A 230,686-nucleotide genomic window follows, 5' to 3' on the forward strand; every position below is an offset into this window, starting at 1 on the left:
GTGTCACTTTCGCTTTGGCAGCAGTGTCTTGCCCGATTGCAGGATGAGTTACCAGCCACAGAATTCAGCATGTGGATCCGCCCGTTGCAGGCGGAACTGAGCGATAACACGCTGGCTTTGTACGCGCCAAATCGTTTCGTGCTTGACTGGGTAAGGGACAAATACCTGAATAATATCAATGGACTGCTGAACGATTTCTGCGGTACCGATGCCCCTCAGTTACGCTTTGAAGTTGGCACAAAACCCGTCGCGCAAACGGTAAAAGAGCCGGTTCATGCGGCGGCGCCTGCCCAGGTGGCGCAGATCCAAATGCCGCGCACCGCGCCTGCTCCACGTCCGGGTTGGGATAACGTCCCGGCGCCGGCAGAACCGACCTACCGTTCTAACGTCAATGTTAAACACACTTTTGATAACTTCGTCGAAGGTAAATCAAACCAGCTGGCGCGCGCGGCGGCCCGTCAGGTGGCCGATAACCCTGGCGGCGCCTATAACCCGCTGTTCCTGTATGGCGGCACTGGCCTCGGTAAAACGCACTTGTTGCATGCGGTGGGTAATGGCATCGTGGCCCGTAAGCCGAACGCCAAAGTGGTGTACATGCACTCTGAGCGCTTTGTTCAGGACATGGTCAAAGCGCTGCAAAACAACGCCATCGAAGAGTTCAAGCGCTACTACCGTTCCGTTGACGCGCTGCTTATTGATGACATCCAGTTTTTTGCCAATAAAGAACGATCCCAGGAAGAGTTTTTCCACACCTTTAACGCCCTGCTCGAAGGCAATCAACAGATCATCCTGACGTCGGATCGCTATCCGAAAGAGATCAACGGCGTTGAGGATCGTCTGAAATCCCGCTTCGGCTGGGGGCTGACGGTGGCGATCGAGCCGCCGGAGCTGGAAACCCGCGTCGCGATCCTGATGAAAAAAGCCGACGAAAACGACATTCGTCTGCCGGGTGAAGTTGCGTTCTTTATTGCCAAACGTCTGCGTTCCAACGTTCGTGAGCTGGAAGGGGCGCTGAACCGCGTCATCGCCAACGCCAATTTTACCGGCCGGGCGATCACTATCGATTTCGTGCGTGAAGCGCTACGTGATTTGCTGGCGCTGCAGGAAAAACTGGTCACCATCGACAATATCCAGAAGACGGTGGCAGAGTATTACAAGATCAAGGTGGCGGATCTGCTTTCCAAGCGCCGCTCCCGCTCGGTCGCACGTCCTCGCCAGATGGCGATGGCGCTGGCAAAGGAGTTAACCAACCACAGTCTGCCGGAAATTGGCGATGCGTTTGGTGGCCGCGACCATACCACCGTGCTGCACGCTTGTCGTAAAATCGAACAGTTGCGTGAAGAAAGCCACGACATCAAAGAAGATTTCTCAAACTTAATCAGAACATTATCTTCGTGACGCTATGAAATTTACCGTAGAACGTGAACATTTATTAAAACCGTTGCAACAGGTGAGTGGTCCGTTAGGTGGCCGCCCAACGCTGCCGATTCTCGGTAACCTGCTGCTTCAGGTCGCAGACGGCGCGCTGTCGCTGACCGGTACTGACCTCGAAATGGAGATGGTGGCTCGCGTCGCGCTGATTCAGCCGCACGAACCCGGGGCAACGACCGTTCCGGCACGTAAATTCTTTGATATCTGCCGTGGCTTGCCGGAAGGGGCGGAAATCGCGGTGCAGCTCGAAGGCGATCGAATGCTGGTGCGCTCTGGCCGCAGCCGCTTCTCGCTCTCCACGCTGCCTGCCACCGATTTCCCGAATCTCGACGACTGGCAAAGCGAGGTGGAATTCACCCTGCCGCAGGCGACGATGAAACGTCTGATTGAAGCGACCCAGTTCTCAATGGCGCATCAGGACGTTCGTTATTACCTGAACGGGATGCTGTTCGAGACCGAAGGCGAAGAGTTGCGTACCGTGGCGACCGACGGTCACCGCCTTGCGGTGTGCTCGATGCCCATTGGCGAGCCGCTGCCGAACCATTCGGTGATCGTGCCGCGTAAAGGGGTGATTGAACTGATGCGTATGCTCGACGGCGGCGACAACCCGCTGCGCGTGCAGATCGGCAGCAACAACATCCGCGCCCACGTTGGTGATTTTATCTTCACTTCCAAGCTGGTTGATGGCCGTTTCCCGGATTATCGCCGCGTATTGCCGAAAAACCCGGACAAACACCTGGAAGCTGGTTGTGATATCCTCAAACAGGCCTTTGCCCGTGCGGCAATCCTCTCGAATGAGAAATTCCGCGGCGTGCGGCTGTATGTCAGTGAAAACCAGCTGAAAATCACCGCTAACAACCCGGAACAGGAAGAAGCGGAAGAGATGCTGGACGTCACCTACGGCGGCACCGAAATGGAAATCGGCTTTAACGTCAGCTATGTGCTGGACGTCCTCAACGCGCTGAAATGCGAAAACGTGCGCATTTTGCTGACCGACTCCGTCTCGAGCGTACAGATTGAAGATGCCGCATCACAGTCGGCTGCTTATGTTGTCATGCCAATGAGACTGTAATGTCGCTCTCCCGCTTGTTGATCCGCGACTTTCGCAACATCGAAAGCGCGGATCTCGCCTTATCCCCCGGCTTTAATTTTCTGGTTGGCGCCAACGGCAGCGGAAAAACCAGCGTTCTGGAAGCCATTTATACGCTCGGCCACGGTCGGGCGTTTCGCAGTTTGCAAATTGGCCGCGTGATCCGTCATGAGCAGGAATCCTTTGTGCTGCATGGTCGTTTGCAGGGGCAGGAGCGCGAAATCGCCATCGGCCTGATGAAAGACAAGCTCGGCGACAGCAAAGTGCGCATCGACGGCACTGATGGTCACAAGGTGGCGGAGCTGGCGCTGCTGATGCCGATGCAACTGATTACGCCGGAGGGGTTTACTTTACTCAATGGCGGCCCCAAATACAGAAGAGCGTTCCTTGACTGGGGATGCTTTCATAACGAAGCAGGATTCTTCACGGCATGGAGCAATCTGAAGCGCCTGCTCAGACAGCGTAATGCTGCGCTGCGTCAGGTGACCCGTTATGCGCAGCTGCGTCCGTGGGATACCGAGCTTATCCCGCTGGCAGAGCAGATAAGCCGCTGGCGCGCCGAATACAGCGCGGCCATTGCGGAAGATATGACGGACACCTGTAAGCAGTTTTTACCCGAGTTTTCTCTGACCTTCTCTTTCCAGCGTGGCTGGGAGAAAGAGACGGACTATGCCGAAACGCTGGAGAAAAACTTCGAACGCGACCGCCTGTTAACGTACACCGCGCACGGCCCGCATAAAGCGGATTTTCGTATTCGCGCCGACGGTGCGCCAGTGGAAGACACGTTGTCGCGCGGGCAGCTCAAACTCCTGATGTGCGCACTGCGTCTGGCGCAAGGGGAGTTTCTCACCCGCGAAAGCGGGCGACATTGCCTGTACCTTATAGATGATTTTGCCTCTGAACTGGATGATGCGCGCCGCGGGCTGCTGGCCAGCCGTTTAAAAGCGACGCAATCACAGGTTTTTGTCAGCGCGATCAGCGCTGAACACGTTATGGACATGTCGGACAAAAATTCGAAGATGTTCACCGTGGAAAAGGGTAAAATAACGGATTAACCCAAGATAAAATGAGCGAGAAACGTTGATGTCGAATTCTTATGACTCCTCCAGTATCAAAGTCCTGAAAGGGCTGGATGCGGTGCGTAAGCGCCCGGGTATGTATATCGGCGACACGGATGACGGCACCGGTCTGCACCACATGGTATTCGAGGTGGTAGATAACGCTATCGACGAAGCGCTCGCGGGTCACTGTAAAGACATCGTGGTAACGATCCACGCGGATAACTCCGTCTCCGTTACTGATGATGGCCGTGGCATCCCGACCGGTATTCACCCGGAAGAGGGCGTATCCGCCGCGGAAGTGATCATGACCGTCCTGCACGCGGGCGGTAAATTCGATGACAACTCCTATAAAGTGTCTGGCGGTCTGCATGGCGTCGGCGTCTCCGTGGTTAACGCCCTGTCGCAGAAGCTGGAACTGATTATCCACCGCGAAGGCAAAATTCACCGTCAGATTTACGAACACGGCGTGCCGCAGGCACCGCTGGCGGTCACCGGTGATACTGAAAAAACCGGGACTATGGTGCGTTTCTGGCCGAGTCTGGAAACGTTCTCCAACCATACCGAATTTGAATATGAAATCCTGGCGAAACGCCTGCGCGAACTGTCGTTCCTGAACTCCGGCGTCTCTATCCGCCTGAAAGACAAGCGTGACGGCAAAGAAGACCATTTCCATTACGAAGGCGGCATCCGGGCGTTTGTTGAATATCTCAACAAAAACAAAACCCCGATCCACCCGACGATCTTCTATTTCTCAACTGAAAAAGACGGTATCGGCGTGGAAGTGGCGTTGCAGTGGAACGATGGTTTCCAGGAAAACATCTACTGCTTTACCAACAACATTCCGCAGCGCGACGGCGGTACTCACCTTGCGGGCTTCCGCGCGGCGATGACCCGTACCCTGAACGCCTACATGGACAAAGAAGGTTACAGCAAGAAAGCGAAAGTCAGCGCCACCGGTGACGACGCCCGTGAAGGTCTGATTGCGGTTGTTTCTGTAAAAGTGCCGGATCCGAAGTTCTCCTCACAGACCAAAGATAAACTGGTCTCTTCTGAGGTGAAATCGGCGGTAGAACAGCAGATGAACGAACTGCTGAGCGAATACCTGCTGGAAAACCCGTCTGACGCGAAAATCGTGGTCGGTAAAATCATCGACGCGGCGCGTGCCCGTGAAGCGGCGCGTAAAGCGCGTGAAATGACCCGTCGTAAAGGCGCGCTGGACCTCGCCGGTCTGCCGGGCAAACTGGCGGACTGTCAGGAGCGCGACCCGGCATTGTCCGAACTGTACCTCGTGGAAGGGGACTCCGCGGGCGGTTCTGCGAAGCAGGGCCGTAACCGTAAGAACCAGGCGATTCTGCCGCTGAAGGGTAAAATCCTCAACGTCGAGAAAGCGCGCTTCGACAAAATGCTCTCTTCTCAGGAAGTGGCGACGCTTATCACCGCGCTCGGTTGTGGTATCGGTCGTGACGAGTACAACCCGGACAAGCTGCGCTATCACAGCATCATCATCATGACCGATGCGGACGTCGATGGTTCGCACATCCGTACGCTGCTGTTGACCTTCTTCTATCGTCAGATGCCGGAAATTGTCGAACGTGGTCACGTTTATATTGCGCAACCGCCGCTGTACAAAGTGAAAAAAGGCAAACAGGAACAGTACATCAAAGACGACGAAGCGATGGATCAGTATCAGATCGCCATCGCCCTTGATGGCGCGACCCTGCACGCTAACTCAAGCGCCCCGGCGCTGGCTGGCGAGCCGCTGGAGCGTCTGGTGTCTGAGTTCAACGCCACGCAGAAAATGATTGGCCGTATGGAGCGTCGCTACCCGCGTTCGCTGCTGAAAGCGCTGATCTATCAGCCGACATTGACCGAAGCCGATCTCTCTGACGAGCAGACAGTCACGCGCTGGGTCAATGCGCTGGTGACTGAGCTGAACGAAAAAGAGCAGCACGGTAGCCAGTGGAAATACGACATCCGTGAGAACAAAGAACAGCAGCTGTTTGAGCCGATCATCCGTGTGCGTACGCACGGCGTGGATACCGACTATCCGCTCGATCACGAATTTGTGACCGGCCCGGAATACCGTCGTATCTGCACGCTCGGTGAGAAACTGCGCGGGTTTATCGAAGAAGACGCGTTCATCGAACGTGGTGAGCGCCGCCAGCCGGTGTCCAGCTTCGAAGCCGCCCTCGACTGGCTGGTGAAAGAGTCCCGCCGTGGCCTCTCCATCCAGCGTTATAAAGGTCTGGGCGAGATGAACCCGGAACAGTTGTGGGAAACCACCATGGATCCGGAAAGCCGTCGTATGCTGCGCGTGACCGTTAAGGACGCCATTGCTGCCGACCAGCTGTTCACCACGCTGATGGGTGACGCGGTTGAACCACGTCGCGCCTTTATCGAAGAAAACGCCCTGAAAGCGGCGAATATCGATATCTAAGCCGTTTGTTTCCCCGGTGGTGCTATGCTGCCGGGGTTGCAAAAAGAGGATTCATTCCTCGCCATCTTATCCCCCTTTTCCCGCCTCTCTTTTGCTGTTTTTTGAGCTAAATCGCGTTAGCATGAGCGCAGACTCATTTAATCCGGGGAAAACATGGCAATTAAACTCATCGCGATCGATATGGACGGCACCTTATTGTTACCGGACCATACCATCTCTCCTGCTGTTAAAAATGCCATCGCTGCGGCGCGTATGCGTGGCGTCAACGTTGTACTGACGACAGGGCGTCCGTATGCCGGGGTGCATCACTACCTCAAAGAGTTGCATATGGAACAGCCGGGGGATTATTGCATCACCTACAACGGGGCGCTGGTGCAGAAAGCCAGTGACGGCAGTACCGTTGCGCAAACCGCGCTGAGCTATAACGATTATCTGTACCTGGAAAAACTGTCCCGCGAAGTCGGCTCGCACTTCCACGCGCTGGATCGCAACACGCTTTACACCGCTAACCGCGATATCAGCTATTACACTGTGCATGAATCTTACGTCGCTACCATTCCGCTGGTGTTCTGCGAAGCGGAGAAAATGGATCCGGCCACCGAGTTCCTGAAAGTGATGATGATTGACGAACCGGTGGTGCTCGACAAGGCCATCGCCCGTCTTCCGGCTGAAGTGAAAGAAAAGTACACCGTACTGAAGAGTGCGCCGTACTTCCTCGAAATCCTCGACAAGCGCGTCAACAAAGGCACTGGTGTGAAATCGCTGGCGGAAGCGCTGGGTATTCAGCCTGATGAGATCATGGCGATTGGCGATCAGGAAAACGACATCGCGATGATTGAATATGCGGGCGTCGGCGTGGCAATGGATAACGCAATCCCAACCGTCAAGGAAGTGGCGAATTTCATCACCAAATCAAACCTGGAAGACGGCGTCGCGTACGCTATCGAGAAGTACGTTCTCGCGTCATAACACCCCTTCTGAACACTACAGCGCAGCGAGCTTCGGTTAGCTGCGCTTTTTTTTATCCCTGAATTGTTCTTTTTGTGATCTAAATTGTAGTACAACACATTTGTATTGTACTACATTGAAGGCGCGCAAACGGATGAACCCCACAAATTTGTACTGCAAAAGTGAGGTGAAATTCAGCGGTCGGGGTAAAGTACACATGGACGCACAGAGCATAAGGACTCTCCATGAATCTCAACAAAACCGACCGCATTGTTATCACGCTGGGCCGTCAGATCGTTGACGGGAAATATGTGCCCGGTTCGGCGCTGCCTGCAGAAGCCGATTTGTGTGAAGAATTTGAAACCTCGCGCAACATCATTCGCGAGGTGTTTCGTTCGCTGATGGCCAAACGGCTGATCGAAATGAAACGTTATCGCGGCGCGTTTGTCGCGCCACGCAACCAATGGAATTACCTCGACACGGACGTGCTGCAGTGGGTACTGGAAAACGATTATGACCCGCGGCTCATCACTGCGATGAGCGAAGTGCGAAATCTGGTGGAGCCGGCTATCGCCCGTTGGGCAGCGGAACGCGCCACCTCCAGCGATCTGGCGCAAATTGAATCGGCGCTCAACGACATGATCGCCAACAACCAGAATCGCGATGCATTTAACGAAGCGGATATTCGCTACCACGAGGCGGTGCTGGCATCGGTGCATAACCCGGTGTTGCAACAGCTGAGCGTGGCGATCAGTTCGCTCCAGCGGGCGGTATTTGAACGTACCTGGATGGGCGATGAGGCCAACATGCCGAAAACGCTCCAGGAACATAAGGCGCTGTTCGATGCGATACGGCATCAGGACGGCGAAGCAGCAGAGCAGGCAGCGCTCACCATGATTGCCAGCTCGACACGACGGTTGAAGGAATTCACATGACATCACGCTACATCGCCATTGACTGGGGTTCGACCAATCTGCGCGCCTGGCTATATCAGGGCGATGAATGCCTGGAGCACCGGCATTCAGAAGCAGGCGTCACCCGTCTTAACGGAAAATCCCCTCAGGCGGTGTTAGCGGAAGTGACGCAGGGCTGGCGCGACAGTGCTACGCCAGTGGTGATGGCGGGCATGGTCGGCAGCAATGTTGGCTGGAAAATTGCCCCGTATTTACCTGTTCCTGCCCATTTCTCTGCCATTGGCGAGCAGTTAACGTCAGTTGGCGACAATATCTGGATCATTCCCGGTCTGAGCGTCGCGCGTGACGATAACCACAACGTGATGCGTGGCGAGGAAACACAGCTGCTTGGCGCGCGTGAAATCGCATCCTCATCGCTGTACGTCATGCCCGGCACCCACTGCAAATGGGTGCAGACCGACCACCAGCAAATTCTTGATTTCCATACTGTGATGACCGGTGAGTTGCATCACCTGTTGCTGCGCCATTCGCTGATTGGTGCGGGTCTGCCGGAGCAGATGGTTTCCGCAACGGCCTTCACCACCGGTCTCGAGCGTGGCCTCGCCTCTCCTTCCCTTTTACCGCAGCTGTTTGAAGTGCGCGCCGCCCACGTTCTGGGGGCGCTGCCGCGCGAACAAGTGAGCGAGTTTTTATCCGGTCTGTTGATCGGCGCGGAAGTGGCCTGCATGGGCAACCGCTTTGCCGACGGACAGATCGCTATTGTCGCCGGACATTCACTATCGGTGCGTTATCAGCAGGCGCTACAGGCTGCCGGACGCAACACCGTGCTGGTGGACGGCGATACCGCATTTCAGGCTGGTATAAGGAGCATCGCCCATGCAGTGGCAAACTAACCTCCCGCTGATCGCGATTTTGCGGGGCATCACGCCGGACGAAGCGCTGGCGCATGTTGGTGCGGTTATCGACGCGGGTTTCGACGCCGTCGAGATCCCGCTGAACTCACCGCAATGGGAGAAAAGCATTCCGGCCGTCGTCGCTGCGTTTGGTGATAAGGCACTGATTGGCGCCGGTACGGTGCTGAAACCGGAGCAGGTGGACGCGCTGGCGGAAATGGGGTGCAAACTGATTGTGACGCCAAATATCCAGCCGGCGGTGATCCGCCGCGCTGTGGCGCACGGTATGACGGTCTGCCCCGGCTGCGCAACCGCGACGGAAGCCTTTGAGGCGCTGGATGCTGGCGCACAATCGCTGAAAATTTTCCCCTCTTCGGCGTTTGGCCCGGCCTATATCAAAGCATTGAAAGCCGTATTACCGCAGGACGTGCCCGTGTTTGCGGTGGGCGGCGTCACACCGGAAAACCTCGGGGAATGGATTCAGGCAGGGTGCGCAGGTGCCGGACTCGGGAGCGATCTCTATCGTGCCGGGCAGTCCGTTGAGCGAACCGCGCAGCAGGCCGCCGCATTTGTTCAAGCGTATCGAGAGGCAGTGCAATGAAAATAACCAAACTCACGACATACCGTTTACCGCCACGCTGGCTGTTTCTGAAAATCGAAACCGACGAAGGCGTGGTTGGCTGGGGCGAGCCGGTGATTGAAGGCCGTGCGCGCACCGTGGAAGCCGCTGTGCATGAAATGGGCGATTACCTGATTGGTCAGGACCCGGCGCGGATTAACGATCTCTGGCAGGTGATGTACCGCGCCGGATTCTATCGCGGCGGCCCGATCCTGATGAGTGCAATCGCCGGTATCGATCAGGCGCTGTGGGATATCAAAGGCAAAGTGCTGAACGCTCCGGTGTGGCAACTGATGGGCGGCCTGGTGCGCGATAAAATCAAAGCCTACAGTTGGGTCGGCGGTGACCGTCCGGCAGAGGTGATTGATGGCATCAAAACCCTGCGCAACATCGGTTTTGACACGTTCAAACTGAACGGTTGTGAAGAACTGGGCGTGATTGATGATTCGCGCAAAGTGGATGCGGTGGTGAACACCGTGGCGCAAATCCGCGAAGCGTTCGGCAATGGCATTGAATTTGGTCTGGATTTCCATGGTCGCGTCAGCGCGCCAATGGCGAAGGTGCTGATTAAAGAGCTGGAACCGTATCGCCCGCTGTTCATTGAAGAGCCGGTGCTGGCGGAGCAGGCTGAATATTATCCGAAGCTGGCGGCGCAAACGCATATTCCGATTGCCGCAGGCGAGCGCATGTTCTCGCGCTTCGAATTTAAACGGGTGCTGGAAGCGGGCGGTATTGCCATTCTGCAACCTGATTTGTCGCATGCCGGCGGGATCACGGAATGCTACAAAATCGCCGGGATGGCGGAAGCGTATGATGTGGCGCTGGCGCCGCACTGTCCGCTTGGACCAATTGCGCTGGCCGCGTGTCTGCATATCGACTTCGTGTCGCGCAATGCCGTATTCCAGGAACAGAGTATGGGGATTCATTACAATAAGGGCGCGGAATTGCTCGACTTTGTAAAAAATAAAGATGATTTCAGCATGGACGGTGGATTCTTTAAACCGTTAACGAAACCAGGGCTCGGCGTGGAGGTTGATGAAGAAAAAGTCATCGAAATGAGCCGGAATGTGGCCGACTGGCGCAACCCGCTGTGGCGTCACGAGGATGGTTCCGTCGCCGAGTGGTAATCGGCAGAAGCAAATAATTAAAAATATTTTTTCTTACACCCTCTGTAAATTACAGGGCATGGTGAGCGGCTTCGCTATGCCCAGAATCTGGAGACAGATTGCGATGGAAATATCAGTGACTGCTGCAAAAGTCGGGCGTCGGCGTTATCTGACCCTGATTATGATCTTTATTACGGTTGTGATTTGTTATGTCGATCGGGCAAACCTCGCCGTGGCATCGGCGCATATTCAGGAAGAGTTCGGTATTACCAAAGCTGAAATGGGATATGTCTTTTCGGCGTTTGCCTGGCTGTATACCCTGTGCCAGATCCCGGGCGGCTGGTTCCTTGACCGCGTGGGCTCGCGCTTAACGTACTTCATTGCGATTCTGGGCTGGTCGGTGGCAACGCTGTTCCAGGGGTTCGCGACGGGACTGATGTCGTTGATTGGCCTGCGTGCGATCACCGGTATCTTTGAAGCGCCGGCGTTTCCCACCAATAACCGCATGGTGACCAGCTGGTTCCCGGAACACGAACGTGCTTCTGCGGTTGGGTTCTACACCTCCGGGCAGTTCGTCGGCCTGGCGTTCCTGACGCCGCTACTGATCTGGATCCAGGAGCTGCTGAGCTGGCACTGGGTGTTCATCGTCACCGGCGGGATTGGCATTATCTGGTCGTTTATCTGGATCAAGGTCTATCAGCCGCCGCGTCTGACCAAAAGCATTTCCACGGCTGAACTGGACTACATCCGTGAAGGCGGTGGTCTGGTGGATGGCGATGCGCCAGTCAAGAAAGAGGCGCGTCAACCGCTTACGATGGCAGACTGGAAGCTGATTTTTCATCGTAAATTGCTCGGCGTGTATCTGGGGCAGTTTGCGGTGACCTCAACGCTATGGTTCTTCCTGACCTGGTTCCCGAACTATCTCACTCAGGAAAAAGGCATTACCGCGCTGAAAGCCGGGTTTATGACTACCGTACCGTTCCTGGCGGCCTTCTTCGGCGTCCTGCTCTCCGGCTGGCTGGCAGATAAAATGGTGCGCAAAGGCTTCTCGCTGGGTGCGGCGCGTAAAACGCCGATCATCTGCGGACTGTTGATTTCCACCTGCATCATGGGTGCCAACTACACCAACGATCCGGTGTGGATTATGACGCTGATGGCCATCGCTTTCTTTGGCAATGGTTTCGCGTCAATCACCTGGTCACTGGTCTCTTCGCTGGCGCCGATGCGTCTGATCGGCCTGACCGGCGGCGTGTTCAACTTCGTTGGCGGCCTCGGTGGTATTACCGTGCCGTTGGTGGTGGGTTATCTGGCGCAGGATTACGGTTTTGCTCCGGCGCTGACCTATATCGCCGTGGTGGCGCTGCTTGGTGCGCTCTCCTACATCCTGCTGGTCGGTGATGTGAAACGGGTAGGCTAAACGCAGCACCTGAGATACCCTGATGCGATGGTCATGCATCAGGGTATCCTAATGAAACAAGTCACGTTCTCCCCCCGCCATCATCAGCTCACCAATACGCAAACCTGGACGCCGGACAGTCAGTGGCTGGTGTTTGATGTGCGTCCGTCTGGTGCCTCGTTTACCGGTGAAACTATTGAGCGCGTTAATATCCATAGCGGTGAGCTCGAAGTGATTTACCGGGCGACCGATGGCGCGCATGTCGGTGTAGTGACGGTTCACCCGCAGGAAGAACGGTATGTTTTTATCCACGGGCCGGAACATCCTGATGCGCACTGGCAGTACGATTTCCATCACCGTCGCGGTGTGGTAACGCACAACGGCGAAACCCATAACCTCGATGCCATGGATATTACGCCGCCCTACACCCCCGGCGCGTTGCGTGGTGGCAGCCATGTTCATGTTTATCGCCCGGACGGCAAGGCCGTCAGCTTTACCTATAACGATCACGTCCTGCATGAGCGCGATGCGGCGCTGGATTTGCGTAACGTTGGCGTCGCGGTGCCGTACGGGCCCGTAATGCCGCGTGGTCAGCATCCACGGGAATACGCCGGGAGCCACTGGTGCGTGCTGGTCAGCCATACCACGCCAACGCCAGCACCGGGCAGTGATGAGATCAACCGTGCCTATGAAGAGGGCTGGGTGGGCAATCACGCGCTGGCGTTTATCGGCGATACGCGTTCGTTACAGGGCGAGAAAGTGCCGGAGCTGTTTATTCTGACGCTGCCGGAAAACGAAGCCGGCTGGAAACAGGCGGGGCGAGAACCGCTGGAAGGGACGAGCAGCACCCTGCCAGCACCGCCCGCCAGCGTTCGGCAAAAACGTCTCACCTTCACGCATCAGCGCGCGTATCCCGGTCTGGTTAACGTTCCGCGCCATTGGGTGCGGGCAAATCCGCAGGGGAGCGATATCGCCTTTCTGATGCGTGACGACAACGGCGTGGTGCAGTTGTGGCTGATATCTCCGCAGGGCGGAGAGCCGCGTCAGCTCACACAGACAGTGAATGGTATTCAGTCGGCGTTTAACTGGCATCCGTCAGGAAACGTGCTGGGATGCGTGGTAGATAACCGGATTGCCCTGTGCGATGCAACAACCGGCACCGTGATGTTTTTAACCGACGGGCATGGCAACTTGCCCTCAGCCGATGCGGTGGTGTTTTCGCCTGATGGTCAGTACATCGCCTGGATGGAAGAGGTGAACGGTTTTCGTCAGCTGTGGGTGACGGAAACCGGCTGTTAAGCTATTTCACTGGCATGGGCGCGGGCGGGATCACGGCGTTGGTGGCCTGCGTTTTTTGCTCGCTTTTCTCCACGCGCGATTTCACCGAATTGTCGGTACGGAACAGATCCCACGGCAGCAGGAGGGTGTCCATGACGGCGGTAAAAGGCATATCCAGCGCGACCAGCGATTTGGTTCCCCAGTTAGTGTCGTCATCGCCAAGCATGGCGGCGCTGGCGCGCGTGCCGGGATAAGTGCCTTCCTTACCACCGGTATGTGACATCACGCTCGAACAGCCGCCGAGAATCATCATTCCACTGAACAGAGTCAGCTTTAGCAGAGTCAGTTTTATCATAATAATAGTTTTGTTGTGATGCCTGTGTCGTTGGGTTATATCGACCCGCAGATCAAATAGAAAGCCCGGGAGCGCTGCACTGTGGCGGCTGTCTCACTTTAACCTTTAGTGCTGTAGTTCAGTCTAAACACTCAGCCTGAAAGTGCAAAAAAACTCAGACAACGCCCCTTGAAATGCGTTCCGTTGCACCCATTTTATGAGTACGGCCCGATGTGGAATACGCCTGAGGGGTATTCCGGGTAAAACGACCTGTCCATGATGGAAGGTGATTAAACTCTCGCTGATTTCAGGAGCTTTTTATTATGCGTAACTTTGATCTTTCTCCGCTGTACCGTTCTGCTATTGGTTTTGACCGCCTGTTCAATCTGTTAGAAAACAACCAGAGCCAGAGTAACGGCGGCTACCCTCCGTACAACGTTGAACTCGTTGACGAAAACAACTATCGCATCGCCATCGCTGTGGCTGGTTTCGCTGAGAGCGAGCTGGAAATCACCGCGCAGGACAATCTGCTGATTGTCAAAGGGTCGCATGCTGCAGAGCAAAAAGAGCGGACCTACCTCTATCAGGGCATCGCTGAGCGCAATTTTGAGCGCAAATTCCAGCTGGCGGAAAACATCCACGTGCGTGGTGCCAACCTGGTGAACGGCCTGCTGTATATCGATCTCGAGCGCGTGATCCCGGAAGCGAACAAACCGCGCCGCATCGAAATCAACTAATTCCGTTGGGCCGCATGGCGGCCCTCTCTCTACCTGCTCGCCGTCAGGGGGCAGACTGCGAATCGCATGATTGGCAGGAATTTACTCGCTTCTCAGAAGGAGAAAATACTATGCGTAACTACGACTTATCCCCACTGCTGCGTCAATGGATCGGTTTTGACAAACTGGCCAACGCCCTACAAACCGCCGGTGAAAGCCAGAGCTTCCCGCCGTATAACATCGAAAAAAGCGACGATAACCACTACCGCATTACCCTTGCGCTGGCCGGTTTCCGTCAGGAAGATCTGGACATTCAACTGGAAGGTACGCGGCTGACCATCAAAGGCGCGCCGCAGCAGCCGGAAACCGAAACAAAATGGCTGCATCAGGGGCTGGTGACACAGGCCTTTAGCCTGAGCTTCACCCTGGCGGAAAATATGGAAGTGTCTGGCGCGACCTTTACCAACGGTCTGCTGAACATTGATTTAACCCGCAATGTCCCGGAAGCCCTCGCTCCACAGCGCATCGCCATCAGTGATCGCCCGGCGCTGAACAGCTAATAAATTGATCGTGTCTGAGCCCCGCCCCGGCGGGGCTTTTTTGTGCATAAACGGAGAAGAGCACGTCTTATCGCTTTTTTCCAGGTAAAAGCATTCAGCAATTGCCAAATTCCGCGCGGGAAAAAGCGAAAAAATCTGCAAACCAGAGGTATTGCGTACTGGAAGGGTAAATGTGCGCTATCGCGCATACATCCTGTGATCTCTCTGCCAGAATCCATCTTATCTATAATGTTATTCACATAATCTATCATGCTGTCACGAGGCAGCCTGAAAGATGGCGTGTATCTTCACAGGGAATCTGTCATGAGTGACATAGCATTGACCGTCAGTATTCTGGCACTGGTCGCCGTGGTTGGCCTATGGATAGGCAATGTAAAAATACGCGGCGTGGGATTTGGCATTGGCGGTGTGTTATTTGGCGGCATTATTGTTGGCCATTTTGTCGATCAGGCCGGGCTTACCCTCAGCAGCCCGATGCTGCACTTCGTGCAGGAGTTTGGCCTGATCCTGTTCGTCTACACCATCGGTATTCAGGTGGGGCCGGGCTTTTTCGCCTCGCTTCGCGTGTCGGGGTTGCGGCTCAATCTCTTCGCTATCCTGATCGTCATTCTGGGCGGTCTGGTGACGGCGCTACTGCATAAAATTTTCGATATTCCACTGCCGGTGGTGCTGGGGATTTTCTCCGGCGCGGTCACCAATACCCCCGCGCTGGGGGCGGGGCAGCAAATCCTCCACGATTTAGGCGTGCCAACAGCTATCATCGACCAGATGGGGATGAGCTACGCAATGGCCTATCCGTTCGGGATTTGCGGCATTCTGATGACCATGTGGTTGGTGCGTCTGTTCTTTCGCGTTAACGTCGAGAAAGAAGCGCAGCAGTTTGATGACAGCGTCGGCAACGGCAATACGCATCTGAATACCATCAACATCCGCGTTGAAAACCCCAACCTCAACAGTCTGGCGATTCAGGACGTACCGGTCCTGAACAGCGACAAAATCATCTGTTCGCGCCTCAAACGTGGCGACATGCTGATGGTGCCCTCGCCAACCACAATTATCCAGGCTGGCGATTTACTCCATCTGGTCGGGCGAAATGAAGATTTGCACAGCGCACAGTTGGTGATCGGTAAAGAGGTGGAAACCTCGCTCTCGACCCGAGGAACCGAACTGCGCGTTGAGCGTGTGGTCGTTACTAACGAAAAAGTGCTTGGGAAAAAAATCCGCGATCTGCACTTCAAACAGCGCTACGACGTCGTCATTTCGCGCCTCAACCGTGCCGGTGTCGAACTGGTGGCCAGCAGCAGCGCCAGCCTGCAGTTTGGCGATATCCTCAATCTGGTGGGTCGCCCGTCAGCGATTGATGCGGTGGCGGCTGAGCTTGGCAACGCGCAGCAAAAACTGCAACAGGTACAGATGCTGCCGGTGTTTATTGGTATCGGGCTTGGCGTACTGCTTGGCTCAGTGCCGCTGTTTGTACCGGGCTTCCCGGTGGCGCTGAAACTGGGGCTGGCTGGCGGTCCGCTGATTATGGCGCTGATCCTCGGACGTATCGGTAGTATCGGTAAGCTTTACTGGTTTATGCCGCCGAGCGCCAACCTGGCGTTGCGTGAACTGGGGATCGTACTGTTCCTGGCGGTGGTTGGGCTGAAATCAGGTGGTGATTTCATCGAAACGCTGACCAAAGGCGACGGTCTGAGCTGGGTCGGTTACGGCATCTTTATCACCGCTATCCCGCTGCTGACAGTGGGGATCCTGGCGAGAATATTCGCGAAGATGAACTACCTGACGATTTGCGGCATGCTGGCAGGCTCGATGACCGATCCCCCGGCGCTGGCTTTCGCCAACAACCTGCACGCCACCAGCGGTGCAGCAGCGCTCTCTTACGCGACGGTTTACCCGCTGGTGATGTTCCTGCGCATCATCACACCGCAGTTGCTGGCAGTGCTGTTCTGGGGGCTCAGCTAGCCCCCTCTTTCGGGCTTTTATGCGCTTTCAGGACGGCTGAAGGCGCATAGCCAAACTTGTGTTTAAATGCCTTGCTGAAATGGAACGAGTCGAAAAAATTCAGCATGTTCGCCACGTCACTGACCGAATTCCCTTCCTGTTTAAGTAACGACTGTGCCAGCTCCAGTTGCGCGTCGAGATAATACTCTTTTGGCGTTTTTCCGGTATATCGCAGAAACAGACGGCGCAGCCAGGGTTCGCTGCATTGCATCCATTGCGCCATATCTGTCACGCTCCAGCGTTTTTGTGGATCACTGTGTAACGCGGTGATCAGTTTCTCCAGTTTTATTAGCTGGCGGTCTTTTTGCTCGTTTTCCGCAATAAGACAAATCCACTGATAGATAATTTTGGTAAGGAAGGCTACCGCAAGGTTATTTTTAAGCGACTCCCCGCTATTGATCAGCTCTGCAACCTCATTGAGCTCTTTATTAAAGTTCTCTCCGTTATATATTATCCCCGTTTGTAATATCGGTATTTCCATTATACTGGTAGGGATAAACTCCATCCAGTATTGTTCCCAGACCAGCCCGTCGCAATGATAAGATTTAATCTCCATAGGCTTCAGAAATATAACGCAATTTCCATTAAGCGTAATTTCGGAATTATCTTTAAAGTATATACGTCCGCAGCCTTGCAGGGTATAAACCGCCACCCATGAATTAGCTATCAGCGGCTTTTTCTTATCACGAGGCCAGGTCACGCGGTACGTCTCGTCGGCCAGGGTGTGCCACAACGAGATGAGGGAAATTCCGCTTGAGATCACATTTTCATCAAGAACTAATGGAATATTGTACGTGGTTTCGTTTTTTACATGCGAAATTTGAGTTTTTCCATTCATTTTAATTTCCCGTCGGCGAATTATGCCTGCAACCTGAAATTAAAACCTAGCATACTTTTTTCTTTTCAGGGATGTGTTGCTTGTCGTTTAAGAAAACAAACCGCCTGGTTCCGGCTCGTCCTTTATTCCTCTGTCCTTTGACGGCCGGACATAATCATAAATAAGGGCATATGATGAGTATTCAGCAAATTGTGAGCTTTATCGCTTTTACGCTGCTGGTGGCTTTGATCACCTGGTGGAAGCTGCGTAAAGCGGATACCGGTTCGCAGCAGGGCTATTTTCTTGCCGGTCGGTCGCTGAAAGCGCCGGTGATCGCGGCTTCCCTGATGCTAACCAACCTGTCGACAGAACAACTGGTCGGTCTGACCGGTCAGGCCTACCGCAGCGGAATGTCGGTGATGGCCTGGGAAGTGATTTCCGCTATTCCGCTGATCTTCCTGGCACTGATTTTTCTGCCGCGCTATCTGCAACGTGGCATTGCTACCATTCCCGATTTCATTGAAGAGCGCTATGACAAAACCACGCGCATCATCATCGACTGCTGTTTTCTCATCGCGACCGGGATCTGCTTTCTGCCGATCATTCTCTACTCCGGTGCGCTGGCCTTCAACAGCATGTTTCATGTCACTGAAGCGTTTGGGATTTCGCAAAACGCGGCCATCTGGGCGATGGTCACCGTGCTTGGGATTTGCGGCATTTTGTATGCCGTGGTCGGCGGGATGCGTGCGATTGCGATTGCCGATGTGATCAACGGGATTGGCCTGGTGATTGGTGGGCTGATGGTCCCGTTTTTTGGCCTGCTGGCGATGGGTAACGGCAGCCTGTCGCAGGGTATTGATCGGCTGACGCAGGATCACAGCCAGATGCTCAACTCCATCGGCGGCAGTCATGATCCGGTGCCGATTGGCGCGGCGCTGACCGGGCTGATTCTGGTGAATACGTTTTACTGGTGTACCAACCAGGGCATTGTCCAGCGCACGCTGGCGTCTAAAAGCCTGTCTGAAGGGCAAAAAGGCGCGCTGCTGACGGCGGTGCTGAAAATGCTCGACCCGCTGATTCTGGTGCTGCCGGGTGTTATTGCTTTTCATCTGTTTCAGGACTTGCCGAAAGCGGACATGGCCTATCCGGCGCTGGTCAACAAAGTCATGCCGTTGCCGCTGGTGGGCTTTTTCAGCGCAGTGCTTTTCGGCGCCATTATCAGCGCATTCTGCGGCTTTTTAAACAGCGCCTCGACGCTGTTCAGCATGGGGATTTACCGCCGCATTATTAATGAGCAGGCGACGCCGGATCAGCTGGTGTCCGTCGGTCGTCGTTTCGGTTTTATTGTGGCGATTGTCTCGGTGCTGGTCGCGCCGTGGATAGCGAACGCGCCACAAGGGCTTTACACCTGGATGAAACAGCTCAACGGCATTTACAACGTGCCGCTGGTGACCATTGTCATCATGGGCTTTTTCTTCCCCAGAATCCCGGCGATCGCCGCCAAAGCCGCCATGTTCTTCGGTATTTGCAGCTACATCGTCGTGAATTACCTGGTGAAGTTCGACTTCCATTTTCTCTATGTACTGGCCTGCACGTTCTGCATCAACGTGGTGCTGATGCTGGTTATCGGCGCGATCAAGCCGCGTGCCACGCCGTTTAAATTCCACGACGCGTTTGCGGTCGATATGGCGCCGTGGCGACATGCGAAAATCGCCTCCGTTGGCGTCCTGTTCGCGATGATTGGCGTCTATTCCGGCCTGGCGCAATTCGGCGGCTACGCGTCTCAGTGGCTGACCGTTATCTGCTATCTCATTGTTGCCGCCGTCGTGGTTTATCTGATTTACAGCCACTGGCATGAGCGCCGCACCGTCTCTGCTGAACTGGTTTCTGACGTTAAGGACAAATCATGACTCGCCCTAATTTTCTGTTCATCATGACCGACACTCAGGCGACCAATATGGTGGGTTGTTACAGCGGCAAGCCGCTGAATACCCAGCATATTGATAAGCTTGCTGACGAAGGGATCCGTTTTAATTCCGCCTACACCTGTTCCCCGGTATGCACGCCAGCGCGTGCCGGGTTGTTTACCGGTATTTACGCCAACCAGTCCGGGCCGTGGACCAATAACGTCGCGCCGGGGAAAAACATTTCAACGATGGGGCGCTATTTCCAGGATGCGGGTTATCACACCTGCTACATCGGCAAATGGCACCTCGACGGCCATGACTATTTCGGTACCGGAATTTGCCCGCCGGAATGGGATGCGGACTACTGGTATGACGGTGCTAACTACCTCTCTGAACTGACCGACGAGCAAATCGGCCTCTGGCGCAACGGCCTCAACAGCGTCGAAGATTTACAGGCGCACCACATCGATGAAACCTTTACCTGGGCGCACCGCATCAGTAATCGGGCGATCGATTTTCTGGCGCAACCCGCGCGCACCGATGAACCGTTTTTGATGGTGGTCTCCTACGACGAACCGCACCACCCGTTTACCTGCCCGGTGGAGTATCTCGAGAAGTATCAGGATTTCTATTACGACCTCGGCGAAAAAGGGCGTGACGATCTCGCCGGCAAGCCCGTACATCACCGCTTGTGGGCGCAGGCAATGCCGTCTCCCGTGGGAGACGACGCGTTGTATCATCACCCAATGTATTTTGCCTGCAATGATTTTGTCGATGACCAGATTGGCCGGGTGATCAATGCGTTAACACCGGAACAGCAGCAAAACACCTGGGTGATTTATACCTCCGATCACGGCGAAATGATGGGCGCTCATCGCCTGATTAGCAAAGGCGCGGCGATGTATGATGACATTACCCGTATTCCGCTGATCATGCGATCGCCGTCCGGCATCAAAAAACAGGTCGATACCCCGGTCAGCCACATCGATTTGCTGCCGACTTTAATGGCGCTGGCAGGTATACATCAGCCGGATATTTTGCCGGGAGAGAATATCTTCGAAGCGCAGCCTGAACGCGGAGTGATGGTGGAATTTAACCGTTATGAGATTGAGCATGACAGCTTCGGCGGTTTTATTCCGGTGCGTTGTTGGGTGACCGATCGCTATAAACTGGTGCTTAATCTGTTTACCAGCGATGAATTGTACGACAGGCAAAACGACCCCAACGAGATGCGAAATCTCATCGATGAGGCTGATTTTTCACAGATTCGCGATCGCCTGCACGATGAGCTGCTGGACTATATGGATAAAATCCGCGATCCGTTTCGCACCTATCAGTGGAGCATGCGACCGTGGCGGGTTCAGGCACAGCCGCGCTGGATGGGGGCATTTCGCCCGCGCCCGGAAGATGGCTACTCGCCGGTGGTGCGTGATTACGATACCGGCATGCCAACGCAGGGTGTTAAGGTGGAAGAGAAGAAACAGAAATTTTGAACAGGAGATCCAATGAAAATTTCGCGCCTTGGCGAAGCGCCGGATTACCGTTTTTCGCTAGCTAACGAACGAACTTATCTCGCCTGGATCCGCACCGCGCTGGGGTTTCTGGCGGCGGGTGTCGGGTTAGATCAGCTGGCGCCCGATTTCGCCACGCCGCTCATTCGTGAAGTGCTGGCGCTGTTGCTGTGCTTGTTTGCCGGCATGCTGGCGATCTACGGCTATCTGCGCTGGCTGAAAAATGAAAAAGCGATGCGGATGAAAGAAGATTTACCCTATACGCACAGCCTGCTGATTATCAGCATCATTTTGATGGTGGTGGCGGTAACCGTGATGGGGTTGGTGCTGTATGCCGGATAGCCGCAAAACGCGTCGCCAGCAGGATCCTGGTCTGCAGCCTGAGCGTACGTCGCTGGCCTGGTTTCGTACGTTGCTGGGTTATGGCGCGCTGATGGCGCTGGCGGTAAAACATAACTGGCATCAATCAGGCTTGCCGTTCTGGATCTCCCTCTGCCTGCTGGCAGTGGTCAGCATTATTTTATGGCGATACACCCGAAATCGTAACGTGATGGACGTCAATAAGAGCGATTTCGCCCAACCGCGAGCAGTGCGTGACAAATTTTTGATCTCCCTCGCGGTCCTTTCCCTCGCATTATTGTTTGCTGTAACGCACTTAAGACAAATCGCCATATTTTTAAAGGATGCTGTATGACAGGATGTCACGTGATGGCTAAGCCAGCCAGCTCGCGGTGTAACCTCAAATGCCGTTATTGCTACTACCTTGATAAGCCCAAAAATGAAGTCATGGATGATGCCACTCTTGAGTCATTTATCCGCCAACAGATTGACGCTCAGCCGGGAAAGGACGTGCAGTTTGCCTGGCAGGGGGGTGAGCCGACGTTGTGCGGCCTCGATTTCTTCCGTCGCGTCGTTGCCCTGCAAATGCAGTACGCGGACGGGAAACGCATCCATAACGCCTTTCAAACCAATGGGATACTGATCACCGACGCGTGGTGTCGTTTTTTCCATGACAACGACTGGCTGGTGGGAATTTCGCTTGATGGCCCGGCCGATCTCCATGACACCTGGCGGGTCAACCGCAGCGGTAAACCGACGCATTTTAAAGTCATGGAGGCGATTGCCCGGCTGGTCGCCCATCGCGTTGATTTCAATCTGCTGACGGTGGTGAACCGGCAAAACAGCCAGCATGCCGAACGGGTGTACCGTTATTTGCGTCGTCAGGGCACACCGTTTATCCAGTTCATTCCTCTGATGGAGCTGGATAAAAATGGCGAACCGAGCGCGGAATCGGTTACGGCGGAAGCCTGGGGCGACTTCCTCACCACGGTGTTTGACGTCTGGGTACGGGAAGATGTGGGCCGCACTTACGTGCAGCTTTTTGATTCAACGCTCGGTGCCTGGAGCGGTTACCCCTCGCAGATGTGCGCGCAGAGTGAAACCTGCGGTCACGCGTTTGCGCTGGAGGCCAATGGCGATGTCTACCAGTGCGATCACTTTGTCTATCCGCAGCACCGACTGGGCAACATTCATCACACCACACTTGCAGAGATGAACCGCAGCCCGGCGGCGATCGCCTTTGGCGAGAACAAAAAATCCTTGCTGCCGCAGGCATGCCAGGAGTGTCACATGCGCCAGTTGTGCAATGGCGATTGTCCGAAACATCGCACCGCTGACGGCGTGAGCGCCTTATGCGAAGGCTATCAGCGCTTTTTCACTTATACCGCACCCTATATGAAAGTGATGCGGGATCTGATTAAGCAGCACCGTTCACCCGTCGAACTGATGGTAATGCTGCAACCGTAACTAGATGGTCTGTTGATGCTGGTTGAAGCGTGACGCCAGCGGCAGCCAGCACAACAGGATCAGCAGACCCATCAGCATCATCAACAGGCCGAGGCTGCCCTGACCTGTCTGCGGCATCATTGCCGACAGCCATGCCAGCACGCCGGAGCCGATGTTCTGCAGGCCGCCCACCAGTGCGCCTGCGGTCCCGGCGAGAAACGGGAACGGCTCCATCGCGCCGCTGGTCGCCAGTGGGAACAACATGCCGGCGCCGAAGAAAAACAGCGCTGCGGGGATCAGCAACGTCCAGACGGTCATGACACCGAGCAGACCGGGGATCCACATCATCAGACCCGCCAGCAGGCAGCTAATCACCGATTGCCACATCAACGACGAAAAACGTTTGTTCTGACGACCAGCAAACCAGGCACCAAAGAAGGCGGCGGGGATCGGCAAAATAAACAGAATACTGACCACCATACTGTTGAGGCCGAGGACGCCACCGAGCAGCACACCGGAGCAGGCTTCAAAGACCGCAATACCCGCCAGCCCGCCGATTAACATCAGCAGATAACAGTTGAATGCGGTGCTGCCGAACAGGGTTTTATAGCTGGTGATGAGGCGGGTGCGCGGCGCTTCTTTCGGGCGCGTTTCTGGCATCCAGCGCGCCATGCTGAAGGTCACGATGACGCACAGCGCCAACAGGAAACCATAGCAGGCGCGCCAGCCCCAGGCGGTATCCAGCAGACCGCCAATCAGCGGCGCCAGCAGCGGGCTGACCAGAATCCCCATATTTAACAAACTGTTGGCATGACGAAGCTGCGTACCTTCGTACAGATCGCGCGGCAGTGTCCGCGCCATCACGCCACCCACGCCAGTGCCCATCCCTTGCAGCGCGCTGGCTGCAATCAAGACCAGCAGGCTGTGTGTGGTAATGGCGACCAGCGTCGCCAGCATAAAAATCGTCATTCCGATCAGGATCACCGGGCGTCGGCCAACGCGATCCGAGAGCGGGCCATAAAACAGCTGCGAGATGCCATAGGTCAGCAGATAGGCCGCCATCACGCTTTGTACCGCACCTTCCCGGACCTGTAATTCCAGCGCCATATCCGCAATAGCCGGGATGTAGATGGTTTGCGCCATCTGTCCGACGGCCACCAGCAGAACCAACATCAACAACAAATTGAAGTTCTTATGCCTTTTCATGTCGAATGTTACGTCTTAAAAAAAGAGAAAGTGAAGAATAAATCGCCAGGAATACCCATAAATGCGGGAGGAATCTACCACAGCATGATGACAACTTAACCATTGTGAAGGCGAATGGTGAGACGGCAGCAGGCAGGTTTTGTAAACGATTTCGGCAAGTTATGTTGCCAGTTCTGCCCTGCCTGTGGCGCGCAGGTCAGATCGAGCAGAACAGGCGATGAGTAACGCGGGATTCGCCAGTGACCGGCACAAAGCCCATTTTCTGATAAAAGCCGTGCGCCGCTTGTGGGGCGTGGGTATTGAGGAAATCAAACCAGATGCTGGCATCGGCCATGACGGTGGTCAGCAGCTGTTTGCCAATGCCCGCTCTGCGCCAGGCTTTGCTGATGTAGAGATGACGAATACGTCCGGCGCGTGGTAACTGGCTGAAGGGATCGCGGTTAAGGCCGCAGATGCCTACCAGTCTGCCGTTCAGGAACGCGCCTAACAGCTTTTCACCTGGTGCATTGAACTGATTTTCGCCGCGCAGCCAGCTCTCTTCGAGCCTGCGCAGCATGTTGAAATGGTGCGTCAGGCTTTCCGTCTTAAGCGCGATATAACCGGGCTCTGCGGGGGTAATCGGCTCAATAAGTAAACGCATCATAACACTCCCTCGTGATGAAAGAGGGGCGGTTGCCCGCCCCTCTTAGGTGCGACCTGAACCTGAATTACCGAAAGTATTTCAGGACAGCATCAAGCAGTTGCAGTACAGCAACAATGAGTTTGAGGATAAGAATGATCATATCCATCACGCCCATACGCGTCTCCTCAGGTAAAGGAGCACTGCGGGTTGGCGTACCTTTCCACCGCCTGTAACCAACCGCGTTGTTGACGTAACACAGTGTGCTCTCTCAGGGGTAAGGCACTGACGGCACCACCCGTTTCAGCCAGGACTTCGTTGCGCCCGTGTAACATGCGGCCCCCGAATCTCACAAAGTGAACAGGTTCATTATAGATAAACACTGTATGCATGAACAGTATTTTTTGGACAAATTCGCCTGGCTGTACCATACTCAACACGTCAAAATCCGTGCCGAAAATTGCGCGCTCGCCTGCGATCGCGTATACTTTGACCGTTGACGTAACACAGTGTGTTCTGCGGCTACCACCCGCAAACCCTGTCGATAAAAACCTCGCTCCGGCGGGGTTTTTTGTTTTCGGTTGCTGCAAAACGAAACGTGACCGGAGGCGCAGATTTTCTGCTGATGAAAATAATTCCGTTGTCTGCCAGCCAAACCTGTGTTTGTATAAATCCAATTGATGAATCACAGGCTGGTCCCAAATGAACGCTTCCATGCATACGACGAACCTACTAAACACCGCGCAACTCGCCGCGGTGGTCGTCGTGCGTGTGGTGGTGGTCGTCGGCAATGCGCCGTAGGGTCCGGAACACACGATTCCAAAACCCCGCCGGCGCAAACCGGGCGGGGTTTTTCGTTTAAGGAACTCGCCAGGTAAGTCGGCCCAGAAGAAAAGGACTGGAGCATGGCAAGTTCGGGCAAAACCTCACAAAGCACGCGTTACACCGGTGCGCAGTTAATCGTTCATTTACTGGAGCGACAGGGCATCACTACCGTGGCAGGTATCCCGGGAGGGACAGTGCTGCCGTTGTATGATGCGTTAAGTCAAAGCACGCAGATCCGCCATGTACTGGCGCGCCACGAGCAGGGCGCAGGGTTCATTGCACAGGGTATGGCGCGTACGCAGGGCAAACCGGCAGTTTGTATGGCCTGTAGTGGGCCGGGCGCGACCAACCTGGTCACGGCGATTGCCGATGCGCGGCTGGATTCCATTCCGCTGGTCTGCATTACCGGGCAGGTCTCTTCCTCGCTTATCGGTACGGATGCCTTTCAGGAAGTGGACACCTACGGCATTTCAATTCCCATCACCAAGCACAACTACTTAGTCCGCCACATCAGCGAGTTACCGCAGGTGATTAGCGATGCCTTCCGCATTGCGCAGTCAGGCCGTCCGGGACCGGTGTGGATCGACATTCCCAAAGACGTACAGACGGCGGAAATCGACATTGCTGATCTGCCGGTACCTGGCGGGCGGGCGCCTGCGCCAGTGTTCCGTCTGGAGGATATTCGTGAAGCGGCGGCGATGATCAACGCGGCCCGTCGTCCGGTGCTCTATCTGGGCGGTGGTGTGGTTGCCTCGGCGGAGCAGGTGCGCAAGCTGGCGGAGAAGGCCAGTCTGCCGACCACCATGACCTTAATGGCGCTGGGCATTCTGCCGAAAGCGCATCCGCTGTCGCTGGGCATGTTGGGCATGCACGGTGCGCGGAGTACCAATTTTATCCTGCAGGAGTCGGATTTGCTGGTGGTACTGGGCGCGCGTTTTGATGACCGGGCGATTGGCAAAACCGAGCAGTTCTGCCCCAACGCGAAGATTATTCACGTCGACATCGACCGCGCGGAGCTGGGTAAAATCAAACAGCCGCACGTGGCGATTCAGGCCGACGTGGGTGAAGTGCTGGAACAGCTGATGCCGCTGATCGACGCCACGCCGCGTGACGAATGGCGCCAGCTGGTTGCGGCGCTGCAGCAGGAATTCCCGTCCGCCATCCCGACCGGCGGCGATCCGCTGACCCATTACGGGCTGATTAACGCGGTCGCGGCTTGTGTCGATGACGACGCTATCATTACCACCGATGTCGGCCAGCATCAGATGTGGGTGGCGCAGGCTTATCCGCTGAACCGTCCGCGCCAGTGGCTGACCTCCGGCGGTCTGGGCACCATGGGCTTTGGTCTGCCTGCCGCCGTCGGCGCGGCGCTGGCGAATCCGCACCGCAAAGTGCTGTGCTTCTCCGGCGACGGTAGTTTGATGATGAATATTCAGGAGATGGCGACGGCTGCCGAAAATAATCTCGACGTCAAAATTATTCTGATGAATAACGAAGCGCTGGGGCTGGTGCACCAGCAGCAGAGCCTGTTCTACAAGCAGGGCGTTTTTGCAGCGACCTATCCGGGCATGATCAACTTCATGCAGATTGCGACCGGGTTTGGACTGCAAACCTGCGACTTAACCACAGCGGACGATCCGCAGGCGGCGTTGCAGGAGATTATCGCGCGTCCCGGTCCGGCGTTGATCCACGTACGCATTGATGCTGAAGAGAAAGTCTATCCGATGGTTCCGCCGGGTGCGGCAAATACTGAAATGGTGGGGGAATAAGCCATGCAACAACCGACACATGACAACGTGATTCTGGAACTCACCGTGCGCAACCACCCGGGCGTAATGACTCACGTCTGCGGGCTGTTCGCCCGCCGCGCGTTTAACGTCGAGGGCATTCTCTGTCTGCCGATCCAGAACAGCGACAAAAGCCGCATCTGGCTACTGGTCAACAATGATCAGCGGCTGGAGCAGATGATAAGCCAGATAGATAAACTTGAGGACGTAGTCCACATCGTCCGCCACCAGAGTGATCCGGGCGTCTTTAACAAACTCGGGCTGTTCTTTGAATAAGTTATTCGCCGTCTGAATCTGGCGTAATGACTTTCACAAATCCGTTCCGGCAGTGGGTGGCATACTCTGCCGGCAGCGGGCGATCGCTTATCAGTACATCAAAGGCCGAAAGCGGGCCAATGCTGGCGGGCGCCACGTCGTCAAACAGGGCGTAGCGCGCCAGCAGGATTTTCCGCAGGCCATGCTGCAGGGCTTTTCGCTTGGTAGCGAGGTCATCAAGATTAAACCAGGTCACGCCGTAATGCTCATGAACGCCGCTGGCCGAGATAAACACTTTACGCGGATTCAGCGAATCAAGAATTGAGGGGTTGCTGCTGTCATAAAAGGCATCGCTCTTTGCGCGATAGGTGCCGCCACAGAGAATGGCCGTGGCGTTGGGTTTGTCATTCAGCGCCATAAATACACGGTGCGAGTAGCAGATCCCCGTGAAGGTGATGTCGTCCGGGATCATACTGATGACCAGCGGCATTTCCGGGCCGTTGTCAAAAAAGACCAGATCGTTTTCCGCCACCATCCCGGCGGCGAGAATCGCAACCGGTAAGTCGTCCGGGTGATGGGTTTTTTCCTTGACGTTCGGCGCGGTGACCGACGTCGGTTTGTTCACCATTACAATGTAGCCGCCGAGCAGCGTCAGCGGCAGCGCATCGTCACCGTTGTTGTCCGGGCTTAAGTCGCGACGAATGGTCATCACGGAGACTTCAAGCATGCGTGCGGCATCTTTAAGGTGAATACGATCTGTTTTCTTTAACAGCTCCACCAAACGACGAATGCGTTCTTTTTGCTTGGTTTCCATTCACTCTCTCCGCTGTAAGAACCTGTCCCTGTTGGCTCTTAATGTTTTCAAAGTAACATTACCTGATGCGTACGCAACACCCTGTCTGCGCTTTACTATACTGCGCCGCCCGCTGAAAAGAAAGCCCGTAACGCTGCGCTTAACCAATATTAATGTGATATATATCAGTATGTTATCATGTTTTTATTTCGCTGATTTTGCACGATGTTATCCTCATCACAAAAACAGGTGATCAAGAAATAAACAGTTAAATGATCTTTTAATCGCGATCAGAATCACAAATGATACAAAAGTAACATGATAATGTTTCGATAATATCATTGCAGTGTGATTGTTTCAGAGAGGAAGTAAACATGGATATCGCGGTTATCGGCTCCAACATGGTTGATCTCATTACCTACACCAACCAGATGCCAAAAGAGGGGGAAACCCTCGAAGCGCCCGCATTCAAGATTGGCTGTGGCGGAAAGGGCGCGAACCAGGCGGTGGCAGCCGCTAAGCTCAATTCCAAAGTCATGATGCTGACCAAAGTCGGCGATGACATTTTTGCTGACAACACCATCCGTAATTTAGAGTCCTGGGGTATCAACACCACCTATGTTGAAAAAGTGCCCTGCACCAGCAGCGGCGTGGCGCCGATCTTCGTTAACGCCAATTCCAGCAACAGCATTCTGATTATTAAAGGTGCAAATAAATTTTTGTCGCCGGAAGATATTGACCGCGCGGCAGAAGATCTGAAGAAGTGTCAATTAATTGTTTTACAACTCGAAGTCCAGCTCGAAACGGTTTATCACGCCATTGAGTTTGGTAAAAAACATGGTATTAAGGTGTTATTGAATCCAGCCCCGGCATTACGTGAACTGGATATGTCTTATGCCTGTAAATGTGATTTCTTTATTCCTAATGAAACTGAACTGGAAATACTCACCGGTATGCCAGTCAACACCTACGATAATATTCGAATTGCTGCCCGCTCGCTGTTAGAAATGGGGCTCAATAATATTATCGTTACCATGGGTGAAAAAGGCGCGCTGTGGATGACCCGCGATCAGGAAGTCCACGTGCCTGCTTTTAAAGTCAATGCCATCGACACCAGCGGCGCAGGCGATGCCTTCATTGGCTGCTTTGCGCATTACTATGTTCAGAGTGGTGACGTGGAATTCGCGATGAAAAAAGCCGCTCTCTTTGCCGCGTTTAGCGTCACCGGGAAAGGCACTCAGTCGTCTTATCCCAGCATTGAACAATTCAATGAGTATCTGGCGTTAAACGAAAAATAAAACTCTGTACAGTTAAAGGTAGCACTATGAACGATAAAAACATCGTTCAGATGCCTGACGGGTATCTGAATAAAACCCCTCTGTTCCAGTTTATTTTGTTATCCTGTTTATTTCCATTATGGGGATGCGCCGCTGCGTTAAATGATATTCTCATTACCCAGTTTAAGAGCGTATTTTCACTGAGTAACTTTGCCTCCGCACTGGTGCAAAGTGCGTTTTATGGCGGTTATTTTTTAATTGCTATCCCGGCGTCGTTAGTGATTAAAAATAGCACCTATAAAGTCGCGATATTAATTGGCTTAACGCTTTATATTGTCGGCTGTACGTTGTTTTTCCCGGCCTCGCACATGGCAACCTACACCATGTTCCTGGCGGCGATTTTCGCTATCGCCATCGGTCTGAGCTTCCTTGAGACCGCGGCGAACACCTACAGTTCGATGATTGGTCCGAAACAGTGGGCAACATTGCGCCTGAATATCAGCCAGACCTTCTACCCGATTGGCGCAGCCTCCGGCATCCTGCTGGGTAAATATCTGGTGTTCTCCGAAGGCGAAAGCCTGGAAAAACAGATGGCGGGTATGACGGCGGAGCAGGTACATAACTTCAAAGTGCTGATGCTCGAAAACACCCTCGAACCCTATAAGTACATGATTATGGTGCTGGTGGTTGTGCTGGTGCTGTTCCTGTTTACCCGCTTCCCGAAATGTAAAGTCGAGCAGACCGCCACGCACAAGCGCCCGTCAGCGATGGACACGCTGCGTTATCTGGCGACTAACGCCCGCTTCCGCCGCGGTATTCTCGCGCAGTTCCTGTATGTCGGCATGCAGGTGGCTGTCTGGTCATTCACCATTCGACTGGCGCTGGAACTGGGAGATATCAACGAACGCGACGCCTCAAACTTCATGGTCTACAGCTTCGCCTGCTTCTTCATCGGGAAGTTTATCGCCAACATTCTGATGACGCGCTTCAACCCGGAAAAAGTGCTGATCATGTACTCCGTCGTCGGTGCGCTGTTCCTCGCCTATGTCGCGCTGGTACCGAGCTTCAGCGCGGTGTATGTCGCAGTGCTGGTGAGTGTGCTGTTTGGACCCTGCTGGGCGACGATTTACGCCGGGACACTGGACACCGTTGATAACGAACACACCGAAATGGCGGGTGCCGTTATCGTGATGGCGATTGTCGGCGCGGCGGTAGTTCCGGCCATTCAGGGTTATGTCGCTGACATGTTCCATTCGTTACAGGTTTCCTTCCTGGTGTCGATGCTGTGCTTCGTCTACGTCGGGATCTACTTCTGGCGTGAGCTGAAAGTTCGTCGCACGCTGGGTGAAGAAGCCACGGCATCTTAAGGAGAACGACCATGACAACCCGAATTCCGTTATGGCGCCAGTTGTTTACCGAACAGCCCCGCGTCCTGCTGGAAAACAGCGATTTCTCGGTCACAGCGTTTCGCTATGACAGCGGCATAGAAGGGTTACGCCTGCAAAACAGCCGCGGTCATCTGGTTATTTTGCCGTGGATGGGGCAGATGATCTGGGATGCGCAATTCGACGGTCACGACCTGACGATGCGCAACATGTTCCGCCAGCCTAAACCGGCGAACGAGGTCGTTGAAACCTACGGCTGTTTCGCGTTTCACTCCGGTCTGCTGGCTAACGGCTGCCCGTCGCCGGAAGACACGCACCCGCTGCATGGCGAAATGGCCTGTGCGACCATGGATGATGCCTGGCTGGAGCTTGATGGCGACACGCTGCGCATCGGTGGTGGTTACGAATACGTGATGGGCTTCGGTCATCACTATCACGCAAGCCCGACGGTGGCGCTGCATAAAGCGAGCGCGCTGTTTGATATCACAATGTCGGTGACCAACCTCGCGTCAGTGGCGATGCCGTTGCAGTACATGTGCCACATGAATTACGCCTATGTGCCGCAGGCGACCTTTGCGCAGAATTTCCCTGACGAGGTACTGACGCTACGGGAGTCCGTTCCGGCGCATGTGAAACCGACGCCGCAGTGGCTGGCTTTCAACCAGCGTATTTTGCAGGGCGAGGTATCGCTGAAGACGCTCAATGCGCCAGAGTTCTGCGATCCGGAAATCGTCTTTTTCGGTGATAAGCTCGACCGCTACACCCGAACGCCGGAATTTAAGATGATCGCGCCAGATGGCACCACGTTCGTTACCCGGTTCTCCAGTAACGAGCTGAATTATGTGACGCGCTGGATCCTCTACAACGGCGATCAGCAGGTGGCGGCGTTTGCGCTACCGGCCACCTGTCGCCCGGAAGGGTTCCTGGCAGCGCAACGCAACGGCAGCCTGATCGAACTGGCGCCGCAACAAACCCGCACGTTCCACGTCACCACCGGGGTGATGTGATCCCGTCTTCCTTGAGATTGTCCGTTTTCGCGCGCTTATCATTACGGTAAGCGCGTTTTTTTATCTCCCTGTCGACTTGAAAGGAATTCCCTTTATGATGTGAACGCAGAGACAACGTGAGAGGTTGCATGATCTGGTTGATGTTGGCCACGCTGGTGGTCGTCTTTATTGTGGGATTCCGGGTGCTGACCTCTGATTCCCGCCGTGCTATCCGCCGCCTGAGCGAGCGCCTGGCGATCACGCCGGAGCCGGTGGAATCGATGATCGATCAGATGGGCAAGTCCGCAGGCAACGAATTTCTCCGCTATCTGGAAAGACCGAACGAGGCGCATCTGCAAAACGCGGCGCAGGTGCTGCTGATCTGGCAGGTGTTTATCGTCGATGGCAGCGAACAGAACATGCGCTACTGGCATCGCCTGATGCAAAAAGCGCGGCTGGACGCGCCGATCACCGATGCCCAGCTTCGTCTGGCGCAGGGTTTCCTGCGCGAACTGGAGCCGGACCATTGGGAACTCAACGCCTTCCAGACCCGCTACAATGCGCTGTATCTGCCGGAAGAGGGTGTTCACTGGCTGCACTGAGCCGCCGGAAAAGTTGGCAAAACGTTAAATTCGTCACAGTGAAAATGATACACTGCGCGACCCGCCACCCTTTTCTGGACACCCGATAACCGATGAGTGAATGCGCAGAAAGTAAAAAAACCGCTGATGTGATCTCCCGCGCCAACTGGTCAGCCGTCTTTGCGGTCGCGTTTTGTGTGGCATGCCTGATTACCGTGGAATTTCTGCCAGTCAGCCTGCTGACGCCAATGGCGCAGGATCTCGGCATCACCGAAGGCGTGGCCGGGCAGTCAGTCACTACCACCGCGTTTGTGGCGATGTTCGCCAGCCTGTTTATCACCCATATCATCGGTAAAACCGATCGCCGCTACGTGGTTATCCTCTTCGCCGTGTTACTGACGCTCTCCTGCCTGCTGGTCTCGTTTTCCAACAGTTTTGCCCTGTTGTTACTGGGGCGTGCCTGTCTGGGTCTCGCGCTTGGCGGCTTCTGGGCGATGTCGGCGTCGCTGACGATGCGCCTCGTGCCGTCGCGCGTGGTGCCGAAAGCGTTGTCGGTGATTTTTGGCGCCGTGTCGATTGCGCTGGTGATCGCCGCCCCGCTGGGCAGTTTCCTCGGCGGCATTATCGGCTGGCGCAATGTGTTTAACGGCGCGGCGTTGATGGGGCTGCTGTGCATTGTCTGGGTGGTGAAGGCGCTACCGTCGCTGCCCGGCGAAACGGCGCAGCAGCAGAACATGTTTGGCCTGTTGAAGCGCCCCGGCGTGTTAGCCGGGATGATCGCGATTTTCATGGCCTTTGCCGGTCAGTTCTCGTTTTTCACCTACATTCGCCCGGTGTATATGACCCTGGCGGGCTTTGACGTCGATGGACTGACGCTGGTGCTACTGAGCTTTGGTATCGCCAGTTTCATCGGCACCTCGTTGTCGTCGGTCATTCTTAAGCGTTCAGTGAAAGCTGCACTGGCCTGTGCGCCGCTGGTACTGGCGCTAAGCGCGGTGACGTTGATGTTCTGGGGCCATGACAAAATTGTCGCGTCGGCGGTGGCGATTATCTGGGGCTTTGCGTTTGCGCTGGTGCCGGTCGGCTGGTCAACGTGGATCACTCGCTCGCTCTCCGACCAGGCGGAAAAAGCCGGTTCCATTCAGGTGGCGGTGATCCAATTAGCGAACACCTGCGGAGCCGCGGTCGGCGGTTTTGCGCTCGACCATTTCGGGCTGCTGTCGCCGCTGGCGCTGTCCGGCACGCTGATGCTGCTGACGGCGCTGCTGGTGGCGACGAAGGTGAAGATTAAGTAAGCGCTTACAGCCCCGGTTTCACTCTTCTGCGCGAATCCAGCGAAATCAGGATCACCGAGGAGAGGATCAGCAGCGTACCGAGCCAGTCGAGCAGCGTAAACGTCACGCCTAACAGCAGCAGGGACAGCAGCGCGCTGCTCAGTGGCTCCGTACAGCTCAGAATGCTGGCTTTTGGCCCGCCAATCAACTGCGCGCCTTTCAGATACAGGCTGAAGGTCAGCGCGGTGCCGATCACCACAAAGTAGAAAAAGGCCAGTATCAGATTGCCGGTGATGGCGACCTGCGAACCCTGCGCGGCGTAAAACGGCAACAGTACAATACCACCGAGCAGCATGCTCCAGCCAACAACCGGCAACGTGCCGTAACGAGCGATAAGTGTTGACGGAAATGTGGTGTAAAACGCCGCCGCAAATGCGGAAGCAATGCCCCAGAACAGCGCCGCCGCGGAGACAGAGAGCGATGTCGGGTTACCGTGGGTGACCAGCAAAAACGTGCCAATAAGCGATGTCAGAATCGCAATGATCACCAGCATGCCCGGACGAACGCGTTTCGCCAGCGCAAACCACGCGACAATGATCGTCGGCGAGAGAAACTGCAGCACGGTGGCGGTCGCGGCGTTAGATTTTTCGATGGTCAGCAGGAAGGTCAGTTGTACCGTCAACGCCCCCACCAGCGTGAAAATCAGCAGGCTCAGCGCGTCTTGCCGGTGACGGAAGACGGCGAAAATCTTATCGCCGTGGACAAAAGAGAGCGTTAACAGGATGGTGCCGGCAAACAGCAGACGCGTCATGGTCAGAAACCCTGATGACATCTGGCTCTGCTCCATAATGTACTGCGCACAAACGCCCGAACTGCCCCACAAAATGGCGGCGATCAGCACGTTCATCATCCCTTTTCTGGTGGAGCCCATGATGTCCTCTTCGCTGTTTTCTCTCACTTTTTGTTTCGGAGGACATCATAGCACAGGGATTTCGGCGTCAGCTTAAATCCACATCCTTGCTGCCAAACAGCCAGGTCAGGACAAACCCGCAGAGATAGGCCACGCATAGCCCCGCCGCGTACACCGCCATTCCGGCGAAAATGCCGTGACCGGAGGTCATTAGCGGCAGCGCCACCAGACCCGACGGGCCAAAGACCGTATTCAGCCCTACCGGCAGGCCCATCCACGCCACCATCCCGATGAAGAACCCGCCGCAGGCGCCGCCCAGACAGGCGGTGACAAACGGTTTCATGCGCGGCAGCGTCACACCGTAAATCAGCGGCTCGCCAATGCCGAGGAAGCCGGGGATGATCGCCCCTTTAATCTGTGTACGCAGCAGCGCGCCTGCCTTCGCACGGAAAAAGAGCGCCAGCGCCGCGCCGACCTGCCCCGCGCCCGCCATCGCCAGAATGGTGAACAGCGAGTTGAAGCCCTGGGCGTCCATGAGCGCAAAATAGACAGGTACAAACCCCTGATGCACGCCGAACATCACGGCCAGCAGGAACAGTCCCGCCAGGACCGCCGACCCGAACGGGTTGCCATTAAGATGCAGGAACAGCCACGACATGCCGGTAAACAGATAACCGCCGAGCGGCATGATGACGATAAAAGTGATGGCGCCCATAATCAGTAGCGTGATGGCAGAGGTGAGGATCATATCGAGGTTGGCAGGTATTACGCTGCGCACCCGTTTTTCCACCCATGCGCCCAGCATGGAGGCGATCAGCACGCCGATGATATTGCCGCGTGGATCGATGCCGTGACCGAAGAACGTTGAAATGCCTGAATAAAATCCGCTGGTGGCATCCGGGTTGTAGCCGAGGACAAACAGCGACGCGATAATCGCCCCGTTGACGCCGGAGCCGCCGAAGGCTTTCTGCGCGTTATAGCCAATCAGAATGCTCAGGAAGGTAAACATACCCTTGCTGAATACTTTCATATAACCGATGAGCGCCACCAGCGTGGCGTTGGGATGCGCATTTTCCAGCACGAACATCTGTTCGGCCAGCGTCGCAAAACCGAGCAGCAGCCCGACGGCGATAAACCCGGGAATTAACGGCGTGAAGATAGTGGCGAACTTCGCCAGAAATTTCTGTACGCTGCTGGTTTGCTTGCCCTTCAGCTCCTGCTTTTTGGCGGCCGCCATCTCCTGCAATGACGGGTTGTCGGCGGCGGGCGCGGCGTCGAGCAACTGATTCATCATCTCCGCCGCGGTGTGGGCCTTGCCGGGGCCAAGCACCACCTGGAATTGCTCATCGCTGACAATCACCCCCAACACGCCGTCTATCTGGCGGATGGCGGCTACATCGGCCTGACTGTCATTGCGCAGTGTCAGACGCAGGCGCGTCATGCAGTTCCCGGCCTGCGCCACGTTTCCGGCGCCGCCCACATGGGACAGGATCCGGGCTATCATCTCTTGTGTTATTTTCGCCATTCATGATGTCCTGTGTGGGGTTCAGGCGTGATTCAGCGCCTGACGGATATAGCCGTGATTGTCGGTCAGCAGCGTACGGGCCTCGTCGGCGCTGAGATTCGCCAGCACCATCACGATGGCGGTTTTACAGTGGCGACCGCAGGCGGCCAGTGCCTGTTGCGCCGTGTCGCGCGAGCACTCGGTGGCTTCCATCACAATGGAGACCTGGCGCTCAATCAGCTTCGCATTGGTCGCTTCCACATCCACCATCAGGTTGCTGTAGACCTTGCCGACGCGGATCATGGCGCCTGTAGAGATCATATTCAGCACCAGTTTCTGCGCGGTGCCTGCTTTCAGGCGTGTGGAGCCGGTAACCACTTCCGGGCCGACCACCGGGGTGATGGCGACGTCCGCCAGTTTCGCCATTTCGCCGTGCGGGTTGCAACTGACGATAGCCACAAAGGCGTTGCAGGTTTTCGCGTATTCCATCGCACCAATGACGTACGGCGTGCGCCCACTTGCGGCCAGCCCCACCAGCACGTCGCGTTCGCTGAACTGGATGGCCTGCAGGTCGGCAGCGCCCTGCGCTTTATTGTCTTCAACATTTTCTACTGCGCTGAGAATGGCTTTATGCCCTCCGGCAATCAGCCCCACCACCTGTTCCGGGCGCGTGCCAAACGTCGGCGGGCATTCGCTGGCATCGAGGATCCCCAGCCGCCCGGACGTGCCAGCGCCGATGTAAATCAGACGCCCGCCTGCCTGAATCGCTGCGGCAACGCGATCAACCACCTGCGCGATCTGCGGCAGATAAGGGGTAATGGCGTGCGGCACCTGCTGGTCTTCCTGGTTGATCACCGCCAGCATCGCTTCGGTGGAGAGGGTGTCGATGTCAGCGCTGTTGCTGTTGCGGCGTTCGGTCAGTAACTTACTCAGGTCAATACTCATTTTTACCTCGTTTTTATGCACCTGTGTCATGCTAAGGAATATTATATTCCAAATTGTGGTAGAGCAAATGGAATTAATTATTACAAAGAGGATGACTGAGTATGGATGACCTGTCGAGAGCGCTGAAGTCGATCCATCATTAGGCCGTGCGGGCAATCTGCTGGAGGGCGAGGCGCAGCGCGGGTGCCGCGAAATCGATGAACTTACGCAGCTTCAGCGGCGTGAGATCGCGCGAGGCGTAGAGCAGATGCACCGGCACCGGTGGCGGCTCGAAAGCGTCGAGGATCAGCGACAACTCGCCGCGCCGCAGCCCTTCGATGGCCTGGTAATGCAGCAGTCTTGCCACCCCTGCGCCCAGCCTGGCGGCATCGGCGGCGGTTTCCGGGTTGGTGACTGAGAGCGCCGGACGTTGCTCCTGCGATCGCCAGTAGCTGAACGGCATCGGCGATTCAATACGAATGTACGGCAGCGCCGCGAGAGCCTCTGGTCTGGCGGGGGGGCCGTACTTTTCCAGCAACGCCGGGCTGGCGCAGGTGACGATACGCATCTCTCCGGCGCGGGTCGCCACCATGGAGCTGTCCGGCAACTGACCGATGCGCACGGCCAGATCGATATGTTCGCCAATCAGGTCGACGTTGCGGTCGCTCAGCAGCAGGCGAAGGGTGATTTGCGGATAGCGGGCGAGAAATTCCGTCACCACCGGCAGCACATACAGGCGGCCAAACATTGTCGGGGCGCTGATCGCCAGTTCCCCTTTTGGCTCCTGATATTCCCCGGTAGCGCGCCGTTCGGCGTTTTCCACCTCTTCCAGAATGCGTTGTGCTGCCGCGACGTAATCCACACCGGCATCCGTCAGCGTAAGTTTGCGGGTGGTGCGCGTCAGCAGGCGCACGCCGAGACGGTTTTCCAGCTCGGCAATATTGCGGCTGACAGTGGTTAGCGGTGTATTCAGCGCCCGCGCCACTGCCGACATGCTGCCCAGTTCGCTGACTTTCACCAGCAGCGCCATGGCTTCAAGACGATCCATGATTCTCCCGTTTTTCGGAAAGATGTTTGCTGAACTCTCAGTATTATCATTTGTGCTGGCAGAGTCCATCATCGCGACAGAAGACAACAACGTAATGCAGAGGTGAATGATGGCCCTGGGATTTCTCGACATCGCCATGACACCGGACGTGATGGACGTTCAGCATGAAATGGGCAGCGATGCGCTGTGGCAGCACCCGCGTCCCGGGCGGACCTCTGACCGGTTTACTGCCAGCGAAGAAGCGATGATTGCCAGTCGCGACAGTTTTTACATGGCAACGGTGTCACAAAGTGGCTGGCCGTACCTTCAGCACCGCGGCGGGCCGGCAGGGTTTCTGCGAATGATTGACGACCAGACCCTGGCGATGGCCGATTTCAGTGGCAACCGGCAGTACATCACTAGCGGAAACCTGCGTGGCAGTGATCGCGCCTGTTTGTTTTTGATGGATTACCCGCGCCGTGCCAGGCTGAAAATCTATGCCACTGTGGAAGTGTTCGCGCCGGAAGCGGCACCGGAACTGCTGGCGCAGGTAACGCTGCCTGACTATCGCGCACGCATTGAGCGGGTGTATCTGTTTCACCTGATGGCGTTTGACTGGAACTGTCCGCAGCACATTACGCCGCGCTACACCACGCAGCAGGTGGCTGAATACAGCCAGACGCTGCAAACACGCATCGCGGAGCTGGAACACGAAAACCAGCAGCTAAAAGAGAAATTAATGTCGAAGGGAGAAGATCATGTCTGAACAACGACCCCCGCTGCCGCCGTTTACGCGGGAGAGCGCTATCCAGAAAGTGCGTGCTGCCGAAGATGGCTGGAACAGCCGCGATCCACAGAAAGTATCGCTGGCCTACTCGCCGGACAGCGTCTGGCGCAACCGCAGCGATTTCGTCACCGGGCGCGAGGAGATTGTCGAATTCCTCGCCCGCAAGTGGCGCCGCGAACAGGAATATCGCCTGATTAAAGAGATCTGGGCGTACAGCGATAACCGTATCGCCGTCCGTTTTGCCTATGAATGGCACGACGACAGCGGTAACTGGTTCCGCTCCTACGGCAACGAGAACTGGGAATTTGACGAGAACGGCCTGATGCGCAAGCGCTTCGCCAGCATCAACGATTTGCCGATTGCCGAAAGCGAGCGCCTGTTCCACTGGCCGCAGGGGCGTCGCCCAGACGACCATCCAGGGTTAAGCGACCTGGGGTTGTAAATCATCACGCCGCCCTGTCCCCGCAGGAAAAGGGCGGGCGGTCAGTGCCAGCAAAAGTGATGCACCACCTGGGTGATCAGCTCACGCGTGGGTTTGATAAATCGCGTGTCGAGGTATTCATCCGGCTGATGCGCCTGATTAATGGAGCCCGGGCCGAGCACCAGCGTCGGACAGCGGGTCTGAATAAACGGCGCTTCGGTACAGTAATTCACCACGTCGGTGTGCGTACCAAGCAGCTTTTCCACCACCTGCACCAGCTGATGATCCGGCGGACATTCGTAGCCGGGGATCGGCGGGTGCAGCTCCGACACCGTCAGTCTGCCCGGCCAGCGCTCGCTGACCGGTGCCAGCGCCTCGTTCAGCAGGCCGTTTAAATCTGCCAGCGTCATGCCCGGTAACGGACGAATATCCATATGCAGCTCACAGCAGGCGCAAATGCGGTTTGACGCATCACCACCGTGAATCGCACCGAGGTTGAGCGTCGGGTACGGCACCGTGAAGGCATCGTAGTGATAACGCGATTTCAGATCATCGCGCAGATGCAGAATATGGCCGATGGCGTCGTGCATCAGCTCAATGGCATTCACCCCGCGCGCCGGATCGCTGGAATGGCCTGACTGGCCGAGCACTCGCACGGCGGTGGAGATGTGGCCTTTATGGGCGCGCACTGGCTGCAGCGAGGTCGGTTCACCGATGATGGCGCAGTCCGGGCGCAAAGCGGTGGTTTCCGCAAAATAACGCGCCCCCGCCATGCTGGTTTCTTCGTCGGCAGTCGCCAGGATGTAGAGCGGTTTTTTTAACTGCGTCACGTCAACGTCACGCAGGGCATCAAGAATAAAGGCAAAGAACCCTTTCATGTCTGCGGTACCGAGACCGTAGAGCTTGTTGTCATGTTCGGTCAGCGTAAAGGGATCGCGCGTCCAGCGTCCGTCGTCAAAGGGGACGGTATCCGTGTGTCCTGCGAGCAACAGTCCGCCAGCACCACTGCCGGTACTGGCCAGTAGGTTGAATTTATTGCGCGTTCCCGGTACCGGCTGTACCTCGACGGTGAACCCGAGAGAGGTGAACCAGTCGGCCAGCAGATTGATTAAAGTCGCATTACTCTGATCGAGCGCTTCTTCCGTTGCGCTGATCGAGGGAGTGGCGATTAATGCGCGATAAATCTCGAGAAATGGCGGTAAATCGTTTTTCATTGTTGACACACCTCAGGTCATGATAGTATCAATATTCATGCAAAATTAGTGAATAAAAATACATTATCGTTGAGCTTAAAGGAACCCGATGTTGAATACGCTGATTGTAGGCGCCAGCGGTTATGCAGGTGCTGAGCTGGTGAGTTACATAAATCGTCATCCGCATATGAACATAACCGCTTTGACGGTCTCAGCGCAAAGCAATGATGCAGGAAAGTTAATATCTGATTTGCATCCGCAGCTGAAAGGCGTGGTGGATCTGCCATTGCAGCCGATGTCAGACATCAGCGAATTTAGCGGCGGCGTGGACGTGGTGTTTCTCGCCACCGCCCACGAAGTCAGCCACGATCTGGCGCCGCAGTTCCTCGCCGTCGGTTGTGTGGTGTTCGATCTCTCAGGGGCGTTTCGCGTCAACGATGCCACCTTCTATGAAAAATTCTACGGTTTCACTCATCAGCACCCGGAATGGCTGGCGCAGGCTGCCTACGGACTGGCGGAGTGGAACGGCGATGCAGTGAAAGAGGCGAATCTGATCGCGGTGCCGGGCTGTTACCCGACGGCGGCACAGCTGGCGTTGAAACCGCTGATTGATGCCGGGGTGCTCAATCTGAACCAGTGGCCGGTGATCAACGCCACCAGCGGCGTCAGCGGCGCGGGGCGTAAAGCCGCGATGTCCAACAGTTTCTGCGAAGTGAGCCTGCAGCCGTACGGCATTTTTAACCATCGCCATCACCCGGAAATCACCACCCATTTGAGGGCGGAAGTGATTTTCACGCCGCATCTGGGTAACTTTAAGCGCGGGATCCTCGAAACCATCACCTGCCGTCTGAACGCAGGCGTGACCCGTCCGCGTATTGCTGAGATCTATCAGCAGGCGTATGCCAGCAAACCGCTGGTGCGCCTGTATGACACCGGCGTCCCGACGCTGAAAGGCGTCGAGGGGCTGCCGTTCTGCGACATTGGCTTTGCAGTGGATGGCGAACATCTGATTATCGTGGCAGCAGAAGATAACCTGCTGAAAGGCGCCGCGGCTCAGGCGGTACAATGCGCAAACATTCGTTTCGGCTACCCCGAAACACAGTCTCTTCTTTAAGGTGTGATGATGAATCCTTTAATTATCAAACTCGGTGGTGTACTGCTGGATAGTGAAGAGGCGCTGGAGCGCCTGTTTACCGCGCTGGTTAATTATCGTGAATCTCATCAGCGTCCGCTGGTTATTGTTCACGGTGGTGGTTGCGTAGTGGATGAGCTGATGAAACAGCTTAACCTGCCGGTGAAAAAGAAAAACGGCCTGCGCGTCACGCCTGCCGATCAGATAGACATCATCACCGGCGCGCTGGCGGGAACGGCAAATAAAACGCTGCTGGCATGGGCGAAAAAGCACCATATTCCGTCCGTCGGCCTCTATCTTGGCGATGGCGACAGCGTAAAAGTGACCCAGCTCGATGAAGCGCTCGGCCATGTTGGACTGGCGCAGCCGGGTTCGCCTGCGCTGATTACCTCGCTGCTGGATGGCGGTTTTCTGCCGGTGGTCAGCTCCATTGGCGTCACTGACGAAGGGCAACTGATGAACGTCAACGCTGATCAGGCGGCGACGGCGCTGGCGGCGACACTGGGTGCGGATCTTATCCTGCTGTCGGACGTCAGCGGTATTCTGGACGGTAAAGGCCAGCGCATCGCCGAAATGACCGCCGCCAAAGCGGAACAACTGATTGACCAGGGTATCATCACCGACGGTATGATTGTGAAAGTGAACGCGGCGCTGGATGCGGCCCGTGCGCTTGGTCGCCCGGTGGATATCGCCTCGTGGCGGCATGCGGACCAGCTTCCGGCGCTGTTCAACGGCACGCCGATTGGCACACGTATTCTGGCGTAAGATTTATTGCATATCTGTAGGCCCGGTAAGCACAGCGCCACCGGGCAAAACTCACGATTAAAGGAAGCAAGTTATGGCACTTTGGGGCGGGCGTTTTACTCAGGCAGCGGATCAACGGTTCAAACAGTTCAACGACTCTTTGCGCTTTGACTATCGCCTGGCGGAGCAGGATATCGTTGGCTCTGTGGCCTGGTCGAAAGCGCTGGTGACAGTGGGTGTGTTGACCGCAGACGAGCAGCAGCAACTGGAAGCGGCGCTGAACGTGCTGCTGGAAGAGGTTCAGGCGAACCCGCAGCAAATTCTCGACAGTGACGCGGAAGATATTCACAGCTGGGTGGAAGGGAAACTCATCGACAAAGTCGGTCAGTTGGGTAAAAAACTGCACACCGGCCGCAGCCGTAACGACCAGGTCGCCACCGATCTCAAACTGTGGTGCAAAGATACCGTTGGCGAACTGCTGACGGCGAACCGCCAGTTACAAAGCGCGCTGGTGGACACGGCGCAGAGCAATCAGGACGCGGTGATGCCGGGTTACACGCACCTGCAACGCGCCCAGCCGGTGACCTTTGCGCACTGGTGTCTGGCTTATGTCGAAATGCTGGCGCGTGATGAAAGCCGTCTGCAGGACGCGCTGAAGCGTCTGGATGTCAGCCCGCTGGGCTGCGGTGCGCTGGCGGGAACGGCGTATGAAATTGACCGTGAGCAACTGGCTGGCTGGCTCGGTTTCGCCTCGGCGACCCGCAACAGCCTCGACAGCGTTTCCGACCGCGACCACGTGCTGGAACTGCTGTCTGACGCGTCCATCGGCATGGTGCATCTGTCGCGCTTTGCTGAAGATCTGATTTTCTTTAACTCTGGCGAAGCCGGGTTTGTTGAGCTGTCTGACCGGGTGACCTCCGGCTCGTCGCTGATGCCGCAGAAGAAAAACCCGGACGCGCTGGAGCTCATCCGCGGCAAATGCGGTCGCGTGCAGGGCGCGCTGACCGGCATGATGATGACCCTGAAAGGGCTGCCGCTGGCCTACAACAAAGACATGCAGGAAGACAAAGAGGGGCTGTTCGACGCGCTCGACACCTGGCTTGATTGCCTGCATATGGCGGCGCTGGTGCTGGACGGCATTCAGGTGAAACGCCCGCGTTGCCAGGAAGCGGCGCAGCAGGGTTACGCGAATGCCACTGAGCTGGCGGATTACCTGGTGGCGAAAGGCGTACCGTTCCGCGAAGCGCACCACATTGTGGGTGAAGCGGTGGTCGAAGCGATTCGTCAGGGTAAACCGCTGGAAGCGCTGGCGCTGGCGGATCTGCAAAAATTCAGCAGCGTGATTGGCGACGATGTCTACCCAATCCTGTCGTTGCAGTCCTGTCTTGACAAGCGTGCAGCAAAAGGCGGCGTCTCACCGGCGCAAGTAGCGCAGGCCATTGCCGCAGCAAAAGCGCGTCTGGTATAGCGTTCAGGCAAAAAAAGCGGACCACGGGGTCCGCAAAAGTTCACGTTGGCTTTAGTTATTAGAGAGAAACTCTCTGAACGGGCGGTGGCTTCAAGGGTTAACGAGATACCGCTTCGTTTCTGGGTGTATTATTGAACAGAAAGCTTGATAGGGATAATCGTTCGTTGCTATGCTACCTATCGCCATGAACTATCATGGCGATGGAGGATGAATAATGAATATTCGTGATCTTGAATACCTGGTAGCGTTAGCCGAACACCGCCATTTCCGTCGTGCCGCAGATTCCTGCCACGTCAGCCAGCCCACCCTGAGCGGGCAGATTCGTAAGCTGGAAGATGAGCTGGGTGTGATGCTGCTGGAACGCACCAGCCGTAAAGTGCTGTTCACCCAGGCAGGTTTGCTGCTGGTGGATCAGGCGCGGACTGTGCTGCGTGAGGTCAAAGTGCTCAAGGAGATGGCGAGTCAGCAGGGAGAAACCATGTCCGGGCCGTTGCATATTGGCCTGATACCTACCGTCGGTCCTTATCTGTTGCCGCAGATTATCCCGATGCTGCACCAGACCTTCCCGAAACTCGAAATGTACCTCCACGAAGCGCAAACGCATCAACTGCTGGCGCAACTGGACAGCGGTAAACTCGACTGTGCCATTCTGGCGCTGGTGAAAGAGAGTGAAGCGTTTATTGAAGTCCCGCTGTTCGATGAGCCGATGCTGCTGGCGATCTACGAAGATCACCCGTGGGCGAATCGCGAGCGTGTCGCCATGTCCGATCTGGCCGGTGAAAAGCTGTTGATGCTGGAAGACGGGCACTGCCTGCGTGATCAGGCGATGGGTTTCTGCTTTGAAGCGGGCGCTGACGAAGACACGCATTTCCGCGCGACCAGTCTGGAAACGCTGCGCAACATGGTGGCTGCCGGTAGCGGCATCACGCTGTTGCCCGCACTGGCCGTGCCGCAGGAACGTAAACGCGACGGCGTGATTTATCTGCCGTGCATTAAGCCGGAACCGAAACGTACGGTGGGTCTGGTTTATCGTCCTGGATCACCGCTGCGCAGCCGCTATGAGCAGTTGGCAGAGGCCATCCGTGGTGCGATGGATGGCCATTTCGATAAGCCGTTAAAAGAGGCGGTTTAAGCCGTTCAGCGCCGCTACCCGATAGGCTTCCGCCATGGTCGGGTAGTTGAAGGTGGTGTTAACGAAGTATTCAATGGTGTTGCCACCACCTTTCTGCTCCATAATCGCCTGACCGATGTGAATAATCTCGGCTGCGCGCTCGCCAAAGCAGTGAATGCCCAGAATCTCTTTCGTCTCACGGTGGAAGAGAATTTTGAGCGTCCCGACGTTCATTCCAACAATTTGCGCCCGCGCCAGATGCTTAAACTGCGCGCGTCCCACTTCGTATGGCACTTTCATCGCCGTCAGTTGCTGCTCGGTTTTGCCGACCGAGCTGATTTCCGGAATGGTATAGATGCCGGTGGGAATGTCTTCCACCAGATGCGCGGTGGCTTCGCCTTTGATCATCGCCTGTGCGGCAATGCGACCCTGATCGTATGCTGCTGAGGCGAGGCTCGGGTAGCCGATCACGTCGCCCACCGCATAGATGTGCGGCAGCGCAGTCTGGTACATGCTGTTGACCTTCAGTTGGCCGCGGTTGTCCGCTTCCAGACCGATGTTTTCCAGCGCCAGCGAGTCGGTATTACCGGTTCGTCCGTTAGCATACAGCAGGCAGTCGGCTTTGAGTTTTTTCCCGGATTTCAGGTGCATGATGACACCGTCATCCGTCCCTTCAATTTTCTCGTACTCTTCATTGTGGCGAATGACCACGCCGCTGTTCCAGAAGTGGTAAGAGAGGGAATCCGACATCTCCTGATCGAGAAACGCCAGCAGACGGTCGCGGGTGTTGATCAGATCTACTTTCACGCTCATTCCGCGGAAGATAGACGCATATTCGCAGCCGATCACCCCGGCGCCGTAGATAATCACGTGGCGCGGTTCGTGGTGCATCGACAGGATAGAGTCGCTGTCATAAATGCGCGGATGCGAAAAATCAACATCGTTCGGGTGGTACGGGCGCGAGCCGCAGGCGATAACAAACTTGTCTGCAGTGACCGTTTCGACGGAGCCGTCGTGGCACTCCAGCGCCAGGGTGTGTTCGTCAACGAAATGGGCGTTGCCCTGCAAAATCTCGCAGTGGTTGCGCTCATAAAAACCTTGCCGCATCTGCGTTTGCTGATTAATGACGCTGTCGGCGTGATTGAGGATATCGGCAAAAGAGGAGCGGAGGAGTCGGGTGTGATCGCTGTAGAGGGGGTTCTGGTTGAATTCGATGATGCGGCTGACCGCGTGTCGCAGCGCCTTCGACGGGATAGTCCCCCAGTGAGTACAACCGCCGCCGACGTTATGATAACGCTCAATAACGGCGACACGGGCTCCCTGCTTCACCAGACCCATTGCAGCACCTTCGCCGCCGGGGCCGGAACCTATCACAATTGCATCATAATCGTAGGAATGTGGCATGGTAAGGCTTACCTGTTCTTATACATAAAAGCAACAGAATAATAACATCATCAGCGCGATAACCCAATTATCGTTGTGCTTTTTTGCCGCGCGAAAGCACATACAGCGCGTAAACAATCATTCACAAAGCTGTGCAAATCACGTAGCGTTATTCTCTGGTATAGTGCCAGCAGGGCCTTTGGAAGGATTCAGACATCGTGATGGGCGTAAGAGCGCAACAAAAAGAGAAAACCCGGCGTTCGCTGGTCGAAGCCGCATTTAGTCAGTTAAGCGCTGAGCGCAGTTTCGCAAGCCTGAGCCTGCGCGAAGTGGCGCGCGAGGCCGGGATTGCGCCAACTTCTTTCTACCGGCATTTCCGTGACGTGGATGAGCTTGGGCTAACGATGGTCGACGAAAGCGGTCTGATGCTGCGCCAGCTGATGCGGCAGGCGCGTCAACGCATTGCCAAAGGCGGCAGCGTGATCCGCACCTCCGTCTCCACATTTATGGAATTTATTAGTAATAACCCTAACGCCTTCCGCTTATTGTTGCGCGAACGTTCCGGAACATCTCCCGCGTTTCGTGCCGCTGTCGCGCGTGAAATTCAGCACTTTATTGCGGAACTCGCGGACTATCTGGAAATCGAAAACCATATGCCGCGCGCCTTTACCGAAGCACAGGCTGAAGCGATGGTCACCATCGTGTTCAGCGCAGGCGCGGAGGCGCTGGATGTTGGCGCGGAACAGCGTCGGCAATTAGAAGAGCGACTGGTTTTACAGCTGCGGATGATCTCCAAAGGCGCGTATTACTGGTATCGCCGGGAGCAGGAAAAGAGTTCACATCATTCCGACCAGGTGAAGGAAAAGTAATGAAACAGTCAGTGCAGGATAAAGGTACGCTCTTGCTGGCCCTGGTTGCCGGCTTATCGATCAACGGTACATTTTCAGCGGTTTTTAGCTCCATTGTACCTTTCTCCATTTTCCCGATTATCTCGCTGTTGCTGGCGGCTTATTGCCTGCATCAGCGCTATCAGAACCGCACCATGCCGGTCGGCCTGCCGGGTCTGGCCGCGGCTTTTTTTATCCTTGGTGTGCTGCTTTACAGCACCGTCGTGCGCGCAGAATACCCGGATATCGGCTCTAACTTCCTGCCAGCCGTGTTGTCGGTGGTGATGGTATTCTGGATTGGTTTCCGTCTGCGCAGCCGCAAAGACGACATTTCAGAATAACCCTGAAAACCCCCGCGATGCAGCCGGGGGTTTTTATTTCTCTGATTTATGCTCTCAGGTTATAGCAAATCTTTTTTTATTCTTTAATCATTGGATCGCTTTCTGGCAGGCTGTTTTCATCACAACACAGCATAAGAGAGCGGGCGATGAAAAAGTGGCATTTGGGGTTAACGCTTTTGCTGGTCTCTACCAGCATTCTGGCAAAGGATATTCAGTTACTAAACGTATCGTATGATCCGACACGCGAACTGTACGAGCAATACAACAAAGCGTTCAGCGCACACTGGAAACAGGAAACCGGCGATAACGTCGTCATTCGCCAGTCACATGGCGGGTCTGGTAAACAGGCCACGTCGGTGATCAACGGTCTTGAAGCGGACGTGGTCACCCTCGCGCTGGCCTATGACGTTGACGCCATTGCCGAGCGCGGGCGCATCGATAAAAACTGGATCAAACGCCTGCCGGATAACTCCGCGCCGTACACCTCCACCATCGTTTTCCTGGTGCGTAAAGGCAACCCGAAACAGATCCACGACTGGAACGATTTGATTAAGCCGGGCGTGTCGATTATCACCCCGAACCCGAAAAGCTCCGGTGGCGCACGCTGGAACTATCTGGCGGCCTGGGGCTATGCGCTGCACCATAACAACGGTGATCAGGCAAAAGCGCAGGAATTCGTGAAAGCGCTGTTTAAAAATGTGGAAGTGCTGGATTCCGGCGCTCGCGGCGCCACCAACACCTTCGTAGAACGCGGTATCGGCGATGTGCTGATTGCCTGGGAAAACGAAGCGCTGCTGGCAACTAACGAGCTGGGTAAAGACAAATTTGAAATCGTTACCCCGAGCGAGTCGATTCTGGCTGAGCCGACCGTTTCTGTCGTCGACAAAGTCGCCGAGAAAAAAGGGACTCAGGCAGTGGCGGAAGCTTACCTGAAATATCTCTATTCACCGGAAGGTCAGGAGATTGCCGCGAAGAACTTCTATCGCCCGCGCGATCCGGCGATAGCGAAAAAATATGACAGCGCATTCCCGAAACTGAAACTGTTCACTATTGATGAAGAGTTCGGCGGCTGGACGAAAGCGCAGAAAGAGCACTTCTCCAGTGGCGGTACCTTCGACCAGATCAGCAAGCGATAAATACGGAAAAAGTATGCGGCCCTGCGGGGCCGTTTTTATTTGGTCATCATTATGCTGTACTCTTCCGGTTCGCCTTCAACCAGAGAAAGCACAATGAGAAGAATACGACGTATATTGCTGGTGTTGCTGATTATCGTGGTGGCTGCCATCGCTGGCGGCTGGTTCTGGCTGCATTCCGGCAACCCCGACGCGCTGCGTGACAAAGTATTAGGTGAATGCGTGCCCAGGGCGCAACAGCAGCAGCCGACCGCGCCCTGTGACGAGGTGAATTTGCAGGGCGGCTATGTCCTGTTCAAAGATCGCAACGGTCCGTTGCAGTATCTGTTGATGCCAACGTACCGTATCAACGGCACCGAAAGCCCGTTGCTGCTCGACCCACGAACCCCGAACTTTTTCTGGCAGGCATGGCAGGGGCGTAACATGCTGAGCAAACGTCGCGGCGCGCCGGTACCGGATGAGGCCGTCTCACTGGCGATCAACTCGCGCATTGGCCGGACGCAGAACCATTTCCATATTCATATTTCCTGCCTGCGAAAAGATATCCGCGAACAGCTTAACGGCGACATGGCGTCCATTAGCACGCGCTGGCTGCCGCTGCCGGGCGGGCTAATGGGCCATGAATATCTGGCACGACGGGTCACGGAAACCGAACTGGCGCAGCGCAGCCCGTTCCTGATGCTGGCGGAAGAGGTGCCGGAAGCGCGCGAACATATGGGACGTTTTGCGCTGGCGATGGTGCAACAGAGCGATGGCACCTTTGTGCTGCTTGCCACCGAGCGCAATCTGCTGACATTCAACCTGGCGTCTTCGGAAGAAATTCAGGATCATCAATGCGATATTCTGCAATAACTCACTAACTCTGGCATTTACCTGTCTCTCCTGTCGTCGTATTCTTGCTGAAAAAAACGACAGGAGACAGGCATGTCCTGGTTTTCACACCCTCTGTTCCTCCCTTCTCTGATTGTTGGCGTCACCATCCTGTTATGGGCGACGTCGCTATTGCCGGAATTCATCACCGCGCTGCTGTTCTTTACGGTAGCGATGATGGCAAAAGTTGCCCCGGCAGAGATGATTTTCGGCGGCTTCGCCTCTTCCGCCTTCTGGCTGGTGTTCAGCGGGTTTGTCCTCGGGATCGCCATTCGTAAAACCGGGCTGGCCGACCGGGCGGCGCGCGCGTTGTCGGCGCGGCTGACTGACTCGTGGCTGCAAATGGTCGCCAGCGTGGTGTTGCTCAGCTATGCGCTGGCGTTTGTCATGCCGTCGAACATGGGGCGCATTGCCTTGTTAATGCCGGTAGTGGCGGCGATGGCGGCCCGCGCCGGTATCCATGAAAACACCCGCGCCTGGTACGGGCTGGCGCTGGCGGTTGGTTTCGGTACCTTCCAGCTCTCTGCCACCATCCTGCCGGCAAACGTGCCGAATCTGGTGATGAGCGGGGCGGCGGAAGGCTCTTACGGTGTTCATCTCAACTACGTTCCCTATCTGTTGCTGCATACGCCGGTGCTGGGGTGGCTGAAAGGCATGATTTTGATTGGCCTGATTTGCTGGCTGTTTCCAGGTAAACCGCACGCGCCGCGCGAGCTGACGCCCCCGCCGCCGATGAGCGCGGACGAAAAACGGCTGGCCTGGATGCTCGCGGTGGTGCTGACCCTGTGGGTCACCGAGAGCTGGCACGGCATTGGCCCCGCATGGACCGGGCTTGCCGCTGCTTGTGTGACGCTGCTGCCGCGCATCGGGTTTATCAGCGGAGAAGAGTTCTCGACCGGCGTGAATATTCGCACCTGCATTTACGTCGCCGGGATCCTCGGGCTTGCCATTATTGTCACGCAAACCGGTATTGGTGATGCGGTGGGCGATGCGCTACTGAAGGTAATGCCGCTTGACCCGCAACGTCCATTCGTCAGCTTCCTGGCATTGACCGGGATCACCACGGCACTGAACTTCATCATGACCGCTAACGGCGTACCGGCGCTGTATACGACGTTTGCGCAGAGCTTTTCCGATGCCACCGGATTCCCGCTGTTAAGCGTGATCATGATTCAGGTGCTGGGGTATTCCACACCGCTGTTGCCATATCAGGCGTCGCCGATTGTGGTGGCGATGGGGTTAGGAAAGGTGCCTGCGCGGGCGGGGATGATGCTGTGTGTGGCGCTGGCGTTAGCGAGCTATCTGATTCTGCTGCCGCTGGATTATCTGTGGTTCAGGATGTTGGGTCAGTTGTAGTGGTTTTGTAGGGCGGGTAAGCGCAAGCGCCACCCGCCACAATGGCATTACGCTTGTTTTGCCGCTTCTGCTGCTTTAACGATCACCGCGAAAGCATCTGCTTTCAGGGATGCGCCGCCAACCAGCGCGCCGTCGATGTCCGGCTGAGTGAACAGTTCTGCTGCGTTAGACGCGTTAACAGAACCGCCGTACTGGATAATGACCTGCTGAGCAATTTTCGCGTCAGCTTTCGCAATATGGTCACGGATAAATTTATGCACCGCCTGCGCCTGAGCCGGGGTCGCAGATTTGCCGGTACCGATCGCCCAGACGGGTTCGTAAGCGATAACCACGCCTTCGAACGCGGAAGCGCCCTGCGTTTTCAGTACGGCGTCAATCTGACGTGCGCACACTTCTTCGGTTTTGCCCGCTTCGTTTTCCGCTTCGGTTTCACCGATGCACAGGACCGGAATCAGACCCTGCTCTTTCAGCACGGCAAATTTTTTGGCGATGAATTCGTCAGATTCTTTGTGGTAGGTGCGACGCTCAGAGTGGCCGATGATGATGTATTTCGCGCCGATATCTTTCAGCATCTCAGCGGAGGTTTCACCGGTGAATGCGCCGGACAGGTTAACGTCAACATTCTGCGCGCCCAGGATGATGTGGCTGCCCGCAGCGGCCTGTTTCGCCAGATCAAGGTACATTTCCGGCGGAGCGATAGCTACGTCACAACCCGTTACGCCTGCCAGCTCTTTACGCAGGTTCGCAACCAGTTCGTTAACCATGTGGCGGCTGCCGTTCAGTTTCCAGTTACCCATCACTAAAGGATGTCGCATTTCAATTCTCCACGCTACAAAAGCGAATTAAGGAATATGGCCGCCCCTCAGGGCAGCATGGTCTGTGAAACAGTATAGAGATTGATAACCCGGATGGCTTTGCTTTTTATCATTTATTGTTGCTCTCGAGGGTCTCAGATAGCGCCAGCTTAATCGGTTCAACAGCGAAGGTCAGCCCTTTTTCGCCGTTATCTGCCACCACATAGCGAATCGCACCTTCTGCGGCCGCGTAGTAGTGTTTGCCTTTGCCGAGGGTCAGCAGCTTTTGCAGCTTTTGCAGACTTTGTGGCTTGGTTAGCGCCGGGGTAAAGGTGCGGATGAGGGCGGCCATATATTCCAGCGCTTTATCTCTGGCCGCCTTTTTTTCCGGCCCCTGAATCGGTAGCCAGGTGACCTGCATGGATTTTATTTTCAGCGTACCGCGCTCAAGGGCGGTAGACGCGTACAGGTTTTCGTTAATTTTGGTGGCGGCGCGGGTGAGATTGAGCGGGTCGCGGCTGCCGCCAATGGAACGAAATTCGTTAAGCGTGAGGGCGGGATTATCGGCGTTGAATTTTTCCCGGAACTGGCTGATGGAGAGATCGAACGTGGGCGCACCCGGCAGCAGGTACGGCGCCGTCGTGGTTGCGGGCACATCGGCCGACAACGCGCGATAACTTGCCAGCGTGACGGCAAGCGTTAACAAACACAGCGATAGCCACTTTTTCATCTTACCATCCTCGGATCCTTTGCTGACGATTAAAACGGGAAGCGTCCGGCTTGTCAAAAAGAGACGTTACCAGGGTAAACTACGCGCCACGACGAGAATAAGGAATGGGAAATGACCCTACAGCAGTGGCTTTTTTCGATTAAGGGGCGTATCGGGCGCCGCGATTTCTGGATCTGGATAGGTGTCTGGATCCTGGCAATGATAGTGTTGTTTACCCTTGCTGGTAGCCACTGGATGAGTCTGCAAACCGCTGCCTTCGCTCTCGTCTGCCTGTTATGGCCAACGGCGGCTGTTACCGTAAAACGGCTGCACGATCGCGGGAAATCCGGGCTGTGGGCGCTGCTGATGATCCTCGCGTGGATGCTGCTCGCCGGGAACTGGGTCATGCTGCCAGGCGTCTGGCAGTGGGGCGTGGGCCGTTTTATTCCAACGCTGATTATCGTGATGATGCTGATTGACCTGGGCGCGTTTGTCGGCACCCAGGGCGAGAATAAATACGGTAAAGAGACGCAGGAGGTAAAATACCGCTGATCACCAGTAGTGTTCGGCGGTCATATGGCCCGGTCGGCGGCGCAGATGTTTGGTCATCTGCCGGGTATCTTTCAGTAATTGCTGGGTATCGCGCACCATTTGTGGGTTGCCGCACAGCATCACGTGGCTGGTCTCCGCCGTCATCGACAGGCCGGTTGCCGCTTCCAGTTCGCCACTTTCAATCAGCGCCGGAATGCGTCCGGTCAGCGAACCAGACAGCGTTTCGCGACTCACCACCGTCTGGATCCGCAACTTCCCTTCATAGCGCTTCTGCAGTTCGAGCATCAGCGGCAGGTAGCTTAAATCTGCGGCGTAACGCACCGCATGAACCAGCACCAGATTTTTAAAGCGGTCAAGATCGTTGCCGTCCTGCAAAATCGAGAGATACGGGCCAAGGGCAGTGCCAGTTGCCAGCATCCACAGCGTTTCGCAGTCGGGTATTTCGTTGAGTACAAAGAATCCGGCGGCTTCGCTGACCAGCTGGATATCGTCGCCGGGTTTCAACGCGGCCAGACGCGGGCTTAGCTTGCCATCGGGAACAGTGACGAGGTAAAACTCAAGATCCGGGTTAGCGGGAGCATTAACGTAGGAGTAAGCGCGCTGCACGCGCTCGCCGTCAATTTCCAGCCCCAGTTTGGTGAACTGCCCGGCGGTGAATGGCTGAACAGGCGCATGGACGGTAAGACTAAACAGTGCGTCGGTCCAGTATTCCACCTTCGCCACTTTGCCAGTAACCCAGTCCGCCATAATCTTCTCCTGTTCTGATGCAATACCTTATCTTCGCCACTCAGGGCGCAGATTTCCAGCCCCGCAGGGCCGGAAAGCTCAATCAGACAAATGGCTTACAGGATATGGCGCTGCACATCCGGATCTTTGCGATCAAGATAATGAATAGACTGAATGCGACGAATGGTGCGTGATTTCCCGCGGATCAGCAGGGTTTCGGTGGTGGCGATATTGCCCTTACGGCTGATACCGTCCAGCAGGTCGCCTTTGGTGATGCCGGTAGCAGAGAAAATCACGTTATCGTTATGCGCCATGTCGCTCAGTTGCAGCACCTGATTCGCGGCGATCCCCATCACTTTGCAACGTGCCAGCTCGTTTTCACCGATCCGGCGGTTTTCGTCGTTATCGCCTTTCACCTCATGACGAGGCAGCAGACGACCGTGCATATCACCGTCGAGCGCGCGGATCACCGCCGCAGAGACCACACCTTCCGGCGCGCCGCCGATGCCATACAGAACATCCACTTCGCTGTCTGGCATACAGGTGAGAATGGAGGCGGCAACATCGCCATCAGGAATCGCAAAAACGCGAACGCCAAGCTGCTGCATATGGGCGATAACCGCGTCGTGGCGCGGTTTTGCCAGAATGGTCACGGTAAGCTCGCTGAGCGGTTTATTGAGCGCGGCGGCGACGTTACGCAGGTTATCCGCCAGCGGTAGATTGAGGTCGATAGCGCCTTTCGCGCCAGGGCCAACGATCAGTTTTTCCATGTACATATCGGGCGCGTTAAGGAAGGTGCCTTTATCGCCAACCGCCAGCACCGCCAGCGCGTTAGCCTGACCCATCGCGGTCATGCGGGTACCTTCAATCGGATCAACGGCGATATCAACCGCGTCGCCGTTGCCTGTGCCGACTTTCTCGCCGATGTAGAGCATCGGCGCTTCGTCGATCTCACCTTCGCCAATCACGATGGTGCCGTCGATGTTGACCTGGTTCAGCATGATGCGCATGGCGTTGACTGCCGCGCCGTCTGCCGTGTTTTTATCACCACGGCCCAGCCACTTATAGCCCGCCAGCGCGGCGGCTTCAGTGACGCGTGAAAATTCGATGGCAAGTTCTCGTTTCATAACAAACTCTTCAGGAAGAAAAATGGGCGAAGTCCGTCCCGGCGGGAAGACTACGCGTTGGAATAGCGTTCTGTTTCCGGCATCCAGCGTTCGATCAGCGCCTGCGCCTGCGCCGGGTAACGTTCGTGAATATGGCGGGCGATGCGCTGAACGTCGGGGATCATGCCCTGATCGCGCAGCAGGTCAGCGACTTTAAACTCCGCGTTGCCGGTCTGGCGTGTGCCGAGTAATTCGCCAGGGCCGCGGATCTCCAGGTCTTTCTGAGCAATCACAAAGCCGTCGTTGCTGTCGCGCAATACCTGTAAACGCTTTTGCGCGGTTTTCGACAGTGGCGATTTGTAGAGCAGTACGCAGTGGGAGGCCACGGCGCCGCGTCCGACGCGCCCGCGCAACTGGTGGAGTTGTGCGAGGCCAAGCCGCTCCGGGTTTTCAATGATCATCAGGCTGGCGTTGGGGACATCCACACCTACTTCAATGACGGTTGTCGCTACCAGCAGTTGCAGCTCGCCCTGCTTAAATGCCTGCATGACGTCCTGTTTCTCGGCGGGTTTCATGCGACCGTGTACCAGACCGATTTTCAGCTCCGGCAGCGCCTGTTTAAGCTCTTCCCATGTGGCTTCCGCCGCCTGCGCTTCCAGCAGTTCCGACTCTTCAATGAGCGTACAGACCCAGTACGCCTGGCGCCCTTCGGCGGTACCGGCGTGACGCACGCGGTCGATGATCTCGTTGCGGCGGGTATCCGGAATGGCGACGGTCGACACCGGCGTACGCCCCGGCGGGAGCTCGTCGATGACGGAGGTGTCGAGATCGGCATAGGCGGTCATCGCCAGAGTGCGCGGAATTGGCGTGGCGGTCATGATCAACTGATGCGGATGGAAACCCTGCTGTTGGCCCTTTTCCCACAGCGCCAGTCTCTGATGCACACCGAAACGGTGTTGTTCGTCGATAATCACCAGCGCCAGTCCATTGAACTGCACCTGTTCCTGAAAAATCGCGTGAGTGCCGACAATCATCTGCACCTGGCCGAGGGCGATGGCTTCCTGCTGCGCCTGTCGCGCTTTACCTTTTTGTTTACCCGCCAGCCAGCCCACTTCAATGCCCAGCGGGGCAAACCAGTTGCGGAAGTTGTTGGCATGCTGCTCCGCGAGCAGCTCTGTCGGTGCCATCAGCGCCACCTGATTGCCGTGGGCAATCGCCCGCAGCGCGGCCAGCGCGGCAACCAGCGTTTTACCGGAACCGACATCACCCTGCACCAGACGCATCATCGGTACATCCAGCGCCATATCGCGTTCGATTTCCGCGACCACACGCTCCTGGGCACCGGTTGGCTTAAACGGCAGCGCGGCCAACAACTGGTTTTTCAAATCGTTTTTCGGGCTGAGTGGCTGGGCGTGATAGCGCTGAGCGCCTGCGCGTAGCGCCAGCATGCTCAGGTTATGCGCCAGCAACTCTTCGAGAATCAACCGCCGCTGTGCCGGATGTTGCCCGGTTTCGAGGTCGCTCAGTTGCATGTCCGGCGGCGGGCGATGCAGGGTGCGCAGCGCTTCCGGCAGGCTCATCATCCCTTTCGCCAGATCCGGCGGCAGCAGCTCGGCAATGGCGCAAGTGTCGAGCAAATCAAGCGCCTGGTCGGTGAGCTTGCGCAGCGTCGCCTGCCTGACGCCTTCGGTCGTCGGGTAAACCGGCGTCAGCGTTTCCTGCAGCTCCGGCGTGCTGAGATCGCCCTGAACGCGGTATTCCGGGTGGATCATTTCTGCGCCATATTTGCCGCGTTTGGCTTCACCGTAAGCCAGCACACGACGCCCGGTCGCGAGGCTGTTTTTCATCGCCGCGTTGAAGTTGAAAAAACGCATGGTGAGAATACCGGTGCCGTCGCTGATCTGGCAGGTCATCATCCGACGGCCGCCAAACGAGATGTTGCAGTTCAGCACTTCGCCTTCCACGGTCGCGTAGACGCCGGGGAGCAGGTCGTTAATGGGGTAAAGTTGGGTGCGGTCTTCGTAACGCAGCGGCAGATGCAGGAGCAAATCCTGCACAGTATGCAGGCCGATTTTCGCGAGCTTGCTGGTCTGCGCCGCGCCAACGCCGGTGAGTGAACTCAGCGGAACGGCATCCAGCAGACGGCCGCTCATGGCTTATCTCGCAGCCTGCATAGTGGCCCACCACGCCGCATCGGCTTCGATATCACCGGACGCATTCACGTGAGGGTAAGGCAATTTTTTGCGCTTCGCGACGCGCGCCAGCACCGGATAACCGCCTTCAAACAGCAAGCGCTGCTGTTCCTCTTCCGGCAGCATACTGTTGTCACGCTCGTACATACCGGCGTTCTGACGCTGGCGCTGCGCTTCATAAAGGATTAAGGCGGAAGCGACAGAGACGTTCAGCGACTGCACCATGCCGATCATCGGAATAATGATCTCCTGGTCTGCCAGCGTCAGTGCTTGTTGGCTGATCCCGGTTTTCTCCTGGCCCATCAGAATGCAGGTCGGGCGGGTGTAATCGATATCGCGAAAATCAACGGCTTTTCCGGAAAGGTGTGTTGCCAGTACCTGCATGCCGCGCGCTTTCAGGTGCGTAACGGCGTCGTCGATTGTCGGGTGTGTTTTGACGTTGACCCAGCTGTTGCTGCCCGCTGCCGTGGATGCCATGGTACGCATGCGGTTGCCTGGCCAGATAGCATGCACTTCATGCACGCCAACCGCATCAGCGGTGCGAATGATAGCGGAGACATTATGAGGTTTATGCACCTGCTCCATACAGACCGTCAGGTCAGGCTGGCGCCGGGCGAGCATTTCACAAATGCGCTCATAACGTTTTTGATTCATGTTTCTAGTTTCGGTTACGGGTGACTTTAATCACGTCTGGCATCACGCGAATTTTACGCATGATATTCGCCAGATGGACGCGATCGCGTGCGGTCAGACGGATAAACGCGCTGTACACGCGACCATCTTTCTCTTCCGTATTCAGGCTCTGAATATTGGACGTCGCGGTGTTGATCGCCGCCGTCAGGTTTGCCAGCGCACCCTGGTGGTTGAACATATCCACTTTAATTTCGGTGATGAATTCCTGCTCGGTCTCTTTATCCCACTCTACCGCCATGAATTTCTCGGGCTCTTTCTGATAGCCACGGATGTTGCGACAGGATTCATGGTGGATCACCAGCCCTTTACCCGGGCTGACGTGGGCGATGATCGGATCGCCTGGAATCGGGCGACAGCATTTGGCAAAGGTGATCAGCACGCCATCGGCGCCTTTAATCGGCAGATGACCGTGGCCCTGCGCCGTTGACGGTGCCGCAGTCGCTGCTTCGCCTTGCAACAGGTTTTTCGCGACCACAACGCTCATCGCGTTCCCGAGGCCGATTTCCGCCAGCAGATCGTCAAGACTTGCCAGCTTCATGCGCTCGAGTTCGCGTTGAATGCTCTCTTGTGGAATTTCGGCCAGCTTGCGGCTGCCGCCTAACGCGTGGTTAAGCAGGCGACGGCCCAGACTCACGGAATCATCACGTTTGAGGTTTTTCAGCAACTGGCGGATTTTAGCGCGCGCTTTCGAGCTCACCACAAAGTTCAGCCAGGCAGCGTTCGGGCGCGCGCCGGGAGCCGTGATGATTTCAACGGTTTGACCGCTGGAAAGCGACTGCGACAGCGGGTAAGGCTGGCGATCGACGCGGGCACCAACGCAGGCGTGACCGATATCGGTATGCACTGCGTAGGCGAAGTCGACCGGTGTCGCGCCTGCCGGTAATTCGACAATGCGGCCTTCCGGCGTGAAAACATAAATCTCATCCGGGAAGAGATCAGATTTTACGCTCTCGATAAATTCGAACGAGCTACCGGCGCTTTGCTGGAGTTCCAGCAGGCTCTGCATCCAGCGCTGGGCGCGGATTTGCGCCGTAGTACTGCTTTCGCCGCCATGCTCTTTGTAAGCCCAGTGCGCCGCGACCCCCATCTCTGCCATCTGATCCATATCTTCGGTACGGATCTGAACCTCAACCGGCACCCCGTGTGGACCAATCATGGAGGTATGCAACGACTGATAGCCGTTGGCCTTCGGAATGGCGATATAGTCTTTTACGCGCCCCGGACGCGGTTTGTACAGGCTGTGCATCTGACCGAGTACGCGGTAGCAGGTATCCGGGTCATGAACGATCACGCGAAACGCGTAGATATCCATGATGGAGTGAAAACGCTGCTCTTTCAGCACCATTTTGCAGTAGATAGAGTACAGATGCTTCTCGCGACCGCTTACGCGACAGGGAATACCCGCCTCCTGCAATCGCCCTTCGATTTCAGAGAGGATTTTCTGGATCATCTCTTTACGGTTGCCGCGCGCGGCTTTCACCACCTCTTTAATTACGCGATAGCGGTTCGGGTACAACGCTTCAAAACCCAGCTCTTCGAGCTCAGTTTTAATGTGATGAATACCTAAACGGTGCGCCAGCGGGCTATAAATTTCGAGGGTTTCACGGGCAATGCGTCGACGCTTATCCGGACGGAGGGAGCCCAGTGTGCGCATATTATGGGTGCGGTCAGCGAGTTTGATGAGAATGACGCGGATATCCTGCACCATCGCCATAATCATCTTGCGAAAGTTTTCGGCCTGCGCCTCTTTCTTGTCGCGAAACTTGAGCTTATCAAGTTTCGACACCCCTTCCACCAGTTCGGCAACGCTTTTGCCAAACAGTTGTTCCATATCCTGGTAGGTGGCGGGGGTATCTTCAATCACGTCATGCAGCAGGGCGGCCATCAGCGTTTCGTAGTCGAGTTTCATCTCGGCCAGGATACAGGCTACCGCCACCGGGTGCGTGATATAGGGTTCACCGCTTGAACGTGTCTGGCCCTCGTGAGCGTCACGTGCAACGAGATACGCCTGCTGAAGACGCTTAATCTGATCTTCAGGCAGGTAAGTTTGAATCAGCTGATTCAGGCTTTCAAACAGATACAAGGGCGACCCGCAGGTTTAATTAACGACGACCTTCAGCAATGGCGGTAACGGCCTGCAGTTCTGCGGCTTCCTGCTCTTGCTGCTCCTGGCGCTCACGTACGTCGAGGATCTGGTTGTTAATCAGGCCTTCTTCGATTTCGCGCAGCGCGATAACGGTGGTTTTATCGTTTTCTTCCGGTACCAGCGGATCTTTACCGCCTACCTGCATCTGACGAGCGCGACGCGCGGCGACCAGTACCAGGTCAAAACGGTTACCAATTTTCTCTACAGCGTCCTGAACAGTTACGCGTGCCATACTTAAAATGCTCCACAGGTGAAGAAATGACTGGGCATGATACTGAAAGTGGGTTCAGTCTGCCAATAGTTTGCTGATTAAAGCGTCATGTCGCTGCTTTTGGCGGCTCATGCGCAGACGTTCAGCGCGAATGATGGTTTTCAGATCGCCCAGCGCGGTGTCGAAATCATCGTTCACAATCAGGTAATCATATTCTGCGTAATGGCTCATTTCTGCAACTGCCTGCGCCATACGTTTTGCAATCACCTCTTCGCTATCCTGGCCGCGTCCACGCAACCGGCGATCCAGTTCCTCTTTCGAGGGCGGCAGAATAAAAATGCTGCGCGCGTTCGGCATTTTCTGGCGAATTTGCAATGCGCCTTGCCAGTCGATATCCAGGAATACATCTACGCCAGAGGCTAATACCTGCTCGATGGTTTCACGAGAGGTGCCGTAATAGTTACCAAAAACTTCTGCATGCTCAAGAAACGCGTCTTTGCCAATCATATGACGGAATTCATCATGATTGACGAAGTAATAGTGTTCGCCGTGCACTTCACCCGGACGCGGCGCGCGCGTGGTATGCGAAACAGATACCTGGGTGTCGTACAACGGTTGGGTTTTTAACAGCGCCTGAATCAGGCTGGATTTACCCGCGCCACTGGGGGCAGAAACAATATAAAGCGTGCCTTGAGCCATGAGAGTCTTTTGTATGTGGTTATCGAGAGAAGTCTACATACGAGCCTATTATACACGCCGCGCTCGGGTGACGTAGCTTTTGTCACACTTTTTACCGCAGTTAATTGCATTTTGCGCGCCGTTTTCCTGATTTCCCTGTCAGTTACTGCAACAACGCCAAAACCCTGGAATCCGCTACGCAATGTCAGACATCACGCATCGCCATAAAAGAAATCAACGCGTTAAATCCGCGAAGACGCTTTGAAGGGAGACGCAACAATGGCGAAATGGGGATGGTTACTGATTTTTGTGGTCTGTGGTTCAGCGAGCGCGGCATGCCCTGTCTGGTCACCCGCAAGGGCTGAAGAGGAGATCGCGCGGCTGAGCGGGCAGATAACGCAGTGGAATGACGCTTACTGGTCACAAGGCGCCAGCGGGGTTAACGATGCGGTTTATGACCAGCTCTCCGCGCGTCTGGCGCAGTGGCGGCGTTGCTTCGGCAAAGAAACGACCCAGGAGCTCGCGCCGCCGATGCTGGGAAAAGGTGTTGTTCATCCTGTCGCCCATACCGGTGTGAAAAAGCTGCCGGATGCCGCTGCCCTGTCCGGGTGGATGAAAGGCAAATCTGCGTTGTGGCTCCAGCCAAAGGTCGACGGTGTTGCCGTGACGCTGGTCTATCGCGAGGGCAAGCTGGTTCAGGCCATCAGCCGGGGCGACGGCTTAAAAGGGGAAGACTGGACGGCGCGCGTCAGGCTCATTCCCGCCGTTCCGCAGACGGTCACCGGCGAGCTGGCGAATAGTGTATTGCAGGGTGAGCTGTTTTTGCGGCGTGACGGGCACATTCAAAAGCAAATGGGCGGCATGAACGCCCGGGCGAAAGTGGCAGGCGCCATGATGCGTAAAAGCACGCCGGCCTCGTTACAGGCGCTCTCGCTGTTCGTCTGGGCCTGGCCGGATGGCCCGAAAAACATGACCCAACGCCAGGCATTGCTGCGTGATGCCGGTTTTGACTGGGTTTCACAGTACACCGTGCCCGTCACCACGGTGGCGCAGGTTGCCGCGCAGCGCGAGCGCTGGTTTAGCTCGCCACTGCCGTTTGTAACCGATGGCGTGGTGGTCAGAGCGGCGTCGGAACCTTCGGGCAAGCACTGGCTACCGGGGCAGGAAAACTGGATTGTTGCCTGGAAGTACGCTCCCGTGGCGCAAGTCGCCGAGGTGAAAGCCGTCAATTTCACTGTCGGACGCACCGGGAAAATCGCCGTCGTTGCTCAACTCGAACCGATACAACTGGACGATAAGCGTGTGCAGCGGGTGAATATTGGCTCGGTAAATCACTGGCAGCGTCTGGATCTCGCGCCGGGCGATCAGGTACAGGTAAGCCTCGCCGGGCAGGGTATTCCGCGGATTGACAGTGTGGTCTGGCGAAGCGCCGAACGTCACAAGCCAGAGCCGCCTGCCGCACATTTCACGCCGTTAACCTGCTATTTCTCAACGCCTGAGTGCGAAGCGCAGTTTCTGTCGCGGCTGGTCTGGAGCAGTTCGCCGCAGGCGCTGGATATCGACGGCATTGGCGCGGCAACCTGGCAGGTACTGCACCGCGCTCACCATTTCAACCATCTCTTTTCCTGGCTGGCGCTGACGCAGGAGCAACTCCAGGCCACACCAGGGTTAACTGCCGCCCGGGGTTTACAGTTGTGGCACCGCTTTAACCTCGCCCGCACTCAGCCTTTCCGGCGCTGGATAGCGGCGATGGGGATCCCACTCAGTCAGGAGACGCTGAACAGTATGGCGGATATTAACTGGGTGCAACTCGTGGCGAAGAACGATGCAGACTGGCAAGCGCTGCCCGGCACCGGGGTAAAACGGGCGACGCAGATCCGCCAGTGGCTTCACAGCGAAGTGACGGGTCAGCTTGCAACCTGGTTGAGTGAGCAGAAGATAGCGGGTTTTTCTGCTCAGTGAACACTGTGCTTATAGTCAAAGACAGGCAAGCCCAGTTTCAGGCGCAGCGCCAGCAGGCGAGCGGTGAAACCGAACAACAGCGTCGAAATCACCACCACATCATGGTTGCTGACGTAATGCTGCAGCGCGATGTACAGCACCGCAGAAGCAAACGAAACCCCTGCATACAGCTCTTTCTGAAAGACCAGTGGAATGCGTTTGCAGAACATATCGCGCAGTACGCCGCCAAACACGCCAGTGACAACGGCGGCAATGGTCGCGATAATCGGACCTTCGCCCATATCCAGCGCGATTTGTGCGCCGATGATGGAAAACACCACCAGGCCCAGCGCATCCAGCACCAGAAAAAGTCGGCGAAGGTGCGGCATTACGGGGGCGAAAATGGTTGTTAACACGGCGGCGGTGGCAACGATGATGACGTATTCAGGATGCTTAACCCAACCCAGCGGGTAATGCCCTAACAGGATGTCGCGCACGGAGCCACCGCCAAGTGCGGTCGCAGTAGCAATAATAATGACGCCAAAGGTATCCATGCGGCGGCGACCTGCGGCCAGCGCCCCGGTCATGGCTTCTGCGGTGATACCAATTAAATAAAGAATGTGTAGCAGCATGCTTGCCCCCGTCAACGATGGCGGCAGCTTAGCGTTTTGTGCGCGCGATCACGATTGAGATTTTCTAACGCGATGCGTTTCGGATAAGTATTTCTAATGTTTTATGTTGGGGGAACTTAATGCAGAAGTTACTAAAAAGTCCGCAATGATGCGGACTTAACCAGGGTGGTTGACGTTCTGAACGTACCTGAATCCTACTCGATGTTCTGAATCTGCTCGCGCATTTGCTCGATCAGTACTTTCAGCTCGATGGCGGAATTGGTCACTTCCGCATTGATGGATTTTGACGCCAGCGTGTTCGACTCGCGGTTGAATTCCTGCATCATGAAGTCGAGACGGCGACCGACCGCTTCTTTCTTCTTCAGGATGTTATAGGTTTCCTTCACGTGCGCTTCCAGGCGATCCAGCTCTTCGGCAACGTCGATACGCTGCGCCATCAGCACCAGTTCCTGCTCCAGACGGTTGTTTTCCAGCTGTACTTCCGCCTCTTCCAGCTTCGCCACCAGACGGTCGCGCTGCCATTGCAGGATTTCCGGCATGTGCGCGCGGACTTTACCCACTTCCGTGCTCACGCCTTCCAGACGTTGTTCGATCAACGCTTTCAGTGCCTGGCCTTCGGTTTCGCGAGCGATGATGAAATCATCCAGCGCGCCGTCAAGTGCCGTGAGGATCTCCGCCGCGATAGCGTCCAGATCCTGTTCCTGCGCCGCCATTACGCCAGGCCAGCGCAGAATATCGACCGGATCGATTTCACCTTCATCGCTCTGCATTTTGACCCAGTTGGCGGCGCTGACCAGTTGTTTCGCCAGTTTTTCATTGAGGATTAACTCCCCTTGCGCACTGGCATCGGGCTCAAACCGCAGGTTACATTCGATTTTTCCGCGCGTCAGACGGGCGCGTATGCGTTCACGCACCACCGGCTCAAGGCTGCGGAACTGTTCCGGCAGACGAAAATAGGTTTCCAGATAACGTTGGTTTACCGAGCGCAGTTCCCACGCGGCAGTGCCCCACTCACCCTTGATTTCACGCCGGGCATAGGCGGTCATACTGCGGATCATAGACGTTCCCGTTTTTTGTCGGAGAGATGGGGGGATTATAGCTTTCCGGGACCGTACGGGATAGGAATAAGCGCGTTTAATCCGTATAATGCGCAGCCACATTGGTTTCACGCCGGAGAAAAACATCATGCGTCCAGCAGGCCGTAGCGCTCATCAGGTGCGCCCCGTAACCCTGACCCGTAACTATACAAAACACGCTGAAGGCTCCGTGCTGGTCGAATTTGGCGACACCAAAGTGTTGTGCACCGCCTCGATCGAAGAAGGCGTGCCTCGTTTTCTGAAAGGCCAGGGGCAAGGCTGGATCACCGCCGAATATGGCATGCTGCCGCGCGCAACCCACACCCGTAACGCCCGCGAAGCCGCCAAAGGCAAACAGGGTGGTCGTACTATGGAAATCCAGCGACTGATCGCCCGCGCGCTGCGTGCGGCGGTGGATCTGAAAACGCTGGGCGAATTCACCATTACCCTCGATTGCGACGTGATTCAGGCCGATGGTGGCACCCGCACCGCATCTATTACCGGTGCCTGCGTGGCGCTGGCGGATGCGCTGAATAAACTGGTGGCGGCAGGCAAACTCAAAACCAACCCCATGAAAGGGATGGTGGCCGCGGTTTCGGTCGGAATTGTGGATGGCGCTGCCGTCTGCGATCTGGAGTATGTTGAAGATTCCGCCGCAGAAACCGACATGAACGTGGTGATGACCGAAGACGGGCGCATCATTGAGGTGCAGGGCACGGCCGAAGGCGAGCCGTTTACCCACGAAGAACTTCTCACCTTACTGGCGCTGGCCAGGGGGGGGATCGAATCTATTGTAGCGACGCAGAAAGCGGCGTTAGAAAATTAATTTCAGGGCGACGCAGTCGCCCTTTTTTTTGTCTGTTATTCAGTGAGATGAGGAGCGAATCCATGAAACCATATCAGCGCCAGTTTATTGAATTTGCGCTTGGCAAGCAGGTACTGAAGTTTGGCGAATTTACGCTGAAATCCGGGCGCAAAAGCCCCTATTTCTTCAACGCCGGGCTGTTTAATACCGGGCGCGATCTGGCACTGTTAGGCCGTTTCTATGCGGAAGCATTAGTGGATTCCGGTATCGATTTTGACCTGCTGTTTGGGCCGGCTTACAAAGGGATCCCCATTGCCACTACCACGGCTGTTGCGCTGGCAGAACACCATGACCGCGACTATCCGTACTGCTTTAACCGCAAAGAAGCCAAAGACCACGGCGAAGGCGGAACCCTGGTCGGCAGTCCGTTGCAGGGCCGCGTGATGCTGGTGGATGATGTGATCACCGCAGGAACGGCGATTCGCGAGTCTATGGAGATTATTCAGGCTCACGGTGCGACGCTGGCTGGCGTGCTGATTTCGCTGGACCGTCAGGAGCGTGGCCGCGCGGATATTTCCGCCATTCAGGAAGTCGAGCGCGATTACGGCTGCGGCGTGATTTCTATCATTACCCTGAAAGATCTGATTGCTTATCTGGAAGAGAAGCCTGAGATGGCAGAACATCTGGCTAAAGTGCGGGCGTATCGCGAAGCGTTTGGCGTATAAGCGGAACGGAAACTGCCCGGTGGCAATTGCTTACCGGGCCAGTGGTTATTGCAGTTGTGCGGCGAGGAGCGGCCAGCGAGCGTCAAAGTCGTCCGTCGGGCGATATTTGAATTCGCTGCGCACAAAACGTGAGAGCATCCCTTCGCAATATGCCAGCAACAGGCTTGCCAGCAACGTTTCGTCAGTCTGATACCCTTCGCCTTCACGCATTTTCTTTTCTCTCAGCACCTGGCGCAGCTGCGATTCAATGCGTTCGAAAAGCTGATTGATTCTGCCCTGCAACCTGTCCTGTTCAAACATCAGCGCATGGCCGGTGAGAATGCGGGTTAACCCCGGGTTGCGTTCACCAAAGCCGAGCACCAGCAGCACGATAAGACGCACGCGCGCGGCAGTGTCTTTTTCATCCTTCATGATCAGGTTGATACGGGTTGTCAGGCTGTCTTCGATAAACTCAATGAGGCTATCGAACATGCGGGTTTTACTGGGAAAATGACGATACAGCGCCGCTTCGGAAACCCCCACGGATGCGGCCAGTTTTGCCGTAGTAATACGTTGACTGCCATCGCTGGATTCCAGCATGAGCGCCAGAGATTGAAGTATTTCTTCGCGACGGTTCCTTTTCGCAGTTTGTTTTTCTGCCATGTTCTAAAATACCCCTGAAAAATAAACAGTTACCGGGCAGCCATCCACACAGCGACCGCAAACATTTGTTTGCGGCTTGTTTTAGCATTATTACGCTGTGGGGCGTGGTTGTTTAGTGGCGCCCGGAATGGCCGAAACCACCTTCGCCGCGATCAGTCTCGTCGAACGCTTCCACCAGATTAAACTCTGCCTGGACAACAGGCACAAAGACCATTTGTGCGACACGCTCGCCTGGCTGGATAGTGAAGCTGTCCTGGCCGCGGTTCCACACGGAAACCATCAGTTGCCCCTGATAATCGGAATCGATCAGGCCGACAAGGTTGCCCAGTACGATACCGTGCTTATGACCGAGACCTGAGCGCGGCAGAATCACCGCCGCCAGCGACGGATCGGCGATATGAATAGCCAGGCCGGTCGGCAGCAGTGTAGTGGCACCCGGCGACAGCTCTACGGCGTCATCAAGACAGGCTCGCAGATCAAGTCCGGCGGAGCCGGAGGTGGCATAGGTCGGCAGTGGGAACTGTTCGCCAATGCGCGGGTCCAGAATCTTAACGTCGATTTTTTTCATCATAACGGGTAACGATCTCGTCCAGTAATAGTTGGCCCAGGAGTTCCTTGCGCTCAAGCGGCAGGCGTTTATCTCCGTCTTGCCAGAAAAGATGCAGTGCGTTGCTGTCGCTGTTAAAGCCTTGATTTGATTGCGATACGTCATTAGCGCAAATCAGATCGAGGTTTTTACGGACGCGTTTTTGCCGCGCGTATTCTTCCACATTATTCGTTTCTGCGGCAAATCCTACAACAAAGGGGCGGTGGCTGGTTAGCGCGGCCACGCCCGCCACGATATCAGGGTTTTTGACCATTTTTATTGTTAATTCGTCGCCCTGCTTTTTAATTTTCGCATCGGCAATGGCGGCGGCGCGATAGTCGGCAACGGCAGCGCAGCCGATAAAAATCTGTTGGTTCTGCACGGAAGCCTGCACGGCGGCTTCCATTTCCAGCGCCGTCGTGACCTCTACCCGCTGCACAAACGGCGGCGTAGGCAGTGTTACGGGACCGCTGACCAGCGTCACGTTAGCGCCGCGTTTTGCCGCGGCGGCAGCAATTGCAAACCCCATCTTACCGGAGCTGTGATTGGTAATGTAACGCACCGGATCCAGCGGCTCGCGGGTTGGGCCCGCGGTAATCATGATGTTGAGATGTTGCAGATCTTTGACAGGCGAGAAATGCGTGGCGGCCATGTCGACAATCGTCAACGGGTCAAGCATCCGGCCCGGACCAACGTCGCCACACGCCTGGCTGCCGCTGTCAGGGCCCCACAGCAGAACGCCGCGCGAAGCCAGCACGCTGAGATTATGCTGCGTGGCGGCAGCACGGTACATCTGCTGGTTCATCGCCGGAACGATAGCCACCGGCGACGGCGTCGCCAGACAAATCGTCGAGACCAGATCGTTAGCCATGCCAGCAGCGATGCGGGCAATTAAATCGGCCGTGGCCGGGGCGAGGATGACCAGATCGGCCCACTTACCGAGTTCAATATGGCCCATGGCGGCTTCGGCAGCCGGATCCAACAGGCTGTCGGATACCGGATAACCCGACACCGCCTGCAGACTCATCGGCGTGATAAATGCTTTTGCCGCGTCAGTCATAGCAACGCGCACTTCAGCACCTCGCTCGCGAAGACGACGCACCACTTCGGGCGCTTTATAAGCCGCGATACCGCCGCTCACGCCAAGAACGATTTTCTTACCGGCCAGGCTCATCATGATTCTTTCCTGTTGGGGTAAACCAGAGTGGGACATTTTATCACAATCCTTTCGAGGTCGTGCGCTTGTGGCAGCTCCACTTTGCGAGGCGTTACGCAAGACGGAAAGAAGCCTGTCGGCGAGCGTGGCGGAGTGTGCCACTCTGTGGCGCAAGGAGACATAGGAGCAATAATGGAATCAATGGAATACACCCTGCCGCGGGAAAAGATGCTGCGTAGCGGCATTGAGACGCTCTCGGATGTTGAGCTGCTGGCGCTTTTTTTGCGTACGGGAACGCGTGGGAAAGATGTCCTGAGCTGGTCGCTGGAATTGCTGCAACATTTTGGTTCGCTTTACGGTTTGCTGTCGGCAGAAAGAAAAGAGATCACCGAGGTGTACGGCATGGGTGTTGCCACTTACGCTCAACTGAAAGGGATTGCCGAGCTGGCGAAGCGCTACTACAACACCCGGGTGCAGGCGGAGAATTCACTTTCCAGCCCTGACATGACGCGAGAGTTTCTGCAAAGTCAGCTGGCGGATGAGGAACGCGAGATCTTTCTGGTGATCTTCCTCGATAACCAGAACCGGGTGATTAAGCACAGTCGGCTTTTTGCCGGGACGTTCAGCCATGTTGAGGTTTATCCGCGGGAAATTGTACGAGAAGCCATCAAAGTGAACGCGTCGTCGTTGATCCTTGCCCATAATCATCCTTCCGGTTTGGCAGAGCCGAGCAAAGCAGATAGAATAATCACCAAAGAAATCATGAAATGCTGTTATTTCATGGATATACGCGTTCTCGACCACCTGGTTATTGGTCATGGGGAGTCGGTTTCTTTTGCGGAGCGCGGCTGGATTTAACGCCGATCGCACGATCCATCGGGATCTTTGTCTGTTCGGGACTTGAGCACACCGCCGACTCAGCGTATACTACGCCACCTTTGAGAATCTCGGGTTTGGCATTTGGGCCTGGCAATCGGGGGTTCACTAAGAACCGCCATGACTGGGCTTTACAGCCTGACGAGGCGCCAATACCCCATACGAAGCTCGAGCTAATTTGATTTTTGGAGAATAGACATGTCCCGAGTCTGCCAAGTTACTGGCAAGCGTCCGGTGACCGGTAACAACCGTTCCCACGCACTGAACGCGACTAAACGCCGTTTCCTGCCGAACCTGCACTCTCACCGTTTCTGGGTTGAGAGCGAGAAGCGTTTTGTCACCCTGCGCGTATCTGCTAAAGGTATGCGTGTAATCGATAAGAAAGGCATCGATACAGTTCTGTCTGAACTGCGTGCCCGTGGCGAAAAGTACTAAGTACTTAAAGAGGAAATAAATCATGGCTAAAGGTATTCGCGAGAAAATCAAGCTGGTTTCTTCTGCTGGTACGGGTCACTTCTATACCACCACGAAGAACAAACGTACTAAGCCGGAAAAACTGGAACTGAAAAAATTCGATCCGGTTGTCCGTCAGCACGTTCTTTACAAAGAAGCTAAAATCAAATAATTTTAGTGGATTGTACGAAAACCTCGCTCCGGCGGGGTTTTCTGTTTTCAGGGCCAGGAGAATAAAACCATGCCGGAATTACCCGAGGTAGAAACCAGCCGTCGCGGTATCGAACCGCATCTGGTAGGAGCAACCATATTGCATGCCGTGGTGCGCAATGGTCGTCTACGCTGGCCCGTTTCAGAAGAAATTCATCGCCTGAGCGATAAACCGGTGCTGAGTGTTCAGCGTCGCGCCAAATATCTCCTGCTCGAACTGCCGGATGGCTGGATCATCATTCATCTCGGCATGTCTGGTAGCCTGCGCATTCTCGCTGAAGAAATCCCTGCCGAAAAACATGACCATGTCGATCTGGTGCTCAGCAATGGCAAAGTGCTGCGCTATACCGATCCTCGCCGTTTCGGCGCCTGGCTGTGGACCAAAGAACTCGAAGGGCACAACGTGCTGGCGCACCTCGGGCCGGAACCGCTGAGCGAGGTATTTAACGGCGATTATCTGCAGCAAAAATGCGCGAAGAAAAAAACCGCCATTAAACCGTGGCTGATGGATAACAAGCTGGTAGTGGGCGTAGGGAATATTTATGCCAGCGAATCGTTATTTGCCGCCGGGATTCATCCTGATCGCATAGCCTCATCGCTGTCGCGGGAAGAGTGTGAATTGCTGGTTCAGGCGATAAAAGCCGTGCTGCTACGGTCGATTGAACAGGGCGGAACCACGCTAAAGGATTTCCTGCAAAGTGACGGTAAGCCGGGGTATTTTGCGCAAGAATTACAGGTCTATGGTCGTAAGGGCGAGCCCTGCCGTGTGTGCGGTACGCCGATTATCGCCAGCAAACACGCCCAGCGTGCGACTTTTTATTGCCGCCACTGTCAGAAGTGATTATTTGAGTTTTTCCAGCAACGCCTGATGCACGTGCGGTGGCAGGAAGTGGGTGACATCACCCTGATGACGCGCGACTTCTTTCACCAGCGACGACGAGATAAACGACCACTCTTTTGATGGCATCAGGAAAACGCTTTCCAGTTCCGGCATCAGGTGGCGATTCATATGCGCCAGTTGCATTTCGTATTCAAAGTCAGCGACCGCCCGCAGCCCGCGGATCAGGATATTCGCCTGCTGCGCGCGGGCGAAATTGGCCATCAGGTCGCTAAATCCCATCACCACGACGTTACTCAGATGCGCGGTCGCCTGTTGCGCCAGTGCCACTCGCTCGTCGAGGTCAAACATCGGCTTTTTGCCCGGACTGGCAGCAATCGCCAGGATCACCGTATCGAACATACAGGCCGCGCGAGTGACAATGTCGATATGTCCGTTGGTGATCGGATCGAAAGTGCCTGGATAGATCGCTTTTGTCGCCATGTTTACGCTTTCTCTGACTCTGAGTAGCCGCGGTTCAGCGCCCACAGCCCGGTATATTTGTTGAAAGTATACTGCGCGTTGACCACCGCCAGTAGCCATCCCTGCGCGCCATCCAGCACGCCCCCGCGAATCAACAGCGTTTTCACAAACGCCCCCAGCGTATGCCCGAAGATACCCGCCAGCGTCACGCGTTTACCCTTCTGATGACGTTCCTGCGCCCATGCCGTGGCATAAGCGAGCTGCTTTTGCTGGAAGCTGGCGAAATCGCGGCAGGTCAGGTGGCGTAAATCACCGCTCAGTTCAATGACCGGAGCATCCCGGCAGTCGAGCGATTCATGTACCAGATTATCGTTATACTGAAAACGCTCGCGTTCGTACAAGCGTATAACACGATCCGGATACCAGCCGCTGTGGCGCATAAAACGACCCAGAAAATAGTTTTGCCGCGCGATGCTGTAAACCGCACCGGGTTGCGGCGAGGCCAGCACCTGACGCAGAGACTGCTCCAGCTCAGGCGTTACGCGCTCGTCGGTGTCGATCATCAGAACATAATCACCGGTTGCATACGACTGCGCGCGTTGACGCTGAGGTCCGTAGCCTTGCCAGTCGGTGTGGCTGTATACCTTTACGCCGAGGCTTTGCGCCAGTTCCACGGTATTGTCGGTGCTGCCGGAGTCCAGCAGGATGATTTCATCGGCCCAGTGAACCGAGGCGACGCACTCCGCCAGCAGGTCGGCTGCATTTTTGGCGATCATCACCACCGACAGGCGCATGGTCATTAGTGGCTCCGCTGTGGCAGATAGGGTTGCAGTAACTCCAGCAGACGCGACAGCGCGCCCTGATTCTGGTGTAGCACTTCGACCGCGTGCCGGCCATACCACAGGCGATAATCTTCGTCGGTAAGCAGATTAGCGACCTCTTTGACCAGTGACGCTTCATCGGTCACGGTGATCAGTCCATCGGCTTGCTGAAGACGGGCGCAGATATCTTTAAAGTTAAAGGTGTGCGGCCCCATCAGTACCGGAATGGCGTGTGCGGCGGGTTCAAGCGGGTTATGACCGCCACGCTCCACCAGACTGCCGCCCACAAAGGCGAGATCGGCAATGCCGTACAGCAGCATCAGTTCGCCCATGGTGTCGCCAATCACCACCTGTGTGCTGCCGGATGGGATTTCGCCGGTACTGCGCAGGGTGAAACTCATGCCCGCTTTTTGCACCATCTGACGTGCATCGTTGAAGCGTTCAGGGTGGCGGGGAACCAGAATCAGCAGGAGTTCCGGGAAGCTTTTCAGCAGTTCTTTGTGCGCCTGCAGAATAATTTGTTCTTCGCCGTCATGGGTGCTGGTGGCTATCCAGACCTGACGGCGTGGCGCCCACTGGCGGCGCAGCGTGATAGCGCGCGCGGCAAGCTCTGGCGTAACGGAAATATCAAATTTCAGGCTGCCGGTAATCGCCAGTTGATTGCGTTTCAGGCCCAGGGTGAGAAAACGGTTTCCGTCTTCTTCGTTCTGCGCGGCGATCAGCGTGATTTTACTCAGCAACCGACGCATGAAGTTGCCCAGCTTGCCATAGCCTTTTGCTGAGCGCTCAGAAAGGCGGGCGTTGGCGATGACCAGCGGGATTTTGCGTTTATTGAGCGCAGAGACCATGTTGGGCCACAGCTCCGTTTCCATCACGATCACCAGCTTTGGACGTACAGTGTCGAGAAAACGGTTCATGGCGCAGGGAAGATCGTAAGGCAGATAAACGTGATTAACATCTTTGCCGAACGCCGACATGGCGCGTTCAGAACCCGTTGGGGTCATGGTTGTCACGGTGATCGGCAAGGTCGGATAACGGTGGCGCAGCGCGCGAACTAACGGAATGGCCGCCAGCGTTTCGCCGACGGAAACGGAGTGCAGAAGAATACCCTCCGGCGCCACCTTGTTTTTACAAAAGCCGTACCTTTCGGCCCAGCGTTTTCTGTAAGCGGGCGCTTTCCGGCTGCGTAACAGCAATCGCAACCAGACCAGCGGCTGAATAAGGTAGAGCAGGGCGGTATAAAGCAATTCCAAGAGTGTTATCCGTTTTCTGTTTTAGCGGGCAAATTCTAAGCATTTAGCCGGAGTAAAGCTACTCCCTAAATATAACGCTTCAAACGAAAGTACCGACGACCAAGCCGCCAGCGCAGTCGCGGGCTTTTCGCACTCTTCCAGATCAGTTTCCAGATGCCGCGTTCAAAGAACTCCCGGATGATCATCGCCTTTTTCTGCTCATCCTTCATATTGTCGAAGGTATGAATGATCCCCAGACCCTCTTTGGCAATCTGCCAGTGGCAGGCCGGAATGCGGCTGACTTTATCCGGATAACGCTGGTTGATGGCATCCAGCATTTGCAGAATTTTCATGTAATGCCGCGCGGAGCGGATCAGCGTGTCGTCGGTGTCCGGTTTATGGGAAACGGAGGCGGAATGGATGTAGTAGTCGTAAAACTGCTCGCTGGTGTATTGCACGCGTTCGGCGGCCAGCAGCACTTCGGTGGTCCATGGAATATCCTGATGGCGTAAACCGGGCTCGAAGTGGAAATTGTGCTGACGAATGAAATCGTGACGATACAGATTCAGCCAGGTGACATGCAGGAATTTGCGGGAATCCAGCGCCTGTTTCAGCCAGACCGGGCCAGTCAACACGCCGGTGGATTGCAGTTTATCGAGCGGGAAAATGGGGCGCGACGGTTTTTTGTCGTTTTCCCAGACGTAGTTACCGTTGCAGGTGACGACGTCCAACGTGTTCTCCAGCGCCATGTCCAGCAGTCGCTGATACATGCCTGGCTTGAAATAATCATCAATATCAGGAAAGGAGAGGTACTGACCTGTGGCGACCGCGAGGCCCGTATTGCGCGCGGCAGAGACGCCCTGATTCTCCTGCGCCAGCACCTGCATGTGCGGGAGCTGCTCACGCCATTTTTCGACAATGCCCATAGAGCCATCAGTGGAACCATCATTAACGATGATGACTTCCATGCTGTCGATGTTCTGCGCAACCAGGCAGGAGAAAAACTGATCTAAAAAAGCCTCGCCGTTATAAACGGCCACAACCACACTCAGCAGTGGCGATGTCGGGAGTTGCATAAAATACCTGATTAATGTTTTTCTGCCAGCGAGAGATAACGCTGGCAAATCGCCTCAATGCTATAGGCTGAAATCGTGGAGTCATCAATGACGGGCGGATGATTGTAGATATCCGAAATCGTCCTCGCCAGACCCTCATCGCTCATTTCCGAGAGCCCGCGCGCCAGTTCGCCGGTGAGTATTTCGGCAGGTCCGCCTGGGCAACGCGTGCTTACCGGCGGAGTATGACAGATTATGGCTTCAACCAGAACGTTGCCGAACCCTTCGCAATCCGAACTGAGCACCAGTTGGCGGGCGTTTTTAATCCACGGGTACGGATTCGGCACAAAGGCGCTGAAAGTAACTTTATCCTCAACGCCCAACTCGGCGGCGAGGGCTTGCAACCGTTCGCGCTGTCGGTCATTGCCGTTTCCCATCATCACCAGTGATGCATCAATGCCGCTCTTCGCCCAGGCGCGCAGCAGACGGTCATGACGCTTGTGTTCATGGTAACGCCCCACGTGAATGATGTAATTCTGGCCCTGCATTTCGCACGGTTCCTGCATGAGCTGCTGGATCCGGGCGATATCGAATGGATTATGGATAACGGTCTGCCGCTGTAAATGGATGCCGAGCACCTGGGTTAAATCCTCCAGTACGGCATTTGAAACAGCCACTACCTGGCTGTTTTCATACACATGGCGAATTTTCGCCTGCTTAAACCAGCGCGATAACCCCCGGCGATGGCCGAGGTAGGAAAACGAGAACATCCCATGGACGCAGTACCAGATTTTCTTGCGGTCGATAACCCGCGTATGCGACACAATGCGATCGGTTTTATGCAGATGCGAAAAGACGATGTCAAATTCGCCTTTTTCCTGCGCTTTGCTGATGGCGTCATCAAGCAGACGAGCACGACGATATAACTCCGTCAGCTTCCGCCACGGTTTTTTACAGCGATCCAGCACAACCTGATAGTCAAGCCCCTCAGGAAGTGGGTAATCACATACCTTGCGCAAGGAAAACAGTGAGACCTGGTGACCCATTTCCATTAACCCACGGGAAAGCGTCAATACGGTTTTCTCAGCCCCACCGCCGGGTAAACCATCGATAATCATGAGGATGCGCATCATTAATCCAATAAAGTATGATAAAGCGAAATGAGCTGGCTCGAGAGTCGCTCAGGTGTTGCTTCCTTGACTTTATGTCGGGCATTCATGCCCATATTGTTATCTTTTTCGAGCGCCGGAATGGCCATTACCGCTTCAGCCAGTCGCTGAATATCCAGCGCATCGCAAACAAAACCGTTGCTATTCTGTTCAACAAATTCTGCGCCACCGCACGTTGTCGAGGTGATGATCGGTAAACCGCACGCCATCGCTTCCAGGATCACATTCGGAAAAGGATCATAGAGCGTCGGCAATAACAAACCATCGGCCATCTGATAAAACGGTAGCGTCTCTTTTTGCACACCGCAAAAAAGAACGCGATCGCTGCACCCGAGTGTTCGCGCCAGCGTCTGATACTGCGTTTCGGCTTTATCCTGACCGACGACAACCAGATAGCGATCAGTGGGCGCGATAGCCCTGATGGCGGCAGCCAGCCCTTTCCTCTCAAACCCGGAGCCGACAAAGCAAAGCACCACCGCTTCTGCCGGGATGCTGTACTGCTGTCGCAGGGCGAATCTTTGCGCACTTTGCGCCGGAACGAAGCGGCCTGAATCAATACTATTATAAATAACGTGAATTTTATCGGCAGCGACACCGAAATCCTCAATAATCTCTTGCTTGATCATCGCGGCGTTGCAGATCACCGCCTTGAGTTCTGGCGCCTGATACATCTCGCGTTCCGCGCCCATCACATAGCGATGATAGCGATCCTGCATCAGGAGCTGGCTGCGCCAGCCGGGCAAAATACGCGTGCGTTGCAGCAGCCAGCGATGATGCACGCCATCACCCGCGCGATAGATATCACAGCCGGGAATGCGTTCATGGCTTTGTACAATATCGAACTGCTCCGCCTGCCACAGCGCGCGCGCCGCGTGGGCAAAGCCGCGTTCACGGCTAATGCGCCCCCATTTGCGCGGGTTACAGATGTGAATATGCCAGTCATCCTGCTTTTCACCCTGCCATTCACGGGTGATCACATTGAGTTCGAGATCCTGGTGACTAAGCGCGCTAAGGGCGCGGGAGACGAAGCGTTCTGCGCCGCCGTCCGGGCGATACTTTTGTCTGACAATCGCCAGGCGATGTTTTTTCATGACAGAAGTCTCCTGGCGGCGTTGATAATCGGCTCGATCGGGATGGCGTCCAGATAGCGTTCTTTCGTGTTGGTATCGACGTTATCCGGGTCGGGTAGCGGGCCAAAATCACCGGCCCAGATCACCTCGCCTTTGACCTGCCACGGGCGCCAGAACGTCAGTTTTGACGGACCGAACAGCGCAATGCAAGGCGTTTGCAGGGCGGCTGCCATGTGCATGGGCACCGAATCCACGCCGATAAACAACGCAGCATGATCGATAATCGCGCCAAGCTGACGCAGACTGAGCTGGCCCGCCAGCGAGACTACGCGCTCTGTGGGGCTGGCGGCGAGGATGGTGTCGATCATCGCCAGCTCTTTTTTGTCCGGGCCGGAAGTGAGGACGATGGTGTGACCGTCCTGCTGAAGCGTGGTGATGGTTTGCGCCATCTTATTTTCATCCCAGCACTTGAAGAACCAGCGGGACGTGGGCTGGACGACAACGTACGAGCCCGTGACACCCTTCTCCGCCAGTTTCTCTTCAACGCCCTGCCAGTCCTCAGCGGAATAACACATCGAGACGTTGGTCTGAGGTTGAATATGTAGCGGTTCGAGGATCGTTAAATTCTGCTCAACGGTGTGCAGCGTTGCATGGTTCGTCACTGGCGCCAGTCGTGTATGGCAATAACGCCAGAAGGCGCTGCGACGTTTATTAAAGGCAAAACCGATGCGCACCGGCGCGCCAGTAAATCGCGTGATAATGGCGCTGCGCCACTGATCGGCCAGGTTAACCACCAGGTCGTAATGCTGGTGACGTAAAGTTTTCAGCAACTGCCATTCTTTCGCTAAATGGCCACGTCTGCCGAGCTGCTTCCATTTCCGGTCAATGCCATAGATATGATGAATATCCGGATGGGCCGCCAGCATATCCCGCGTTTCTTCGTACAGCAGGACATCAATGCGTGCATTGGGGCAGTGCTGGCGCAGAGAATTGATGACAGGCGTCGTCAGAAGCATGTCGCCATGATGACGTAATTTAATCAACAGGATCCGTAATGCGGGCGCGTTAAGTAGGTTATTCATCATTATCTTATCGGAAGCAATATGCCTGCAATTCTAATAGACCTGCTGCGCAGTTGCATCCTTTCTCCTTAATGTCGGTCTTTTCCTGGCGAGTATTTACTCCCCCCAGCCCGAGTGCGTAACATAGCATTTATCGGCATGACTAATGAGATCAACATGACCAGACCCGCATTTATCATCACTATTGATACAGAAGGCGACAACCTGTGGCAAAACCATCGGCAAATTAAAACGGAGAATGCCCGCTTTTTGCCGCGCTTTCAGTCACTTTGTGAAAAATTTGGATTCAAACCTGTCTGGTTAACGAACTACGAAATGGCGGTTGATCCGGTTTACGTTGCGTTTGCTAAGGATGTCATCGCCCGCGGGCAGGGTGAGGTCGGGATGCATCTTCACGCCTGGAACAGCCCACCGGAGTTCGATCTCACGGGCGATGACTGGCGCTGGCAACCTTATCTCATCGAGTTCCCGGACGCGGTGCTGCGGGACAAAGTGCTGTTTATGACACATTTACTGGAAGACACCTTCCAGACCAAAATGCGCAGTCACCGGGCTGGCCGCTGGGCATTTGACAGTCGCTACGCGAAACTGCTGATTGAGCTCGGCTATCAGGTGGACTGCTCCGTCACCCCGCGGGTGAACTGGCGCAACGCTAAAGGCGCGCCGCAGGGCAATGGCGGGACGGATTTCCAGCACTTTCCCGATCGCGCTTATTTTATGGATGAAAATGCGATTCACCAGCCGGGCAACAGTCCGCTGCTGGAAGTGCCGATGAGCATTCAGTACAAGTATCCTGCCTGGCTGAACAGCGTGAAACAGGGTTACGACCGACTGCGAGGGAAATACCGCTCCCCGTCCGTAAACTGGCTGCGCCCTGCCGGTGGCAATGTGTCGCAAATGATCGCTGTGGCGGAAAAATGCCTGGCGCAGGGTAACGATTACGTCGAATTTATGCTTCACTCCTCGGAGTTTATGCCCGGCGGAAGCCCGACATTTAAGGACGAAGCGGCAATCGAGGGGTTATATCAGGACCTGGAGCAACTCTTTGCCTGGCTCGCGCAGCGAACGCAGGGGATGACGCTGGCAGAGTATTATGAGATGAAAAAAAACGCCGGATAACCGGCGTTTTTTCATGCGATGCTCTCGGGTTTCTTTTGCCTCAGCATGGCGATCTGAATAAACAGCAATGGGAAAAAGATACTTTGCTCACGGCTGATGAAGATAACATCCGTGAAACCCACAGTGATGATGATCAGCGTGACGCCAAGGAAAAGCGGATCCTTTTCTCTGAATGCGTAATAAAGTAACGACAGATAGGCAAAAATAAGCACTAGAATACCGGGAATACCCTGAAGTGTGGCAGTATCAATAAATTCGTTATGTAAGTGTATATTCATAAATTGCAACGCAGATTTGTTTGAATTCGTACGTTGCGTAAATTCTTGTGCAAACTGGGCACGTTTTTCAAAGCTCATTCCCCACGGGTGAGCGATAAACGCGTGATATCCCACCTTCCACATGGCAAAGCGAGCCGTTAACGATCCTGAACGATTACCGTCATGTTGTGCATAAGTGGCTATTTCTCTCTCTGTCGCATGGATCCTGGACTCAATAAAAGGTTTATAACCAACGGCAATAGCAACAATAATGGCTGCCAGGGTAATAGCGGCTTTTTTGAGAACGTTTTTTCTCCATGCCACGAGGCAGATGAGTAATACGAAAGGGAAGAAAATTAATACGTTGCGAGTGCCGGTTTTGAACAGAATATAGAATGCAATGACAAAGCAGAACACAATGCCAATCCTTGCAATGATATTTTTGTGCTGTTCCAGCAAGAGTATTGTGGATAATGCAATCGCAGAGTACATGTAGGCGCTATCGGTGGCGAAGCCTAAGAAAAAATCAACGCGCTGTACCGGGAAATACGCATTCTGGTAAAGTCCGATAGCTGATGAAATAATAAAAGCAGCAAAGATAGTTTGTGTTATGATTTTCTTATGTATATCAGTAAGATATTGGTGGAGAGAGAAGGCACTCCAGGCAATAATGCTTGCCAGTAGTAAACGCTTCCCTGTGTTATAATATGGATTATATTTATTATAATCAGGGTTGCCGATGTACTCGAGACAGAACCAGAGATACTTACTGAACCCAACAAGCGCGAATACAGCGATAATGAGAATAACTTCACGCTCTGGCTTCTTGTTCCAGTTAATCAACAGCGAGAGGATGGAAATGTAAGAAGCGATATAAAAGAAGATCCTCGCGTAGGGTGAGTTGATGAAGTTCAGAATGATCGAAGCTGCTACTGTGACAATAATAGCAAGAAAAATGGCATGATTGTAGTTACGTAGTTTAGTTATTATTGGCATTCTGTTACAGAACTCCTGGAGACAGTTTTTGAATCGCTGAAATGATAATATCCACTTCTATGGTTGAGACCGGATGATACTTATCTTGTGTGCGAATTTGAATTGCATTCGCGTATCCAGGCCCCCAGACATCACTATTGATATATTTTCCATGAATATCATTGCCATATAAAGAAACCAGCGGTTTATCATAAGCAGCTGCGATATGCACAATTGATGTATCAGGGGATACTATCAGATCAACGTTAGCAATCAATGCAATCGCAGCAAGGATATTCTGAAAGGGATTAAGGAATACACCTGCGGGCAATGCAAAATTTATTTTGTTCAGATGATCGAGAAGAACAATTGCCGTCTGCGGGTAAAGTGTACGTAATGAGGTTAGTAACGGGATCAACTGCTCAAACGACATTTCCCGGCGAAAATCGGCTGCAAAAGGATTGATCAGTATAAACCGCTGAAAACCTAAGCCATTCAGAAATCCGGTGACTTCTGCTTTAAACTCTTCAGGATAAAAAAGCTCATAATGAGTTGAGAACGACTGAAGTTCCAGTGTTTTCATCAATAATGAGTATCTTTCCGTGATATGGGCGTTGTACCCTTTATAACTGATAGATTTATTATAAATATTATAGGATTCTTTATTGAATCCAATCACATTTCTGCCATTGATTTCCCGCAGGTAACGAAGACTTGTGGGTGAAATTTTGTCACCCATATCAATGATCAAATCATAGCGTTCAACACTGAGTTTCTGGAGAGTATCCGCCGCTGATTTCAGATAAATATTATTAATATGCGGATTGTTCTCAATAATGGCAACGTTATTTGGTGTGGCTAGAACATCAACCGTGTATCCTTTTTTGGATAGTTCACGCAACAATGATGTCGAAACGACCATGTCGCCGATTTTATCATCATCACGAAGAAGTAAAATTTTCTTTATGGACGCGAGCGTGAATTCATTTTTTTCTTTTAAATCCCATACCGTTTTTGCGAGGCGCATCCGCAAGGCTTTCATCAGATAGTTTTTTTTTCGGTTCCATTTTCGCAATGTGGCGAATTTCTTTTCTGAATGTGGTGTCATTTTTATTACCAAATGAGGAAAAAGGAAATTATTTCTGGTTATAGGAATTTAGGATAAAGCGACGAATTTCATCTAGCCTGGATTCTGTTACGGCAAATAACGCCTCACGATCTTGCTGAAAGAAATACCGCGTCTCAAACACATAAGAACAAATATTCTCGTCGTCGCCGATTAGCAATGTTTTGCCTAACGGACGCTGCTCATAATGGCAACAGGGACCGAAAAGCAGCACGACAGGGACGCCGACGGCATCGGCGATATACACGTTGCCGGAATCGGAGGCGATGTAGCAATCCATTTTTGAAATGGTGAACGGTGCATCTTCCAGCGGAAGCAACCCAAGCAGGCTGATAATGTTGTCAGGCTCATCGTCGAGATGTCGATAAAGATCGTCCAGCCAGGGCTGCTCGTCATCGGTCCCAAAAACGTAAAACACGCAGGGCAGATCAGCGAGTGCGTCAAAAATGCTTTTCCAGGTCGCAGGCGGGACGGTCTTGGCGCGATTACCGGCTGAGATACTGATTCCGATACGGATGACGTCCTTCTTTTCCAGGCTTTCCGGCCAGGCTTTAGGCATATACAGCGGGTGAGTCGCGTGTTTGGGAACATCCTGCCAGCTCAGCGTTCGGTCTGCCAGTTGCAGGTAATTGGTGACTGAGAGCGTGCGCTTACCATGTTCAATCACGCCGTCTGCGGCGGCGTAAAAAATACCGTGATACCAGCGACGGGTATAAATACTCAGAAACTGTTTATTTTTGGCATTGCAAATCGCGGCAAAAAACAGGTTTGTGCTGTTGGGTTGCAGCAGGTAAACGTTGTCATAGCGGTTCATGATAAGCCAGGCGAAGCGGAATTTGGCGAACAGATTGCGCTTGTGCAGGCCAATGAGGTAGATGGCATCAATGGTGTCGTCGCGCTCTGCCAGCGGCGCAACGCTCCGGCTGATAAGAACATCGCTTTTCTTGAGGTAGCTGAGCAGCGGCGTGGCATTTACAAAATCGCCAATTTTCGCCGTCTGAATGACGAGGTTTTTGCCCGTGTCTTTGCGAAACAGTTTACCCAGTAACTTTACCGGGAGAAAAAGGATAAACAGAAAGACATAGCTCATTTAGCTGTCTTCCCTGTCAACGCATCGCAGGTTGCCCTGTAAAGCGGTAAAAATTGCATCGGCCGTGATATCTCCCATATTGCGGGTCGGACTTACCATTTGTTGTTGATTCTTACCATATCCGCCAATGAGCCCAGGGTCCGTTGGGCCAAACAGCGTGATATTGGGGCGATCGAGCGCCGCGGTGAGATGGCTCAGCCCCGTATCGACAGAAACCACCGCCTGCGCGCCCGCCAGGGTGGCAGCCACCTCGGCTAATGACAGCTTCGGTAATACTTCAACGTAGTCAAGACCGGTTGCGATTCGCTCCGCCCGTTGACGTTCATGTTCTGCACCCCAAGGGAGTTTAATATGTAACCCGGTTGCTTGCATCCGTTCTAAAAGCGTTCGCCAGTGCGATTCCGGCCAGTGTTTGTCGTCACGCGTGGTGGCATGCAGGAAAACAACATACGGCGGCTGCTTTTCATCACTATTTTTCAGGAAATGCTGAGCTATCGCGTAATCACCCTGCGTCTGCGGTTTGCTGTAGCCCAGACTTTTGGCAAACAGCTCGCGGGTGCGTTCCACCGCGTGCTGCTGTTTTGCAATATGATGGCGACGATTGTAGAACAGGCTCGCCAGCGGTTCGCGCGCTGTTTGCCAGTCCATCCCGTGTTTGACGCCGCGCGCCAGCCGGGTCACCAGCGCGGCGCTTTTTACCAGCCCCTGCGCATCAATGACTGCATCGTAATGAACCTGCTGTAGCTGCTCGCGAAAGGCCTGTCTTTCCTGTTTGATTGCGGCGGAAAACCAGGCTTTTCGCCAGCGGCGAATCGCCACGGGTATCACGCGATCCACTGCCGCATGCCAGGTGGGAATCTGCGCGAAGCCCTCTTCAACCACCCAGTCAAAGCGGATCCCCGGAATCGCGCTGGCGGCATCGGTGAGCGCCGGCAGCGTGTGCAGCACATCGCCCATCGAGGACGTTTTTACGATCAATACCCGCATCCGTCAGGCGTCCTCGTCCAGCAATAGCGTGTTGAGCGCTTCCAGCACGCTCTCTGGCGTAATATCGATCAGGCTCTGATGATAACCTTCTGCGGCATCGCCTTTACGGACTTTGTGATAGCCTGTAATCAGGCGAATCACTTTCGCTTTATGAGACAGTGGCGGCGTGAAGTCCGGGCTGCTCGGGCCATACAGCGCGATCAGTGGACGGTTCAGCGCGGCGGCGACGTGCATCAATCCGGAATCGTTACTGACGACGGCATTACAGGCGGCAATCAGGATCACCGCCTGCTCCAGCTGGGTTTCCCCCGCCAGATTACGGCACCAGGCTTGCTGCTCAATGCTGAGCGTCGCCAGAATTTCGTTGCCGGCATCATGATCTTTCGCCGACCCGAACAGGACGATTTGATAGCCTTCGTCAATCAGCTGTTTTGCCAGTTCGGCGTAGTGGTAATGCGGCCAGCGTTTAGCCGGGCCAAATTCGGCACCCGGGCAAAAGCCGATCATCGGGCGTTCTGGCGAGAGATCAAACGCGCGGCAGGTCTGCGACTTTTCACCGTCGGAGACCTGCAACTGCGGCCACAGCAGTGGCTGCGGTAAATCTTTGGCGGAGCGCATCACGCCTTTGTCATAAGCCAGCGCGACGTAACGTTCCACCATCAGCGGCCAGGCGGATTTATCCAGCATGCGCGCATCGTTGAGCAGGCCATAGCGCATTTCACCACGCCAGCCGGTACGCAGCGGAATGCCAGCGAAGAACGGCACCAGCGCGGATTTAAACGAGTTTGGCAGGACATAAGCGCGGTCATAACGGCGCTCGCGCAGGCTGTGCCCGAGTTTACGGCGTGCACCGATTTCCAGCGCGCCGTGACCCAGCGGCATGGGGATCGCCTCGTTCACTTCCGGCATGCGCGATAAAAGCGGACGGCACCACGCGGGTGCCATCACATCAATGATCGCCTGAGGATAACGCGCCTTGAGCGTGCGATAGAGACTTTGCGACATCATCATGTCGCCCACCCAGGACGGGCCTACCACCAGTATTTTCATCGTTATTCTTTTATGCGTCGCGGTTCAGCCAGGCCATGTATTCCGTTACGCCTTCGGCAACGGTTTTGAACGGTTTGTCGTAACCGGCTGCGCGCAGGTTAGTGAGATCCGCCTGAGTGAATGCCTGATAGCGGCCTTTCAGTTTATCCGGGAACGGAATGTATTCGATACTGCCTTTTTTGTGGAAGGCGAGCGCCGCATCAGCCACAGCCTGGAAAGATTCCGCGCGGCCCGTGCCGAGGTTGAAGATGCCAGAAACATCGTTTTCCCAGAACCACAGATTGACCGCTGCGACATCGCCGACGTACACAAAGTCGCGCTTAAAGTTGTCGCTGCCTTCAAACAGTTTCGGGCTTTCGCCGTTGTTGAGCTGCGTGTTGAGGTGAAATGCCACGCTCGCCATGCTGCCTTTGTGGCCTTCACGCGGTCCGTACACGTTAAAGTAGCGGAAACCGACCACCTGAGAATTGGCTTCCGGCAGGATCTGACGAACGTATTCATCGAACAGGAATTTCGAGTAGCCGTATACGTTCAGCGGTTTTTCGTATTCGCGGGATTCGATAAAGTCAGAGGTGCGACCGCCGTAAGTTGCCGCAGAAGAGGCATAGAGGAATGGAATGTCGCGCTCAAGGCAGTAATGCAGCAGCTCTTTGGAGTACTGATAGTTGTTATCCATCATGTACTTGCCGTCCCACTCGGTAGTGGAGGAGCAGGCACCTTCATGGAAAATCGCCTCGATGTCGCCGAACTCTTCGCCCGCAATAATCTGGATCAGAAAGTCTTCTTTATCCATGTAATCGGCGATATTCAGGTCTACCAGGTTGGCGAATTTGGTGCCATCTTTCAGGTTGTCTACCACCAGAATGTCGGTAATACCTTTGTCATTCAGTGCTTTGACAATATTGCTGCCGATGAAGCCAGCGCCGCCGGTAACGATGATCATAACGATAACCTTTGAAATGTAGATGACCGGGACTATCCCGGACGCTAATGCTTCTTATCATATCATCAGAAGAGAAACCCTTCAGCCATTCCCCGACACCTCACAGGGTTACACGTGATTTATGCTACAAAAAATGCACTTCATACTCTGTCATCTCGTAAGGAAGTATAGCTTTGGGTAATATGTGCCAAATTTAGCCGAATCTGGAGAGTTGCAATGCGTGGGGATTTTTACAAACAGTTAGCCAATGACCTCGATACCGCTCGTGCTGAAGGGTTGTTTAAAGAAGAACGCATTATCACGTCTGCCCAGCAGGCGGATATCACTGTTGGCGACGGCAGCCATGTCATCAACTTCTGCGCCAATAACTATCTTGGTCTGGCGAACCATCCGGCGCTGGTCGCGGCAGCAAAAGCGGGTATGGACAGCCATGGCTTCGGGATGGCATCCGTCCGTTTCATCTGCGGAACGCAGGATACGCACAAAGTGCTGGAGAAAAAACTGGCGGAGTTCCTCGGTATGGAAGACGCCATTCTGTACTCCTCCTGCTTTGACGCCAACGGTGGTCTGTTCGAAACGCTGCTCGGCGCGGAAGACGCGATTATTTCTGACGCGCTGAATCATGCGTCAATCATCGATGGCGTGCGTCTGTGTAAAGCGAAGCGCTTCCGCTACGCCAACAACGATATGCAGGAGCTGGAAGCGCGCCTCAAAGAAGCGCGCGACGCGGGTGCCCGCCACGTGCTGATCGCCACTGATGGCGTATTCTCGATGGATGGCGTCATCGCCAACCTGAAAGGTGTGTGCGATCTGGCGGATAAATACGACGCGCTGGTAATGGTCGATGATTCCCACGCGGTCGGTTTTGTTGGCGAAAACGGTCGCGGTACGCATGAATATTGCGACGTGATGGGCCGTGTGGACATCATCACCGGCACGCTCGGCAAAGCGCTCGGCGGTGCGTCTGGCGGTTATACCGCGGCGCGTAAAGAGGTGGTGGAATGGCTGCGCCAGCGTTCCCGTCCGTATCTGTTCTCCAATTCTCTCGCGCCAGCGATTGTCTCTGCGTCCATCAAAGTGCTGGAAATGCTGGCGTCTGGCGCTGAGCTGCGCGACCGCCTGTGGGCCAACGCGCGCTTGTTCCGCGAAAAAATGACCGCCGCTGGTTTTACTCTGGCCGGTGCCGATCACGCGATTATCCCCGTAATGCTGGGTGAAGCGACGATAGCGCAGGAATTTGCTCGCGAACTGCAAAAAGAAGGCATTTATGTCACCGGTTTCTTTTACCCGGTGGTACCAAAAGGTCAGGCGCGTATCCGTACCCAAATGTCGGCGGCACACACGCCTGAACAGATTGTACGTGCGGTAGAAGCCTTTACCCGCATCGGTAAACAACTGGGCGTGATTGCCTGAGGATGTGAGATGAAAGCGTTATCCAAACTGAAAGCGGAAGAAGGGATCTGGATGACCGACGTGCCGGAACCGGCCATGGGTCATAACGATCTGCTGATCAAAATCCGTAAAACAGCCATCTGCGGAACGGATGTACACATCTACAACTGGGATGAGTGGTCGCAAAAAACCATTCCGGTACCGATGGTCGTGGGCCATGAATATGTCGGCGAAGTGGTCGGCATTGGTCAGGAAGTGAAGGGCTTTAAGATAGGTGATCGCGTCTCCGGTGAAGGCCACATCACCTGTGGGCACTGCCGTAACTGCCGCGGCGGCCGTACGCACCTGTGCCGCAACACCATCGGCGTGGGCGTCAATCGCCCGGGCTGTTTCGCGGAATATCTGGTGATCCCGGCATTTAACGCGTTCAAAATCCCGGACAATATCTCTGATGATCTGGCCTCCATTTTTGACCCGTTTGGCAATGCGGTGCATACGGCGCTCTCTTTTGACCTGGTCGGCGAAGATGTGCTGGTCTCTGGCGCAGGGCCGATCGGCGTCATGGCGGCGGCGGTGGCGAAACACGTGGGCGCGCGCCATGTCGTTATCACTGATGTGAATGAATATCGTCTTGAGCTGGCGCGCAAAATGGGTGTCACCCGTGCGGTTAACGTTGCGAAAGAGAACCTGAATGACGTGATGAACGAGCTGGGCATGACCGAAGGGTTTGACGTCGGGCTGGAAATGTCCGGTGCGCCACCCGCGTTCCGCACTATGCTCGACACCATGAACCACGGTGGCCGTATCGCGATGCTCGGTATTCCGCCATCAGACATGTCCATCGACTGGACCAAAGTGATCTTTAAAGGGCTGTTTATTAAAGGGATCTACGGTCGTGAAATGTTTGAAACCTGGTATAAAATGGCGGCGTTGATCCAGTCGGGTCTGGATTTATCGCCGATCATCACTCACCGTTTCGGAATTGATGATTTCCAGAAAGGCTTTGACGCCATGCGTTCTGGTCAGTCCGGAAAAGTGATTTTAAGCTGGGATAAATAAGCCCGTGATGGCCGGGGGTGCCTTTGCGCTCCCGGTTAAACACCTGACCTCCTCGACTGAATCATCCCCAGAACGTCTTCCACGCCGGAAACATAATGTTCAATCGCGTACTGGCTGCGCACTTGCTGTTGTCCGTTCTGCGCGAGCCGCTGGCGCAGCGACGCATCCTGCCAGATACGGGAGAGATGATTTTCCAGCATTTTCACATCGCTCCAGGGAAACAGCAGCCCGGTTTGCTCATGATGAACCAGCTCCTGCGTCCCGGTGACATCTGAACCCACCACCGGAATGCCGAGCAGCATCGCTTCAAGCACCACGCGCGGCAACCCTTCGCTGCTGGAGGCGAGAACAAACGCGTCAAAGGCTGCCAGATAATCAAAAGGATTATTTTTGAAGCCGGTAAAGATCAGATGCTCCGTAATCCCCAGCGTTGTGGCCTGTGCTTCCAGCGCGTCGCGTTCCGGCCCTTGCCCCACCAGCATCATTTTCCAGTTCGCTTCAGGATGTTGCTGGTGGAAGTGCGCCAGCGCTTCCAGCGTATGATGATTGGATTTACGTGCGAGCAGCGACCCGATGCTGCCGAAAACGAAAGTGTCGGGCGTCAGGCCCAGTGTTTCGCGCATCTGCTGGCGATCCGGCAGCGGCTGGTTGACGTCGATGGCGTTATTTACCGTCACACAATACGGCGCTGCCACGCCATTTTTTAGCAACACGTGTTCCACGCCGTGCGAAACGGCGATGATCTTATCAATGCGTTGATTCACTAATGACACCAGTGACGGCGTGAGCGCAGGCTCGATGCGGCAGTGCTGCACCAGCGCAACAGGAAGACCGTCAACAGCGTGATAGCCTTCCTCGTTTGAGCCTGGCTGGTTATTCATATAGAGAATGTCGTAACCACCGTCTTTCAGCAACTGCCGTAGCTGTTTCGCATTTGGCTGGATGCGCCACAGGTTGTCCATCTTGCGGGTAAAGGCTTTGCGGGCGTTGCGGGAGAAAAACAACAGGCTGCGGCCAAGCTCTTTGAGCACTTTCGCCCAGCCCGGCTGGCGGCGCGCAGGCAACAGGATCATCGGAATATCAAACCCGGCCAGCACCGCTTCAATCGTCTGACCCTGATCCCGGCGATAGTTATAGTAAAAACAGCAGGTGATGTCGAACCGCTCACGGTCGATACGCTTAAGCAGCTCCAGCATGCTGTTGGTGCCGCCGCCCCACTCCTTGCCACTGTCAAAAAGCAAAATTTTCCGTCGCTGTGGCACCATGACTCTGTTCTCTGTCCGCTAAACCTGCTGGCATTATAAAGATTTCGGATGGATATTCAGCGTTTTTGTTACAGAAACAGCTATTATAAAATCAGAAACAATCTCACTAAAAGTGTGAGATCTCATATTTTTCTGTCATACACATGTGCGTAAAATTCACCAGCACCTCTTTTGGGTGTCAGATTATTATCGTGGGATAGACATGTTTAAATTGACCGTTTGCTTGCTGACGTATAATTCTGAACGCTTGCTGCATAAAGTCATTCCGCCATTAATCACAATTGCGGATGAATTTGTGGTGATTGATTCTGGCAGTACCGATAAAACAATAAATATTTGTGAAGGATATGGATTAACACCAATTTATAATCCATATAGTATGCACGGCGAACAAATGAATGTAGCCATAAAACATTCTTCTAATGATTGGGTGTTATGCGTCGATAGCGATGAAATTTTCGATGAGCCAACCCTTAGTTTCATTCAGACATTAAAAGCTGGCGAAACACCGCCGCCAGAGTATGGCTGGCGTATCTCCCGCTACTGGTACGTGCTGGGCGAGCAAACGCGAACGATTTACCCCATCTCTTCTCCGGATTTCCCGGTGCGCCTGTTTAACCGGAATCATGCCCTGTTTAATCTGCGGCCTGTCGACGATAAAGTGGAAGGCACCGGACAAACGTATACTATTCCCGGCCATGTCAGACACGACACCTTTTATTCGCTGCATGAAGTCTTTAGTAAACTAAACAGTTATACCACGCGGCTGGTGAAATATCAGAAAGTCCGCCCCTCTATTGCGCGCGGAATCATAAGTGCCATTGGTGCTTTTTTTAAATGGTATCTGTTCAGCGGCGCCTGGCGGCAAGGAAAAGTCGGCGCAGTCACCGGGCTTTATGCCACGCTCTATAGCTTCCTTAAATACTTCAAAGCCTGGTATCAGCATCAGGACAATAAAAAATCCGTGGCCGATAAGCACACGGATTCTCATACCGTTTAGTCTTTATTGTCCCAGCCTCGCCACTGGTGCTGATAGTACTGCACCAGTGTGCTCTGGCTGATGCTTTCGCCAATCACCGTAAAGAAGCGTGTTGCATAAACGGGTTCAGGCGGCTTTTTCGCTTTGCACAGCTTCACGCCCCGGAACGGGTTGCGCGGCGGCTGTGTGTTTTTCGGTGGTGTGGAGGTATCGACCTGCGGCTCGTTGAGCAGGCTGCTCGGACGCACCAGCGTGATGTCCGGCGGCAGGCTGTAAATCATCTGCTGTAAAACCCGCACCGTTGACGGATGCGGATGGCCGATGGCGATAGCGGAACCGTTACGCCGCGCCAGCTGGATCGCCCTGTTGAACTGATAACGAATGTCCGCCTCATTTTGGGTGTCATCCAGAAACACTTTGCGCTTAATGACTTTTACGCCGGTACCGGTAGAGGCTCGCAGCGCCTGGCTGTTGCCGATGGTCATGCTGTCGAGGAAATAGAGATTGTAGCGACTCAGCGACTGCATCACCTTTTCCATGCCGAACAGGTTTGACGTCATCGCGCTGCCCATGTGGTTATTCAGCCCCACGGCGAAAGGCACTTTATTGACCGCTTCGCGGATGATGCGATCGATCTCATCGCTGTTCATGTCAGGGCGCAGCGTGTCTTTTTCCAGCGGCTGTTTGCTGAGCGGCGCCATGGGCAGATGGATCAGCACTTCATGGCCGCTGTTATGGGCTTTGGTCGCCATTTCACGGGCGTGCGGCGCGTTGGGCAGAACAGCCACAGAAAGCGTGGCGGGGAGCGCCAGCACCTGATTTTCGGTTTGCGGACGGTAGCCAAAATCGTCAATGACGATGGCGAGTTTTCCGGCGAATGCCGGTGCAGCCATCGCCAGTAACCCGGCGATGGAGAGAACAGTACGACGAAATTGAAGCAAAACTTATCTTCCCAACCACGGCTGTGGATTGACCGCCTGACCCTGGCGGCGAATTTCGAAATAGAGCGACGGTCGACCCTGACCCCCACTGCTGCCTACGAGGGCAATCGGCTGACCTGCACGCACCTGCGTGCCGACGCTGACCAGTGCGCTCTGGTTGTAGCCGTACAGGCTCATGTCGCCTTTACCGTGCTCAACCACTACCACCAGGCCATACCCCTGCAGCCAGTCGGCAAGAATAACGCGCCCATCGGCGATGGCTTTGACTTCCGTTCCTTCCGATGCGCCGATGACCATCCCTTTCCAACGTAGCTCACCCTGCAGCGGTTCGCCATAACGATGGAGGGTGGGACCGCGAACCGGCCAGAACGCCTGGCCGCGCGGCGAGCCGAGACCGCCGGTGCGCGACATCAGCGAGCGCTCGCTTTCGGTAGGTTTATAGGTCGTGCCTTTGCGGGAAGCTTCCTGTTGACGATCGCGTACGGCCTGCGCCTCGCGGGCTTCACGTTCCGCCCGAGCTTTGGCGGCAGCTTCCGCCTGCGCGATGCGGTTGCGCATGCGGGATTCGTTCGCCCGCAGTTCGCTTAACTGCTGCTGACCTTCCTGAATGGAGGATTCCAGCCCGGAAAGCGTTTTCTTACGTTCGTTGCGCGCCTGCTCCAGCTTTGCCTGCTGCGCTTTTTGCTCGTACAGCAGGGTCTGCTGCTGGCTCTGTTTCTCTTCCAGCTCCGCTTTCTGCGTGGCGACCTCTTCGCGCGTCTGCTTTAACTGGCCGATAGTTTCCTGGCGCGCCTGGTTGAGATAACCAAAATAGGCCTGTAAACGCTGGCCACGCTGGCTCTCTTCGCCGCTCAGAATGAGCTGAATGCCAGTGTGCTGACCCTGACGAAACGCCGCGTCGAGCTGGGCCGCCAGATTGCGTTCCTGCTGCGCTTTTTGCTTCTCCAGTTTCGCGATGGAGGCATTCATCGTATCAATTTGTTTATTGAGCTGGGCGAGGGTGTTTTGCGTTTCACGCAGGGCGCGGGCGGCGGCGGAAATCGCCTCTTCCTGTGTTTTAAGCTGAGCGAGCAGTGAGGAGCGCTGCTGTTGTTGCTGGCGTACCGCGCGCTCTTTGGCGGCGATATCAGCCTGAATGGATTTCAGCTGATCGCGATCATCAGCCTGGGCGGATGCGGCGCACAGCAATACGCCAGCGCTGAGTGCGCTGGCGTAAAGTACAGACCGGACGGCGGCCGCGGTCCATGTCATTGAATAAGTCGCCTTTCCCCTCATGGGGAAGGATTATTCCACGATGAACAGCGCCTTACCAGTCATCTCTTGCGGGATTTCCATTCCCATCAGCGTCAACATGGTCGGCGCGATGTCAGAAAGTTTACCGCCTTCAACGGCTTTCACGGTTTTCGGTCCGACGTAGATCAGCGGAACCGGCAGGTTGGTATGCGCGGTGTGCGCCTGACCGGTTGACGGATCGCGCATCTGTTCGGCGTTACCGTGGTCGGCGGTGATCAGCAACTGACCACCAACGGATTCCACTGCGCTGGTCACTTCGCTGATGCAGTGATCCAGCGCTTCAACTGCGTGAACCGCGGCGTCAAACACGCCGGTATGGCCAACCATGTCGCCGTTCGGGTAGTTACAAATGATGGTGTCGTATTTGCCGCTCTTGATCGCGCCGACCAGTTTTTCCGTCAGCTCGGCGGAGCTCATTTCCGGCTGCAGATCATAGGTCGCTACTTTCGGGGAGTTGATCAGAATGCGGTCTTCACCGGCAAACGGCTCTTCAACGCCGCCGTTAAAGAAGAACGTCACGTGAGCGTATTTCTCGGTTTCAGAGATACGCAGTTGGGTCTTGTCGTTTTTCGCCATCCATTCGCCGTAAGTATTGGTCAGCGAGGCTGGCGGATATGCGCAGGCGGCTTTAATGTCGGCGGCATATTCGGTCAGCATGACGAAATCAGCCAGTTTCACCACTTTCTTACGGGCGAAGCCGTCGAAATCGGCATTCACGAACGCGCGGGTGATTTCGCGGGCACGGTCAGCGCGGAAGTTCATGAAAATCAGCGCATCGCCGTCCTGCATCGCGGCATCAGCCTGACCGGCGGCGCGAACCACAGTCGCTTTGACGAATTCGTCGTTTTCATCACGGGCATAGGCGGCTTCAAGGCCTGCCACGGCGGTGTCGGTCTGGTATTCGCCTTTCGCCTGGGTCAGCAGGTCATACGCCTGTTCCACGCGATCCCAACGGTTGTCACGGTCCATCGCGTAGTAGCGGCCAATGATCGACGCCACGCGGCCTTTACCGAGGGCGGCGAATTTCTCTTCAAATGCCTGCAGGGAGGATTTCGCGCTGCGCGGCGGGGTGTCGCGGCCGTCGAGGAAGGCGTGCAGGTAGATTTTTTCTGCGCCGCGTTCAGCAGCCAGTTCCACCATCGCCATAATGTGATCTTCATGGCTGTGTACGCCACCTGCGGAGAGCAGACCCATGATATGCACGGCTTTGCCGGCGGCAGCGGCTTTATCGACTGCCGCGTTCAGCACCGGGTTAGTAAAGAATTTACGGTCTTTGATTTCCACATCCAGGCGAGTCAGATCCTGATACACGATGCGGCCGGCACCGAGGTTAACGTGACCCACTTCGGAGTTGCCCATCTGACGATCCGGCAGACCGACTTCCAGGCCAGACGCGTCGATCAGCGTATGTGGACGTTTTGCCCACAGCGCATCCATGACAGGGGTTTTAGCGGCGTAAATAGCGTTATCCTGCTGGTCTTCACGGTAGCCATAACCATCCAGAATAACCAGAACCATAGGTTTTTTTGAAACCGACATTGCGACAACCTCATGCTCAAAAGACAGAAATTTTGCGTAATTTTACTACAGCTGAATCGATCAAATAGCCACAGAAGATCAAAAAAAGCGGTGGAGTGTGATGCCGGTCAGTGTGCATTTCAGCAATTTTTCTCGTTCTATGCCGCAGAAAAGCGAATAGCTAATGCTCACCGGCTAACGCGCAGGTATACTCCTTTCCTGGTTTTTTTAATCACTGAGTCGGGAGTCGTTACCCCCCATGCAAGAAATTATGCAATTTGTAAGTCGCAACCCCATACTGTGTATCGCGTGGGTTGCGTTACTGGCGGCAGTGCTGTTCACCACCTTTAAAGGGTTAATGTCTAAAGTTAAGGTGATTACCCGTGGCGAAGCAACGCGTCTGATTAACAAAGAAGACGCCGTCGTGGTGGATTTACGTCAGCGCGATGATTTCCGCAAAGGTCACATTGCAGGCTCCATTAACCTGCTGCCCAGCGAAATCAAAGCAAATAACGTAGGCGAACTGGAAAAACACAAATCTCAACCCATTATTGTGGTTGACGGATCTGGCCTGCAGGCGCAGTCACCCGCGGGCGATCTCGCCAAAGCCGGTTTCGCACAGGTTTATGTGCTGAAAGAAGGTATCGCAGGCTGGAGCGGTGAAAACCTGCCTCTGGTTAAAGGTAAGTAAGGAGCGACGTTATGGCCAATATCGAGATCTATACTAAAGCTACCTGCCCGTTCTGCCATCGCGCCAAAGCGCTGCTGAACAGCAAAGGGGTGACGTTTCAGGAACTGCCGATCGACGGCGATGCGGTGAAGCGTGAAGAGATGATTAAGCGTAGTGGCCGTACCACGGTTCCGCAGATTTTTATTGATGCACAGCACATAGGCGGCTGTGATGACTTGTATGCGCTGGACGCGCGTGGTGGACTTGATCCTCTGCTCCGCTGACGCAATTTAAGGACACAACACTAAGGGTTTTCACATGTCAGAACAAAATACCGCAGAAATGAATTTCCAGATCCAGCGTATTTATACGAAGGATGTGTCATACGAAGCGCCGAACGCGCCGCACGTATTCCAGAAAGACTGGCAGCCAGAAGTCAAACTGGATCTGGATACCGCGTCCAGCCAACTGGCGGAGGGCGTGTTCGAAGTGGTTCTGCGCGTTACCGTAACGGCGTCTCTGAATGACGAAACGGCGTTCCTGTGCGAAGTACAGCAGGCAGGTATCTTCTCCATCGAAGGTATCGAAGGCAACCAGATGGCGCACTGCCTGGGGGCTTACTGCCCGAACATCCTGTTCCCGTACGCGCGCGAATGCATTACCAGCCTGGTTTCCCGCGGTACTTTCCCGCAGCTGAACCTGGCGCCGGTCAACTTTGATGCGCTGTTCATGAGTTATCTGCAGCAACAGGCTGGCGAAGGCGAACAACCGCATCAGGATGCCTGATGAACGCCGCTAACGCTTCAATGACTGTCATCGGTGCCGGCTCCTACGGCACCGCTCTTGCGATCACGCTGGCGCGCAATGGCCACAACGTTGTGCTGTGGGGCCATGACCCGAAACACATCGCCACGTTACAGCACGATCGCTGCAACGCTGCCTTTCTCCCGGATGTTCCTTTCCCTGATACGCTCCGCCTGGAAAGCTCGCTGACCGCGGCGCTGGCCGCCAGTCGCGATATTCTGATCGTGGTGCCAAGCCATGTGTTTGGCGACGTTCTGCAACAGATCAAACCCCTGATGCACCCTGATGCGCGGCTGGTCTGGGCGACGAAAGGTCTGGAAGCCGAAACCGGGCGTTTGTTGCAGGATGTGGCGCGCGATGTGCTGGGCGATGCGATCCCGCTGGCGGTGATCTCCGGCCCGACGTTTGCCAAAGAGCTGGCCGCAGGTCTGCCGACGGCAATTTCGCTGGCTTCCACTGACCCTGTCTTCGCTGACGATTTGCAGCAGTTGCTGCATTGCGGCAAAAGTTTCCGTGTCTATATCAACCCGGATTTCATCGGCGTTCAGTTGGGCGGCGCGGTGAAAAACGTCATTGCTATCGGTGCCGGGATGTCTGACGGCATTGGTTTCGGCGCCAACGCGCGTACAGCGCTCATCACCCGCGGGTTGACTGAAATGTCCCGTCTTGGCGCGGCGCTGGGCGCTGATCCGGCGACGTTCATGGGCATGGCCGGGCTTGGCGATCTGGTGCTGACTTGTACTGACAACCAGTCCCGTAACCGCCGTTTTGGCATGATGCTCGGTAAGGGCATGGATGTGCAAAGCGCGCAGGACAGCATCGGCCAGGTGGTTGAAGGTTATCGCAATACCAAGGAAGTCCGCGCGCTGGCACACCGTTTTGGTGTTGAAATGCCAATAACCGAGGAAATTTATCAGGTATTGTATTGCGGAAAAAACGCGCGCGAGGCAGCATTGACCTTATTAGGTCGCGCACGCAAGGATGAGCGCAGCAGCCACTAGTCGCAAGGAACTTTGTCCCCTAACGACCCGGCCAGCGCAGAACTGGCCGGTCGTCATGATATCGTCTGGAGTATGCAATGTCGTGTGAAGAACTGGAAATTGTCTGGAACAACATCAAAGCCGAAGCCCGGGCGCTGGCTGACTGTGAGCCTATGCTTGCCAGTTTTTATCACGCGACGCTTCTCAAGCACGAAAATCTCGGCAGCGCGTTAAGCTACATGCTGGCGAATAAACTGGCATCACCCATCATGCCTGCCATCGCGATCCGTGAAGTGGTGGAAGAGGCGTATGCCGCCGACCCGGAAATGATCGCCTCCGCCGCCTGCGATATTCAGGCGGTGCGCACCCGCGACCCGGCGGTAGATAAATACTCCACGCCGCTGCTGTATCTGAAAGGTTTCCACGCGCTACAGGCGTATCGCATCGGTCACTGGTTGTGGAATCAGGGGCGTCGCGCACTGGCGATTTTCCTGCAAAACCAGGTTTCTGTGACCTTCCAGGTCGATATTCATCCGGCGGCGAAAATTGGTCGCGGTATCATGCTCGACCACGCCACAGGCATTGTCGTCGGTGAGACGGCGGTTATCGAAAACGACGTTTCTATCCTGCAGTCGGTCACCCTCGGCGGTACCGGGAAAACCAGTGGCGACCGCCATCCGAAGATCCGTGAAGGGGTGATGATTGGCGCTGGCGCGAAAATTCTCGGCAACATCGAAGTCGGGCGCGGCGCGAAAATCGGCGCAGGCTCCGTGGTGTTACAGCCGGTTCCGCCGCACACCACTGCCGCAGGCGTACCGGCGCGTATTGTCGGTAAACCTGACAGCGATAAACCATCGATGGATATGGATCAGCACTTCAACGGTATTCACCATACCTTTGAGTATGGTGACGGCATCTAATTTCTGAGCACGGCGCCAGGATATCCCAACTGGCGCCAGGCTTCATACACCACCACCGACACCGCATTCGACAGATTCATGCTGCGGCTGTCCGGCATCATTGGTATGCGTATTTTTTGATCCGGCGGCAGCGCGTCCAGAATGATCGCGGGCAGTCCGCGCGTTTCCGGGCCAAACATCAGAAAATCCCCGTCCTGGTAGCTGACAGCGCTGTGCGCGGGGGTGCCTTTGGTGGTCAGGGCAAACAGGCGCTGAGGCTTAACAGCGTCCTGAAACGCGGCGTAATTCGCATGGCGGGTAACGGCAGTAAATTCGTGATAATCCAGCCCGGCGCGGCGCAGGCGCTTGTCGTCCCAGGCAAAGCCCATCGGTTCGATGATATGCAGACGAAAGCCGGTGTTGGCGCACAGGCGGATGATGTTCCCGGTATTGGGCGGGATTTCAGGTTCGAATAAAACGATATTTAACATACTGCCCCCTTAATAGCGGGGGCAGAATAGCAGATCTGCGTTGATTACGCCGCGCTTCCGTGCGTCAGCGGGGCCAGCGCGGCATTCAGCTGCGCTTCTTCCTGCACCAGCGATTCGCGACTGATCTCATGAATCGTTTTCGCACCGGTCAGGGTCATCGCCACCTTCATCTCTTTCTCAATCAAATCGAGCAGGTTCGCCACGCCTTTACGGCCGTGCGTCGCCAGCGCGTAGAGATACGCGCGACCCAGCAGCACACTGTCAGCGCCCAGCGCAATCATGCGCACCACGTCGAGCCCGTTGCGAATACCGCTGTCGGCCAGAATCGTGATATCGCCTTTCACCGCATCGGCGATGGCGGGCAGGGCGCGCGCAGACGAGAGCACGCCATCGAGCTGGCGACCGCCGTGGTTGGAAACCACAATGCCGTCAGCGCCAAAACGTACCGCATCGCGCGCATCTTCCGGATCGAGGATCCCTTTGATCACCATCGGGCCGTCCCAGAATTCGCGGATCCACTCCAGGTCTTTCCATGAAATCGAGGGATCGAAATTGTTCGCCAGCCAGCCGATGTAATCTTCCAGCCCGGTGGGTTTGCCGAGATAGGTGGAGATGTTTCCCAGATCGTGCGGGCGACCATTGAGGCCCACATCCCACGCCCACTGCGGGTGGGTGACCGCCTGCCAGTAGCGGCGCATCGCCGCGTTCGCGCCGCTCATCCCGGAATGGGCGTCGCGGTAACGGGCACCGGGCGTTGGCATATCGACGGTAAACACCAGCGTGGAGCAGCCCGCCGCTTTGGCGCGTTCCAGCGCATTACGCATAAACCCGCGGTCGCGCAATACGTATAACTGGAACCACATCGGGCGTTTGAGGGTGGGGGCCACTTCTTCGATAGGACAGACGGACACCGTGGAGAGGGTAAACGGAATGCCTTTATCATCGGCGGCGCCAGCGGCCTGCACTTCGCCACGGCGGGCATACATACCGCACAGCCCGACCGGACCGAGTGCGACCGGCATCGACAGATTTTCGTTAAACAGCGTGGTCCCGAGGCTCAGGTCGGACATATTTTTGAGCACCCGCTGGCGAAGCGCCACCTGCGACAGATCTTCCACGTTGCGGCGCAGGGTGTATTCCGCGTAGGCGCCGCCGTCGATGTAGTGGAACAGGAATGGTGGCAGGATGCGCTGCGCCGCTGCCCGATAGTCGCTTGCTGCTGAAATAATCATGCTTACTTCTCCCTGGAAAACGCGGTCGGGTCACCGGGCAGGCGGGTGATTCGCGCCTGACGGGCCTGATCTTCATCAAAACGTTTAATGGTGGTATGAACGAATCCTAAGTGGGCCATCATTGCCTGACGCGCGCCTTCGGCGTCTCCGGCGACAATAGCCTCCAGCACGGCCTGATGCTGCTCCGTCAGCTTTGCAAAGACCGGAGGTACGAGATACATCCGCTGGCGGCTCTGTTTCACGGAGGACTGCAGCACGTCAAAAAAACCGCGCATGGTCTGCAGCAGCACCACGTTGTGCGAGGCTTCAGCGATGGCGAGGTGAAAACGCACATCCGCCTGAGAGGCGATATCCGGATCATCGCTTAGCGTGGCGTCAAAACAGAGACGGATTTTCTCTTTGTCAGCTTCAGTGGCGCGGAGCGCGGCGTGCCAGGCGGTGCTGGTTTCGATGGCGTGGCGGGCTTCGAGAATATCAAAGCTGTAATCGGGATCATCCGCCATCAGTGTTTTCAGCGGTTGCACGATGTTGTGCTCGGACCAGGACTCATGCTGCCAGCGGACGAACGTTCCGCCGCCGCGACGGCTGAGCAGCACGCCTTCCGTTACCAGTTTTGCCAGCGCCTCACGCAGTGAATTGCGCGATACGCCGAGCTGTAAGGCCAGCTGGCGCTCGGCGGGCAAACGCATGCCCGCCTCCAGCTGTTGTTCTTCAATCAGCGCCCGCACACGATCGGCAACCTCGTCTGCAAGACGCCGGGGCATCACTATCATGGAATCATCCAGGTTAAGACATACGCCTGAAGCGTGGTGATCACGCCCACCATGCAGGTGAAAATCAGGCTGTGTTTTACGGTAAAGCGGAACAGGTCAGACTCTTTCCCTACCAGACCAACCGCCGCACAGGCGATGGCGATGGATTGCGGGGAGATCATCTTGCCGGTGACGCCGCCGGTGGTATTTGCAGCCACCATCAGCACGTCGGAGACGCCAATCTGCTGCGCGGCCGTGGCCTGTAGGGCGGCAAACAGCGCGTTCGACGAGGTGTCCGAGCCGGTCAGGAACACACCCAGCCAGCCGAGGAACGGTGAGAAAAAGGTAAAAGCATTGCCGGTATGCGCCAGCGCCAGAGCCAGCGTTGACGAGAGGCCGGAATAGTTCGAAATAAAGGCGAACGCCAGTACCATGCCGATCGAATAAATGGGCAGCGCCAGCTCTTTCAGCGTGGTGCCGAACGTCGCCACGGCGTCTTTCGGTTTCATGCGCAGCCAGATGATGGACAGGATCGCCGCAAACAGAATGGCGGTGCCAGTGGCGGAGAACCAGTCGAATTTATACACCGCCGCGTACGGCGTGGCGTCATGAACCACGGGCGGCATGCGGGCAACCAGCTTATCGAGGAACGGGACGGAAATGTTCACCACCCAGTGATACAGCGCGCCGCCAGGGGCAAACAGCGCTTTGAAGGGCGGGACGCTCCACAGCGTAACCGTGGCCGTCAGGAACAGAAACGGCGACCAGGCGCGAACCACCTGTCCGGCGGTGTAATTGGTGCGCGCCAGGGTCTGATCCACCAGCGATGCGCCCATATCGGCAAAGCGGAAAATGCGCACCGGCTGCCAGCGTTTCAGGAACAACGTCAGGCACACCAGCGACACCAGTGAGGAGATGATGTCCGGCAGCTCAGGGCCGATAAAGTTTGAGCTGAGGTATTGCGCAATGGCGAACGAACCGCCTGCCACCATCACCGCCGGCCAGGTCTCTTTGATGCCGCGCCAGCCATCCATGATCGCCATAATCCAGAACAGCACGATGATGGTCAGGAACGGCAACTGACGACCGACCATCTGGCCGATCTCGAAGCTGTCGAGCCCGGTTACCTGCCCGGCGACCAGAATCGGGATCCCCATCGCGCCAAAAGCAACCGGCGCGGTGTTGACGATCAGGCACAGTCCCGCGGCATAAAGCGGGTTAAAACCGAGACCGACCAACAGTGCGGCGGTGATCGCCACCGGCGCGCCAAATCCCGCCGCCCCTTCCAGAAATGCGCCGAATGAGAAGCCGACGATCAGCATCTGCAAACGCTGGTCCGGCGTAATCGACAGTATTGATGACCGGATGATGTCGAACTGCCCGGTTTTCACCGAGATTTTGTAGACAAACACTGCGGCGATGATGATCCACGCGATCGGCCACAGGCCGTAAAAGAAACCATAAACGACGGACGCCAGCGCGTGATCGACGGGCATTTTGTAGAACAACAACGCCACCAGCAGCGCGATGCCAACCGTCCAGCTTGCCGCGACGTAACCCTTCAGCTTGAGCTTAATCAGGGCGAAAAAGAAGAACAGGATCGGCAGCGAAGCCACCAGGCTCGACAGCCAGAGATTCCCGGCCGGGTCATAATTTTGTTGCCAGAGGTTCATGCAGGTCTCCAGGGGGCCGGAACAAAACCGCTGTGAGTCTGCGCCCATTATCAGCGTTGCGATGTTTGTAAAAGTGGCCCTGCCAGTTGTCTGTTGTAGGGGTAATGACAACGAATGGTTAACTAAATGTTATTCACTGGCAATGTGAATGTAATAGGAAATGGTGAAATTGTGAACCGCTGGTGGGGTTTGACGAGGATTGGTTGGGCCAATTGGGTGAGGCAGCGTTTCCCCTCTCCCTGGCGGAGAGGGATGGCAGGCAATCAGAACTCAGTTTTAGCGAAACCGGTCATCTCCGTGAGGCCCATTTCGCGGCCCAGGGCGGTCATCGGGTGAACAACTACCAGACCACGAACGCTCTTTTTCAATTTGCCCATGTCGGCCTGCTCTTTTTTGGTAATGGCGCGGCGGAACGGCATTTTCGTCAGCTTTTGTGCTTCATTGCTCAGCTTTTCGCTGTGAACGCCACGCAGACGGGTGATTTCCGTTTCCAGCGTGGCCTTCTCTTTTTCCAGCTCGGCATACTTTTCCGCGCCATCGACCAGCGAAATATCGGCTTGCTGGTGGCGAATAGCATCAAGGCGATCGCTCAGACGCTTGATTTCGTTCTTTTCGACTTCTTTCATAACAAATAGCTCTAAATACGGGGGAATAGCGGAAAGGATACACGATTGTTCGCAGGGTTACTTCTGAAACGCCTTTTTTAAGCTGATTCGGGAAATCAGCTCGGTCAGAGATAACACCATGGTTGAACGCACAACCTGTTGATAACGCTGCTTTTGCATCGCCAGCAGGTCGGCATCGCTGTTATCAAACTGCGGAACAGGCGGCAGGGCGGCGACGCAGTGGAGTTCACCAAACGGACCGAGAATTTCATCATCAGTAAAGATGTAGTCGTTGCCGTCGTGATTCAGCTCTTCGCGCAACGCCATTAACAGTTCGGCGTCTTCGTATTCGGCGCGGCTTATCACTCCGAGGCCATAGATGAGCTTAAGGCGTACGGACAGATCGCCCAGCGGCCCTTCGCCGTCCAGCAACGGTTCCACTGCATATTTCACCGCATAGTCGTCTTTGCGGAACACCTGAAGCACCAGGATATTTACCGCTTCTGTCAGAAGTTCGACGGCGGTGATCAGGAAGCTTCTCACGGTTTTGCCAGCATTCAGACGCTCAAGCACACGGTTTTCAAAGGCCTGCGTTTCTTCCATTATTGCCTGCATATCTGACAACTTTATCAATGGGCGCGGAAGCCTCCGCGCCAGTTCCACTCTCATTTGGTCGCGTTATAAGCGTTAACCGCCTCCGCCACCACGTCGCTGTTTATATCAAGCCCGGAGACCTGAGCCAGCGCGGCCTGTGGACCTTTATCATCGATGAGCTGAGCCAGTTCCTGCGCCTGCGGATCCTGAGCGCTGCGGTAGTGCATTGCCGCGGCGATCCCTTTGACCAGGTTGGCGTGCGGCAGACCGTATTCCAGCGTCCCCAGCAGCGGTTTGATCAGGCGATCGCCCGCGCTCAGTTTACGCAGCGGCTGGCGACCAACGCGTTCAACGTCGTCTTTCAGGTAAGGGTTCTCAAAACGGCCGAGGATTTTCTGAATGTAAGCAGCATGTTTAGCGGGATCGAAACCATAACGTTTGATCAGAACCGCACCGCTTTCTTCCATTGCCCCTTTTACCACTGCGCGGATTTTCTCGTCGAGAATCGCATCACGGATCGTCTGATGACCCGTCTGCTGTCCGAGGTAGGCGGTTATAGCATGACCGGTGTTCAGCGTGAAGAGCTTACGTTCGACAAATGCCATCAGGTTATCAGTTAATTCCATTCCGGGGATATCCGGCAGCGCGCCTTTGAACTGCGTCTGGTCGACAATCCACTCGCTGAATGTTTCTACCGTCACTTCCAGCGGGTCGTTGGTCGCGGAAGCGGAAGGCGGAACGATGCGGTCGACGGCGGAATCCACAAAGCCGACATGCGCCTCGACCCAGGATTTATCAGCGTCAGCCAGCGCGTTCATCACGTGGCCTTTCAGTTGGGTGGTGCCGCGCACCATGTTTTCACAGGCGATGATATTCAGCGGTGTGTTCACGCCTTGCGCTTTACGTTTGGTGAGTCCTTTAGCGATGGCTGGCGCAATGCGCTCAAGCACAACAGGGCCGACGGCGGTGGTCACCAGATCAACGCTGGCGATCAAATCGACAACGTCGTCGCCAATGCTGCTGACGGCATTAACGCCGGACACCGTATCCACTTGCTCGTTTTCACCCACTACGTGGACCTGATAGCTATGACGGGCATTCAGGGCGTCGAGAACCACCTGGTTCACATCGGCGAACGTCAGCGTCACGCCGGCATCCGCCAGCAGTTTGCCGATAAAGCCGCGTCCGATATTACCTGCGCCAAAGTGTAATGCTTTCATAGAGTTAACCTTCATCAATGTTTTTACCCGAGAGGGCTGGGGTGAGGAACCACACGAAATTTTCCCTCACCCTAGCCCTCTCCCCGATGGGGAGAGGGAGGGAACGGAACTTACTTGTTCAGCAGCGCCAGCACTTCTTCAACGCTGGTGGTGTGAGCCAGACGCTCAATGATGGATTCATCATCCAGCGCGTTGGTCAGGCTGGTAATAACCTGAATATGCTCGTTGTTGCGTGCCGCGATGCCGATAACCAGGCGGGCGATGTCGCTTTCCTCTTCACCAAAGCGAACACCTTCCGGGTACTGACAGAATACCACGCCGGTTTTCAGAACGCGGTCTTTCGCTTCAACAGTGCCGTGCGGTACCGCGATAGACTCACCCAGATAAGTCGGGGTCAGTTTTTCACGATCCAGCATCGCTTCCACGTATTCCGGTTCAACGTAGCCGCCTTTCACCAGTTGTTCACCAGCGAAACGGATGGCTTCTTCTTTGTTTGACGCTTTGCGGCCGAGGAAAATGTTTTCCGCGCCCAGTTTAAACAGGTTGCTGTCGGCAGCCTCAAAACTGTCTTTGAGGCTGCTGCGGACCTTTACGTCGTTGTCCGAGTGGCGTTGCGCAGCAACCAGACGCTCGGTCAGGCTGGTGTACAGGCCGCTGTCCAGGAAGTTGGTCAGCGAAATATGCTGTGCCTGAGGCACCTGACGCATGGCGCGCTCGGTCAGATCGCGGTGCGTGATGACCAGGTCAACATCTGGCGGCAGGCTGTTAATCGCGCTGTTGGTTACAGAGATGTTGGTCAGACCCGCATCCTGTACTTTCTTACGCAGTACGCCTGCACCCATGGCACTGGAACCCATGCCGGCGTCACAGGCAACGATGATTTTGCGCACGTGGCTCAGGTCGTTGGTCACGTCACCGGCAGACAGCGCCGTCGCGCCTTTAGACTCGGTTTTCATTTCATGGATACGACGGGTGGCTTCTTGCAGGTCTTCGTCGTCTTTCACTTTGCTGGTTTTCAGCAGAATAGAAGAGATCACGAAGGAGACCGCCATCGCCGCGATAATCGCCGTAATGTTCGCGAAATAGGCACCTTTCGGGGTCATGGCCAGTACAGCCAGGATGGAGCCCGGGGAAGCCGGAGACACCAGACCACCGTTCAGTACACTCAGAGTGAACACGCCAGTCATACCACCGAGGATAACAGCGATGATCAGACGCGGGTTCATCAGCACATACGGGAAGTAGATTTCGTGGATACCACCCAGGAAGTGGATGATAGCCGCGCCGCCAGCGGACTGCTTGGCGCTACCACGACCGAAGAACATGTACGCCATCAGGACGCCCATACCCGGACCCGGGTTCGCTTCAATCAGGAAGAAGATGGATTTGCCGAGGTCGTGAGACTGCTGGATCCCCAACGGTGAGAAGATACCGTGGTTGATGGCGTTGTTGAGGAACAGGATTTTCGCCGGTTCAACAAAGATAGACGCCAGTGGCAGCATTTCGTGCGCAACCATGAAGTTAACGCCCGCCGCCAGAATTTTGGACAGAACTTCAACGGCCGGACCAATGCCGAGGAACGCCAGAATCGCGAGGATCATACCGATGATGCCAGCGGAGAAGTTATTCACCAGCATTTCGAAACCGGATTTGATCTTACCGTCGACCCAGCCATCAAAGTGTTTAATCGCCCAGCCGCCCAGCGGACCTGCGATCATCGCACCGAGGAACATCGGCATATCAGCACCGACGATAACGCCCATGGTAGTGATGGCACCGACCACACCGCCACGATCGCCACCCACCAGACGACCGCCGGTGTAGCCAATCAGCAGCGGCAGAAGATAGGTGATCATCGGACCAACCAGCTTCGCCAGTGTTTCGTTAGGCAACCACCCTGTTGGAATAAATAATGCGGTGATAATACCCCACGCGATAAACGCGCCGATATTTGGCATCACCATATTGCTGAGGAATCGACCAAAGCTTTGCACTTTGATCTTGATATCGGATGACATAAAAACACCCCTTCTTATGTTTGCTGTCGCGCAGGCTTGAAGCCCGAGGTTTGTTGTTAATGTGGCGGCAAGAGGCACCGGACCCTGTTGATAGTGCGAAATCTGGCACTGAATCGTTCAACTGTCCAGCTAACCCCTGATGATGTGATCCGGGTCACGTTAATATAGGGTTATAAGGATGTTTTAGCGTGACACTGGTCACATATTCGATGTGTAAAAAAAATACAACGGTAAAGAATCAGGCTCAAAACGGCTTTAAATGTGATATTTATCACGTTTTTATCATCGCTCTTTGTTATCGATATGTGATTAACATCACAAAATATTTTGACCAGGATTTGTTCACCTGTGATCATCCGCAAATTCTCTTTTGCACTTCGGCTAAAGATGTAACTCAGCAACAATTCTCTTCATCTCAGTTAACGGAAAGCATTATCTGTATCTCGATCATTAACCTGTTTTTTTAATTTGTCTGGGCCATACTTGTTTTTTTGTTGGCGACAAGGACCAGACGATGAAACTGATCGGCAGCTATACCAGCCCATTCGTGCGCAAAATATCGGTGATCCTGCTGGAAAAAGGGATTGCCTTCGAATTCATCAATGAAATGCCCTACAACGACGTCAACGGCGTGGCAAAGTACAACCCGCTGGGCAAAGTCCCGGCACTGGTAACGGATAACGGCGAATGCTGGTACGATTCGCCGATCATCGCGCAGTACATTGAGCTACTGGATATCGCCCCGGCAATGGTACCGCGCGAACCGAAAGCGGCGCTGCAGATGCGTCAACTGGAGGCGCTGGCCGATGGGGTCATGGACGCCGGACTGGTGGCGGTGCGCGAACTCGCCCGTCCGGTCGCGCAGCAATCGGAAAATGAGCTGGTTCGTCAGCGTGAAAAAATCAACCGCAGCCTTAATATGCTGGAAAGCTACGCCGCCAACGGCACGCTGAAGGGCGACGAGGTGAATCTGGCGACGATCGCGACAGCCTGCGCGATCGGTTATCTTAATTTCCGACATGTGGCGCCAGGCTGGTGTGCGCAACGTCCCCATCTGGTGAAACTGGTGGAAACGCTGTTCCAGCGCGAGAGTTTTGCGCGCACCGAACCGCCAAAGGCTTGATAACGATTATGTCCGTCTGAGCCAACACGCAGTACAATTCCCCGCATGTCGACACCCCTCTCCCGTCGGGAGGGGGCAACTCATAGCCAGGCCATTTCATGACAACCGAAAACCGTACTCTCTACAGCCAGCTTCCTGCTACTGATCGCCTGTTGCGCGATCCGATGTTTTCACCGCTCCTTGCCCGTTTCGGCCATAGCCGGGTGGTGGACATTTTGCGCCAGCTCCTTGATGAGGCGCGCGCGGCGATTGGTGAACATCATAGGCTGCCCGACTGGTGTGATGACTGGCTACAGACGGCTTCTGAACGGCTGGCGCAGGATGAGCGAAGCGCGCTGCGCCCGGTATTCAACCTGAGTGGCACTGTGCTGCACAGCAATCTTGGCCGCGCCCTGCAATCTGAGGCCGCCATTGACGCGGTCGCGCAGGTAATGCGCTCTCCGGTGACGCTGGAGTACGATCTTGACGGTGCCGGGCGCGGGCACCGCGATCGGGCACTGGCGGCGCTGCTGTGCCGCATTACTGGTGCGGAAGATGCCTGCATTGTGAACAACAATGCCGCCGCCGTACTGTTGATGCTGGCGGCAACGGCGCAGGGAAAAGAGGTGGTGGTTTCCCGCGGCGAACTGGTGGAAATTGGCGGTGCGTTTCGTATTCCTGATGTGATGCGCCAGGCGAGTTGTATTCTGCATGAAATCGGCACTACCAACCGCACTCATCCGAAGGACTACCGCAACGCGGTGAATGAAAATACGGCGCTGTTGATGAAGGTGCACACCAGCAATTACAGCATTGAAGGCTTTACCAAATCGGTTGATGAGGCCGCGCTGGCCGAACTGGGGCGCGAACTTAATATCCCGGTAGTGGCCGATCTGGGTAGCGGCACGCTTGTTGATCTCAGCCAGTACGGGCTGCCAAAGGAGCCAACGCCGCAGGAGATGATCGCCGCGGGCGTCAGCCTGGTCAGTTTTTCCGGCGACAAACTGCTCGGTGGGCCGCAGGCGGGGATCATCGTCGGCAAGCGTGATCTAATCGCGCGCATTCAACAACATCCGCTCAAGCGCGCGTTGCGGGTCGATAAGATGACGCTCGCGGCGCTGGAAGCCACGCTCCGTCTCTATCTGCACCCGGAAAAGCTGCGGGAAAACCTCCCCACGCTACGTTTACTGACCCGCCCGGCGGAAGAGATTTACGCGCAGGCGGAACGTCTGTTGCCGCTGCTGATCCAAAAATATCCTGAATTTGACGTCCGGCTCGCGCCCTGCGAGTCGCAGATTGGTAGCGGTTCGCTGCCGGTAAACCGCTTACCCGGCGCCGCGCTGACTTTTACGCCGCGTGACGGGCGCGGCAGCCGTTTGGACGCGCTGGCGGCACAGTGGCGCGCGCTGCCCGTGCCGATCATCGGTCGCATCGGCGAAGGGAGTTTGTGGCTCGATCTGCGCTGCCTTGAGGATGAATCGCGTTTTCTGGAGATGGTACTGAAATGATTATTGCTACTGCCGGGCATGTCGACCACGGTAAAACGACGCTGCTTCAGGCGATTACCGGCGTGAATGCCGATCGCCTGCCGGAAGAAAAATCACGCGGGATGACTATCGATCTCGGCTACGCCTACTGGCCGCAGCCGGACGGGCGCGTGCTGGGGTTTATCGATGTTCCCGGTCATGAAAAGTTTCTCTCAAATATGCTGGCAGGTGTCGGCGGCATCGATCACGCGCTGCTGGTGGTGGCCTGTGACGACGGCGTGATGGCGCAAACCCGCGAGCATCTGGCGATTTTACAACTGACGGGGCAGCCGACGCTGACTGTCGCCCTGACCAAAGCTGATCGTGTGGATGAAACCAGAATCGCTGAGGTTCGCCACGACATCACCGCTGTTTTGCGCGAGTTCGGTTTCGATAACGTCACGATTTTTGCAACGGCGGCGACAGAGGGCCGCGGCATTGACATGCTGCGCGACCACCTGATTCGTTTACCGGCACGGGCGCATCCTGAGCATCAGCGTTTTCGTCTGGCGACGGACCGTGCTTTCACCGTAAAAGGTGCGGGTCTGGTGGTCACCGGCACGGCGTTTTCCGGCGATGTAAAGGTCGGCGATACGCTGTGGCTCACCGGCGTGAACAAGCCAGTGCGCGTACGTGGGCTGCATGCCCAGAACCAGCCCGTTGAGCAGGCGCACGGCGGTCAGCGCATCGCGCTGAATATTGTTGGCGATGTGCAGAAAGAAGATTTGACGCGCGGCGACTGGCTGCTTTCAGAAACACCGCCGGATCCGACCGAACGGGTGATTGTTGAGCTGAACAGCCATCAGCCGTTAACGCAGTGGCAACCGCTGCATATTCACCATGCGGCGAGTCATATCACCGGGCGCGTTTCCCTGCTGGAGAACAATCTGGCAGAGCTGGTGCTGGATAAACCACTGTGGCTGGCGGACAACGATCGGCTGGTACTGCGCGATATTTCCGCCCGCACAACGCTGGCGGGGGCTCGCGTCGTTACGCTCAACTCGCCAAAGCGCGGCAAACGTAAACCGGACTACCTGCAATGGCTCGGTGCCCTTGCCGCCGCGACGGACGATGCGCAAGCGCTGGAGGTACACCTGCAGCGCGAAGCTGTACGGCTGGCGGAGTTTGGCTGGGCCCGACAACGCAATCGCGAGGGCCTTGAGGCGCTGGTTCAGCAACCAGGATTTATTCAGGCCAACGGCAGTCTGCTGAACGCGCCACTGGCCGCCAGCTGGCAGCGCAAACTGCTGGAGGCGCTGGCGCGCTACCACGAACAGCACCGTGATGAACCAGGGCCAGGACGTGAACGCCTGCGCCGCATCGCGCTACCGATGGAAGACGAAGCGCTGGTGTTGACGCTGATTGAACAGATGCGCGACAGCGGGATTATCGGCAGCCACCACGGCTGGCTGCATTTACCGGATCACAAAGCCGGATTCACCGACGAGCAACAGGCTATCTGGCAGAAAACGCAGCCGCTCTTTGGCGATGAGCCCTGGTGGGTGCGCGATCTGGCGCATGAAACCGGCACTGACGAGCAACTGATGCGCGCCGTGCTGCGCCAGGCGGCGCAACAGGGAATGATTACCGCGATCGTTAAAGATCGTTATTACCGTAACGATCGCATCGTCACCTTCGCGCGTATGATCCGCGAACTGGATCAACAACGCGGGTCAACCTGTGCGGCAGACTTTCGCGACACACTCAATGTCGGGCGAAAACTGGCCATTCAGATCCTCGAGTATTTCGACCGCATTGGCTTCACCCGCCGCCGTGGCAACGACCATCTGCTGCGCGATGCGCTGTTATTTCCTGATACTCGCCCTGAGTAAACCGCAATAGCAAACGTCAGCCCCTGTACGCAGGGGCTGATGGTTTTTGCGCAAATTTCTCGCCCTGGCAGCACGGCGTGTGCTGCCAGGTTAAGTCACGAATGATCACAAATAGAGTGCGGCTGTCGCTCTTAAAATGTCGGCAAATGAGTAGATATCATCAACAGTTTCAATAGGGTGCCGGGTTTCGTTCTTCTCAATATCAAAAAGGCCGAGATATTTTTGTGTCCTGTTGAAATGCAGCCTGCAGATCGGTTTTCGGTTGTTATCGTCGATCAGGATGCCAAAATAGCTTTTGGTATCCCGGTGATTGATTCTGGAAACGTCCACTACCGCCCTGATAATGGCCTTGACGATATAGTAGCCCTCCAGCTCATCAGGAGTGGTTATGATTTCAGGCTCATCTTTGACCGTTACATCCGCGTTTTCTGCAGTTCCTGCAGGCTCTGCCGCTTTGGCTATACTGCCGCCGGATATTGCTGACTTCAGCCTTTCATTGACCTGATCATTAATATACTGGCTTGCTGCTTTTTTCGTTAAGTTGAAGAATGACTCTCTGACTTTTTGCGTCAATATGCCGTCATAAACCCGAGACGCGAAGAATTTTACGAAATCGTCTTCCGGGTTGTTCAATTGGCTATGTAAAATGCGCTTTATCTGGCTGACGTATTTTAATTCGCCGGCTGCATTGATTATGGACTCAAGGTCAAAGGAGGACTTTGTCAGTTTAATTAGTTCAGGGATGATATTCTCGTCGATATCCAGCAGATCAATCTCAAGAAATGGCTTTTCATCCATCTTATTCGGCGCATCAAGATCGGTGAAAAATTTATAGATTTGGCCGTTAGTGAGTATGGAAATGCGTGCATTGGTGACATGGAAATACCTGAAAAGCTGGGAAGCATGGTTGATGTTTAGCGGCTCGCCAATTTTCTTGCATTCGATAAGTATTTGAACTTCATTGTCTTTCAGGATTGCATAATCGATTTTCTCTCCCTTTTTGGTCCCAACATCACAAACAAATTCTGGCGTGACCTCGGTTGGATCGAAAACATCATATCCTAAAACATTATGAATGAATGGCATCACGAAGGCGTTTTTTGTTGCTTCTTCTGTCGTAATTGCCTCAAGCTGTTGTTTTATTTTAGCAGATAAAACATAAATTTTTTCAGTGAATTCCATGGCTGTGACCTTATTATCGCTGGGCGTAAACGTGTCTGGAAAGCATTTGTGGCGGGAGACTTCGATAATGATAATTAGAACCAATAATGAAATATCAATTCCGAGACAACTGTCACATTTATAGTGAAATTCTTGATTTTTATATATCAGGTTTAGCCTGTTAATTTCCGGTTATTCGTAAATTAACAGGCTAAATGCGTTAAAAATATTTGTATCTTTTTGAATTACGCCTCATTCACCCACACCCGCATTTCGCCTTCGCCGCGGTTGGCCCAGCTAAACCAGGGAATAAACGTCAGCGTTTGTGCCTGGCGTACGGTGGGGGGGTGATCATATTGCCATAGCGGTTGCGCCTGCGGCTGAGATGCCGTTTGGCGGATCCCTTCAGCCTGAATCACGGTCTGATGCGCCAGCACGCCTTTACCTTCGACAGTGCTAAATTCGGCGTTTCGCGGGAGCCAGAGATTGTGCAGCGCCTCGCCGTTGTCCGCCTGCTCCAGGCAGTACACCAGCGGCCCTCGCTGTACCGCAATTTTCCCGGCGACATGGCGCAAAAGCGGATTGCCGTAAATTCGGCGTACCGGCATGGGAAGCGTCAGCACGAGAGTGTCGCCTTGCTGCCAGCAACGGGTGACAGGGAGATATCCCTTACGTATCTCCTTCGGTAACTCAGCACCATTGAGCGTAACGTGCGGATCAGCGCACCAGTCCGGCAGACGAAGCGCCAGTGTGTGGGTTATCGGCTCCGGGGAGTCGATGGTGATGCGAATCTCTTCCTGCCATGGGTAGTGACCGCTGATGCGTACGCGCAGTGTTTTGCCGTTCACCGGGATCTCCATGCTGTTACCCACGTACAAATTGATATACAGCGCCTCTTCGCGTGGCGTGTAGATATAGTGACCCAGCGACGTCAGGATACGAGCGATATTGGGCGGGCAACAGGCGCAGCCAAACCAGCGCTGACGAACGGGTTTCACGTGATCGTAGATATGGTTAAATTTGAGCGACCGCGGGTGCACTTCCAGCGGATTGACGTAAAAAAAATGCTTTCCATCCAGCGCCATGCCGCCAAGCACCGTGTTGTATAATGCACGTTCCATCACATCGGCATACTGGCTGTCCGCTTCCATTTCCAGCATTCGGCGGGCAAACATCATCAACCCGATAGAAGCGCAGCTTTCCGCATATACCGTGTCATTGGGCAGATCGTAATCGCTGGTAAAAGCTTCGCCACTACTTTGCGCACCAATACCGCCAGTAATATACAGTTGACGCTGCACCATGTTTTGCCAGAGCCGCAGACAATGCTGGCGCTTTTGCTCGTCATTGTTGAGCCTTGCCAGATGCGCCACACCCGCCATCAGATAGGCAAAGCGCACTGCATGACCGGTGGCTGTCTGCTGTTGTGCCAGTGGCTGATGCGCCTGGCTGTACGCTTTATCCCTGACCATCCATGCCGGGCCATAGGTATGCCAGTAAGCGGTTTTTCCGCGTTTTTCATATTCGATATCGTAGAAATGTGGTTGCGTTCCCCGCTGTTCGATGAAGTAGTCCGCCAGCGCCAGATAGCGGGGTTCCTGAGTCACTTCGAAGAGCCGGGTCAGCGCCAGCTCGATTTCCGGGTGACCGGGATAGCCATGCAACTGGTTTTCTCCGGGGCCAAACACCTGGTCGATATGATCGGCAAAACGGCACACCACCTCCAGCAGGTGCCGTTTCCCTGTGGCCTGAAAGAAAGCGACTCCGGCTTCAATCATGTGTCCGGCGCAGTACAACTCATGGCATTCGGCAAGATTGGTCCAGCGCTCAGCCGGGGCTTTAACAGTGAAGTAGGTATTGAGATAACCATCCTCGCACTGAGCGGCGGCCACCAGTGCAATCACCTCGTCGGCAGTTTCTTCGAGTACCGGATCGGGCTTCTGGCACAGTGACCAGGCGACGGCTTCCAGCCATTTCGCCACATCGCTGTCCTGAAACACCATGCCGTAGTACTCGCCCTCCTGTCGTCCTGCCGCGATACGAAAATTTTCAATGGCGTGGCTCGGTTCCGCGTCCGCAATGCGATCGTTCAGTGCATCCCACTGATAAGGGATCACCACATCGCGGACGAGTTGTTGATACTGACCCAGGAAAGGATCGTTGATTTTCAGGGTATGCAGAGAGACTTCCATCGCAGACATAATGCGCTCCTTAAGGCTGGGTATGACGCTGACGCAGATCACCGGCAATGCGCGTCATCATTGGGTTATTGAGTTTGCAGGCGCGGATGGCAAAGGCCAGTAACAGGTGAAACAGCGCCGGAAGCAGCGTTTCCATGGCGGTCATCCCTTGCAGTGACGCCGCTGTTTGATGATTTGCGCCAGGCTGATAGGCGACGAAAATAAACACGAGGCTGATAATTACGGCGCTGGAAGCCCAGGCGAGCTTGATGCAAAACAGGTTGAAGGCGAAATTCATTCCCGAGGAGCGAACGCCGGTTTTCCATTCGCCGTAATCGTCGGCAAATGCCATCAGCGAGAAGTGCAGCGGCAGCGTGAAGCCCAGAATAATGCCATTGCCGAGAATAACGGCCAGCCACAACGTCTGATGCGCCGGGCCCGCAGGCAGCCACCACATTCCCAGCGCCAGCGCGGCCAGCACGAGATTGGTAAGGTAATAGAGTCGGACGGTATCCACGCGGCGCGATAACAGATTCACCACCACGGAACCGAGAATCGAGGCGAGCGTCACCATGGTGAAAAAGAGCGACGTGTAGGCGGTACTGCCGTTCAGTACGTAGGTGATGAAATACATGTAGCCGCCGCCGCGGATGTTAAACACATTGATGAGCAGGAATGACATCAACAGCATCAGCAGGAGCTGATCGTTTTTGCGCAGGCCAGCAAGGTGCTCGCGCAGGGTGAATTTCCCCATCAACGCCAGCGGTACGCGTTCGCGCACCCAGAAAAAGCAGCATAAGAACATCACCACGGCGATAGCGCAGAGGACGCCGACACCAGCCTGATAACCTCGCGCGGCGTTTCCCTGTCCGAGTTCAGCAACCAGCCAGGGCAGCCCGACCGAGACCAGGAATCCGGCGACGCCGCACAGCACAAAGCGCCAGGACTGGCAGGAAATTACCTCACGATGGCGCGTCGTCATGGTATTGATTAGCGCGCAGTAAGGAACGTTGATTGCGGTGTAACTCACTGAAAGCAGAAGATACGTTACAAATGCCCAGGCGATTTTGACCGACATTCCGGCATCAGGCACGGTAAAGGTCAGTACACCAATCACGCCGATGGGCAGCGCAATCCATAATTGCCAGGGGCGAAAGCGACCCCAGCGGCTTTGCGTCCGGTCAGCAATCACCCCCATGATGGGATCGGAAATGGCGTCAAAGATGCGCAGCGCCATGAATAACGTGCCTACCAGCGCGGGCGTCAGACCAAAGACATCGGTATAGAAAAACGTCAGGAAATTCATGATAAGACAGGTAATGACCGTACCGCCGGCATCGCCCAGGCCATAACCCACTTTTTCCCGGACAGACAGCGTTTCGTTAATATCGGCACGAAGATCGGTGGTCGTAATCGGAGCAGACGTCATAAGGTGTTCCTCATTATTTAAAGAGGTAAAACACGGAATCATTTTTATTTGAAACGTACCCGAATAATTCTGCCTGGAATGATGCAGCCAACAAGAGAAGGGAAAAGTATAAAAAGATGACAATTCCGACCTGTGAGATAAAGTGTGATAACGATCGTTATGAACTATACATATACTTGATATTCAATAATAAAAACGCGGTTTTCACTGATAGATGGAGGGATTATTCATATCTATGCTCAGATTATCCATAACGCTTCCGATCAAAGTACAAAACGGCGGTCTCTTTATTTCCCGTGGCGTAGGGAGCCATCCCGCCAGGACGCTAAATTCCTGGGAACTGATTTTTGTTGAGAAAGGGACATTAACGTTGCGTGAAGGAAGTGAATTATTTGCGATTAATGCCGGTGAGAGTCTTCTGCTCTGGCCGCAGCGTCGACATGTTGGGGTAGGGGCTTTTCCCGCTAATCTTAAATTTTACTGGTTGCATTTTGAGTTATTACCGAATGTTCACAACGGAATGGATACCCCGGCGCCATGGGAAATACCCCAGCATCTGGTAGTGAACGATCCACAATATGTGATTTCTTTGTTTCGCCAGTTTCTTCGTGAACAGGAGAATATTCATCGTAGTGTCGCACTGGAATTGATTTTACTGCTTATATTGCAACAACTCTCTTGCTCAGCAACAGAAGATAAAAACAGAGACAGTCGCGGGATAGCGCTGGCTTACAAAGCACAACAAATGGTTCGTACGCAATTTCATTTACCGCTGGCGACGTCAGCAATAGCCGCGGAATTACATTGTAATGCGGATTATCTTGGACGTGTATATCGCCGAATCTTTCATCTGACATTAACCGAAGCGATTCAACGTCAGCGTGTAATGGCGGCAGAAAAAATGCTCATCAGTGATTCATTATCACTGACGGAAGTGGCTGAACGTTGCGGTTTTAATGCGGTGGGTTACTTTCGCCAAATATTCCGTAAACACACCGGAATGACGCCTGCGGCCTGGAAACGACGTTATTGTAAAGAGCACATTAATTCCACCTAAAAAACAGAACAAAATCAACTCGATAGCAGGATAAACAACTGTAATTTGTGGTTAATATGGAGTATTGTCTTGATGAGTTGGCCTGATTAAGACTAATGGGGTAAGTGATTACTTTTTATTATTTTTATAGTATTTATGACCTGATATTTAGGTTATGTCGGCTTTATTTTCCTTAATTATGACAGTGAAGCGACAACCGTAGTCGTACCGCACGGAGGTTGTATCTGTTTTTCTTCAATTTATAATACTTCTTAAAAATTGTATGGATTGAGAAGGTCAGGCTTTTCAACATATTCTCAGTCAGTTCAATTTAAAAGAGTACTTTTACAATGGACTATCAGCTGCACGGATTCATGATCGGTAAGGCGATTCTCGTCGATATCGGCAACAAGAGGGCTTGTCGTATTCCCGTCAGCAACTCGGATAAAACGGTCGTCTTCGCTGCCGTTTTTTTCAATAAAACGATGCTACGACTTTTTTTGTATTTGCTGATCCATGCCCGACACGGTAACGTTTCCCGAGAGGAGCTCTTTGAGCATGTCTGGGAAGAGAATAACCTGAGCCCGTCAACACAACGATTATGGCAGGTAATTAACAATTTGAATAAAAAATTATCCACGTTGGGATTGCCTGAAGACTTTATTCTAAGCGCTAAAGGATGTGGTTATTTCATAAATTACGATGACATCACCCCACTTTATTATGAAGTGAAAGAATAACCACCCCCCCCTATTTGTGTGTTAATGGTTGAGATCCGAGGGTGTGATGTCGCCTCTGGATTTGTTTCCCCTGAACATGTCTGTGCTCAGGGGATTTTTTCTGCGCGTCAATAACGCAAACACCAGGTCAACCATCCAGGTTCCGCTGGGCAAATGACAAATCCTGATGATTTCCCCGACGGGATCAAAGCGCGGGACGTCGCATCTCTGGCACTCTGAGGTTTTCAAACACGGATGAGCCTTAAGATGAATCCATTTATCGTCGCCGACGCCATGAAATGCATTGGTTGCCGCACCTGTGAAGTGGCCTGCGTTGTCGCTCATCAGGAGTGCTGGCCTGTCGATGCTGATGGCTTTATTCCGCGCATTCAGGTCGTGAAAGGCGATACCATCACCTCTGCCGTTGCCTGCCATCATTGTGAAGATGCCCCGTGCGCTAATGTCTGCCCGACGCAGGCGATCCGTCGCGAAAGCGGGCGCATCGCGGTGGATCAACAGTATTGCATTGGCTGCAAAAGTTGCATGCTGGCCTGCCCGTTTGGCGCGATGCAAGTGGTTGTGCAACAAGGGCGGGCGCAGGCCATCAAATGCGATCTTTGCCAGCACCGCGATAACGGCCCGGCCTGCGTAGAAGCCTGTCCGACGCAGGCGCTGATGTGTGTTGATGTGGAAAAACGGCGCCAGCAGACGTTTTATATTGCCTGACGCTGATCAGGCATGATCCCGCCACGCGTTTTCGATCTCTTCCGCGAGAATTTTCACGCCCATCTCAATTTTTTCCGGATCCGGCACGTAGTTCATGCGCATGCACTGATGGGTATGCGGCCAGGGTTTATCCAGACCGGGGAAGAAATAGTGCCCGGGCACCATCAGTACGCCGCGTTTTTTCAGGCGCTGATAGAGTAGCTCGGTGGTGATGGGCAGATCTTTGAACCACAGCCACAGGAAAATAGCGCCTTCCGGCTTATGGATAAGGCAGCGATCTTCCGGCAAATAGCGACGAATGATAGCGATAGTTTCCTGAACGCGCTGGAAGTAGAACGGTTTTACCACCGTTTCTGACAGGCGCAGCAGATCATTGCGCTTGATCATCTCGCTCATGATGGCCGGCCCAATGCCACCGGGCGCCAGGCTGACAATACCGTTCATGTTGCTGATGGCAGAAATGATTTTTTCGTTGGCGATGATAATGCCGCAGCGGCTGCCCGGCAGACCCAGCTTCGACAGGCTCATGCACAGAACGATGTTGGGGTTCCACAGTGGGCGCGCTTCGCTGAAAATAATCCCCGGGAAAGGCACGCCATACGCGTTGTCGATCACCAGCGGAATGCCATGCTGATTTGCCAGCATATCAAGCTTCATCAGCTCTTCGTCAGTGATGACGTTTCCGGTCGGGTTGGTCGGGCGGGAGACGCAAATCATCCCCGTCTCTTCGGTAATGCTCAGATGTTCAAAATCAACGTGATATTTGAACTGGCCGTCGGACAACAGTTCAATGTTGGGGCGCGCAGAGACAAACAGATCTTCTTCCAGACCGGAATCGGCATAGCCGATGTATTCCGGCGTCAGCGGGAAGAGCACTTTGCGCGTGGTGCCATCAGCACGGCGACCGGCGAATAAATTGAACAAGTAGAAAAACGCGCTCTGGCTGCCATTGGTCAGTGCAATATTCTGCGGATCAATATCCCAACCTAATTCCTGACGTAACATTTTCGCGAGGACATCCAACAGTTCCGTTTTCCCCTGCGGACCGTCGTAATTACACAGCGCATCAGTGACTTTGCCTGTTTTGAGCATGTCAGCCAGCAGGTTGTGGAAGTAATCGGTCATTTCCGGGATCTGCGCCGGGTTACCGCCACCGAGCATGATGGCACCAGGGGTGCGCAGGCCGTCGTTGAGGTCCTCCATCAGGCGTGTAATGCCGGAATGGCGGGTGAATTTGTCGCCGAAAAGTGAAAATGTCATAACGGGTGATCTGTTGGTCTTTCGCTAAAGTGGCTCACCATAACGCTTGCCGGAGCAGGGTGCAAATCGCGACCGCAGACCACAGACGGAGAATCATTCTGCTTTAAATTTGAGGTTTAGTGGTTTGTTCTGGCGGTAGCGCGCGGTAAATTCCGCGCGCTGTGTTCCATTATTCCGCTTTCCCGGCCCACACCACCATGACGCTGTCCTCGCCCTGCCGGCGTATAAAACCGTAGCCTTGCGGCAGCGTCAGCGTGGTTTGTTTACCGGCACCGATGGCGGGGTGGCGCGCGCGAAACTGCCCGAGAATTTGCCAGTGCTTAACCAGCGCGGCGGATTGACCGCTGACGTCCTGCCAGTTCATGTCCGAACGGGTGCCCTGCAGCGGGTCGGAGCCCGATGGTCCGAACGGACGGCCTGACTCGTCACCATAGAAAATTTGCACTGCACCTGGTGCCAGCAACAGCAGTTCTGCGGCCCGGCTGCCGCCTTCACGGAACAGCCGCGTGTCGTGAGAGGAGAGATAGCTCAGCACATTGAAATCCTGCAACTTGTCCGCCATCTGCTGCCAGTTTTGATCCATATTCGCCAGACAGTCAGCGGCGCTGGCGGCCTGATCCTGATAATCAAAATTGATCATTGCATCGAAGCCGTGCCGGTAATACTCGCTTTGCATGACGCCATGGCCCCAGGATTCACCGGTCATCCAGAACGGGGCGGCATCCAGCGCTTTTTGCGGGTTGGCCTGTTTCCAGGCGGCGAGGGCTTCTGTCGCTTCGGTTTTGAGCTGCTGCCAGCCAGCCATTTCAACGTGTTTGGCGGTATCAACACGGAAGCCATCAATGCCGTAATCCCGCACCCATTGACTGAGCCAGTGGGTGAGATAATCGCGTGGTGTGTAACCGGCAACGGCGCTGGCACCGGTATCCGGTTTGTGCTGATAAAAGATCGGCAGGCCGGAAGGCTCGGTCGATTCGGTTTTGAGATCCGGCAAAAAAGCCAGTGACATGGTCAGATCGTCAAAACCGGGGTTGTCGTAATCGCCAATGTCGGAGCGGATCCACGCTTTACCCCACCACTTCTCCCAGGCGGTTTTGTCGCTGAAGTTAATGTAGTCGTTAAAGCTGTGCCAGCTCTGTCCGGGACCGGGGCGCCAGTCCGTCCAGCGTTCGCCAGGTGTTTTCTTCAGCTCATCGCCTTTCAGATAGAGCGCGCCAAACTGGTACTCCTGCATATCGGCGAGTGTGGCGTAGCCGGTGTGGTTCATAACCACATCAAACAACACGCGAATGCCGCGCTGGTGGGCTTCATCCACCAGGCGACGTAAATCGTCCTCTTTGCCCATATTGGCATCGAGACGGGTCCAGTCCTGCGGGTAGTAACCGTGATAGGCATAATGGGGAAAATCCCCTTTGGTACCGCCGCCGACCCAGCCGTGGATTTGCTCCAGCGGTGAGCTTATCCACAGCGCATTGACGCCCAGCGCCTGCAGGTAATCCAGTTTGCTGGCGAGCCCTTTCAAATCACCGCCGTGGAAGGTGCCGATCTCCTGTTGACCGTCTTTATGGCGGCCATAACTGGCATCGTTCGCGGGATCGCCATTGACGTAGCGATCCGTCAGCACGAAATAGACCGTCGCGTTGTGCCAGTTGAAGGGCGCGGGCGCGTCGGTTTCTGCGTGTTCCAGCAACAATAAGCCGTTGCTGTCTGCGGCGGGCAGGAGAGTGATTTTCCCCTGCTGCACGGTGGCGGTCTGTTTGCTGTAGAAATCGCGGACCACTGCGCCTTCCGCAAAGGTGTGGCTGACATCAACGGTTAACGGCTTTCCATCCCATTTCGGACACTGGCGAACCGCTGTCTTCACTGCGTCATCAGCTGGCGCTTCTACGGAAAGCCGCAGCGTTGGCGTGCCAGAACGGGTGTCAATTTCCAGTGAATACAGGCCGTTACGGAATAACCGCCATTGCGGGGCATCGCCGTGACAGGGCTCCAGTGACAGCATCTCATTGAGTTTTATAGAAGAAGCAGGCTGCCAGCACTGATGGTCAAGATTTAACGTTAAAGGATGTGTACCCTTCGCCATCGCTTTCTGGCTGATGAATTTTCCGTCACTTTTCTCTGTGAAGGCAGGAAAGCCGGCAGCGGTCCAGGTTGTCGCGTTGACGATACCTGGCATCAGGAGTGCTACAAGGGCAGCAAGTTTCATTCGGGTATCCTGTGCAAGTTTTTGCCCAGTGTGCCAGTCCCGTTGCGGCCTGTGCTCCTCCCTGGCAGGGGATGAGCACAAAGGGTGAGAAAATAGTGTTTCAGACCAGGACTATTTCTTTGGGTGCCTTCGAAGGCTATTTTTGATATGATTTGTGGTTCAACTCTCAAATTTGGGAAAAATACAAGGTGTTGGAATGATTAAATCCGACCAGGAGACCTAATGATATCGACTCCCATTCGACGATATGGGGCAACGATACTCATGTTACTCACCTTTGCGATTTCAGGTGAGGTGCTGGCAAAGACACACACAGCAACAGCGAGTCAAAAAGCCCCGGCAGTAAAGGCAAGTATTAATAAGGTTAGCAGTAAAAAAGAGTATTCTCGCAATAGTGAAATAAGCGGTTCACTTCCTGACTTGCGAAAATACCCTTCCGGAACACCAAGGAAAAAAGCGTTTCTCCGGACAGTGATGCCTTATATTACCAGCCAGAATGCTGCTATTACCGCCGACCGTAACTGGTTGGTGTCCAAACAGTATGCGGGCCGTTGGTCACCGAGCGAACGCGCGCGTCTGCAGGACATTACTAAACGCTACAAAATCAACTGGTCCGGGAATACCCGTAAAATTCCCTGGAATACGTTGCTTGAACGCGTGGACATCATCCCGGTCAGCATGGTCGCCACGATGGCGGCGGCAGAAAGCGGCTGGGGAACATCGAAACTTGCGCGCGCCAACAACAATCTGTTTGGCATGAAGTGTGGAAGCGGTAAATGTAACAATGGCCCAGGCAAGGTGAAGGGGTATTCCCGCTTTGGTTCCGTGAAAGAGTCTGTACAGGCTTACGTCGCGAATCTGAATACACACCCGGCCTACTCGTCCTTCCGTAAATCGCGTGCGCAACTGCGTAAAAACGATCAGGAAGTGACGGCCACGGCGATGATCCACAAGCTGAAAGGGTATTCGACCCGAGGGTCGAGCTACAACAACTACCTTTTCGCGATGTACCAGGATAATCAGCGCCTGATTGCCGCGCATATGTAATGCGAAACGCCTTCCAGCCGGAAGGCGTTTTTTGTTAAACCATCACTTCACTGTATCGGTCCCGATACTCTTTCGGCGTTGTGTCGTACTCTTTTTTGAATACCGAATAGAAATACTGCAACGACGGATAGCCACACATTTGCGAAATTTCGTTAATCGGCAGCGAGGTTGAGATCAGCAGGCTGCGGGCTTTTTCCAGCTTTTCGCTGTGGATCACCGCATGGATGGTCTCTCCCACTTCCTCTTTAAAGCGCTTCTCAAGGTTGGAGCGGGAAATGCCGACCGAATCCAGCACCTGCTCGACTTTAATGCCTTTACAGGCGTTGTTGCGGATGTAATGCATCGCCTGAATGACCGCCGGATCGTTAAGCGAGCGGTAATCCGTTGAACGGCGCTCCACTACCCGCATCGGGGGGATCAGTAAACGCTGTAACGGCAGTGATTCGTTTTCCAGCAGGCGGTGCAGCAGTTTCGCCGCCTGATAGCCCATTTGCCTCGTCCCCTGCGCCACCGACGAGAGCGCCACGCGTGACAGATAACGCGTCAGCTCTTCGTTATCAATACCGATGACGCACAGCTTTTCCGGCACCGGAATATGCAGATGCTCGCAAGCCTGCAGAATATGCCTGGCGCGTGCATCCGTCACGGCGATAATCCCCGTCTGTGGCGGTAGTGTTTGCAGCCAGTCGGCGAGCCGGTTTTGCGCGTGCTGCCAGTTTTCCGGCGCGGTTTCCAGCCCCTGGTAAATTACGCCGCGGTATTTCTCTTTCGCGACCAACTGGCTGAACGCATATTCACGCTCCCGCGCCCAGCCTTTGCGACTTGAGGCGGGCAGGCCATAAAAGGCGAAACGATGAACGCCTTTCTCTTTCAGATGCAAAAAGGCGCTCTCCACCAGCGCGTAGTTATCGGTAGCGATGTAATGTACCGCAGGATAGTGTTCAGGAAGGTGATAGGAGCCGCCCACGCCAACGATCGGCACGTTGACATCCGCCAGCAGGCGTTCGATTTCGACATCGTCATAATCGGCAATCACGCCGTCGCCCAGCCACTCTTTGATATTTTCAATGCGGGTGCGAAAGTCCTCTTCGATAAAAATATCCCACTCAGATTGCGACGCCTGCAAATATTCTCCCACACCCTCAACGACCTGCCGGTCATAGGCTTTGTTGGCATTGAATAACAGCGTGATGCGGTGGCGCTTTTCAAACATGGTTCGGGTTCCCGGCTGAATCATCGCAAAGCCAGCACCGACGGGCGGGTGCTGGCGTTATTTCAGGCGCGACGTTTAGTGGCAGAATCCATCCAGACTGCCAGTAACAGGATGGCGCCCTTAACGATATACTGCCAGAACGTCGGGACGTCCATCATACTCATTCCGTTATCCAGCGCAGACATAATAAATGCGCCCATTACCGCCCCTGCGACGCTGCCGACGCCCCCGGCGAGACTGGTGCCACCGATGACACAGGCGGCGATGGCATCGAGTTCGGCAATGTTCCCCGCGGAAGGGGAGCCCGCGCCTAAACGGGAGCTAAGGATAAGCCCGGCAATCGCCACCATTAAGCCGTTAATGGCGAACACCGCAAGTTTGGTGCGTTCAACGTTAATGCCCGATAAGCGCGCGGCTTCCAGGTTGCCGCCGATGGCATAAATTCGCCGTCCGAATGCCGTGCGCGTCGCCATAAACATGCCTGCCAGCAGCAATGCGGCAAGAATTAACACGGGAGTCGGCACGCCGCGATAATCGTTCAGTAACCAGATAGCGCCCAGCACAATGACCGCTGTCAGCGCCTGGCGCCCTACGGTACTGGCAGATGCCGGCGTGCTTAACCCCAGCGTCTGACGGCGCATGCGGCCACGCCATTGCCAGGCGATAAACACCGCCATTCCCAGTACGCCGATGATAAAGCCCACGCTATCCGGCAGATAACTCTGGCCGATTTGCGACATGGCGGCGCTGGTGGGCGACACAGTCGTCCCGTTGGTGATACCGATGAGTATGCCGCGAAACGCCAGCATCCCGGCGAGGGTAACAATAAACGACGGTACTTTACGGTAGGCCACCCACCAGCCATTCCAGACGCCGAACACCAGCCCCAGCACCAGCGTCACCAGCACGGTGAGTGGCAGCGGCCAGCCCAGCCAGACGTCAAAAATCGCGGCGACGCCCCCCAAAAGCCCCATCATTGAACCCACGGAAAGGTCGATTTCAGCGGAAATGATCACGAATACCATCCCGACCGCCAGAATGCCGGTGATAGCGGTCTGACGCAGCAGGTTGGAGACGTTACGCGCGCTGAGATAGGCCCCGTCCGTCGTCCAGGTAAAAAACAGCATGATGACGATAATCGCCGCGATCATGACAAAGACCTGCAGATTGAGCGATTTCAGCCCGGGAAATGCCGCCGGGGTGGGCGGGGTGAGTTTCATCTCAGAGGGGTTGTTCTTCGACATGACGTTCGCTCCTCAGTGCGGCTTCCATGACCTGTTCCTGCGTCAGGTCATGGTTGATTAAGTTGGCTTTTAGCTTCCCTTCATGCATCACCAGTACGCGATCGCTGAGCCCAAGAACTTCCGGCAGTTCAGAGGAGATGACGATCACGGCGATGCCCTGTTTCACCAGTTGATTGATAAGCTTGTAAATTTCGTATTTGGCGCCGATGTCGATCCCGCGAGTGGGCTCGTCGAGGATTAAAATCCGCGGGTTGAGCAACAGACAGCGCGCGAGGATCGCTTTTTGCTGATTCCCGCCGCTCAGACGACCAATCGCCAGTTCAGGCGTGGCGGTTTTGACTTTCAGGCGCTGAATGGATTGCAAAATGCAGTGCTGTTCTGCGGCGTCGTCCAGGCTGCTTAACGGCCCGGTGAAATCGTCCAGCGCGGCGAGGGTGATATTTTTCCCCACTGCCATTACCGGCACGATGCCGTCTTTTTTTCTGTCTTCCGGTACCATCGCGATGCCACAGGCAATGGCCTGCTGGCAGTTATTGATGTGCACGGGCTGACCGTCAATGTAGATTTTCCCTTCCCAGCGCCCGGGCCAGACGCCAAAAAGACACTGTACCGCTTCGGTACGCCCGGCACCGACCAGCCCGGCAACACCGAGGATTTCACCGCGACGCAGCGAGAAGGAGACGTCGTTAACGCGCTTGATATGGCGGTTAACCGGATGCCAGGCCGTCAGGTGCTCGACGCGTAAAATTTCGTCACCGCACTCGTGGGGCTCGTTGGGGTAGAGCGCCGTCAGTTCACGTCCGACCATCATGGTAATGATGTCGCCCTCGCTCATACCGCTGGCGTCGCGCGTGCCGATATGCTGGCCGTCGCGGATCACACAGATGGTGTCGGAGATGGCTTTCACCTCGTTCAGCTTGTGCGAGATGTAAATGCAGGCGATATCGTGATTTTGCAGATCGCGGATGATATTGAGCAGCACCGCGGTTTCTTGTTCCGTCAGCGAGGCTGTAGGTTCATCGAGAATTAACAGGCGAACCTGCTTGTTGAGCGCTTTGGCGATCTCCACCAGTTGCTGCTGGCCGAGGCCCAAATCGCCGACGCGGGTATCCGGGGAAATCGATAAACTCACCTGCGCGAGCAGTTTTTCACAGCGCAGGGTCATGGTGTCGTAATCCAGCACGCCATAACGGCTCATTTCGGTGCCGAGAAAAATGTTTTCCAGCACTGTCAGATGCTTAACCAGCGCCAGCTCCTGGTGAATAATGGCGATGCCTTTGCGCTCAGTGTCGCGAATATGGCTGGCTTGCAAGGGCTCGCCCGCGAAGATAATTTCGCCTTCAAAGCTCCCGTGGGGATAAATACCGCACAACACCTTCATCAGCGTGGATTTGCCAGAACCGTTTTCACCACACAACGAAACGATTTCCCCGGCGTTAAGCCGCAGGCTGACATTATCTATCGCCTTCACCGCGCCAAAGGCCTTGGTGATATTTTTCATCTCGAGTAAATAAGGCATATACAACTCCTTCAGGCGGTCTGTTTTCGATGCCCCGAGAGAGAAATGCCCCGGAACCGGGGCATCAGAGACTTATAGATCGCTCTTTTTATGGAAACCGTCTTTCACAACGGTTTGATCGATGTTGTCCTTATTCACTTCGATAGGTGTCAACAGGCGGGAAGGGACATCTTTCAGCCCGTTATTAAGCGTGGAGTCTGATTTCGGCGTCTGCCCGTTACCCAGCTCAACGGCGATTTCTGCCGCGTTGGTCGCCAGGGTGGTGATCGGTTTATACACCGTCATGGTTTGCGAGCCGTTCATGATGCGTTTGATGCCTGCCAGGTCAGCATCCTGCCCGGAAATGGCGACTTTGCCCGCCAGTCCCTGGGCGCCGAGCGCCTGGATCGCACCGCCTGCGGTGGCGTCATTCGAGGCCACAACCGCATCAATTTTGTTGTTGTTCGCCGTCAGCGCGTTTTCCATTATTTTCAGCGCATTTTCCGGAAGCCAGCCATCAACCCACTGGTCGCCAACAATTTTGATTTTGCCGTCATCAATAAACGGTTTGAGCACTTTCATTTGCCCGGCACGGAACAATTTTGCGTTGTTATCGACTGGCGAGCCGCCCATCAGGAAATAATTTCCCTGAGGCACTTTCTCGACAAGACTATGTGCCTGCATTTCACCGACTTTTTCGTTATCGAATGAAATATAAAAATCGATGTCAGCGTTATTAATCATGCGATCATAAGCCAGCACTTTAATCCCTTCCTGCTTGGCTTCTTTAATAACGTTACTCAGCACCTGACCGTTGTAAGGAATAATAACTAACACATCGACGCCGCGGTTGATCATATTTTCAATTTGCGACATCTGTGTTTCTTCGTTGCCATTTGCTGACTGTACAAATACCGTTGCACCGAGAGCTTGTGCTTTATTAACAAAAATATCGCGATCTTTCTGCCAGCGCTCAAGTCGCAGATCGTCAATCGCCATGCCGATTTTGACCTCTTTGGCGATACCAGCCATGCTGGTCAGCATAAGAGAGGCGCAGAGGGTGAGGCAAAGGTGTTTTAATTTCATGATCGTGATGCCTTTTTTATCTGGTTGCAGGAGGTTGCAGGGTAGTTATAGAGACGAAAAAGAAACATACACTTCTGATACGCTGCAAATTTTTAACAGAGAATACGCATCTGGCAATTACCGCTTTTTCTTTTCGCATTATGATATTTGGTTTATTTTCCAAATTATGATGGCGATCGGATTTTGAACCGTTTCGCCTTTCTGTTGCATCACGCTATGGAAGCACTATTCCAGAAAAGAAGAATGAAAACGAGTGTTTTTTTGCGAGCCAGCGCACGTTTGTGGATTCTCTTAATGGCAGTGTGAAATAACGTAATTGAGCAACTCAAAATCCGATCTCACTATTAGCCAATGAATTAATCCCCGCCGCCTGTCTGAATATGGAGTTCATTATGCAAGCTTATTTCGACCAACTCGAACGCGTTCGTTATGAAGGCCCGTCATCGGTTAATCCGCTGGCATTTCGGCACTACAACCCGGATGAGCAGGTTCTGGGTAAGCGAATGGAAGACCATCTGCGTTTCGCCGCCTGTTACTGGCACACGTTCTGCTGGAACGGTGCCGATATGTTTGGCGTTGGCGCTTTTGAGCGCCCGTGGCAGCAGGCGGGCGACGCGATGGCACTGGCAAAGCGTAAAGCCGACGTTGCATTTGAGTTTTTCCACAAGTTAAACGTCCCTTACTATTGCTTCCATGACGTTGATGTCTCACCGGAAGGCGCTTCACTGAAAGAATACCTCAACAATTTTGCCCGCATGGTCGATGTTCTGGCCGAAAAACAGCAACAGAGCGGGGTAAAACTGCTGTGGGGCACGGCAAACTGCTTCACCAACCCGCGTTACGGCGCCGGTGCGGCCACCAACCCCGATCCTGAAGTCTTTAGCTGGGCAGCCACGCAAGTGGTGACGGCGATGAACGCCACGCACAAACTGGGCGGTGAAAACTATGTTCTGTGGGGCGGCCGTGAAGGCTATGAAACCCTGCTGAATACCGATCTGCGCCAGGAGCGCGAGCAGATTGGCCGCTTCATGCAAATGGTGGTGGAGCATAAACACAAAATCGGTTTCCGCGGCACGCTGTTGATTGAACCTAAACCGCAGGAGCCCACCAAACATCAGTATGATTACGATGCCGCGACGGTGTACGGCTTCCTCAAACAGTTTGGCCTGGAAAAAGAGATCAAACTGAATATCGAAGCTAACCACGCGACGCTGGCCGGGCATTCGTTCCATCACGAAATCGCGACCGCCATCGCGCTGGGCGTGTTTGGTTCCGTCGATGCCAACCGTGGCGACGCGCAACTGGGCTGGGACACCGACCAGTTCCCGAACAGCGTCGAGGAAAACGCGCTGGTGATGTATGAAATCATCAAAGCGGGCGGTTTCACCACCGGCGGGCTGAATTTTGACGCCAAAGTACGCCGTCAAAGTACCGACAAATACGATCTGTTCTACGGTCACATCGGCGCGATGGACACCATGGCGCTGGCACTGAAAGTCGCCGCCCGTATGATTGAAGACGGTCAGCTTGATAAGCGCGTGGCGAAACGTTATGCCGGGTGGAACGGCGAGTTGGGTCAGCAGATCCTGAAAGGGCAACTGTCACTGTCTCAACTGGCTGCCTATGCTGAACAGCATAATCTGGCACCGCAGCACCAGAGCGGTCATCAGGAATTGCTGGAAAACCTGGTGAATCATTACCTGTTTGACAAATAATCCGCGTCATACGGTATTGCAGGCCCGGTCGTGTCACGCTACCGGGCATTTTTAGTTAAGGAGCCCTCACCATGTATATCGGGATCGATCTGGGTACGTCAGGCGTTAAGGTGATTCTGCTTAATGAGCAGGGAGAAGTTATCGCTTCGCAAACCGAAGCTCTCACGGTGTCGCGTCCGCATCCATTGTGGTCAGAGCAGGATCCCGAATCCTGGTGGCGGGCAACGGATCGAGCGATGAAAGCACTGGCGGCGCAGCACTCACTGCGTGAAGTGAAAGCGCTGGGGATTGCCGGGCAGATGCATGGCGCCACGCTTCTCGACAAACAGCAGCGCATCCTGCGTCCGGCTATTCTGTGGAATGACGGGCGCTGCGGTGAGGAGTGCGCGTTGCTGGAAGCGCAGGTGCCGAATTCCCGTGAGATAACCGGCAACCTGATGATGCCGGGTTTTACCGCGCCAAAGCTGCTCTGGGTACAGCGTCATGAGCCGGATGTTTTCCGCCAGGTCGATAAAGTGCTGTTGCCGAAGGATTATCTGCGTCTGCGCATGACCGGCGAGTTCGCCAGCGACATGTCGGATGCCGCAGGCACAATGTGGATGGATGTGGCGAAGCGTGACTGGAGCGACGCGATGCTGAGCGCCTGCAATCTGACGCGCGACAACATGCCCGCGCTGTTTGAAGGGTGCGAGGTGACCGGTACTCTGCTGCCTGCCGTCGCGCAGGCGTGGAACGTGGCGGAAATTCCCGTAGTGGCGGGCGGTGGCGATAACGCCGCAGGTGCGGTGGGTGTCGGGATGGTCGATGCCGGGCAGGCGATGCTGTCGCTTGGCACTTCAGGCGTCTATTTTGCTGTCAGCGAAGGGTTTCTGAGTAAGCCGGAAAGCGCGGTGCACAGTTTCTGCCACGCGTTGCCTGGTCGCTGGCACCTGATGTCTGTCATGCTAAGCGCTGCCTCCTGTCTCGACTGGGCTGCGCGTTTAACCGGGCTGGGCAGCGTGCCGGCGCTGATTGCTGTCGCAGAGAAAGCAGATGAAAACGCGGATCCGGTCTGGTTTCTGCCGTACCTGTCTGGCGAACGCACACCGCACAATAACCCGCAGGCGAAGGGCGTTTTCTTTGGCCTGACGCATCAGCATGGTCCGGCTGAGCTGGCGCGTGCGGTGCTGGAAGGCGTCGGATTTGCGCTGGCGGACGGGATGGACGTGGTGCACGCCTGCGGTATCACACCGAAAAGCGTGACGCTGATTGGCGGCGGCGCGAGGAGCCCCTGGTGGCGGCAAATGCTGGCGGATATCAGCGGTACGACGCTGGATTACCGCACCGGCGGCGATGTCGGTCCGGCGCTGGGCGCGGCGCGACTGGCGCAGATGGCGATGCATCCGGGCACGGCGTTTGCCGATCTTCTCCCGCAACTGCCGCTTGAACAGTCACACCAGCCTGATGCGGCGCGGCATGCGCGTTATGCCCCGCGACGCGAAACCTTCCGCCAGCTTTATCAGCAGCTTCTGCCGCTGATGTCATAAAAAATCGTTGCCGGATGGCGCTACGCTTATCCGGCCTACGGTTTTGTTTTCGCTTAACTGACAAACCGGCGTGTATCCAGCCGTTGTACCAGCATCGACAGCAGCAGGCTGACCGCCAGCGTCACGCCGAAAATCCAGAGAATATCCACCAGCGGCCAGCTTTTCAGTTCGATGCCGTTGGTGCGTAGCGCGTGGATAATCAGCGCGTGAAAACCGTAAATCCCCAGTGAATGGCGCGAAATCAGCGCCAGTCCCGGTAACGCCCGATCATTGAGCGTATTTTTCACTATCGTTAGTACTGCCGCCGCGCTGAGAAACACCATCGGCCCGCAATACAGATACCAGGTATCGGCGAAATTGCCGCGCCATTGCAGTTCGTGCAGCGTTCCGCGCGAAATGACTGCCACGGCGATGATAAACACCGCCACGCTCAGCAGCGTCAGTGGTTTTCTGTCGGTATCCATCATGCCGATGGCTCTGCCGAGCAGGCCATACAGCACGTAGTAAAAAGTGTCGCCGCTGATGTAGAGATTGACCGGCAGCCATTCGAAACCGTCCACTTTTTGTGAAACCGTATTGGGGTTCGCAACAATACCGAGTACGACGATCAACGCCAGCAACATTTTGCCGCTCACGGTTTTAACCTGAATCAGCGGCGAAACCAGATAAATAACGAAAATCGCGAAGAAGAACCACAGGTGATAGAAGACGGGTTTTTGCAGCACATATTTCAGTGACTGGACGACGTTGATCTGAGTGAACGCTGCGATATAAATCAGCGCAATCACACTGTAGAACAGCAGGCACAGCCCGATACGCAGGAAGTGCCGCGGTTGGGCGCTACGCTCGCCAAAAAACAGATAACCGGAAATCATGAAAAAAAGCGGCACGCTGACGCGGGACGCGGAATTCAGCACATTGGCGATTTCCCAGTTCAGATAACTGACGCCGTGTGCATTAGTCACATACCAGGTGGTGGTATGGATCATCACCACCATCAAACACGCAATCCCTCGCAGATTATCTATCCAGTTAATTTTTGACTGCATCAGTGCCTCAGTGCCCTCGCGAAAAGGGGTCAGACTTGCGATTTTTCACCATCATTGACTGGAAAATTCCGAGTTTTTCGCCACAGTCTTGTAGAGCCTGTGTCAGATTCGCAGAATGCTCCGACCTGAACGATAGTCTATTAAAAAATAACAGCCAGATAACAATGTGGTAATCAGAAAATGATGATGAAATATGTAGTTCCCTGTCTGGCCTTGCTGATGCTTGCCGGGTGCAGCGCCGAACACGCCCCGCCGCAAAAGGCGCAGAAAGCCAAAGTCACCCCGTTGCATTCGCTCGAAATGGAGCAATTGTGCAAGAACAGAGCGGCGGAGCGCTATAATACCGCGGCGCAGAAAATTGATGTGACTGGCTTTGAAAAGTATCAGGCCAGCTATGAATTACGTGGTTATACTTCGCGCAATGAGGGGTTTGTCTGCTCGTTTGATCCTGACGGCCAGTTTTTGCATCTTTCGATGCGCTGATCCGCTGTGTGCGCCGTCTGGCGCGCGCAAATCGTCCCTTTTTCCCCAATTTTACTTAAACAGCGCCGTTTCGTACTGTATATCTCGCAGCCAGCGGTTATACTGGTCCCTTCCTTTAAATCCACACGTATCCAGCACGAAAGAATATGCAAAAGTTTGATACCAGGACCTTCCAGGGCCTGATCCTGACCTTACAGGATTACTGGGCTCGTCAGGGCTGCACCATCGTTCAACCACTGGACATGGAAGTCGGCGCCGGGACTTCTCACCCTATGACCTGCCTGCGGGCGCTGGGGCCGGAACCCATTGCTGCTGCGTATGTGCAGCCTTCCCGCCGCCCGACTGACGGCCGCTATGGCGAAAACCCGAACCGTTTACAGCACTACTATCAGTTCCAGGTGATCATTAAACCGTCACCGGACAACATTCAGGAGCTGTACCTCGGATCCCTGAAAGAGCTTGGGCTGGATCCTTCCATCCACGATATCCGTTTCGTGGAAGACAACTGGGAAAACCCGACGCTGGGCGCCTGGGGCCTCGGCTGGGAAGTGTGGCTGAACGGCATGGAAGTGACGCAGTTCACCTACTTCCAGCAGGTCGGCGGCCTGGAGTGTAAGCCGGTGACCGGTGAAATCACTTACGGCCTGGAACGTCTGGCGATGTACATTCAGGGCGTGGACAGCGTTTACGACCTGGTCTGGAGCAACGGCCCGCTGGGTAAAACCACTTACGGCGACGTGTTCCATCAGAACGAAGTGGAGCAATCCACCTACAACTTCGAATACGCGGATGTGGACTTCCTGTTCACCTGCTTCGAGCAGTACGAGAAAGAAGCGCAGCATCTGCTGGCGCTGGAAACCCCGCTGCCGCTACCTGCCTACGAGCGTATTCTGAAGGCCGCCCACAGCTTCAACCTGCTGGATGCGCGTAAAGCCATCTCCGTCACCGAGCGTCAGCGCTACATTCTGCGCATTCGCACCCTGACCAAAGCAGTGGCAGAAGCTTACTACGCTTCCCGTGAAGCCCTCGGCTTCCCGATGTGCAACAGAGACAACTAAGAGGCGGCCATGTCTGAGAATACTTTTCTGGTGGAAATTGGCACTGAAGAGCTGCCACCGAAAGCCCTGCGCAGCCTGGCAGAGTCCTTTGCTGCGAACTTTACTGCGGAGCTGGATAACGCCGGCATCGCGCACGGCAACGTTGAATGGTTTGCCGCTCCCCGTCGTCTGGCGCTGAAAGTCGCCCGTCTGGCGGCCTCTCAGCCGGATCGCGAAGTTGAAAAACGCGGCCCGGCGATTTCCCAGGCGTTTGACGCGGAAGGGAAACCGAGCAAAGCGGCAGAGGGCTGGGCGCGGGGTTGCGGTATCACCGTTGACCAGGCCGAGCGTCTGACCACCGACAAAGGTGAATGGCTGCTGTACCGCGCCCACATGAAAGGCGAAAGCGCAGAAGCACTACTGCCGAACATGGTCGCCACATCGCTGGCGAAGCTGCCGATCCCGAAACTGATGCGCTGGGGCGCATCTGACGTTCACTTTGTGCGTCCGGTGCATACTGTGACGCTGCTGCTGGGTGACAAGCTCATCCCGGCAACCATTCTGGGCATCAATTCCGATCGCGTGATCCGCGGTCACCGCTTTATGGGCGAGCCGGAATTCACCATCGACAATGCTGATCAATACCCGCAGATCCTGCTGGAGCGCGGCAAAGTGGTGGCGGATTACGAAGCGCGTAAAGCTAAAATCAAAGCCGATGCAGAAGACGCAGCGCGCAAGATTGGTGGTAAAGCCGATCTGAGCGAAAGCCTGCTGGAAGAAGTCACCTCGCTGGTAGAATGGCCGGTCGTGCTGACTGCGAAATTCGAAGAGAAATTCCTCGCGGTTCCGGCGGAAGCGCTGGTCTACACCATGAAAGGCGACCAGAAATACTTCCCGGTTTACGCCGCTGACGGCAAATTGCTGCCGAACTTTATCTTTGTCGCTAACATTGAGTCGAAAGATCCGCAGCAGATTATCTCCGGTAACGAAAAAGTCGTGCGTCCGCGCCTGGCCGATGCCGAATTCTTCTTCAAAACCGACCGCAAAAAACGTCTGGAAGACAACCTGCCGCGTCTGCAGACCGTGCTGTTCCAGCAGCAGCTCGGCACTCTGCGCGACAAAACGGATCGCATTCAGGCACTGGCGGGCTGGATTGCCGCGCAGACGGGCGCTGATGTCAACCACGCCACCCGCGCCGGTTTACTCTCCAAGTGCGACCTGATGACCAACATGGTGTTCGAATTCACCGACACCCAGGGCGTGATGGGCATGCACTACGCGCGTCATGATGGCGAAGCGGAAGATGTTGCAGTCGCGCTGAACGAACAGTATCAACCGCGTTTTGCCGGTGACAACCTGCCGTCTAACCCGGTGGCCTGCGCGTTGGCGATTGCCGACAAGATGGACACTCTCGCGGGTATTTTCGGCATCGGTCAGCATCCGAAAGGTGACAAAGACCCGTTTGCGCTGCGTCGTGCCGCGCTCGGCGTGCTGCGCATCATCGTTGAGAAAAACCTGTCGCTGGATCTGCAGACCCTCACCGAAGAAGCGGTGCGTCTGTACGGCGATAAGCTGACCAATACCAACGTGGTGGATGATGTCATCGACTTTATGCTCGGCCGTTTCCGCGCCTGGTATCAGGACGAAGGTTATACGGTCGACACCATTCAGGCGGTGCTGGCGCGTCGTCCGACCCGTCCGGCTGATTTTGATGCCCGCATGAAAGCAGTCTCCCACTTCCGTACGCTCGATGAAGCGGCGGCGCTGGCGGCTGCCAACAAACGTGTTTCGAACATCCTCGCGAAATCAGACGAAGTGCTGAACGATGTTGTTCACGCCTCCGTGCTGAAAGAAGCCGAAGAGATCAAGCTCGCCACTCACGTGGTGGTGCTGCGTGACAAATTGCAGCCGTTCTTCGCTGAAGGTCGCTATCAGGAAGCGCTGATCGAACTGGCGGCCCTGCGCGAGCCGGTCGATGCGTTCTTCGATAAAGTGATGGTAAACGCCGAAGATAAAGACGTGCGTATTAACCGCCTGACGCTGCTGTCTAAGCTGCGCGAGCTGTTCCTGCAGGTCGCAGATATTTCGCTGTTGCAGTAAACCTCTGAGCCCGGCGGCGTTCTGCCAGCCGGGCTTTCCGTTTTTAATGCAGATCCTCAAGAGACAGCATTCCTGCCTCTGTGTTTAGCCAGCGCGGCGCTTTCAGCGTATCGGCAAAATAACACACCAGTTCGTGCAATAACTCTCCCAGTACCCGTACTTGTGTGGTGGCGAGCGAGCCACTCATCAGCAATTGCGTCAGCGATTGACACCAGACACTCAACTGATCGATTTCCGGCATAAAGGCCGGTGTATGCGTCGGCAGATCATCCACCGTCAGGCTGGCTTTTAAATAGTCCGGGATGGGTTCACGCAGTGTCGGGTGCAACAGCGCCAGACAAGCGGAGAGACGGCCACAAAGCGCCATTTTTTCGGCTTCGTCGTCGCTCTCTATCAGGACGTCGGCAAAACGTTCGCAGTTGTCTGCCAGCTCGGTGAAATCGGTAGTGTGGTTAAACGGAACGGTGAAAAGCGAGTAGGTTTGGGTTGTAGCCATGAAGTAGCCTCTGCAATAGATGATATTTGCCAGTATGAAATCCAGGAGGCTAATCCCGGCACCTGATTTTGCAGGTGCGCGGTGAAGATACTGCTCGCCAGGCCAGGCGACAAGCGGGATTTGAGGTACGAAAAGAGACATCGTATTACTGGAATCCGCCTCGCAAAACGTCATTCAGGCAACCGACTGGCCGGTTACCAGTCCCCGTAGGGGTACGTTTTCCCTTTGATAAAGTCTTTAGTGTCCTTGTCAAAATCACGAGAAAAATCGCTTTGTGTTATTCCCTTACAGGCCCGCAGTTTGTCCCCGGACAGGGTGGTGATTTTTTTCGGCTCCAGCGGTACATCATCCCCCCCGGCACTGTTCTGCAGCCATATCCTGACCTTGCCTCCAGGTGCAAGGCCAAACAGCAACGATTTATACCATTCCGTATTACCCCACTCATCTTTACCCGTCGGCGTCAGCATGGTTTCCCGCAGGGACGGCGGGAAAATAATCCGGGTCTCGTAGGTCTTATTATCGATATGAGAATCCCAGCAGAACAGCATCATGACGGGTGGATGTCGTGCTTTGTTAAACTGGATTTGTATTCGTACCCGCTTATTCCAGGTCTGGATGGTTTCAGGATCATCTGACGTGTAGTCCAGCATACGGAATGTCGACACTACCTTTTCACTGTCGATAATCATGGCGCGGGTGACGACGGCGGGTAAGGCGTAGGGTGTAAAAAAGGCGAACCCCCATCTACCGTAGGGCATTTCTCCGGTCTCTTCCGGCGTCTGCGGTTCGCCGGTATGGCAGCCCGTTAATGCCACCAGCAGGAACAGTGGTGACAGCGTTTTCAGTATCATATTTGTTCCCCGTCCATGTTGTAAATTGTGCGTCGCCAGTTCTCATCGGGCCGGTTAACAAAACTGATGATCTCTACAGGCGCAGCCCCGCCTCTGATAACGCCATCGGCATCTGTCGCGATGGCATTCCAGTTTGCCGAGCAGTGCAGATATTGTCCGGCAATGATATTCAGCTCTTCTGACGTGAATGCGTCTGGGGTCTTACCGGACCGGGCTGCTCTGCCCATTGCCCGTGCTTTTTCACTCAGCGAAACCAGTTCACCAGGAAGGGATAACTCACTACTTTTTTCATGAACAGATTTAAACAATACCCCGGCATCCCGTGCAGCATCGAGCATCACCTGCAACACCACCTTCGACCAGTCATTTCTCACGGTCCGGTTGCGTAAGGTGACAGCCGCATAGCTACGCTTCTGTGGCACGCTATACCGATCTGGTTGCATCCTGTCGTCATACCAGGTTTCCACCGCAACCTCGCTGCCTGACAGAAGGGGAGCAATGCTGGGGTATGTGTGCAGCGCGGTCATCGCTTTCACCGCCCGGTGATAACAGTGGGTTTGCTGGTCGGGCTGGCGGAGCGGCACAGTTTCCGTTTCCGGCCGGGTCAGAAACAGGTTTTCCTCCACCACCGGCAGATAACCGCCGCCAAGGTCTGAATGCACGCCGGGTAGTACCAGCTCAGGCCATGCAGGTTTGACACTGTTGAGGGCGAAATTAAACCGACACTCATGCGCCGCGGTGATATGAAAGACCTTATCCGCCACCCCCTTATGCAGTTTTATGTTTACCTCGCCGGTGTCTGCGGTATGGGGATTCAGGCCGTTTGTCGGGGTGCCAATTGCCGCCACGGTATCAAAGATACCGATAAAGCGGGTTTTACCGGCAGGCGCCCCCGTAAATGTGATGTCGCCAATGCCCTCCCGGATGGCGCTGATAATGGCGGGGTCTTCTGCCAGAATACGGTTGGCAAAATGTCTCGATGCCGCAGCACCCCGGCTAAAGCCAAAAATATCAAATTGAAGGCTTTTTATGACAAGCTCACACCCGGATGATTTATCTTTTATTTGTTTAATCGTGTTAGTAATGGTCCGGGAAATTTGAGCAACAGACTTATCCGTTTTAGCGATAACTCCCGTGTCGGATGTCCCGAATACCAGTCCCGCCATGCTGTCAGGCTTACCACTGTCTGTCCCTATGCCGTCAATATAAATAGCCTGTTGGATCTCAGAGTTATCTGCAGAGACGGTTTTATCATACAGCGTATTCAGCCAGTGAATGTTGGTGTAATAACCGTTGTAACTGGTCGCTCCTGTTCCCGATACGCTAAATTCTTCTTCTGCACATTTTTCCAGAATACCGGCAGCCTCGGCGTCATTAAGGTTATAATGTCTGGCTGTGCAGACTTTCAGCATATTAGCCGTATTAACAGCGTTATTCCCGGTACCGTCAAAAAACACGCCAAGCGTCAGCGTAATTTCCCGCCTGGGTTTTTGTGTCTTTTCCTCTTGTTGAGGTTCCGGTGCAGCTTTCCTCCGGGCCGCCTGCGCGTGCTGCTCTGGCTCTTGCTCCTCACTACATAACAGCGAATTGCTGGCAGACGAACCGACCATGCCGTTTTCATAACCGATAAATTCAAAGGTATTCGGAGAAGCAATAACACGATTGGTGCCTGGAGGGCAGGCACATTCAACAATATCGCCTTCAAGGCAGACCAGTTTATTTTCTGCGAAGACCTGAAATTGTTTGGTTTTGCGAATAATACCTGTGGTCTTGCATTGTGGGCAAAATGACTCAGAACCGATAAGTGCAACAGGTCTGTTATGGCAAATAACAGTAAGCGCTCCGCTTTCAATTATTCCACCCGTTGTGGTTTTATCACCAATAGTGATAACTTTAAGTTTAACAGGCATTATTCACTCCATGAATATAAATAATGTGAAACTGCAAACATGGAAATAGACGAAGAGAGCACGTTCGACCTTATTTATGGCGTCCCGTTGCTTCTCTTGTTGTATTTAGTGATGTGCTAAAAACAGAATATTATGATTAAGAACGTGGCAACCGCTATATTGTGCTGAACCCAAAACAGGCGACAAATAACAGGCAAAAAAAATCCCCGTCATTGACGAGGATCTTTACGTGCTACAGAGCCTGAATCAGGCTCTTAGTCAGGCTTACAGGCTGGTGACGTTACCAGCAGCCGGGCCTTTAGCGCCGTTTTCGATGGTGAAGGATACTTTCTGGCCTTCATCAAGAGATTTGTAGCCATCGTTCTGGATAGCAGAGAAGTGAACGAACAGGTCTTTAGAGCCGTCGTCCGGAGTGATGAAGCCGAAGCCTTTATCAGCGTTGAACCATTTTACGATACCAGTCATTTTGTTAGACATAGTGATTTCCTTTAATGTAAGTGTGCTGCCAGATGGCAATAATGGTATGGATTACAGATTTGAAGCATAAAGGGAAGGTCACTACGAGGGTATCAACGGACAACCTATGAGAGGACTGCTCAGCTCAACTGCTTTATGGTCTGTAAATCAAACCGGCGTCATTAACGCACGTTGAGCCCACGATAGCAATGTTTTTCTTTCTGAAAAAGAAAACGGTCCTGTTTTCAGGACCGTCGGTACTATCTCATTTGAGATAAACTCAATCTGTTAACAGCCTCGAGACCTGCGGGTTTGCCTGCATCAGACGCATCAGATTTAGCTCAGTGGCGGAAGGTCTCACGCGTTTCGACTCCCACTCTTTCACCATCGTCACACTGACGCCCATTGCTCTGGCGAATTCGTCCAGCTTCAACCCGGTACCTTTTCGTAACTGTTCAAAATCAATGAGGGTTGAAGCCGCCGGCTTCAGGGTGACAAACTGCGATGCATCTTTAAAAACAATCTGTTCCAGACTGCCTAACAGATCAAACTCAGGATCTTTATATTCCATTGAGAACTCCTCTGAATCACACTGCGGGATCGTGAATAACAAGAGCTCATTAATCATAGCCAGTTATTTCTCCTGGGATCGATTTCGTTTCGGTACTCTCCAGGCCTGATGCGTTTCAGCTTTTTGCAATAAAAGGGTAATACATTGAAAAATCACGCCAGGTCCGGCAATGAATTTTTTTGTAAATACTCTTCACAAAAGTGGCAATGCAGGCGAAGCGCAGCAGGATCTTCTGCTGCTTTTTGCACCTGGAAGGTAAGGAAAAGGTATCTTGCCGCGCTGACCTGGACTATCCTTGTCAGCGTCAGGCACACGTGTGCCAGTTTGCGCGTTTTTTGCTGAAAGGAGTAATAAAAATGGCGACAGGAAAGTCCTGCTCTCGCTGGTTTGCGCCTGTTGCGGCGTTATTAATGGTGGTTAGCCTGAGCGGGTGTTTCGATAAAGAAGGCGATCAGCGCAAAGCGTTTGTCGACTTTTTACAGAATACGGTGATGCGTAGCGGCGAGCGGTTGCCTACCCTGACCGCAGATCAGAAAAAACAGTTCGGGCCTTTCGTTTCCGATTACGCTGTGTTGTATGGCTATTCTCAGCAGGTCAGCCAGGCGATGGACGCGGGTCTGCGCCCGGTCGTGGACAGCGTAAACGCCATTCGTGTGCCGCAGGATTACATGACGCAACGCGAACCGCTGCGCCAGGCGAACGGCGCGCTGGGCGTGCTCAGTCAGCAACTGGAAAACGCGAAAATGCAGGCTGATGCCGCGCATGCTGCGCTGAAACAACCGGATGATTTAAAACCGGTGTTTGATCAGGTGTACACGAAAGTGGTGACGGCGCCGGCAAACGCGCTGCAACCGTTGATCCCGGCGGCGCAGGTATTCACTCAGCAACTGGTGCAGGTGGGTGACTTTGTCGCGCAGCAGGGCGCGCAGGTGAGTTTTGTGGCGAACGGCATTCAGTTCCCGACGTCACAGCAGGCCAGCCAGTATAACGCGCTGATTGGTCCTCTGGCGGCACAGCATCAGGCTTTCAGTCAGGCCTGGAGCAGCGCAGTCGACGCGACACGCTAAAATGATAAAAAGCCGGGTGGCATCGCGCTCACCCGGCCGCAAAACGTCACGCCACCTGCGGGTTCACGCAGTTTTTGTCCACCTTACCATTCAGCGCATCAATCAGATTGTCCACCGCCGTTGCCGCCATGTTGTAGCGTGTCTCATGCGTGGCTGAACCGATGTGCGGCAGCGCTACCACGTTCGGTAATGACAGCAGCGGTGAATCCACCGGTAATGGCTCTTTCTCGAACACGTCCAGCCCGGCGGCGTGAATTTCACCCTGCTGAAGTGCGGCGATCAGCGCAGGCTCATCCACCACCGGTCCGCGACCAGCATTGATGAAAATGGCGGAGCGTTTCATCTTTTTGAACTGCTCAGCGCCAAACAAATGACGCGTTTCGTCGGTCAGCGGCAGGATCAGGCAGACAAAATCCGCTTCCTGCAACAGGGTATCCAGGTCACAGTAGCGGGCATTGAAGCGGGTTTCCGCCGCGTCATGCTGGCGGCGAGCGTTATAGAGAATCGGCATGTTAAAACCGAAATGCGCGCGCTGAGCCAGCGCCATGCCGATGCGTCCCATCCCGACGATACCGAGCGTTTTATGGTGAACATCCACGCCGTACCAGTCCGGGCCGATGCTTTTAGTCCATTCACCGGCTTTTACGCGCTCTGCCACTTCCACCACCCGGCGCGCGGTGCTCAGCACCAGCGTCATCAGGGTATCGGCCACTGTTTCGGTAAGCGCGGTCGGGGTGTGCATCAGCAGAATTTTCCGTGCGTTCAGCGCATCGACATCAAAGTTGTCGTAACCCACTGACACCGTGGAGGTCGCACGAAGCGCGGGCATCTTCTCCAGCAGCGCCGCGTCCACTTTCTCGCTGGAGCCCAGTAAACCGACCGCGTGCGCGAAGGCTTCGGCATGCTGTTCAACCGTTTCCGGGCGCAGGTTTTTCACCTGCGTAACGGTAAAGTGGTCTTCCAGACGTTGCAGCAGATCGTCCGGGAGCGTTTTGTAGAGAATGACTGACGGCTTCATGCGTATCTCCGTAGTTGGCATAATCAGGCGTGACGAGCGCCTGCCGGGAGTTGTTGATTATTAGCAGGCTTAACAATCAGAGTTAGCCATACTGAGGCGAAAAGTGCCACCCCCATGAAAATGTATGATGCGGACGGGCTGCCGGTGGAGCCGTTCAGATAGCCCACAAACCAGGAGCCGAAGAACGAGCCAAGCGCGCCCATACTGTTGATCAGCGCCATCGCGCCACCCGCCACGTTACGCGGCAGCATTTCCGGGATGATGGCGAAGAATGGGCCATACGGGGCATACATCGCCGCACCGGCAATCACCAGCAGAGTGTACGACGCCCAGAAGTTATTGGCCCCGACCGCCCACGAACCGATGAACGCGAACGCGCCAATCAGCAGCAGTGGCCAGACGAACAGTTTGCGGTTTTGCAATTTGTCAGAGGCCCAGGAGGCGGCGATCATCGCAATGGTGGCGGCGAGATAAGGCACGGACGAGAGCCAGCCCACTTCGACCATACCGAGATTTTCACCGCCGGAACGGATAATGGACGGCAGCCACAGTACGAAGCCATACACGCCGATACTCCAGGCAAAATATTGCAGGCACAGCAGGATCACATTGCGGGAGCGGAACGCTTCGCTGTAGTTACGGACGGCTTTGATACCTTGCTGTTCCTGCTCAAGCTGCGCCTGCAATGCCGATTTTTCGCTGTCAGACAGCCAGCCCACCTGCGCCGGTTTGTCTTTCACCAGCACCCACCAGCAGAAGGCCCACAGAATGGCAGGCACCCCTTCGATGATGAACATTTCGCGCCAGCCAAATGCCTGAATCAGATACCCGGAAACCACCGACATCCACAGCACGGTCACCGGGTTCCCGAGGATCAGGAACGTGTTGGCGCGTGAACGTTCGGATTTGGTAAACCAGTTACTGATGTAAATCAGCATGGCGGGCATGACCGCCGCCTCCACCACGCCGAGCATAAAGCGGATCGCCGCCAGCGCCGGGATATTATTAACGACACCGGTCAGCGACGCGCATGCACCCCACAGGATCAGGCACACGAAAATCAGTTTGCGCACACTGCGGCGTTCAGCGTAGATAGCGCCGGGGATCTGGAAGAAGAAATAGCCGAGGAAGAAGAGCGCCCCGAGCAGGGACGACACCCCTTTGGTGATGTTCAGATCGTCGTTAATGCCCGCCGCGGAGGCGAAGCTGAAGTTTGCACGGTCGAGATACGCCAGGCTGTACGTGATAAACACGATCGGCATGATGTACCACCAGCGCTTGGCTGCATTTGTAGAACTGTTCATAGGCTTGCCTCTGGGTATGAGGTGAGTGCCGCCGTTGATAGTAGGGTACACGGTGGCTGTTATTTATGCACAATGCCTGTCACGCGTCGCCAAGGGCGTCGCGGGTCGGCAGACCTTCACTGTCGCCTTGCACCTGAATCGCCAGCGAGCCGATTTTGTTGCCTCGCGCGACGGCCTGGTGCAGCGTTTTTCCTTCCAGAAGGGCACTGATGACGCCAACCGCAAAACCATCACCCGCGCCCACGGTATCCACAACGTTTTCCACTCTGACGGCGGCGACGGCACCTTTTTCACCCGTCGCTGATTTGTACCAGGCGCCATCGGAGCCGGTTTTAATCACTACCGCCTGCACACCGCGATCAAGATAGAAATCGGCGATCGCTTCCGGTGTCTGACGCCCTGTGAGGATCATTCCTTCTTTCAGACCCGGCAGCACCCAGTCCGCCTGCACGGCGAGCTGATTCAGCTTTTCCACCATCTCCGCTTCGCTTTCCCACAGCACCGGCCGCAGGTTCGGATCAAACGACAGCGTTTTGCCCTGCGCTTTCATCGTTCGCGCCGCGTGATCAAGCAGTTCGTACGAGGAGCGGGACAGCGCTGCCGCCACGCCGCTCAGGTGCAAATGACGGGCGCGGGAGAAGTAGCCGGCATAGTAGTCATCCACCGAGAGATGGCTGGCCGCCGAATCTTTGCGGAAATATTCCACGATGGGATCGGTTCCATTTTCGACTTTAGATTTCAGCTGAAAGCCGGTTCTGTAACAACCATCGAGGATCACGCCTTCGGCGTTAATGCCCTCTTTTTTCAGGCCGTTAAGCACGAAGCGGCCAAAGCTGTCATCGCCGACGCGGCTCACCCAGCCCACTTTCAGACCCAGGCGTGCCAGGCCAGTCGCCACATTCAGCTCGGCACCCGCGACGCGTTTCATAAATTGTTCTACGTCCGCCAGGTCACCGGTCTCTCTGGCGACAAACATCGCCATGGCCTCGCCGATAGTGATGACATCCAGTGCATTGTCCATGGTTTATTCCTCACGTAATAAATTGACGTAGTGGCGGGTGACGGCGGTCAGATCGCGGCCTTCCAGCGGAAACTCAATACCGCGCGGCGCATCGCCTGGCAGGTCGTTGAGCAGCGCCAGCCAGCGCGCCGGGGCGTTATCCGGCGGCACGGCGCGGTAGTGATGATGATGCGGTTCGGCGGCTTTAACGTGGATATAACTGACCGCCGGCGCCAGCAGATGCGCGGCTTCTTCAGGCGATTCCCCCACCCACAGCCAGTTGCCCATATCGAAGGTTAGCGTGACGGGCAGTTTCAGTACCTGGCAGGCGGCTTTAAAGCGCTGCATCGGTGCCAGTTGGCCGCAGTCGGTCTGATCGTTTTCCACCACCAGCGCCATTCCGGAACTCGCCAGAATCGCGCGCAGAGGCTCCAGCGCGGCGCTGTGAGAAAAATGACCCAGCGACAGTTTCAGCCACAGCGCGTTGAGGGTCTGCGCTTCCTGTAGCAGAGCCCCGATGCGCGGGTTCAGCTTGCCGTCGCGTTCAAACAGCGGTTCCGGCGCGGAATAACAGGCCAGCAGTTTTTGCTGTTCGATTTCCGCCGCCAGCCGGGGCAGGTGGTGAAGTTCTTCTTCGCTGAACAGTTCGCGGCGAATTTCGACGCCATCCGCACCCGCGGCGGCAATGAATGGCAGCACGGCGGACTGCCCGCCCAGCGCGTTGATGCGATCGTTACCGTAAGCAGCGGTCACAACGATAATTTTTCTTCCCATCGGCTATTTCCCCGGCGGCTACTGCATTAATCTTGTAGTAACGCTAAATGGAACCGATTCCAAAGAAAAGTCGCCTTTGCTCAAATTATGATCGCAGTCACGAAGAGAATTTAACGGGCGGTAGAACCGCGGACGATCAGCTCGCCGGAAAAAACCTGTTCGCGGATGGGTTCGTGGTTGCCCTCAATGCGGCGTACCACCTGTTCTACCGCGGCGAAACCGATCTGCCAGGTGGGCTGTTTGAGAGTGGTGATCCCGACGCCTGCCAGCTCCGCCCACTCCAGCTCGTCGAACCCCAGCAACCCGATATCGCTGCCCCAGTGCAGCCCCAGCCGTTTCAGTGAGCGGGCAACCTGCAGCGTTAACGCGCCGTTGGCGGAAATCACCGCTTTGCGCATGCCACGATGGCGAGTATGGAACTGGCGCAGGGCGTTATCGATAACGGCGCTGTCCGCCAGCGGCACTTCTGCGTTTTCAGCCATGATACCCGGGTAGCGGGCGAGGGTGGCGCGAAAAGCACTCAGACGCTCGCGCCGCGTATTGACGGTGCCCAGCGGCTCGCTGAGAAACAGCAACGCCTCAAAGCCCTGATCGACCAGATGCTCAGTGGCGGTAGTGGCGGCCTGGGTGTTGTCGAGACCGACGACGTCGCAGGCGAACTCAGGAATTTTGCGGTCGATAAGCACCATTGGTAGCGCTGACTGTTGCAGACGGTTCAGACCCTCTTCACGCATGCCGACGGCGTTCACCACAATCCCTTCTACCTGATAACTGCGCAACAGATCGAGATAATGCAGCTCCTGATTAACCTCGTTGTTGGTATTACAGACCAGCGGCGTAAAGCCCTTTTCGCGACAGGCGGCTTCGATGCCGCTCAGCACATGGACGGAATAGGGGTTGGTGATGTCAGCGATGATAAGACCAATCAGACGCGTACGGCCATGCTTCAGGCCACGCGCCATCAGGCTCGGACGATAGTCGAGATCGGCGATGGCTTTTTCGATACGAGCCAGCATGGCTTCAGAAAGCAGATGCTTTTCGCCATTGAGATAGCGTGAAATGCTGGTTTTGCCTGCTTTCGCTGCTTTTGCAACGTCACTGATGGTGGCACGCGCCTTATTCGCCATGACTGCTCCCTCGCCTGAATGTGCCAACACCTTAGCGCGAAAACGGAGGATGCTTAATCTTTTTTATTCTATACGTCGCTATGGTCAGCGGTTGATTATAACGCGTGAATATGTACAAAATTACAGGTAACCCTCACCCCGGCATCCGTGTTCAGGAGCACGCTTTGGCAAACTCATCCACCACGAAAACAATCTTAACCGCCGCCCACTGGGGACCAATGCTGGTTGAAACCGATGGCGAGACCGTGCTGTCGTCACGTGGGGCGATCACTACCGGCTTCAGCAATTCACTGCAATCCGTCGTGCGCGAGCAGGTGCACAGCAAAACACGTATCCGTTATCCGATGGTGCGAAAAGGTTTTCTCGCCTCGCCGGAACAGCCGCAGGGCGTCCGCGGGCAGGATGAATTTGTCCGGGTGAGCTGGGATGAGGCGCTGGATCTCATCCACGCGCAGCACCGGCGTATTCGAGGAAGCTATGGCCCGTCGTCCATTTTTGCCGGATCTTACGGCTGGCGCTCAAACGGCGTGCTGCACAAGGCGGCCACATTGTTGCAACGCTATATGAGTCTCGCGGGCGGTTATACCGGGCATCTGGGGGATTATTCCACCGGCGCGGCGCAGGCGATCATGCCGCACGTGGTCGGTGGTAACGAAGTCTATCAGCAGCAGACCAGCTGGCCGCTGGTGCTGAAGCACAGCGACGTCGTGGTGCTGTGGAGCGCCAACCCGCTGAATACGCTGAAGATTGCGTGGAACGCGTCGGATGAGCAGGGCATTCCCTGGTTCGACAAACTGCGCAACAGCGGGAAACGGTTGATCTGCATCGATCCGATGCGTTCGGAAACCGTCGATTTCTTTGGCGACGCGGGCGAATGGATTGCGCCGCATATGGGCACCGATGTGGCGATGATGCTTGGCATTGCGCACACGCTACAGGAAAACGGCTGGCATGACCGCGCGTTTTTACAGCGCTGCACCACCGGTTATGAGGTGTTTGCCGGTTACCTGACCGGCGAAACCGACGGGCAGCCGAAAACGGCCGAATGGGCGGCGGCGATTTGCGGCGTCAGCGCGGCAAAAATCCGCGAACTGGCGCAATTGTTCCATGAAAACACCACCATGTTGATGGCCGGCTGGGGGATGCAGCGCCAGCAGTTTGGTGAGCAAAAACACTGGATGCTGGTGACGCTTGCCGCCATGCTCGGGCAAATAGGCACGCCGGGCGGCGGGTTTGGTCTGTCTTACCATTTCGCCAACGGCGGCAATCCGACGCGTCGCGCTGCCGTGCTCGGGTCGATGCAGGGCAGCGTCGTGGGCGGCACCGATGCGGTAGATAAAATCCCGGTCGCGCGCATCGTGGAAGCGCTGGAAAACCCCGGCGGCGCTTATCAGCACAACGGGTTGGATCGCCACTTCCCGGACATTCGTTTTCTGTGGTGGGCGGGCGGCGCTAATTTTACTCATCATCAGGATACCAACCGGTTGATCCGCGCATGGCAAAAACCGGAACTGGTGGTGATCTCCGAATGTTTCTGGACCGCTGCCGCACGCCATGCGGATATTGTGCTGCCCGCGACGACGTCGTTTGAACGTAATGATCTGACCATGACCGGCGACTACAGCAATCAGCATCTGGTGCCAATGAAACAAGTGGTCGCCCCGCGTGACGAGGCGCGGGATGATTTCGACGTATTCGCCGATCTCAGCGAACGCTGGGAAACGGGCGGCAGAGCGCGCTTTACGGAAGGTAAAAATGACCTGCAATGGCTGGAGACGTTTTACGACATCGCTCGTCAGCGCGGCGCCAGCCAGCAGGTAACGCTGCCGCCATTCAGCGAATTCTGGCAGGCGAACCAGCTGATTGAAATGCCGGAAAGCGAGCAGAATGCGCAGTTTGTCCGTTTCGCCGCGTTTCGCGCCGATCCCGACGCGAACCCGCTGAAAACACCCGGCGGTAAGATTGAGATCTATTCCGAACGTATCGCCGGGTTTGGTTACGCCGACTGCCCGGGGCATCCGATGTGGCTGGAGCCTGACGAGTGGCACGGCAACGCTGAGGAAGGGCAACTGGAATTGTTGTCAGCACACCCGGCGCACCGGTTGCACAGTCAGCTGAACTACACGGCGTTGTGCGAACAGTATGCCGTCGCCGGGCGCGAACCGCTGACGATTCACCCGCAGGATGCGCAGACGCGCGGCATTGCCGATGGTGATCTGGTGCGGGTCTGGAACGCGCGTGGGCAGGTACTGGCGGGCGCGGTGGTGACGGAGGGCATTCGCCCCGGTGTGATATGTCTGCATGAAGGTGCCTGGCCCGATCTGGACCCGGCAGCGGGCGGCATTTGCAAAAACGGCGCGGTCAACGTCCTGACGAAAGACCTGCCCAGCTCGCGTCTGGGCAACGGCTGCGCCGGCAATACCGCGCTGGCGTGGCTGGAAAAATATGACGGCCCGGCGCTTACACTAACGGCGTTTGATCCGCCTGCCAGCGCATAATCCAGGTCGGATGCCCGGTCTCTTCCTGCCATGCGCTGTCTTCAATACGAAAACCCAGCGCATGGTAGAAGTTTACCGCCCGGCTGTTCTTCTGATACACCTCCAGACTAAGCTCGGGAAAGTGCTGCTTAACGTGATTTAACAGCGCGCTGCCGATGCCGCGCCGTTCGGCGTCGGGCGCGACAAACAGCGCCCCGACGTACCGGGATTCCATGACACTCACAAATCCCTTCACCACACCGTGCTCTTCCCATACCCAGGTCACGGCGGCGGGCAGATAAACGTCGCGTACCAGCGCTTCGCTTTCGTGCCAGTAGCTTTCCTCAATAAAGGGGTGGGCGTGGATGGTGCTTTCCATCCACAGCGTCAGTAAGGGCGCGGTATCATCATTGTGCCATTCACGAATCATCCCGACCTCCCCTGGTGACAGAAACAGTCAACGATATGGTCGTTAACCAGCCCGCAAGCCTGCATAAAAGAGTAGCAAATCGTGGTGCCGACAAACTTAAAGCCGCGCTTTTTGAGCGCTTTCGACAGGGCGTCGGACGCCGTAGTGGATACCGGGATCTCCGCCAGTGTCGCCGCGGTGGTCACCACCGGCGTGTGGTTGACAAACGACCAGACGAAATCCACAAACGGTTCGCCGTTCTGCTCCATCGCAAGGAAGGCGCGCGCGTTGCCGATAATGGCCTGAATCTTACCGCGATGGCGGATGATACCCGCATCAAGCACCAGCCGTTCCACATCCTCGTCGGTCATGGCCGCGACTTTCTGCGGATCAAACTGATGGAAAGCCTGACGGTAGTTTTCTCTTTTTTTCAGTACCGTGATCCATGAAAGCCCGGCCTGCTGGCCTTCGAGACAGATCATCTCGAACAGCTTCTGCGCGTTTTTTTCGGCAACGCCCCATTCCTGATCGTGATAGGCGATGTAGAGCGGATCCTGACTGACCCAACCGCAACGTTGCATAGCATCTCTCCCTATTTGAATGTCTGTCATAACGAAATTGTCTTCGCTTCGGCTTGACGTGTCTGTTAAAGAGACAATAGTTAATAAGGGTTATTAAAGCCTCTTCAAATAACAATACCGCCGGGTTCGGCTCTTTTCTGGAGTCGTTTCATGATTATAAAGAAATTCTGTGGCCGCTGGAGCGTACTGGTTCCGGTGTGTACCTCCGTCTGGATCGGTATGGCGACGGATGTTTTTGCCTGGCAACAGGAATATATCGCTATCGGCCCGCAAAGTAATACGTCGGAACGCTATACATGGGATAGCGATCACCAACCGCGCTACGAGGATATTCTCGCTGAGCGGATCAACGCTTCACAGAGCGCGGTGGGATTTACGACGAATACCTCGAAAGGCGTGTCGCCGGAGGGGATGCATACCCTGAGCGTGGGCTGGCGGGTGAATTCCGGCCTGCTGTGGGGGGTACGTCCGTGGGCGCAGTTTAACTTTAATCAGCAGGATGGTAATGATCCGTGGCAGTCGCCGTCCGACCTGTATCGGGTGCCGGGCGCAGAGCCGAACAGTAACTGGGTGGATGTGACCGTCGGCGCGGATATGTCGCTGAATTCGCACCTGGCGGCTTATGCGTCGTTATCGCAAACCGACAACACCCTTTATGGCGAAAATACCCTGTATGTGCTAGGCGTCAGCGCTGCATTTTAGCTTTGCTTTAGCAACTGGTTTACATTTCAATTACAGTAATGGCGCATCCTTCGCTGAAAGTAGGCACTAACTTACGTTTTCAACGCGCATCTGGCGATTAACGCCATGTCATTCATTCCGCAAGGCATGCATTTCATTCCGCTCTCACAGCATTTCATGCCCTTTTCCCCCTGGCATGAAATGCGTTTCGTTATGGTAGCGCCAGTGAATAGATAAAGGCGCATCTGCTATGAAACCTGTTACGCAACACACCCGCTGGCTGACGCTGTTCGGTACCATCGTGACGCAATTCGCGCTCGGATCGGTCTATACCTGGAGCCTCTTCAACAGCTCACTCTCTGACAAACTCAACGAACCGGTAAGCCAGGTGGCGTTTTCCTTTGGTCTGTTAAGCCTCGGGCTGGCTATCTCGTCCTCCGTTGCCGGTAAGCTGCAGGAGCGTTTTGGCGTGAAACGTGTGACCATGGCCTCCGGCGTTCTGCTGGGGCTGGGCTTTTTCCTGACGGCGCACTCCAGTAGCCTGATGATGCTCTGGCTGAGCGCGGGGATCCTGGTGGGTCTGGCGGATGGCGCGGGTTACCTGCTGACGCTCTCTAACTGCGTGAAATGGTTCCCGGAACGTAAGGGGCTGATCTCCGCTTTCTCGATTGGCTCTTACGGTCTCGGTAGCCTGGGCTTTAAGTTTATCGACAGCCAGTTGCTTGCCAGCGTCGGCCTGGAAAAAACCTTCATTATCTGGGGCGCGATTGTGCTGGTGATGATTGTCTTCGGCGCGACGCTAATGACCGATGCGCCGGATCAGGCAGTGAAAACCACCGACGGCGTGGCGGTGAATGACTTTACTCTCGCCGAATCCATGCGCAAACCGCAGTACTGGATGCTGGCAGTGATGTTCCTGACCGCCTGCATGAGCGGCCTCTATGTGATTGGCGTGGCGAAAGATATTGCTCAGGGCATGGTGCATCTTGATGTGCTGACAGCCGCCAATGCGGTGACGGTTATTTCCATCGCCAACCTCAGCGGTCGCCTGGTGCTCGGCATCCTGTCTGACAAAATTGCCCGTATCCGCGTGATTACGATTGGTCAGGTGATTTCGCTCATCGGGATGGCTGCCCTCCTGTTCGCCCCGCTCAATGCCATGACCTTCTTTGCTGCCATCGCCTGTGTGGCCTTTAACTTTGGCGGCACCATCACCGTGTTCCCGTCACTGGTCAGCGAATTCTTTGGCCTCAATAACCTGGCGAAAAACTACGGCGTGATTTATTTAGGCTTCGGCATCGGCAGTATTTGCGGGTCGTTGATTGCCTCTCTGTTTGGCGGTTTCTACGTGACCTTTTGCGTCATCTTTGCCCTGCTTATTCTTTCACTGGCTCTGTCGACAACGATTCGCCAGCCAAAAGCAGAAATGTATCAGCACGCCCATGCCTGATCGCTTCAAAAAGGAAAAGCCGGGAAACCGGCTTTTTTTGTCTGTAATTTGTCTGAAAACTGAGCAGAAAAGTTGTTTTTTGTGCTGAACAAGACTTGAACTTTTGTAAAGCTTTGCCTGAATCACACTTCCCGCTGTAATTATTTCTTAATGTCGTGGTCTACTTACCGCGCTTGTAGACGTTTCTTATAACGATTTGTTAAGCGATTACTTACTCTGCTGACTGTCACGCGACAGGTATGTCAGTTTTTTTACCCCTTATTCTAGGGTTGCTTGCATGAATTATATTAAGTCCCTCACCCAGCAGAGGCTGTGTCTGATGCTGGCGGTGTACATTGGTCTGTTTCTGAACGGCGCGGTTTTGTTCAGACGACTCGAAGGTTATCTGGAGCACTTCACTGCAAGAAATGGAATTTTTGCCGTCATCGAATTGTGTGGTTCGGTGCTTGCCACCTTCTGCGTGCTGCGGCTGCTGTCGCTGTTCGGGCGCCGTCCCTGGCAAATACTGGCGACGCTTATCGTCATTGTCTCTGCCGCTGCCAGCTATTACATGACCTTTATGAATGTAGTGATTGGCTACGGCATTATTGCCTCGGTCATGACCACGGATATCGATTTGTCGAAAGAAGTGGTGGGCCGGGGTTTTATTCTCTGGACAGTCGCGACCAGCCTGCCGCCGCTGTTCTTTATCTGGAGTAACCGTTGCCGCTATACGCTGCTGCGCCAGGTGCGGACCCGCGGGCAGCGCGTCCGCAATGTGGTAGTGGTGGTAATGGCCGGTCTGCTGGTCTGGGCGCCGATCAGAGTGATGGAGCAGCAGCAAAAGAAAATCGAAAAAGCGACTGGCGTTGATATGCCGAGCTACGGCGGCGTGGTCGCGAACTCCTATCTGCCGTCGAACTGGCTCTCGGCGTTGGGCCTGTATGCCTGGGCGCAGGTCGATGAATCGTCCGACTATAAATCACTGATTAACCCAGCGAAAAAGTTTACCTATAACGCCCCCGGCAACGCGCTGGATGACACGTATGTGGTGTTTATCATCGGGGAAACCACGCGCTGGGATCATATGGGGATTCTGGGCTACGAACGGGATACCACGCCGAAACTGGCGCAGGAGAAAAACCTGGTGGCGTTCCGCGGCTACTCCTGCGATACGGCAACGAAACTCTCACTGCGCTGCATGTTTGTGCGCGAAGGCGGTGCGGATGAGAATCCGCAGCGTACGCTGAAAGAGCAGAACGTCTTTGCAGTACTGAAGCAACTGGGCTTTAGCTCAGACCTGTTCGCGATGCAGAGCGAAATGTGGTTCTACAGCAACACCATGGCTGACAACATCGCCTACCGCGAGCAGATTGGCGCCGAACCGCGCAACCGCGGAAAAAATGTCGACGACATGCTGTTGCTCAATGAGATGTCGGTGTCACTGAAAGAGCACGAAAAGGGTAAGCATCTTCTCATCCTGCATACCAAAGGGTCTCACTGGAGCTATTACCAGCGTTACACCCGTGACTTTGCGAAGTGGCAGCCGGAATGTGTGGGGATCAATAAGTACTGCAGCAAGCAGGAGCTGATCAACGCTTACGACAACTCGGTGCTTTACGTGGATACTTTTATCAGCCAGGTGCTGGATCAGCTGCGCGACAAGAAAGCAATTGTGTTCTATGCCGCGGATCACGGCGAGTCGATCAACGAACAGGAGCACCTGCACGGCACGCCGCGTAAGCTGGCGCCGCCAGAGCAGTTCCGCGTGCCGATGATGGTATGGATGTCGGATAAGTATCTGGAAAACCCGACCAACGCTGACGCCTTTGCCCACCTGAAGCAGCAGGCGGAAATGAAAGTGCCACGCCGTCACGTTGAACTGTATGACACCATCATGGGGTGCCTGGGCTACACCTCGCCGGACGGCGGAATCAATGAGAATAACGACTGGTGCCATAACCCAAACAGCGCGAAAGGCGTAATAAAATCGCAGTGATGGCGACTTTCTCGGCGATCGGATGGCTTTTTCTCAATAAGGGATTGACGGGGTAGCATCACGGCAGTAATATGCGCCCCGCATTCGGTGATTGGCGCAGCCTGGTAGCGCACTTCGTTCGGGACGAAGGGGTCGGAGGTTCGAATCCTCTATCACCGACCAAATTTAAAAGCCTGCTCAACGAGCAGGCTTTTGTGCATTTAAACCCGAGAGGATGAGAACCTCCGGGGGAAGAGATTCGACTCGAGCGAAGCGAGAGAACGTTGCGCAGCAACGGCCCGAAGGGCGAGCCACGCAGTGGCGAGTTATCCTCTATCACCGACCAAATTTAAAAGCCTGCTCAACGAGCAGGCTTTTGTGCTTTTAAGCCCGAGAGGATGAGAACCTCCGGGGGAAAGAGGTTCGACTCGAGCGAAGCGCCACCCGACAAAAGCAAGCAGCAAACCCACCAAAATCCCGCTGATCCCCACTTCTCACCATCAGTTAACTATTTTGTGACATATTCCATTGTATTTTTTTATATTTGCATAGTTCTTTTTGCGCGTTACTTATGGATAAGCGCAGCATTTTCCGCTGAGCGTTTTACGCTTACTGGTATTAATCGCTCAGATATTCACCATACTGCACGAATTTTTTGCCATTTTGCATAAATGTTAATCACTGTTTGTTGCAGAATATGGAGAGATTTGTGCTGCTTTGTGGTGCGTAGCATAAATTTCCCTGCTGAAAATAACACGTCGAACTTTTTTTAATCTTTGTTTGCCGTTTCTCACCCTCGTTGTAAATCCTGGTTACCTGTATTGACGTTTGCACATTCTGTTGACAGATTGTAGGGCATGAGGGGCACTTTAAGGACAATCTGCACTGCAACTCAGTCGACCTTGTGAAAGGATTCCCCATCTCTCATAACGCTTTCGGGCACTGCCGACCAGACCGGGCAAAAAACAAATAAAGGCTGGCGGACAAAACACAACAGACAACATCACATTCGGAGCACAACAATGAGTATTTCCTTGAAAAAGTCAGGGATGCTGAAGCTTGGACTGAGCCTGGTGGCAATGACAGTCGCAGCAAGCGTGCAAGCAAAAACCCTGGTCTATTGTTCAGAAGGCTCGCCGGAAGGCTTTAACCCACAGCTTTTCACCTCTGGTACGACTTACGATGCCAGTTCGGTGCCAATTTATAATCGCCTGGTTGAATTTAAAATCGGGACGACAGAAGTGATCCCTGGCCTCGCTGAAAAGTGGGAAGTCAGCGAAGACGGTAAAACCTACACGTTCCATCTGCGCAAAGGCGTGAAGTGGCAGGATAACAAAGACTTCAAACCGACCCGCGATTTCAACGCTGATGACGTGGTTTTCTCTTTCGATCGTCAGAAGAATGATCAAAACCCGTATCACAAAGTTTCTGGCGGCAGCTACGAATACTTCGAAGGCATGGGCCTGCCGGAACTGATCAGCGAAGTGAAGAAAGTGGACGATAACACCGTTCAGTTCGTGCTGACCCGTCCGGAAGCGCCGTTCCTCGCCGATCTGGCGATGGACTTCGCATCCATTATGTCCAAAGAATATGCTGACAACATGCTGAAAGCCGGTACGCCGGAAAAAATCGACCTGAACCCAATCGGTACCGGTCCGTTCCAGCTGCTGCAGTACCAGAAAGACTCCCGTATCCTGTACAAAGCGTTCGCGGATTACTGGGGTACCAAACCGCAGATCGACCGTCTGGTGTTCTCTATCACCCCGGATGCGTCCGTGCGTTACGCCAAACTGCAGAAAAACGAGTGTCAGGTGATGCCGTACCCGAACCCGGCTGACATCGCTCGCATGAAGCAGGACAAGAACCTGAACCTGATGGAGATGCCGGGCCTGAACGTGGGCTACCTCTCCTATAACACCGAGAAGAAACCGTTTGACGACGTGAAAGTGCGTCAGGCGCTGACCTATGCGGTGAACAAAGAAGCGATCATCAAAGCGGTTTACCAGGGCGCAGGCCAGGCCGCGAAGAACCTGATCCCGCCGACCATGTGGAGCTACAACGACGACGTTAAGGATTACACCTACGATCCAGAAAAAGCCAAAGCACTGCTGAAAGAAGCGGGTATGGAAAAAGGCTTTAGCGTCGACCTGTGGGCAATGCCGGTACAGCGTCCGTACAACCCGAACGCGCGCCGTATGGCTGAGATGATTCAGGCTGACTGGGCGAAAGTGGGCGTTACCGCTAAGATCGTGACCTACGAGTGGGGCGAGTACCTGAAACGTGCGAAAGCCGGTGAACACCAGACTGTGATGATGGGCTGGACCGGTGATAACGGGGATCCGGATAACTTCTTCGCCACTCTGTTCAGCTGCGCGGCGGCCAAAGACGGTTCCAACTACTCTCGCTGGTGCTACAAGCCGTTTGAAGATCTGATTCAGCCGGCGCGTGCGACCGACGATCACAACAAGCGTATTGAACTGTACAAACAGGCTCAGGTAGTGATGCATGACCAGGCTCCGGCACTGATCATCGCCCACTCCACCGTGTATGAGCCGGTGCGTAAAGAAGTCAAAGGCTATGTGGTTGATCCGTTAGGTAAACACCACTTCGAAAACGTCTCTGTTGAATAATTAAAAGCAACGCCAGGCGGCGCTGCGCTTGCACTGGCCTACACATCGTAGGCCGGGTAAGCGTAGCGCCACCCGGCAGCAGTGCTTTATCCCTTGTCAGTTGGCGAGTGGAGAAAGATTTGTGAGCAATACAGACGCACCGTCACCAGGCGGGGCGTCATTATAGAGAATCCGGGTTATGTTGCAGTTTATCCTCCGACGTCTGGGATTAGTTATCCCGACGTTTATCGGTATTACCCTTCTCACTTTTGCCTTCGTCCATATGATCCCCGGCGACCCGGTAATGATTATGGCGGGTGAGCGTGGTATCTCCCCTGAGCGTCATGCACAGCTGCTGGCCCAACTTGGCCTCGATAAACCAATGTGGCAGCAATATCTTCACTATATCTGGGGTGTTCTGCACGGCGATTTAGGGATCTCATTGAAGAGCCGTCTGCCGGTGTGGGACGAGTTCGTGCCGCGTTTCAAAGCGACGCTGGAGCTCGGTGTCTGCGCCATGATTTTTGCGGTTGCCGTGGGTATCCCGGTTGGGGTGCTGGCGGCTGTTAAGCGTGGTTCTATTTTCGATCATACCGCGGTTGGCCTCGCGCTGACCGGCTACTCCATGCCCATCTTCTGGTGGGGCATGATGCTGATTATGCTGGTGTCCGTACAATGGAACCTGACGCCGGTCTCCGGGCGTATCAGCGACTCCGTCTTCCTCGACGATACCCTGCCGCTAACCGGCTTTATGCTGATCGACACGGCCATCTGGGGCGAGTCGGGTGACTTCATCGACGCTTTAGCGCACATGGTCCTGCCCGCTGTTGTCCTCGGCACCATCCCGCTGGCGGTGATTGTGCGTATGACCCGTTCGGCAATGCTGGAAGTGCTGGGTGAAGATTACATTCGTACCGCGCGCGCCAAAGGGCTGACCCGCATGCGCGTGATCATCGTTCATGCGTTGCGTAATGCCATGCTGCCGGTGGTGACCGTTATCGGTCTGCAGGTGGGCACGCTGCTGGCCGGGGCGATCCTGACCGAAACCATTTTCTCCTGGCCCGGCCTGGGGCGCTGGTTGATTGACGCGTTGCAGCGTCGTGATTACCCGGTCGTTCAGGGCGGCGTTCTGCTGGTCGCGACGATGATTATTCTCGTCAACCTGCTGGTCGATCTGCTGTACGGCGTGGTGAACCCGCGTATTCGACATAAGAAGTAAGGGGCCATCATGTCACAAGTTACTGAAAATAAAGTCGTAGCAGCACCCGTGCCAATGACCCCGATGCAGGAGTTCTGGCACTACTTTAAACGCAACAAAGGCGCCGTCGTGGGGCTGGTGTACGTCGCCATCATGATCTTCATCGCCGTGTTCGCGAACTTTATCGCGCCCTATAACCCGGCGGATCAGTTCCGCGATACGCTGCTGGCGCCGCCGGCATGGATGGAAGGCGGAACCTTCGCGCACTTGCTTGGCACTGACGACGTGGGCCGCGACATCATGACGCGACTGATGTATGGCGCGCGCCTGTCGCTGCTGGTGGGCTGTCTGGTGGTCGTGTTGTCGCTGGTGATGGGGATTATCCTCGGCCTGGTGGCAGGTTACTTCGGTGGCATCGTCGACACCATCATCATGCGTATCGTCGATATCATGCTGGCGCTGCCAAGTCTGCTGCTGGCGCTGGTGCTGGTGGCGATATTCGGCCCGTCCATCGTTAACGCCTCGCTGGCGCTGACTTTCGTTGCCCTGCCGCATTATGTGCGTTTGACACGTGCGGCGGTGCTGGTGGAAGTGAACCGCGATTACGTTACCGCCTCGCGCGTGGCAGGCGCCGGGGCGATGCGCCAGATGTTCGTCAACATTTTCCCGAACTGCCTTGCGCCGCTGATTGTTCAGGCGTCGCTCGGTTTCTCTAACGCCATTCTCGATATGGCCGCTCTTGGCTTCCTTGGCATGGGTGCGCAACCGCCAACACCGGAGTGGGGCACCATGCTCTCCGACGTGTTGCAGTTCGCGCAAAGCGCCTGGTGGGTCGTCACCTTCCCGGGTGTCGCGATCCTGCTGACGGTGCTGGCATTTAACCTGATGGGCGACGGGCTGCGTGATGCGCTCGATCCCAAACTGAAGCAGTAAGAGGCACGAGATGGCGTTATTGAATGTAGATAAATTATCGGTGCACTTCGGCGACGAAGGCAGCGAGTTTCGCGCCGTAGATCGTGTGAGCTACAGCGTGGATCAGGGTGAAGTCGTCGGCATCGTCGGGGAGTCCGGCTCCGGTAAATCAGTCAGCTCGCTGGCGATCATGGGGCTGATTGACTATCCCGGCCGCGTGATGGCAGAAAGCCTTGAGTTTAACGGTCAGGATCTAAAGCGCATTTCCGAAAAAGAGCGCCGCCAGCTGGTGGGCGCGGAAGTGGCGATGATTTTCCAGGATCCGATGACCAGCCTGAACCCATGCTACACCGTCGGCTACCAGATTATGGAAGCCATTCAGGTGCATCAGGGCGGCAACAAGAAAACGCGCCGTCAGCGGGCGATTGACCTGCTGAACCAGGTCGGCATTCCCGATCCGGCGTCGCGTCTTGATGTCTATCCGCACCAGCTTTCCGGCGGGATGAGCCAGCGCGTGATGATCGCGATGGCGATTGCCTGTCGTCCGAAGCTGCTGATTGCCGACGAACCGACCACGGCGCTCGATGTCACCATCCAGGCGCAGATCATCGAACTGCTGCTGGAACTGCAACAGAAAGAGAACATGGCGCTGATCCTGATCACCCATGATCTGGCGCTGGTGGCAGAAGCGGCACATAAAATCATCGTGATGTACGCAGGGCAGGTTGTCGAAACCGGCGAAGCGCAGGACATCTTCCGCGCGCCGCGTCATCCATACACTCAGGCGCTGCTGCGCGCGTTGCCGGAATTTGCGCAGGACAAAGCGCGTCTGGCTTCGCTGCCGGGCGTGGTGCCGGGTAAGTACGATCGCCCGACAGGCTGTCTGCTCAACCCGCGCTGTCCGTATGCCACCGAAAAATGCCGTGCTGAAGAACCGGCGCTGAACGTTGTTGACGGTAGCCGTCAGTCAAAATGTCACTATCCGCTCGATGATGCCGGGAGGCCCACATTATGAGTTCGCAAGAGGCCACCCTGCAGCAGCCGTTGCTGCAGGCTATCGACCTGAAAAAACACTATCCGGTGAAGAAGGGGCTCTTCTCGCCGGAGCGACTGGTGAAAGCGCTGGACGGCGTATCGTTCAGCCTCGAACGCGGTAAAACGCTGGCAGTGGTGGGCGAGTCCGGGTGTGGGAAATCCACGCTGGGTCGCCTGCTGACGATGATCGAAACGCCAACGGGCGGGCAGCTCTATTATCAGGGGCAGGATCTGCTCAAGCATGATCCGCACGCGCAAAAGCTGCGCCGACAGAAGATCCAGATCGTCTTTCAGAATCCGTACGGATCGCTGAACCCGCGTAAGAAAGTCGGGCAGATCCTCGAAGAGCCGCTGAAAATCAACTCCGCACTCAGCAAAGAGGAACGTCGTGAGAAAGCGCTGGCGATGATGGCGAAAGTGGGGCTCAAAACCGAGCACTATGACCGTTATCCGCACATGTTCTCCGGCGGTCAGCGCCAGCGTATCGCGATTGCCCGCGGTCTGATGTTGGATCCGGACGTGGTGATCGCCGATGAGCCGGTGTCGGCGCTCGACGTCTCCGTCCGTGCGCAGGTATTAAACCTGATGATGGATCTGCAGCAGGATTTAGGGCTTTCCTACGTCTTTATCTCTCACGACCTGTCAGTGGTGGAACACATCGCCGATGAAGTGATGGTGATGTATCTCGGTCGCTGTGTGGAGAAAGGCACGAAGGATCAGATCTTCAGCAATCCGCGCCATCCGTACACGCAGGCGCTGCTGTCTGCCACCCCGCGTCTGAACCCGGACGATCGCCGCGAGCGCATCAAGCTCACCGGCGAGCTGCCGAGCCCGTTGAATCCACCGCCGGGTTGCGCCTTTAATGCCCGCTGCACGCGCCGTTTCGGCCCCTGCACGCAGCTACAGCCGCAGTTGAAAGACTACAACGGTCAACTGGTTGCCTGCTTCACGGTCGACCAGGACGAAAACGGCGAAAAGCCGCTGGCGTAATGTAAAAACAGCCGTTCGTGGCACCAGACGGGCAGGTGGCAACCCCCTGCCCGTCACATCACAGAATTACTGCGGGTACGGCACCCAGTCGCCGCCGTTCAGCCGGACGTAAGGTTTGCCCTGATACTGAATGACCACCGCGTTCGAGTTCTCAGACACCGGTGCCGTTTGCGGCAGGTTGCTGGTGTACTGCTGCCAGTTTACGTTGTCCTGAGTGAACATCTTGCCATCCACCGCGCGAACCACCAGTTCGGAAATCGCCAGATAGCTGCTTGGCTGGGTGATTTCCACCGCCGCGCCCTGATGCGGCGTTTTCATGCCGAAGAATTTTATCGCCGCAGGGACGTTAGTGATCGACGGGCTTGGGATATCGCGCAGACCAGAGACCTGCATTTTATCGCCCCTCAGCGCGCCGCCATGTTCCGGCACCACCAGCACCATCACTTTACGCCCGGATTTCTCCAGCCCGGTGAAGAACTGATCCAGCTCGTCAAACAGCTTCTGCGCACGCGCTTTGTAATCTGCCGTTTTACTCTGACCCGGATAGTGGTTACCGTCGTGTAGCGGCAGGGTGTTGAAGAAGGTCGCGGTACGCGGCGCGTTGGCTTGTTGTTGCTTATCAAGCCAGCGGTTGAGGTTGGCCAGATCGTCATACACCGGCGAACCGTCGAAGCCGAGCAACTGCACCGGCAAACCTTTCTGATCCATCAACGGCGCCTGCATGCCGCCCTGGTTACGCACCTCTTTCAGGAAGTCGCCAAACACGCCGTCATGCCCCAGCATCAGCTGTTCGGTAAAGCCGAGACGGGCGAGGTCGTCAAAGATATAGCACTCATTGCCCGCCGGCTGATACAGGTTGGTGTGTGATGGCTGACCGCAGCTCGCGCGCAGCAGACGAATCGCCGCCGGGCCGCTGTAGGAGGTGCCGGAGTTAAAGTTCTTAAACACGATATCGAAATGCGCCCACAGCGGGTGTTGCATCAGCCCGGCGGCATCAATGTCCGACCACGACAGCGAACAGATATTGATGATCAGCACATCGAACGGCTGCGCATCGGCCGGAAGGGAGGCCGGGAAAGTCGTTTTCCGCTTCTCTTCCGCCGCATAGAAGCTGGTCAGCCAGGCGTTCAGGTTCGCGGAGGTGGGCGGTGCGGTTTGCGCAGGGATATCGCCAATCACGGGTTTATCCCCCGCCGCGGCGAGGGTCGCCGCTGCCTGACCGCCAGTGGTGGTGACCGTCGTCGTTGGCTGGCCACCAGGCCACAAGGTAAAGGTCGGGCCGATCAGGGTAATGGCCGTCAACCAGACCATAATGGCGACCACAAAAATCGTCACCCGCACCCACTGGGTTAAAAACAGCCAGGCCACCAGCAGGACAAAAAAGGCGCCGACCATCTGCCAGTTAATAAAGCGGGTCACGAGATCGAGAATGTAGTCGGCGCTGAAACCGGCCACCTGCGATCCCTGGCTCATAATACTTTCCGGGCCGGGCAGCCAGGTGTCATGCCAGAACAGGCCAAAGCCAATGGGGATGGCTATCCAGTTACGCCATTTGTGCAGCCGTGAGCTGGGAATGGGTAACAACAAAAACGCCATGAACACCAGGTTTTTCATGGGGTGGAAATTTAAGTATCCCGCCCACAGCAAACCAAACTTCGCCAGGAAGTAAAAGTTCCACCCGGAAAGTCCGCGCCAGTATTGCCAGAGGGGGGACGGCCTCGTAGCGGTGTGAATTGAATTAGTCATTTTTTCGCTTTGCCCTGAACGGTCGATGTTCGGCGCAGTACGCCTGCCGGTTTCACATAACGAGGTTTAAAAAACATCATCCGTAACGTAGTTTCAATTCGACGCCGGAAATGGCGCGCCATATAGCCCAGTGGGAGGAAGATCAGTGCGCAGAGCACGATCAGTTGCAGAATATCGCTTATCGACATCATGATGCATGCTCTCCGTGAGACTCTGCCAGTCGAATCGGTTCCGGGTTACGGCGCCAGCTACGTCCGTCGTGCTCAACGTTCATCACGGTCTCCGGTCCTGTGGTGATCGGCAGCGGCGTTGTCCAGCGCTCAGGTTTAACCGCCTGCATCTGCCGGATTTCTGAAGTAATTTGCTTATCCTCAAACCAGACCATCCTGTTAGAAAAAACATCGCCCGTCGGCAGCGGGAAGATGTGATTGAGGGCGGTATCGAGATCGTTAATGCGACAGAAGGATAAAAACAGCACCAGGCGGTTCTCGCCGATAGTCACGATATCGCCCGTTCGGTTGGGGCGGCAGAGCGTTAACGCCTGCTCGACACGCAGCCCTGGCGCCGGACGCAGCGCGACCATCACCCCGCGACCGTCCGCGGGCAGGAGCGGATTGGTCATCATGTTATGTACTGCTTCGCAGAACACGTCCCATTTCTGGAACCCGCGCAGCTTTAGCGGCTGCGTCATTGACAGCAGGGTGGCGATATCTTCCGGCACATGGCGGTTAAACAATTGCCGTTGAACGCTTTCGATCAGTGTCAGACAGCGCGACAGCGGCGCATTCCAGGGCACCACGATATTCGCGCCGCAGCCGAGCAGCAGACGTTCGTCGGTAGCACGCAGGCTGGCGGTGCTCTCCCGTACGATGATTTTCAGCGCGCTGCCACGCTGACGGCGTAGCGTATGAATATACGTGGCGAGCTGTTCAATCTGCGCGTTTTGCGCCACGGTGAAGATGATGGTGGCGGCTTGCGCGGTGCGCGCGGCGTTAAAGACCGCATCGTTGGTATCAAACAGCGTCCAGTATTCCGAGAGCGGCGGCGCGCCTTCCAGCACGGCAATATTACATAGCACGTCTTTTTCGTCGCTGCGGGGTTGTACGATGGCTTCGACCTCTTGCGATACCCGCCATCCATTATTATCCTGAATGACTGGAAGCTGTTGTCGCGCACTTACGCCTTTGTCGTTACACCAGAATGCAATATCGAAAAGATAATTATCGCCCTGAAAACGGACACTTGCGAGACCGGATAATGAACGATATTCACTCAGTAACAAAGATAACTGTGTGTCAGTGTTATTACCGGGATTAATGATTAATAGCGTGCAATGATGATATTTTACCCATTTCTGCATTTGTGCCAGCCAACCGCGAAGTTTCTTCGGCGTAATATTTTGCAGGGCATTATCGCTGCATAAAAGGATAAATAAAGAATGTGCCGGTTCGATAGTACAAAGTAGATCACGGCCCAGCGAGTATAGACCATTTTCATCATTTGGCATGGAAAACAGACGTATTTTTTCTGGTCCGCGATCAGGGTTTAATTTTACAACGTTTTTCGGGTTTTCACCCATCACCACGGCAGCAACACTGGCCTCTTTGTTTTGCGCGGCTAAGGTATAGTTGAGCAGACTTACCGCGTCCTGATAACGGTCAGAATTAAGCCACCACACGCCACCCGCGGGCATCTGGCTGACTTCGTCCCACAGTGATTGAATACCAATAGAAAATATGGGCTCCACGGTGTCCCTCATCAATTCAAATTTACCTGTTAATCAGTTTACTAGCGAAAGCGTGAGAATAAACCTAACATTGAAATTAAAGAACATCAGATTTAGCATGTAAACCGTATTTCATAGTTGAATGCATTGTCTTCACTATTGAACACACATTTTAGTCCAGGTGGATACAAAAATGTCTGGTAATGATGAGCCAATAACTCCGACGGATCCTTCGCTCGGATATACTTTTCAAAATGACTTTATGGCACTGAGCCGGGCATTCTCATTGCCGGAAATTGATTACACTGATATTTCCCAGCGCGACCAGTTAGCCTCTGCGCTAAAACGTTGGCCGCTGTTGGCCGAGTTGGCTGAGCATCAATAAGAAGGAAGCCGTGGATGGCTATTCTGGGATTACAAGGCGTTCGTGGCGGCGTGGGTACGACGTCGATCACTGCAGCGTTGGCCTGGGCATTACAGTCTCTGGGGGAGACAGTCCTGGTGGTCGATGCTTCCCCGGACAATATGCTGCGCCTGTCATTCAATGTCGATTTCATTCATCGCGACGGATGGATGCGTGCACTGCTGGACGAAAAAGCGTGGCGCGACGCCGGAATGCGCTACACCGCTCAGATTGACCTTCTGCCTTTTGGTCAGTTGACGCCCGCCGAACAGGAGAACCTGTATACCCTGCAGACGACATGGTCTCAGCTGGGAGATATTCTTCGCGAGCTTCATGCGCTCGGTAACTATCAGTGGATTTTAGTCGATCTGCCGCACGGCTATTTGCCCCATACGCAGCCTCTGCTGGAGGCGTGTCATCACACGCTGGCGATCGTCAACCCCGATACCAACTGCCACGTGCGGTTGCATCAACAGGCACTGCCCGCCAATGCGCATGTGCTGATTAACGACCTGCGGGTCGGTAGTCAGATACAGGACGATATCTACCAGATCTGGCTGCAAAGTCAGCGTCGCCTGCTACCGGTGGCAATCCACCGTGATGAAGCGGTAGCCGAAAGCATGGGCGCGAAACAACCGCTGGGGGAATACCGCAGCGACGCGCTGGCCGCTGAAGAGATCATCACCCTGGCGAACTGGTGCCTGCTGCATTACGCCGGGGTGCGTACTCCCGTCGGGAGCGAAACATGATTCGCCTCACCGGGTTATTCCTCGCCCCGCCGGTGGCGGCATCGCTTAATGCGCGCTTCCGGGATTATCGTCATCACGGTGCCTCCTGGCTCGGCGCGACGCTGGCCTGTTTCTGGGTGGGGCTGGCCTGGACGTTTATTCCGCTGGAACATCCCCGCTGGCAGCGGATCCGCGAACGGCAGCGCGAGTATTTCCCGCATATCGATCCGCATCGCCCACGGCCGTTAGATCCGGCGCGCTATTTGTTACAGCTGGCCTGGCTGCTGACCACCCGAACGCCGCAACCGCGCAAAGAGGGCCGTTGGCGTGCGTTCAGGTCACTGAAAGATTTGCAGGAGCGTTATCACCAGTGGCTGGAAACGCTGCCGTCGCGGATCAGTGAAAAAACGGAACACCTTGACGACCAAAAAGAGCTGGGGCACCTGCACCCGCGATTACGCAAAACGATCCTCGGCGTGATTATGTTCCTGTCGTTTATGCTGGCGCTGATCTGCGTTACGCAGCCGTTTAACCCGTTGTCACAGTTTATTTTCCTGATGCTGCTGTGGGGCGTGGCGCTGTTTATTCGCCGCATTCCGGGGCGCTTCTCGGCGCTGATGCTCATCGTGCTGTCGCTCACTGTCTCCTGCCGTTACATCTGGTGGCGTTATACCTCGACGCTCAACTGGAATGACCCGGTGAGCCTGGTCTGCGGCATGATCCTGCTGTTTGCAGAAACCTACGCCTGGATTGTGCTGGTGCTGGGCTTTTTCCAGGTTGTCTGGCCGCTCAACCGCCACCCGGTTTCGCTGCCGAAAGATACCTCGCTGTGGCCTGCCGTGGATATTTTCGTCCCGACCTATAACGAAGAGCTGAGCGTAGTCAGAAACACGGTTTACGCCTCGCTGGGTATCGACTGGCCGAAAGACAAACTGAATATCTGGATCCTCGACGATGGCGGGCGCGAAGAGTTTCGCCAGTTCGCCAAAAACCTTGGCGTGCATTATGTCGCGCGTACCACCCATGAGCACGCGAAGGCCGGTAACATCAACAATGCGCTGAAGATGGCGAAGGGCGATCTGGTATCGATTTTCGACTGTGACCACGTCCCGACGCGCTCCTTCCTGCAGATGACGGTTGGCTGGTTCCTGAAAGATCCGAAACTGGCAGTTATGCAGACGCCGCACCACTTCTTCTCGCCTGACCCGTTCGAGCGCAACCTCGGGCGTTTTCGTAAAACGCCGAACGAAGGCACGCTGTTTTACGGCCTGGTTCAGGACGGCAACGACATGTGGGATGCCACCTTCTTCTGTGGATCGTGCGCGGTTATCAGTCGTAAAGCGCTGGATGAGATTGGCGGCATCGCCGTCGAAACGGTGACCGAAGATGCGCACACTTCGCTGCGCCTGCACCGTCGCGGTTACACCTCGGCGTATATGCGTATCCCGCAGGCGGCGGGTCTGGCGACGGAAAGCCTGTCGGCGCACATCGGCCAGCGTATCCGCTGGGCGCGCGGCATGGTGCAGATCTTCCGTCTTGATAACCCGCTGTTTGGCAAAGGGCTGAAATTCGCTCAGCGGATCTGCTACCTCAACGCCATGTTCCACTTCCTGTCCGGTATTCCGCGGCTGATCTTCCTCACCGCGCCGCTGGCCTTCCTGTTGCTGCATGCGTACATCATCTACGCCCCGGCGATCATGATTGCGCTGTTCGTCCTGCCGCATATGATCCACGCCAGCCTGACGAACTCGAAAATCCAGGGGAAATTCCGCCATTCGTTCTGGAGTGAAATCTACGAAACGGTACTGGCCTGGTACATCGCGCCGCCGACGCTGGTGGCGCTGATTAACCCGCATAAAGGCACATTCAACGTCACCGCGAAAGGCGGTCTGGTGGAAGAGGAATATGTCGACTGGGTGATTTCCCGCCCTTACATCTACCTCGTGTTGCTGAACCTGGTCGGGGTGGCGTTTGGGATCTGGCGTTATTTCTACGGCCCCGAAAATGAAATCCTTACCGTGTGGGTCAGTCTGCTGTGGGTGTTCTATAACATGATCATCCTTGGCGGCGCGGTGGCGGTCTCGGTAGAGAGCAAACAAGTGCGTCGCTCGCACCGTGTGGAGATGACCATGCCAGCGGCGCTGGCGCGCGAAGACGGCCATCTGTTCTCCTGTACCGTCCATGACTTCTCCGACGGTGGTCTGGGGATCAGTATCAACGGCGAAGCGCAGGTGCTGGAAGGGCAGAAAGTGCAACTGTTGCTCAAGCGCGGACAGCAGGAATACGGCTTCCCGGCACAGGTGGCGCGGGTTCACGGCAGCGAAGTGGGTCTGAAACTGCTGCCGATGACCAACCAACAGCATATCGATTTTGTGCAGTGTACATTCGCCCGTGCAGATACGTGGGCGCTCTGGCAGGACAGCTTCCCGGAAGATAAGCCGCTGGAAAGCCTGCTGGATATCCTGAAACTGGGGTTCCGTGGCTACCGCCATCTCGCGGAGTTTTCGCCCCCGTCCGTGAAATATATTTTCCGGTCACTCACTTCACTGGTTGGCTGGGTTGTCTCGTTTATTCCGCGACGCCCGAAGCAGGACGCAACGGCACGTCAACCGGAACCGGCTATGGCTCAACAATGATGATTACGCGATGAAAAGAAAACTATTCTGGATGTGTGCAGTAGCGGTGGGCATGAGCAGCATGCTGCCGATCACAACTTACGCGGAACCTGAAACCGGCGCGGCTACTGCGGCTCCGGCGCAGCCTGTTGCGACGCCACCGGAGAATGCCGCTGCCGCAAATCCTGCTGCTGTCGCAAATCCTCCCGCGGCCACAAATCCTGCTGTGGTGCTGGATAACAACACGCCATCGCGTGAAGTGAAACTGTCCTTCGCTCAGATAGCCCCGGCGCCAGGCAGCATATTGCTTCGCGGCGCCAACCCTGACGGCTATGTCGAATTCGGTACCCGCAGCGACGAAGTGGTGACCAAAGCGATTCTGAATCTCGACTACACCCCTTCACCTTCGCTGCTACCGGTGCAGTCGCAACTGAAGGTCTATCTGAACGATGAACTAATGGGCGTGCTGCCGGTGACGCCGGATCAGCTCGGGAAAAAGGTCAGCGCGCAACTGCCCATCGACCCGCTCTACATCACCGATCTCAACCGCGTGCGGCTGGTGTTTGTCGGCCACTATCGCGACGTGTGTGAAAATCCGTCCAGCACCACGCTGTGGATGGACGTCGGGCGCAGCAGCGCGCTGGATTTAACCTTCCAGACCTTAGAAGTGCAGAACGATCTGTCGCACTTCCCGGTGCCGTTCTTTGACCCGCGCGATTACCGTCCGCTGACGCTGCCGATGGTCTTTGCCGGTGCGCCGGACGTCATGCAGCAGCAGGCCGCCGGGCTTATCGCCTCCTGGTTCGGTTCCCGTGCTGGCTGGCGCGGCCAGGCGTTCCCGGTGCTCTACAACACGCTGCCTGACCGCAATGCGATCGTGCTGGCAACTAACGATAAACGCCCGGATTTCCTGCGCGATCACCCGCCAGTGAAAGCGCCGACCGTAGAAATGGTCAGCCACCCGGATAAGCCGTACATCAAGCTGCTGGTGGTGCTTGGCCGTGATGATAAAGATCTGATGCAGGCGGCGAAGGGCATAGCCCAGGGCAACATTCTGTTCCGTGGTAACAGTGTGGTGGTGGACGATGTGAAACCGCTGCTGGCGCGTAAGCCGTACGATGCGCCGAACTGGATCCGCACCGACAGCCCGGTCACCTTCGGTGAACTGAAATCTTATGATCAACAACTGCAGTCCACGGGCCTGAATCCGACCGCGATTTCGCTGTCATTGAATCTGCCGCCGGATCTCTACCTGCTGCGTAGCAGCGGTATCGATATGGATCTCAAATACCGTTACACCATGCCGCCAGTGAAAGACAGCTCGCGGATGGACATCAGCCTGAACAACCAGTTCCTGCAGTCGTTCAACCTCAACAGTACCCAGGAAGCGAACAAGCTGATCATGCGTCTGCCGGTGCTGCAGGGGCTGCTGGACGGCAAAAACGACGTGCAAATTCCGGCGTTGCAACTGGGTGCAACCAACCAGCTGCGTTTTGACTTCCAGTACATGAACCCGATGCCGGGCGGAACGATTGAAAACTGTATTACTTTCCAGCCGGTGATGAACCACGTGGTGGTGAGTGACGATTCCACCATCGACTTCTCCAACTACTATCACTTCCTGGCGATGCCGGATTTGCGCGCGTTCGCCAACGCGGGCTTCCCGTTCAGCCGGATGGCGGATCTCTCGGAATCTATCGTCGTCATGCCGAAAACGCCGGATCAGAGCCAGCTTGGCACGATGCTCAATACGCTGGGTGAAATCGGCGCACAGACAGGTTTCCCGGCAGTTAACCTGACGGTGACCGACGATGGCAGCCAAATTCAGGACAAAAACGCCGATGTCCTGCTGATCGGCACCATTCCGGAAAAACTGAAAGATGACAAACAGATTGATCTGCTGGTTGATGCCACAAAGAGCTGGGTGAAAACGCCGGTTCGCCACAACGATCTGCCGTCGGTGATGATGGATGCTGAGGCGCGGAAAGCGAACGCGCAGACCAGTATCAGCTCTTCTGGCCCGATGGCGGCGATTGTCGGCTTCCAGTCGCCGTATGACGATCAGCGCAGCGTAGTGGCGCTGCTGGCGGACAGCCCACGCGGTTATGAGCTGCTGAATGAAGCGATGAACGACAGCGGCAAGCGGGCGGTAATGTTCGGTTCGGTCTCGGTGATCCGCGAAGCGGGCGTCAGCAGCCTCCGGGTGGGCGATATTTATTACGTCGGTCATCTGCCGTGGTTTGAACGCGTCTGGTACGCGCTCTCTAACCATCCAATCCTGCTGGCGGTGCTGGCGGCGATAAGCGTTGTGCTGCTGGCCTGGGTGCTGTGGCGTCTGCTGCGCATCATCAGCCGTCGTCGTCTGACGCCAGGTGATGACGAGTAAACGATGATGAACGTAGCCCGCTGGATGGCGCTGGTATTGACCCTGCTGGTCACTGTACAGGCGAATGCCGCCTGTCACTGGCCGGCATGGGACCAGTTTAAAAAGGACTATATCAGCGACGACGGGCGGGTCATTGACCCCAGCGACGCGCGCAAAATTACCACCTCAGAAGGGCAAAGCTATGCCATGTTCTTCGCGCTGGTGGCGAATGACCGCAACGCCTTTGCCACGCTATATGGCTGGACAAGAGACAACCTCGCCGGGGGGGATCTGAGCGCCAGCTTACCCGCCTGGCTGTGGGGCAAAAACGAGGATAAGTGGACGGTACTCGACAGCAACTCCGCGTCGGATGCCGATCTGTGGATCGCCTGGTCGCTGATGGAAGCCGGGCGCCTGTGGAAAGAGCCGCGCTACAGTGACGCCGGGAAAGGCCTGTTGTCGCGGATCGCCAAAGATGAAGTGGTGACGGTGCCGGGGCTGGGCTCCATGCTGTTGCCGGGGAAAGTCGGCTTTGACGACGATAAAGGCTGGCGCTTCAACCCCAGCTATTTCCCGCCGCAACTGACCAGCTACTTTGCCCGCCTTGGCGCGCCGTGGAGCACGCTGCGGGAAACCAACCTGCGCCTGCTGCTGGAGACCGCACCGAAAGGCTTTTCGCCGGACTGGGTGCGGTATGAAAAAGGCAAAGGCTGGCAGTTAAAACAGGATAAAACGCTGGTCGGCAGCTATGACGCCATTCGCGTCTATCTGTGGACGGGCATGCTGCACGACAGCGATCCGCAAAAAGCGCGGTTGCTCAAACGCTTTAACCCGATGGCGATGCAAACCACCCGTGAAGGATTACCGCCGGAGAAAGTGGATATCGCGACCGGTAAAGTGACCAACAGCGGCCCGGTCGGGTTCTCCGCCTCGTTGCTGCCCTTCTTACAAAATCGCGATGCCCAGGCCGTTCAGCGCCAGCGCGTCGCGGATAACTTCCCCGGCGCGGACGCCTATTTTAACTATGTGCTAACCCTGTTTGGACAAGGCTGGGATCAACACCGTTTTCGTTTCACCGCCCGCGGTGAATTACTACCTGACTGGGGCCAGGAATGCGCAAGTTCACAGTAAGTCTACTCAGTTTGTCGCTCGGCCTTGCCATGGTGCCGACTGCCTGGGCTGCGAATACCGCCGCCCAGCAGCAGCTCCTGGATCAGGTTCGTGTCGGGGAGGCCAGCAATCGGGAAGATCTGGTCACCCAGTCGCTGTATCGACTGGAACTGATTGACCCCAATAATCCTGACGTCATCGCCGCGCGGTTGCGTTATCTGCTGCGTCAGGGCGATGCGGCAGCCGCGCAGACCCAACTTGACCGGCTGGCGAAACTGGCGCCGGACTCCAGCGCCTACAAAAACTCGCGCAGTGAAATTCAGTTAACGACGCCGGAAGGGCGACAGGCACTGCAACAGGCGCGGCTGTTAACCACCACCGGCCATGTTGAAGAGGGGCTCGCCACCTACGATAAGTTGTTCAATGGCGCGCCGCCTGACGGTGCGATGGCGGTGGAATACTGGACCGCAGTGGCGCGGTTGCCCGCGCGGCATGACGAGGCGGTGAACCAGCTTAAAAACCTCAACAAAACGATGCCGGGTAACGTTCAGCTGCAATCGACGCTGGCAAGAATGCTGTTTGACGATGACAAGCGCGACGAGGCTTTCACCGTCCTCGAGCAGATGGCGAAATCCAACGCCGGACGCAATACGGCGGCGGACATCTGGTACGATCAAATTAAAACCATGCCGACCAACGACGCCAGCATCCAGGCACTGCAGCGTTTCCTGTTATTATTTACAACGGGCGATCTGGCGACGACGGCGAAAGCGCAACTCGACGAACAGAAAAAACAGATGGCTGATCCGGCGTTCCGGGCGAAAGCGGAACAGCTGGCGAGAGAAGAGAATAAACCGCAGAGCTGGGAAATTTACTGGCCGATGATCCGCAAAGCTGATGCGGCGCTGAAAGCCGGTAACCTTGATCTGGCCGAACGCACTTATCAGCAGGCGCAGCGCGTGGACAGCACCGACAGCTATGCCGTGCTGGGTCTTGGTGATGTGGCGATGGCGCGCAAAGACAGCGCCGCCGCAGAGCGTTATTATCGGCAGGCGCTGCGCCTCGATAGCGGCAACAGCAATGCCGTGCGTGGGCTGGCGAACATCTACCGCGAACAGTCGCCGGAAAAAGCCACCGCCTTCATTGAAAGTCTCAGCGCGGCACAGCGCAAAAGCGTGGATGATATCGAACGCAGCCTGACCAATGATCGCCTGTCGCAACAGGCGGAAGCGCTGGAAAACGAAGGCAAATGGGCGCAGGCCGCGGCGTTGCAGCGTCAGCGTTTAGCGCTCGATCCGGGCAGTGTGTGGGTAACCTACCGCCTGTCGCGCGATCTCTACAGCGCCGGGCAACGCAGCGAAGCCGATGCGCTGATGCGCGGTCTGGCGCAGCAAAAACCCAACGATCCCGAACAGATTTACGCCAATGGCCTCTACCTTTCCGGCAACGATCAGGATCAGGCGGCATTAACGCACCTGAACCGGCTGCCGCGTAGCCAGTGGAATGACAATATTCGCGAGCTGGCCGACCGTTTGCAGTTCAACCAGATGCTGGAAAATGCGAACCGTCTGCGCGACGGCGGTCAGGAAGAACAGGCCATTGCGCTACTGAAACAGCAACCACCCTCAACGCGCATCGATTTGATCCTCGCCGACTGGGCGCAACAGCGCGGCGATACGCAAACCGCAGTGGCGCAGTACAACGCGGTACTGGCGAAAGAGCCGGAAAACCAGGATGCGCGTCTCGGGCTGGTGGAGGTGTATCTCGCCGCGGGGGACAAAGCCAGCGCCCGCGAACAACTGGCAAAACTGCCGCCGCTGGAGGCGAATCCTTCGCTCAACATGCAGCGCCGTGTGGCGCTGGCGCAATCGGGGCTGGGCAATACGGCCAGCGCGCAACAAATCTTCAGCCGCATCGTGCCGCAGGCGAAATCGCAGCCGCCATCCATGGACAGCGCGCTGGTGCTGCGTGACGCCGCGCGTGTGGAAGTGGCCGCAGGCAACCCGCAGCAGGGGCTGGAAGATTACAAAGACGCGATGGTGGCGACGGGGATTACGCCAGCGCGTCCGCAGGATAACGACACCTTTACCCGCTTAACGCGTAATGATGAGAAAGACGACTGGCTGAAGCGCGGCCTGCGCAGCGATGCCGCCGATCTCTATCGCCAGCAGGACGTGAACGTCACGCTTGAGCATGATTACTGGGGCTCGAGCGGTACCGGCGGCTATTCTGATCTGAAAGCGCACACCACCATGCTGCAGGCGGATGCGCCGCTGGCGGACGGGCGCATGTTTTTCCGCTCTGATTTTGTGAATATGAATGCCGGGACGTTCTCAACCAGCGGCGGCACCTACACCGACAGCTGGGGTACCTGTTCGTTGGGCGACGATGGCTGTCGCGGCGGCACGAAGCAGTCGGACAGCGGCGCGAGCATCGCCGTCGGCTGGAAAAACGATACCTGGAATATGGATCTCGGCACCACTCCGATCGGCTTTAACGTTGTCGATGTGGTGGGCGGGCTGAGTTACAGCGACGATCTCGGACCAATTGGCTATACGGTCAATCTGCATCGCCGGCCAATTTCCAGTTCGTTGCTGGCCTTCGGCGGGCAAAAAGATAACGACAACAACGGTCATACCGGCACCACCTGGGGTGGTGTTCGCGCCACTGGCGCGGGCGTCAGCATGAGTTATGACAAGGGTGAAGCCAACGGCGTGTGGGCCAGTCTCGGCGCTGACAGCCTGAATGGCAAAAACGTGGAGGACAACTGGCGCGTCCGCTGGATGACCGGTTACTACTACAAAGTCATCAACGAGAATAACCGCCGCGTTACCATCGGTCTGAACAACATGATCTGGCATTATGACAAAGATCTGAGTGGCTACACGCTGGGTCAGGGCGGTTATTACAGTCCGCAATCGTACCTCTCCTTCGCCGTGCCGGTGCTGTGGCGCCAACGTACGGAAAACTGGTCGTGGGAACTGGGCGCCTCCGGCTCATGGTCACACTCGCGCACCAAAACCATGCCGCGCTACCCGCTGAACAATTTGATTCCGTCCCAGTGGCAGGATGAGGCGGCGAGCCAGATCTCCGAAGGCAGTAGTAGCAACGGCTTTGGTTATACCGCCCGGGCGCTGCTGGAGCGCCGTGTGACCTCCAACTGGTTTGTCGGCGCGGCGGTCGATATTCAGCAGGCGAAAGACTATGCGCCGAGCCACTTTTTGATGTATGTGCGCTACTCGGCAGCAGGCTGGCAGGGCGATATGGATCTGCCGCCACAACCGCTGGTGCCGTATGCAGACTGGTAACCCACCGGAATAGTCTCTAAATCTGAGGGATTCTCTGAACGATCGGGTATAATCAGCCGGCGTTCTGGTAACATTTCGTTACCGGGCCGCCGGCTGAGTTCGCTGATGAACGCGGCATGCTGGTTGTTTTTTGTCTCAGTGGAGAGTCCTTTTGCGCGTTAGCCGTTCGTTGACAATTAAACATATGGCAATGGTGTCAGCCGTTGTCATGGTGTTTACGTTCATTTTTTGCTTCATCTTGCTCTTCCACTTTGTGCAACAGAACCGCTATACCACTGCGACGCACCTCGAAAGCGTCGCCCGCTCCGTGCGCGAGCCGCTCTCGGCCGCCATCCTGAAAGCGGATATCCCGGAAGCCGAAGCCATTCTGGCGCGCATCCAGCCCGCGGGGATTGTCAGCCGCGCCGACGTTGTGCTGCCGAACCAGTTTCAGGCGCTGCGCATGAGCTTCATTCCTGAGCGCCCCGTCCCGGTGATGATCACCCGCGTGTTTGAGTTGCCGGTACAAATCTCACTGCCGATTTACTCGCTGGAACGCCCCGCCAACCCGCAGCCGCTGGCTTATCTGGTATTACAGGCGGATTCCTGGCAGATGTACCGCTTTGTGATGAGTGCGCTGGCTACGTTGGTGACTGCTTACTTACTTTTATCGCTGATGCTGAGCGTCGCGATCACCTGGTGTATCAACCGGCTAATTGTGCGCCCGCTACGCAGTATTGCCCGGGACGTGAACGACGTCTCGCCGCAGGAGCGCGTGGGACATCAACTGGCGTTGCCGCGTCTGCATCATGATGATGAAATCGGTATGCTGGTGCGCAGCTATAACCGCAACCAACAACTTCTGCTCCGCCAGCATGAAGAGCTGAACAGCCACGCCACCCGTTTCCCTGTCTCTGATCTGCCCAATAAGGCGTTTTTACTGGCACTGCTGGAGCAGACCGTCGCCCGTGAACAGGCGACCGCGCTGATGGTGGTGGCCTGTGAAACCCTGCAGGATACCGCAGGCGTGCTGAAAGAGGCGCAGCGCGAAATTCTGCTGTTGACGCTGGTGGAAAAACTGCGCTCGGTGATTTCGCCCCGCATGGTGCTGGCCCAGGTCAGCGGCTACGACTTCGCGATTCTGGCACACGGCGTAAAAGAACCATGGCACGCTATTACGCTTGGTCAGCAAGTGCTCACTGTCATTAACGAGCGTCTGCCATTGCAGGGCATTCAGCTTCGCCCGAGCGCCAGTATTGGTATCGCCATGTTCAATGGCCAGTTGACCGCCGAACAGCTCTATCGTCGCGCGGTATCGGCGGCGTTCGCCGCCCGTCGCAAAGGCAAAAACCAGATCGAGTTCTTCGATCCGGCGCAGATGGCAGCGGCGCAGCAACGGCTGAGCGAAGAGAGCGATCTGCTGTCCGCGCTGGAAAACCAGCAGTTCGCCATCTGGTTACAACCACAGGTGGATACCGCGACCGATAACGTCTGCAGCGCGGAAGTGCTGTTGCGACAAAAACAGCCCAACGGCCAGTGGGAGTTACCTGCCGATCTCATTGAGCGCATTGAAGCCTGCGGGCTTATTGTCGCCGTGGGTTATTGGGTGCTGGAGGAATCCTGCCGGTTGCTGGCGGCGTGGCAGCATAAAGGGATTATGATGCCGCTGTCAGTGAATTTATCTGCTTTGCAGTTGCTGCATCAGAATATGGTGCCGGACCTGTTGATGTTGATGAAACGTTACAGAATTGCTACTGGCACTCTGATTCTGGAAGTCACAGAAAGTCATCGTATCGACGATCCCAAAAAGGCGGTCGACATTCTGCGTCCGTTACGCGAAGCCGGCGTTCGCATTGCCCTCGACGATTTCGGCATGGGCTATGCCGGGCTGTTGCAACTCCAGCACATGAAGTCTTTGCCGGTGGATATCCTCAAAATCGACAAAGCGTTTGTCGACCTGCTGCCGGATGATGCCAGCATGGTGTCGGCGATTATTCAGCTGGCGCGAAGCCTCAACCTGGAAATCGTCGCCGAAGGGGTGGAAAACCAGGCGCAGTACGAGTGGCTGAAAGCCGCAGGCGTTGAATCGGTGCAGGGTTACCTTTTCGCCCGCGCGGTGCAACCCGAAATCTTCGAGCAGGACTACCTCTCCGGTTCCAGACCGCATGAAAGCAAATGACTTACGCGCCAGGCTTATGCGGTTCAGCTCAAAAATTTTAACATTCCCGTTGCAGATGACTGGCTAAATATTTCTGTTATGTTTCCCGGGTGTTATTTTAAGAACCGCAGGCAATTTAAAAACCCTACATAGCCTGTGGTTTTATTCTAAGGACACCCTATGAAAGTTTCTTTGTTTAAAAGCCTCTACTTCCAGGTCCTGACAGCCATTGCAATTGGTATCTTGCTTGGTCATTACTACCCTGAGTTGGGCACCCAAATGAAACCGCTTGGCGATGCTTTCGTTAAGCTCATCAAGATGGTTATTGCGCCGGTGATTTTCTGTACCGTTGTAACCGGCATCGCAGGCATGGAAAGTATGAAAGCCGTGGGGCGCACCGGGGCGGTGGCACTGCTTTACTTCGAAGTGGTCAGTACCATTGCGCTGATCATTGGTCTCATCATTGTTAACGTGGTGCAACCCGGCGCCGGAATGAACGTCGACCCGGCGACACTGGATGCCAAAGCCGTGGCAGTCTACGCCGAACAGGCAAAAGATCAGGGTGTCGTTGCCTTCCTGATGGACGTTATCCCGAACAGCGTGATCGGGGCGTTCGCCAGCGGCAACATTCTGCAGGTGCTGCTGTTTGCCGTGATGTTTGGCTTTGCGCTGCACCGTCTGGGCAACAAGGGCCAGCTGATTTTCAACGTCATTGAAAGCTTCTCGCAGGTCATTTTCGGCATCATCAATATGATCATGCGGCTGGCGCCCATCGGTGCGTTCGGGGCCATGGCCTTTACCATCGGTAAATATGGTGTCGGTACGCTGGTGCAACTCGGTCAGTTGATTATCTGCTTCTATATCACCTGTATCGTATTTGTGGTGGTAGTGCTGGGCTCTATTGCGCGTGCTACCGGTTTTAACATCTTCAAGTTCATTCGTTATATCCGCGAAGAACTGCTGATTGTGCTGGGGACGTCGTCGTCTGAATCGGCGCTGCCGCGGATGCTCGACAAGATGGAGAAACTGGGTTGCCGTAAGTCGGTGGTGGGTCTGGTTATCCCGACGGGCTATTCGTTTAACCTCGACGGCACCTCGATATACCTGACGATGGCGGCGGTGTTTATCGCCCAGGCGACGAACAGCGAGATGGATATTTTCCATCAGATCACGTTGCTGGTGGTTCTGCTGCTCTCCTCGAAAGGGGCTGCAGGCGTGACCGGCAGCGGCTTTATCGTCCTGGCGGCGACCATCTCTGCGGTTGGCCATCTGCCGGTAGCCGGTCTGGCGCTGATCCTCGGCATCGACCGCTTCATGTCTGAAGCGCGTGCGCTGACCAACCTGGTGGGCAACGGCGTGGCGACGGTTGTGGTCGCTAAATGGGTGAAAGAACTCGATCAGAAAAAACTGTCCGACACGCTCAATAACCGTGTTGCAGACAACAAAACGCAAGAAATATCTTCATAATCCCGCCACTTAAGCCCGTAGTCCTTGATGGACTGCGGGCTCCTGCGCATAATTGATGAATTATTTACGTTCGCGTGTGACGATCCCTCGTTTTCGCGGTCTAACCGACGTATTTCACTCTATTTTTAGGCTGCCCACGCAGAACGGGCGGCCTTTGTAACCAGGATTGTTCATCAGGGGTTCACATGCAGGGCACTAAAATTCGACTCTTCGCTGGTGGTTTACTGATGATGGCGGCGGCCGGTTATGTGCAGGCAGAAGCACTCCAGCCGGATCCCGCCTGGCAGCAGGGAACGTTAGCAAATGGATTTCAGTGGCAGGTGCTTGCCACCCCGCAGCGCCCGAGCGACCGCATCGAAGTTCGTCTGTCGGTCAATATCGGTTCGCTGTCTGAAAGCACGCAACAGAGCGGCTACAGCCATTTTCTCCCGCGTCTGGCGTTAACCCAGAGCGGCAGTTTGGAAACCATGCAGGCGCGCTCGCTCTGGCAGCAGGGCATTGATCCCGTTCGCCCGATGCCGCCCGCGATTGTCTCTTACGATTACACCCTCTTTAATCTCAGCCTGCCCAATAACCGCAACGATCTGTTGAAAGAGTCGTTGACCTGGCTTGCGGACGCCAGCGGCAAGCTGACTATCACGCCGGAATCGGTCAACAAAGCGCTCGCGACGGAAGACATGGTGGCGACATGGCCGCAAAACCCGAAAGAGGGCTGGTGGCGCTATCGTCTCAAAGGTTCAACCATGCTCGGTCACGATCCTTCCGAGCCGATGAAGCAGCCGGTTGATGTCGAACAACTGAAAGCGTTCTACCAGAAATGGTATACGCCGGATGCGATGACCCTGATTGTGGTCGGCAACGTTGACAGCCGTGCCGTGGCGGAGCAAATCAACAAGACGTTCGGCGAGCTGAAAGGGAAACGGGAAACCCCGGCCGCGGTGCCGACGCTCTCCCCGCTGCGTGCAGAGCCGGTGAGCATCATGACCGAGGCGCAACATCAGGATCGCCTGTCGATTATGTGGGATGCGCCCTGGCAGCCGATTCGTGAATCAGCGGCACTACTGCGCTACTGGCGCGCCGACCTCGCGCGTGAAGCGCTGTTCTGGCACGTTCAGCAGAACCTGAGCAAAAGCAACGCCAAAGACATCGGTCTGGGCTTTGACTGCCGTGTGCTGTACCAGCGCGCGCAGTGTGCGGTGAATGTTGAATCGCCAAACGAGAAGCTCAACGCCAATCTCACCACCATCGCCCGTGAGTTAGCGAACATCCGTGAAAACGGCCTGACGGAAGAAGAATTCAACGCCCTGGTGGCGCAGAAGAAACTGGAGCTGCAAAAGCTGTTCGCCACCTACGCGCGAACAGATACGGGCGTGCTGACCGGCCAACGCATGCGCTCGCTGCAAAACCAGGTGGTGGATATCGCACCGGAGCAGTATCAGAAACTGCGTCAGGACTTCCTGAATTCGCTGACGCTGGAGATGCTGAATCAGGATCTCCGTCAGCAACTGTCGCAAGAAATGGCGCTGGTGCTGCTGCAACCGCAGGGTGAGCCGGAGTACAGCATGAAGGAGTTGCAGGCGACCTGGGATCAGTTCATGACCCCGACAACGCCAGCGGCGCCAGTCGCGAGCGATGATGCCCGCGACGTCTCGGATATCCCGCCGGGTCAGTAAAATCAGTAAGAAAAAGAAAGCCCGGCAGGCGTCATGCTTACCGGGCTTATTTTTTGGCTCTGACTGAATTACGCCGGCATCGCGTCGCGCGGAATAATCGCCCCGCGATACTGAATCACCGTGCTGGCCGTCAGGTGCCCGCGTTTTGCGGCGGCGGCGGGGTTGCCACCGGTCAGGCGTACCGCCAGATAGCCTGCGCTGAACGAATCCCCCGCCGCGGTGGTATCCACCACTTTCTCTTTCGGCAGTTTCACCGCAGGGACGTCAATCAGCACTTCACCCACCACGGACACCAGACATGACTCTGCGCCACGCTTGATCACCACTTCACTCACGCCCGCGGCGTGCGTCCGCGCAATGACTTCGTCCGCCGGTTTCGCGCCCCACAAGGCGTCTTCGTCATCCAGCGTCAGAAAGGCGATGTCGGTACATTCGAGCATCTGCTGATAAACCTGCTGCGTCTCTTCACGGCTTGCCCACAGGCGCGGGCGGTAGTTGTTATCAAAAATTACTTTACCGCCGTTAGCGCGGCATTCGCGCAGCAGCGAGAGCAGTTTTTCACGGCTTGTCGGGCTCAGGATCGCCAGGCTGATGCCGCTCAAATAGAGATAATCATAGGTCGCCAGCGTTTCACAAATAGCGGCGGCCTGTTCGCTCTCCAGCCAGAATTTGGCGGCGGCTTCATTGCGCCAGTAGTAGAACGTCCGTTCGCCGGTGTCGTCCGTTTCGATGTAATAGAGCCCCGGCAGGCGGTTATCCATTCGCTGGATAAGGCCAGTGCCGACGTTTTCACCCTGCCACGCGTCCAGCATCTGCTGGCTGAAGCTGTCAGTACCGAGGGCGGTGACGTAATCAACGGTCAGCGCGGCGGCATTCACCTGACGTGCAATGTACACGGACGTATTGAGCGTATCGCCGCCAAAACCGCGGCTGACGTCTGCACCTTTTTCAGACAGCTCAATCATGCATTCGCCGATCACGGCAATTTTTTTAGACATAATCATGAACCTGGATCCGGGAAATTAGCGCTAGTGTGCGCTGTGGCATTTTTGTGGTCAACCATATTAAAACAACGTTCCATTATTTTTTTGAGCTGGCGCGTATTCCTGTCTGATTCTTGCTAGCAGAAAAAGAAAATGGCCGCCATTGAACATAAAGTTCTCATTTTCGCCGCCGATAATCCTGAAGCAACATGAGACCATTTCTCCTTTTTCGACAGGACAGCTGAGATGAAGTCAAAGCAGGTTATCCAGCAGATAAGCATTCCGGATGTGGGCCTGAAAAGCCTGCAGGAGCGCCGCTATTGGCTAGGATGTGAACGTGCTTATACTTATCAGCCGATCTATAAAACCGATGGTCGCCTGATGGCGGTCGAATTGCTGACGGTTGTCACGCATCCTTCACACCCCGGCCAGCGCATCGCCCCGGACCGCTATTTCGCCGAAGTGGCTGTAAAACAGCGCAGCGATGTGGTGAAAGAACAACTGACGCTACTGGCAGAAAAAAAAGCGTTCTTCGAGAAAAACCAGATCCTGGCGTCGGTGAACGTCGATGGCCCGACGCTGCTAATGTTGCGCAAAGATCCTGAACTGGCGACGCTTATCGAATCGCTGCCGTGGGTCCGCTTTGAGCTGGTGGAGCACATCCGCTTGCCGCAGGATTACACTTTCGCTTCCCTGTGTGAACTCGGCCCGTTGTGGCTGGACGATTTTGGTACCGGCATGGCGAACTTTTCCGCACTGAGCGAAGTGCACTACGACTACATCAAAGTCGCCCGCGAGCTGTTCATTATGCTGCGCAAAACCCAGGAAGGGCGCAACCTTTTCACCCAGCTGTTGCAACTGATGAACCGCTATTGTCAGGGGGTGATTGTCGAGGGCGTCGAAACGCTGGAAGAGTGGCGCGACGTGCAGCAATCCCCGGCTTATGCGGCGCAAGGTTATTTCCTTTCCCGCCCGGTTCCCTTTTCTACGCTTGAGAACGTTCTGCTCATATTAGCCTGATTTGCCGCAGGTTCTGCTCACCTCAACTATATTCAAAAAGGTGAGGCAAGACAGGAGTGGACCCGGCATGACAAAAACGCGAAAAGCCATTGCCCTGATTTCAGGCACGATTTTGCTGATCATCGTCGTATTGTTCATCATTATCGCGACCTTTGACTGGAACCGGCTGAAGCCAACCATTAATCAAAAAGTCTCTACTGAGTTAAACCGTCCGTTCGCCATTCGCGGCGATCTGGGTGTGGTCTGGGAGCGTCAGCCGGGGGAAACCGGGTGGCGAAGCTGGATCCCGTGGCCGCATGTGCATGCGGACGATGTGCTGCTCGGTAACCCACCTGATATCCCGGAAATCACCATGGTGCACCTGCCGCGCGTGGAAGCGACACTCGCGCCGCTGGCGTTATTGACCAAAACGGTTTACCTGCCGTGGATCAAGCTCGTTCAGCCCGATGCGCGGCTGATTCGGCTGTCGGAAAAGAACAACAACTGGACTTTCCATCTGGCGGGAGATGACAACAATGATCCGAACGCGCAGCCGTCCGGCTGGTCTTTCCGGCTCGATAACATCCTGTTCGATCGCGGACGCATCAAAATCGACGACAGCGTGACGCGCGCCGATGTGGAGATCCTGGTCGATCCGCTGGGCAAGCCGCTGCCGTTCAGTGAAGTGACGGGCAATAAAGCGCAGGGTGACAACGCGAAAGCGAGCGATTACGTCTTTGGCCTGAAAGCGCAGGGGCGCTACAACGGCCAGCCGCTGACCGGCACGGGCAAAATCGGCGGCATGCTGGCGTTACGCAGCGAAAGCACGCCGTTCCCGGTGCAGGCTGATTTCCGTTCCGGCAATACGCGGGTGGCCTTTACCGGCACAGTCAATGATCCCATGAAGATGGGCGGCGTCGATTTACAACTGAAGTTCTCCGGCGATTCTCTCGGCGAACTGTATGACCTGACCGGCGTCCTGCTCCCGGACACACCGCCGTTTTCCACCGACGGCCACCTGGTGGCAAAAATCAACAGCGAGAAGGGTTCCGTTTTTGACTACCGTGACTTCAATGGCCGCATCGGCGACAGCGATATTCATGGTTCGCTGACCTACACCACCGGCAAACCGCGGCCGAAACTGGAGGGTGATCTCGAATCGCGCCAGTTGCGTCTCGCCGACTTAGGCCCGCTGGTCGGCGTCGATTCCGGCAAAGGCACCAAATCCTCAGAAGTGAAGAAAGATCCGCAGCCTGCCGGGAAAGTGCTGCCGTACGACCGCTTTGAAACCGACAAGTGGGACGTAATGGACGCTGACGTGCGTTTCAAAGGGCATCGCATCGAACATGGCAGCACGTTGCCGATAAGCGATCTCTCGACGCACATCATTCTCAGCAACGCCGATCTGCGCCTTAGTCCGCTGAAGTTTGGTCTCGCGGGCGGCACGATTGCGTCCCACATCCGTCTCGAAGGCGATAAAAAGCCGATGCAGGGACGGGCGGAGATCCAGGCGCGACGGCTGAAGCTGAAAGAATTGATGCCGAACGTCGAACTGATGCAGAAAACGCTGGGTGAAATGAATGGTGATGCGGATCTGCGCGGCACCGGGAATTCGGTGGCGGCGCTGCTCGGCAGCAGTAACGGCAACCTGAAGCTGCTGATGAACGACGGGCTGGTGAGCCGTAATCTGATGGAAATCCTCGGGTTGAACGTCGGCAACTATATCGTCGGGCAAATCTTTGGTGATGACGAAGTGCGGGTGAATTGCGCAGCGGCGAATCTCGACATCGCCAACGGTGTTGCGCGACCGCAGATATTCGCTTTCGACACCGAAAACGCGCTGATTAACGTCACCGGTACCGCCAGCTTTGCTTCGGAACAGCTGGATTTGACGATTGATCCGGAAAGTAAGGGGGTGCGCATTATTACGCTGCGTTCACCGCTGTATGTGCGCGGAACGTTCAAAAATCCGGATGCGGGGGTGAAAGTCGGGCCGCTGATTGCCCGTGGCGCGGTTGCGGCGGCGCTGGCGACACTGGTTACTCCGGCTGCCGCGCTGCTGGCGCTGATTTCGCCGTCAGAAGGCGATGCCAATCAGTGCCGGGTAATTTTGTCGCAAATGAAGAAATGATTCGATCGCAACGCCGGATGGCGCTGGCGCTTATCCGGCCTACGGTTCGGGCAGTTTTGCAGGCCGGATAAGGTGTTTACAGCGACTGGTGCTTCGTTTCGTGAGTTAGCAGCAGCGCAATCAGCGTCAGCGCCGCCATGGTCGCCAGATAAACGCCAACGTAAAACAGCCCGTAAGTGCCCTGCAACCACGCGGCGATATACGGTGCGACAGACGCACCAAGAATCGACGCCACGTTATAAGAGAACGACGCGCCGGTGTAACGCACTTCGGTCGGGAACAGCTCCGGCAGCAGTGCGCCCATCGGGCCAAAGGTCAGCCCCATCAGGCTCAGCCCCAACAGCAGGAAAGCGAAAATCAGCGCCGGGTTGCCGGAGCCGAGCAGCGGCTGGAACAGGAACAACGCAAAGACGATAATCAGCGACGTAATGATGATCATGCTGACGCGGCGGCCAAAACGGTCGGCCAGCAGGCCCGCGACCGGCACCATCACGCCAAAACCAATCACTGCCATCATCAGCATCCACAGCACTTCATTGCGCGGCAGCCCCAGACCGTGCGGTACGGCGGCGGTGCTGTAGGTCATTGAATAGACGGTCATGATATAGAACAGCGTATAAGTCGCCAGCATGATGAAGGTGCCGAGAATGGTCACCCGCAGATGTTTACTGAGCAGCGTACCCAACGGGACTTTCACCTGTTTTTTGGCGGCGGCGACTTTGGCGAACACTGGCGTTTCGTGCAGGGAGACGCGAACGTAAAGGCCGATAATTACCAGCACGGCGGAGAAGATAAACGGCACGCGCCAGCCCCAGCTCATGAACTGTTCATCGGACAGCAGCCACGAGAGCAGCAGGAACGTGCCATTGGCAAAGAAGAAGCCAATCGGCGCGCCGAGTTGCGGGAACGAGCCGTACAGTGCGCGCTTGCGCGGTGGCGCGTTCTCCGTCGCCAGAAGCGCTGCACCGCCCCACTCACCGCCAAGGCCGAGACCCTGACCAAAACGCGCCAGCGCCAGCAACAACGGCGCCAGCAGGCCAATGGTTTCATAGCCGGGCAGCAGACCGATCACCACGGTCGAAATTCCCATGGTCAGCAGCGATGCCACCAGCGTCACCTTGCGGCCGACACGGTCACCGAAGTGACCAAACAGCGCGGAGCCAATCGGACGCGCGACAAACGCGATAGCGAAGGTCGCCAGCGACTGTAGCGTAGCGGCGGCGGGATCACCCTGCGGGAAGAAGATATGCGGGAAAACAATCACTGCCGCCGTGGCGTAAATATAGAAGTCGAAGAACTCAATGGCGGTACCAATGAGCGATGCCACGACGACTTTGTTGCGTGAGTTGACGGGGGCGATGGTTTGTTCGTTGTCGAGTGTTGTGGCGGTTGCTTGCATATAATATTTTCTTATTTTTTGGCGAACGAACGACCATATTACGCACAGCAAAAGTGACATTTCAATCTGCTATGGGGTGCCAGATGGTTCATAAAACAGCCAAAAAGCGGATAATTTTCATGCCTGCAATTTCACGTCTATGAAATGCTTCACACAAATACAAACTTAGTGAATAAAACCAGAAATTGGTTAAATAAAAGTTAACGTCTGGATTTAAATGCTGAAATGGTGTGCAGGGCCGAAGTTTTACGTTTCGCTTCAGCCCTGAGCGCGGGTTAACGGTGCGTTTTACCTGGCATGCGCGGATCGTCTTTATACTCGGCGGTGGCAATCCAGGCGGCGCAGAACAGCGTCAGGCGGGCGAAGAAATAGAAGAATGCCATCAGCCCGAGTACCGAGCCAAACGCCGCGCCGGACGGGGATTTCACCAGCGACGGCAGCGTCCAGGTCATGATGATTTTAATCACCTCAAAGCCGATAGCTGCAATCAACGTACCGCGAATCAGCGCTTTTCGGCGCGGGCGATGGCGTGGAAGGCGCCAGAAAATCCAGAAAAACAGCAGATAGTTGGCGAAAATCGAAATCACCAGACCAACCAGCCGCCAGGCCGGTTTCAGCCATTCAATGCTGTCGAGATAGAGCGCGGAAATAATCATTTGCTGCGCGGAACCCGACACCGAGGTGATCGACAGCGTGACGATCAGCGCCACCAGCAGGCCAATCAGCGACACGAAATCACGGAAGTATTTGACCCAGATTTTCTCCTGGTCCTGCGGCGTGCGTTCCCAGACGTCGCGCGACTGTGCGCGAATGGCTTCTCGCAGGTTGCCCATCCAGTTGATGCCGGAATAGAGCGCAATCAGCAGACCGACGATCCCGACAGTAGTGCGCTGCTGAACGGCGGTATTGATTGTGCTTTTCAGCGTGGCGGCAAGTGTTGGGTCGCTGACGTTTTGCAGGATTTTGTCGAAGATATCCTGCAGCAGCGTCGGGTGCGAAGCGAGAATAAACCCCCCGGCGGCGAACGAGACCATCAGAATGGGGATCATCGACAAAAAAGAGAAGTAGGTTATAGCGGCGCCGAACTGGTTTCCCATGCGATCATTAAAGCGCTCGGCGGCACGCAGCAGATGGGCAATCACCGGCTGGCGCTGAATAACGGCAGCCGTCCCGGTGGCTTTTTTCAACGCCTTGTTGGCGGTATTGATTACCCCGGAGGCGGGTTTATCTTGTGGGTCCATTTTCCTGACGGGATCATATTCCAGATCCTGAATGGGGCGCTTATCGTCGTTTTCCGGCGTCATCAGGTTGTTATTCCTTTCTTTGTTGCTCAAATAAAAAAGTATAGCGCGTACCGCTCAATGTTAATCGACATAGGCTTTCATCACATCCGTCAGCCATTCCATAAACAGATGCACGCGGCGGGAAAGGTTGCGGCGATGGGGGTAAATCAGTGATACCGGCATTGGCTCCGCGCGGTACTGCGGCAGGATTTCCACCAGCTTACCGCTACGCAGCGCTTCACGAACGCCGACGCGCGGCACCTGAATAATCCCCAGCCCCGCCAGACACGCGGCGTGGTAAGTTTCGGTGCTGTTGACGGTCAGAACGCCGCCGGTTTTAATCCATCGCGTGGCGTTATCGAGCATCACCTCGAACCCCGGCGGACGTACGCCGAGATTCACCGCATAGTGAACCAGCGCGTGACCAGCCAGATCTTCAAGGGTTTCCGGGTAACCAAAACGCGACAGATATTGCGGGCTGGCGCAGTTAATAATCGAAAGTTTCCCTAACGGACGCGCGATTAATCCGGAATCTTTCAGCGTCCCCACGCGCACGACGCAGTCGAATCCTTCCCGAATAACATCCACCAGTCGATCGCTGCTGCTGAGTTCCAGTTCAATGCCGGGGTATTGCTGCAGAAAGGTGGGCAGACGGGGGATCACCAGATTACGCGCCACGCCAACGGGCATATCGACCCGCAGCTTGCCGCTGATACTGGTGGGATCGTGCTGGAACATGCCGTCCAGCTCATCCAGGTTGCTAAGCACGTCTTTGGCCCGCTCGTAATAGACCATGCCATCCTGCGTCAGCTGTACGCGGCGTGTGGTGCGATGGAGCAGCCGGGTACCGAGCTGGTTTTCCAGCGCCTGAATCTGGCGCGATACGCTACCTTTAGGAAGACCGAGGGTATCGGCGGCGCGAGAAAAACTTTCCAGTTCCGCGACACGGATAAACAACTGCATTGCGTGAATTTTATCCATACCTTAAACCGATTGTTGATGTATATGAAACAGTAAAGCGTAATTTACTATATTTATTGTTTTTGGCGCACCTAATAAGCTCTTTTCTCAGGTTTATCACAGCGGAGATGAGGTTCTTATGACACAACGTATTGCTTTAGTCACAGGTGGCAGCCGCGGCCTGGGGAAAAACGCGGTGCTGAAGCTGGCAGCGAAAGGGATCCACATTATTTTCACTTACAATAGCAATGTTCAGGCGGCACAAGAGGTTGTGCAGGAAATTGAACAAAGTGGAGTGAAAGCGGTGGCATTGCAGCTCAACGTCGGCGAAACGACACGCTTCCCGACATTTGTCCAGGATGTGCAGCAGCACCTTAAGCAAATCTGGAATCGCGACTCCTTTGATTATTTAGTCAACAACGCCGGGATCGGCCTGAACACGCCGTTTGCCGAGACCAGTGAAGAACAGTTTGATGAGTTGATGAACATTCATTTCAAAGGGCCTTTCTTCCTGACGCAGCGCCTGCTGCCGTTGCTGAAAAATGGCGGACGTATTCTTAATGTTTCCACCGGGCTGGCGCGCTTTACACTGCCGGGATACGGGGCGTACGCGTCAATGAAAGGGGCGATGGAAGTGCTGACGCGCTATCTGGCGAAAGAACTGGCCGTGCGCGGAATTGCTGTTAACGCCATCGCGCCGGGGGCTATCGCAACGGATTTTAGTGGTGGTCGCGTGCGCGACAACGAGCAAATGAATCAGTTTGTGGCATCGCAGACTGCGCTGGGTCGCGTCGGTCTGCCGGATGACATCGGTAATGCGATTGCAGCGCTGCTCAGCGATGAACTGGGCTGGATGACGGCGCAGCGCGTTGAAGTTTCAGGTGGTATGTTTTTATAAGCAACATCCCCGGTTTTCATCCGAAAACCGGGCTTTTTCTCTCCCTTCCTCAAACGCAAAACTGAAAGAAAGTGGTCGCGAAAAGTGCTGCTTTCGCTCCTGGTTAATATGGCGATCACGGTTGCTGAATATAATCTGGTATATCTTGGAAATGCCTAAAATAAAAAAGAAAACTTTAAGTTAAATCAGGCAGATTCCTCACTTAATCGTGCGTTAAGGAAGAGAGAGATGCAAACAGCTTCGAATCAGATGTTTGAACAATTTGAACACAGTCTGTCGATGATTCGTCATGCATCCGTAGACGTGCTTCAGTTGTTAAAAATTTATGTGGCAGAAGGAAAAGATCCGCGCTGGTTTCTGGAACAACTGGAACAGGCGCGTCTGAATCTGGGGGGATGGACGAACGTCGCGAAGCGGTTACATCTGAATGACGCCGAAATGAGCGAATTCACTCTCCAGCTTCGCCATCTTCAACAGGCGGTACCCCAATACGAGCGTGGGCAAAACGTGCATGAAAATCAGCGGATTGCGGCGCTACGTTTTCTCAGTACCCTGGAAGCGGTAAAGGCGAAACAACCGCGGCTGCGCTATGACACCAAAGTGGGCGAGGCGGGCGATGATCTGCAAATTCAGGCGCAGCGGCAATTACGGGCGCTGGAGCTGACCATTAAGGCACTGGTGTCACAGGCGTGGCCCGATACGTTGCAACTCACCAACCACCTGAAGCTTCAGTTTGGCGCCGATAACGTGCGTCGCTGGCTGACCCTGGGCAACTCCGGCGATATCCTCAGCGGGATGATGTTCAGCGAACTGGCGCTGCTGCTGGTGGATAAAAAAGAGTTTGCGCGACACTACTCAACGATTTTCCATACCGCCACCTCGTTGACCTATCTGGTCGATCCGCGCATTACGCTGCAGGCGTTTCTCGAACATTGCCGACAGCTTCGCAACGCGGTCATCAGTGGGCGGCCTCTCTCTTCTGCCGAACTGGCGCTGCTCGACAGCTACAGTCAGCAGATTGCCGGGCCCGTTCAGCGCGCGTTTGAGCAGAAGAAAACGGGCGTTAACCCATCCACTTACATGATAGTGGATGACGCCGCGTTAAAAGCGTTCTGGGAGCAGGCCATCGAGCGGGATAAAGAAGCCGGTGGCGATACAACGTCCGTGAGCGACAACATTGAAGGCCAGGGCAGGCATGCGAAACGCACCCCGGAAGAGCGTGAACAGCTGATTTCCGGCGTGCTGTGGGGCGCGGTCGGGGTGATGATACTGGCGATCCTCGGCGGCGCGATCTGGATTTTTAGTTCTGAAGTGGCGCAGCGACCGATTCCCCGCGTTCCCACTGCTGAGGCGCTGGAGTCCACGGAACTGGAAGTGCCGTCGCCGCGCGAAAGGCTCTCCAGCCTGGGGGTCACCTGGGATGCGTTCAGCCTGCATTCGGCTATTGATCGCAACGACGTGAAGGTGGCGCAACTTTTCCTGCAAGGGGGAATGAACTGGGAGCTCTCCTGGACCGAGCAGGCGATGGCCATCAAGAATGACGAGGTGCTGGAGCTGTTGCTACGCTACCGGATGCAGATGGACGAGCCAAAACCCTGCCGCCGCTTTATCAACAATATCAGCCATTCAATGGCTAACGGCCAGAAGCTGACGATGATGCGCAAAAGCTATCTGCAAACCTTCTGCTCACGTCCGCCGGTGATAGCGCGCCAGCACCATGAGCTGGAGCTGGCGGAGCAGCGCATGCTGTCACAGCCGAATGAGCTGAACCAAAAATGGCTGGATATTCAGCAGGCCATTTACGATCAAATTCGCTAGCGAATTCCGGCGGCAGCCTCTCCGCCGGAGTGCCTTAAATCGGCTCGCCATACAGGCCAATCAGACGACGAACGACACCGTTCGTCCAGCCGAAACCATCCTGTAACGGATACTCACCACCGCCCCCTTCGCGCGGCGTGCCGGTCGCGATATGGTACTTCTCGATAAGCTTGTGGTGCGTTTTATAAAACGTGTTGACTGTTTGCAACCAGCTCTGGGCTATCTCATCGCCAAGCGAGTCCTGGCCGTACATTTTGAAGCCCTGCACCGCCATCCATTGCAGCGGTGCCCAGCCGTTGGGAGCGTCCCACTGCTCGCCGCTTTCGTATTCCGTCGCCATGATACCGCCGGGTGTCAGCAGGCGCGCACGGATCGCATCGCCCAACCGGTCAGCCTGCTCGTGGGTCGCCAGGCCAACGTAGAGCGTCACAATGCTGGCGGCGGAAAACAGCGCCAGCTGCTCGCGTCGCCAGTCATAATCACGAAAACAACCACTCTCATCATCCCACAGATAGCGGGTCACGGCGTCGCGGCGCTGGGTCGCTTTCTGACGAAACAGCGCTTCGGTTTCCGGATCCCCCTTTAAACCAGAAATATTGGCAATTGTATTTTCCAGTTTGAACAGAAAAGCGTTTAAATCGATCGGCACGAACTGGGTCGTGCGAATACTCGCCAGCCGGGTGGTGTCCCGCAGCCAGCGCGAGGAGTAGTCCCAGCCGGATGCCGCCCCGGCGCGCAAATCCCGATAGACTTCGTTCGGCGGACGGCCAGAATGTCTGGCGGTTTCGACGTCCTCAAGCCAGGATTCATCACGTGGCGTGTCGCGATCGTCCCAGTAGCGGTTAAGCAGCGAGCCATCCGGCATGCGCACCACATGGCGATAGGCCTGATTGGGCAGCAGCGACTCGGCGCCGTCCATCCAGAACTGATACTCCAGTTTCAGATGGTCGAGGTAACGACGTGCGCCACGCACACCATCTTCTTCGAACAATTCCACCATCAGAGCAAATACCGGCGGCTGCGAACGGCTGAGGTAGTAAGTGCGGTTGCCGTTAGGAATATGGCCGTAACGCTCAATCATCCAGGCAAAATTATCCGCCATACATTTCAGCAGATCTTCACGACCGCTCTCCGCCAGCCCCAACATGGAGAAATAGGAGTCCCAGTAGTAGGTTTCGCCAAAACGCCCGCCGGGAACAATATACGATTGTGGCAGCGCCAGCAGCGATGACCAGGGGATATGGTCCTGCGGCTCGCGGGTCAGCACCGGCCACAGGCTGTCGATGTGCTCTTTCAGCGAGTTCTCGGGATTGGAAACGTATTCGTTATCATGGGTTTCCGGTAACCAGAAATGGTTCTCAATGAACTGACGCAAATCGAAATTCGGATGGCGTCTGACTTTCCGGTAACGGATCAGAATATCCAGCGGATCCATTTTCGGCGCGCAGTCGGGAAAAGTTTTGCTGTCGGCAAACAGCCGCGATGACTGCACGCGTTCAAACAGTTCAAGGTAACGATCGGCAGGGGTTAACGCATCGGAGGCGGGAAGCCCCTCGATCATCTCCGGCTCGGGTTCTGCTTCGATCATTTCATCCAGTTTTAACTCGCAAGGATCGATTTCGTAGCAGACTTCGGCCTCCACTGGCGGCATTTCTGGCTCATCGTTGCGTAGATTCTGGTTGAACATAACGATTCAGACCTCCGGGTGTTGTAGGTTCAAAAATGGGTTTTTGCAGGTCACTTATTAAGCGTAGACACTCGCTTCGGTGCCGGGGATAAGAGGAATCAGAATTCGGCGCTTTTTAGGCCGGAAAGAGGCGATATGCAAAGAAATGATACAAAAATCCCCTCATCTGAGGGGATTTTGCTCAGCGGTTTAGCGCATGGTCACGAACTCTTCCGCCGCCGTCGGGTGGATGGCGACGGTGTTGTCGAAGTCTTTCTTGGTGGCACCCATTTTCAGTGCAACCGCGAAGCCCTGCAGCATTTCGTCCATACCGAAACCGATGCCGTGGATACCGACAATCTTCTCTTCCGGGCCGACACAGACCAGCTTCATACGGCACGGCTGGCGATGAGTGGTAACGGCGGTGTACATGGCGGTGAAGGAGGATTTATACACCTTCACGGCATCGTCGCCATACTGCATGCGCGCCTGGGGTTCGGTTAACCCCACCGTGCCGATCGGTGGGTGGCTGAAGACCACGGTCGGGATGTTGCTGTAGTCCAGATGCTCGTCCGGCTTGTTGTTAAACAGACGTTCGGAGAGACGACGACCTGCCGCCACCGCGACCGGCGTCAGTTCGACGGCACCGGTGTTATCACCCACCGCGTAGATGCCCGGCACACTGGTGTTCTGGAATTTATCGACAGCAATGTAGCCTTTGTCGTCAGTTTTCACGCCGGTTGCGGCGAGATTGAAATTGTCAGTGGCCGGTTCACGACCAATCGCCCAGATCAGGCTGTCGACGGTCTGGCTACGGCCATCTTCCAGCTCCAGCGTCAGGCTGCCATCGGCATTTTTCACTACCGCTTTCGGGATCGCGTGGGTGTGCAGCGTCGGGCCTTCGGCAGCCATGATTTCGACCAGTGTTTCGGTAATCATCGGGTCAAAGGTACGCAGCGGCGCGTGTTTACGTACGAACAGGTGCGTTTCAGCGCCCAGACCGTTAATCACACCCGCCAGTTCAACGGCGATATAGCCTGCGCCCACCACGGCAACGCGTTTCGGTAACGCAGGCAGAGCGAAGAAACCATCGGAATCAATACCATACTCGACGCCCGGAATATTCGGGTGGCTCGGGCGGCCGCCGGTGGCGATCAGAATGTGATCTGCGGTCAGCGTTTCACCGTTCACTTCGATGGTTTTCGCATCGACGAAACGGGCAAAGCCTTTGATGACATCCACCTTGTTCTTGCCCAGCACGTTGTCATACGAGGTATGAATGCGATCGATATAAGCGCTACGGCTGCCGACCAGTTTCTGCCAGTTAAACTGATTGATGGTGGTGTCGAAACCGTAATCCGGGCCGTACATATGAATGGCTTCGCGGATCTGCGCCGCATGCCACATCACTTTTTTCGGTACACAGCCGACGTTCACGCAGGTGCCGCCCAGCTCTTTCGCTTCGATCAGCGCACACTTCTGGCCGTACATGGCCGCACGGTTGATGGAGGCGATACCGCCGCTGCCGCCGCCGATAGCGATGTAGTCATAATGCTTGCTCATGGGTCTTATCCTTAATGTCTGATTGCCGCGATTGTATACCTGAAATCAATAGCTTCCACCTATGACTGCGATTACTCAGGTACGATCCAACTTACGGAGGTATGCCCGGTGCCAGTCGGCACCAGTTTACGATGCAGCCACGGCAGAACGTTGTTCATCTGCTGCTCCAGCTTCCACGGCGGGTTGATCACAATCATGCCGGACGCGGTCATGCCGCGCATGTCGCTGTCCGGGCGCACCGCCAGCTCAATCTGCAGAATACGGCGAATACCGGTGGCTTCCAGCTCTTTGATCATGCGTTTGATTTGCGCGCGCAGCACCACCGGATACCACAGCGCGTAAGTGCCGGTGGCAAAACGCTTGTAGCCTTCACTGATGCCGGTAACCACCGCCTGATAATCGGTTTTGATTTCATAGGGTGGGTCGATGAGTACCAGACCGCGGCGGGAAACCGGCGGCAGTTTGGCTTTGAGTTGCTGGTAGCCATCCGCTTTTTCTACCCGTGCCCGTTCGTCTTTCTGGAACTCAGCGCGCAGCAACGGGAAATCGCTCGGATGCAGCTCGGTAAGTTGCAGGCTGTCCTGCTCGCGCAGCAACTGACGGGCAATCAGCGGCGAGCCCGGATAGTAGCGCAACTGACCGCTGCGGTTGAAATGCTGCACCACGCCAATGTACGACTCCAGTTCGGCCGGGAGATCGTCCTGCTGCCAGATGCGGGCGATACCTTCCAGATATTCGCCGGTGCGTTCCGCATGCTCGCTGCTCAGCTGATAACGCCCGGCGCCAGCGTGAGTATCAAGATAGAGAAACGGTTTCTCTTTCTCTTTCAGCGCGTCGATGATCAGGCTCTGAACGGTGTGTTTGAGAACGTCGGCGTGGTTGCCGGCGTGGAAGCTGTGGCGATAACTGAGCATGAAGATAAAGTTCCGGAAATGAAAAACGATTTGCGACAGTTTACCGCAGATCGGGTCAGATTACCCGCTGGCCGGTAAGCGGTTATCCAGGCCGACGGCATTGAAATCCTCTACACTTGACCCCATGCTAGATCGCAACGTAAAAGCGCCGGACTGCGCGCTTCACTCAAACAATTCAACAGGACAGCGCTTATGACCAATCCATTACTCACGCCTTTCACCTTGCCGCCGTTTTCCCGCATTTTGCCCGAGCACGTGGTGCCTGCGGTGTCGAAAGCGCTGGATGCGTGCCGCGAGGCGGTAGAAAGCGTGGTCGCGCAGGGCGCGCCGTATACCTGGGATAATCTGTGCCAGCCACTGGCGGAAGTGGACGATCGCCTGGGGCGCATCTTCTCGCCAGTGAGCCATCTGAACTCAGTCAAAAATAGCCCTGAGCTGCGTGAAGCCTACGAACAAACCCTGCCACTGCTCTCTGAATACAGCACCTGGGTCGGCCAGCACGAAGGACTCTACAACGCTTACCGCGACCTGCGTGATGGTGATCATTACGCCGGGCTGAACACCGCGCAGAAAAAAGCGGTCGATAACGCGCTGCGTGATTTTGAACTGTCCGGTATCGGTTTACCGAAAGAGAAACAAAAACGCTACGGCGAAATCGCTGCGCGGCTGTCTGAGCTCGGCAACCAGTACAGCAATAACGTGCTCGACGCCACCATGGGCTGGACGAAGCTAATCACTGATGAAAGCGAACTTGCCGGTATGCCGGAAAGCGCGCTGGCGGCGGCTAAAGCGCAGGCCGAAGCCAAAGAACAGCAGGGCTATCTGCTGACGCTGGATATTCCGAGCTACCTGCCGGTGATGACCTATTGCGACAACCCGACGTTGCGCGAAGAGATGTATCGCGCCTACACCACTCGTGCCTCCGATCAGGGACCGAACGCCGGTAAATGGGATAACAGCCCGGTGATGGAAGAGATCCTCTCTCTGCGTCACGAACTGGCGCAACTGCTGGGATTTGAAAGCTACGCCTTCAAATCGCTGGCGACCAAAATGGCGGAAAACCCGCAACAGGTGCTCGACTTCCTGACCGATCTGGCGAAACGCGCCCGTCCACAGGGGGAGAAAGAGCTGGCGCAGCTGCGTGCCTATGCCAAAGCCGAATTTGGTGTGGACGATCTGCAGCCGTGGGATATCGCGTACTACAGCGAAAAACAGAAACAGCATCTCTACAGCATTAGCGATGAGCAACTGCGTCCGTACTTCCCGGAAAACAAAGCCGTCAACGGCCTGTTTGAAGTGGTGAAACGCATTTACGGCATTACCGCCAAAGAGCGTACCGACATCGATGTATGGCACCCGGAAGTGCGTTTCTTCGAACTGTATGACGACCACAACGAACTGCGCGGCAGTTTCTATCTCGACCTCTACGCCCGCGAGCACAAGCGCGGCGGCGCGTGGATGGACGACTGCGTCGGCCAGATGCGTAAAGCGGACGGCTCGCTGCAAAAACCGGTCGCTTACCTGACCTGTAACTTTAACCGTCCGGTGAACGGCAAACCGGCGCTGTTTACTCACGACGAAGTGATCACCCTGTTCCATGAATTCGGTCACGGTCTGCATCACATGCTCACCCGCATTGAAACCGCCGGGGTATCGGGCATCAGCGGCGTACCGTGGGATGCGGTCGAACTGCCGAGCCAGTTTATGGAAAACTGGTGCTGGGAGCCGGACGCGCTGGCGTTTATCTCTGGTCACTATGAAACCGGCGAACCGCTGCCGAAGGAACTGCTGGATAAAATGCTGGCGGCGAAAAACTACCAGGCGGCGATGTTTATCCTGCGCCAGCTGGAGTTCGGCCTGTTCGATTTCCGTCTGCATGCTGAATACAGCCCGGCGCAGGGCGCGAAAATCCTCGAGACACTGGCGGAGATCAAAAAACAGGTCGCCGTGGTGCCCGGCCCGGCCTGGGGCCGCTTCCCGCACGCCTTCAGCCACATTTTCGCCGGCGGTTATGCCGCGGGTTACTACAGCTATCTTTGGGCCGACGTGCTGGCGGCGGATGCCTATTCCCGTTTCGAAGAAGAGGGTATTTTCAACCGCGAAACCGGGCAGTCGTTCCTCGATAACATTCTGACCCGTGGTGGTTCAGAAGAGCCGATGGATCTGTTCAAACGCTTCCGTGGCCGCGAACCGCAGTTGGACGCGATGCTTGAGCATTATGGAATTAAAGGCTGATTGTATTCGTGAAAATCTGCTTAGTCGATGAGACAGGCGCCGGAGACGGCGCCTTATCTGTTCTGGCGACCCGCTGGGGGCTGGAGCACGATCCCGAAAACCTGATGGCGCTGGCTTTAACGCCTGAGCATCTGGAACTGCGTAAGCGCGACGAACCAAAGCTCGGCGGCATCTTTGTCGATTTTGTCAGCGGCGCGATGGCGCACCGGCGCAAGTTTGGCGGCGGTCGCGGCGAAGCGGTCGCCAAAGCCGTGGGTGTTAAGGGCGATTATCTGCCGGATGTGGTGGATGCCACGGCAGGCTTAGGGCGCGATGCCTTTGTACTGGCGTCGGTGGGTTGTCGGGTGCGGATGCTGGAACGTAATCCGGTGGTCGCGGCGCTGCTCGACGACGGATTAGCGCGCGGTTACGCGGACCCGGAAATCGGCCCGTGGTTGCAGGCGCGTTTACAACTGATTCATGCCTCGAGCCTGACGGCGCTGACCGACATCACACCGCGCCCGCAAGTGGTGTATCTCGACCCGATGTTTCCGCACAAGCAGAAAAGCGCGCTGGTGAAAAAAGAGATGCGGGTATTTCAGTCGCTGGTGGGACCGGATCTCGACGCCGACGGGTTGTTACTTCCGGCACAGCGTCTGGCGACAAAGCGCGTGGTGGTGAAGCGCCCGGACTACGCGCCACCGCTGGCGGACGTCGCGACGTTAAACGCGGTGACCACCAAAGGCCACCGCTTTGATATTTATCCCGGTACTCCGTAGGCCCGATAAGCGTAGCGCCATCGGGCAATACCTGATGACGATGCAAGCGTCATATCAGGCCTACGGAAGCGCCCGTTACGCCTGTTCTGACGGCGTATTGATCATCTTGTTCAGCCACGGCACCAGAATCGCCATGACCACGGTCACCGCCAGCGTCACCAGCCCGATTTTACTGAACACGCCGGTGTAAATCGGCAGCGTTTGCAGCGGGTCGGTGATGTTTTCCGGCACGGCAGTGAAGGTCGCGACATAACCGCCAAGCAGGAACGCCGCCGCCTGCGTCAGGAACCACATCCCAAGAATGAAGCCCATCAGGTGCTGCGGCACCAGTGCGGCCACCATCGCCAGCCCCAGGGCGCTGATCAACAGCTCGCCGAGACTCTGGAACAGATACACCAGCACGATGAACCACGGCGACGTCAGGCCCTGTGCATCAGCAAACCACATGCCCGCGGCGGCGGCTGTCAGGAAACCGAGCGCGCACAGGAACATACCGAGGGTAAATTTCATCGGCATGGTGAGGTCTTTGCCGCGGCTGCCCAGGCGGGTGTAAATCGCCGCCAGAACCGGGCTCGCCACCACCACCCAGAACGGGTTTAGCGCCTGGAAACTGACCGGGTTGATAGTGAAGCCGAGGATTTCATGGTGCACATTATTGATAGCGAAGAAGTTCAGCGAGGTCGGCATTTGTGCGTAGAGGATATAAAACAGCACCGCTTCGAGCATCAGAATGAACGCGACAATCATCTTGTTGCGGCCGGTTTTATCCAGACGGAACGCCTCGCGGAAGAAGAAAATCGTCACCACGATGGAGAGCACGATCAGCACCAGGTTGGCGATTTTCACGTTATGCATCAGCCAGGCACAGAGGAACACCATCGCCACTGTACCGATCAGCACCAGCAGCAGATTTTTGAAATTCATCGGCTGATGATCGGGTTCTGAACCGATATCTTTCACCATCCCACGGCAGGCGAAATAGACCAGCAGCGCCACAATCAACCCGGCACCGCACAGGTTATAGGTCACCGCGTAGCCGAACTTATCGGCAATCACCGGCGCCAGCGACAGCGACAGCAGGGAGCCGATGTTGATGGACATATAAAACAGCGTGAACGCACCATCGAGACGCGGGTCTTTCGGCGGGTAACATTTGGAAAGCAGGCTGGCGGGGTTGGCTTTAAACAGTCCGTTACCGACCGCAATCGTCCCCAGCGCAATGAAAATCAGATCCGGCTTCAGCAACGACAGTCCGGTCATGAAATAACCGATCGCCAGCACCACGGCGCCAAGCACCAGCGTTCGTTTCGTCCCCAGCAGGTGATCGCCGACATAGCCGCCAATGGAGATCAGGCCGTAAACCAGCGCGGCGAAGGCGCCAAAGGTGATAAATGCCTGCTCCTGCGAAAAGCCTAACTGCTTGACGAAAAAGACTGCCAGGATGCCCTGAACGCCGTAGTAACCAAAGCGTTCCCACAGTTCGACAAAGAAAATCATGAAGAAAGGGCGAGGCTGTTGCATTAATCCCACGGAGGGAGATGTGTTCATGTTCTGTCGTCCTTATTAACCAACCCACAAAAGTATGAGCGCTTGCGTATAAATGTGCGAAGTCTGCAATTGTTGAAACACAATGCTGTTATATATAGAGACAATAGATTATTCGATTGACTAATGATGAAACAACTAATAGATCACACTAATTATCATCAGGTGATCAAAACATTATTTCTGTGGGGAGACGTAAAAATGAAAAAGCCCGCACGAGGCGGGCATCTTGCGGCAAGCAAACGATTAATCGTCTTCTTCGTCGCGTAACGGGACGATCAGCATATCAACGTGAACAGTGTTGATAAGCTGGCGTGCGGAGGACATCAGCTTGCTCCAGAAATCCTGGTGGTGACCACATACCACCAGATCCATGTCGTATTTCTTGATAGCATCAACCAGAACCTGACCCAGATCGCCGCTACCACTCAGGGTTTCGGTGATCGGATAACCCGCGTTGGTGGACAGCTCAGTCAGCGCGTGGTGGGTCTCCTCAGAAATGCGTTTTTGCATATCACCCAGATTGACGTCAATAAGGCCGGTGTAGAGATCGGAGTAATTCACATCAACATGAATCAGGGAAACTTTCGCGTTGTACGGGCGCGCCATCGAGACCGCTTTGTCCACCAGCACTTTACTCTCTGGTGACAGGTCTACCGCGATAAGAATATGTCTGTAAGCCATAGTGTTACTCCTTCCTTAAGTTATCGATGACTAATTTTAGTAAACAACTCCACCTTAAAACGACCCACAAGTTACGTCAATGTGACTTGCTTACCAATTAGTTAATCAAATTTATCTGCCAGGGGTATTGATAACGGTTAACCTTGTGGTAAAAAATTTAACTCATCTCCTACACTATTTAATAAGCCGGTTGGACATTATTTTGTGACCGGCTTCGCACTCTTTCACTGAACTGGTTTGGGTATGGGGAGCGGTAGTCCTGGGGGTTACCCTGTGGGCGGGTCGCCGGGGAGGAGTTATGATCAGCACTGTTGCGCTGTTTTGGGCCCTGTGTATCGTTTGTGTCGTGAATATGGCGCGTTACTTCTCATCATTACGCGCACTATTAGTGGTTCTGCGTGGTTGCGATCCCTTGCTCTATCAGTATGTAGACGGTGGTGGATTCTTCACCTCACATGGTCAGCCCGGAAAGCAAATGCGCCTGGTGTGGTACATCTACGCGCAGCGCTATCGCGATCATCATGACGAAGAGTTCATCCGCCGTTGCGAGCGCGTGCGCCGTCAGTTTATTTTGACCAGCGCGCTCTGTGGTCTGGTGATGGTGAGTCTGATTGCGTTGCTGATTTGGCACTGAGACGAATAAAAAAAACGGGCCAGTTTCCTGACCCGTTTTCTCGTATTGCCCAACGCTTAGATGATTTTCAGCGAAATCCAGTACAGCGCGCCAGACAGGATAATCGATGCAGGCAACGTAAAGACCCAGGCCATCAGAATGTTGGTCACGGTTTTCCTTTGCAGCCCGCCGCCATCCACGATCATCGTCCCCGCGACGGAGGAGGAGAGCACGTGAGTGGTGGAAACCGGCATCCCGGTATAACTGGCAAGACCGATGGAGACCGCAGCCGTCATCTGGGCTGACATACCCTGTGCGTAGGTCATGCCTTTCTTACCAATCTTTTCACCGATGGTAGTCGCCACGCGACGCCAGCCGATCATCGTACCGATACCCAGCGCCAGCGCTACTGCCATGATGATCCACACCGGCGCGTATTCGATGGTGCTCAGCATGTCGGTTTTCAGTTTCTTCAGCAGACGCAAATCTTCGCCGTTCACTTCCGGCAGCTTCGCCACTTTATCGGTGGTATCCGCGATGCACAGCAGCACGCGACGCAGCTGGCTGCGTTGCTCAACAGACAGCTTGTCGTAACTTTCGATGTTCGTCAGCATGCCTTTGGAGCGTTCCAGCGCGTTGATGGTATTGGCCGGATGGCAGTGAAACTCTGCGTTAGCCGCGACACCAGGTTCCGGCGACGGGATCAACTGTTCAGCACCAATCGCTTTGGTCAACAGCTCTGGACGCTGCTGGAAGAAGAGTTCCACGTTGTTGACCGCGTCACGGGTACGCGTAATTTCGTAACCAGAGGCGTTCATGTTGACCACGAACCCTGCCGGCGCCACGCCAATCAATACCAGCATCACCAGACCAATGCCTTTCTGACCGTCGTTCGCGCCGTGTGAAAACGAGACGCCAATGGCGGACAGAATCAGCGCGATACGGGTCCAGAACGGCGGTTTTTTCTTGCCGTCTTTCTTTTCACGTTCCGCAGGGGTCAGGTGAATACGTGCCTTCTTCTTTGTGTTGCTCCAGTAACGGCGCAGGATAAAGATCAGGCCGCCCGCGAACACCAGCCCGACGACAGGCGAGAGGATGAGGGACGCAAAAATGCTGATAACTTTAGGAATGTTCAGCGCATCCACCACCGAGGTGCCGGTCATCATCGCGTTGGTCAAACCAATTCCGATGATAGCGCCAATCAGTGTGTGGGAGCTTGATGCCGGAAGGCCGAAATACCAGGTTCCGAGGTTCCAGATAATCGCCGCCAGCAACATGGAGAACACCATGGCGAGACCATGTGCAGACCCCATGTTCAACAGAAGATCGGTCGGTAGCATATGCACAATTGCATAAGCCACGCTCAATCCACCCAGCAGTACACCGAAGAAATTGAAAATCGCAGCCATCGCGACCGCCAGTTGCGATCGCATTGCGCGCGTATAAATCACTGTAGCGACTGCGTTTGCCGTGTCGTGGAAGCCGTTGATCGCTTCGTAAAACAGTACAAAACCCAGAGCAAGCAATAATAACAGCCCGGTATGTAAATCCAGGCCGGCAAACAAATGTAGCATAGGACGTTACGCCATTTTGAGGACATGAACGCGGCGCATTATCAGGGACATTCGCGGCGCGGGCAAAGCGAAATATAGACTTTTTTTGATTTGCTTTCATGTAAGTCAAATCACTGTCAAGAATTATCCTATATATTTCAAAGTGCTACTTATATGACAGAATTTTTACGCTGGTGCGACCAGCAGGGAATATTTACAATTCCCGACATTCAAAAGTGAGGATTGTCGTGTGGAAAGGTTTGATGCCATTGTAGTAGGCGCCGGTGCGGCGGGGATGTTTTGCGCAGCGCAGGCGGGGCAGGCGGGTTGCCGCGTGCTGCTGGTCGATAATGGCAAAAAGCCTGGCCGCAAGATTCTGATGTCCGGAGGCGGTCGCTGCAACTTTACCAACCTGTACGTCGAACCTGCCGCCTATCTCAGCCAGAACCCCCATTTCTGCAAATCGGCGCTGGCGCGCTACACCCAGTGGGATTTTATCGATCTGGTGGGAAAGCATAGCATCGCCTGGCATGAAAAAACGCTGGGGCAGCTGTTTTGCGATGACTCCGCAGAGCACATCGTGCGCATGCTGGTGGCCGAGTGCGAAAAGGGCAACGTCACGCTGCGCCTGCGCACCGAAATTCTCAGTGTTGAACGTGATGACGACGGCTACACGCTGCAACTGAACGGTGAGATGGTGGCGGCGAAAAAACTGGTGATCGCCAGCGGTGGGCTGTCGATGCCGGGTCTGGGTGCCACGCCGTTCGGTTATAAGATCGCCGAACAATTTGGCCTGAAAGTACTGCCGACGCGGGCAGGTCTGGTGCCGTTCACGCTGCATAAGCCGCTACTGGAACAATTACAAGTGCTTTCCGGCGTGTCAGTTCCGGCGGTTATCACGGCTGAAGACGGCACGGTCTTTCGCGAAAGCCTGCTCTTCACCCATCGCGGGCTTTCCGGCCCGGCGGTACTGCAAATCTCCAGCTACTGGCAACCCGGCGAGAATGTCAGCATCAACCTGCTGCCCGAGTGTGATCCGGAGGCTTTCCTTAATGAACAGCGCGAGGCGCACCCCAATCAGAGCCTGAAAAACACGCTGGCGATGCAGCTACCAAAACGGCTGGTGGAGTGCCTGCAACAGCTCGGGCAGATCCCCGACGTCACGCTGAAACAGCTCAATGTGCGCGATCAGCAAACGCTGGTGGAAACGCTCACTCAATGGCGCGTCCAGCCTAATGGCACCGAAGGCTATCGCACCGCCGAAGTCACCCTTGGCGGTGTCGACACCAACGAACTTTCTTCCCGCACCATGGAAGCCCGCAACGTGCCAGGTCTCTACTTTATCGGCGAAGTGATGGACGTCACCGGCTGGCTCGGCGGCTACAACTTCCAATGGGCATGGTCGTCCGCCTGGGCATGTGCGCAGGCGCTGGTGGATGATTAGGCCATTATCCGCTTAGCACAACACCATCAATCATCTTCCGCCGTCAGGCACTGCAAATGGCCGTGCCGGACGCCGCGTTCGGCAATCATCTCATCGGCAAAATGCTTTATCTCGTGCATGTTGCCCTTCAGCACGGCAATCTCAAGGCAGTCATCATGACTGATATGCACGTGCAGCGTGGCGACTGACAGGTCGTGATGGTGATGCTGACTGGAGACCAGACGGCTCGCCAGATCGCGCTTTTCATGTTCATACACGTAAGAGAGTACAGCGTAACCCTGGCGGTCAGCCTGCTGGCTTTTCTCCTGCACCAGCGCATTACGTAAAATGTCACGGATGGCCTCGGAGCGGTTGCGATAGCCGTGATGCTCACTGAGCGCATCCAGGGTGGTTAACAGATCGTCATCAAGGGTAATGGTCACGCGCTGCATGCGAGTTTTCCTTCAGTCAGGGTGGCGGGAAACGCAGGCAGCACGGCGCGCTGGAGCGCCTGTCCTGCTGGGGAGTGAAATCGAAGCGGCGACTGCACGGCGGTGGTTTCCACCAGTTGCCCATGCTCCATCACCATCACCCGTTGGCAAAACCGCTCGACCAGCCGCAAGTCGTGGGTGATGAACAGGCAGGCGACGCCGGATTGTTGTTGCAGGCGCTTCAGCAGGCGAATAATACCCGCCTGCAGGACGAGATCGAGGCTGGAGACGGCCTCGTCGAGGATCAATAGTTTCGGTTCAACAATCAGCGCGCGCGCCAGACACACTCGCTGGAGTTGACCGCCACTGAGTTGCGGCGGCCGTTTATCGAGCAGCGACAGGTCAAGCTCCACCGCCGCCATCATCGCCGTGATTTTCTGTTGCTGTTCCTGTCGTGAACAACGCAGCAGGTGGCGCAATGGCTCGCGAATAATCTCGCGTACGGTTTTACGCGGGTTCACCGCGCTGAGCGCATCCTGAAATACCATCTGAATGTCGCGATAAAAGCCGCGTTTTGCCTCGCCCTTCAGCGCAGAAAGCGGTTTGCCCTGCCAGAGGATCTCGCCCGAGGCCGGGGTTTCCAGCCCGACCAGCAGCCGCGCTAATGTACTTTTGCCGCAACCGCTGCGCCCCAGCAGGGCGACAGTTTCGCCGGGCCTGAGCGCGAAAGTAACGTCGTTCAGCACATCGGGACGCCGGGGATAACCGTGATTTAACTGACTAACAGTGAAAAGCGTCATTGCGGTAACTCCATGCCATACAGCGCCAGATGCGCCGCGAGTAATTGCCGGGTCACCGGGTGCTGCGGCGCGGTAAAGAGGGTTTCTACGTCGCTGTGCTCCACAATGCGCCCGCGATCCATCACCGCGACCTCATCGGCCAGCCGCGCGGCGACACCCATATCATGAGTTACCAGCAGTAATCCCGGCCGACGGGTCTGCATCAGCGAATCCAGCAGATCGAGAATGCGCGCCTGCGCCACGGCGTCGAGGTCGGTGGTGGGTTCATCGGCGATTATAAACGGCGCGTCGCTGAGTACCGCCAGCGCCATCATCATGCGTTGCAACATGCCGCCGCTCATTTCGAACGGATAGAGCGCCAGCACGCTGCGGGGGTTTTCCAGCCCGACGTTTTCCATCGCGGTAAGCAGCGTCGCGTCATCCAGCGATTTCCCCAGCGCCCGACAGGTTTCCCGCGCGTGGGTCGCCATGGTGTAAAGCGGGTTAAAGGCGCTGCGCGGGTTCTGCATGATGGTGGCGACAGTCGTGCCGCGTAGGATCGCAGGCGATACCGCCCGGCTGTCTGCCAGCACTTCGCCCGCTGTCTGGCGTACGCCTGTCGGTAATACACCCAGCGCGGCGGCGCAGGTCAGTGATTTTCCGCTGCCGCTACCGCCGAGCAACGCCAGCACGCGGCCTTTACGCAGTGTCAGCGACACGCCGTGTACCAGCGGGCGATCGGCACTTAATGTGATGTTATGCAGTTCCAGTTGCGAGGTCATCCGTGGCTGTGCTCCGCATTGAGGTACGGGTCGAGGCGATCGCGCAGCGCATCGCCGGTCATGTTAAAAGCCATCACGCTGATAAATAGCGCCAGCCCGGGCCACAGCATCTGCAGCGGCTGCGTCCAGATGTACTGCCGCGCATCGTTGATCATCACGCCCCATTCCGCCGTCGGCGCGCTGACGCCGAGGCCGAGAAACGACATTCCGGCGACGTGCAGCATCATGTGCCCGATATCCAGCGTCGCCAGCACCAGCAGTGACGGCACCACCGCGCCCGCCAGATGGCTGATAAACACCTGCACGTGGCTGGCGCCGCTCAGGCGGGAGGCCAGCACAAATTCCCGGTGGCGCAGGGAGAGCACCAGATTTCGCACCATGCGGGCATACCACGCCCAGTGTGACAGGGCGATAGCGATAATCACGTTAGTTAACCCGGTGCCGAGCACGCCAACCATAAAGAAGGAGAGGATCGACGTCGGAAAGGTCATGAACATGTCGGCGACGCGCATGATGGTTTGATCCACGCGACCGCCCAGCAAACCGGCGCTGCCGCCGAGCGTCAGCCCGAGGGCGAGGATCAGCACCAGGCAGAGCATCACCGACCCCAGCGACACACGGGTGGCGGCGAGCAGGCGGGAGAAAATATCACGGCCCAGGTGATCAGTACCGAGCCAGTGCGCCGCGTCTGGCGGCAACAGGCGTTGCGGTAAATCAATCGCCAGCGGATCGTAAGGCAGCCACCACTGGCTGGTCAGCGCGATCATCATCAACAGCGCGATGGTTATCAGTGCCAGACGAACGGGCCAGCGAGCGGTCAGGAAAAAGTTCATGCCTGCGCTCCTTCATGACGACGAATGCGCGGGTCGAGCGCCGCATTCAGTACATCCACCGCCAGGTTGCACAGCACGAATACAGTGACCATCAGCAGGGTGAAACACTGGATCACCGGATAATCGCGGTTGAAGATGGCTGACACCGCATAACGTCCGACGCCGGGCCAGGCAAAGATGTTTTCGATGATCATCGTGCCGCCAATCAGTTCACCGATATGCATGCCAATGGCGGTGACCACCGGCAGCGTGGCGTTACGCAAAACATGCCGTTGTTCGATCTGCCGCTCGCTGAGCCCGCGCAGCCGCGCCCAGACAACATGGCGTTGCCCGGCGGCGTCCAGCATGCTGGCGCGCAGCAGGCGGGCGTTAATCGCCAGCGACATAAAAGCGATAGAGACGGCGGGCAGAATGATATGTTGCCAGCCGCCGTAGCCCATAGCCGGGAGCCATTGCAGATGGACGGAGAAAAACATCACCAGCAAAAAGGCGAGCCAGAAATTGGGCATCGACACGCCGAGAAACGCGATGACGCGAACGGCGAAATCCGGCAGCCGGTCACGGTGGCGCGCGGCCAGAATACCGAGCGGCACTGAGGTCAGCAGAATCAACATCAGCGCCGCGCCGGTCAGTTGCAGCGTGGCTGGCAGGAAATGCAGCAGGTCATTGAGCACCGGGCGCTGCGAGGCGTAAGAGATGCCAAAATCGAGGTGCAGCGCGCGCCACAGCCACGTCAGATACTGTGCCGGCAGGGATTGATTCAGGCCAAGCAACTCCCGCGTCGAGGCGACCATCTCCGGCGTCGGCGGCAGGTTCGACAGGCGCAAATAGTCCAGCGCCGGGTCGCCCGATCCCAGCCGCAGCAGCAAAAAGATAATCGCTGAAGCGGCGAGGAGTATCGGGATGAGCAGCAGCACGCGCCGCAGAATAAATCGCAGCATCATGGCGTTACCGGGTGAATACGCTCAAAGGGAATGTCGGTGGCGATGGGCGCAAACGGGATCTTGCCGAGCGCCGGGCGCGATACGGACATTAACGAGGCATAGCTTATTGGCAGATAAACCGCGTCGTTGTGCAGACGCGTCAGCACATCACGATAGAGTTGCTGGCGGTGCGTGTCATCAGTGGTCGTCAGGATCTCGCTGATTTCGCTGTCGATCAGTTTCTTGTCCGGCAACCCCTGCTGCGCCTGAAAATCGGCATGCGACGGCACGCGCATCGAGCTTAAATAGGCGTGAGGATCATACGGCGCGCCCCAGGTTCGGGTAAAAATCATACCAAAGCGGCCATCGCGCTGGCGGGCATCAATGCTGCTCTCTTCTTCACCGACCATCGTCACGTCGACGCCAATCTGACGCAGATTCGCCTGAATGATTTCCGCCATGGATTTGCTGAGCGCATCGGTGCCCATAAAGGCCAGTTCAATGGTCAGCGGCTGGCCGTTTTTCTGCCGGATGGTTTTTCCCGCCGGTAGCGTCCAGCCAGCCTGCTCCAGCAGCGCAACAGCTTTATGCGGATCATACTGGCGCGGCGTCAGCGGAATGTTGGCATACGGCACGGAAGGGGCGAACAGGGTATCAGCCACCTTTTGTGTGCCATACAGCGCGCTGTCGATCAGCGTTTTTTTATCGACCGCGTAGTTCAGCGCTTCACGTACCGCCAGTTCACGCGTTGGCCCCTTCGCGGAGTTGAGGGCCAGCAGGATGGTTTCCATCGATGGCGAAAGCGCGGTTTGGTACTCCGGCTGGTGGCGGAAACGTTCAAATGTGTCGAGCGGCAACAGGCCCTCATCCCCGTACAGCAAATCCACCTCGCCTGCTTCAAAGGCAATCGCCCGACTGGTCGGATCCGGGATCACTTTGAGGGTGATCTGGCGGATGGCAGGCTTCTCACCCCAGTAGTTATCGTTACGCACAAACACGTCGTACTGATTCATCTGTGAGGCCTTTAATACCCATGGCCCGGTGCCGATCGGCGCCTTAATGCCAGACACCGTACCGTTCTCTTTAAACTGCGACGGCGCGATAAAACGGAAAGGGCGCGGCAGCGAGAGCTCCTGCAGGAAAGGGTAGTAGGCACTTTTCAGGGTGATTTGCAGTTGCTGTGGGCTCAGGGCTTTGACCGCGACAATTTGATTGGTCAGCTCCAGCCAGGCATGCCGATGGCGGTTCGCCAGAATCGCCGTGAAATTGGCGACTGCGGCATCGGCGTTAAACGGTTCGCCGTTGGAGAAGCGTACGTCATCGCGCAGGGTAAAGACCCAGGTTTTGCCATCAGCCGAGTGGGTCCAGCTTTTCGCCAGCCAGGGCTGAACACTGCCGTCCTGCTGATATTTGACCAGCGGTTCATACACCATGCTTTGGGCAAACATCTGGTTCGGCGTGTAAAGGTGAGGATTGAGCGGCCCGACGTTGACCGGCCAGGCGGTGGTCAGTTCATCAGGCGCGGCGGCGTGCGCCAGCAGCGATGTACAGGCCAGAAACGCCAACAGGAGTGAGCGGAATGTAGACAATGGCTTCGCCTCTGCGAAAACGGGTATCAAAGTATGATGATTTTAATAATTCATCATACTTTTGACGTAATCTGGATCAAAGCGAGGTCAGATTGTCCTCATCATTTTAACGCAAACTATTGCTGGCGCATCACAGAAATAAATCTGACATATAAACGATATAGTCTTATTTTTCCTCGGGATGACAATAAATATAAAAAGTTCAATAAAAATGAGGACCGTTTAATAATCGTTGAATATTGTGACCACGCTCGCGTAACTCGCCTTGAGTTTATTCTTTTCTTAAGCTTTTCCTGTCAGTAACCACATGAATTTTAATTAATTTTGAAAATTTATTGGTTTCGTGTCGCTTTTCTTAAGCTTGTCCTAATCTTACGCAGTTATATTTTTCAACAGGTTGATGCGCCGTTGAATAATTACCGCATCGGCGTCGATTTCATTTTCGTTTTGTTTAACTCGTCAGGCGCACGATGACCTGATCGGTAAAACCAGAATCACCGAACCCTTTACAGGTAAGGATTAATGATGAGCGATTTTTTGCCCTTCTCGCGCCCCTCCATGGGAGAAGCGGAATTCGCCGCGCTTAAAGAGGTGTTGCAGTCCGGCTGGATCACCACCGGGCCGAAAAATCAGGCGCTTGAAGAGGCGTTTTGTGGGTTGACGGGCAACCGACATGCCATTGCGGTGAGTTCAGCGACGGGCGGGATGCACGTCACGCTGATGGCGCTGGGCATCGGGCCGGGCGATGAAGTCATCACCCCGTCGCAGACCTGGGTTTCGACGCTGAATATGATCGTGCTGCTCGGTGCGACGCCGGTAATGATCGATGTCGATCGCGACAACCTCATGATCACCGCAGACGCGGTCGAGGCCGCCATCACGCCGCGCACTAAAGCGATTATCCCGGTTCACTACGCGGGCGCACCGGCGGATATCGACGCGATCCGCGCCGTGGCTGACCGTCACGGTATTCCCGTTATTGAAGACGCGGCCCATGCCGCCGGAACTTACTACAAAAACCGTCATGTGGGCTGGCAGGGTACGGCGATTTTCTCTTTTCACGCGATTAAAAATATGACCAGCGCAGAAGGCGGTCTGGTGGTCACTGACGACGACCAGCTGGCGGCGCGCATCCGTAGCCTGAAGTTTCACGGTCTCGGCGTGGATGCCTACGACCGTCAGACCCACGGCCGTGCACCGCAGGCGGAGGTGATCTCCCCGGGCTACAAATACAATCTCGCGGATATCAACGCCGCGCTGGCGCTGGTGCAACTGGGAAAACTCGGGCCGGCCAACCAGCGCCGCCACGATATCGCCCGGCGCTATCTCAACGAACTGGCGGACACGCCCTTCCAGCCGCTGGCAGTACCGGAATGGGAACACCTGCACGCCTGGCATCTTTTCATTATCCGCGTGGATGAAACGCGCTGCGGGCTGAGCCGCGACGCGCTGATGGAACAGTTAAAAGCTAAAGGGATCGGCACCGGGCTGCACTTTCGCGCGGCCCACACGCAGAAATATTACCGCGAACGCTTTCCCGACGTTTCTCTGCCGAATACCGAGTGGAACAGCGCGCGTATCTGCTCACTTCCTCTTTTCCCGGATATGACTCATGACGACACAACCCGCGTCATTGCCGCACTCCATCAGCTTGCAGGGCATTGATATGTTTAGCTATCCCCCCGTCCAGAAAGTGTCGGTGGTCATTCCTGTTTTTAATGAGCAGGAGAGCCTGCCGGAGCTGATCCGCCGTACCGACGCCGCCTGCGCGTCACTGGGGCGTGAATATGAAATTTTGCTGGTGGATGACGGCAGCAGCGACGACTCGGCGCAAATGCTCTGCGATGCCGCCGACGCTGAGGGCAGCCACATTGTCGCCGTGCTGCTCAACCGCAACTACGGTCAGCATTCGGCGATCATGGCGGGTTTCAGCCATGTCACCGGTGACCTGGTCATTACCCTCGATGCTGATCTGCAAAACCCGCCGGAAGAGATCCCGCGTCTGGTGGAAAAAGCCGACGAAGGTTACGACGTGGTCGGCACCGTACGCCAGAACCGTCAGGACTCCTTTTTCCGCAAAACCGCCTCGAAGATGATCAACCGCCTGATCCAGCGCACCACCGGTAAAGCGATGGGCGATTACGGCTGCATGCTGCGCGCTTATCGCCGCCACATCATCGACGCGATGCTCAACTGCCACGAACGCAGCACGTTTATTCCGATTCTGGCAAACACCTTCGCCCGCCGCGCCGTGGAGATCCCGGTGCTGCATGCCGAGCGTGAGTTTGGCGATTCTAAATACAGCTTTATGAGGCTGATTAACCTGATGTACGACCTGGTGACCTGTCTGACCACCACGCCGCTGCGCTTACTGAGCGTCTTCGGCAGCGTCATCGCGCTACTGGGCTTTGCATTCTCCATTCTGCTTATCGTGCTGCGTCTGGTGTTAGGTCCGCAATGGGCGGCGGAAGGGGTGTTCGTGCTCTTCGCCGTGCTGTTCATGTTTATTGGCGCCCAGTTTGTTGGCATGGGCCTGCTGGGTGAGTACATCGGCCGTATCTACAACGATGTGCGTGCTCGTCCCCGTTACTTTATTCAACGTGTCGTCCGCAAGAGCGAGACGGTATCTCAAGAGGAAGATCGGTCATGAAAGCAGTTGTATTCGCTTATCACGATATGGGTTGTGCGGGTATTCAGGCGCTGCTGGACGCCGGATACGACATTGAAGCGATTTTTACCCACCCGGATAACGCCAGTGAAAATCACTTTTTCGGCTCCGTGGCGCGTATTGCTGCCGAGCAGGGCATTCAGGTCTACGCGCCAGATGACGTAAACCATCCACTGTGGATCGAGCGTGTTCGCGCAATGAACCCGGACGTGATTTTCTCATTCTATTACCGCAACCTGCTGTGCAATGAGATCCTCTCTGCAGCCCGTCTGGGCGCGTTTAATCTGCATGGTTCGCTGTTGCCGAAATACCGGGGCCGCGCGCCGCTGAACTGGGTGCTGGTCAACGGTGAGAAAGAGACTGGCGTTACGCTGCACCGCATGACTGCGCGGGCCGATGCCGGCAATATTATCGCGCAGCATCGCGTGGCGATTGATGACGCAGACGCCGCACTGACCCTGCATCACAAGCTGCGCGACGCCGCAAAGGTGCTGCTGCATGACACGCTGCCAGCCATTCGTGAAGGCCATTTTAACGAGACAGCGCAGGATGAAAGCCTGGCGACGTATGTTGGTCGCCGTACCCCGGAAGACGGACGTCTGGACTGGGACAAACCCGCCGCTGAGCTGCACAACCTGGTGCGTGCAGTGTCCGACCCGTGGCCGGGCGCGTTTGGTTATGCTGGCGCCAACAAATTTATCGTCTGGAAATCCCGCCTGCACAGCGAGATGCAGGGCGCGAAACCCGGTACCGTACTGTCGGTCTCGCCGTTGATTGTCGCCTGTCGCGACGGCGCGCTGGAGATCGTCACCGGCCAGGCCGAGCATGGCGTTTACGTGCAGGGCGGTCAGCTGGCGCAGGCATTGGGGTTGGTGGCTGGTGCGCTGCTGAGCAGCAAGCCGGTTGTCGCCATTAAGCGCCGCACGCGGGTGCTGATCCTCGGCGTGAACGGATTTATCGGTAATCATCTCACTGAGCGTCTGCTGGCGGACGACAACTACGAAATTTACGGTCTGGATATCGGCTCCGACGCCATCAGCCGTTTCCTCGACTGCCCGCGTTTCCACTTCGTCGAGGGTGATATCAGCATTCACTCCGAATGGATTGAGTATCACATTAAAAAGTGCGACGTGGTGCTGCCGCTGGTGGCCATCGCCACGCCAATCGAATATACCCGTAACCCGCTGCGCGTGTTTGAGCTGGATTTCGAAGAGAACCTGAAAATCATCCGCGACTGCGTGAAGTACAACAAGCGCATCATCTTCCCGTCGACTTCTGAAGTGTACGGCATGTGCACCGACAACCATTTCGACGAAGACACTTCAAACCTGGTGGTCGGGCCGATCAACAAACAGCGCTGGATTTACTCCGTGTCCAAACAGTTGCTCGACCGGGTGATCTGGGCGTACGGCGACAAGCACGGGCTCAAATTTACCCTGTTCCGTCCGTTCAATTGGATGGGGCCGCGCCTCGACAACCTTAACGCTGCGCGCATCGGCAGCTCCCGCGCCATTACGCAGTTGATCCTCAACCTGGTGGAAGGCTCGCCGATTAAACTGATTGAAGGCGGCAAGCAGAAACGCTGCTTTACGGACATCAGCGACGGTATTGAAGCGCTGTTCCGCATCATCGAAAACAAAGAGGGGCGTTGCGACGGGCAGATCATTAACATCGGCAACCCGGACAACGAAGCGAGCATTAAAGCGCTGGCGGAGATGCTGCTGGCGAGCTTTGAACGTCACCCGTTGCGCGACCGCTTCCCGCCATTCGCCGGTTTCCGTGAAGTGGAAAGCAGCAACTACTACGGCAAAGGGTATCAGGACGTAGAGCACCGTAAACCCAGTATCCGCAACGCGAAACGCTGCCTGAACTGGGTACCGGTGGTCGGAATGGAAAAAACCGTTGACGAAACGCTGGATTTCTTCCTGCGTACCGTCGAACTGACGGATGAAAAAGCCTTATGAAAAAAGTTGGCTTACGCATTGATGTGGATACCTTTCGCGGCACCCGCGAAGGGGTTCCCCGCCTGTTGACGTTGCTCCGTGAGCACGACATTCGCGCAAGCCTCTTTTTTAGTGTGGGGCCGGACAACATGGGGCGTCATCTCTGGCGCCTGCTGAAACCCAAATTCCTCTGGAAAATGCTGCGTTCGCGCGCGGCATCGCTCTATGGCTGGGATATTTTGCTGGCAGGCACCGCCTGGCCCGGGCGCAACATCGGTATCGGCAATGCCCGTATCATTTGCGCGGCAGCGAAGGAGCATGAGATAGGCCTCCATGCCTGGGATCATCATGCCTGGCAGATGTGGAGCGGAGTCTGGCCGCAATCGCGCATGGAAGTGGAAATTGCCCGTGGCTTGCAGGCGCTGGAAGCGATTATCGACCGTCCGGTGACCTGCTCGGCCGTGGCGGGCTGGCGCGCTGACCAGCGCGTAGTGAACGCAAAAGAGGCGTTTGGTTTTCTCTACAACAGCGATTGTCGTGGCACACGGCCGTTTTTGCCCCGGCTCGATAACGGCGAAGCGGGTACGGTGCAGATCCCGGTGACGCTGCCGACGTGGGACGAAGTGGTAGGCAGTACGGTGAGCGCCGATGGATTTAACCGTTACCTGCTGGACCGCATTCATCAGGATAATGGCGTGCCGGTCTATACCATTCATGCGGAAGTGGAAGGGATCGTTGGCGCGCCGCAGTTTGCGGCACTGCTTGCCCAGGCAAAACAGGAAGGCATTGTTTTTTGCCCGCTCAGCCAGATGCTGCTGGAGAGCTTCAGCTCGCTGCCGTTGGGCGATATTGTGCGTGGCGAAATTGCAGGCCGGGAAGGCTGGCTTGGGTGTGAACATTTACGAGAACCCGGTTTATGAAATCACTGCGCTATGGCGTTTCACTGGTTATTCTTTTTGCGCTGTATTACCTGATCCCGCCCCATTTCCGTCTGCTCTGGCAGCCGGACGAAACCCGTTATGCTGAAGTGAGCCGCGAAATGCTCGCCTCCGGCGACTGGATCGTGCCGCACCTTTTAGGGCTGCGTTATTTCGAAAAACCGATCGCCGGTTACTGGATCAATTCCATCGGTCAGTGGCTGTTTGGCGACAGCAATTTTGCGGTGCGCTTTGGGTCGGTGTTTTCCATCACGCTGACGGCATTGCTGGTTGCCTGGCTGGCATGGAAACTGTGGCGGGACAAGAAAACCGCGGTGCTGTCAGCAGTGATTTTCCTCACCGCGTTTCTGGTGTACGGCATCGGCACGTACGCGGTGCTTGACCCGATGATCACCCTCTGGCTGGTGCTGGCGATGTGCAGTTTCTGGGCGGCGTCGCAATCGGCCACGCGTGGCGGAAAAATCGGCGGTTATCTGCTGTTGGGCTTCGCCTGCGGCATGGGGGTGATGACCAAAGGCTTTCTGGCGCTTGCTGTGCCGGTGATCGGCGTGTTGCCGTGGGTGATTGTGCAAAAACGCTGGCGCGAGGTGCTGACTTACGGCTGGCTGGCGGTGCTGGTATGCGTGCTGACCGTACTGCCCTGGGGGCTGGCGATCGCCCAGCGTGAGCCGGATTTCTGGCGCTACTTTTTCTGGGTTGAACATATTCAGCGCTTCGCGAAGAGCGACGCGCAGCACAAAGCGCCATTCTGGTATTACCTGCCGTTTCTGATTGCCGGGAGTCTGCCATGGCTGGCGCTACTGCCCGGCGTGCTGAAGCGCGGCTGGCGGGATAATAACGGCCTTCGCGCGGAGTTTTACCTGTTGGGCTGGGTGGTGATGCCGTTGCTGTTTTTCAGCATCGCGAAGGGAAAACTGCCGACTTACATTCTGCCCTGCTTTGCGCCGCTGGCGATACTGATGGCACGCTACGCGCAGGAGGCAGTGACGCGCGGTAGCCGGGCGCTGACGGTCAACGGCGTCATCAATATCGTGGTTGGCCTGACAGGGCTGGCGGCGGTGCTGGTGGTCTCGCCGTGGGGCATGCTCAAACACCCGGTCTGGACACCAATCGAACTGTATAAGTGCCTGCTCGCGGCCATCGCTTTTGGCGTCTGGGCGTTAATGGGCTGGCTGGCTATCAAAGACGGCGTGCAGCGCTGGGCGCTGGCGGCCTGCTGCCCGATGGGCATTGCGCTGCTGGTGGGCTTTGCCATCCCGGATCGGGTGATTGATGGCAAACAGCCGCAATTCCTGATCGACATCGTCAGTGAATCGCTGATACCCAGCCGCTACGTGCTGACCAATGAAGTCGGCGTCGCTGCCGGGCTGGCGTGGCAGCTGAAACGTAACGATATCATCATGATGGGCATGCGCGGCGAACTGGAGTATGGTCTGTCTTATCCGGAAGGAAAGTCCCGCTATATCGATAAATCCGACTTCAGCGCCTGGCTGGAACAGCACCGCCAGCAGGGGCCGGTTTCGCTGGTGCTGAAATTAGAGAGAGGGCAAACCATCGCTGAACTGCCGCTGCCGAAGCCCGACCATATCTATGTGATGGGGCGGATGGCCTTTATTCAGTATCTACCGCAATGACGGCGTGGATCTGTCTCGTGCTGGCGAGCCTGCTGAGTTGCCTCGGTCAGCTGTGCCAGAAACAGGCTACGCACCCGGCAAAAACCGGGGCGCGCGGGCGGCATATTGTTCTCTGGCTGGGGCTGGCGCTGCTGATGCTCGGCGGCGGTATGCTGCTGTGGCTGCTGGTGCTGCAGCGCGTTCCTGTCGGTATCGCCTACCCGATGCTGAGCCTTAACTTCGTCTGGGTCACGCTGGCGGCGCGTCTGGTCTGGCGTGAGCCAGTGGCGTTGCGCCACTGGACCGGCGTCGCGCTGATTATTGCCGGTATTGTCATTCTCGGGGGGAGCGTCTGATGGGCATTCTCTGGGCGTTACTGAGTGTGATTCTGGTCAGCGCAGCGCAACTGACGCTGCGCCATGCGATGTTGCAGTTTCCCCCGGCGACCTCGCCAGTGCTGTTTTTGCAGCATCTGCTGCAGGCGGCGCCGGGTTCGCTACCGCTGCTGCTCGGCCTGCTGGGTTATCTCGCCTCAATGGTGTGCTGGTATTTCGCCCTTCACCGTTTGCCGCTCTTTCGTGCCTATGCGCTGTTAAGCCTCAGCTACATTCTGGTCTGGGTCGCGGCGATAACGCTTCCTGGCTGGCATGAGCCGTTTTCCTGGCGTGCGCTGTTCGGCGTTGTGGTGATTGTGGCTGGGGTGATGGTGATTTTCACCCCGCAGAAGAAACGCTAGCCGGGCAGGCGGCTTTTTGGTCGCCCCGGCCCAAGCAGGATTGCCATTTTGCTGCCGCCCGTCGTGGTCTCCATCCAGATTTTACAGACACTGGTCAGCGGCACCGAGAGTAGCATACCGACCGGCCCTAACAGCCAGCCCCAGATCAGCAACGACAGGAACACCACCAGCGTCGACATACCTAACCGGTGGCCCATCATGCGCGGCTCGACGATATTACCCAGCACCATATGCACGGCAAAGAACAACGCCCCGACCATCAGACACTCGTAATAACCGTTGAATAAGAACGCCTGAATCATCGGCGGAATAGCGGACAGCACCGCGCCGATATTCGGCACATAATTGAGCAGAAACGCCAGTACGCCCCACATCAACGCAAACTGGATGTCCAGCAACGCCAGCCCCAGCCAGACAATCGCCCCGGTCCACAGGCTGAGCAGCGTTTTCAGCGCCAGATAATGCGACACCCCTTTCAGCGCCCGGTGCAGCCCGGCGATGTGGATCTGCGGCTGCGCGAGAGCGAAACGCAGTTTGTACGGCACATGGCGCACTTCGAACAGCATAAACACCACGGTCATCATCAGCAGCAAAATGCTGGCCATCGCCCCGGACAACCCGGCCATCATGGTGGTGGCAAAGGTCATCATTTTGTCGGAGTCCATGCGCTGCAGCAGTCGTTCGGGTGACATGCGCAGGTGCAGGAACGGCAGCGTTTCCTGGATATCAATCAGCTTGCGGGTCAGCTCCTTGTTGTATTTCGGCATCATTGCGATGAATTCGTTGATCGAGGCCGCCAGCACGCCGACCAGCGCGGTGAGTACGCACAGCATCACGACCACGACGATGGTAATCGCCACCGGGCGCGACAGACCACGGCGGATAAACCAGCGCACCAGCGGGTTGAGGATGATGGCGAAAAAAAGCGCCATCAGCAGTTGAACGATGATATCAGCCGCGGCATGAATGCCTGCCAGAATGACAACAAGCGACGCCAGTTTGAGTAGGATGTGCAATCCCGCTTTGTCGGGAACAGTGGAAGTCATAGTCGTGTCCTTTACGATGGTCGCCATTAAGTGTAGCGGCTCGTTGCGGGCTTACTGTCTGAAAATCGGTGCGAAAACGCGTTTCGTCATGCAATAATGAAACACGGTTGTGGAAATCCGGGTAACGCTATGCCTGACTCCGTCGCGGGGCAAGAACTGACGGGCTTGCGCCTTAACTTACGCATCGTCTCTGTTGCGATTTTCAATTTTGCCAGCTATCTCACCATCGGTCTGCCGCTGGCGGTGCTGCCCGGCTACGTCCATGACGTGATGGGGTTCAGCGCCTTCTGGGCGGGGCTGGTGGTGAGTATTCAGTATTTCGCCACGCTGCTCAGCCGCCCTCACGCGGGGCGTTATGCCGATCTCCTTGGGCCGAAAAAAGTGGTGGTGTTTGGGTTGTGCGGTTGCTTCCTCAGCGGCGTCAGTTATTTGCTCGCCGGGTTCGGCAGCGGCTGGCCGATCCTCAGTCTTATTCTGTTGTGCGTGGGTCGCCTGATTCTCGGCGTCGGGCAGAGCTTCGCCGGTACCGGCTCCACGCTGTGGGGCGTCGGTATGGTGGGGTCGCTGCATATCGGGCGGGTGATTTCGTGGAATGGCATCGTGACCTACGGCGCGATGGCGATGGGGGCGCCGCTGGGTGTGCTCTGCTATCAGTACGGAGGATTGCACGGGCTGTCGCTGACCATCATTGCCGTGGCGTTGGTGGCCATTCTTGGCGCGCTGCCGCGTCCGGCAGTGAAAGCGGGCAAGGGCAAACCGATGTCGTTTCGCGCCGTGCTCGGGCGCGTCTGGCTGTATGGCATGGCGCTGGCGCTCGCCACCACCGGTTTTGGCGTGATCGCCACTTTCATCACTCTGTTTTATGACGCAAAAGGCTGGGATGGCGCGGCCTGGGCGCTGACCTTTTTTAGTGTGGCGTTCGTCGGCACGCGATTGCTGTTTCCCAATGGCATTAACCGTCTCGGCGGGCTGAACGTGGCGATGATCTGCTTTGTGATTGAAATTGTTGGCCTGCTGCTGGTGGGCGTTGCTGAGTCGTCGCTGGTGGCGAAAATCGGCACGTTCCTCGCGGGTGCAGGTTTCTCGCTGGTTTTCCCGGCGCTCGGCGTGGTGGCGGTAAAAGCGGTGCCTCAGCAGAATCAGGGCTCTGCGCTGGCGACCTACACGGTGTTTATGGACATGTCGCTGGGGATCACCGGGCCGCTGGCCGGGCTGATGATGGCGTACGCGGGCGTGTCGATGATTTATCTGGCGGCGGCGGGGCTGGTGGTTGTGGCGCTGTTGCTGGTCTGGCGGTTAAAAAAATGGCCCCCGGTCACGGAACCGGAGGCCGCGTCGTCAACAGAGTAATTACTGGATGACGAGAGTGTTAATGATGTTTTCCGCCGCGGTCTGCGCCTGCTGCTGATTGTCGGCAGGCAGCGTGACCTGCATCGTCAGCAGTTTGTTGTCGACTTTACCCAGCACGACGGACGAATAAGCCGTTTGCCCTTTGGCAGAAATAATGCTGTCGAGTTGCTGCAGTGTGTGGCCTTTCAGTTCGATGGATTTATTGGTTACCACCTGCAACTGTGGGTCACGGTTACGCTGCTGATCTTCCAGACGCTTCGCCAGCAGAGATAAATCTTCTTTTGTGTCGTCGCCCACAATCACAATGACCGCTTTCTGCCCGGTGGCATCAGAGTAAACATGCATATTGTTGGCTTGCGTCCCCAGCTTGCCGCTCTGGTCGGTCATATCCGCCGGCAGAGAGAATGTGAGTTTGCCGTCCAGCAGACTCACCGGCTGGCCTGACGCGTTGCTTTCAGCGTTCGAACCCTGGGCAGGCGCTTTCGTGTCGCTGTTATCACAGGCCGCAAGCACCATCACCAGCAGGCCAATACCGACATACTTAACCAAATTGCGCATTGACTTCTTCCTTTCGATAAACGGCCATTAATGGCTCATTTAGATATCTTATCACAACCGCAGACGCGAAATTTTACCCCGCTTGCAATGGTGACAATTCAGATTTATCTGTCAGCCTTTTCAATAGCATATTCAGCAGAACGCCGTACATCGGCAGGAAGAAAATCAGGCTGATAAGCACCTTGAAGCTGTAGTCCACCAGCGCGATTTCCACCCAGTGCGCCGCCATAAAGGGATCCGTGCTGCGCCAGAAAGCGATAAAGAAGAAAGCGAGCGTGTCGCTGATGTTGCCGAACAGCGTTGAGGCAGTCGGCGCCAGCCACCAGTGGCGGCTCTGACGCAAGCGGTTAAAGACATGAACGTCAAGAATTTGCCCCAGCGCATAGGCCATAAAACTGGCGGTAGCGATACGTGCCACAAACAGGTTGAAGGTGCCGAGCGCAGCAAAACCCTGCCATTCGCCCATGTAAAACAGCGCCGAAACCACGTAGGAAATCAGCAGCGCAGGCACCATCACGGCAAAAATAATGCGTCGGGCCAGCGGCGCGCCAAAAATGCGCACAGTCAAATCGGTGGCAAGAAAGATGAAAGGAAAGCTGAACGCGCCCCAGGTGGTGTGAAAACCAAAAATGGTGATTGGCAACTGAACCAGATAGTTACTGGAGGTGATCACCAGCAGGTGAAATAGCGAAAGCCAGATCAGCGCGTTTTTACGCTGCATTACAGAAAACGTTCTCATTGTTGACCTTTTTAGTAGTTGGGGTGAGGGAACCCAATGTATTTCGAGGCAGGATTGTACTGCGTTCTGTGCTGCGATCAATGGCTAATTTTCACGCAATCGTTAACCTCGCTTGCATCAGGCAAGCGGCGGCGTAAACTGGTGCCGTTTTTTACCTCGTGAGATAACAATGACCGATTCGTTCTCCAGCCCTGATCACACGCTTGATGCGCAAGGGCTCCGCTGTCCTGAACCTGTGATGATGGTGCGTAAAACCGTGCGTACGATGCAGATCGGCGAAACGCTGCTGATTATTGCCGACGATCCGGCCACAACGCGTGATATTCCTGGCTTTTGTCGCTTTATGGAGCACGAACTGGTGGCGCAGCAGACCGACGCGTTACCGTATCGTTATCTGCTGCGCAAAGGTCACTGAGCGCAGCCCCTGCGTAGGCCGGGTCAGGCGTAGCCGCCACCCGGCATGTTATTTATCCCTTAATAATCTCAGCGCGTTGGCGGTCACCAGTACCGTCGCGCCGGTATCCGCCAGCACCGCCAGCCACAACCCGGTGATCCCCAGTAACGTCGTGACGAGGAAAATCGCTTTCAGCCCCAGTGCTATCGTGATGTTCTGACGAATATTGGCGTGGGTGGCGCGGGCGAGACTAATCATTTGCGCCAGCCCGGTCAGGCGGTTATGCGTCAATGCGGCATCGGCAGTTTCCAGCGCCACGTCGGTGCCGCTGCCCATTGCAATACCAATGGTTGCGGCTTTCATCGCCGGGGCGTCGTTAATACCGTCGCCGACCATCGCCAGTGGCGCGTTGGCGTTCAGCGCCGTCACCGCGGTGACTTTATCGGCGGGCAGCAGTCCGGCGCGGAAATCGATCCCCAACTCACCGGCAATCGCCGCCGCTGCGCGCGGATTATCGCCGGTCAGGATCACCCCTTGCACGCCAAGCTGATGCAGCGCATCCACCGCGTCACGGGCGTCATCGCGCAGCGTATCGCGCATCGCCAGAATACCCAACAGCGTGTTGTCGCGAGAAACCATCACTACCGTCTGCCCGGCGCTTTCCAGTGCCTGAATGCGTTCTTCATATTCACCTGCCGGGAACTTGCCCGCGGCACAAATCAACACGCGCCCACCATTGACCTCCGCTTCAATCCCGGAGCCTGCCAGTGCGCGCTGGTTGGCGGCAAGTGGCAGCACCAACTGGCGTTGCAGCGCTTCCTGCACAATCGCCTGCGCCAGCGGATGGCTGGAACCCTGTTCCACTGCGGCCGCCAGCGTCAGCAGATCGTTTTCATTGATATTGTTCGTTGTGACGATAGTGGTGACGCGCGGTTTGCCCACTGTCAGCGTCCCGGTTTTATCAAACGCGACATGTCTGATGCGGCCCAACTGTTCCAGCGCCGCGCCGCCTTTGATCAGCGCCCCGCGTCTTGCGGCGGCAGCGAGACCGGAAGTGATAGCCGCCGGCGTGGAGATCACCAGCGCACACGGGCAACCAATCAGCAGCAGCGTTAACCCTTTGTAGATCCACGGCAACCAGCCAGCGGCGAAAAACAGCGGCGGCACAATAGCGACCAGCAAGGCAACGGCCATGATCGCCGGGGTATAAATCCGGCTGAAGCGGTCAATAAAGCGCTCAATGGGCGCGCGTTTCTCTTCGGCTTCTTCAATCAGACGCAGAATACGGTCGATGGCGCTGTCGCCGGGTTCGGAGATCACTTCAAGCTGCACAAGACGGTCGACACTGGTCGCCCCGGCCGCCACGCTGTCGCCTGCGGCGCGCTCTACCGGCACCGATTCACCGGTTAATGCGCTTTCATCAAAACTGGCGAAGGGCGAGATCAGTTTACCGTCAGCGGGCAGACGCCCACCTGCCGCGACTTCAATGACGTCACCCGGGCGCAGCGCGCTCTGGTCGACGGTTTCCCGCTGACCGTCACGCAGGCGGATCGCGGTTTCGGGTTTCAGTGCCATCAGCGCGCTGACGCCCTGACGCGCCCGGCTTGCTGCCCAGCCTTCAAGCCGCTCACCGATTAAAAACAGCAGCAGCACCATCGCCGCTTCTGCCGTCGCGCCGATAAACAGCGCGCCGATGGCCGCCACGCTCATCAGCGTTTCAATGGCAAACCAGCTGCCACTCTTCATCAGGCGCAACGCCTGACGGGCGATGGGGTACAACCCGACCAGTGTGGTGGCGATAAAGGCGATGTTGCCCAGCGGATGATTGAACTGCGCAAGACCCCAACTGATGGCCATCATCACGATGAGCAGGATCAGCGGCAGGTTTTCCTGTAAACGAGACGGTGCAGGCGCCGGAGGCGTGTTTTCGGTGCGCAGCGAATACCCCGCGCGGGTCACGGCGTTTTCCACCCGCGAACGGACGTCGCCGCTGGCATCGACCAGCAGTTTTTCAGTGGCAAACACCACCTGAACCTGGCTGACGCCGCTGACCTGGCGCACTGCCGTTTCGACTTTGCGCGCACAGGCAGCGCAGTCCATTCCGTCAACCACCCAGCTGTAGCGGGTGCCAGTGGTGGGCGTTTCTGCTACTGGCGCCGGGGTATCGCAACTGCCGTCGCAGCAGCACTCATTCGCTTTTTCGACGACCGGCGCGATTTTGAATGACGTGAATTGTGGGGCCTTTTTGCCGTCTGATTCTGAAGTCGACATGGCATCCTCCGTTAATGATAATTTTCTCATTAACGGGAAGGATACACTCTGGAGTCGACTCCAGAGTCAAGCGCTAATTACAGATAAAGCGAACGAACAATCAGGAAGTGCCCGGCAAAGTAGCAAGCGGCGGCAATCGCGCTGTCCGCTTTGAACCGATGGCGGTAATGACTGACCATCCAGACGATATTGCCCACCAGCAACAATCCGGCCCCCAGGAAACCGGACAGCGCCGGGCTGGTGGGCCGCAGGAACCACAGCTCGCCCGCAATCCACACCATTACCAGGGTCATCGCGATAAACGTCAGCACTGGTACACGGAACTCTTCCAGTCGGGTCCAGATCACCGCAATCAGCAGCGCGCCGATGATGATAAGCGCCAGCGGCAACGGCCAGAAGAAAGAGAGCGTCATCTGGCTGGCAAAATAGATGGTATACAACAGGTGCGACAGGAAAAACGCGCCGATGGCGTACAGCAGCCGCTGACGGGGCAGCAGCGTTAACGCATCGCCCACCAGTGAAGCACACAGGCCCGCCAGCACCAGATAGCTGATGGTGTCGAACATCGGCGCCTGCAGCGCCAGCAGCAGAAGCAGGATCAGGGTGACGGGTTTGAATACCCAGCGTTGCCAGACGGGGCCGCGATACGACGCATCGACGTACAACCAGCCGGATAAACAGACAGCAATAAACGACCAAAGCATAGTAAGTCCCTGTATCTGTTATTGTTGAATGAGCAGTACGCTCAAGGCTCTTCCCTCCAGTGTAGTGCTCCGGGTACAGGGATGACAATGCAAGGGATGCCGCGGTATGCTGATTTCCGTAAATTCTTATGGGACTGATGAATGAGTAAAATGCCGCTGTTTTTTGTCGTGGTGGTGGCGATTATCGTCGTTGCCGCGTCGTTTCGTTACGTCCAGCAGCGTCGTGAAAAGATGGATAACGACGCCGCGCCGCTAATGCAAAAGCGGGTGGTGGTGAGCAACAAGCGAGAGAAGGTGCTGGACGATCGCCGTTCACGCCAGCAGATTGTCGCCCCGGCGGGCAGCAGTATGCGTTATGACGTCAGCTTTAAACCGGAAAACGGCGGGCTGGAGATGACGTTCCGCCTGAACGAAAAACAGTACCACCAGTTGACCGTGGGCGATAAGGGAACGCTGAGTTACAAAGGGTCAAGGTTTGAGGGATTTACTGCAGAAGATTGATCTTCGTAGGCCCGGTAAGCGAAGCGCCACCGGGCTAAAACAGCTTATTTCTTTATCTGTGCCTTAAATTTTTTCTGCCACACCAGCAACTCAAACACCCCAAAGAGGAAAATACGGACTTTTTCCCAGGTGGTCATTTGCGGGCCGTCTTTCGGCAGCGTCGTTTTCAGCAGCGCCATTTGCATGCCGTGCATCAGCACCATAAATACCAGCGCGACATTAACAAAAATATTCAGCGGACGCGGAAACGGCTGCACCAGATTCAGTAGCAGAAACGCCCAGACAAACAGCATCAGCAGGCGTCCTATATTAATCAGCATCGTTTTCTCCTTGCGTTTCCCGATGATACAAACGGTAAGCGACCTGTCCCGCCACTTTTTCCCGATGCAAATCCCAGCTGGCGGGCACCGGCGGTAAACCGTTTTCTACTTCACTTTCGACATAAATCAGCGCGTCATCAGCCAGCCAGCCGTTGCTTTCCAGCAGATGCAGCGTCTCCTCCAGCAACCCTTTACGGAACGGCGGATCGATAAACACGACATCGTGCGGTGTGCCAGGCTGCGCCAGAAAAGTCAGCGAATTGGTATTCACGACCCGGGCGTTGGCTGCTTTCAGTGTGGCAAGATTTTTCTGTAATTGCCGGGAAACGTCGCGATCCATTTCCAGTAGTGTGGCGCTGGCAGCATAGCGGGAGAGGGCTTCAAGCCCCAGCGCGCCGCTACCGGCAAAGCAGTCGAGACAACGTGCATCGACCATATGCGGCGCCAGCCAGTTAAACAAGGTTTCGCGGACCCGGTCGGTCGTTGGGCGCAGACCGGGGCTGTCAGGCACCGGTAGCTTTCGACCGCGCCATTGCCCGCCGATAATGCGGATCTGGCCGCTGCCCGCGTGATTAGGTTTCTTCATTTTATTGCTCAGTTCACTCTTTTCCCCTGCTATTCTAGCGATGAGAGGCGGTTGGCGAAACCTTAATGCGGTGATGCGCGCTAAGTTAAGTGGTAGACTACACCGCTAAATTATTATTTTTTTCAGCCCCCTGTTTGCGATAAGGCGGCTGTGCCATGAATCAACAGCGAGGAGTGTGGTCGCCAATGGCAAAAGAGAAAAAACGTGGCCTGTTTTCCTGGCTGGGTCTTGGCCAGAAAGAGCAGGCGCAGGAAACCGACGTTGAACAGCAGGCAGACGAACAACAGGCGATAGCGGAAGAACAGCAAGAAGAAACGACTGTTGAGCCTGCGGTTGAGGATGTTGCTGAGGTTATCGAAGACGAACCGGCGCCAGAGGCCGCGATCGCGCATGAAGAACTGCCGTTGCCGGAAGACGACGAACCGGTGATTTCGGACGACGAACTGGAAGTGCAGGCGCTGGCGGCGGCCGACGCGGCGGAAAACGCCATTGATGGTGAAGCTGACGCTGAGCCGGTCGCGGGCGTCACTCCGCAGGAGCAGGAAAAACCCACCAAAGAGGGCTTTTTCTCGCGCCTGAAGCGCAGTCTGTTAAAGACCAAAGAAAATCTCGGTTCCGGATTTATCAGCCTGTTCCGCGGCAAGAAAATCGACGATGATCTGTTTGATGAGCTGGAAGAACAACTGCTGATTGCGGATGTCGGCGTGGAAACAACCCGTAAGATCATCACCAATCTGACGGAAGGTGCGAGCAGCAAACAACTGCGCGATGCCGAAGCGCTGTACGGTCTGCTGAAAGATGAGATGGGCGATATCCTCGCAAAAGTGGATGAACCACTTAATATTGAAGGCAAAACACCGTTTGTTATTCTGATGGTTGGCGTTAACGGCGTGGGTAAAACCACCACCATCGGTAAACTGGCGCGCCAGTTTGAGCAGCAGGGTAAATCGGTGATGCTCGCGGCGGGTGATACCTTCCGTGCTGCCGCAGTTGAGCAGTTGCAGGTGTGGGGCCAGCGCAACAATATACCGGTGATTGCGCAGCATACCGGCGCTGATTCTGCCTCGGTGATTTTCGACGCCATTCAGGCGGCGAAAGCGCGCAACATTGATGTGCTGATCGCCGATACCGCTGGGCGTTTGCAGAACAAATCGCACCTGATGGAAGAGCTGAAGAAGATCGTCCGGGTGATGAAAAAACTCGACGAAGAGGCGCCGCACGAGGTGATGCTGACCATCGACGCCAGTACCGGGCAGAACGCCATTAGCCAGGCGAAACTGTTCCACGAAGCGGTTGGCCTGACCGGGATCACGCTGACCAAGCTTGACGGCACCGCGAAGGGCGGGGTGATCTTCTCCGTTGCCGATCAGTTCGGCATTCCGATCCGCTATATCGGCGTCGGCGAACGTATAGAGGACTTACGTCCGTTTAATGCGGGCGATTTTATTGAGGCACTTTTTGCCCGAGAGGACTAACAATGATTCGCTTTGAACATGTCAGCAAGGCCTATCTCGGTGGGAGACAAGCGTTGCAGGGGGTCACATTCCACCTGCAACCGGGCGAGATGGCGTTCCTGACCGGCCATTCCGGCGCGGGGAAAAGTACACTGCTCAAGCTGATCTGCGGGATTGAGCGTCCGAGCGCCGGAAAAATCTTGTTTAGCGGCCACGACATCACGCGGCTGAAAAACCGCGAAGTGCCGTTTCTGCGTCGTCAGATCGGCATGATATTCCAGGATCACCATTTGCTGATGGACAGAACCGTCTACGACAACGTGGCGATCCCGCTGATCATCGCTGGCGCCAGCGGTGATGACATCCGTCGTCGCGTGTCGGCGGCGCTGGACAAAGTCGGACTGCTTGATAAAGCGAAAAGTCTCCCGATTCAGCTTTCCGGCGGTGAGCAACAGCGCGTGGGCATTGCCCGTGCGGTGGTGAATAAACCGGCCGTCCTGCTGGCGGATGAACCTACCGGTAACCTGGATGAGGTATTGTCGGAAGGCATTTTGCGCCTGTTTGAAGAGTTCAACCGCGTGGGGGTTACTGTGCTGATGGCGACGCATGATCTGGGGCTGATCTCCAGTCGTTCCTATCGCATGCTGACGCTGAGCGACGGGCATTTGCATGGAGGCCAGGGTGAATAAACGCGAGGCAATGAATCATATCCGGCGGTTCAGCAATCGTTTTGACCGCGTTCGCTCGTCTGGCAGCGGGCAGGGCGATAGCAACCGCAATGCGCCAAAGCGCACCAGGGCGTCGACGAAACCCAACTCCCGTAAAACCAACGTCTTTAATGAACAAGTGCGCTATGCCTGGCAGGGCGCGTTACAGGATCTAAAAAGCACGCCGCTGGCGACGTTCCTGACGGTGATGGTTATCGCCATCTCCCTGACGTTGCCGAGCGTCTGCTACATGGTCTACAAAAACGTCAACAGCGCGGCGGCGCAGTATTATCCGTCACCGCAGATCACCGTGTATCTGGAAAAAACACTGGATGACGACGCCGCCGCGCAGGTGGTGGCGCAGCTCCAGGCCGAGCAGGGCGTGGAGAAGGTGAACTATCTGTCGCGAGAAGAAGCGCTGGGCGAGTTCCGCAACTGGTCAGGCTTTGGTGGCGCGCTGGATATGCTGGAAGAAAACCCGCTGCCTGCTGTTGCGGTGGTGATCCCGAAACTGGATTTTCAGGGGACTGAGTCACTGAACACGCTGCGCGATCGCGTGTCGCGCGTTCACGGCGTGGACGAAGTGCGAATGGATGACAGCTGGTTCGCGCGTCTGGCATCGTTAACCGGTCTGGTGGGGCGCGTGTCGGCGATGATCGGCGTGTTGATGGTGGCGGCGGTCTTCCTCGTCATCGGTAACAGCGTGCGTCTGAGTATCTTCGCCCGTCGAGACACCATCAACGTACAGAAGCTGATTGGCGCAACAGATGGGTTTATCCTGCGGCCGTTCCTCTACGGCGGTGCGCTGTTGGGTTTCTCCGGCGCGTTTTTGTCCCTCATTTTGTCTGAAATTCTGGTGATGCGGCTGTCGTCGGCGGTAACCGAAGTGGCCAAAGTGTTTGGCACCCAGTTCGAGCTGAGCGGCCTGTCATTCGATGAATGCCTGCTGTTGCTGCTGGTCAGTGCGATGATTGGCTGGGTGGCGGCTTGGCTGGCCACCGTACAACATTTACGCCACTTTACGCCGGAATAAAAAAATTCTGATATACTCTTTCCCTGCATCGAAAATCGCTCTGCAGGGAAGAGTCCCTGTTTCTCTCTTCCCCCGCATTATCATTTCTGTGTCACATTTTGTGCGTAATTTACCCACAAGGTTGCATTGAACTTGTGGATAAAATCACTGTCTGATAAAAGAGTGAATGCTAATCTCGTTGCTCATCAGTTCTGGCATGCTTGTTGCCTCTAAGAGGGACGGCACGGCTCAGAAGATACGAATTGAGAGGATTTGAATGACCAAAGAAATGCAAAATTTAGCTTTAGCCCCTGTTGGTAACCTGGAATCTTATATCCGGGCTGCGAACGCATGGCCGATGTTGTCGGCTGATGAAGAACGGGCACTGGCTGAAAGGCTGCATTACCAGGGCGATCTGGAAGCAGCTAAAACGCTGATCCTGTCTCACCTGCGCTTTGTTGTTCACGTTGCTCGTAATTATGCGGGCTACGGCCTGCCGCAGGCTGACCTGATCCAGGAAGGCAACATCGGTCTGATGAAGGCTGTGCGTCGCTTCAACCCGGAAGTGGGTGTGCGTCTGGTCTCCTTCGCGGTTCACTGGATCAAAGCAGAAATTCACGAATACGTGCTGCGTAACTGGCGTATCGTGAAGGTCGCCACCACCAAAGCACAGCGTAAGCTGTTCTTTAACCTGCGCAAAACCAAGCAGCGTCTGGGCTGGTTTAACCAGGACGAAGTGGAAATGGTTGCTCGCGAGCTGGGCGTTTCCAGCAAAGACGTGCGTGAAATGGAATCGCGTATGGCGGCACAGGACATGACCTTTGACATGTCGTCGGACGACGAGTCCGACAGCCAGCCGATGGCACCGGTACTCTATCTACAGGATAAATCTTCTAACTTTGCAGACGGCATTGAAGAAGATAACTGGGAAGATCAGGCTGCCAACAAACTGACCCACGCGATGGAAGGTCTCGACGCGCGTAGCCAGGATATCATCCGCGCCCGCTGGCTGGACGAAGACAACAAGTCCACGCTGCAGGAGCTGGCCGATCGCTACGGTGTTTCCGCCGAGCGCGTGCGACAGCTTGAAAAGAACGCGATGAAAAAACTGCGCGCTGCGATCGAAGCGTAACCGTATCGCCCAAATCGAGGCCGGGTAAAGGCGTAGCCGCCACCCGGCTTTATTATTTTATACAGCTCAGCAATACTTTAAACGCGCCTTCCATCTCTTCTTCTTTCATCGCCGCAAACCCCATCAGCAAACCGCGCCTCGCCGTTTTTTTCAGGTAGTAGCGTGAGAGCGGACGCACCAGTACGCCCTTTTCATTCGCCGTGCGGGCAATCGCCACGTCGTCGCAACCGTCGTCGAGCTTCAGCACCAGGTGCAAACCGGCGTTGTCGTTGAAGTCGCTGAGCGCCTCTTTCCCCAGATACGCCACAATCAATCCTGCCAGCCGCTGGCGGCGGCGGGCGTAGAGCAGGCGCATACGGCGGATGTGGGCGGTGTAATGCCCTTCGGCGATAAACTCCGCCAGCGTGGCCTGATCCAGCAATCTCCCGCCACGATACAGTTCTGCATGGGCGGTTTTCAGTGTTTGCGCCAGTACCTGCGGCAACACGACATACCCCAGGCGCAGACCGGGCCACATCGTTTTACTGAACGTCCCGGTGTAAATGACCGGCGCGTCCTCCACTAACCCCTGCAACGCCGGGATGGGCTGGCCGGAAAAGCGAAACTCGCTGTCGTAATCATCTTCAACAATCCAGCTACCGGTCTGGTGGGCGAGCGTGAGCAAACGCTGGCGGCGCTCCAGGCTCATGACGCAGCCGAGCGGATACTGGTGCGAGGGAGTGACGAATATCAGCCGGGGCGGCGTTTCAACGTCCTCGGGTGGGTTCATACCGCTTTTATCGACCGTAATTGCCTGCAGCTCTACGCCATTCATCTGTAGCACATTGCGGATGCCCCAGTAGGCAGGCTCTTCAATCCAGGCGTGATCGCCTGGGTTACACAACATACGCGATACCAGATCGATAGCCTGATGAATGCCTTCGGTGATGAGGATTTGATCCGGCGTACAGCGTACCGAGCGCGCCACGCGCAGATATTCCATTAGCGCCTGTTGTAGCGCCGGGCTGCCGCCGGATGGACTATAAGAAAACTGCATTGGCAGCGGTTTACGGCTGAGGCGATGATGAATTTTACGCAACAGCGTATGCGGGAACTCGCTGACGTCGGGAATGCCGGGCAGAAATGCGCCCCACTGACGCGGGCTGGCACTGCTATGCTCAAGAAGGCGCTGACCGCGTTGCGAGAATGTCACGCTCCGTGTTTTTCGGTTGCCCTCAGCACAGGGCTGAGAGGCAAACAGCAGGCTGTCTGGCACCGTCTGCGCCACAAAGGTGCCGCTGCCGGACCAGGAAACAAGATAGCCTTCGGCGCCCAGCTGTTCGTAGACGGTGAGGACCGTGTTTCGTGAAAGCGTAAGCTGCGCGGCGAGATCGCGCGACGGCGGTAAACGGCTCTGCGGCGGCAGACTGCCATCAAGAATCGACAGGCGGATCGCGTTATACAGCTTTTTATGCAGCTTACCTTCGCGCTGCTCATCCATCCGCAGTTGCAGGAGATCGCACACTAAAGAACGCAATTGGATCCCTCAATTATTCGAAACTGGTACTCGATTATAGGACCGCTTAAGGGGTAAAAACCGTGACATTGTTTCAAAGTTGTTAACACTGACCGAATCCATGATGGGGAACAGCAGCATGAAAAATAGCGAACTGAATCAGCGTCGTTTACAGGCAACGCCGCGCGGCGTGGGTGTGATGTGCGATTACTATGCGCAGCAGGCTGAGAACGCCACACTGTGGGATACCGAAGGGAATGAGGTTATTGATTTCGCCGCCGGGATTGCCGTGCTGAACACTGGCCATCGCCACCCGAAAGTGGTCGCGGCAATTGAAAAACAGCTTCAGGCCTTTACTCACACCGCTTACCAGATCGTTCCCTACGAAAGCTATGTCGCGCTGGCCGAACGTATTAACGCGCTGGCGCCGATTGCGGGTCCGGCAAAAACGGCGTTTTTCACCACCGGTGCCGAAGCGGTTGAGAACGCGGTGAAAATTGCCCGTGCTTACACCAGACGCCCGGGCCTGATCACCTTTGGCGGCGGTTTCCACGGCCGTACTTTTATGACCATGGCGCTGACCGGCAAAGTGGCGCCGTACAAAATCGGTTTTGGTCCGTTTCCTGGCTCGGTGTATCACGGCGTTTATCCCAACGCCGCGCACGGCGTGACTACCGCTGATGCGCTGAAGAGCCTGGATCGTATTTTTAAAGCGGATATCGCGCCCGATCAGGTCGCGGCGATCATTCTTGAGCCAGTGCAGGGCGAAGGCGGTTTCAATGTGGCGCCTGCCGATTTCATCCAGGGGCTGCGCACGCTGTGCGACACCCACGGTATTCTGTTGATCGCCGACGAAGTGCAGACCGGTTTTGCCC

At 55.7% G+C, this 230,686-nt stretch carries 210 protein-coding genes, 1 tRNA gene, 1 other RNA gene and 1 other annotated feature (1 of these 213 cut by a window edge); of the genes, 111 read left to right on the forward strand and 101 right to left on the reverse strand.

The window, feature by feature from the left end; translation table 11 throughout:
* From dnaA to QMG90_RS00055, 11 genes are all read left to right on the forward strand, one after another.
* Complete coding sequence (gene dnaA, locus QMG90_RS00005; RefSeq protein WP_049848755.1) at positions 1-1,398, forward strand: chromosomal replication initiator protein DnaA; 1,398 nt, start codon at positions 1-3, stop codon at positions 1,396-1,398.
* A gap of 4 nt (positions 1,399-1,402) precedes the next feature.
* Entirely contained in the window at positions 1,403-2,503 is a 1,101-nt protein-coding gene (dnaN, locus tag QMG90_RS00010; RefSeq protein WP_283281989.1) for a DNA polymerase III subunit beta, read from the forward strand.
* A complete protein-coding gene (recF, locus tag QMG90_RS00015; protein ID WP_283281991.1) occupies positions 2,503-3,576 on the forward strand; it encodes a DNA replication/repair protein RecF in 1,074 nt (357 codons plus the stop codon). Before dnaN ends, recF begins: the two co-directional genes overlap by 1 nt.
* 28 nt (positions 3,577-3,604) lie before the next feature.
* Complete coding sequence (gyrB, locus tag QMG90_RS00020; RefSeq protein ID WP_283281993.1) at positions 3,605-6,019, forward strand: DNA topoisomerase (ATP-hydrolyzing) subunit B; 2,415 nt, start codon at positions 3,605-3,607, stop codon at positions 6,017-6,019.
* A 153-nt stretch (positions 6,020-6,172) separates the two neighbouring features.
* The gene (yidA, locus tag QMG90_RS00025; protein WP_283281995.1) at positions 6,173-6,988 is read left to right on the forward strand and encodes a sugar-phosphatase; all 816 of its coding nucleotides are present in this window, start codon (positions 6,173-6,175) and stop codon (positions 6,986-6,988) included.
* Between the two features lie 224 nt (positions 6,989-7,212).
* Positions 7,213-7,902 (forward strand): D-galactonate utilization transcriptional regulator DgoR, encoded by a 690-nt coding sequence (gene dgoR, locus QMG90_RS00030; protein ID WP_283281997.1) that lies wholly within the window; start codon positions 7,213-7,215, stop codon positions 7,900-7,902.
* On the forward strand, positions 7,899-8,774 hold the full coding sequence (locus QMG90_RS00035; protein WP_283281998.1) for a 2-dehydro-3-deoxygalactonokinase: 876 nt from the start codon (positions 7,899-7,901) through the stop codon (positions 8,772-8,774). The genes dgoR and QMG90_RS00035 overlap by 4 nt, the downstream gene beginning before the upstream one ends.
* The gene (locus QMG90_RS00040; protein WP_283282000.1) at positions 8,758-9,375 is read left to right on the forward strand and encodes a 2-dehydro-3-deoxy-6-phosphogalactonate aldolase; all 618 of its coding nucleotides are present in this window, start codon (positions 8,758-8,760) and stop codon (positions 9,373-9,375) included. The genes QMG90_RS00035 and QMG90_RS00040 overlap by 17 nt, the downstream gene beginning before the upstream one ends.
* A complete protein-coding gene (gene dgoD / locus QMG90_RS00045) occupies positions 9,372-10,520 on the forward strand; it encodes a galactonate dehydratase (RefSeq protein ID WP_283282002.1) in 1,149 nt (382 codons plus the stop codon). Before QMG90_RS00040 ends, dgoD begins: the two co-directional genes overlap by 4 nt.
* Before the next feature lie 58 nt (positions 10,521-10,578).
* Positions 10,579-11,916, forward strand: coding sequence for an MFS transporter (locus tag QMG90_RS00050; RefSeq protein WP_283282004.1), 1,338 nt, complete (start codon positions 10,579-10,581; stop codon positions 11,914-11,916).
* A 51-nt stretch (positions 11,917-11,967) separates the two neighbouring features.
* Positions 11,968-13,194, forward strand: coding sequence for a YidR family protein (locus QMG90_RS00055; RefSeq protein ID WP_283282006.1), 1,227 nt, complete (start codon positions 11,968-11,970; stop codon positions 13,192-13,194).
* Position 13,195: 1 nt separating this feature from the next.
* On the opposite strand, the gene QMG90_RS00060 is transcribed toward QMG90_RS00055, so the two are convergent.
* Complete coding sequence (locus QMG90_RS00060; protein ID WP_283282008.1) at positions 13,196-13,528, reverse strand: YceK/YidQ family lipoprotein; 333 nt, start codon at positions 13,526-13,528, stop codon at positions 13,196-13,198.
* A gap of 235 nt (positions 13,529-13,763) precedes the next feature.
* Positions 13,764-13,837: a sequence feature (ROSE (Repression Of Heat Shock gene Expression) occurs in the 5'-region of heat shock genes and acts as an RNA thermometer to modulate expression.), on the forward strand.
* Here QMG90_RS00060 and ibpA point away from each other — a divergent pair.
* From ibpA to QMG90_RS00075, 3 genes are all read left to right on the forward strand, one after another.
* Entirely contained in the window at positions 13,831-14,244 is a 414-nt protein-coding gene (gene ibpA / locus QMG90_RS00065; protein ID WP_049848744.1) for a small heat shock chaperone IbpA, read from the forward strand. It overlaps the preceding feature by 7 nt.
* 110 nt (positions 14,245-14,354) lie before the next feature.
* Positions 14,355-14,783, forward strand: coding sequence for a small heat shock chaperone IbpB (gene ibpB, locus QMG90_RS00070; protein WP_054178089.1), 429 nt, complete (start codon positions 14,355-14,357; stop codon positions 14,781-14,783).
* Positions 14,784-15,086: 303 nt separating this feature from the next.
* The gene (locus QMG90_RS00075; protein ID WP_283282010.1) at positions 15,087-16,748 is read left to right on the forward strand and encodes a putative transporter; all 1,662 of its coding nucleotides are present in this window, start codon (positions 15,087-15,089) and stop codon (positions 16,746-16,748) included.
* On the opposite strand, the gene QMG90_RS00080 is transcribed toward QMG90_RS00075, so the two are convergent.
* On the reverse strand, positions 16,741-17,625 hold the full coding sequence (locus QMG90_RS00080; protein ID WP_283282012.1) for a helix-turn-helix transcriptional regulator: 885 nt from the start codon (positions 17,623-17,625) through the stop codon (positions 16,741-16,743). The two genes, QMG90_RS00075 and QMG90_RS00080, sit on opposite strands and share 8 nt — an antisense overlap.
* Positions 17,626-17,798: 173 nt before the next feature.
* On the opposite strand from QMG90_RS00080, the gene QMG90_RS00085 reads away from it, so the two are divergent.
* From QMG90_RS00085 to QMG90_RS00105, 5 genes are read left to right on the forward strand one after another with little or no spacing between them, the layout of a single operon-like run.
* Positions 17,799-19,514, forward strand: a complete 1,716-nt coding sequence (locus QMG90_RS00085; RefSeq protein WP_283284025.1) for a solute:sodium symporter family transporter — start codon at positions 17,799-17,801, stop codon at positions 19,512-19,514.
* Positions 19,511-21,004, forward strand: coding sequence for a sulfatase-like hydrolase/transferase (locus QMG90_RS00090; RefSeq protein ID WP_283282013.1), 1,494 nt, complete (start codon positions 19,511-19,513; stop codon positions 21,002-21,004). The genes QMG90_RS00085 and QMG90_RS00090 overlap by 4 nt, the downstream gene beginning before the upstream one ends.
* A 12-nt stretch (positions 21,005-21,016) precedes the next feature.
* Complete coding sequence (locus tag QMG90_RS00095) at positions 21,017-21,364, forward strand: YidH family protein (RefSeq protein ID WP_283282015.1); 348 nt, start codon at positions 21,017-21,019, stop codon at positions 21,362-21,364.
* On the forward strand, positions 21,354-21,716 hold the full coding sequence (locus QMG90_RS00100) for a DUF202 domain-containing protein (RefSeq protein WP_283282017.1): 363 nt from the start codon (positions 21,354-21,356) through the stop codon (positions 21,714-21,716). Before QMG90_RS00095 ends, QMG90_RS00100 begins: the two co-directional genes overlap by 11 nt.
* 14 nt (positions 21,717-21,730) lie before the next feature.
* Positions 21,731-22,828: an anaerobic sulfatase maturase gene (locus QMG90_RS00105; RefSeq protein WP_346733127.1), complete on the forward strand. Its 1,098-nt coding sequence runs from the start codon at positions 21,731-21,733 to the stop codon at positions 22,826-22,828.
* Here the strand turns inward: QMG90_RS00105 and emrD are convergent, their stop codons facing one another.
* The 4 genes from emrD to QMG90_RS22500 form a co-directional block, all read right to left on the reverse strand.
* A complete protein-coding gene (emrD, locus tag QMG90_RS00110) occupies positions 22,829-24,013 on the reverse strand; it encodes a multidrug efflux MFS transporter EmrD (RefSeq protein WP_283282021.1) in 1,185 nt (394 codons plus the stop codon).
* Between the two features lie 196 nt (positions 24,014-24,209).
* On the reverse strand, positions 24,210-24,656 hold the full coding sequence (locus QMG90_RS00115) for a GNAT family N-acetyltransferase (protein ID WP_283282023.1): 447 nt from the start codon (positions 24,654-24,656) through the stop codon (positions 24,210-24,212).
* Between the two features lie 64 nt (positions 24,657-24,720).
* Complete coding sequence (gene tisB / locus QMG90_RS22495; protein WP_038161205.1) at positions 24,721-24,810, reverse strand: type I toxin-antitoxin system toxin TisB; 90 nt, start codon at positions 24,808-24,810, stop codon at positions 24,721-24,723.
* Between the two features lie 10 nt (positions 24,811-24,820).
* The gene (locus tag QMG90_RS22500) at positions 24,821-25,348 is read right to left on the reverse strand and encodes a hypothetical protein (RefSeq protein WP_430381669.1); all 528 of its coding nucleotides are present in this window, start codon (positions 25,346-25,348) and stop codon (positions 24,821-24,823) included.
* Between QMG90_RS22500 and ivbL the strand changes: the two genes are divergently transcribed.
* The 3 genes from ivbL to ilvN all read left to right on the forward strand — a co-directional run bounded on the left by ivbL (position 25,335) and on the right by ilvN (position 27,520).
* Positions 25,335-25,433, forward strand: a complete 99-nt coding sequence (gene ivbL, locus QMG90_RS00125) for an ilvB operon leader peptide IvbL (protein WP_124965767.1) — start codon at positions 25,335-25,337, stop codon at positions 25,431-25,433. The genes QMG90_RS22500 and ivbL overlap by 14 nt on opposite strands.
* 104 nt (positions 25,434-25,537) lie before the next feature.
* A complete protein-coding gene (gene ilvB / locus QMG90_RS00130; protein WP_283282027.1) occupies positions 25,538-27,226 on the forward strand; it encodes an acetolactate synthase large subunit in 1,689 nt (562 codons plus the stop codon).
* Positions 27,227-27,229: 3 nt separating this feature from the next.
* Positions 27,230-27,520 carry an acetolactate synthase small subunit gene (ilvN, locus tag QMG90_RS00135; protein WP_038161198.1) on the forward strand — a complete coding sequence of 97 codons (291 nt, stop codon included), beginning with the start codon at positions 27,230-27,232 and terminating at the stop codon, positions 27,518-27,520.
* 1 nt (position 27,521) lies between these two features.
* Here the strand turns inward: ilvN and QMG90_RS00140 are convergent, their stop codons facing one another.
* Positions 27,522-28,313 (reverse strand): DeoR family transcriptional regulator, encoded by a 792-nt coding sequence (locus QMG90_RS00140; RefSeq protein ID WP_283282030.1) that lies wholly within the window; start codon positions 28,311-28,313, stop codon positions 27,522-27,524.
* A gap of 353 nt (positions 28,314-28,666) precedes the next feature.
* On the opposite strand from QMG90_RS00140, the gene rbsK reads away from it, so the two are divergent.
* The 5 genes from rbsK to nepI all read left to right on the forward strand — a co-directional run bounded on the left by rbsK (position 28,667) and on the right by nepI (position 33,816).
* On the forward strand, positions 28,667-29,590 hold the full coding sequence (rbsK, locus tag QMG90_RS00145) for a ribokinase (protein ID WP_283282032.1): 924 nt from the start codon (positions 28,667-28,669) through the stop codon (positions 29,588-29,590).
* A gap of 26 nt (positions 29,591-29,616) precedes the next feature.
* The gene (gene fucP / locus QMG90_RS00150; protein WP_038161191.1) at positions 29,617-30,936 is read left to right on the forward strand and encodes an L-fucose:H+ symporter permease; all 1,320 of its coding nucleotides are present in this window, start codon (positions 29,617-29,619) and stop codon (positions 30,934-30,936) included.
* Positions 30,937-30,947: 11 nt separating this feature from the next.
* The gene (locus QMG90_RS00155; protein WP_283282035.1) at positions 30,948-31,961 is read left to right on the forward strand and encodes an aldose 1-epimerase family protein; all 1,014 of its coding nucleotides are present in this window, start codon (positions 30,948-30,950) and stop codon (positions 31,959-31,961) included.
* 128 nt (positions 31,962-32,089) lie between these two features.
* Complete coding sequence (locus QMG90_RS00160; RefSeq protein ID WP_283282037.1) at positions 32,090-32,542, forward strand: DUF1198 domain-containing protein; 453 nt, start codon at positions 32,090-32,092, stop codon at positions 32,540-32,542.
* A 92-nt stretch (positions 32,543-32,634) separates the two neighbouring features.
* Positions 32,635-33,816 carry a purine ribonucleoside efflux pump NepI gene (nepI, locus tag QMG90_RS00165; protein WP_283282039.1) on the forward strand — a complete coding sequence of 394 codons (1,182 nt, stop codon included), beginning with the start codon at positions 32,635-32,637 and terminating at the stop codon, positions 33,814-33,816.
* 4 nt (positions 33,817-33,820) lie between these two features.
* Here the strand turns inward: nepI and QMG90_RS00170 are convergent, their stop codons facing one another.
* The 4 genes from QMG90_RS00170 to QMG90_RS00185 form a co-directional block, all read right to left on the reverse strand.
* Positions 33,821-34,726, reverse strand: a complete 906-nt coding sequence (locus QMG90_RS00170; RefSeq protein ID WP_283282042.1) for an EamA family transporter — start codon at positions 34,724-34,726, stop codon at positions 33,821-33,823.
* A gap of 67 nt (positions 34,727-34,793) precedes the next feature.
* Positions 34,794-36,230, reverse strand: a complete 1,437-nt coding sequence (gene murP, locus QMG90_RS00175; RefSeq protein ID WP_283282044.1) for a PTS N-acetylmuramic acid transporter subunit IIBC — start codon at positions 36,228-36,230, stop codon at positions 34,794-34,796.
* Between the two features lie 21 nt (positions 36,231-36,251).
* Entirely contained in the window at positions 36,252-37,154 is a 903-nt protein-coding gene (murQ, locus tag QMG90_RS00180) for an N-acetylmuramic acid 6-phosphate etherase (RefSeq protein ID WP_283282046.1), read from the reverse strand.
* Positions 37,155-37,293: 139 nt separating this feature from the next.
* Positions 37,294-38,181 carry a LysR substrate-binding domain-containing protein gene (locus QMG90_RS00185; RefSeq protein WP_283282048.1) on the reverse strand — a complete coding sequence of 296 codons (888 nt, stop codon included), beginning with the start codon at positions 38,179-38,181 and terminating at the stop codon, positions 37,294-37,296.
* Positions 38,182-38,290: 109 nt separating this feature from the next.
* On the opposite strand from QMG90_RS00185, the gene QMG90_RS00190 reads away from it, so the two are divergent.
* Both QMG90_RS00190 and QMG90_RS00195 read left to right on the forward strand, forming a co-directional pair.
* On the forward strand, positions 38,291-38,926 hold the full coding sequence (locus QMG90_RS00190) for a pyridoxamine 5'-phosphate oxidase family protein (protein WP_283284026.1): 636 nt from the start codon (positions 38,291-38,293) through the stop codon (positions 38,924-38,926).
* Positions 38,919-39,389: a nuclear transport factor 2 family protein gene (locus QMG90_RS00195; protein ID WP_283282051.1), complete on the forward strand. Its 471-nt coding sequence runs from the start codon at positions 38,919-38,921 to the stop codon at positions 39,387-39,389. Before QMG90_RS00190 ends, QMG90_RS00195 begins: the two co-directional genes overlap by 8 nt.
* Positions 39,390-39,430: 41 nt before the next feature.
* Here the strand turns inward: QMG90_RS00195 and argE are convergent, their stop codons facing one another.
* Entirely contained in the window at positions 39,431-40,582 is a 1,152-nt protein-coding gene (gene argE, locus QMG90_RS00200) for an acetylornithine deacetylase (protein ID WP_283282053.1), read from the reverse strand.
* Between the two features lie 88 nt (positions 40,583-40,670).
* Between argE and argC the strand changes: the two genes are divergently transcribed.
* The 4 genes from argC (at position 40,671) to oxyR (ending at position 45,037) form a co-directional block, all read left to right on the forward strand.
* Complete coding sequence (gene argC, locus QMG90_RS00205; protein WP_283282055.1) at positions 40,671-41,675, forward strand: N-acetyl-gamma-glutamyl-phosphate reductase; 1,005 nt, start codon at positions 40,671-40,673, stop codon at positions 41,673-41,675.
* 6 nt (positions 41,676-41,681) lie between these two features.
* A complete protein-coding gene (gene argB, locus QMG90_RS00210) occupies positions 41,682-42,458 on the forward strand; it encodes an acetylglutamate kinase (protein ID WP_283282057.1) in 777 nt (258 codons plus the stop codon).
* 73 nt (positions 42,459-42,531) lie between these two features.
* A complete protein-coding gene (argH, locus tag QMG90_RS00215; protein WP_283282059.1) occupies positions 42,532-43,905 on the forward strand; it encodes an argininosuccinate lyase in 1,374 nt (457 codons plus the stop codon).
* Between the two features lie 214 nt (positions 43,906-44,119).
* The gene (gene oxyR, locus QMG90_RS00220; protein ID WP_283282061.1) at positions 44,120-45,037 is read left to right on the forward strand and encodes a DNA-binding transcriptional regulator OxyR; all 918 of its coding nucleotides are present in this window, start codon (positions 44,120-44,122) and stop codon (positions 45,035-45,037) included.
* Here oxyR and sthA read toward each other — a convergent pair.
* Positions 45,020-46,420 carry a Si-specific NAD(P)(+) transhydrogenase gene (sthA, locus tag QMG90_RS00225; protein ID WP_283282063.1) on the reverse strand — a complete coding sequence of 467 codons (1,401 nt, stop codon included), beginning with the start codon at positions 46,418-46,420 and terminating at the stop codon, positions 45,020-45,022. The genes oxyR and sthA overlap by 18 nt on opposite strands.
* Before the next feature lie 197 nt (positions 46,421-46,617).
* Between sthA and fabR the strand changes: the two genes are divergently transcribed.
* The 5 genes from fabR (at position 46,618) to QMG90_RS00250 (ending at position 50,986) form a co-directional block, all read left to right on the forward strand.
* Positions 46,618-47,268: an HTH-type transcriptional repressor FabR gene (gene fabR, locus QMG90_RS00230; protein WP_038161157.1), complete on the forward strand. Its 651-nt coding sequence runs from the start codon at positions 46,618-46,620 to the stop codon at positions 47,266-47,268.
* A complete protein-coding gene (locus QMG90_RS00235; RefSeq protein WP_283282067.1) occupies positions 47,268-47,627 on the forward strand; it encodes a YijD family membrane protein in 360 nt (119 codons plus the stop codon). The genes fabR and QMG90_RS00235 overlap by 1 nt, the downstream gene beginning before the upstream one ends.
* 146 nt (positions 47,628-47,773) lie before the next feature.
* Positions 47,774-48,763: a sulfate ABC transporter substrate-binding protein gene (locus QMG90_RS00240; RefSeq protein ID WP_283282069.1), complete on the forward strand. Its 990-nt coding sequence runs from the start codon at positions 47,774-47,776 to the stop codon at positions 48,761-48,763.
* 93 nt (positions 48,764-48,856) lie between these two features.
* Positions 48,857-49,612, forward strand: coding sequence for a CDP-diacylglycerol diphosphatase (locus QMG90_RS00245; RefSeq protein ID WP_283282071.1), 756 nt, complete (start codon positions 48,857-48,859; stop codon positions 49,610-49,612).
* A gap of 72 nt (positions 49,613-49,684) precedes the next feature.
* Positions 49,685-50,986: an SLC13 family permease gene (locus QMG90_RS00250; protein WP_283282073.1), complete on the forward strand. Its 1,302-nt coding sequence runs from the start codon at positions 49,685-49,687 to the stop codon at positions 50,984-50,986.
* Between the two features lie 47 nt (positions 50,987-51,033).
* On the opposite strand, the gene tpiA is transcribed toward QMG90_RS00250, so the two are convergent.
* Positions 51,034-51,801 (reverse strand): triose-phosphate isomerase, encoded by a 768-nt coding sequence (gene tpiA, locus QMG90_RS00255; protein ID WP_283282075.1) that lies wholly within the window; start codon positions 51,799-51,801, stop codon positions 51,034-51,036.
* Between the two features lie 109 nt (positions 51,802-51,910).
* On the reverse strand, positions 51,911-52,510 hold the full coding sequence (locus QMG90_RS00260; protein WP_283282076.1) for a DUF1454 family protein: 600 nt from the start codon (positions 52,508-52,510) through the stop codon (positions 51,911-51,913).
* Between the two features lie 111 nt (positions 52,511-52,621).
* Between QMG90_RS00260 and QMG90_RS00265 the strand changes: the two genes are divergently transcribed.
* Positions 52,622-53,041, forward strand: coding sequence for a DUF805 domain-containing protein (locus tag QMG90_RS00265; RefSeq protein ID WP_283282078.1), 420 nt, complete (start codon positions 52,622-52,624; stop codon positions 53,039-53,041).
* On the opposite strand, the gene fpr is transcribed toward QMG90_RS00265, so the two are convergent.
* The 7 genes from fpr to gmk all read right to left on the reverse strand — a co-directional run bounded on the left by fpr (position 53,042) and on the right by gmk (position 60,814).
* Entirely contained in the window at positions 53,042-53,788 is a 747-nt protein-coding gene (fpr, locus tag QMG90_RS00270) for a ferredoxin--NADP(+) reductase (protein ID WP_283282080.1), read from the reverse strand.
* Positions 53,789-53,883: 95 nt separating this feature from the next.
* The gene (glpX, locus tag QMG90_RS00275; RefSeq protein ID WP_283282082.1) at positions 53,884-54,894 is read right to left on the reverse strand and encodes a class II fructose-bisphosphatase; all 1,011 of its coding nucleotides are present in this window, start codon (positions 54,892-54,894) and stop codon (positions 53,884-53,886) included.
* A 50-nt stretch (positions 54,895-54,944) separates the two neighbouring features.
* The gene (recG, locus tag QMG90_RS00280; protein ID WP_283282084.1) at positions 54,945-57,026 is read right to left on the reverse strand and encodes an ATP-dependent DNA helicase RecG; all 2,082 of its coding nucleotides are present in this window, start codon (positions 57,024-57,026) and stop codon (positions 54,945-54,947) included.
* Positions 57,027-57,029: 3 nt separating this feature from the next.
* The gene (gene trmH, locus QMG90_RS00285; protein WP_283282086.1) at positions 57,030-57,719 is read right to left on the reverse strand and encodes a tRNA (guanosine(18)-2'-O)-methyltransferase TrmH; all 690 of its coding nucleotides are present in this window, start codon (positions 57,717-57,719) and stop codon (positions 57,030-57,032) included.
* 4 nt (positions 57,720-57,723) lie between these two features.
* Complete coding sequence (spoT, locus tag QMG90_RS00290; protein WP_283282088.1) at positions 57,724-59,841, reverse strand: bifunctional GTP diphosphokinase/guanosine-3',5'-bis pyrophosphate 3'-pyrophosphohydrolase; 2,118 nt, start codon at positions 59,839-59,841, stop codon at positions 57,724-57,726.
* A 19-nt stretch (positions 59,842-59,860) separates the two neighbouring features.
* Positions 59,861-60,136 (reverse strand): DNA-directed RNA polymerase subunit omega, encoded by a 276-nt coding sequence (gene rpoZ, locus QMG90_RS00295; protein WP_000135058.1) that lies wholly within the window; start codon positions 60,134-60,136, stop codon positions 59,861-59,863.
* Positions 60,137-60,190: 54 nt separating this feature from the next.
* Positions 60,191-60,814 (reverse strand): guanylate kinase, encoded by a 624-nt coding sequence (gene gmk / locus QMG90_RS00300; RefSeq protein ID WP_283282090.1) that lies wholly within the window; start codon positions 60,812-60,814, stop codon positions 60,191-60,193.
* A 258-nt stretch (positions 60,815-61,072) separates the two neighbouring features.
* Here gmk and ligB point away from each other — a divergent pair, with 258 nt between their 5' ends.
* On the forward strand, positions 61,073-62,755 hold the full coding sequence (gene ligB, locus QMG90_RS00305) for an NAD-dependent DNA ligase LigB (RefSeq protein ID WP_283282093.1): 1,683 nt from the start codon (positions 61,073-61,075) through the stop codon (positions 62,753-62,755).
* Here ligB and QMG90_RS00310 read toward each other — a convergent pair.
* Positions 62,749-63,366: a trimeric intracellular cation channel family protein gene (locus tag QMG90_RS00310; protein ID WP_283282095.1), complete on the reverse strand. Its 618-nt coding sequence runs from the start codon at positions 63,364-63,366 to the stop codon at positions 62,749-62,751. The genes ligB and QMG90_RS00310 overlap by 7 nt on opposite strands.
* A 194-nt stretch (positions 63,367-63,560) precedes the next feature.
* A complete protein-coding gene (locus tag QMG90_RS00315) occupies positions 63,561-64,424 on the reverse strand; it encodes a YicC/YloC family endoribonuclease (protein ID WP_283282097.1) in 864 nt (287 codons plus the stop codon).
* Positions 64,425-64,551: 127 nt separating this feature from the next.
* Here QMG90_RS00315 and rph point away from each other — a divergent pair, with 127 nt between their 5' ends.
* The gene (rph, locus tag QMG90_RS00320) at positions 64,552-65,268 is read left to right on the forward strand and encodes a ribonuclease PH (protein WP_038161379.1); all 717 of its coding nucleotides are present in this window, start codon (positions 64,552-64,554) and stop codon (positions 65,266-65,268) included.
* A gap of 62 nt (positions 65,269-65,330) precedes the next feature.
* Entirely contained in the window at positions 65,331-65,972 is a 642-nt protein-coding gene (gene pyrE, locus QMG90_RS00325) for an orotate phosphoribosyltransferase (RefSeq protein ID WP_283282100.1), read from the forward strand.
* 45 nt (positions 65,973-66,017) lie between these two features.
* Here pyrE and slmA read toward each other — a convergent pair whose 3' ends face one another.
* From slmA to coaBC, 3 genes are all read right to left on the reverse strand, one after another.
* Positions 66,018-66,614, reverse strand: coding sequence for a nucleoid occlusion factor SlmA (slmA, locus tag QMG90_RS00330; protein ID WP_283282102.1), 597 nt, complete (start codon positions 66,612-66,614; stop codon positions 66,018-66,020).
* 112 nt (positions 66,615-66,726) lie between these two features.
* Positions 66,727-67,185 (reverse strand): dUTP diphosphatase, encoded by a 459-nt coding sequence (gene dut, locus QMG90_RS00335; RefSeq protein ID WP_283282104.1) that lies wholly within the window; start codon positions 67,183-67,185, stop codon positions 66,727-66,729.
* Positions 67,163-68,374: a bifunctional phosphopantothenoylcysteine decarboxylase/phosphopantothenate--cysteine ligase CoaBC gene (gene coaBC, locus QMG90_RS00340; RefSeq protein ID WP_283284027.1), complete on the reverse strand. Its 1,212-nt coding sequence runs from the start codon at positions 68,372-68,374 to the stop codon at positions 67,163-67,165. Before coaBC ends, dut begins: the two co-directional genes overlap by 23 nt.
* A gap of 174 nt (positions 68,375-68,548) precedes the next feature.
* Between coaBC and radC the strand changes: the two genes are divergently transcribed.
* The 4 genes from radC (at position 68,549) to mutM (ending at position 70,736) form a co-directional block, all read left to right on the forward strand.
* Positions 68,549-69,214, forward strand: coding sequence for a RadC family protein (gene radC / locus QMG90_RS00345; RefSeq protein WP_283282106.1), 666 nt, complete (start codon positions 68,549-68,551; stop codon positions 69,212-69,214).
* A gap of 216 nt (positions 69,215-69,430) precedes the next feature.
* Positions 69,431-69,667: a 50S ribosomal protein L28 gene (rpmB, locus tag QMG90_RS00350; protein ID WP_002436699.1), complete on the forward strand. Its 237-nt coding sequence runs from the start codon at positions 69,431-69,433 to the stop codon at positions 69,665-69,667.
* A 22-nt stretch (positions 69,668-69,689) separates the two neighbouring features.
* On the forward strand, positions 69,690-69,857 hold the full coding sequence (rpmG, locus tag QMG90_RS00355; RefSeq protein WP_003024094.1) for a 50S ribosomal protein L33: 168 nt from the start codon (positions 69,690-69,692) through the stop codon (positions 69,855-69,857).
* Positions 69,858-69,926: 69 nt separating this feature from the next.
* On the forward strand, positions 69,927-70,736 hold the full coding sequence (gene mutM, locus QMG90_RS00360; RefSeq protein WP_283282110.1) for a bifunctional DNA-formamidopyrimidine glycosylase/DNA-(apurinic or apyrimidinic site) lyase: 810 nt from the start codon (positions 69,927-69,929) through the stop codon (positions 70,734-70,736).
* On the opposite strand, the gene coaD is transcribed toward mutM, so the two are convergent.
* The 7 genes from coaD to rfaQ form a co-directional block, all read right to left on the reverse strand.
* Positions 70,737-71,216, reverse strand: coding sequence for a pantetheine-phosphate adenylyltransferase (gene coaD / locus QMG90_RS00365; RefSeq protein WP_283282112.1), 480 nt, complete (start codon positions 71,214-71,216; stop codon positions 70,737-70,739). It lies immediately after the preceding gene.
* A 2-nt stretch (positions 71,217-71,218) separates the two neighbouring features.
* On the reverse strand, positions 71,219-71,995 hold the full coding sequence (locus QMG90_RS00370) for a glycosyltransferase family 2 protein (protein ID WP_283282114.1): 777 nt from the start codon (positions 71,993-71,995) through the stop codon (positions 71,219-71,221).
* Positions 71,995-73,269: a lipid IV(A) 3-deoxy-D-manno-octulosonic acid transferase gene (waaA, locus tag QMG90_RS00375; protein WP_283282116.1), complete on the reverse strand. Its 1,275-nt coding sequence runs from the start codon at positions 73,267-73,269 to the stop codon at positions 71,995-71,997. The genes QMG90_RS00370 and waaA overlap by 1 nt, the downstream gene beginning before the upstream one ends.
* Before the next feature lie 65 nt (positions 73,270-73,334).
* On the reverse strand, positions 73,335-74,324 hold the full coding sequence (locus tag QMG90_RS00380) for a glycosyltransferase (protein WP_283282118.1): 990 nt from the start codon (positions 74,322-74,324) through the stop codon (positions 73,335-73,337).
* 11 nt (positions 74,325-74,335) lie between these two features.
* Complete coding sequence (locus QMG90_RS00385) at positions 74,336-75,433, reverse strand: glycosyltransferase (RefSeq protein ID WP_283284028.1); 1,098 nt, start codon at positions 75,431-75,433, stop codon at positions 74,336-74,338.
* A gap of 2 nt (positions 75,434-75,435) precedes the next feature.
* On the reverse strand, positions 75,436-76,563 hold the full coding sequence (locus QMG90_RS00390) for a glycosyltransferase family 4 protein (protein WP_283282120.1): 1,128 nt from the start codon (positions 76,561-76,563) through the stop codon (positions 75,436-75,438).
* On the reverse strand, positions 76,560-77,630 hold the full coding sequence (gene rfaQ / locus QMG90_RS00395) for a putative lipopolysaccharide heptosyltransferase III (protein WP_283284029.1): 1,071 nt from the start codon (positions 77,628-77,630) through the stop codon (positions 76,560-76,562). Before rfaQ ends, QMG90_RS00390 begins: the two co-directional genes overlap by 4 nt.
* A 150-nt stretch (positions 77,631-77,780) precedes the next feature.
* Between rfaQ and QMG90_RS00400 the strand changes: the two genes are divergently transcribed.
* Positions 77,781-78,743 carry a polysaccharide deacetylase family protein gene (locus QMG90_RS00400; protein WP_283282122.1) on the forward strand — a complete coding sequence of 321 codons (963 nt, stop codon included), beginning with the start codon at positions 77,781-77,783 and terminating at the stop codon, positions 78,741-78,743.
* Between the two features lie 11 nt (positions 78,744-78,754).
* Here the strand turns inward: QMG90_RS00400 and QMG90_RS00405 are convergent, their stop codons facing one another.
* Genes QMG90_RS00405 through rfaD form a run of 6 tightly spaced genes read right to left on the reverse strand, consistent with a single transcriptional unit; the run spans position 78,755 to position 85,171 of the window.
* On the reverse strand, positions 78,755-79,996 hold the full coding sequence (locus QMG90_RS00405) for an O-antigen ligase family protein (protein WP_283282124.1): 1,242 nt from the start codon (positions 79,994-79,996) through the stop codon (positions 78,755-78,757).
* A 4-nt stretch (positions 79,997-80,000) separates the two neighbouring features.
* Positions 80,001-81,083 (reverse strand): glycosyltransferase family 9 protein, encoded by a 1,083-nt coding sequence (locus tag QMG90_RS00410; RefSeq protein WP_283282126.1) that lies wholly within the window; start codon positions 81,081-81,083, stop codon positions 80,001-80,003.
* Between the two features lie 28 nt (positions 81,084-81,111).
* On the reverse strand, positions 81,112-82,191 hold the full coding sequence (locus tag QMG90_RS00415; RefSeq protein ID WP_283282127.1) for a glycosyltransferase family 9 protein: 1,080 nt from the start codon (positions 82,189-82,191) through the stop codon (positions 81,112-81,114).
* Positions 82,192-83,178, reverse strand: a complete 987-nt coding sequence (gene rfaC, locus QMG90_RS00420; RefSeq protein ID WP_283282129.1) for a lipopolysaccharide heptosyltransferase RfaC — start codon at positions 83,176-83,178, stop codon at positions 82,192-82,194.
* A gap of 3 nt (positions 83,179-83,181) precedes the next feature.
* Positions 83,182-84,228 (reverse strand): ADP-heptose--LPS heptosyltransferase RfaF, encoded by a 1,047-nt coding sequence (gene rfaF / locus QMG90_RS00425; RefSeq protein WP_283282131.1) that lies wholly within the window; start codon positions 84,226-84,228, stop codon positions 83,182-83,184.
* 10 nt (positions 84,229-84,238) lie between these two features.
* Positions 84,239-85,171 (reverse strand): ADP-glyceromanno-heptose 6-epimerase, encoded by a 933-nt coding sequence (rfaD, locus tag QMG90_RS00430; RefSeq protein ID WP_283282133.1) that lies wholly within the window; start codon positions 85,169-85,171, stop codon positions 84,239-84,241.
* Between the two features lie 216 nt (positions 85,172-85,387).
* On the opposite strand from rfaD, the gene kbl reads away from it, so the two are divergent.
* Complete coding sequence (kbl, locus tag QMG90_RS00435; protein WP_283282134.1) at positions 85,388-86,584, forward strand: glycine C-acetyltransferase; 1,197 nt, start codon at positions 85,388-85,390, stop codon at positions 86,582-86,584.
* Positions 86,585-86,593: 9 nt separating this feature from the next.
* On the forward strand, positions 86,594-87,622 hold the full coding sequence (tdh, locus tag QMG90_RS00440) for an L-threonine 3-dehydrogenase (protein WP_283282136.1): 1,029 nt from the start codon (positions 86,594-86,596) through the stop codon (positions 87,620-87,622).
* Positions 87,623-87,657: 35 nt separating this feature from the next.
* Here tdh and QMG90_RS00445 read toward each other — a convergent pair whose 3' ends face one another.
* A complete protein-coding gene (locus tag QMG90_RS00445; RefSeq protein WP_283282138.1) occupies positions 87,658-88,887 on the reverse strand; it encodes a glycosyltransferase in 1,230 nt (409 codons plus the stop codon).
* 202 nt (positions 88,888-89,089) lie between these two features.
* On the opposite strand from QMG90_RS00445, the gene QMG90_RS00450 reads away from it, so the two are divergent.
* The gene (locus tag QMG90_RS00450) at positions 89,090-89,887 is read left to right on the forward strand and encodes a glycosyltransferase family 2 protein (RefSeq protein ID WP_283282139.1); all 798 of its coding nucleotides are present in this window, start codon (positions 89,090-89,092) and stop codon (positions 89,885-89,887) included.
* On the opposite strand, the gene QMG90_RS00455 is transcribed toward QMG90_RS00450, so the two are convergent.
* From QMG90_RS00455 to gpmM, 3 genes are read right to left on the reverse strand one after another with little or no spacing between them, the layout of a single operon-like run.
* Positions 89,884-90,807: a divergent polysaccharide deacetylase family protein gene (locus QMG90_RS00455; RefSeq protein ID WP_283282141.1), complete on the reverse strand. Its 924-nt coding sequence runs from the start codon at positions 90,805-90,807 to the stop codon at positions 89,884-89,886. The two genes, QMG90_RS00450 and QMG90_RS00455, sit on opposite strands and share 4 nt — an antisense overlap.
* Positions 90,808-90,810: 3 nt before the next feature.
* On the reverse strand, positions 90,811-92,082 hold the full coding sequence (gene envC / locus QMG90_RS00460) for a murein hydrolase activator EnvC (RefSeq protein ID WP_283282143.1): 1,272 nt from the start codon (positions 92,080-92,082) through the stop codon (positions 90,811-90,813).
* A gap of 9 nt (positions 92,083-92,091) precedes the next feature.
* Complete coding sequence (gpmM, locus tag QMG90_RS00465; protein ID WP_283282145.1) at positions 92,092-93,639, reverse strand: 2,3-bisphosphoglycerate-independent phosphoglycerate mutase; 1,548 nt, start codon at positions 93,637-93,639, stop codon at positions 92,092-92,094.
* Between the two features lie 238 nt (positions 93,640-93,877).
* Here gpmM and QMG90_RS00470 point away from each other — a divergent pair, with 238 nt between their 5' ends.
* From QMG90_RS00470 to cysE, 5 genes are all read left to right on the forward strand, one after another.
* Positions 93,878-94,309 carry a rhodanese-like domain-containing protein gene (locus QMG90_RS00470; RefSeq protein ID WP_283282147.1) on the forward strand — a complete coding sequence of 144 codons (432 nt, stop codon included), beginning with the start codon at positions 93,878-93,880 and terminating at the stop codon, positions 94,307-94,309.
* Between the two features lie 11 nt (positions 94,310-94,320).
* Positions 94,321-94,572: a glutaredoxin 3 gene (gene grxC, locus QMG90_RS00475; RefSeq protein ID WP_038161020.1), complete on the forward strand. Its 252-nt coding sequence runs from the start codon at positions 94,321-94,323 to the stop codon at positions 94,570-94,572.
* Positions 94,573-94,606: 34 nt separating this feature from the next.
* Positions 94,607-95,074 carry a protein-export chaperone SecB gene (gene secB / locus QMG90_RS00480; protein WP_054178020.1) on the forward strand — a complete coding sequence of 156 codons (468 nt, stop codon included), beginning with the start codon at positions 94,607-94,609 and terminating at the stop codon, positions 95,072-95,074.
* A complete protein-coding gene (gene gpsA / locus QMG90_RS00485; protein WP_283282151.1) occupies positions 95,074-96,093 on the forward strand; it encodes an NAD(P)H-dependent glycerol-3-phosphate dehydrogenase in 1,020 nt (339 codons plus the stop codon). The genes secB and gpsA overlap by 1 nt, the downstream gene beginning before the upstream one ends.
* Positions 96,094-96,170: 77 nt before the next feature.
* Complete coding sequence (cysE, locus tag QMG90_RS00490) at positions 96,171-96,992, forward strand: serine O-acetyltransferase (protein ID WP_283282153.1); 822 nt, start codon at positions 96,171-96,173, stop codon at positions 96,990-96,992.
* On the opposite strand, the gene trmL is transcribed toward cysE, so the two are convergent.
* From trmL to QMG90_RS00530, 8 genes are all read right to left on the reverse strand, one after another.
* The gene (gene trmL, locus QMG90_RS00495; RefSeq protein ID WP_283282155.1) at positions 96,989-97,462 is read right to left on the reverse strand and encodes a tRNA (uridine(34)/cytosine(34)/5-carboxymethylaminomethyluridine(34)-2'-O)-methyltransferase TrmL; all 474 of its coding nucleotides are present in this window, start codon (positions 97,460-97,462) and stop codon (positions 96,989-96,991) included. The two genes, cysE and trmL, sit on opposite strands and share 4 nt — an antisense overlap.
* Positions 97,463-97,506: 44 nt before the next feature.
* Positions 97,507-98,694: an FMN-dependent L-lactate dehydrogenase LldD gene (gene lldD, locus QMG90_RS00500; protein ID WP_283282157.1), complete on the reverse strand. Its 1,188-nt coding sequence runs from the start codon at positions 98,692-98,694 to the stop codon at positions 97,507-97,509.
* Between the two features lie 2 nt (positions 98,695-98,696).
* Complete coding sequence (lldR, locus tag QMG90_RS00505) at positions 98,697-99,467, reverse strand: transcriptional regulator LldR (protein ID WP_283282159.1); 771 nt, start codon at positions 99,465-99,467, stop codon at positions 98,697-98,699.
* Positions 99,464-101,119, reverse strand: a complete 1,656-nt coding sequence (lldP, locus tag QMG90_RS00510) for an L-lactate permease (RefSeq protein ID WP_283282161.1) — start codon at positions 101,117-101,119, stop codon at positions 99,464-99,466. Before lldP ends, lldR begins: the two co-directional genes overlap by 4 nt.
* 263 nt (positions 101,120-101,382) lie before the next feature.
* The gene (locus QMG90_RS00515) at positions 101,383-101,745 is read right to left on the reverse strand and encodes a YibL family ribosome-associated protein (protein WP_283282163.1); all 363 of its coding nucleotides are present in this window, start codon (positions 101,743-101,745) and stop codon (positions 101,383-101,385) included.
* A 57-nt stretch (positions 101,746-101,802) separates the two neighbouring features.
* Positions 101,803-102,393: a mannitol operon repressor MtlR gene (mtlR, locus tag QMG90_RS00520; protein ID WP_283282165.1), complete on the reverse strand. Its 591-nt coding sequence runs from the start codon at positions 102,391-102,393 to the stop codon at positions 101,803-101,805.
* Positions 102,390-103,538: a mannitol-1-phosphate 5-dehydrogenase gene (gene mtlD / locus QMG90_RS00525; RefSeq protein WP_283282167.1), complete on the reverse strand. Its 1,149-nt coding sequence runs from the start codon at positions 103,536-103,538 to the stop codon at positions 102,390-102,392. The genes mtlR and mtlD overlap by 4 nt, the downstream gene beginning before the upstream one ends.
* Positions 103,539-103,648: 110 nt before the next feature.
* Positions 103,649-105,556 (reverse strand): PTS mannitol transporter subunit IICBA, encoded by a 1,908-nt coding sequence (locus QMG90_RS00530; RefSeq protein ID WP_283282168.1) that lies wholly within the window; start codon positions 105,554-105,556, stop codon positions 103,649-103,651.
* Between the two features lie 514 nt (positions 105,557-106,070).
* Between QMG90_RS00530 and QMG90_RS00535 the strand changes: the two genes are divergently transcribed.
* The 3 genes from QMG90_RS00535 (at position 106,071) to selB (ending at position 110,016) form a co-directional block, all read left to right on the forward strand.
* Positions 106,071-106,679 (forward strand): glutathione S-transferase, encoded by a 609-nt coding sequence (locus tag QMG90_RS00535; protein WP_283282171.1) that lies wholly within the window; start codon positions 106,071-106,073, stop codon positions 106,677-106,679.
* Positions 106,680-106,777: 98 nt separating this feature from the next.
* The gene (gene selA, locus QMG90_RS00540; RefSeq protein ID WP_283282173.1) at positions 106,778-108,166 is read left to right on the forward strand and encodes an L-seryl-tRNA(Sec) selenium transferase; all 1,389 of its coding nucleotides are present in this window, start codon (positions 106,778-106,780) and stop codon (positions 108,164-108,166) included.
* A complete protein-coding gene (selB, locus tag QMG90_RS00545; RefSeq protein ID WP_283282175.1) occupies positions 108,163-110,016 on the forward strand; it encodes a selenocysteine-specific translation elongation factor in 1,854 nt (617 codons plus the stop codon). The genes selA and selB overlap by 4 nt, the downstream gene beginning before the upstream one ends.
* Positions 110,017-110,121: 105 nt before the next feature.
* Here the strand turns inward: selB and QMG90_RS00550 are convergent, their stop codons facing one another.
* The 3 genes from QMG90_RS00550 to QMG90_RS00560 all read right to left on the reverse strand — a co-directional run bounded on the left by QMG90_RS00550 (position 110,122) and on the right by QMG90_RS00560 (position 114,786).
* Positions 110,122-111,198, reverse strand: coding sequence for a type I restriction endonuclease (locus QMG90_RS00550; protein ID WP_283282177.1), 1,077 nt, complete (start codon positions 111,196-111,198; stop codon positions 110,122-110,124).
* Between the two features lie 224 nt (positions 111,199-111,422).
* Entirely contained in the window at positions 111,423-113,378 is a 1,956-nt protein-coding gene (locus QMG90_RS00555) for a glycoside hydrolase family 127 protein (protein WP_283282179.1), read from the reverse strand.
* A 10-nt stretch (positions 113,379-113,388) separates the two neighbouring features.
* Entirely contained in the window at positions 113,389-114,786 is a 1,398-nt protein-coding gene (locus QMG90_RS00560; RefSeq protein WP_283282181.1) for an MFS transporter, read from the reverse strand.
* Between the two features lie 235 nt (positions 114,787-115,021).
* Between QMG90_RS00560 and QMG90_RS00565 the strand changes: the two genes are divergently transcribed.
* The 3 genes from QMG90_RS00565 (at position 115,022) to QMG90_RS00575 (ending at position 117,267) form a co-directional block, all read left to right on the forward strand.
* Positions 115,022-115,843: a helix-turn-helix domain-containing protein gene (locus QMG90_RS00565; protein ID WP_283282182.1), complete on the forward strand. Its 822-nt coding sequence runs from the start codon at positions 115,022-115,024 to the stop codon at positions 115,841-115,843.
* 329 nt (positions 115,844-116,172) lie between these two features.
* Entirely contained in the window at positions 116,173-116,562 is a 390-nt protein-coding gene (locus tag QMG90_RS00570) for a winged helix-turn-helix domain-containing protein (protein ID WP_283282184.1), read from the forward strand.
* A gap of 246 nt (positions 116,563-116,808) precedes the next feature.
* Complete coding sequence (locus QMG90_RS00575) at positions 116,809-117,267, forward strand: 4Fe-4S dicluster domain-containing protein (RefSeq protein WP_283282186.1); 459 nt, start codon at positions 116,809-116,811, stop codon at positions 117,265-117,267.
* 6 nt (positions 117,268-117,273) lie between these two features.
* Here QMG90_RS00575 and avtA read toward each other — a convergent pair whose 3' ends face one another.
* Both avtA and QMG90_RS00585 read right to left on the reverse strand, forming a co-directional pair.
* Entirely contained in the window at positions 117,274-118,527 is a 1,254-nt protein-coding gene (gene avtA, locus QMG90_RS00580; protein ID WP_283282188.1) for a valine--pyruvate transaminase, read from the reverse strand.
* 169 nt (positions 118,528-118,696) lie between these two features.
* A complete protein-coding gene (locus QMG90_RS00585; protein ID WP_283282189.1) occupies positions 118,697-120,733 on the reverse strand; it encodes an alpha-amylase in 2,037 nt (678 codons plus the stop codon).
* Between the two features lie 222 nt (positions 120,734-120,955).
* Here QMG90_RS00585 and QMG90_RS00590 point away from each other — a divergent pair, with 222 nt between their 5' ends.
* Positions 120,956-121,780: a protein bax gene (locus QMG90_RS00590; protein WP_038159162.1), complete on the forward strand. Its 825-nt coding sequence runs from the start codon at positions 120,956-120,958 to the stop codon at positions 121,778-121,780.
* 34 nt (positions 121,781-121,814) lie between these two features.
* Here the strand turns inward: QMG90_RS00590 and xylR are convergent, their stop codons facing one another.
* From xylR to xylF, 4 genes are all read right to left on the reverse strand, one after another.
* Complete coding sequence (xylR, locus tag QMG90_RS00595) at positions 121,815-122,993, reverse strand: D-xylose utilization transcriptional activator XylR (protein WP_283282192.1); 1,179 nt, start codon at positions 122,991-122,993, stop codon at positions 121,815-121,817.
* 62 nt (positions 122,994-123,055) lie between these two features.
* A complete protein-coding gene (gene xylH / locus QMG90_RS00600) occupies positions 123,056-124,237 on the reverse strand; it encodes a xylose ABC transporter permease XylH (RefSeq protein ID WP_283282194.1) in 1,182 nt (393 codons plus the stop codon).
* Complete coding sequence (locus QMG90_RS00605) at positions 124,215-125,756, reverse strand: xylose ABC transporter ATP-binding protein (RefSeq protein ID WP_283282196.1); 1,542 nt, start codon at positions 125,754-125,756, stop codon at positions 124,215-124,217. The genes xylH and QMG90_RS00605 overlap by 23 nt, the downstream gene beginning before the upstream one ends.
* Positions 125,757-125,828: 72 nt before the next feature.
* A complete protein-coding gene (xylF, locus tag QMG90_RS00610; protein WP_054177991.1) occupies positions 125,829-126,821 on the reverse strand; it encodes a D-xylose ABC transporter substrate-binding protein in 993 nt (330 codons plus the stop codon).
* A 392-nt stretch (positions 126,822-127,213) separates the two neighbouring features.
* On the opposite strand from xylF, the gene xylA reads away from it, so the two are divergent.
* Both xylA and xylB read left to right on the forward strand, forming a co-directional pair.
* Entirely contained in the window at positions 127,214-128,536 is a 1,323-nt protein-coding gene (gene xylA, locus QMG90_RS00615; RefSeq protein WP_283282198.1) for a xylose isomerase, read from the forward strand.
* A 71-nt stretch (positions 128,537-128,607) separates the two neighbouring features.
* A complete protein-coding gene (gene xylB / locus QMG90_RS00620; protein WP_283282200.1) occupies positions 128,608-130,062 on the forward strand; it encodes a xylulokinase in 1,455 nt (484 codons plus the stop codon).
* A gap of 53 nt (positions 130,063-130,115) precedes the next feature.
* On the opposite strand, the gene QMG90_RS00625 is transcribed toward xylB, so the two are convergent.
* On the reverse strand, positions 130,116-131,111 hold the full coding sequence (locus QMG90_RS00625; protein WP_283282202.1) for an acyltransferase: 996 nt from the start codon (positions 131,109-131,111) through the stop codon (positions 130,116-130,118).
* Between the two features lie 180 nt (positions 131,112-131,291).
* Here QMG90_RS00625 and QMG90_RS00630 point away from each other — a divergent pair, with 180 nt between their 5' ends.
* The 3 genes from QMG90_RS00630 to glyS all read left to right on the forward strand — a co-directional run bounded on the left by QMG90_RS00630 (position 131,292) and on the right by glyS (position 134,731).
* The gene (locus tag QMG90_RS00630) at positions 131,292-131,594 is read left to right on the forward strand and encodes a YsaB family lipoprotein (protein ID WP_283282204.1); all 303 of its coding nucleotides are present in this window, start codon (positions 131,292-131,294) and stop codon (positions 131,592-131,594) included.
* A 146-nt stretch (positions 131,595-131,740) separates the two neighbouring features.
* The gene (gene glyQ / locus QMG90_RS00635) at positions 131,741-132,652 is read left to right on the forward strand and encodes a glycine--tRNA ligase subunit alpha (protein WP_283282206.1); all 912 of its coding nucleotides are present in this window, start codon (positions 131,741-131,743) and stop codon (positions 132,650-132,652) included.
* A 9-nt stretch (positions 132,653-132,661) separates the two neighbouring features.
* Positions 132,662-134,731: a glycine--tRNA ligase subunit beta gene (gene glyS / locus QMG90_RS00640; RefSeq protein WP_283282208.1), complete on the forward strand. Its 2,070-nt coding sequence runs from the start codon at positions 132,662-132,664 to the stop codon at positions 134,729-134,731.
* 43 nt (positions 134,732-134,774) lie between these two features.
* On the opposite strand, the gene QMG90_RS00645 is transcribed toward glyS, so the two are convergent.
* From QMG90_RS00645 to QMG90_RS00665, 5 genes are all read right to left on the reverse strand, one after another.
* Positions 134,775-135,227, reverse strand: a complete 453-nt coding sequence (locus QMG90_RS00645; protein ID WP_283282210.1) for a hypothetical protein — start codon at positions 135,225-135,227, stop codon at positions 134,775-134,777.
* A gap of 194 nt (positions 135,228-135,421) precedes the next feature.
* The gene (locus tag QMG90_RS00650) at positions 135,422-136,078 is read right to left on the reverse strand and encodes a DUF2931 family protein (RefSeq protein ID WP_283282212.1); all 657 of its coding nucleotides are present in this window, start codon (positions 136,076-136,078) and stop codon (positions 135,422-135,424) included.
* On the reverse strand, positions 136,075-137,988 hold the full coding sequence (locus QMG90_RS00655; RefSeq protein WP_283282213.1) for a type VI secretion system family protein: 1,914 nt from the start codon (positions 137,986-137,988) through the stop codon (positions 136,075-136,077). The genes QMG90_RS00650 and QMG90_RS00655 overlap by 4 nt, the downstream gene beginning before the upstream one ends.
* A gap of 264 nt (positions 137,989-138,252) precedes the next feature.
* Positions 138,253-138,465 carry a transcription antiterminator/RNA stability regulator CspE gene (gene cspE, locus QMG90_RS00660; RefSeq protein WP_038159141.1) on the reverse strand — a complete coding sequence of 71 codons (213 nt, stop codon included), beginning with the start codon at positions 138,463-138,465 and terminating at the stop codon, positions 138,253-138,255.
* Between the two features lie 259 nt (positions 138,466-138,724).
* Complete coding sequence (locus QMG90_RS00665; protein ID WP_038159139.1) at positions 138,725-139,015, reverse strand: HTH-type transcriptional regulator; 291 nt, start codon at positions 139,013-139,015, stop codon at positions 138,725-138,727.
* Positions 139,016-139,371: 356 nt separating this feature from the next.
* On the opposite strand from QMG90_RS00665, the gene QMG90_RS00670 reads away from it, so the two are divergent.
* Complete coding sequence (locus QMG90_RS00670; RefSeq protein ID WP_283282218.1) at positions 139,372-140,082, forward strand: DUF3053 domain-containing protein; 711 nt, start codon at positions 139,372-139,374, stop codon at positions 140,080-140,082.
* Between the two features lie 46 nt (positions 140,083-140,128).
* Here the strand turns inward: QMG90_RS00670 and ghrB are convergent, their stop codons facing one another.
* The 5 genes from ghrB to QMG90_RS00695 form a co-directional block, all read right to left on the reverse strand.
* Complete coding sequence (gene ghrB, locus QMG90_RS00675) at positions 140,129-141,100, reverse strand: glyoxylate/hydroxypyruvate reductase GhrB (RefSeq protein WP_283282220.1); 972 nt, start codon at positions 141,098-141,100, stop codon at positions 140,129-140,131.
* Positions 141,101-141,123: 23 nt separating this feature from the next.
* A complete protein-coding gene (locus tag QMG90_RS00680) occupies positions 141,124-142,404 on the reverse strand; it encodes an MFS transporter (protein ID WP_283282222.1) in 1,281 nt (426 codons plus the stop codon).
* Between the two features lie 79 nt (positions 142,405-142,483).
* Positions 142,484-143,425, reverse strand: coding sequence for a sugar kinase (locus tag QMG90_RS00685; RefSeq protein ID WP_283282224.1), 942 nt, complete (start codon positions 143,423-143,425; stop codon positions 142,484-142,486).
* A gap of 3 nt (positions 143,426-143,428) precedes the next feature.
* On the reverse strand, positions 143,429-144,178 hold the full coding sequence (locus QMG90_RS00690; protein ID WP_283282226.1) for a sugar phosphate isomerase/epimerase family protein: 750 nt from the start codon (positions 144,176-144,178) through the stop codon (positions 143,429-143,431).
* A 110-nt stretch (positions 144,179-144,288) separates the two neighbouring features.
* The gene (locus QMG90_RS00695) at positions 144,289-145,305 is read right to left on the reverse strand and encodes a LacI family DNA-binding transcriptional regulator (protein ID WP_038159127.1); all 1,017 of its coding nucleotides are present in this window, start codon (positions 145,303-145,305) and stop codon (positions 144,289-144,291) included.
* Between the two features lie 164 nt (positions 145,306-145,469).
* On the opposite strand from QMG90_RS00695, the gene QMG90_RS00700 reads away from it, so the two are divergent.
* Positions 145,470-147,803, forward strand: a complete 2,334-nt coding sequence (locus QMG90_RS00700) for a molybdopterin guanine dinucleotide-containing S/N-oxide reductase (RefSeq protein WP_283282229.1) — start codon at positions 145,470-145,472, stop codon at positions 147,801-147,803.
* On the opposite strand, the gene QMG90_RS00705 is transcribed toward QMG90_RS00700, so the two are convergent.
* Positions 147,766-148,212, reverse strand: coding sequence for an N-acetyltransferase (locus QMG90_RS00705; protein WP_283282231.1), 447 nt, complete (start codon positions 148,210-148,212; stop codon positions 147,766-147,768). The two genes, QMG90_RS00700 and QMG90_RS00705, sit on opposite strands and share 38 nt — an antisense overlap.
* Positions 148,209-148,772, reverse strand: a complete 564-nt coding sequence (gene tag, locus QMG90_RS00710) for a DNA-3-methyladenine glycosylase I (protein WP_283282233.1) — start codon at positions 148,770-148,772, stop codon at positions 148,209-148,211. Before tag ends, QMG90_RS00705 begins: the two co-directional genes overlap by 4 nt.
* Positions 148,773-148,922: 150 nt before the next feature.
* Here tag and QMG90_RS00715 point away from each other — a divergent pair, with 150 nt between their 5' ends.
* From QMG90_RS00715 to dppF, 10 genes are all read left to right on the forward strand, one after another.
* Positions 148,923-149,474, forward strand: coding sequence for an autotransporter outer membrane beta-barrel domain-containing protein (locus tag QMG90_RS00715; RefSeq protein ID WP_283282235.1), 552 nt, complete (start codon positions 148,923-148,925; stop codon positions 149,472-149,474).
* Between the two features lie 229 nt (positions 149,475-149,703).
* Positions 149,704-150,903, forward strand: coding sequence for an L-lactate MFS transporter (locus QMG90_RS00720; protein WP_283282237.1), 1,200 nt, complete (start codon positions 149,704-149,706; stop codon positions 150,901-150,903).
* Between the two features lie 277 nt (positions 150,904-151,180).
* Complete coding sequence (gene eptB, locus QMG90_RS00725) at positions 151,181-152,881, forward strand: kdo(2)-lipid A phosphoethanolamine 7''-transferase (RefSeq protein WP_283282239.1); 1,701 nt, start codon at positions 151,181-151,183, stop codon at positions 152,879-152,881.
* A gap of 85 nt (positions 152,882-152,966) precedes the next feature.
* A tRNA-Pro gene (locus QMG90_RS00730) sits at positions 152,967-153,043 on the forward strand.
* Positions 153,044-153,074: 31 nt separating this feature from the next.
* Positions 153,075-153,206: non-coding RNA, RtT sRNA (locus tag QMG90_RS00735), on the forward strand.
* Between the two features lie 676 nt (positions 153,207-153,882).
* The gene (gene dppA / locus QMG90_RS00740; protein WP_283282241.1) at positions 153,883-155,490 is read left to right on the forward strand and encodes a dipeptide ABC transporter periplasmic-binding protein DppA; all 1,608 of its coding nucleotides are present in this window, start codon (positions 153,883-153,885) and stop codon (positions 155,488-155,490) included.
* A 178-nt stretch (positions 155,491-155,668) separates the two neighbouring features.
* Positions 155,669-156,688 carry a dipeptide ABC transporter permease DppB gene (gene dppB, locus QMG90_RS00745; protein WP_283282243.1) on the forward strand — a complete coding sequence of 340 codons (1,020 nt, stop codon included), beginning with the start codon at positions 155,669-155,671 and terminating at the stop codon, positions 156,686-156,688.
* 9 nt (positions 156,689-156,697) lie between these two features.
* Complete coding sequence (dppC, locus tag QMG90_RS00750; protein ID WP_283282244.1) at positions 156,698-157,600, forward strand: dipeptide ABC transporter permease DppC; 903 nt, start codon at positions 156,698-156,700, stop codon at positions 157,598-157,600.
* Positions 157,601-157,610: 10 nt separating this feature from the next.
* The gene (gene dppD / locus QMG90_RS00755; protein WP_049848529.1) at positions 157,611-158,594 is read left to right on the forward strand and encodes a dipeptide ABC transporter ATP-binding protein; all 984 of its coding nucleotides are present in this window, start codon (positions 157,611-157,613) and stop codon (positions 158,592-158,594) included.
* Entirely contained in the window at positions 158,591-159,604 is a 1,014-nt protein-coding gene (gene dppF, locus QMG90_RS00760) for a dipeptide ABC transporter ATP-binding subunit DppF (RefSeq protein WP_283282247.1), read from the forward strand. Before dppD ends, dppF begins: the two co-directional genes overlap by 4 nt.
* Positions 159,605-159,670: 66 nt before the next feature.
* On the opposite strand, the gene bcsG is transcribed toward dppF, so the two are convergent.
* From bcsG to bcsE, 3 genes are read right to left on the reverse strand one after another with little or no spacing between them, the layout of a single operon-like run.
* Positions 159,671-161,350 carry a cellulose biosynthesis protein BcsG gene (bcsG, locus tag QMG90_RS00765; RefSeq protein ID WP_283282250.1) on the reverse strand — a complete coding sequence of 560 codons (1,680 nt, stop codon included), beginning with the start codon at positions 161,348-161,350 and terminating at the stop codon, positions 159,671-159,673.
* Positions 161,347-161,541: a cellulose biosynthesis protein BcsF gene (gene bcsF, locus QMG90_RS00770; protein WP_283282252.1), complete on the reverse strand. Its 195-nt coding sequence runs from the start codon at positions 161,539-161,541 to the stop codon at positions 161,347-161,349. The genes bcsG and bcsF overlap by 4 nt, the downstream gene beginning before the upstream one ends.
* Positions 161,538-163,109, reverse strand: a complete 1,572-nt coding sequence (gene bcsE / locus QMG90_RS00775; RefSeq protein ID WP_283283855.1) for a cellulose biosynthesis c-di-GMP-binding protein BcsE — start codon at positions 163,107-163,109, stop codon at positions 161,538-161,540. The genes bcsF and bcsE overlap by 4 nt, the downstream gene beginning before the upstream one ends.
* 160 nt (positions 163,110-163,269) lie before the next feature.
* Between bcsE and bcsR the strand changes: the two genes are divergently transcribed.
* The 9 genes from bcsR (at position 163,270) to QMG90_RS00820 (ending at position 178,882) form a co-directional block, all read left to right on the forward strand.
* Positions 163,270-163,461, forward strand: coding sequence for a cellulose biosynthesis protein BcsR (gene bcsR / locus QMG90_RS00780; protein WP_054177967.1), 192 nt, complete (start codon positions 163,270-163,272; stop codon positions 163,459-163,461).
* 14 nt (positions 163,462-163,475) lie between these two features.
* Positions 163,476-164,228, forward strand: a complete 753-nt coding sequence (gene bcsQ / locus QMG90_RS00785; RefSeq protein WP_283282255.1) for a cellulose biosynthesis protein BcsQ — start codon at positions 163,476-163,478, stop codon at positions 164,226-164,228.
* Entirely contained in the window at positions 164,225-166,843 is a 2,619-nt protein-coding gene (gene bcsA / locus QMG90_RS00790) for a UDP-forming cellulose synthase catalytic subunit (RefSeq protein ID WP_283282257.1), read from the forward strand. Before bcsQ ends, bcsA begins: the two co-directional genes overlap by 4 nt.
* A 10-nt stretch (positions 166,844-166,853) precedes the next feature.
* On the forward strand, positions 166,854-169,208 hold the full coding sequence (gene bcsB, locus QMG90_RS00795) for a cellulose biosynthesis cyclic di-GMP-binding regulatory protein BcsB (protein ID WP_283282259.1): 2,355 nt from the start codon (positions 166,854-166,856) through the stop codon (positions 169,206-169,208).
* Positions 169,209-169,214: 6 nt separating this feature from the next.
* On the forward strand, positions 169,215-170,318 hold the full coding sequence (gene bcsZ / locus QMG90_RS00800; RefSeq protein ID WP_283283856.1) for a cellulose synthase complex periplasmic endoglucanase BcsZ: 1,104 nt from the start codon (positions 169,215-169,217) through the stop codon (positions 170,316-170,318).
* Positions 170,300-173,605: a cellulose synthase complex outer membrane protein BcsC gene (bcsC, locus tag QMG90_RS00805; RefSeq protein ID WP_283282261.1), complete on the forward strand. Its 3,306-nt coding sequence runs from the start codon at positions 170,300-170,302 to the stop codon at positions 173,603-173,605. Before bcsZ ends, bcsC begins: the two co-directional genes overlap by 19 nt.
* Before the next feature lie 151 nt (positions 173,606-173,756).
* Positions 173,757-175,763, forward strand: a complete 2,007-nt coding sequence (gene hmsP, locus QMG90_RS00810) for a biofilm formation regulator HmsP (protein WP_283282263.1) — start codon at positions 173,757-173,759, stop codon at positions 175,761-175,763.
* A 159-nt stretch (positions 175,764-175,922) separates the two neighbouring features.
* Positions 175,923-177,209, forward strand: coding sequence for a dicarboxylate/amino acid:cation symporter (locus tag QMG90_RS00815; RefSeq protein ID WP_283282265.1), 1,287 nt, complete (start codon positions 175,923-175,925; stop codon positions 177,207-177,209).
* Positions 177,210-177,394: 185 nt separating this feature from the next.
* Positions 177,395-178,882 carry a M16 family metallopeptidase gene (locus QMG90_RS00820; RefSeq protein ID WP_283282267.1) on the forward strand — a complete coding sequence of 496 codons (1,488 nt, stop codon included), beginning with the start codon at positions 177,395-177,397 and terminating at the stop codon, positions 178,880-178,882.
* A 68-nt stretch (positions 178,883-178,950) separates the two neighbouring features.
* Here the strand turns inward: QMG90_RS00820 and kdgK are convergent, their stop codons facing one another.
* The gene (kdgK, locus tag QMG90_RS00825) at positions 178,951-179,880 is read right to left on the reverse strand and encodes a 2-dehydro-3-deoxygluconokinase (RefSeq protein ID WP_283282268.1); all 930 of its coding nucleotides are present in this window, start codon (positions 179,878-179,880) and stop codon (positions 178,951-178,953) included.
* A gap of 231 nt (positions 179,881-180,111) precedes the next feature.
* On the opposite strand from kdgK, the gene pdeH reads away from it, so the two are divergent.
* Both pdeH and QMG90_RS00835 read left to right on the forward strand, forming a co-directional pair.
* Positions 180,112-180,885 (forward strand): cyclic-guanylate-specific phosphodiesterase, encoded by a 774-nt coding sequence (pdeH, locus tag QMG90_RS00830; RefSeq protein WP_283282270.1) that lies wholly within the window; start codon positions 180,112-180,114, stop codon positions 180,883-180,885.
* Between the two features lie 67 nt (positions 180,886-180,952).
* On the forward strand, positions 180,953-182,995 hold the full coding sequence (locus QMG90_RS00835; protein ID WP_283282272.1) for an AsmA family protein: 2,043 nt from the start codon (positions 180,953-180,955) through the stop codon (positions 182,993-182,995).
* Between the two features lie 76 nt (positions 182,996-183,071).
* On the opposite strand, the gene QMG90_RS00840 is transcribed toward QMG90_RS00835, so the two are convergent.
* The 3 genes from QMG90_RS00840 to QMG90_RS00850 all read right to left on the reverse strand — a co-directional run bounded on the left by QMG90_RS00840 (position 183,072) and on the right by QMG90_RS00850 (position 186,658).
* On the reverse strand, positions 183,072-184,394 hold the full coding sequence (locus QMG90_RS00840; protein WP_283282274.1) for an MFS transporter: 1,323 nt from the start codon (positions 184,392-184,394) through the stop codon (positions 183,072-183,074).
* A gap of 275 nt (positions 184,395-184,669) precedes the next feature.
* Positions 184,670-185,635, reverse strand: coding sequence for an inner membrane protein YhjD (gene yhjD, locus QMG90_RS00845; protein WP_430381680.1), 966 nt, complete (start codon positions 185,633-185,635; stop codon positions 184,670-184,672).
* A 123-nt stretch (positions 185,636-185,758) separates the two neighbouring features.
* Positions 185,759-186,658: a LysR family transcriptional regulator gene (locus tag QMG90_RS00850; protein WP_283282278.1), complete on the reverse strand. Its 900-nt coding sequence runs from the start codon at positions 186,656-186,658 to the stop codon at positions 185,759-185,761.
* Positions 186,659-186,776: 118 nt separating this feature from the next.
* Between QMG90_RS00850 and QMG90_RS00855 the strand changes: the two genes are divergently transcribed.
* Complete coding sequence (locus QMG90_RS00855; protein WP_283282280.1) at positions 186,777-187,535, forward strand: SDR family NAD(P)-dependent oxidoreductase; 759 nt, start codon at positions 186,777-186,779, stop codon at positions 187,533-187,535.
* 228 nt (positions 187,536-187,763) lie between these two features.
* A complete protein-coding gene (locus QMG90_RS00860; protein WP_283282282.1) occupies positions 187,764-189,353 on the forward strand; it encodes an STY4199 family HEPN domain-containing protein in 1,590 nt (529 codons plus the stop codon).
* A gap of 34 nt (positions 189,354-189,387) precedes the next feature.
* Here QMG90_RS00860 and QMG90_RS00865 read toward each other — a convergent pair whose 3' ends face one another.
* The 3 genes from QMG90_RS00865 to QMG90_RS00875 form a co-directional block, all read right to left on the reverse strand.
* Entirely contained in the window at positions 189,388-191,004 is a 1,617-nt protein-coding gene (locus QMG90_RS00865; RefSeq protein ID WP_430381681.1) for an alpha,alpha-trehalase, read from the reverse strand.
* 225 nt (positions 191,005-191,229) lie between these two features.
* Entirely contained in the window at positions 191,230-192,582 is a 1,353-nt protein-coding gene (gene gorA, locus QMG90_RS00870; RefSeq protein ID WP_283282286.1) for a glutathione-disulfide reductase, read from the reverse strand.
* A 71-nt stretch (positions 192,583-192,653) separates the two neighbouring features.
* Complete coding sequence (locus QMG90_RS00875; RefSeq protein ID WP_283282287.1) at positions 192,654-193,496, reverse strand: 23S rRNA (adenine(2030)-N(6))-methyltransferase RlmJ; 843 nt, start codon at positions 193,494-193,496, stop codon at positions 192,654-192,656.
* Positions 193,497-193,688: 192 nt separating this feature from the next.
* On the opposite strand from QMG90_RS00875, the gene prlC reads away from it, so the two are divergent.
* Together prlC and rsmJ are read left to right on the forward strand one after the other, a co-directional pair.
* Positions 193,689-195,731 carry an oligopeptidase A gene (gene prlC / locus QMG90_RS00880; protein WP_283282289.1) on the forward strand — a complete coding sequence of 681 codons (2,043 nt, stop codon included), beginning with the start codon at positions 193,689-193,691 and terminating at the stop codon, positions 195,729-195,731.
* Positions 195,732-195,739: 8 nt separating this feature from the next.
* Complete coding sequence (gene rsmJ / locus QMG90_RS00885; protein ID WP_283282291.1) at positions 195,740-196,489, forward strand: 16S rRNA (guanine(1516)-N(2))-methyltransferase RsmJ; 750 nt, start codon at positions 195,740-195,742, stop codon at positions 196,487-196,489.
* Positions 196,490-196,564: 75 nt separating this feature from the next.
* Here rsmJ and dtpB read toward each other — a convergent pair whose 3' ends face one another.
* A complete protein-coding gene (gene dtpB / locus QMG90_RS00890) occupies positions 196,565-198,037 on the reverse strand; it encodes a dipeptide/tripeptide permease DtpB (RefSeq protein ID WP_283282293.1) in 1,473 nt (490 codons plus the stop codon).
* A 243-nt stretch (positions 198,038-198,280) separates the two neighbouring features.
* Positions 198,281-198,718: a universal stress protein UspA gene (gene uspA / locus QMG90_RS00895; protein WP_038159040.1), complete on the reverse strand. Its 438-nt coding sequence runs from the start codon at positions 198,716-198,718 to the stop codon at positions 198,281-198,283.
* Positions 198,719-199,016: 298 nt separating this feature from the next.
* On the opposite strand from uspA, the gene uspB reads away from it, so the two are divergent.
* Entirely contained in the window at positions 199,017-199,352 is a 336-nt protein-coding gene (uspB, locus tag QMG90_RS00900; RefSeq protein ID WP_038159037.1) for a universal stress protein UspB, read from the forward strand.
* Positions 199,353-199,408: 56 nt separating this feature from the next.
* Here uspB and pitA read toward each other — a convergent pair whose 3' ends face one another.
* On the reverse strand, positions 199,409-200,905 hold the full coding sequence (gene pitA, locus QMG90_RS00905; protein WP_283282297.1) for an inorganic phosphate transporter PitA: 1,497 nt from the start codon (positions 200,903-200,905) through the stop codon (positions 199,409-199,411).
* 229 nt (positions 200,906-201,134) lie between these two features.
* Between pitA and QMG90_RS00910 the strand changes: the two genes are divergently transcribed.
* The gene (locus QMG90_RS00910) at positions 201,135-202,328 is read left to right on the forward strand and encodes a BaiN/RdsA family NAD(P)/FAD-dependent oxidoreductase (protein ID WP_283282299.1); all 1,194 of its coding nucleotides are present in this window, start codon (positions 201,135-201,137) and stop codon (positions 202,326-202,328) included.
* Positions 202,329-202,354: 26 nt separating this feature from the next.
* On the opposite strand, the gene nikR is transcribed toward QMG90_RS00910, so the two are convergent.
* The 6 genes from nikR to nikA are packed head-to-tail and all read right to left on the reverse strand — an operon-like array spanning position 202,355 to position 207,644.
* Positions 202,355-202,759, reverse strand: a complete 405-nt coding sequence (nikR, locus tag QMG90_RS00915; protein WP_283282301.1) for a nickel-responsive transcriptional regulator NikR — start codon at positions 202,757-202,759, stop codon at positions 202,355-202,357.
* Complete coding sequence (gene nikE, locus QMG90_RS00920; protein ID WP_283282303.1) at positions 202,747-203,538, reverse strand: nickel import ATP-binding protein NikE; 792 nt, start codon at positions 203,536-203,538, stop codon at positions 202,747-202,749. Before nikE ends, nikR begins: the two co-directional genes overlap by 13 nt.
* Complete coding sequence (gene nikD, locus QMG90_RS00925; protein ID WP_283282305.1) at positions 203,535-204,299, reverse strand: nickel import ATP-binding protein NikD; 765 nt, start codon at positions 204,297-204,299, stop codon at positions 203,535-203,537. Before nikD ends, nikE begins: the two co-directional genes overlap by 4 nt.
* Positions 204,296-205,132 carry a nickel ABC transporter permease subunit NikC gene (gene nikC / locus QMG90_RS00930; protein WP_283282307.1) on the reverse strand — a complete coding sequence of 279 codons (837 nt, stop codon included), beginning with the start codon at positions 205,130-205,132 and terminating at the stop codon, positions 204,296-204,298. The genes nikD and nikC overlap by 4 nt, the downstream gene beginning before the upstream one ends.
* Positions 205,129-206,073: a nickel ABC transporter permease subunit NikB gene (nikB, locus tag QMG90_RS00935; RefSeq protein ID WP_283283857.1), complete on the reverse strand. Its 945-nt coding sequence runs from the start codon at positions 206,071-206,073 to the stop codon at positions 205,129-205,131. Before nikB ends, nikC begins: the two co-directional genes overlap by 4 nt.
* Complete coding sequence (gene nikA, locus QMG90_RS00940) at positions 206,073-207,644, reverse strand: nickel ABC transporter substrate-binding protein (protein ID WP_283282309.1); 1,572 nt, start codon at positions 207,642-207,644, stop codon at positions 206,073-206,075. Before nikA ends, nikB begins: the two co-directional genes overlap by 1 nt.
* A 525-nt stretch (positions 207,645-208,169) precedes the next feature.
* Here nikA and arnB point away from each other — a divergent pair.
* Genes arnB through arnF form a run of 7 tightly spaced genes read left to right on the forward strand, consistent with a single transcriptional unit; the run spans position 208,170 to position 215,542 of the window.
* A complete protein-coding gene (arnB, locus tag QMG90_RS00945; RefSeq protein ID WP_283283858.1) occupies positions 208,170-209,309 on the forward strand; it encodes a UDP-4-amino-4-deoxy-L-arabinose aminotransferase in 1,140 nt (379 codons plus the stop codon).
* Position 209,310: 1 nt separating this feature from the next.
* Complete coding sequence (arnC, locus tag QMG90_RS00950; protein ID WP_283283859.1) at positions 209,311-210,294, forward strand: undecaprenyl-phosphate 4-deoxy-4-formamido-L-arabinose transferase; 984 nt, start codon at positions 209,311-209,313, stop codon at positions 210,292-210,294.
* Positions 210,291-212,276: a bifunctional UDP-4-amino-4-deoxy-L-arabinose formyltransferase/UDP-glucuronic acid oxidase ArnA gene (gene arnA, locus QMG90_RS00955; protein ID WP_283282311.1), complete on the forward strand. Its 1,986-nt coding sequence runs from the start codon at positions 210,291-210,293 to the stop codon at positions 212,274-212,276. Before arnC ends, arnA begins: the two co-directional genes overlap by 4 nt.
* Positions 212,273-213,175: a 4-deoxy-4-formamido-L-arabinose-phosphoundecaprenol deformylase gene (gene arnD / locus QMG90_RS00960; protein WP_283282313.1), complete on the forward strand. Its 903-nt coding sequence runs from the start codon at positions 212,273-212,275 to the stop codon at positions 213,173-213,175. The genes arnA and arnD overlap by 4 nt, the downstream gene beginning before the upstream one ends.
* Positions 213,172-214,827, forward strand: a complete 1,656-nt coding sequence (gene arnT, locus QMG90_RS00965; RefSeq protein ID WP_283282315.1) for a lipid IV(A) 4-amino-4-deoxy-L-arabinosyltransferase — start codon at positions 213,172-213,174, stop codon at positions 214,825-214,827. The genes arnD and arnT overlap by 4 nt, the downstream gene beginning before the upstream one ends.
* A complete protein-coding gene (gene arnE, locus QMG90_RS00970) occupies positions 214,824-215,162 on the forward strand; it encodes a 4-amino-4-deoxy-L-arabinose-phosphoundecaprenol flippase subunit ArnE (RefSeq protein WP_283282317.1) in 339 nt (112 codons plus the stop codon). Before arnT ends, arnE begins: the two co-directional genes overlap by 4 nt.
* The gene (arnF, locus tag QMG90_RS00975; protein ID WP_283282319.1) at positions 215,162-215,542 is read left to right on the forward strand and encodes a 4-amino-4-deoxy-L-arabinose-phosphoundecaprenol flippase subunit ArnF; all 381 of its coding nucleotides are present in this window, start codon (positions 215,162-215,164) and stop codon (positions 215,540-215,542) included. The genes arnE and arnF overlap by 1 nt, the downstream gene beginning before the upstream one ends.
* Here arnF and QMG90_RS00980 read toward each other — a convergent pair.
* Positions 215,539-216,588, reverse strand: a complete 1,050-nt coding sequence (locus QMG90_RS00980; RefSeq protein WP_283282321.1) for an AI-2E family transporter — start codon at positions 216,586-216,588, stop codon at positions 215,539-215,541. The two genes, arnF and QMG90_RS00980, sit on opposite strands and share 4 nt — an antisense overlap.
* Positions 216,589-216,717: 129 nt before the next feature.
* On the opposite strand from QMG90_RS00980, the gene QMG90_RS00985 reads away from it, so the two are divergent.
* The gene (locus QMG90_RS00985) at positions 216,718-217,938 is read left to right on the forward strand and encodes an MFS transporter (RefSeq protein WP_283282322.1); all 1,221 of its coding nucleotides are present in this window, start codon (positions 216,718-216,720) and stop codon (positions 217,936-217,938) included.
* Here QMG90_RS00985 and QMG90_RS00990 read toward each other — a convergent pair whose 3' ends face one another.
* Positions 217,939-218,496 carry a DcrB family lipoprotein gene (locus QMG90_RS00990; protein WP_283282324.1) on the reverse strand — a complete coding sequence of 186 codons (558 nt, stop codon included), beginning with the start codon at positions 218,494-218,496 and terminating at the stop codon, positions 217,939-217,941.
* Between the two features lie 73 nt (positions 218,497-218,569).
* Complete coding sequence (locus QMG90_RS00995) at positions 218,570-219,235, reverse strand: 7-cyano-7-deazaguanine/7-aminomethyl-7-deazaguanine transporter (RefSeq protein WP_283282325.1); 666 nt, start codon at positions 219,233-219,235, stop codon at positions 218,570-218,572.
* Positions 219,236-219,404: 169 nt separating this feature from the next.
* On the opposite strand from QMG90_RS00995, the gene tusA reads away from it, so the two are divergent.
* Positions 219,405-219,650 carry a sulfurtransferase TusA gene (tusA, locus tag QMG90_RS01000; protein ID WP_283282327.1) on the forward strand — a complete coding sequence of 82 codons (246 nt, stop codon included), beginning with the start codon at positions 219,405-219,407 and terminating at the stop codon, positions 219,648-219,650.
* Between the two features lie 48 nt (positions 219,651-219,698).
* On the opposite strand, the gene zntA is transcribed toward tusA, so the two are convergent.
* Positions 219,699-221,900 (reverse strand): Zn(II)/Cd(II)/Pb(II) translocating P-type ATPase ZntA, encoded by a 2,202-nt coding sequence (zntA, locus tag QMG90_RS01005; protein ID WP_283282329.1) that lies wholly within the window; start codon positions 221,898-221,900, stop codon positions 219,699-219,701.
* 77 nt (positions 221,901-221,977) lie between these two features.
* Entirely contained in the window at positions 221,978-222,604 is a 627-nt protein-coding gene (locus QMG90_RS01010; RefSeq protein ID WP_283282331.1) for a lysoplasmalogenase, read from the reverse strand.
* A gap of 141 nt (positions 222,605-222,745) precedes the next feature.
* Between QMG90_RS01010 and QMG90_RS01015 the strand changes: the two genes are divergently transcribed.
* Entirely contained in the window at positions 222,746-223,105 is a 360-nt protein-coding gene (locus QMG90_RS01015) for a DUF2500 domain-containing protein (RefSeq protein WP_283282333.1), read from the forward strand.
* Between the two features lie 44 nt (positions 223,106-223,149).
* Here the strand turns inward: QMG90_RS01015 and QMG90_RS01020 are convergent, their stop codons facing one another.
* Complete coding sequence (locus QMG90_RS01020) at positions 223,150-223,425, reverse strand: DUF1145 family protein (protein WP_283282335.1); 276 nt, start codon at positions 223,423-223,425, stop codon at positions 223,150-223,152.
* On the reverse strand, positions 223,415-224,011 hold the full coding sequence (gene rsmD / locus QMG90_RS01025) for a 16S rRNA (guanine(966)-N(2))-methyltransferase (protein ID WP_283282337.1): 597 nt from the start codon (positions 224,009-224,011) through the stop codon (positions 223,415-223,417). Before rsmD ends, QMG90_RS01020 begins: the two co-directional genes overlap by 11 nt.
* A 185-nt stretch (positions 224,012-224,196) precedes the next feature.
* On the opposite strand from rsmD, the gene ftsY reads away from it, so the two are divergent.
* From ftsY to rpoH, 4 genes are all read left to right on the forward strand, one after another.
* A complete protein-coding gene (gene ftsY, locus QMG90_RS01030; protein ID WP_283283860.1) occupies positions 224,197-225,486 on the forward strand; it encodes a signal recognition particle-docking protein FtsY in 1,290 nt (429 codons plus the stop codon).
* A 2-nt stretch (positions 225,487-225,488) separates the two neighbouring features.
* Positions 225,489-226,154, forward strand: coding sequence for a cell division ATP-binding protein FtsE (gene ftsE / locus QMG90_RS01035; protein WP_049849937.1), 666 nt, complete (start codon positions 225,489-225,491; stop codon positions 226,152-226,154).
* Positions 226,147-227,205: a permease-like cell division protein FtsX gene (gene ftsX, locus QMG90_RS01040; RefSeq protein WP_283282340.1), complete on the forward strand. Its 1,059-nt coding sequence runs from the start codon at positions 226,147-226,149 to the stop codon at positions 227,203-227,205. The genes ftsE and ftsX overlap by 8 nt, the downstream gene beginning before the upstream one ends.
* A 256-nt stretch (positions 227,206-227,461) precedes the next feature.
* Positions 227,462-228,316 (forward strand): RNA polymerase sigma factor RpoH, encoded by an 855-nt coding sequence (gene rpoH / locus QMG90_RS01045; protein ID WP_283282343.1) that lies wholly within the window; start codon positions 227,462-227,464, stop codon positions 228,314-228,316.
* Between the two features lie 52 nt (positions 228,317-228,368).
* On the opposite strand, the gene pdxR is transcribed toward rpoH, so the two are convergent.
* Positions 228,369-229,832, reverse strand: a complete 1,464-nt coding sequence (gene pdxR / locus QMG90_RS01050; RefSeq protein WP_283282345.1) for a MocR-like pyridoxine biosynthesis transcription factor PdxR — start codon at positions 229,830-229,832, stop codon at positions 228,369-228,371.
* A 118-nt stretch (positions 229,833-229,950) separates the two neighbouring features.
* Between pdxR and QMG90_RS01055 the strand changes: the two genes are divergently transcribed.
* Positions 229,951-230,686, forward strand: the 5' portion of a protein-coding gene (locus QMG90_RS01055) for a 4-aminobutyrate--2-oxoglutarate transaminase (RefSeq protein WP_283282347.1). Its footprint extends 530 nt past the window's final position; the window shows 736 of its 1,266 coding nt (coding positions 1-736); the start codon lies at positions 229,951-229,953; the stop codon falls past the right edge of the window.

Origin of the sequence: Trabulsiella odontotermitis (genome assembly GCF_030053895.1) — a bacterium.
Taxonomy (GTDB): domain Bacteria; phylum Pseudomonadota; class Gammaproteobacteria; order Enterobacterales; family Enterobacteriaceae; genus Trabulsiella; species Trabulsiella odontotermitis_C.

Excerpts from the sequence above, each read along its gene's own strand:
- dnaN (WP_283281989.1), top strand. The coding sequence starts at position 1,403 with ATGAAATTTACCGTAGAACGTGAACATTTATTAAAACCGTTGCAACAG.
- recF (WP_283281991.1), top strand. The coding sequence starts at position 2,503 with ATGTCGCTCTCCCGCTTGTTGATCCGCGACTTTCGCAACATCGAAAGC.
- gyrB (WP_283281993.1), top strand. The coding sequence starts at position 3,605 with ATGTCGAATTCTTATGACTCCTCCAGTATCAAAGTCCTGAAAGGGCTG.
- yidA (WP_283281995.1), top strand. The coding sequence starts at position 6,173 with ATGGCAATTAAACTCATCGCGATCGATATGGACGGCACCTTATTGTTA.
- dgoR (WP_283281997.1), top strand. The coding sequence starts at position 7,213 with ATGAATCTCAACAAAACCGACCGCATTGTTATCACGCTGGGCCGTCAG.
- QMG90_RS00035 (WP_283281998.1), top strand. The coding sequence starts at position 7,899 with ATGACATCACGCTACATCGCCATTGACTGGGGTTCGACCAATCTGCGC.
- QMG90_RS00040 (WP_283282000.1), top strand. The coding sequence starts at position 8,758 with ATGCAGTGGCAAACTAACCTCCCGCTGATCGCGATTTTGCGGGGCATC.
- dgoD (WP_283282002.1), top strand. The coding sequence starts at position 9,372 with ATGAAAATAACCAAACTCACGACATACCGTTTACCGCCACGCTGGCTG.
- QMG90_RS00050 (WP_283282004.1), top strand. The coding sequence starts at position 10,579 with ATGGTGAGCGGCTTCGCTATGCCCAGAATCTGGAGACAGATTGCGATG.
- QMG90_RS00055 (WP_283282006.1), top strand. The coding sequence starts at position 11,968 with ATGAAACAAGTCACGTTCTCCCCCCGCCATCATCAGCTCACCAATACG.
- QMG90_RS00060 (WP_283282008.1), bottom strand. The coding sequence starts at position 13,528 with ATGATAAAACTGACTCTGCTAAAGCTGACTCTGTTCAGTGGAATGATG.
- ibpA (WP_049848744.1), top strand. The coding sequence starts at position 13,831 with ATGCGTAACTTTGATCTTTCTCCGCTGTACCGTTCTGCTATTGGTTTT.
- ibpB (WP_054178089.1), top strand. The coding sequence starts at position 14,355 with ATGCGTAACTACGACTTATCCCCACTGCTGCGTCAATGGATCGGTTTT.
- QMG90_RS00075 (WP_283282010.1), top strand. The coding sequence starts at position 15,087 with ATGAGTGACATAGCATTGACCGTCAGTATTCTGGCACTGGTCGCCGTG.
- QMG90_RS00080 (WP_283282012.1), bottom strand. The coding sequence starts at position 17,625 with ATGAATGGAAAAACTCAAATTTCGCATGTAAAAAACGAAACCACGTAC.
- QMG90_RS00085 (WP_283284025.1), top strand. The coding sequence starts at position 17,799 with ATGAGTATTCAGCAAATTGTGAGCTTTATCGCTTTTACGCTGCTGGTG.
- QMG90_RS00090 (WP_283282013.1), top strand. The coding sequence starts at position 19,511 with ATGACTCGCCCTAATTTTCTGTTCATCATGACCGACACTCAGGCGACC.
- QMG90_RS00095 (WP_283282015.1), top strand. The coding sequence starts at position 21,017 with ATGAAAATTTCGCGCCTTGGCGAAGCGCCGGATTACCGTTTTTCGCTA.
- QMG90_RS00100 (WP_283282017.1), top strand. The coding sequence starts at position 21,354 with ATGCCGGATAGCCGCAAAACGCGTCGCCAGCAGGATCCTGGTCTGCAG.
- QMG90_RS00105 (WP_346733127.1), top strand. The coding sequence starts at position 21,731 with ATGGCTAAGCCAGCCAGCTCGCGGTGTAACCTCAAATGCCGTTATTGC.
- emrD (WP_283282021.1), bottom strand. The coding sequence starts at position 24,013 with ATGAAAAGGCATAAGAACTTCAATTTGTTGTTGATGTTGGTTCTGCTG.
- QMG90_RS00115 (WP_283282023.1), bottom strand. The coding sequence starts at position 24,656 with ATGATGCGTTTACTTATTGAGCCGATTACCCCCGCAGAGCCCGGTTAT.
- tisB (WP_038161205.1), bottom strand. The coding sequence starts at position 24,810 with ATGGGCGTGATGGATATGATCATTCTTATCCTCAAACTCATTGTTGCT.
- ivbL (WP_124965767.1), top strand. The coding sequence starts at position 25,335 with ATGAACGCTTCCATGCATACGACGAACCTACTAAACACCGCGCAACTC.
- QMG90_RS22500 (WP_430381669.1), bottom strand. The coding sequence starts at position 25,348 with ATGGAAGCGTTCATTTGGGACCAGCCTGTGATTCATCAATTGGATTTA.
- ilvB (WP_283282027.1), top strand. The coding sequence starts at position 25,538 with ATGGCAAGTTCGGGCAAAACCTCACAAAGCACGCGTTACACCGGTGCG.
- ilvN (WP_038161198.1), top strand. The coding sequence starts at position 27,230 with ATGCAACAACCGACACATGACAACGTGATTCTGGAACTCACCGTGCGC.
- QMG90_RS00140 (WP_283282030.1), bottom strand. The coding sequence starts at position 28,313 with ATGGAAACCAAGCAAAAAGAACGCATTCGTCGTTTGGTGGAGCTGTTA.
- rbsK (WP_283282032.1), top strand. The coding sequence starts at position 28,667 with ATGGATATCGCGGTTATCGGCTCCAACATGGTTGATCTCATTACCTAC.
- fucP (WP_038161191.1), top strand. The coding sequence starts at position 29,617 with ATGAACGATAAAAACATCGTTCAGATGCCTGACGGGTATCTGAATAAA.
- QMG90_RS00155 (WP_283282035.1), top strand. The coding sequence starts at position 30,948 with ATGACAACCCGAATTCCGTTATGGCGCCAGTTGTTTACCGAACAGCCC.
- QMG90_RS00160 (WP_283282037.1), top strand. The coding sequence starts at position 32,090 with ATGATCTGGTTGATGTTGGCCACGCTGGTGGTCGTCTTTATTGTGGGA.
- nepI (WP_283282039.1), top strand. The coding sequence starts at position 32,635 with ATGAGTGAATGCGCAGAAAGTAAAAAAACCGCTGATGTGATCTCCCGC.
- QMG90_RS00170 (WP_283282042.1), bottom strand. The coding sequence starts at position 34,726 with ATGGGCTCCACCAGAAAAGGGATGATGAACGTGCTGATCGCCGCCATT.
- murP (WP_283282044.1), bottom strand. The coding sequence starts at position 36,230 with ATGGCGAAAATAACACAAGAGATGATAGCCCGGATCCTGTCCCATGTG.
- murQ (WP_283282046.1), bottom strand. The coding sequence starts at position 37,154 with ATGAGTATTGACCTGAGTAAGTTACTGACCGAACGCCGCAACAGCAAC.
- QMG90_RS00185 (WP_283282048.1), bottom strand. The coding sequence starts at position 38,181 with ATGGATCGTCTTGAAGCCATGGCGCTGCTGGTGAAAGTCAGCGAACTG.
- QMG90_RS00190 (WP_283284026.1), top strand. The coding sequence starts at position 38,291 with ATGGCCCTGGGATTTCTCGACATCGCCATGACACCGGACGTGATGGAC.
- QMG90_RS00195 (WP_283282051.1), top strand. The coding sequence starts at position 38,919 with ATGTCTGAACAACGACCCCCGCTGCCGCCGTTTACGCGGGAGAGCGCT.
- argE (WP_283282053.1), bottom strand. The coding sequence starts at position 40,582 with ATGAAAAACGATTTACCGCCATTTCTCGAGATTTATCGCGCATTAATC.
- argC (WP_283282055.1), top strand. The coding sequence starts at position 40,671 with ATGTTGAATACGCTGATTGTAGGCGCCAGCGGTTATGCAGGTGCTGAG.
- argB (WP_283282057.1), top strand. The coding sequence starts at position 41,682 with ATGATGAATCCTTTAATTATCAAACTCGGTGGTGTACTGCTGGATAGT.
- argH (WP_283282059.1), top strand. The coding sequence starts at position 42,532 with ATGGCACTTTGGGGCGGGCGTTTTACTCAGGCAGCGGATCAACGGTTC.
- oxyR (WP_283282061.1), top strand. The coding sequence starts at position 44,120 with ATGAATATTCGTGATCTTGAATACCTGGTAGCGTTAGCCGAACACCGC.
- sthA (WP_283282063.1), bottom strand. The coding sequence starts at position 46,420 with ATGCCACATTCCTACGATTATGATGCAATTGTGATAGGTTCCGGCCCC.
- QMG90_RS00235 (WP_283282067.1), top strand. The coding sequence starts at position 47,268 with ATGAAACAGTCAGTGCAGGATAAAGGTACGCTCTTGCTGGCCCTGGTT.
- QMG90_RS00240 (WP_283282069.1), top strand. The coding sequence starts at position 47,774 with ATGAAAAAGTGGCATTTGGGGTTAACGCTTTTGCTGGTCTCTACCAGC.
- QMG90_RS00245 (WP_283282071.1), top strand. The coding sequence starts at position 48,857 with ATGAGAAGAATACGACGTATATTGCTGGTGTTGCTGATTATCGTGGTG.
- QMG90_RS00250 (WP_283282073.1), top strand. The coding sequence starts at position 49,685 with ATGTCCTGGTTTTCACACCCTCTGTTCCTCCCTTCTCTGATTGTTGGC.
- tpiA (WP_283282075.1), bottom strand. The coding sequence starts at position 51,801 with ATGCGACATCCTTTAGTGATGGGTAACTGGAAACTGAACGGCAGCCGC.
- QMG90_RS00260 (WP_283282076.1), bottom strand. The coding sequence starts at position 52,510 with ATGAAAAAGTGGCTATCGCTGTGTTTGTTAACGCTTGCCGTCACGCTG.
- QMG90_RS00265 (WP_283282078.1), top strand. The coding sequence starts at position 52,622 with ATGACCCTACAGCAGTGGCTTTTTTCGATTAAGGGGCGTATCGGGCGC.
- fpr (WP_283282080.1), bottom strand. The coding sequence starts at position 53,788 with ATGGCGGACTGGGTTACTGGCAAAGTGGCGAAGGTGGAATACTGGACC.
- glpX (WP_283282082.1), bottom strand. The coding sequence starts at position 54,894 with ATGAAACGAGAACTTGCCATCGAATTTTCACGCGTCACTGAAGCCGCC.
- recG (WP_283282084.1), bottom strand. The coding sequence starts at position 57,026 with ATGAGCGGCCGTCTGCTGGATGCCGTTCCGCTGAGTTCACTCACCGGC.
- trmH (WP_283282086.1), bottom strand. The coding sequence starts at position 57,719 with ATGAATCAAAAACGTTATGAGCGCATTTGTGAAATGCTCGCCCGGCGC.
- rpoZ (WP_000135058.1), bottom strand. The coding sequence starts at position 60,136 with ATGGCACGCGTAACTGTTCAGGACGCTGTAGAGAAAATTGGTAACCGT.
- gmk (WP_283282090.1), bottom strand. The coding sequence starts at position 60,814 with ATGGCTCAAGGCACGCTTTATATTGTTTCTGCCCCCAGTGGCGCGGGT.
- ligB (WP_283282093.1), top strand. The coding sequence starts at position 61,073 with ATGGCGAAATGGGGATGGTTACTGATTTTTGTGGTCTGTGGTTCAGCG.
- QMG90_RS00310 (WP_283282095.1), bottom strand. The coding sequence starts at position 63,366 with ATGCTGCTACACATTCTTTATTTAATTGGTATCACCGCAGAAGCCATG.
- QMG90_RS00315 (WP_283282097.1), bottom strand. The coding sequence starts at position 64,424 with ATGATCCGCAGTATGACCGCCTATGCCCGGCGTGAAATCAAGGGTGAG.
- rph (WP_038161379.1), top strand. The coding sequence starts at position 64,552 with ATGCGTCCAGCAGGCCGTAGCGCTCATCAGGTGCGCCCCGTAACCCTG.
- pyrE (WP_283282100.1), top strand. The coding sequence starts at position 65,331 with ATGAAACCATATCAGCGCCAGTTTATTGAATTTGCGCTTGGCAAGCAG.
- slmA (WP_283282102.1), bottom strand. The coding sequence starts at position 66,614 with ATGGCAGAAAAACAAACTGCGAAAAGGAACCGTCGCGAAGAAATACTT.
- dut (WP_283282104.1), bottom strand. The coding sequence starts at position 67,185 with ATGATGAAAAAAATCGACGTTAAGATTCTGGACCCGCGCATTGGCGAA.
- coaBC (WP_283284027.1), bottom strand. The coding sequence starts at position 68,374 with ATGAGCCTGGCCGGTAAGAAAATCGTTCTTGGCGTGAGCGGCGGTATC.
- radC (WP_283282106.1), top strand. The coding sequence starts at position 68,549 with ATGGAATCAATGGAATACACCCTGCCGCGGGAAAAGATGCTGCGTAGC.
- rpmB (WP_002436699.1), top strand. The coding sequence starts at position 69,431 with ATGTCCCGAGTCTGCCAAGTTACTGGCAAGCGTCCGGTGACCGGTAAC.
- rpmG (WP_003024094.1), top strand. The coding sequence starts at position 69,690 with ATGGCTAAAGGTATTCGCGAGAAAATCAAGCTGGTTTCTTCTGCTGGT.
- mutM (WP_283282110.1), top strand. The coding sequence starts at position 69,927 with ATGCCGGAATTACCCGAGGTAGAAACCAGCCGTCGCGGTATCGAACCG.
- coaD (WP_283282112.1), bottom strand. The coding sequence starts at position 71,216 with ATGGCGACAAAAGCGATCTATCCAGGCACTTTCGATCCGATCACCAAC.
- QMG90_RS00370 (WP_283282114.1), bottom strand. The coding sequence starts at position 71,995 with ATGACCATGCGCCTGTCGGTGGTGATGATCGCCAAAAATGCAGCCGAC.
- QMG90_RS00380 (WP_283282118.1), bottom strand. The coding sequence starts at position 74,324 with ATGCAACTCCCGACATCGCCACTGCTGAGTGTGGTTGTGGCCGTTTAT.
- QMG90_RS00385 (WP_283284028.1), bottom strand. The coding sequence starts at position 75,433 with ATGCGCATCCTCATGATTATCGATGGTTTACCCGGCGGTGGGGCTGAG.
- QMG90_RS00390 (WP_283282120.1), bottom strand. The coding sequence starts at position 76,563 with ATGAAAAAACATCGCCTGGCGATTGTCAGACAAAAGTATCGCCCGGAC.
- QMG90_RS00400 (WP_283282122.1), top strand. The coding sequence starts at position 77,781 with ATGACCAGACCCGCATTTATCATCACTATTGATACAGAAGGCGACAAC.
- QMG90_RS00405 (WP_283282124.1), bottom strand. The coding sequence starts at position 79,996 with ATGCCAATAATAACTAAACTACGTAACTACAATCATGCCATTTTTCTT.
- QMG90_RS00410 (WP_283282126.1), bottom strand. The coding sequence starts at position 81,083 with ATGACACCACATTCAGAAAAGAAATTCGCCACATTGCGAAAATGGAAC.
- QMG90_RS00415 (WP_283282127.1), bottom strand. The coding sequence starts at position 82,191 with ATGAGCTATGTCTTTCTGTTTATCCTTTTTCTCCCGGTAAAGTTACTG.
- rfaC (WP_283282129.1), bottom strand. The coding sequence starts at position 83,178 with ATGCGGGTATTGATCGTAAAAACGTCCTCGATGGGCGATGTGCTGCAC.
- rfaF (WP_283282131.1), bottom strand. The coding sequence starts at position 84,228 with ATGAAAATACTGGTGGTAGGCCCGTCCTGGGTGGGCGACATGATGATG.
- rfaD (WP_283282133.1), bottom strand. The coding sequence starts at position 85,171 with ATGATCATCGTTACCGGCGGCGCTGGCTTCATCGGCAGCAATATTGTC.
- kbl (WP_283282134.1), top strand. The coding sequence starts at position 85,388 with ATGCGTGGGGATTTTTACAAACAGTTAGCCAATGACCTCGATACCGCT.
- tdh (WP_283282136.1), top strand. The coding sequence starts at position 86,594 with ATGAAAGCGTTATCCAAACTGAAAGCGGAAGAAGGGATCTGGATGACC.
- QMG90_RS00445 (WP_283282138.1), bottom strand. The coding sequence starts at position 88,887 with ATGGTGCCACAGCGACGGAAAATTTTGCTTTTTGACAGTGGCAAGGAG.
- QMG90_RS00450 (WP_283282139.1), top strand. The coding sequence starts at position 89,090 with ATGTTTAAATTGACCGTTTGCTTGCTGACGTATAATTCTGAACGCTTG.
- envC (WP_283282143.1), bottom strand. The coding sequence starts at position 92,082 with ATGAGGGGAAAGGCGACTTATTCAATGACATGGACCGCGGCCGCCGTC.
- gpmM (WP_283282145.1), bottom strand. The coding sequence starts at position 93,639 with ATGTCGGTTTCAAAAAAACCTATGGTTCTGGTTATTCTGGATGGTTAT.
- QMG90_RS00470 (WP_283282147.1), top strand. The coding sequence starts at position 93,878 with ATGCAAGAAATTATGCAATTTGTAAGTCGCAACCCCATACTGTGTATC.
- grxC (WP_038161020.1), top strand. The coding sequence starts at position 94,321 with ATGGCCAATATCGAGATCTATACTAAAGCTACCTGCCCGTTCTGCCAT.
- secB (WP_054178020.1), top strand. The coding sequence starts at position 94,607 with ATGTCAGAACAAAATACCGCAGAAATGAATTTCCAGATCCAGCGTATT.
- gpsA (WP_283282151.1), top strand. The coding sequence starts at position 95,074 with ATGAACGCCGCTAACGCTTCAATGACTGTCATCGGTGCCGGCTCCTAC.
- cysE (WP_283282153.1), top strand. The coding sequence starts at position 96,171 with ATGTCGTGTGAAGAACTGGAAATTGTCTGGAACAACATCAAAGCCGAA.
- trmL (WP_283282155.1), bottom strand. The coding sequence starts at position 97,462 with ATGTTAAATATCGTTTTATTCGAACCTGAAATCCCGCCCAATACCGGG.
- lldD (WP_283282157.1), bottom strand. The coding sequence starts at position 98,694 with ATGATTATTTCAGCAGCAAGCGACTATCGGGCAGCGGCGCAGCGCATC.
- lldR (WP_283282159.1), bottom strand. The coding sequence starts at position 99,467 with ATGATAGTGATGCCCCGGCGTCTTGCAGACGAGGTTGCCGATCGTGTG.
- lldP (WP_283282161.1), bottom strand. The coding sequence starts at position 101,119 with ATGAACCTCTGGCAACAAAATTATGACCCGGCCGGGAATCTCTGGCTG.
- QMG90_RS00515 (WP_283282163.1), bottom strand. The coding sequence starts at position 101,745 with ATGAAAGAAGTCGAAAAGAACGAAATCAAGCGTCTGAGCGATCGCCTT.
- mtlR (WP_283282165.1), bottom strand. The coding sequence starts at position 102,393 with ATGAGAGTGGAACTGGCGCGGAGGCTTCCGCGCCCATTGATAAAGTTG.
- mtlD (WP_283282167.1), bottom strand. The coding sequence starts at position 103,538 with ATGAAAGCATTACACTTTGGCGCAGGTAATATCGGACGCGGCTTTATC.
- QMG90_RS00530 (WP_283282168.1), bottom strand. The coding sequence starts at position 105,556 with ATGTCATCCGATATCAAGATCAAAGTGCAAAGCTTTGGTCGATTCCTC.
- QMG90_RS00535 (WP_283282171.1), top strand. The coding sequence starts at position 106,071 with ATGAAACTGATCGGCAGCTATACCAGCCCATTCGTGCGCAAAATATCG.
- selA (WP_283282173.1), top strand. The coding sequence starts at position 106,778 with ATGACAACCGAAAACCGTACTCTCTACAGCCAGCTTCCTGCTACTGAT.
- selB (WP_283282175.1), top strand. The coding sequence starts at position 108,163 with ATGATTATTGCTACTGCCGGGCATGTCGACCACGGTAAAACGACGCTG.
- QMG90_RS00550 (WP_283282177.1), bottom strand. The coding sequence starts at position 111,198 with ATGGAATTCACTGAAAAAATTTATGTTTTATCTGCTAAAATAAAACAA.
- QMG90_RS00555 (WP_283282179.1), bottom strand. The coding sequence starts at position 113,378 with ATGTCTGCGATGGAAGTCTCTCTGCATACCCTGAAAATCAACGATCCT.
- QMG90_RS00560 (WP_283282181.1), bottom strand. The coding sequence starts at position 114,786 with ATGACGTCTGCTCCGATTACGACCACCGATCTTCGTGCCGATATTAAC.
- QMG90_RS00565 (WP_283282182.1), top strand. The coding sequence starts at position 115,022 with ATGCTCAGATTATCCATAACGCTTCCGATCAAAGTACAAAACGGCGGT.
- QMG90_RS00570 (WP_283282184.1), top strand. The coding sequence starts at position 116,173 with ATGGACTATCAGCTGCACGGATTCATGATCGGTAAGGCGATTCTCGTC.
- QMG90_RS00575 (WP_283282186.1), top strand. The coding sequence starts at position 116,809 with ATGAATCCATTTATCGTCGCCGACGCCATGAAATGCATTGGTTGCCGC.
- avtA (WP_283282188.1), bottom strand. The coding sequence starts at position 118,527 with ATGACATTTTCACTTTTCGGCGACAAATTCACCCGCCATTCCGGCATT.
- QMG90_RS00585 (WP_283282189.1), bottom strand. The coding sequence starts at position 120,733 with ATGAAACTTGCTGCCCTTGTAGCACTCCTGATGCCAGGTATCGTCAAC.
- QMG90_RS00590 (WP_038159162.1), top strand. The coding sequence starts at position 120,956 with ATGATATCGACTCCCATTCGACGATATGGGGCAACGATACTCATGTTA.
- xylR (WP_283282192.1), bottom strand. The coding sequence starts at position 122,993 with ATGTTTGAAAAGCGCCACCGCATCACGCTGTTATTCAATGCCAACAAA.
- xylH (WP_283282194.1), bottom strand. The coding sequence starts at position 124,237 with ATGTCGAAGAACAACCCCTCTGAGATGAAACTCACCCCGCCCACCCCG.
- QMG90_RS00605 (WP_283282196.1), bottom strand. The coding sequence starts at position 125,756 with ATGCCTTATTTACTCGAGATGAAAAATATCACCAAGGCCTTTGGCGCG.
- xylF (WP_054177991.1), bottom strand. The coding sequence starts at position 126,821 with ATGAAATTAAAACACCTTTGCCTCACCCTCTGCGCCTCTCTTATGCTG.
- xylA (WP_283282198.1), top strand. The coding sequence starts at position 127,214 with ATGCAAGCTTATTTCGACCAACTCGAACGCGTTCGTTATGAAGGCCCG.
- xylB (WP_283282200.1), top strand. The coding sequence starts at position 128,608 with ATGTATATCGGGATCGATCTGGGTACGTCAGGCGTTAAGGTGATTCTG.
- QMG90_RS00625 (WP_283282202.1), bottom strand. The coding sequence starts at position 131,111 with ATGCAGTCAAAAATTAACTGGATAGATAATCTGCGAGGGATTGCGTGT.
- QMG90_RS00630 (WP_283282204.1), top strand. The coding sequence starts at position 131,292 with ATGATGATGAAATATGTAGTTCCCTGTCTGGCCTTGCTGATGCTTGCC.
- glyQ (WP_283282206.1), top strand. The coding sequence starts at position 131,741 with ATGCAAAAGTTTGATACCAGGACCTTCCAGGGCCTGATCCTGACCTTA.
- glyS (WP_283282208.1), top strand. The coding sequence starts at position 132,662 with ATGTCTGAGAATACTTTTCTGGTGGAAATTGGCACTGAAGAGCTGCCA.
- QMG90_RS00645 (WP_283282210.1), bottom strand. The coding sequence starts at position 135,227 with ATGGCTACAACCCAAACCTACTCGCTTTTCACCGTTCCGTTTAACCAC.
- QMG90_RS00650 (WP_283282212.1), bottom strand. The coding sequence starts at position 136,078 with ATGATACTGAAAACGCTGTCACCACTGTTCCTGCTGGTGGCATTAACG.
- QMG90_RS00655 (WP_283282213.1), bottom strand. The coding sequence starts at position 137,988 with ATGCCTGTTAAACTTAAAGTTATCACTATTGGTGATAAAACCACAACG.
- cspE (WP_038159141.1), bottom strand. The coding sequence starts at position 138,465 with ATGTCTAACAAAATGACTGGTATCGTAAAATGGTTCAACGCTGATAAA.
- QMG90_RS00665 (WP_038159139.1), bottom strand. The coding sequence starts at position 139,015 with ATGGAATATAAAGATCCTGAGTTTGATCTGTTAGGCAGTCTGGAACAG.
- QMG90_RS00670 (WP_283282218.1), top strand. The coding sequence starts at position 139,372 with ATGGCGACAGGAAAGTCCTGCTCTCGCTGGTTTGCGCCTGTTGCGGCG.
- ghrB (WP_283282220.1), bottom strand. The coding sequence starts at position 141,100 with ATGAAGCCGTCAGTCATTCTCTACAAAACGCTCCCGGACGATCTGCTG.
- QMG90_RS00680 (WP_283282222.1), bottom strand. The coding sequence starts at position 142,404 with ATGAACAGTTCTACAAATGCAGCCAAGCGCTGGTGGTACATCATGCCG.
- QMG90_RS00685 (WP_283282224.1), bottom strand. The coding sequence starts at position 143,425 with ATGGACAATGCACTGGATGTCATCACTATCGGCGAGGCCATGGCGATG.
- QMG90_RS00690 (WP_283282226.1), bottom strand. The coding sequence starts at position 144,178 with ATGGGAAGAAAAATTATCGTTGTGACCGCTGCTTACGGTAACGATCGC.
- QMG90_RS00695 (WP_038159127.1), bottom strand. The coding sequence starts at position 145,305 with ATGGCGAATAAGGCGCGTGCCACCATCAGTGACGTTGCAAAAGCAGCG.
- QMG90_RS00705 (WP_283282231.1), bottom strand. The coding sequence starts at position 148,212 with ATGATTCGTGAATGGCACAATGATGATACCGCGCCCTTACTGACGCTG.
- tag (WP_283282233.1), bottom strand. The coding sequence starts at position 148,772 with ATGCAACGTTGCGGTTGGGTCAGTCAGGATCCGCTCTACATCGCCTAT.
- QMG90_RS00715 (WP_283282235.1), top strand. The coding sequence starts at position 148,923 with ATGATTATAAAGAAATTCTGTGGCCGCTGGAGCGTACTGGTTCCGGTG.
- QMG90_RS00720 (WP_283282237.1), top strand. The coding sequence starts at position 149,704 with ATGAAACCTGTTACGCAACACACCCGCTGGCTGACGCTGTTCGGTACC.
- eptB (WP_283282239.1), top strand. The coding sequence starts at position 151,181 with ATGAATTATATTAAGTCCCTCACCCAGCAGAGGCTGTGTCTGATGCTG.
- dppA (WP_283282241.1), top strand. The coding sequence starts at position 153,883 with ATGAGTATTTCCTTGAAAAAGTCAGGGATGCTGAAGCTTGGACTGAGC.
- dppB (WP_283282243.1), top strand. The coding sequence starts at position 155,669 with ATGTTGCAGTTTATCCTCCGACGTCTGGGATTAGTTATCCCGACGTTT.
- dppC (WP_283282244.1), top strand. The coding sequence starts at position 156,698 with ATGTCACAAGTTACTGAAAATAAAGTCGTAGCAGCACCCGTGCCAATG.
- dppD (WP_049848529.1), top strand. The coding sequence starts at position 157,611 with ATGGCGTTATTGAATGTAGATAAATTATCGGTGCACTTCGGCGACGAA.
- dppF (WP_283282247.1), top strand. The coding sequence starts at position 158,591 with ATGAGTTCGCAAGAGGCCACCCTGCAGCAGCCGTTGCTGCAGGCTATC.
- bcsG (WP_283282250.1), bottom strand. The coding sequence starts at position 161,350 with ATGACTAATTCAATTCACACCGCTACGAGGCCGTCCCCCCTCTGGCAA.
- bcsF (WP_283282252.1), bottom strand. The coding sequence starts at position 161,541 with ATGATGTCGATAAGCGATATTCTGCAACTGATCGTGCTCTGCGCACTG.
- bcsE (WP_283283855.1), bottom strand. The coding sequence starts at position 163,109 with ATGAGGGACACCGTGGAGCCCATATTTTCTATTGGTATTCAATCACTG.
- bcsR (WP_054177967.1), top strand. The coding sequence starts at position 163,270 with ATGTCTGGTAATGATGAGCCAATAACTCCGACGGATCCTTCGCTCGGA.
- bcsQ (WP_283282255.1), top strand. The coding sequence starts at position 163,476 with ATGGCTATTCTGGGATTACAAGGCGTTCGTGGCGGCGTGGGTACGACG.
- bcsA (WP_283282257.1), top strand. The coding sequence starts at position 164,225 with ATGATTCGCCTCACCGGGTTATTCCTCGCCCCGCCGGTGGCGGCATCG.
- bcsB (WP_283282259.1), top strand. The coding sequence starts at position 166,854 with ATGAAAAGAAAACTATTCTGGATGTGTGCAGTAGCGGTGGGCATGAGC.
- bcsZ (WP_283283856.1), top strand. The coding sequence starts at position 169,215 with ATGAACGTAGCCCGCTGGATGGCGCTGGTATTGACCCTGCTGGTCACT.
- bcsC (WP_283282261.1), top strand. The coding sequence starts at position 170,300 with ATGCGCAAGTTCACAGTAAGTCTACTCAGTTTGTCGCTCGGCCTTGCC.
- QMG90_RS00815 (WP_283282265.1), top strand. The coding sequence starts at position 175,923 with ATGAAAGTTTCTTTGTTTAAAAGCCTCTACTTCCAGGTCCTGACAGCC.
- QMG90_RS00820 (WP_283282267.1), top strand. The coding sequence starts at position 177,395 with ATGCAGGGCACTAAAATTCGACTCTTCGCTGGTGGTTTACTGATGATG.
- kdgK (WP_283282268.1), bottom strand. The coding sequence starts at position 179,880 with ATGTCTAAAAAAATTGCCGTGATCGGCGAATGCATGATTGAGCTGTCT.
- pdeH (WP_283282270.1), top strand. The coding sequence starts at position 180,112 with ATGAAGTCAAAGCAGGTTATCCAGCAGATAAGCATTCCGGATGTGGGC.
- QMG90_RS00835 (WP_283282272.1), top strand. The coding sequence starts at position 180,953 with ATGACAAAAACGCGAAAAGCCATTGCCCTGATTTCAGGCACGATTTTG.
- QMG90_RS00840 (WP_283282274.1), bottom strand. The coding sequence starts at position 184,394 with ATGCAAGCAACCGCCACAACACTCGACAACGAACAAACCATCGCCCCC.
- yhjD (WP_430381680.1), bottom strand. The coding sequence starts at position 185,635 with ATGGACCCACAAGATAAACCCGCCTCCGGGGTAATCAATACCGCCAAC.
- QMG90_RS00850 (WP_283282278.1), bottom strand. The coding sequence starts at position 186,658 with ATGGATAAAATTCACGCAATGCAGTTGTTTATCCGTGTCGCGGAACTG.
- QMG90_RS00855 (WP_283282280.1), top strand. The coding sequence starts at position 186,777 with ATGACACAACGTATTGCTTTAGTCACAGGTGGCAGCCGCGGCCTGGGG.
- QMG90_RS00860 (WP_283282282.1), top strand. The coding sequence starts at position 187,764 with ATGCAAACAGCTTCGAATCAGATGTTTGAACAATTTGAACACAGTCTG.
- QMG90_RS00865 (WP_430381681.1), bottom strand. The coding sequence starts at position 191,004 with ATGCCGCCAGTGGAGGCCGAAGTCTGCTACGAAATCGATCCTTGCGAG.
- gorA (WP_283282286.1), bottom strand. The coding sequence starts at position 192,582 with ATGAGCAAGCATTATGACTACATCGCTATCGGCGGCGGCAGCGGCGGT.
- QMG90_RS00875 (WP_283282287.1), bottom strand. The coding sequence starts at position 193,496 with ATGCTCAGTTATCGCCACAGCTTCCACGCCGGCAACCACGCCGACGTT.
- prlC (WP_283282289.1), top strand. The coding sequence starts at position 193,689 with ATGACCAATCCATTACTCACGCCTTTCACCTTGCCGCCGTTTTCCCGC.
- dtpB (WP_283282293.1), bottom strand. The coding sequence starts at position 198,037 with ATGAACACATCTCCCTCCGTGGGATTAATGCAACAGCCTCGCCCTTTC.
- uspA (WP_038159040.1), bottom strand. The coding sequence starts at position 198,718 with ATGGCTTACAGACATATTCTTATCGCGGTAGACCTGTCACCAGAGAGT.
- uspB (WP_038159037.1), top strand. The coding sequence starts at position 199,017 with ATGATCAGCACTGTTGCGCTGTTTTGGGCCCTGTGTATCGTTTGTGTC.
- pitA (WP_283282297.1), bottom strand. The coding sequence starts at position 200,905 with ATGCTACATTTGTTTGCCGGCCTGGATTTACATACCGGGCTGTTATTA.
- nikR (WP_283282301.1), bottom strand. The coding sequence starts at position 202,759 with ATGCAGCGCGTGACCATTACCCTTGATGACGATCTGTTAACCACCCTG.
- nikE (WP_283282303.1), bottom strand. The coding sequence starts at position 203,538 with ATGACGCTTTTCACTGTTAGTCAGTTAAATCACGGTTATCCCCGGCGT.
- nikD (WP_283282305.1), bottom strand. The coding sequence starts at position 204,299 with ATGACCTCGCAACTGGAACTGCATAACATCACATTAAGTGCCGATCGC.
- nikC (WP_283282307.1), bottom strand. The coding sequence starts at position 205,132 with ATGAACTTTTTCCTGACCGCTCGCTGGCCCGTTCGTCTGGCACTGATA.
- nikB (WP_283283857.1), bottom strand. The coding sequence starts at position 206,073 with ATGCTGCGATTTATTCTGCGGCGCGTGCTGCTGCTCATCCCGATACTC.
- arnB (WP_283283858.1), top strand. The coding sequence starts at position 208,170 with ATGAGCGATTTTTTGCCCTTCTCGCGCCCCTCCATGGGAGAAGCGGAA.
- arnC (WP_283283859.1), top strand. The coding sequence starts at position 209,311 with ATGTTTAGCTATCCCCCCGTCCAGAAAGTGTCGGTGGTCATTCCTGTT.
- arnA (WP_283282311.1), top strand. The coding sequence starts at position 210,291 with ATGAAAGCAGTTGTATTCGCTTATCACGATATGGGTTGTGCGGGTATT.
- arnD (WP_283282313.1), top strand. The coding sequence starts at position 212,273 with ATGAAAAAAGTTGGCTTACGCATTGATGTGGATACCTTTCGCGGCACC.
- arnT (WP_283282315.1), top strand. The coding sequence starts at position 213,172 with ATGAAATCACTGCGCTATGGCGTTTCACTGGTTATTCTTTTTGCGCTG.
- arnE (WP_283282317.1), top strand. The coding sequence starts at position 214,824 with ATGACGGCGTGGATCTGTCTCGTGCTGGCGAGCCTGCTGAGTTGCCTC.
- arnF (WP_283282319.1), top strand. The coding sequence starts at position 215,162 with ATGGGCATTCTCTGGGCGTTACTGAGTGTGATTCTGGTCAGCGCAGCG.
- QMG90_RS00980 (WP_283282321.1), bottom strand. The coding sequence starts at position 216,588 with ATGACTTCCACTGTTCCCGACAAAGCGGGATTGCACATCCTACTCAAA.
- QMG90_RS00985 (WP_283282322.1), top strand. The coding sequence starts at position 216,718 with ATGCCTGACTCCGTCGCGGGGCAAGAACTGACGGGCTTGCGCCTTAAC.
- QMG90_RS00990 (WP_283282324.1), bottom strand. The coding sequence starts at position 218,496 with ATGCGCAATTTGGTTAAGTATGTCGGTATTGGCCTGCTGGTGATGGTG.
- QMG90_RS00995 (WP_283282325.1), bottom strand. The coding sequence starts at position 219,235 with ATGAGAACGTTTTCTGTAATGCAGCGTAAAAACGCGCTGATCTGGCTT.
- tusA (WP_283282327.1), top strand. The coding sequence starts at position 219,405 with ATGACCGATTCGTTCTCCAGCCCTGATCACACGCTTGATGCGCAAGGG.
- zntA (WP_283282329.1), bottom strand. The coding sequence starts at position 221,900 with ATGTCGACTTCAGAATCAGACGGCAAAAAGGCCCCACAATTCACGTCA.
- QMG90_RS01010 (WP_283282331.1), bottom strand. The coding sequence starts at position 222,604 with ATGCTTTGGTCGTTTATTGCTGTCTGTTTATCCGGCTGGTTGTACGTC.
- QMG90_RS01015 (WP_283282333.1), top strand. The coding sequence starts at position 222,746 with ATGAGTAAAATGCCGCTGTTTTTTGTCGTGGTGGTGGCGATTATCGTC.
- QMG90_RS01020 (WP_283282335.1), bottom strand. The coding sequence starts at position 223,425 with ATGCTGATTAATATAGGACGCCTGCTGATGCTGTTTGTCTGGGCGTTT.
- rsmD (WP_283282337.1), bottom strand. The coding sequence starts at position 224,011 with ATGAAGAAACCTAATCACGCGGGCAGCGGCCAGATCCGCATTATCGGC.
- ftsY (WP_283283860.1), top strand. The coding sequence starts at position 224,197 with ATGGCAAAAGAGAAAAAACGTGGCCTGTTTTCCTGGCTGGGTCTTGGC.
- ftsE (WP_049849937.1), top strand. The coding sequence starts at position 225,489 with ATGATTCGCTTTGAACATGTCAGCAAGGCCTATCTCGGTGGGAGACAA.
- rpoH (WP_283282343.1), top strand. The coding sequence starts at position 227,462 with ATGACCAAAGAAATGCAAAATTTAGCTTTAGCCCCTGTTGGTAACCTG.